Annotated in this window: 209 protein-coding genes, 2 tRNA genes, 1 pseudogene and 1 riboswitch; of the genes and pseudogenes, 108 read left to right on the top strand and 104 right to left on the bottom strand. The window is 62.0% G+C overall.

What is annotated here, in order from left to right; translation table 11 throughout:
* Together AC1D1N_RS26245 and AC1D1N_RS26240 are read right to left on the bottom strand one after the other, a co-directional pair.
* On the bottom strand, window positions 1–351 hold a 351-nt coding region (locus AC1D1N_RS26245), incomplete at its 3' end, for an aminotransferase class I/II-fold pyridoxal phosphate-dependent enzyme (RefSeq protein WP_477351253.1).
* 276 nt (window positions 352–627) lie between these two features.
* Entirely contained in the window at window positions 628–1,452 is an 825-nt protein-coding gene (locus AC1D1N_RS26240) for a universal stress protein (protein ID WP_112562154.1), read from the bottom strand.
* Window positions 1,453–1,635: 183 nt separating this feature from the next.
* Between AC1D1N_RS26240 and AC1D1N_RS26235 the strand changes: the two genes are divergently transcribed.
* Window positions 1,636–2,019 carry a phasin family protein gene (locus AC1D1N_RS26235; RefSeq protein ID WP_112562155.1) on the top strand — a complete coding sequence of 128 codons (384 nt, stop codon included), beginning with the start codon at window positions 1,636–1,638 and terminating at the stop codon, window positions 2,017–2,019.
* Between the two features lie 24 nt (window positions 2,020–2,043).
* Window positions 2,044–2,400: a c-type cytochrome gene (locus AC1D1N_RS26230; protein WP_436261603.1), complete on the top strand. Its 357-nt coding sequence runs from the start codon at window positions 2,044–2,046 to the stop codon at window positions 2,398–2,400.
* A gap of 131 nt (window positions 2,401–2,531) precedes the next feature.
* Here AC1D1N_RS26230 and AC1D1N_RS26225 read toward each other — a convergent pair whose 3' ends face one another.
* Together AC1D1N_RS26225 and AC1D1N_RS26220 are read right to left on the bottom strand one after the other, a co-directional pair.
* Complete coding sequence (locus AC1D1N_RS26225) at window positions 2,532–2,918, bottom strand: translational machinery protein (protein ID WP_477351905.1); 387 nt, start codon at window positions 2,916–2,918, stop codon at window positions 2,532–2,534.
* 61 nt (window positions 2,919–2,979) lie between these two features.
* Complete coding sequence (locus AC1D1N_RS26220; protein WP_112562158.1) at window positions 2,980–3,228, bottom strand: lipoyl domain-containing protein; 249 nt, start codon at window positions 3,226–3,228, stop codon at window positions 2,980–2,982.
* A gap of 107 nt (window positions 3,229–3,335) precedes the next feature.
* Between AC1D1N_RS26220 and AC1D1N_RS26215 the strand changes: the two genes are divergently transcribed.
* Window positions 3,336–3,608 carry a hypothetical protein gene (locus AC1D1N_RS26215; RefSeq protein WP_477351902.1) on the top strand — a complete coding sequence of 91 codons (273 nt, stop codon included), beginning with the start codon at window positions 3,336–3,338 and terminating at the stop codon, window positions 3,606–3,608.
* On the opposite strand, the gene fixJ is transcribed toward AC1D1N_RS26215, so the two are convergent.
* Together fixJ and AC1D1N_RS26205 are read right to left on the bottom strand one after the other, a co-directional pair.
* A complete protein-coding gene (gene fixJ / locus AC1D1N_RS26210; protein WP_112562159.1) occupies window positions 3,605–4,219 on the bottom strand; it encodes a response regulator FixJ in 615 nt (204 codons plus the stop codon). The genes AC1D1N_RS26215 and fixJ overlap by 4 nt on opposite strands.
* Window positions 4,206–5,723, bottom strand: coding sequence for a PAS domain S-box protein (locus AC1D1N_RS26205; protein WP_477351927.1), 1,518 nt, complete (start codon window positions 5,721–5,723; stop codon window positions 4,206–4,208). Before AC1D1N_RS26205 ends, fixJ begins: the two co-directional genes overlap by 14 nt.
* 238 nt (window positions 5,724–5,961) lie before the next feature.
* Here AC1D1N_RS26205 and AC1D1N_RS26200 point away from each other — a divergent pair, with 238 nt between their 5' ends.
* The 5 genes from AC1D1N_RS26200 (at window position 5,962) to AC1D1N_RS26180 (ending at window position 10,928) form a co-directional block, all read left to right on the top strand.
* Entirely contained in the window at window positions 5,962–6,774 is an 813-nt protein-coding gene (locus tag AC1D1N_RS26200; RefSeq protein WP_477351900.1) for a universal stress protein, read from the top strand.
* A complete protein-coding gene (mgtA, locus tag AC1D1N_RS26195; RefSeq protein WP_477351898.1) occupies window positions 6,774–9,404 on the top strand; it encodes a magnesium-translocating P-type ATPase in 2,631 nt (876 codons plus the stop codon). The genes AC1D1N_RS26200 and mgtA overlap by 1 nt, the downstream gene beginning before the upstream one ends.
* A 23-nt stretch (window positions 9,405–9,427) precedes the next feature.
* Window positions 9,428–9,883, top strand: a complete 456-nt coding sequence (locus AC1D1N_RS26190) for an NUDIX hydrolase (RefSeq protein WP_477351896.1) — start codon at window positions 9,428–9,430, stop codon at window positions 9,881–9,883.
* Window positions 9,884–10,000: 117 nt separating this feature from the next.
* A complete protein-coding gene (locus tag AC1D1N_RS26185) occupies window positions 10,001–10,270 on the top strand; it encodes a DUF6455 family protein (RefSeq protein WP_112562303.1) in 270 nt (89 codons plus the stop codon).
* Between the two features lie 109 nt (window positions 10,271–10,379).
* Complete coding sequence (locus AC1D1N_RS26180; RefSeq protein ID WP_477351894.1) at window positions 10,380–10,928, top strand: LysE family transporter; 549 nt, start codon at window positions 10,380–10,382, stop codon at window positions 10,926–10,928.
* Window positions 10,929–11,043: 115 nt separating this feature from the next.
* On the opposite strand, the gene AC1D1N_RS26175 is transcribed toward AC1D1N_RS26180, so the two are convergent.
* The 3 genes from AC1D1N_RS26175 to AC1D1N_RS26165 form a co-directional block, all read right to left on the bottom strand.
* A complete protein-coding gene (locus AC1D1N_RS26175) occupies window positions 11,044–11,742 on the bottom strand; it encodes a CBS domain-containing protein (RefSeq protein ID WP_436261596.1) in 699 nt (232 codons plus the stop codon).
* 129 nt (window positions 11,743–11,871) lie between these two features.
* Window positions 11,872–12,339 carry a DUF2231 domain-containing protein gene (locus AC1D1N_RS26170; protein WP_436261595.1) on the bottom strand — a complete coding sequence of 156 codons (468 nt, stop codon included), beginning with the start codon at window positions 12,337–12,339 and terminating at the stop codon, window positions 11,872–11,874.
* A gap of 119 nt (window positions 12,340–12,458) precedes the next feature.
* A complete protein-coding gene (locus tag AC1D1N_RS26165) occupies window positions 12,459–12,692 on the bottom strand; it encodes a hypothetical protein (protein ID WP_436261594.1) in 234 nt (77 codons plus the stop codon).
* A 110-nt stretch (window positions 12,693–12,802) separates the two neighbouring features.
* Between AC1D1N_RS26165 and AC1D1N_RS26160 the strand changes: the two genes are divergently transcribed.
* Genes AC1D1N_RS26160 through AC1D1N_RS26150 form a run of 3 tightly spaced genes read left to right on the top strand, consistent with a single transcriptional unit; the run spans window position 12,803 to window position 15,155 of the window.
* A complete protein-coding gene (locus AC1D1N_RS26160) occupies window positions 12,803–13,147 on the top strand; it encodes a PepSY domain-containing protein (RefSeq protein WP_436262072.1) in 345 nt (114 codons plus the stop codon).
* Window positions 13,147–13,812, top strand: a complete 666-nt coding sequence (locus tag AC1D1N_RS26155; RefSeq protein ID WP_477351892.1) for a response regulator transcription factor — start codon at window positions 13,147–13,149, stop codon at window positions 13,810–13,812. Before AC1D1N_RS26160 ends, AC1D1N_RS26155 begins: the two co-directional genes overlap by 1 nt.
* A complete protein-coding gene (locus tag AC1D1N_RS26150; protein ID WP_436261592.1) occupies window positions 13,812–15,155 on the top strand; it encodes a sensor histidine kinase in 1,344 nt (447 codons plus the stop codon). Before AC1D1N_RS26155 ends, AC1D1N_RS26150 begins: the two co-directional genes overlap by 1 nt.
* A 7-nt stretch (window positions 15,156–15,162) precedes the next feature.
* Here AC1D1N_RS26150 and AC1D1N_RS26145 read toward each other — a convergent pair whose 3' ends face one another.
* Genes AC1D1N_RS26145 through AC1D1N_RS26135 form a run of 3 tightly spaced genes read right to left on the bottom strand, consistent with a single transcriptional unit; the run spans window position 15,163 to window position 18,192 of the window.
* Window positions 15,163–16,674 (bottom strand): RnfABCDGE type electron transport complex subunit D, encoded by a 1,512-nt coding sequence (locus tag AC1D1N_RS26145; RefSeq protein WP_436261591.1) that lies wholly within the window; start codon window positions 16,672–16,674, stop codon window positions 15,163–15,165.
* Window positions 16,671–17,393: an FAD:protein FMN transferase gene (locus tag AC1D1N_RS26140; protein WP_477351889.1), complete on the bottom strand. Its 723-nt coding sequence runs from the start codon at window positions 17,391–17,393 to the stop codon at window positions 16,671–16,673. The genes AC1D1N_RS26145 and AC1D1N_RS26140 overlap by 4 nt, the downstream gene beginning before the upstream one ends.
* A 25-nt stretch (window positions 17,394–17,418) precedes the next feature.
* Entirely contained in the window at window positions 17,419–18,192 is a 774-nt protein-coding gene (locus AC1D1N_RS26135; RefSeq protein ID WP_477351887.1) for an FMN-binding protein, read from the bottom strand.
* 214 nt (window positions 18,193–18,406) lie between these two features.
* Here AC1D1N_RS26135 and AC1D1N_RS26130 point away from each other — a divergent pair, with 214 nt between their 5' ends.
* From AC1D1N_RS26130 to AC1D1N_RS26120, 3 genes are all read left to right on the top strand, one after another.
* Complete coding sequence (locus AC1D1N_RS26130) at window positions 18,407–18,925, top strand: cytochrome b (RefSeq protein WP_477351885.1); 519 nt, start codon at window positions 18,407–18,409, stop codon at window positions 18,923–18,925.
* Window positions 18,926–18,929: 4 nt separating this feature from the next.
* Window positions 18,930–19,625, top strand: coding sequence for a VIT1/CCC1 transporter family protein (locus AC1D1N_RS26125; protein ID WP_436261587.1), 696 nt, complete (start codon window positions 18,930–18,932; stop codon window positions 19,623–19,625).
* 161 nt (window positions 19,626–19,786) lie between these two features.
* Complete coding sequence (locus AC1D1N_RS26120) at window positions 19,787–20,002, top strand: DUF1858 domain-containing protein (RefSeq protein ID WP_112562164.1); 216 nt, start codon at window positions 19,787–19,789, stop codon at window positions 20,000–20,002.
* Window positions 20,003–20,005: 3 nt separating this feature from the next.
* Here the strand turns inward: AC1D1N_RS26120 and AC1D1N_RS26115 are convergent, their stop codons facing one another.
* Window positions 20,006–20,707, bottom strand: a complete 702-nt coding sequence (locus AC1D1N_RS26115; RefSeq protein ID WP_436261586.1) for a Crp/Fnr family transcriptional regulator — start codon at window positions 20,705–20,707, stop codon at window positions 20,006–20,008.
* 151 nt (window positions 20,708–20,858) lie between these two features.
* Here AC1D1N_RS26115 and AC1D1N_RS26110 point away from each other — a divergent pair, with 151 nt between their 5' ends.
* Together AC1D1N_RS26110 and AC1D1N_RS26105 are read left to right on the top strand one after the other, a co-directional pair.
* Window positions 20,859–21,296 carry a pseudoazurin gene (locus AC1D1N_RS26110; RefSeq protein ID WP_436261585.1) on the top strand — a complete coding sequence of 146 codons (438 nt, stop codon included), beginning with the start codon at window positions 20,859–20,861 and terminating at the stop codon, window positions 21,294–21,296.
* A 102-nt stretch (window positions 21,297–21,398) separates the two neighbouring features.
* Window positions 21,399–22,574, top strand: coding sequence for an NnrS family protein (locus tag AC1D1N_RS26105; protein WP_436261584.1), 1,176 nt, complete (start codon window positions 21,399–21,401; stop codon window positions 22,572–22,574).
* A 57-nt stretch (window positions 22,575–22,631) separates the two neighbouring features.
* On the opposite strand, the gene AC1D1N_RS26100 is transcribed toward AC1D1N_RS26105, so the two are convergent.
* From AC1D1N_RS26100 to ccoN, 11 genes are all read right to left on the bottom strand, one after another.
* Window positions 22,632–23,501, bottom strand: coding sequence for an SUMF1/EgtB/PvdO family nonheme iron enzyme (locus tag AC1D1N_RS26100; RefSeq protein WP_436261583.1), 870 nt, complete (start codon window positions 23,499–23,501; stop codon window positions 22,632–22,634).
* A 52-nt stretch (window positions 23,502–23,553) separates the two neighbouring features.
* On the bottom strand, window positions 23,554–24,660 hold the full coding sequence (gene nirK, locus AC1D1N_RS26095) for a copper-containing nitrite reductase (protein ID WP_436261582.1): 1,107 nt from the start codon (window positions 24,658–24,660) through the stop codon (window positions 23,554–23,556).
* 439 nt (window positions 24,661–25,099) lie between these two features.
* Window positions 25,100–25,798 (bottom strand): CBS domain-containing protein, encoded by a 699-nt coding sequence (locus tag AC1D1N_RS26090; RefSeq protein ID WP_436261581.1) that lies wholly within the window; start codon window positions 25,796–25,798, stop codon window positions 25,100–25,102.
* A 65-nt stretch (window positions 25,799–25,863) separates the two neighbouring features.
* Window positions 25,864–26,034 (bottom strand): cbb3-type cytochrome oxidase assembly protein CcoS, encoded by a 171-nt coding sequence (gene ccoS, locus AC1D1N_RS26085; protein ID WP_112562170.1) that lies wholly within the window; start codon window positions 26,032–26,034, stop codon window positions 25,864–25,866.
* Entirely contained in the window at window positions 26,031–28,319 is a 2,289-nt protein-coding gene (locus AC1D1N_RS26080) for a cation-translocating P-type ATPase (protein WP_477351882.1), read from the bottom strand. The genes ccoS and AC1D1N_RS26080 overlap by 4 nt, the downstream gene beginning before the upstream one ends.
* Window positions 28,316–28,813, bottom strand: coding sequence for a FixH family protein (locus AC1D1N_RS26075; RefSeq protein WP_112562172.1), 498 nt, complete (start codon window positions 28,811–28,813; stop codon window positions 28,316–28,318). Before AC1D1N_RS26075 ends, AC1D1N_RS26080 begins: the two co-directional genes overlap by 4 nt.
* Complete coding sequence (gene ccoG, locus AC1D1N_RS26070; RefSeq protein ID WP_477351880.1) at window positions 28,810–30,369, bottom strand: cytochrome c oxidase accessory protein CcoG; 1,560 nt, start codon at window positions 30,367–30,369, stop codon at window positions 28,810–28,812. Before ccoG ends, AC1D1N_RS26075 begins: the two co-directional genes overlap by 4 nt.
* A gap of 214 nt (window positions 30,370–30,583) precedes the next feature.
* The gene (gene ccoP / locus AC1D1N_RS26065) at window positions 30,584–31,447 is read right to left on the bottom strand and encodes a cytochrome-c oxidase, cbb3-type subunit III (protein ID WP_477351878.1); all 864 of its coding nucleotides are present in this window, start codon (window positions 31,445–31,447) and stop codon (window positions 30,584–30,586) included.
* Window positions 31,448–31,449: 2 nt separating this feature from the next.
* Window positions 31,450–31,599 carry a cbb3-type cytochrome c oxidase subunit 3 gene (locus AC1D1N_RS26060; protein WP_112562175.1) on the bottom strand — a complete coding sequence of 50 codons (150 nt, stop codon included), beginning with the start codon at window positions 31,597–31,599 and terminating at the stop codon, window positions 31,450–31,452.
* Between the two features lie 12 nt (window positions 31,600–31,611).
* Complete coding sequence (gene ccoO / locus AC1D1N_RS26055; protein WP_436261576.1) at window positions 31,612–32,343, bottom strand: cytochrome-c oxidase, cbb3-type subunit II; 732 nt, start codon at window positions 32,341–32,343, stop codon at window positions 31,612–31,614.
* An 11-nt stretch (window positions 32,344–32,354) separates the two neighbouring features.
* Entirely contained in the window at window positions 32,355–33,965 is a 1,611-nt protein-coding gene (gene ccoN / locus AC1D1N_RS26050) for a cytochrome-c oxidase, cbb3-type subunit I (RefSeq protein WP_112562177.1), read from the bottom strand.
* 247 nt (window positions 33,966–34,212) lie between these two features.
* Between ccoN and AC1D1N_RS26045 the strand changes: the two genes are divergently transcribed.
* Complete coding sequence (locus tag AC1D1N_RS26045; protein ID WP_112562178.1) at window positions 34,213–34,620, top strand: hemerythrin domain-containing protein; 408 nt, start codon at window positions 34,213–34,215, stop codon at window positions 34,618–34,620.
* A gap of 2 nt (window positions 34,621–34,622) precedes the next feature.
* Here AC1D1N_RS26045 and AC1D1N_RS26040 read toward each other — a convergent pair whose 3' ends face one another.
* The gene (locus tag AC1D1N_RS26040) at window positions 34,623–35,351 is read right to left on the bottom strand and encodes a Crp/Fnr family transcriptional regulator (RefSeq protein ID WP_112562304.1); all 729 of its coding nucleotides are present in this window, start codon (window positions 35,349–35,351) and stop codon (window positions 34,623–34,625) included.
* 155 nt (window positions 35,352–35,506) lie between these two features.
* On the opposite strand from AC1D1N_RS26040, the gene hemN reads away from it, so the two are divergent.
* Window positions 35,507–36,856 carry an oxygen-independent coproporphyrinogen III oxidase gene (gene hemN, locus AC1D1N_RS26035; protein ID WP_477351924.1) on the top strand — a complete coding sequence of 450 codons (1,350 nt, stop codon included), beginning with the start codon at window positions 35,507–35,509 and terminating at the stop codon, window positions 36,854–36,856.
* Window positions 36,857–36,883: 27 nt separating this feature from the next.
* On the opposite strand, the gene AC1D1N_RS26030 is transcribed toward hemN, so the two are convergent.
* The 11 genes from AC1D1N_RS26030 to AC1D1N_RS25980 all read right to left on the bottom strand — a co-directional run bounded on the left by AC1D1N_RS26030 (window position 36,884) and on the right by AC1D1N_RS25980 (window position 48,495).
* Entirely contained in the window at window positions 36,884–37,228 is a 345-nt protein-coding gene (locus AC1D1N_RS26030) for a DUF779 domain-containing protein (RefSeq protein WP_477351876.1), read from the bottom strand.
* 65 nt (window positions 37,229–37,293) lie between these two features.
* Complete coding sequence (gene adh / locus AC1D1N_RS26025; RefSeq protein WP_436261574.1) at window positions 37,294–38,811, bottom strand: aldehyde dehydrogenase; 1,518 nt, start codon at window positions 38,809–38,811, stop codon at window positions 37,294–37,296.
* Window positions 38,812–38,954: 143 nt separating this feature from the next.
* Entirely contained in the window at window positions 38,955–39,923 is a 969-nt protein-coding gene (locus AC1D1N_RS26020) for a GAF domain-containing protein (RefSeq protein ID WP_477351875.1), read from the bottom strand.
* 207 nt (window positions 39,924–40,130) lie between these two features.
* A complete protein-coding gene (locus AC1D1N_RS26015; protein ID WP_112562181.1) occupies window positions 40,131–40,562 on the bottom strand; it encodes a potassium channel family protein in 432 nt (143 codons plus the stop codon).
* 492 nt (window positions 40,563–41,054) lie between these two features.
* Window positions 41,055–41,564, bottom strand: coding sequence for an NADH-quinone oxidoreductase subunit B family protein (locus tag AC1D1N_RS26010; protein WP_112562182.1), 510 nt, complete (start codon window positions 41,562–41,564; stop codon window positions 41,055–41,057).
* 12 nt (window positions 41,565–41,576) lie between these two features.
* Window positions 41,577–43,091: a hydrogenase large subunit gene (locus AC1D1N_RS26005; protein WP_477351922.1), complete on the bottom strand. Its 1,515-nt coding sequence runs from the start codon at window positions 43,089–43,091 to the stop codon at window positions 41,577–41,579.
* 20 nt (window positions 43,092–43,111) lie between these two features.
* Complete coding sequence (locus tag AC1D1N_RS26000) at window positions 43,112–44,563, bottom strand: hydrogenase 4 subunit F (RefSeq protein ID WP_112562183.1); 1,452 nt, start codon at window positions 44,561–44,563, stop codon at window positions 43,112–43,114.
* Window positions 44,560–45,222, bottom strand: a complete 663-nt coding sequence (locus tag AC1D1N_RS25995) for a hypothetical protein (RefSeq protein WP_006200993.1) — start codon at window positions 45,220–45,222, stop codon at window positions 44,560–44,562. Before AC1D1N_RS25995 ends, AC1D1N_RS26000 begins: the two co-directional genes overlap by 4 nt.
* On the bottom strand, window positions 45,222–46,178 hold the full coding sequence (locus AC1D1N_RS25990) for a respiratory chain complex I subunit 1 family protein (protein WP_112562184.1): 957 nt from the start codon (window positions 46,176–46,178) through the stop codon (window positions 45,222–45,224). The genes AC1D1N_RS25995 and AC1D1N_RS25990 overlap by 1 nt, the downstream gene beginning before the upstream one ends.
* Window positions 46,169–48,187, bottom strand: coding sequence for a hydrogenase 4 subunit B (hyfB, locus tag AC1D1N_RS25985; protein WP_477351873.1), 2,019 nt, complete (start codon window positions 48,185–48,187; stop codon window positions 46,169–46,171). The genes AC1D1N_RS25990 and hyfB overlap by 10 nt, the downstream gene beginning before the upstream one ends.
* Window positions 48,184–48,495 carry a helix-turn-helix domain-containing protein gene (locus tag AC1D1N_RS25980; protein ID WP_162712162.1) on the bottom strand — a complete coding sequence of 104 codons (312 nt, stop codon included), beginning with the start codon at window positions 48,493–48,495 and terminating at the stop codon, window positions 48,184–48,186. The genes hyfB and AC1D1N_RS25980 overlap by 4 nt, the downstream gene beginning before the upstream one ends.
* Window positions 48,496–48,749: 254 nt before the next feature.
* Here AC1D1N_RS25980 and AC1D1N_RS25975 point away from each other — a divergent pair, with 254 nt between their 5' ends.
* The 3 genes from AC1D1N_RS25975 (at window position 48,750) to AC1D1N_RS25965 (ending at window position 52,361) form a co-directional block, all read left to right on the top strand.
* A complete protein-coding gene (locus tag AC1D1N_RS25975) occupies window positions 48,750–49,487 on the top strand; it encodes a fused MFS/spermidine synthase (protein ID WP_112562186.1) in 738 nt (245 codons plus the stop codon).
* A 766-nt stretch (window positions 49,488–50,253) separates the two neighbouring features.
* Window positions 50,254–51,330: a hypothetical protein gene (locus tag AC1D1N_RS25970; RefSeq protein ID WP_477351871.1), complete on the top strand. Its 1,077-nt coding sequence runs from the start codon at window positions 50,254–50,256 to the stop codon at window positions 51,328–51,330.
* A complete protein-coding gene (locus tag AC1D1N_RS25965; protein ID WP_477351869.1) occupies window positions 51,327–52,361 on the top strand; it encodes a site-specific integrase in 1,035 nt (344 codons plus the stop codon). Before AC1D1N_RS25970 ends, AC1D1N_RS25965 begins: the two co-directional genes overlap by 4 nt.
* Window positions 52,362–52,496: 135 nt before the next feature.
* Here the strand turns inward: AC1D1N_RS25965 and AC1D1N_RS25960 are convergent, their stop codons facing one another.
* Window positions 52,497–53,108 carry a hypothetical protein gene (locus AC1D1N_RS25960; RefSeq protein ID WP_477351867.1) on the bottom strand — a complete coding sequence of 204 codons (612 nt, stop codon included), beginning with the start codon at window positions 53,106–53,108 and terminating at the stop codon, window positions 52,497–52,499.
* Between the two features lie 157 nt (window positions 53,109–53,265).
* Complete coding sequence (locus AC1D1N_RS25955; RefSeq protein ID WP_477351865.1) at window positions 53,266–54,237, bottom strand: hypothetical protein; 972 nt, start codon at window positions 54,235–54,237, stop codon at window positions 53,266–53,268.
* 185 nt (window positions 54,238–54,422) lie between these two features.
* Here AC1D1N_RS25955 and AC1D1N_RS25950 point away from each other — a divergent pair, with 185 nt between their 5' ends.
* The 10 genes and pseudogenes from AC1D1N_RS25950 to AC1D1N_RS25905 all read left to right on the top strand — a co-directional run bounded on the left by AC1D1N_RS25950 (window position 54,423) and on the right by AC1D1N_RS25905 (window position 71,736).
* Complete coding sequence (locus tag AC1D1N_RS25950) at window positions 54,423–55,085, top strand: hypothetical protein (protein ID WP_477351863.1); 663 nt, start codon at window positions 54,423–54,425, stop codon at window positions 55,083–55,085.
* 52 nt (window positions 55,086–55,137) lie between these two features.
* Window positions 55,138–55,671 (top strand): hypothetical protein, encoded by a 534-nt coding sequence (locus AC1D1N_RS25945; RefSeq protein WP_477351861.1) that lies wholly within the window; start codon window positions 55,138–55,140, stop codon window positions 55,669–55,671.
* Between the two features lie 84 nt (window positions 55,672–55,755).
* On the top strand, window positions 55,756–56,418 hold the full coding sequence (locus AC1D1N_RS25940) for a DUF6946 family protein (protein ID WP_477351859.1): 663 nt from the start codon (window positions 55,756–55,758) through the stop codon (window positions 56,416–56,418).
* Between the two features lie 575 nt (window positions 56,419–56,993).
* Window positions 56,994–57,704, top strand: a pseudogene (locus tag AC1D1N_RS25935) (hypothetical protein); the annotation flags it as partial.
* A gap of 91 nt (window positions 57,705–57,795) precedes the next feature.
* Entirely contained in the window at window positions 57,796–59,955 is a 2,160-nt protein-coding gene (locus tag AC1D1N_RS25930; RefSeq protein ID WP_477351857.1) for a DEAD/DEAH box helicase, read from the top strand.
* The gene (locus AC1D1N_RS25925) at window positions 59,912–60,571 is read left to right on the top strand and encodes a DUF2290 domain-containing protein (RefSeq protein WP_477351855.1); all 660 of its coding nucleotides are present in this window, start codon (window positions 59,912–59,914) and stop codon (window positions 60,569–60,571) included. Before AC1D1N_RS25930 ends, AC1D1N_RS25925 begins: the two co-directional genes overlap by 44 nt.
* Before the next feature lie 150 nt (window positions 60,572–60,721).
* Complete coding sequence (locus AC1D1N_RS25920; protein WP_477351853.1) at window positions 60,722–64,222, top strand: helicase-related protein; 3,501 nt, start codon at window positions 60,722–60,724, stop codon at window positions 64,220–64,222.
* A gap of 77 nt (window positions 64,223–64,299) precedes the next feature.
* Window positions 64,300–67,191 carry a DUF1156 domain-containing protein gene (locus tag AC1D1N_RS25915; RefSeq protein ID WP_477351851.1) on the top strand — a complete coding sequence of 964 codons (2,892 nt, stop codon included), beginning with the start codon at window positions 64,300–64,302 and terminating at the stop codon, window positions 67,189–67,191.
* A gap of 18 nt (window positions 67,192–67,209) precedes the next feature.
* Complete coding sequence (locus AC1D1N_RS25910) at window positions 67,210–70,596, top strand: DUF499 domain-containing protein (RefSeq protein ID WP_477351849.1); 3,387 nt, start codon at window positions 67,210–67,212, stop codon at window positions 70,594–70,596.
* Between the two features lie 93 nt (window positions 70,597–70,689).
* A complete protein-coding gene (locus AC1D1N_RS25905; RefSeq protein ID WP_477351847.1) occupies window positions 70,690–71,736 on the top strand; it encodes an endonuclease NucS domain-containing protein in 1,047 nt (348 codons plus the stop codon).
* A gap of 52 nt (window positions 71,737–71,788) precedes the next feature.
* Here AC1D1N_RS25905 and AC1D1N_RS25900 read toward each other — a convergent pair whose 3' ends face one another.
* Both AC1D1N_RS25900 and AC1D1N_RS25895 read right to left on the bottom strand, forming a co-directional pair.
* Window positions 71,789–73,162 (bottom strand): reverse transcriptase/maturase family protein, encoded by a 1,374-nt coding sequence (locus tag AC1D1N_RS25900; protein ID WP_477351845.1) that lies wholly within the window; start codon window positions 73,160–73,162, stop codon window positions 71,789–71,791.
* A gap of 123 nt (window positions 73,163–73,285) precedes the next feature.
* Complete coding sequence (locus tag AC1D1N_RS25895; RefSeq protein ID WP_477351844.1) at window positions 73,286–73,585, bottom strand: Arc family DNA-binding protein; 300 nt, start codon at window positions 73,583–73,585, stop codon at window positions 73,286–73,288.
* Window positions 73,586–73,714: 129 nt separating this feature from the next.
* Here AC1D1N_RS25895 and AC1D1N_RS25890 point away from each other — a divergent pair, with 129 nt between their 5' ends.
* Genes AC1D1N_RS25890 through AC1D1N_RS25875 form a run of 4 tightly spaced genes read left to right on the top strand, consistent with a single transcriptional unit; the run spans window position 73,715 to window position 75,888 of the window.
* The gene (locus AC1D1N_RS25890; RefSeq protein ID WP_477351842.1) at window positions 73,715–73,870 is read left to right on the top strand and encodes a FitA-like ribbon-helix-helix domain-containing protein; all 156 of its coding nucleotides are present in this window, start codon (window positions 73,715–73,717) and stop codon (window positions 73,868–73,870) included.
* Window positions 73,871–73,893: 23 nt separating this feature from the next.
* Window positions 73,894–74,619 (top strand): DUF3102 domain-containing protein, encoded by a 726-nt coding sequence (locus AC1D1N_RS25885; protein ID WP_477351840.1) that lies wholly within the window; start codon window positions 73,894–73,896, stop codon window positions 74,617–74,619.
* A 7-nt stretch (window positions 74,620–74,626) separates the two neighbouring features.
* Window positions 74,627–74,845 carry a hypothetical protein gene (locus AC1D1N_RS25880; RefSeq protein WP_477351838.1) on the top strand — a complete coding sequence of 73 codons (219 nt, stop codon included), beginning with the start codon at window positions 74,627–74,629 and terminating at the stop codon, window positions 74,843–74,845.
* Entirely contained in the window at window positions 74,842–75,888 is a 1,047-nt protein-coding gene (locus AC1D1N_RS25875) for a site-specific integrase (protein WP_477351836.1), read from the top strand. Before AC1D1N_RS25880 ends, AC1D1N_RS25875 begins: the two co-directional genes overlap by 4 nt.
* Before the next feature lie 52 nt (window positions 75,889–75,940).
* Here the strand turns inward: AC1D1N_RS25875 and AC1D1N_RS25870 are convergent.
* Together AC1D1N_RS25870 and AC1D1N_RS25865 are read right to left on the bottom strand one after the other, a co-directional pair.
* A tRNA-Arg gene (locus AC1D1N_RS25870) sits at window positions 75,941–76,017 on the bottom strand.
* A 106-nt stretch (window positions 76,018–76,123) separates the two neighbouring features.
* Window positions 76,124–77,287 carry a M20 aminoacylase family protein gene (locus AC1D1N_RS25865; protein ID WP_436261569.1) on the bottom strand — a complete coding sequence of 388 codons (1,164 nt, stop codon included), beginning with the start codon at window positions 77,285–77,287 and terminating at the stop codon, window positions 76,124–76,126.
* 217 nt (window positions 77,288–77,504) lie between these two features.
* Between AC1D1N_RS25865 and AC1D1N_RS25860 the strand changes: the two genes are divergently transcribed.
* Window positions 77,505–78,686 carry a D-alanyl-D-alanine carboxypeptidase family protein gene (locus AC1D1N_RS25860; RefSeq protein ID WP_477351920.1) on the top strand — a complete coding sequence of 394 codons (1,182 nt, stop codon included), beginning with the start codon at window positions 77,505–77,507 and terminating at the stop codon, window positions 78,684–78,686.
* Between the two features lie 4 nt (window positions 78,687–78,690).
* Window positions 78,691–79,803 carry a CobW family GTP-binding protein gene (locus AC1D1N_RS25855; protein WP_436261568.1) on the top strand — a complete coding sequence of 371 codons (1,113 nt, stop codon included), beginning with the start codon at window positions 78,691–78,693 and terminating at the stop codon, window positions 79,801–79,803.
* Window positions 79,804–79,806: 3 nt separating this feature from the next.
* Here AC1D1N_RS25855 and AC1D1N_RS25850 read toward each other — a convergent pair whose 3' ends face one another.
* The 5 genes from AC1D1N_RS25850 to AC1D1N_RS25830 form a co-directional block, all read right to left on the bottom strand.
* Complete coding sequence (locus tag AC1D1N_RS25850) at window positions 79,807–80,049, bottom strand: sulfurtransferase TusA family protein (RefSeq protein WP_477351833.1); 243 nt, start codon at window positions 80,047–80,049, stop codon at window positions 79,807–79,809.
* A 4-nt stretch (window positions 80,050–80,053) separates the two neighbouring features.
* Window positions 80,054–81,349, bottom strand: coding sequence for a L,D-transpeptidase family protein (locus AC1D1N_RS25845; RefSeq protein WP_477351831.1), 1,296 nt, complete (start codon window positions 81,347–81,349; stop codon window positions 80,054–80,056).
* 236 nt (window positions 81,350–81,585) lie between these two features.
* Window positions 81,586–82,536 carry an acetyl-CoA carboxylase carboxyltransferase subunit alpha gene (locus AC1D1N_RS25840; protein ID WP_112562192.1) on the bottom strand — a complete coding sequence of 317 codons (951 nt, stop codon included), beginning with the start codon at window positions 82,534–82,536 and terminating at the stop codon, window positions 81,586–81,588.
* Window positions 82,537–82,634: 98 nt separating this feature from the next.
* A complete protein-coding gene (locus AC1D1N_RS25835; protein WP_436261565.1) occupies window positions 82,635–83,546 on the bottom strand; it encodes a site-specific tyrosine recombinase XerD in 912 nt (303 codons plus the stop codon).
* A 24-nt stretch (window positions 83,547–83,570) separates the two neighbouring features.
* Window positions 83,571–83,723, bottom strand: coding sequence for a histidine kinase (locus tag AC1D1N_RS25830; protein WP_192258326.1), 153 nt, complete (start codon window positions 83,721–83,723; stop codon window positions 83,571–83,573).
* Window positions 83,724–83,938: 215 nt separating this feature from the next.
* Here AC1D1N_RS25830 and AC1D1N_RS25825 point away from each other — a divergent pair, with 215 nt between their 5' ends.
* From AC1D1N_RS25825 to AC1D1N_RS25805, 5 genes are all read left to right on the top strand, one after another.
* Complete coding sequence (locus AC1D1N_RS25825; protein WP_477351829.1) at window positions 83,939–84,550, top strand: shikimate kinase; 612 nt, start codon at window positions 83,939–83,941, stop codon at window positions 84,548–84,550.
* Entirely contained in the window at window positions 84,547–85,677 is a 1,131-nt protein-coding gene (gene aroB, locus AC1D1N_RS25820) for a 3-dehydroquinate synthase (RefSeq protein ID WP_436261563.1), read from the top strand. Before AC1D1N_RS25825 ends, aroB begins: the two co-directional genes overlap by 4 nt.
* A 1-nt stretch (window position 85,678) precedes the next feature.
* Window positions 85,679–86,569, top strand: coding sequence for an HlyC/CorC family transporter (locus AC1D1N_RS25815; RefSeq protein ID WP_436261562.1), 891 nt, complete (start codon window positions 85,679–85,681; stop codon window positions 86,567–86,569).
* A gap of 74 nt (window positions 86,570–86,643) precedes the next feature.
* Complete coding sequence (locus AC1D1N_RS25810) at window positions 86,644–87,444, top strand: alpha/beta hydrolase (protein ID WP_436262068.1); 801 nt, start codon at window positions 86,644–86,646, stop codon at window positions 87,442–87,444.
* A gap of 101 nt (window positions 87,445–87,545) precedes the next feature.
* Entirely contained in the window at window positions 87,546–89,099 is a 1,554-nt protein-coding gene (locus AC1D1N_RS25805; RefSeq protein WP_436261561.1) for an acetolactate synthase large subunit, read from the top strand.
* 5 nt (window positions 89,100–89,104) lie between these two features.
* Here AC1D1N_RS25805 and AC1D1N_RS25800 read toward each other — a convergent pair whose 3' ends face one another.
* A complete protein-coding gene (locus tag AC1D1N_RS25800; protein ID WP_192258319.1) occupies window positions 89,105–89,407 on the bottom strand; it encodes a BolA family protein in 303 nt (100 codons plus the stop codon).
* Between the two features lie 168 nt (window positions 89,408–89,575).
* Here AC1D1N_RS25800 and AC1D1N_RS25795 point away from each other — a divergent pair, with 168 nt between their 5' ends.
* From AC1D1N_RS25795 to AC1D1N_RS25770, 6 genes are all read left to right on the top strand, one after another.
* Window positions 89,576–90,205: a J domain-containing protein gene (locus AC1D1N_RS25795; protein ID WP_112562202.1), complete on the top strand. Its 630-nt coding sequence runs from the start codon at window positions 89,576–89,578 to the stop codon at window positions 90,203–90,205.
* A gap of 123 nt (window positions 90,206–90,328) precedes the next feature.
* Window positions 90,329–91,315: a cobaltochelatase subunit CobS gene (gene cobS / locus AC1D1N_RS25790; RefSeq protein WP_112393311.1), complete on the top strand. Its 987-nt coding sequence runs from the start codon at window positions 90,329–90,331 to the stop codon at window positions 91,313–91,315.
* Between the two features lie 11 nt (window positions 91,316–91,326).
* Window positions 91,327–93,222 (top strand): cobaltochelatase subunit CobT, encoded by a 1,896-nt coding sequence (gene cobT / locus AC1D1N_RS25785; protein WP_436261560.1) that lies wholly within the window; start codon window positions 91,327–91,329, stop codon window positions 93,220–93,222.
* Entirely contained in the window at window positions 93,219–94,244 is a 1,026-nt protein-coding gene (locus tag AC1D1N_RS25780; RefSeq protein WP_436261559.1) for an esterase-like activity of phytase family protein, read from the top strand. The genes cobT and AC1D1N_RS25780 overlap by 4 nt, the downstream gene beginning before the upstream one ends.
* A gap of 144 nt (window positions 94,245–94,388) precedes the next feature.
* Complete coding sequence (locus AC1D1N_RS25775) at window positions 94,389–94,760, top strand: ArsR/SmtB family transcription factor (protein WP_436262067.1); 372 nt, start codon at window positions 94,389–94,391, stop codon at window positions 94,758–94,760.
* A complete protein-coding gene (locus tag AC1D1N_RS25770) occupies window positions 94,757–95,230 on the top strand; it encodes an SRPBCC family protein (RefSeq protein WP_436261558.1) in 474 nt (157 codons plus the stop codon). Before AC1D1N_RS25775 ends, AC1D1N_RS25770 begins: the two co-directional genes overlap by 4 nt.
* Before the next feature lie 63 nt (window positions 95,231–95,293).
* On the opposite strand, the gene AC1D1N_RS25765 is transcribed toward AC1D1N_RS25770, so the two are convergent.
* From AC1D1N_RS25765 to rpmB, 3 genes are all read right to left on the bottom strand, one after another.
* Complete coding sequence (locus tag AC1D1N_RS25765) at window positions 95,294–95,968, bottom strand: polyamine aminopropyltransferase (RefSeq protein WP_477351825.1); 675 nt, start codon at window positions 95,966–95,968, stop codon at window positions 95,294–95,296.
* Between the two features lie 4 nt (window positions 95,969–95,972).
* The gene (locus AC1D1N_RS25760) at window positions 95,973–96,653 is read right to left on the bottom strand and encodes a queuosine precursor transporter (RefSeq protein ID WP_477351823.1); all 681 of its coding nucleotides are present in this window, start codon (window positions 96,651–96,653) and stop codon (window positions 95,973–95,975) included.
* A 122-nt stretch (window positions 96,654–96,775) separates the two neighbouring features.
* Entirely contained in the window at window positions 96,776–97,072 is a 297-nt protein-coding gene (gene rpmB, locus AC1D1N_RS25755) for a 50S ribosomal protein L28 (RefSeq protein WP_023670682.1), read from the bottom strand.
* A 261-nt stretch (window positions 97,073–97,333) separates the two neighbouring features.
* On the opposite strand from rpmB, the gene AC1D1N_RS25750 reads away from it, so the two are divergent.
* The 3 genes from AC1D1N_RS25750 to AC1D1N_RS25740 all read left to right on the top strand — a co-directional run bounded on the left by AC1D1N_RS25750 (window position 97,334) and on the right by AC1D1N_RS25740 (window position 99,777).
* Complete coding sequence (locus AC1D1N_RS25750) at window positions 97,334–98,134, top strand: DUF3108 domain-containing protein (protein WP_436261555.1); 801 nt, start codon at window positions 97,334–97,336, stop codon at window positions 98,132–98,134.
* Window positions 98,135–98,221: 87 nt separating this feature from the next.
* Window positions 98,222–99,106 (top strand): aromatic amino acid exporter YddG, encoded by an 885-nt coding sequence (gene yddG / locus AC1D1N_RS25745; protein WP_477351821.1) that lies wholly within the window; start codon window positions 98,222–98,224, stop codon window positions 99,104–99,106.
* The gene (locus AC1D1N_RS25740) at window positions 99,103–99,777 is read left to right on the top strand and encodes a lysoplasmalogenase (RefSeq protein WP_436261553.1); all 675 of its coding nucleotides are present in this window, start codon (window positions 99,103–99,105) and stop codon (window positions 99,775–99,777) included. Before yddG ends, AC1D1N_RS25740 begins: the two co-directional genes overlap by 4 nt.
* On the opposite strand, the gene AC1D1N_RS25735 is transcribed toward AC1D1N_RS25740, so the two are convergent.
* Window positions 99,752–100,192: a cupin domain-containing protein gene (locus AC1D1N_RS25735; protein WP_436261552.1), complete on the bottom strand. Its 441-nt coding sequence runs from the start codon at window positions 100,190–100,192 to the stop codon at window positions 99,752–99,754. The two genes, AC1D1N_RS25740 and AC1D1N_RS25735, sit on opposite strands and share 26 nt — an antisense overlap.
* A 26-nt stretch (window positions 100,193–100,218) precedes the next feature.
* On the bottom strand, window positions 100,219–100,986 hold the full coding sequence (gene gloB, locus AC1D1N_RS25730) for a hydroxyacylglutathione hydrolase (protein WP_436261551.1): 768 nt from the start codon (window positions 100,984–100,986) through the stop codon (window positions 100,219–100,221).
* Window positions 100,987–101,095: 109 nt separating this feature from the next.
* Between gloB and AC1D1N_RS25725 the strand changes: the two genes are divergently transcribed.
* The 3 genes from AC1D1N_RS25725 to AC1D1N_RS25715 all read left to right on the top strand — a co-directional run bounded on the left by AC1D1N_RS25725 (window position 101,096) and on the right by AC1D1N_RS25715 (window position 104,698).
* On the top strand, window positions 101,096–101,878 hold the full coding sequence (locus AC1D1N_RS25725) for a class I SAM-dependent methyltransferase (protein WP_352557739.1): 783 nt from the start codon (window positions 101,096–101,098) through the stop codon (window positions 101,876–101,878).
* Between the two features lie 131 nt (window positions 101,879–102,009).
* Entirely contained in the window at window positions 102,010–103,833 is a 1,824-nt protein-coding gene (locus AC1D1N_RS25720) for an ABC transporter ATP-binding protein/permease (protein WP_477351818.1), read from the top strand.
* Window positions 103,834–103,897: 64 nt separating this feature from the next.
* Window positions 103,898–104,698, top strand: a complete 801-nt coding sequence (locus AC1D1N_RS25715) for a DUF1194 domain-containing protein (RefSeq protein WP_436261549.1) — start codon at window positions 103,898–103,900, stop codon at window positions 104,696–104,698.
* Window positions 104,699–104,726: 28 nt separating this feature from the next.
* Here AC1D1N_RS25715 and AC1D1N_RS25710 read toward each other — a convergent pair whose 3' ends face one another.
* Window positions 104,727–105,662 carry a glycosyltransferase family 2 protein gene (locus AC1D1N_RS25710; RefSeq protein ID WP_477351816.1) on the bottom strand — a complete coding sequence of 312 codons (936 nt, stop codon included), beginning with the start codon at window positions 105,660–105,662 and terminating at the stop codon, window positions 104,727–104,729.
* Window positions 105,663–105,912: 250 nt separating this feature from the next.
* Here AC1D1N_RS25710 and AC1D1N_RS25705 point away from each other — a divergent pair, with 250 nt between their 5' ends.
* Complete coding sequence (locus tag AC1D1N_RS25705) at window positions 105,913–106,233, top strand: DUF1330 domain-containing protein (protein WP_477351814.1); 321 nt, start codon at window positions 105,913–105,915, stop codon at window positions 106,231–106,233.
* 5 nt (window positions 106,234–106,238) lie between these two features.
* Here AC1D1N_RS25705 and metW read toward each other — a convergent pair whose 3' ends face one another.
* Both metW and metX read right to left on the bottom strand, forming a co-directional pair.
* The gene (metW, locus tag AC1D1N_RS25700; protein WP_112562220.1) at window positions 106,239–106,853 is read right to left on the bottom strand and encodes a methionine biosynthesis protein MetW; all 615 of its coding nucleotides are present in this window, start codon (window positions 106,851–106,853) and stop codon (window positions 106,239–106,241) included.
* 58 nt (window positions 106,854–106,911) lie between these two features.
* Complete coding sequence (gene metX / locus AC1D1N_RS25695) at window positions 106,912–108,081, bottom strand: homoserine O-acetyltransferase MetX (RefSeq protein ID WP_192258304.1); 1,170 nt, start codon at window positions 108,079–108,081, stop codon at window positions 106,912–106,914.
* 60 nt (window positions 108,082–108,141) lie between these two features.
* Window positions 108,142–108,219: riboswitch (SAM riboswitch) on the bottom strand.
* 128 nt (window positions 108,220–108,347) lie between these two features.
* Here metX and hisC point away from each other — a divergent pair.
* Complete coding sequence (gene hisC / locus AC1D1N_RS25690) at window positions 108,348–109,457, top strand: histidinol-phosphate transaminase (protein ID WP_477351811.1); 1,110 nt, start codon at window positions 108,348–108,350, stop codon at window positions 109,455–109,457.
* A gap of 4 nt (window positions 109,458–109,461) precedes the next feature.
* Window positions 109,462–110,397, top strand: coding sequence for a prephenate/arogenate dehydrogenase family protein (locus tag AC1D1N_RS25685; protein WP_477351809.1), 936 nt, complete (start codon window positions 109,462–109,464; stop codon window positions 110,395–110,397).
* 9 nt (window positions 110,398–110,406) lie between these two features.
* On the opposite strand, the gene AC1D1N_RS25680 is transcribed toward AC1D1N_RS25685, so the two are convergent.
* Window positions 110,407–111,330, bottom strand: a complete 924-nt coding sequence (locus AC1D1N_RS25680) for a sugar kinase (protein ID WP_477351807.1) — start codon at window positions 111,328–111,330, stop codon at window positions 110,407–110,409.
* A gap of 61 nt (window positions 111,331–111,391) precedes the next feature.
* Window positions 111,392–112,390 (bottom strand): DUF2125 domain-containing protein, encoded by a 999-nt coding sequence (locus AC1D1N_RS25675; RefSeq protein ID WP_477351805.1) that lies wholly within the window; start codon window positions 112,388–112,390, stop codon window positions 111,392–111,394.
* A 122-nt stretch (window positions 112,391–112,512) separates the two neighbouring features.
* Here AC1D1N_RS25675 and AC1D1N_RS25670 point away from each other — a divergent pair, with 122 nt between their 5' ends.
* Window positions 112,513–113,043: a gamma-glutamylcyclotransferase gene (locus AC1D1N_RS25670; protein WP_477351803.1), complete on the top strand. Its 531-nt coding sequence runs from the start codon at window positions 112,513–112,515 to the stop codon at window positions 113,041–113,043.
* Here the strand turns inward: AC1D1N_RS25670 and AC1D1N_RS25665 are convergent.
* Complete coding sequence (locus AC1D1N_RS25665) at window positions 113,033–114,013, bottom strand: quinone oxidoreductase family protein (protein ID WP_477351801.1); 981 nt, start codon at window positions 114,011–114,013, stop codon at window positions 113,033–113,035. The genes AC1D1N_RS25670 and AC1D1N_RS25665 overlap by 11 nt on opposite strands.
* Before the next feature lie 163 nt (window positions 114,014–114,176).
* On the opposite strand from AC1D1N_RS25665, the gene AC1D1N_RS25660 reads away from it, so the two are divergent.
* The 3 genes from AC1D1N_RS25660 to AC1D1N_RS25650 all read left to right on the top strand — a co-directional run bounded on the left by AC1D1N_RS25660 (window position 114,177) and on the right by AC1D1N_RS25650 (window position 116,973).
* Window positions 114,177–115,145 carry a GlxA family transcriptional regulator gene (locus AC1D1N_RS25660; RefSeq protein WP_477351799.1) on the top strand — a complete coding sequence of 323 codons (969 nt, stop codon included), beginning with the start codon at window positions 114,177–114,179 and terminating at the stop codon, window positions 115,143–115,145.
* A gap of 160 nt (window positions 115,146–115,305) precedes the next feature.
* A complete protein-coding gene (locus AC1D1N_RS25655) occupies window positions 115,306–116,253 on the top strand; it encodes an aldo/keto reductase (protein WP_477351797.1) in 948 nt (315 codons plus the stop codon).
* Between the two features lie 93 nt (window positions 116,254–116,346).
* The gene (locus tag AC1D1N_RS25650) at window positions 116,347–116,973 is read left to right on the top strand and encodes a LysE family translocator (protein WP_477351795.1); all 627 of its coding nucleotides are present in this window, start codon (window positions 116,347–116,349) and stop codon (window positions 116,971–116,973) included.
* Between the two features lie 19 nt (window positions 116,974–116,992).
* Here AC1D1N_RS25650 and AC1D1N_RS25645 read toward each other — a convergent pair whose 3' ends face one another.
* Window positions 116,993–117,793, bottom strand: a complete 801-nt coding sequence (locus AC1D1N_RS25645) for a lysophospholipid acyltransferase family protein (RefSeq protein WP_477351793.1) — start codon at window positions 117,791–117,793, stop codon at window positions 116,993–116,995.
* 90 nt (window positions 117,794–117,883) lie between these two features.
* The gene (locus AC1D1N_RS25640; protein WP_477351791.1) at window positions 117,884–118,789 is read right to left on the bottom strand and encodes a LysR family transcriptional regulator; all 906 of its coding nucleotides are present in this window, start codon (window positions 118,787–118,789) and stop codon (window positions 117,884–117,886) included.
* Window positions 118,790–118,904: 115 nt separating this feature from the next.
* Here AC1D1N_RS25640 and AC1D1N_RS25635 point away from each other — a divergent pair, with 115 nt between their 5' ends.
* Entirely contained in the window at window positions 118,905–119,537 is a 633-nt protein-coding gene (locus AC1D1N_RS25635; RefSeq protein WP_112562233.1) for a pyridoxamine 5'-phosphate oxidase family protein, read from the top strand.
* Between the two features lie 5 nt (window positions 119,538–119,542).
* On the opposite strand, the gene AC1D1N_RS25630 is transcribed toward AC1D1N_RS25635, so the two are convergent.
* From AC1D1N_RS25630 to ftsE, 3 genes are all read right to left on the bottom strand, one after another.
* A complete protein-coding gene (locus AC1D1N_RS25630) occupies window positions 119,543–120,268 on the bottom strand; it encodes a YdcF family protein (protein ID WP_112562234.1) in 726 nt (241 codons plus the stop codon).
* Window positions 120,269–120,402: 134 nt separating this feature from the next.
* Window positions 120,403–121,392: a cell division protein FtsX gene (locus AC1D1N_RS25625; protein ID WP_477351788.1), complete on the bottom strand. Its 990-nt coding sequence runs from the start codon at window positions 121,390–121,392 to the stop codon at window positions 120,403–120,405.
* Window positions 121,385–122,044 carry a cell division ATP-binding protein FtsE gene (gene ftsE / locus AC1D1N_RS25620; protein ID WP_023685344.1) on the bottom strand — a complete coding sequence of 220 codons (660 nt, stop codon included), beginning with the start codon at window positions 122,042–122,044 and terminating at the stop codon, window positions 121,385–121,387. Before ftsE ends, AC1D1N_RS25625 begins: the two co-directional genes overlap by 8 nt.
* A 180-nt stretch (window positions 122,045–122,224) precedes the next feature.
* On the opposite strand from ftsE, the gene AC1D1N_RS25615 reads away from it, so the two are divergent.
* From AC1D1N_RS25615 to AC1D1N_RS25605, 3 genes are all read left to right on the top strand, one after another.
* The gene (locus AC1D1N_RS25615; RefSeq protein ID WP_477351786.1) at window positions 122,225–122,863 is read left to right on the top strand and encodes a hypothetical protein; all 639 of its coding nucleotides are present in this window, start codon (window positions 122,225–122,227) and stop codon (window positions 122,861–122,863) included.
* Window positions 122,864–122,889: 26 nt separating this feature from the next.
* Window positions 122,890–123,432 carry a hypoxanthine phosphoribosyltransferase gene (hpt, locus tag AC1D1N_RS25610; protein WP_477351784.1) on the top strand — a complete coding sequence of 181 codons (543 nt, stop codon included), beginning with the start codon at window positions 122,890–122,892 and terminating at the stop codon, window positions 123,430–123,432.
* Between the two features lie 196 nt (window positions 123,433–123,628).
* Window positions 123,629–124,000 (top strand): response regulator, encoded by a 372-nt coding sequence (locus AC1D1N_RS25605; RefSeq protein ID WP_436261535.1) that lies wholly within the window; start codon window positions 123,629–123,631, stop codon window positions 123,998–124,000.
* 7 nt (window positions 124,001–124,007) lie between these two features.
* Here AC1D1N_RS25605 and AC1D1N_RS25600 read toward each other — a convergent pair whose 3' ends face one another.
* Window positions 124,008–124,958 (bottom strand): DMT family transporter, encoded by a 951-nt coding sequence (locus tag AC1D1N_RS25600; protein ID WP_477351782.1) that lies wholly within the window; start codon window positions 124,956–124,958, stop codon window positions 124,008–124,010.
* A 228-nt stretch (window positions 124,959–125,186) separates the two neighbouring features.
* On the opposite strand from AC1D1N_RS25600, the gene AC1D1N_RS25595 reads away from it, so the two are divergent.
* Entirely contained in the window at window positions 125,187–126,050 is an 864-nt protein-coding gene (locus AC1D1N_RS25595) for a LysR substrate-binding domain-containing protein (RefSeq protein WP_112562313.1), read from the top strand.
* 23 nt (window positions 126,051–126,073) lie between these two features.
* Here AC1D1N_RS25595 and AC1D1N_RS25590 read toward each other — a convergent pair whose 3' ends face one another.
* From AC1D1N_RS25590 to AC1D1N_RS25580, 3 genes are all read right to left on the bottom strand, one after another.
* Entirely contained in the window at window positions 126,074–126,445 is a 372-nt protein-coding gene (locus tag AC1D1N_RS25590) for a glyoxalase superfamily protein (RefSeq protein ID WP_112562239.1), read from the bottom strand.
* A gap of 41 nt (window positions 126,446–126,486) precedes the next feature.
* Complete coding sequence (locus tag AC1D1N_RS25585) at window positions 126,487–129,102, bottom strand: TIGR02302 family protein (protein ID WP_477351780.1); 2,616 nt, start codon at window positions 129,100–129,102, stop codon at window positions 126,487–126,489.
* A 136-nt stretch (window positions 129,103–129,238) separates the two neighbouring features.
* Complete coding sequence (locus tag AC1D1N_RS25580) at window positions 129,239–130,180, bottom strand: threonine/serine dehydratase (protein WP_477351778.1); 942 nt, start codon at window positions 130,178–130,180, stop codon at window positions 129,239–129,241.
* A 50-nt stretch (window positions 130,181–130,230) separates the two neighbouring features.
* On the opposite strand from AC1D1N_RS25580, the gene AC1D1N_RS25575 reads away from it, so the two are divergent.
* Window positions 130,231–130,533, top strand: a complete 303-nt coding sequence (locus AC1D1N_RS25575; protein ID WP_112562241.1) for an ArsR/SmtB family transcription factor — start codon at window positions 130,231–130,233, stop codon at window positions 130,531–130,533.
* A 20-nt stretch (window positions 130,534–130,553) separates the two neighbouring features.
* Here AC1D1N_RS25575 and lysA read toward each other — a convergent pair whose 3' ends face one another.
* The 3 genes from lysA to argH all read right to left on the bottom strand — a co-directional run bounded on the left by lysA (window position 130,554) and on the right by argH (window position 133,559).
* Window positions 130,554–131,822 carry a diaminopimelate decarboxylase gene (gene lysA / locus AC1D1N_RS25570; protein ID WP_477351776.1) on the bottom strand — a complete coding sequence of 423 codons (1,269 nt, stop codon included), beginning with the start codon at window positions 131,820–131,822 and terminating at the stop codon, window positions 130,554–130,556.
* A gap of 59 nt (window positions 131,823–131,881) precedes the next feature.
* Complete coding sequence (locus AC1D1N_RS25565; RefSeq protein ID WP_112562243.1) at window positions 131,882–132,088, bottom strand: hypothetical protein; 207 nt, start codon at window positions 132,086–132,088, stop codon at window positions 131,882–131,884.
* Window positions 132,089–132,158: 70 nt separating this feature from the next.
* Window positions 132,159–133,559: an argininosuccinate lyase gene (gene argH, locus AC1D1N_RS25560; protein ID WP_477351774.1), complete on the bottom strand. Its 1,401-nt coding sequence runs from the start codon at window positions 133,557–133,559 to the stop codon at window positions 132,159–132,161.
* Window positions 133,560–133,594: 35 nt separating this feature from the next.
* Between argH and tlpA the strand changes: the two genes are divergently transcribed.
* Window positions 133,595–134,290, top strand: a complete 696-nt coding sequence (gene tlpA / locus AC1D1N_RS25555; RefSeq protein ID WP_477351772.1) for a thiol:disulfide interchange protein TlpA — start codon at window positions 133,595–133,597, stop codon at window positions 134,288–134,290.
* Here tlpA and AC1D1N_RS25550 read toward each other — a convergent pair.
* Together AC1D1N_RS25550 and AC1D1N_RS25545 are read right to left on the bottom strand one after the other, a co-directional pair.
* A complete protein-coding gene (locus AC1D1N_RS25550) occupies window positions 134,287–136,728 on the bottom strand; it encodes a bifunctional diguanylate cyclase/phosphodiesterase (protein WP_477351770.1) in 2,442 nt (813 codons plus the stop codon). The two genes, tlpA and AC1D1N_RS25550, sit on opposite strands and share 4 nt — an antisense overlap.
* A 127-nt stretch (window positions 136,729–136,855) precedes the next feature.
* Window positions 136,856–137,308 (bottom strand): hypothetical protein, encoded by a 453-nt coding sequence (locus AC1D1N_RS25545; RefSeq protein WP_477351768.1) that lies wholly within the window; start codon window positions 137,306–137,308, stop codon window positions 136,856–136,858.
* On the opposite strand from AC1D1N_RS25545, the gene AC1D1N_RS25540 reads away from it, so the two are divergent.
* The 6 genes from AC1D1N_RS25540 (at window position 137,289) to AC1D1N_RS25515 (ending at window position 143,423) form a co-directional block, all read left to right on the top strand.
* On the top strand, window positions 137,289–137,951 hold the full coding sequence (locus tag AC1D1N_RS25540; RefSeq protein WP_477351766.1) for a hypothetical protein: 663 nt from the start codon (window positions 137,289–137,291) through the stop codon (window positions 137,949–137,951). The two genes, AC1D1N_RS25545 and AC1D1N_RS25540, sit on opposite strands and share 20 nt — an antisense overlap.
* Before the next feature lie 218 nt (window positions 137,952–138,169).
* The gene (locus AC1D1N_RS25535) at window positions 138,170–139,522 is read left to right on the top strand and encodes an extracellular solute-binding protein (protein WP_477351764.1); all 1,353 of its coding nucleotides are present in this window, start codon (window positions 138,170–138,172) and stop codon (window positions 139,520–139,522) included.
* A 106-nt stretch (window positions 139,523–139,628) separates the two neighbouring features.
* Entirely contained in the window at window positions 139,629–140,513 is an 885-nt protein-coding gene (locus AC1D1N_RS25530) for a carbohydrate ABC transporter permease (RefSeq protein WP_477351762.1), read from the top strand.
* 7 nt (window positions 140,514–140,520) lie between these two features.
* On the top strand, window positions 140,521–141,435 hold the full coding sequence (locus AC1D1N_RS25525; protein WP_436261523.1) for an ABC transporter permease subunit: 915 nt from the start codon (window positions 140,521–140,523) through the stop codon (window positions 141,433–141,435).
* 10 nt (window positions 141,436–141,445) lie between these two features.
* Window positions 141,446–142,546 carry a sn-glycerol-3-phosphate ABC transporter ATP-binding protein UgpC gene (gene ugpC, locus AC1D1N_RS25520; protein WP_477351760.1) on the top strand — a complete coding sequence of 367 codons (1,101 nt, stop codon included), beginning with the start codon at window positions 141,446–141,448 and terminating at the stop codon, window positions 142,544–142,546.
* 73 nt (window positions 142,547–142,619) lie between these two features.
* Window positions 142,620–143,423: a phosphodiesterase gene (locus AC1D1N_RS25515; protein WP_477351758.1), complete on the top strand. Its 804-nt coding sequence runs from the start codon at window positions 142,620–142,622 to the stop codon at window positions 143,421–143,423.
* Between the two features lie 12 nt (window positions 143,424–143,435).
* Here AC1D1N_RS25515 and AC1D1N_RS25510 read toward each other — a convergent pair whose 3' ends face one another.
* The 3 genes from AC1D1N_RS25510 to AC1D1N_RS25500 form a co-directional block, all read right to left on the bottom strand.
* On the bottom strand, window positions 143,436–144,518 hold the full coding sequence (locus AC1D1N_RS25510; protein WP_477351756.1) for an ABC transporter ATP-binding protein: 1,083 nt from the start codon (window positions 144,516–144,518) through the stop codon (window positions 143,436–143,438).
* Complete coding sequence (locus AC1D1N_RS25505; protein WP_477351754.1) at window positions 144,515–146,086, bottom strand: ABC transporter permease; 1,572 nt, start codon at window positions 146,084–146,086, stop codon at window positions 144,515–144,517. Before AC1D1N_RS25505 ends, AC1D1N_RS25510 begins: the two co-directional genes overlap by 4 nt.
* A gap of 154 nt (window positions 146,087–146,240) precedes the next feature.
* Window positions 146,241–147,248: an iron ABC transporter substrate-binding protein gene (locus AC1D1N_RS25500; protein ID WP_477351752.1), complete on the bottom strand. Its 1,008-nt coding sequence runs from the start codon at window positions 147,246–147,248 to the stop codon at window positions 146,241–146,243.
* A gap of 204 nt (window positions 147,249–147,452) precedes the next feature.
* On the opposite strand from AC1D1N_RS25500, the gene AC1D1N_RS25495 reads away from it, so the two are divergent.
* From AC1D1N_RS25495 to AC1D1N_RS25485, 3 genes are all read left to right on the top strand, one after another.
* The gene (locus tag AC1D1N_RS25495) at window positions 147,453–147,989 is read left to right on the top strand and encodes a sigma-70 family RNA polymerase sigma factor (protein WP_112562252.1); all 537 of its coding nucleotides are present in this window, start codon (window positions 147,453–147,455) and stop codon (window positions 147,987–147,989) included.
* Window position 147,990: 1 nt separating this feature from the next.
* Window positions 147,991–148,629, top strand: coding sequence for an NrsF family protein (locus AC1D1N_RS25490; RefSeq protein ID WP_436261518.1), 639 nt, complete (start codon window positions 147,991–147,993; stop codon window positions 148,627–148,629).
* Between the two features lie 204 nt (window positions 148,630–148,833).
* Window positions 148,834–150,762, top strand: coding sequence for a PAS domain S-box protein (locus tag AC1D1N_RS25485; protein WP_477351750.1), 1,929 nt, complete (start codon window positions 148,834–148,836; stop codon window positions 150,760–150,762).
* A gap of 130 nt (window positions 150,763–150,892) precedes the next feature.
* Here the strand turns inward: AC1D1N_RS25485 and AC1D1N_RS25480 are convergent, their stop codons facing one another.
* From AC1D1N_RS25480 to AC1D1N_RS25450, 7 genes are all read right to left on the bottom strand, one after another.
* Entirely contained in the window at window positions 150,893–151,771 is an 879-nt protein-coding gene (locus AC1D1N_RS25480) for a 3-hydroxybutyryl-CoA dehydrogenase (protein WP_112562255.1), read from the bottom strand.
* Between the two features lie 119 nt (window positions 151,772–151,890).
* Window positions 151,891–152,820, bottom strand: a complete 930-nt coding sequence (locus tag AC1D1N_RS25475; protein WP_477351748.1) for an electron transfer flavoprotein subunit alpha/FixB family protein — start codon at window positions 152,818–152,820, stop codon at window positions 151,891–151,893.
* A gap of 23 nt (window positions 152,821–152,843) precedes the next feature.
* The gene (locus tag AC1D1N_RS25470; protein ID WP_192258272.1) at window positions 152,844–153,593 is read right to left on the bottom strand and encodes an electron transfer flavoprotein subunit beta/FixA family protein; all 750 of its coding nucleotides are present in this window, start codon (window positions 153,591–153,593) and stop codon (window positions 152,844–152,846) included.
* 216 nt (window positions 153,594–153,809) lie between these two features.
* The gene (locus AC1D1N_RS25465) at window positions 153,810–154,610 is read right to left on the bottom strand and encodes a rhomboid family intramembrane serine protease (RefSeq protein ID WP_477351746.1); all 801 of its coding nucleotides are present in this window, start codon (window positions 154,608–154,610) and stop codon (window positions 153,810–153,812) included.
* A gap of 31 nt (window positions 154,611–154,641) precedes the next feature.
* Window positions 154,642–155,223: a cob(I)yrinic acid a,c-diamide adenosyltransferase gene (locus AC1D1N_RS25460; protein ID WP_112562258.1), complete on the bottom strand. Its 582-nt coding sequence runs from the start codon at window positions 155,221–155,223 to the stop codon at window positions 154,642–154,644.
* A gap of 19 nt (window positions 155,224–155,242) precedes the next feature.
* Entirely contained in the window at window positions 155,243–155,434 is a 192-nt protein-coding gene (locus tag AC1D1N_RS25455; protein WP_112562259.1) for a twin transmembrane helix small protein, read from the bottom strand.
* Between the two features lie 23 nt (window positions 155,435–155,457).
* Entirely contained in the window at window positions 155,458–156,324 is an 867-nt protein-coding gene (locus AC1D1N_RS25450; protein WP_477351917.1) for an SDR family oxidoreductase, read from the bottom strand.
* Window positions 156,325–156,384: 60 nt separating this feature from the next.
* Here AC1D1N_RS25450 and AC1D1N_RS25445 point away from each other — a divergent pair, with 60 nt between their 5' ends.
* Window positions 156,385–157,233, top strand: coding sequence for a YihY/virulence factor BrkB family protein (locus AC1D1N_RS25445; RefSeq protein WP_477351743.1), 849 nt, complete (start codon window positions 156,385–156,387; stop codon window positions 157,231–157,233).
* 162 nt (window positions 157,234–157,395) lie between these two features.
* Here the strand turns inward: AC1D1N_RS25445 and AC1D1N_RS25440 are convergent, their stop codons facing one another.
* Window positions 157,396–158,292 carry a DMT family transporter gene (locus AC1D1N_RS25440; RefSeq protein WP_477351741.1) on the bottom strand — a complete coding sequence of 299 codons (897 nt, stop codon included), beginning with the start codon at window positions 158,290–158,292 and terminating at the stop codon, window positions 157,396–157,398.
* Window positions 158,293–158,507: 215 nt separating this feature from the next.
* On the opposite strand from AC1D1N_RS25440, the gene AC1D1N_RS25435 reads away from it, so the two are divergent.
* On the top strand, window positions 158,508–158,795 hold the full coding sequence (locus AC1D1N_RS25435; protein ID WP_112562263.1) for a hypothetical protein: 288 nt from the start codon (window positions 158,508–158,510) through the stop codon (window positions 158,793–158,795).
* On the opposite strand, the gene gluQRS is transcribed toward AC1D1N_RS25435, so the two are convergent.
* The gene (gene gluQRS, locus AC1D1N_RS25430) at window positions 158,796–159,671 is read right to left on the bottom strand and encodes a tRNA glutamyl-Q(34) synthetase GluQRS (RefSeq protein ID WP_477351739.1); all 876 of its coding nucleotides are present in this window, start codon (window positions 159,669–159,671) and stop codon (window positions 158,796–158,798) included.
* Between the two features lie 75 nt (window positions 159,672–159,746).
* Here gluQRS and AC1D1N_RS25425 point away from each other — a divergent pair, with 75 nt between their 5' ends.
* Together AC1D1N_RS25425 and AC1D1N_RS25420 are read left to right on the top strand one after the other, a co-directional pair.
* Window positions 159,747–160,388 carry a DNA-3-methyladenine glycosylase family protein gene (locus tag AC1D1N_RS25425; protein ID WP_477351737.1) on the top strand — a complete coding sequence of 214 codons (642 nt, stop codon included), beginning with the start codon at window positions 159,747–159,749 and terminating at the stop codon, window positions 160,386–160,388.
* 128 nt (window positions 160,389–160,516) lie between these two features.
* Window positions 160,517–161,074, top strand: a complete 558-nt coding sequence (locus tag AC1D1N_RS25420) for an HNH endonuclease (RefSeq protein ID WP_008874122.1) — start codon at window positions 160,517–160,519, stop codon at window positions 161,072–161,074.
* A 152-nt stretch (window positions 161,075–161,226) separates the two neighbouring features.
* Here the strand turns inward: AC1D1N_RS25420 and AC1D1N_RS25415 are convergent, their stop codons facing one another.
* Entirely contained in the window at window positions 161,227–161,745 is a 519-nt protein-coding gene (locus AC1D1N_RS25415; RefSeq protein ID WP_477351735.1) for a disulfide bond formation protein B, read from the bottom strand.
* A gap of 65 nt (window positions 161,746–161,810) precedes the next feature.
* Window positions 161,811–162,398 (bottom strand): YqaA family protein, encoded by a 588-nt coding sequence (locus tag AC1D1N_RS25410; RefSeq protein ID WP_112562267.1) that lies wholly within the window; start codon window positions 162,396–162,398, stop codon window positions 161,811–161,813.
* Window positions 162,399–162,671: 273 nt separating this feature from the next.
* Here AC1D1N_RS25410 and AC1D1N_RS25405 point away from each other — a divergent pair.
* Together AC1D1N_RS25405 and AC1D1N_RS25400 are read left to right on the top strand one after the other, a co-directional pair.
* Window positions 162,672–162,756, top strand: a tRNA-Leu gene (locus AC1D1N_RS25405).
* A gap of 462 nt (window positions 162,757–163,218) precedes the next feature.
* Complete coding sequence (locus tag AC1D1N_RS25400) at window positions 163,219–165,051, top strand: adenylate/guanylate cyclase domain-containing protein (RefSeq protein WP_477351733.1); 1,833 nt, start codon at window positions 163,219–163,221, stop codon at window positions 165,049–165,051.
* Window positions 165,052–165,166: 115 nt separating this feature from the next.
* Here AC1D1N_RS25400 and AC1D1N_RS25395 read toward each other — a convergent pair whose 3' ends face one another.
* The 3 genes from AC1D1N_RS25395 to AC1D1N_RS25385 form a co-directional block, all read right to left on the bottom strand.
* Entirely contained in the window at window positions 165,167–166,324 is a 1,158-nt protein-coding gene (locus AC1D1N_RS25395; protein ID WP_477351731.1) for a YncE family protein, read from the bottom strand.
* Between the two features lie 107 nt (window positions 166,325–166,431).
* Window positions 166,432–167,712, bottom strand: coding sequence for a GNAT family N-acetyltransferase (locus AC1D1N_RS25390; RefSeq protein ID WP_477351729.1), 1,281 nt, complete (start codon window positions 167,710–167,712; stop codon window positions 166,432–166,434).
* Window positions 167,712–169,115: a lipopolysaccharide biosynthesis protein gene (locus AC1D1N_RS25385; RefSeq protein WP_352585480.1), complete on the bottom strand. Its 1,404-nt coding sequence runs from the start codon at window positions 169,113–169,115 to the stop codon at window positions 167,712–167,714. Before AC1D1N_RS25385 ends, AC1D1N_RS25390 begins: the two co-directional genes overlap by 1 nt.
* Before the next feature lie 279 nt (window positions 169,116–169,394).
* Between AC1D1N_RS25385 and AC1D1N_RS25380 the strand changes: the two genes are divergently transcribed.
* Entirely contained in the window at window positions 169,395–172,586 is a 3,192-nt protein-coding gene (locus tag AC1D1N_RS25380; RefSeq protein WP_477351727.1) for a type ISP restriction/modification enzyme, read from the top strand.
* Complete coding sequence (locus AC1D1N_RS25375) at window positions 172,583–173,443, top strand: restriction endonuclease (RefSeq protein ID WP_477351725.1); 861 nt, start codon at window positions 172,583–172,585, stop codon at window positions 173,441–173,443. Before AC1D1N_RS25380 ends, AC1D1N_RS25375 begins: the two co-directional genes overlap by 4 nt.
* Before the next feature lie 372 nt (window positions 173,444–173,815).
* Here the strand turns inward: AC1D1N_RS25375 and AC1D1N_RS25370 are convergent, their stop codons facing one another.
* The 3 genes from AC1D1N_RS25370 to AC1D1N_RS25360 form a co-directional block, all read right to left on the bottom strand.
* Complete coding sequence (locus AC1D1N_RS25370; protein WP_477351723.1) at window positions 173,816–174,319, bottom strand: hypothetical protein; 504 nt, start codon at window positions 174,317–174,319, stop codon at window positions 173,816–173,818.
* A 174-nt stretch (window positions 174,320–174,493) separates the two neighbouring features.
* Window positions 174,494–174,799 (bottom strand): hypothetical protein, encoded by a 306-nt coding sequence (locus AC1D1N_RS25365; protein WP_477351721.1) that lies wholly within the window; start codon window positions 174,797–174,799, stop codon window positions 174,494–174,496.
* Window positions 174,777–175,049 (bottom strand): DUF4242 domain-containing protein, encoded by a 273-nt coding sequence (locus tag AC1D1N_RS25360; protein ID WP_477351719.1) that lies wholly within the window; start codon window positions 175,047–175,049, stop codon window positions 174,777–174,779. Before AC1D1N_RS25360 ends, AC1D1N_RS25365 begins: the two co-directional genes overlap by 23 nt.
* 207 nt (window positions 175,050–175,256) lie before the next feature.
* Here AC1D1N_RS25360 and AC1D1N_RS25355 point away from each other — a divergent pair, with 207 nt between their 5' ends.
* Window positions 175,257–177,878 (top strand): ATP-binding protein, encoded by a 2,622-nt coding sequence (locus AC1D1N_RS25355; protein ID WP_477351718.1) that lies wholly within the window; start codon window positions 175,257–175,259, stop codon window positions 177,876–177,878.
* 175 nt (window positions 177,879–178,053) lie between these two features.
* Here AC1D1N_RS25355 and secA read toward each other — a convergent pair whose 3' ends face one another.
* The gene (secA, locus tag AC1D1N_RS25350) at window positions 178,054–180,786 is read right to left on the bottom strand and encodes a preprotein translocase subunit SecA (protein WP_477343534.1); all 2,733 of its coding nucleotides are present in this window, start codon (window positions 180,784–180,786) and stop codon (window positions 178,054–178,056) included.
* 243 nt (window positions 180,787–181,029) lie between these two features.
* Between secA and AC1D1N_RS25345 the strand changes: the two genes are divergently transcribed.
* Window positions 181,030–181,947: a peptidylprolyl isomerase gene (locus AC1D1N_RS25345; RefSeq protein WP_112562277.1), complete on the top strand. Its 918-nt coding sequence runs from the start codon at window positions 181,030–181,032 to the stop codon at window positions 181,945–181,947.
* 74 nt (window positions 181,948–182,021) lie between these two features.
* Here the strand turns inward: AC1D1N_RS25345 and AC1D1N_RS25340 are convergent, their stop codons facing one another.
* The 3 genes from AC1D1N_RS25340 to AC1D1N_RS25330 form a co-directional block, all read right to left on the bottom strand.
* Window positions 182,022–182,966, bottom strand: coding sequence for a glycosyltransferase (locus AC1D1N_RS25340; protein WP_477351716.1), 945 nt, complete (start codon window positions 182,964–182,966; stop codon window positions 182,022–182,024).
* An 18-nt stretch (window positions 182,967–182,984) separates the two neighbouring features.
* Complete coding sequence (locus AC1D1N_RS25335) at window positions 182,985–183,575, bottom strand: TetR/AcrR family transcriptional regulator (protein ID WP_436261500.1); 591 nt, start codon at window positions 183,573–183,575, stop codon at window positions 182,985–182,987.
* 158 nt (window positions 183,576–183,733) lie between these two features.
* Entirely contained in the window at window positions 183,734–184,885 is a 1,152-nt protein-coding gene (locus AC1D1N_RS25330; RefSeq protein ID WP_477351915.1) for a caspase family protein, read from the bottom strand.
* Between AC1D1N_RS25330 and AC1D1N_RS25325 the strand changes: the two genes are divergently transcribed.
* The 6 genes from AC1D1N_RS25325 (at window position 184,872) to AC1D1N_RS25300 (ending at window position 188,290) form a co-directional block, all read left to right on the top strand.
* The gene (locus AC1D1N_RS25325; RefSeq protein ID WP_477351929.1) at window positions 184,872–185,189 is read left to right on the top strand and encodes a hypothetical protein; all 318 of its coding nucleotides are present in this window, start codon (window positions 184,872–184,874) and stop codon (window positions 185,187–185,189) included. The genes AC1D1N_RS25330 and AC1D1N_RS25325 overlap by 14 nt on opposite strands.
* The gene (argJ, locus tag AC1D1N_RS25320; RefSeq protein ID WP_112562280.1) at window positions 185,131–186,372 is read left to right on the top strand and encodes a bifunctional glutamate N-acetyltransferase/amino-acid acetyltransferase ArgJ; all 1,242 of its coding nucleotides are present in this window, start codon (window positions 185,131–185,133) and stop codon (window positions 186,370–186,372) included. Before AC1D1N_RS25325 ends, argJ begins: the two co-directional genes overlap by 59 nt.
* 29 nt (window positions 186,373–186,401) lie before the next feature.
* Entirely contained in the window at window positions 186,402–187,151 is a 750-nt protein-coding gene (locus AC1D1N_RS25315; protein WP_477351913.1) for a GNAT family N-acetyltransferase, read from the top strand.
* Window positions 187,148–187,567 (top strand): 8-oxo-dGTP diphosphatase MutT, encoded by a 420-nt coding sequence (mutT, locus tag AC1D1N_RS25310; RefSeq protein ID WP_477351713.1) that lies wholly within the window; start codon window positions 187,148–187,150, stop codon window positions 187,565–187,567. Before AC1D1N_RS25315 ends, mutT begins: the two co-directional genes overlap by 4 nt.
* Window positions 187,568–187,665: 98 nt before the next feature.
* Complete coding sequence (locus tag AC1D1N_RS25305; protein WP_477351711.1) at window positions 187,666–187,980, top strand: hypothetical protein; 315 nt, start codon at window positions 187,666–187,668, stop codon at window positions 187,978–187,980.
* Window positions 187,981–188,107: 127 nt separating this feature from the next.
* A complete protein-coding gene (locus AC1D1N_RS25300; protein ID WP_112562283.1) occupies window positions 188,108–188,290 on the top strand; it encodes a Flp family type IVb pilin in 183 nt (60 codons plus the stop codon).
* A gap of 12 nt (window positions 188,291–188,302) precedes the next feature.
* Here the strand turns inward: AC1D1N_RS25300 and AC1D1N_RS25295 are convergent, their stop codons facing one another.
* Window positions 188,303–189,175, bottom strand: a complete 873-nt coding sequence (locus AC1D1N_RS25295) for a class I SAM-dependent methyltransferase (RefSeq protein ID WP_477351709.1) — start codon at window positions 189,173–189,175, stop codon at window positions 188,303–188,305.
* A gap of 56 nt (window positions 189,176–189,231) precedes the next feature.
* On the opposite strand from AC1D1N_RS25295, the gene AC1D1N_RS25290 reads away from it, so the two are divergent.
* Genes AC1D1N_RS25290 through AC1D1N_RS25275 form a run of 4 tightly spaced genes read left to right on the top strand, consistent with a single transcriptional unit; the run spans window position 189,232 to window position 191,615 of the window.
* Window positions 189,232–190,017 carry a ComF family protein gene (locus AC1D1N_RS25290; RefSeq protein ID WP_203279196.1) on the top strand — a complete coding sequence of 262 codons (786 nt, stop codon included), beginning with the start codon at window positions 189,232–189,234 and terminating at the stop codon, window positions 190,015–190,017.
* A gap of 28 nt (window positions 190,018–190,045) precedes the next feature.
* Window positions 190,046–190,324 carry a glutaredoxin 3 gene (gene grxC, locus AC1D1N_RS25285; RefSeq protein WP_436261496.1) on the top strand — a complete coding sequence of 93 codons (279 nt, stop codon included), beginning with the start codon at window positions 190,046–190,048 and terminating at the stop codon, window positions 190,322–190,324.
* Between the two features lie 2 nt (window positions 190,325–190,326).
* Window positions 190,327–191,193, top strand: coding sequence for a carbon-nitrogen hydrolase family protein (locus AC1D1N_RS25280; RefSeq protein WP_477351911.1), 867 nt, complete (start codon window positions 190,327–190,329; stop codon window positions 191,191–191,193).
* Window positions 191,190–191,615, top strand: coding sequence for a DUF1178 family protein (locus AC1D1N_RS25275; protein ID WP_477351707.1), 426 nt, complete (start codon window positions 191,190–191,192; stop codon window positions 191,613–191,615). Before AC1D1N_RS25280 ends, AC1D1N_RS25275 begins: the two co-directional genes overlap by 4 nt.
* A gap of 126 nt (window positions 191,616–191,741) precedes the next feature.
* On the opposite strand, the gene AC1D1N_RS25270 is transcribed toward AC1D1N_RS25275, so the two are convergent.
* Window positions 191,742–192,245 (bottom strand): MarR family winged helix-turn-helix transcriptional regulator, encoded by a 504-nt coding sequence (locus AC1D1N_RS25270; RefSeq protein ID WP_477351705.1) that lies wholly within the window; start codon window positions 192,243–192,245, stop codon window positions 191,742–191,744.
* A 117-nt stretch (window positions 192,246–192,362) separates the two neighbouring features.
* On the opposite strand from AC1D1N_RS25270, the gene AC1D1N_RS25265 reads away from it, so the two are divergent.
* Window positions 192,363–193,253: a DMT family transporter gene (locus AC1D1N_RS25265; RefSeq protein WP_477351910.1), complete on the top strand. Its 891-nt coding sequence runs from the start codon at window positions 192,363–192,365 to the stop codon at window positions 193,251–193,253.
* Window positions 193,254–193,274: 21 nt separating this feature from the next.
* Here the strand turns inward: AC1D1N_RS25265 and ubiG are convergent, their stop codons facing one another.
* Window positions 193,275–194,024 carry a bifunctional 2-polyprenyl-6-hydroxyphenol methylase/3-demethylubiquinol 3-O-methyltransferase UbiG gene (gene ubiG, locus AC1D1N_RS25260; protein WP_142866386.1) on the bottom strand — a complete coding sequence of 250 codons (750 nt, stop codon included), beginning with the start codon at window positions 194,022–194,024 and terminating at the stop codon, window positions 193,275–193,277.
* A gap of 133 nt (window positions 194,025–194,157) precedes the next feature.
* Between ubiG and AC1D1N_RS25255 the strand changes: the two genes are divergently transcribed.
* Window positions 194,158–194,844: a putative glycolipid-binding domain-containing protein gene (locus tag AC1D1N_RS25255; RefSeq protein ID WP_477351703.1), complete on the top strand. Its 687-nt coding sequence runs from the start codon at window positions 194,158–194,160 to the stop codon at window positions 194,842–194,844.
* A gap of 31 nt (window positions 194,845–194,875) precedes the next feature.
* On the opposite strand, the gene AC1D1N_RS25250 is transcribed toward AC1D1N_RS25255, so the two are convergent.
* Together AC1D1N_RS25250 and AC1D1N_RS25245 are read right to left on the bottom strand one after the other, a co-directional pair.
* Window positions 194,876–195,172, bottom strand: a complete 297-nt coding sequence (locus tag AC1D1N_RS25250; protein ID WP_112562290.1) for an antibiotic biosynthesis monooxygenase family protein — start codon at window positions 195,170–195,172, stop codon at window positions 194,876–194,878.
* Complete coding sequence (locus AC1D1N_RS25245; protein WP_477351908.1) at window positions 195,169–197,007, bottom strand: CHASE3 domain-containing protein; 1,839 nt, start codon at window positions 197,005–197,007, stop codon at window positions 195,169–195,171. Before AC1D1N_RS25245 ends, AC1D1N_RS25250 begins: the two co-directional genes overlap by 4 nt.
* 246 nt (window positions 197,008–197,253) lie before the next feature.
* Here AC1D1N_RS25245 and AC1D1N_RS25240 point away from each other — a divergent pair, with 246 nt between their 5' ends.
* The 8 genes from AC1D1N_RS25240 (at window position 197,254) to AC1D1N_RS25205 (ending at window position 209,048) form a co-directional block, all read left to right on the top strand.
* Window positions 197,254–198,507 carry an aspartate kinase gene (locus tag AC1D1N_RS25240; protein ID WP_023685777.1) on the top strand — a complete coding sequence of 418 codons (1,254 nt, stop codon included), beginning with the start codon at window positions 197,254–197,256 and terminating at the stop codon, window positions 198,505–198,507.
* Window positions 198,508–198,590: 83 nt separating this feature from the next.
* Window positions 198,591–200,861: a phosphoenolpyruvate--protein phosphotransferase gene (gene ptsP / locus AC1D1N_RS25235; protein ID WP_112562292.1), complete on the top strand. Its 2,271-nt coding sequence runs from the start codon at window positions 198,591–198,593 to the stop codon at window positions 200,859–200,861.
* 8 nt (window positions 200,862–200,869) lie between these two features.
* Entirely contained in the window at window positions 200,870–201,949 is a 1,080-nt protein-coding gene (gene prfA, locus AC1D1N_RS25230; RefSeq protein ID WP_436261491.1) for a peptide chain release factor 1, read from the top strand.
* A complete protein-coding gene (prmC, locus tag AC1D1N_RS25225) occupies window positions 201,942–202,820 on the top strand; it encodes a peptide chain release factor N(5)-glutamine methyltransferase (protein WP_477351700.1) in 879 nt (292 codons plus the stop codon). The genes prfA and prmC overlap by 8 nt, the downstream gene beginning before the upstream one ends.
* Window positions 202,821–203,124: 304 nt before the next feature.
* Window positions 203,125–204,096, top strand: coding sequence for a DUF4167 domain-containing protein (locus AC1D1N_RS25220; protein WP_436261489.1), 972 nt, complete (start codon window positions 203,125–203,127; stop codon window positions 204,094–204,096).
* A gap of 209 nt (window positions 204,097–204,305) precedes the next feature.
* Window positions 204,306–206,912, top strand: a complete 2,607-nt coding sequence (clpB, locus tag AC1D1N_RS25215; RefSeq protein WP_436261488.1) for an ATP-dependent chaperone ClpB — start codon at window positions 204,306–204,308, stop codon at window positions 206,910–206,912.
* Between the two features lie 63 nt (window positions 206,913–206,975).
* Window positions 206,976–207,332, top strand: a complete 357-nt coding sequence (locus tag AC1D1N_RS25210) for an MmcQ/YjbR family DNA-binding protein (RefSeq protein ID WP_436261487.1) — start codon at window positions 206,976–206,978, stop codon at window positions 207,330–207,332.
* A 189-nt stretch (window positions 207,333–207,521) separates the two neighbouring features.
* Window positions 207,522–209,048, top strand: a complete 1,527-nt coding sequence (locus AC1D1N_RS25205; RefSeq protein ID WP_436261486.1) for a L,D-transpeptidase family protein — start codon at window positions 207,522–207,524, stop codon at window positions 209,046–209,048.
* Here AC1D1N_RS25205 and AC1D1N_RS25200 read toward each other — a convergent pair.
* A complete protein-coding gene (locus tag AC1D1N_RS25200) occupies window positions 209,022–209,717 on the bottom strand; it encodes a TMEM175 family protein (RefSeq protein WP_436261485.1) in 696 nt (231 codons plus the stop codon). The two genes, AC1D1N_RS25205 and AC1D1N_RS25200, sit on opposite strands and share 27 nt — an antisense overlap.
* Before the next feature lie 102 nt (window positions 209,718–209,819).
* On the opposite strand from AC1D1N_RS25200, the gene AC1D1N_RS25195 reads away from it, so the two are divergent.
* Window positions 209,820–211,379 (top strand): MFS transporter, encoded by a 1,560-nt coding sequence (locus AC1D1N_RS25195; protein WP_477351696.1) that lies wholly within the window; start codon window positions 209,820–209,822, stop codon window positions 211,377–211,379.
* Window positions 211,380–211,426: 47 nt separating this feature from the next.
* Here AC1D1N_RS25195 and AC1D1N_RS25190 read toward each other — a convergent pair whose 3' ends face one another.
* A complete protein-coding gene (locus AC1D1N_RS25190) occupies window positions 211,427–213,397 on the bottom strand; it encodes a M23 family metallopeptidase (RefSeq protein WP_436261483.1) in 1,971 nt (656 codons plus the stop codon).
* Window positions 213,398–213,994: the final 597 nt, after the last annotated feature.

Below are 213,994 nucleotides of genomic sequence, written 5' to 3'. Positions count from 1 at the left end.
GGAGACGAAGCCGGAGGTGAAGACCAGGGCCGCTTCCTTGTCGTGCAGGTCGGCAAGTTCCACTTCGAGCTCGACCAGCGGGTTGCTGGTACCTGAAATGTTGCGGGTGCCGCCGGCGCCAGAGCCCATCTTGCCGGCCGCGTTCTGGAACGCGGCGATGACATCGGGATTCTGGCCCATGCCGAGATAGTCGTTGGAGCACCAGACGGTGATTTCCTCGGCGCGGCCATTGGAACGCCAGATGGCGCGGGGAAACTTGCCGACGATGCGCTCGAGATCGGCGAAGACGCGGTAGCGCCGCTCGGCATGGAGCTGGTCGATCGCTTCCTCAAAGAACCGCTGATAGTTCATGTCCGAAATTCCTTTGCCTGTTTAGCAATCGCTGGTGCCGCCGCGCCGCCCATGCTGCTTGGATTTTCATCTATTGACGTAAGGCCGGTGCGGCGGCCCCTTGCCAAGTCTTACTGCCTGCATGACAGTTGCTCTGCACGCCCGCGTTTGCCTGCGGTGTCTTGCGCCCGTACCTCATCAGCCACACTCAACTTGGCAAGGGCTAGCCTTAACTGTTTGCGGGAAAGGCCGACCTTGATTCATGTCAACATCACGGAGCCTGAGATGTCTTTTTGCTCAGTTCGAGATGAAGCGGTGCAATGATCCGCTGCGCAGTACAGAACGCGTCACGCCGCCAAGGGCCATTTCCCGGACGCGGCTGTGACCGTAGCCACCCATAACGATCAGATCGGCCGTAATCTCCCGACCAATCTGGAGGAGCAGGTCCGCCGGTTCGCATTGGCGCGCGTCCAGAACTTCCGATCGCGCTTTCACGCCGTGGCGCGCCAGGAACATCTCGACGTCCGCCACATTGTCGTGAGGCGCCGGGCTTCCGTGGTCCACTATGGCGATCACGACATCCCTGGCCGTGATCAGGAAGGGCATGGCGTCGACGACAGCGCGGCGCGCTTCCCGCGTGTCGCTCCATGCTATCAGGATCCTTTCGGCGTCGATCGAGGCATAGGTTTGTGACGCCACAAGTATTGGGCGGCCGGCTGCAAGGATGAGACTCCCCGTGTCCAGGGTGCGGTGATGGTCGACCACCAGATCGGTCGCCGGCGAGCCAGTGAGGATCAAGTCGGCGGCACGCGCGTTGAGCGCAAGCTGCCCGTTCGGATTGCCAATTTCGCCACGCCACGAGGCACGATTGCTGCCGTTGACGATACTTAGAAATTCCTCTCTCAAGCTGTCGAGGCGACCTTCAATCTGCTCCACTTGAGCCCACATCGCCTTCGTGACGGCCTGGTCGTCGGTGCCGGTTGGCATGATAAAATGCGGCTCGGCTGCACAGAAGCCGATCAAATTGGCATCATGCCGTTGAGCAAGATCCCAAGCCATGGAGATGCATGGCGCGGCGATGGCGTCCACGTCCAAATGAACCATGATCGTTTTGAAAGCCATCGCTGCAGCCCTTTTGCGTTGAAGCGAGCTAGCCACGAAGAACGGGCAACGACCTTGATGCGTGTCAAACGCGGGAACGATATCGGTGCGCCCGATTGATCCGGATCAACGACCTGGCGACGAATAGCGTTAGCGTCGTAGGGCGAACACTTTTGTTTGAACCTTCACAATGGAGTATCGATCATGCAGACCCATCCCCAACCGTCGCAATTCGGCATGCAACTATTGCCGATGGTGGAGAATGGCCAGAAGGTCGTCCTCGCTGCGGCGTCTCTTCAGGCACATGCTTTCAAGGTGATGATGCGCTATCACATCGAAACGCTGGGGTTTCTGAAACATCGCTACGAGCAGGATGTAAAGCTGGCCGGTGACCTGATCGACGGCGCTGAGTTCAATGATGCCTTCGACATTTTCACCACTTTCCTGCAGAATGCGACATTGGAATACACAACCGAAGCCGGCAAGGTCGCGGGCCTGACCTCCAAGCTCGCATCGGAAACGGCCAAGCGCGTGCGCAAGGAAGCCAGAACCGCAATCGAGGACGCAGCGGCGAAGACGGTTGCGTAGATCGAAAGGCGGAGGCCTGCAACCATGAGTGGCTATATGGACAATGCGCGTCGCTGGCGGCGGCGTCGATGGGTTTGCGCCCTTGTGGCGATGTTGCTTGGTTCCGTGCTGCCAGCCGTGGCTGAGAGCATAGCGGATCACGGAAAGGCGTTGGTGGAAGTCAATTGCGCCCGCTGCCACGCCATTGGAAAAACCGATAAAAGCACCCATCCCGACGCGCCGGCGTTTCGCACCTTGTCGAAGCGCTATCCGATCACGGATCTCGAGGAAGCCCTCGCCGAGGGCATTTTGACCGGCCATCCGGACATGCCCGAGTGGGTTGCGAGCCCTGACCAGATCGAGGCGATAATCGCCTATATCAGCAGTTTGCAGCAACCGTGATCGAGGTCACAGGCGCAGCGGCCGACCGAGCCTGACGGTTCGCTGCGCGATTGGAATTCATCCAAGCCGCTCTGTAACATGCAGTCGACCTCGCAGCCGATCGCGGCTCATCAGAGCAACTCCAGACTGAGCTAGGGCAACATCCGGTCAGCGGCACGGAAGAACGTCCGCGCATGCGCCACGATCTGGGCCTCCGTGGGATGATCCGCCGGTTCGACGCCGACAATGCGATCCTTCAGGTGAGGATGGTAATCGCGGATATGCTTGGCCAGTTCATCCTTTGCCGATCCTGGTCCCACGATCAGCCATTCCTTCGCCGGCTGCAGGGCTTTCACGACATCGTGGTAGAAGGCATCGTCTTCCGGCGCACGCTTGCCGTCGACGGTGCCTGCCTTGTTATGGGTCTGATGATGCGTCAGTGTGGTGGCAAGCCTTACGCTTTCGGCTGTCTCACGGTTGAAGAAAAACACCTTGGCTTCGCGATGGTCCAGCCAGGCGACGGCATGTTGGGTCTGCATGTCTATACGTCCTTGAGTTGTTGTTGATGAGCGCAATCGTCGCGGTGAGGGGTCGAATGCCTCACGCGGATTGGAACTCCAGCGTTGCCAGGATCGAGCCGGGTTCGATGACGGCATTTGCTGCGGCGACAATCGTCGCGCGGCCACCTGCCGGCGCGACAATCTCGTGAAGCGCGTCTTCGACGCGAACTTCGGCTATTCGCTCGCCGGCCTTGATTGTGTCGCCGCTGGCAATGAACCAACGCTCCAGGATGCCCTCGGGCAGCATGCTGGACGCCCATAGCGCTTCGTCGACCTTGATGTATTGCATCGCAATTCTCCTTTGAACTGGAATGATAGGCTGCGCACCGGGAGCGTCCTTGATCACGATCAAAGGCAAGTGCCGTCTTGCGGACAAGGGTTCAGCAATTCTTGAAAATGATCCAGGTCAAAGCGCGCCGCGCTGTTTCCGTCAAAGCTAAGACGATGTGGAACCCAATCCTAAGCGCACCGTATGGTCGCGACCTCGAACTCGCCGTCTTCGACGAAGAGGGGACGCATGCGCTCGTATTTCCGTGCGTAAGGAGTCAAGAAGGCTGGAAGAACGCCACCACCGGCGCCCGTGTTGACATCCGGCCGACGCACTGGCGCGATTGGGAGGAGGAGAAGGTTCAGGCCAGAATTGGCAACCCTCTCGAAGGCTCTCCCTAGGGTCTGGTTTCCACGATCAACGCCATGCGCACAAGATGTGACAGGCTGCCCGCGCCCATCTTGCTCATGACATTGGCACGATGAATCTCGACTGTACGCGGGCTGATTCCAAGGTCATAGGCGATGGTCTTGTTCGGCAGACCCGAGACAAGCCCGTCCAGTACCTGCCGCTCGCGTTCCGACAAGGTCGACAGACGCCCGCGGATATCCGCGGACTGCGGATGCGCTGCATTGACCTGGTTGCGGTTGGCGAGAGCGGAGCGGATCGCGTCGATCAGCAATTCGTCGTCGAACGGCTTTTCGATGAAATCGGAGGCGCCTTCCTTCATCGCCTGAACGGCGAGTGCCACATCGGCATGGCCCGTCATGACAATAACCGGAATTGTATGCCCACCCGCTCTGAGCTGGCGCAGGAACTCGATGCCGTCTATGCCCGGCATGCGTACGTCGGTGACGATGCAGCCGTCGAGATTGTCCGTCGCCGTCGATAGAAAAGCTGTGGCCGATTCGTGCAGGCGCACAGCGAAGTCTGCTGTGGCCAGAAGAAAACCGAGCGACTTACGAACGTCGACGTCGTCATCGACCACGTGCACCAGATCACTGTCGGCCATTTGTGACCTCTTCTTTCTCTACGATGCGCAAGGTGAACCGGAAAGCGGTTCCACCGGCCGGCATTGCTTCGGCCCATATGTGACCGCCGTGCGATTCGACGATGGTGCGGCAAATGGAAAGGCCAACACCCATGCCTTGCTTCTTGGTGGTTACAAATGGCTGGAAAAGTTGTGCCGAGACTTCCGGCGCAAGACCCGGGCCGGTATCGATCACGCTCACCTCGGCCATCCCATCATCGCGGGCAACGGTTGTGACTTTCAATTCGCGGCGGGGCACGTCCTGCATGGCCTCCACCGCGTTGCGCATCAGGTTGAGCAGAACCTGCTGAATCTGGATGCGGTCGGTCAAGACAAGTTCGGCGCCGGGGTCAAGCTTGTAGCTGACCAGGACATTTATCTCCCTCGCGCCGACAAGGGCCAGTGAAGAGGCTTCCTCGATCAGTGATGGGAGTCGTTCGACCTGACGCTCGCTTTCGCCCCTTGCCACAAAATCCCTCAGATGACGGATGACGTCTCCTGCCCGCAGGGCCTGCTCAGCTGCCTTGTCCACGGCATCCCGCAACATGGGCGCGTTCTCTTCCGTGCTTTTCTCGAGCAGCCGACGACTGCCCTTGAGGTAGTTCGTGATGGCGGTGAGCGGCTGGTTGATCTCATGAGCGAGCGTCGAGGCCATTTCGCCGAGTGCGGTAAAACGCGCCATATGGAGGAGCTCCTGCTGCTGCTCCTGGATTCTTGCTTCTGCCCGGTGGCGTTCGGTCAGGTCGCGGCAAAAGCCGGTAAAGAAGCGTCCGGTTCCCGGATGCATCTCGCCGACGGAAAGTTCCATCGGGAAAGTCGTGCCATCCTTGCGTGCCCCGGTAACGGTGCGCCCGAGCCCGATGATCCGGCGCTCGCCCGTCGTCAGGTAGCGAAGCAGATAGGCATCATGCTCATCACGGTAGGGCGCAGGCATCAGCATTTTCACGTTTTGACCAATGACTTCACCTGATTGGTAACCGAACAGAGTTTCGGCGGCAGTGCTGAAGGATTGAATCCCGCCCTGCTCGTCGATGACGACCATTGCATCAGGCACTGTTGCCAGGATCGATCGCAAATGGTCCTCGCGCAGCCGAAGTGCTGCGTTTGCAAAGGAGAGTTCGCTGACATCCGTGCCTTCAATGAAGATCGCGGCGATACGGCCATCGTCGGCCTTGATCGGCTGATAGACAAAATCAAGGATGCGCTCTTCGACCGGTCCATCGGCTTTGTTGCGAAGGCCAACCTTCACCCCGTGGCCGATATAGGGCTCGCCGGTTGTGTAGACATGGTCCAGATGTTCGAAAAACTCATGTCCTTCGAGTTCGGGAAAGGCGGTCCGCACGGACTTTCCAATCACGTGCCTGTCGCCGATCAACCGCTGGTAGGCGGCATTGGTCAGTTCGAAAACATGACCTGGCTCGCGCATGAGAGCTATAAAGCCCGGAGCCTGATCGAACATTCGTGACAAAAGTGATTTCAATGTCATTCCGCCGGGCGACAGACTGAGCTCTTCGTCTTTGATCACCTGAAATTCCTGGGTTCGAGACGGTGCTACCCGCGCTACTATCACTTCTCGTCGCACAGGCAAAACAGATCGAGACGACGTTTCCGCAAGAGATTCAGTTGGCGGGCGCAATTGGCGGTCTTTGACGCGCGTCAAGGCATCGGGCGCCGGCGCGTGCGATCCATCACGCATAGCACCGTTCCAGCGAAAGGCACCCGCAATGTCCTACAGGTCAATTATCGTGAACCTCGCCATCGATGCTGCACCTGCCCCAATTGTGCAGGTGGGGATCGAACTTGCCGAACGATTTGGAGCGCATCTGATCGGCCTGGCGGCAGCTGATGTCCCGCCTCTGGTCGCGACAGGCGATGGCATGGTCTACGAGGGCGAGGTCATGCAGATCCAGCGAACGGAAATCGAGAAACGGCTTGCCGAATTGCGTGACGTGTTCGAGACGCTGGTACCCGCTTCGATCACAAGCGAATGGGGACAAGCCGTCTGCAGTCCGACCCGGTTCCTCAGCGTTTCGGCCAGGGCCGCCGACCTCATCGTCACCGGCGGCGTGGATGGAGACAACGTCTTTCGCGCCGTGGATGTCGGCAGCCTTGCACTCGGTAGCGGGCGGCCGGTCCTGGTCACTGCTGGCAATATCGAGCATATTCGCGCAAAAACCGTGCTGGTTGCCTGGAAGGACACCAGGGAGGCTCGGCGTGCGCTAGCAGATGCGCTGCCTTTTCTGGCAAAGGCCAACGAAGTTGTTGTGGCCACGATAGACAGCGACCGCAACGAAACCAGCCGTGACAGCCTCGACGATGTCGCCGTCTTTCTCGACCGCCACGGCGTCAGGGCGCGAACCGAACTGATCGCCGGCGAGGCTGATGGCGATCGGTTGCTGACCTTCGCGCGCTCGATCCATGCGGACCTGATCGTCTCGGGCGCCTATGGCCATAGCCGCTTGCGGGAATGGGCGTTCGGCGGCGTCACCCGCACGCTCATCGAAGAGAGCGGCATCAGCCGCTTCATGTCGTATTGATGATAAGCGAAGCTGACCAGAAATCCGTCTCGCCGGACGGTAGTGCCTATTGGTCGATCGAGGCCAATGACCTCCTGCTACGCCTGGAGACGTCTGCCTCGGGGCTTGCGGCTGCCGAGGCCGCATCGAGGCTCGCAAGATTCGGTCGAAACACACCGGCGTCGAAGTCGAGCGCGTCGGCCCTGATCGTGTTTGCCCGCCAGTTCCGGAGCCCTCTGGTCCTGATCCTCATTTTCGCAGCCAGCGTGTCGGCTTTCGTCGGAGAGGGCCAGGAGGCTGCAATCATCGGCGCGATCGTTCTGGCAAGCTGCGTCTTGAGCTTCACGCAGGAATATGGTGCGTCGCGGGCGACCGAGGCACTGAAACAGCGTATTTCGCACAAGGCTATAGTGTTGCGTGATGGCGTCGAGTGCTCGGTTGCTGCCGAAGATATCGTGCCGGGCGACTTGATCCGCCTTTCCGCCGGAAACCTCATTCCCGCGGACGGTATCATTCTGGACGCGCGCGATTTCAACGTCAGCGAGGCCGTGCTGACCGGCGAAACCTTTCCCGTCGTGAAGGCACCGGGGCGGTCGGCGCCAGAGGCTTCCGTCGCACAGCGCAGCAATGCCGTTTTCACGGGCACTTCGGTTCGCAGCGGCACTGCAACCGTGCTTGCGGCAGCGACCGGCGCCAGCACTGAATTCGCATCGATCGCTGCGGCCCTGGAGCGGCAAATCCCCGAAACAGGGTTTGCCCGGGGCATAAGACTGTTCGGCTATCTGATGACCGAGATCATGCTGGCGATTGTCATCCTGGTGTTCTTCGCCAACCTGATGCTGCATCGCCCACTGATTGAATCGCTGCTGTTTTCGCTGGCACTGGCGGTTGGTCTTACGCCGGAACTCCTTCCGGCCATTATCAGTGTGACGCTGGCTAGAGGGGCTCGGGCGATGGCTGCCAATGGCGTCATAGTGCGCCGTCTCGACGCCATCGAGAATCTGGGCAGCATGGACGTGCTTTGCACCGACAAGACCGGCACGCTGACGGAAGGCGTGATCCACCTTGACGGATGGCTTGATGTCGACGGCAATCCGTCAACCGACCTCCTGCTTTGGGCACGTCTCAACGCAACCCTGCAGACCGGACTGAAGAACCCGCTGGACGAAGCCATCGCCGGTGCGCCGAGCGAGGGCGCATCGTTAGCCGCTTTCACCAAGGTCGACGAGATTCCTTATGATTTCATCCGCAAGCGCCTATCCGTTGTTGTGCGGACCAAGGATGCCGAAGATCTTCTGATCACCAAAGGTGCCGTACTGAATGTCCTCGAAACGTGCGGCTTCGTCACCACGACGAATGGGCTCGAACCCCTCGATGAGAAGCAGCGTGCGGCGATCGACGAGAAATTCCGGCGCTGGAGCGCGGACGGCTACCGCGTTCTGGGCCTGGCAATCCGTCGATTCGAGAGCCGGAAAACGTTCAGCAGGAAAGACGAAATCGATCTCGCCTTCGTGGGCTTCCTGCTTTTCCTCGATCCGCCAAAGCAAGGCGTCACGGAGACGCTTGCCGAGCTCGCCCACCGCGGCATCGCGGTAAAGGTCATTTCGGGCGACAACCGTTACGTTGCCGCGCATCTTGCACAAGCGGTCGGCTTGCGCGCCGACAGGATCATGACCGGCGAGGAGCTTTCGAAATTGACCAAGAGCGCGCTCTTTGCGGGCGTGCAGCACACCGATCTCTTCGTCGAGATCGATCCCAACCAGAAGGAGCGCATCGTCCAGGCCTTGCGGAGCAGGGGCCATGTCGTTGGTTACCTTGGCGACGGCATCAATGATGCGCCCGCCCTTCATGAGGCAGACATAGGCATCTCGGTCGACACCGCTGTCGATGTCGCGCGCGAAGCGGCCGATATCATCCTGCTCAAGCAAGATTTGGGCGTGCTCGTGCGCGGCGTCGACGACGGCCGCAAGACATTTGCCAACACGATGAAGTACATTTCGATCACCACCAGCGCCAATTTCGGCAACATGATCAGCATGGCTGTCGCCTCGCTGTTCCTGCCTTTCCTGCCGCTTCTGGCAAAGCAGATCCTGCTCAACAATTTCCTTTCGGATGTTCCTTCGCTCGCCATCGCCAGCGACAACGTCGATGCCGACCAACTGCGTCGGCCTCGTCACTGGGACATCCGTTTTGTGCGGCGGTTCATGATCAGCTTTGGCCTGGTCAGCTCGCTGTTCGATTTCGCGACGTTCGCGTTCCTGCTGTTCTTCGCGCACGCCACGGCAGCTGCATTCCAGACCGGCTGGTTTGTCGAATCGTTGCTGACAGAGCTTGCAATCGTGCTCATTGTGCGCACGCACAGAGCTTTTTGGACGAGCCGTCCGAGCTCGTTGCTGGCCTGGCTTACGTTGGGTGTAGGGGTCGCCGCGATCATGATCCCCTATCTGCCGTTTGCCGCCTGGTTCGGCTTCGTGCCTTTGCCGCTGCCCGTGCTTGCCGGGCTTGTCGCAATCACCGCGCTCTATCTCCTGGCCTCGGAGGCGACCAAGCGCTGGTTCTTCGGGCAAGAGAGCCGCCAGTCGCACCGGAAGAGGGCGGGGCAGTTGATGCACGGAGATCCCAAGCCTCATGCGGCCTACCCGAGATCATAGGCCGTTTGGGGAGGCTTGAAGCGATGATGAAAAGAAGCGCGGGCATTCTGCCCTATCGCAGATCGAGCAATGGGCTGCAGGTGCTGCTTGTCCATCCGGGCGGCCCCTTCTGGCAAAGCCGAGATCTTGGCGCTTGGTCCATCGCCAAGGGCGAGTATGGCGAAGGCGAACTGCCAGAAGCGGCGGCGCGGCGCGAATTCCAGGAAGAGACAGGTTGGGAGCCAAATGGAGCCCTGCTCAATCTGGGAGAGTTGCGCCAGCGAAAGAGCAAACTCATTACTGCTTTCGCGCTTGAAGGCGATTTCGATACCGCGACGTTGCGCAGCAACATGTTTGAGATGGAATGGCCACGACGCAGCGGCCGCATGCAGTCATTTCCCGAGGTGGATCGCTGTGCATGGCTGGATCGAGACCTGGCCCGGGCAAAACTGCTTGCCGGTCAGCGGCCCTTTGTCGACCGGCTCGTCACTTCTGTTTAGCGCGCCATGCTTCCTTTCCAGGGCTCAGGGGTTGGCAAGGACGCCGCCTGTTGATCGAGATCAACGCCACCCGTCGCCAACAGCGGCAAGATTAGCCAGTAGGCAGGAGTGATCAACATGACCTTTCTCGATTACCTGATTTCGGTCGATGCCAGAACGGCTCTAATGGATCGAATGATGCAGAAGCTCGGCGTCGACAGACAACTGAAGGTCGTGGCAGACCATGCGGCAGTCACCAATCGGGCGGTGAACCGCTGCCGTGCCTGCGGCCATCAGGACGAATGCATGACCTGGCTCGATGAACACGAGCATGCCAGCGAGCCGCCGGACTATTGCCGCAACAGCGACCTTATCGCTCGACTGCAGCATGCGGCCGGGCAACGCTAGGACATCGAGCTGTCAGCCTCGACGAGGTCGTGCCGTCCGTGTTCTGATGAGGGTCAACACAGACCAGATTTTTCGGTTGATAAGTTTGCATTCCACGGGACCAGGCAGCTTGGACAATTTATTTTTTCTGGAGGCATTTCTGCTCTTTGTCGCGCCAGGGCCTACCAACGCTCTTTTGATGGCGGGGGCGGTCAAGCGAGAGAACTCGGTCAAGCTTTTGGCCGCTCAGGCTTGCGGATACGGGATCGCATGCGCGTGCTGGTTTTCGCTACGTCCCTTGATGCCGCCCGAGGCCATTCAAATACTTAGGCTGGTGGCAGCCGGATGGCTCATAATTCTGGGCCTGCGTCTGACAGCGAGCGCCCGGATCAACGCTTCCAAAAGCGGCGACGCCATTTCGATTGCGGCGACTAGTGCTCTCAATCCGAAGGCCTTTATTTATTGCCTGGCTATCGTGCCGATGAACATCGAACCGCGCGCGCTGGGAATCTTCTGGGTTGCGCTGTTGGTGATGACAGCTGCCACAGGATCGTTGTGGCTGTTGCTAGGTCGGCGCTTCAGCGGAGGCAAAAGAATGGTAGAGAGAGTTGCCGGCGCGGCGCTTGTTGCATTCGCGCTGTTGCTCCTTCGGCCATTGATACTTCTAGTCGCGATCTGAGCGCAGCGAAGCGTAAGCGTGAACCTGTTTCGCTGGTAGGCCATGCTCCAATGCACTGTTAAGCCCCGCTGGCACGGCGGCTCGCGACATCAACCCGGCGGTGGTCGGGCCTTCGCTACGAAACAAGGATGACGGATACGGGATCGGCGCAGAAGAGATCGTCCTCGACAGCTTTGACGCCGGCGACGTTTTCGGCCGCCACAATGGCTGCCTGCCGCTCGCGTTCGTCGAAGATGGCCCCGCTCAGTTTCACCACGCCATTGTTCACCGTCACGTTGATCAAGTCCTTGCCGGCCCATTTCTGCGACGCTAGCTCGGCAATGATGTTCTGCCGAATCTGTTCGTCATCGATAGCTGCGGGGGCTGCATCCGGAAGCACGCTGAGCAATGCCCGCAGAAGATCGGAGCGGGTGATTATGCCGACGACCTTACAAGCGTCGACGACAGGAATGCGTTTGATGTTGTGACGCGTCATGAGATCGATGACCTCGGTGATCGATGCGGTGGGGGATGCCGTGACGACATCTTGCGACATTACCTCCTCGATCTGTCGCCCGTTGGCGTGGACATATTCATCGGCTGCCTTTCCGGGGCTGACGAGAAACTCCAGCCAGCGCGAGCGCTTTCGCTGGGTGCCCAGTTCCCCGCGACGTAGGAAATCGCCCTCGCTGACGATCCCCACCAGGGTGCCGTCGCCGCGAATGACGGGCAAGCCGCTAATCCTTTTGACGAGCATGGTCCCGGCCGCTTCAGCGATCGATGCGGACGGGTCTATGCCGACGACTGGCTTGCTCATTATGGCTGCGGCTTGCATGTTGGCTCTCCGGAGTTTTTCCAAACCTCCGGCTTCTTAGGCTTCACATGCTCGAAGCACCTTGATCTGAATCATTTTTCCATCGAGGCATATGGTCCAGAGTTGGGGTCACGAATGGGCGCCTGCCGGTCAACCAGCGATAGCGGTCTTGGCGACATTCACGCCAAGTTCGTAGACAAGCAGTCCACCATAATAGGCTGTCGCAGTGACCAGAATCGCTCCGCAAATTTCGATCAAAGGGATGGCCATCGTTACAGCACGAAACTCGCGATTCCGTACCCAAAGTGCGAGCCGCACAAGTCCCCAAATCAGGAAGGCAAAGGCGGTAATGCCCCCCAGGCTTTCGTGGATTTCCGCGATATCGCTGCTGAAGCCGGCCGCTTCGGCGTGATCCAGGGCGAGACCGCCGAAGAACCAGGTCCCAATGGCGAACACTCCGGCAGCCAGGGCCACAAAGGTTGAGATCGTGCCGACGCCCGATTTCCTGGTGACGGCGCTGCCGCCTGCCAGCGCCACAAGGTCGATAGCTGCAAGAGTGTAGATCAGAACAATAGGAAAATGAACAAGACTGGGGTGGATGTGCTGAATGGGAACCACGAAAACTCTCCACAAATTGGTAGGGACTTAGGACAATGGCCAGCCTTGCAGCGAGCCGTGGCCGACGACATTTGTGAGCGTTATGTGCTGTGACGGGCCGCGCACTGCGAGCGAGAGATCTAGTCGTTTTCGTCGGCCTCATCGCCCTGCCGGTCGTCACACGCATCGTCATCACCCTTGATGGCTTTCGAAGTGGTGGCGTCCTGCATCGGGATGGCCTGCAGGTCGATCGGGCCGGACGGGACAACGGACGATGGCGCTCCGCATGATCCTTCGTCCGATTCAGCAGCCGCGGGGAGGGCGAAGGTTGTGAGGCCTGCAAGTGCTGCAAGGACAAGCATGGAATTGCGCATGGTCTGGTATCCTTCTCGGCGCGGCCATGATTGGACGCGATAGTGCCTTGATATGGACCCTTCGCTTGCTGATGGCTGAGGATGATTGACAGCAAATTGAAAGCTTGAACGTGCGACATGCCTTGCCGATGAAAAGCCAGTTGAAGCGTTTGGCGGTGCTTGGTCTCGCTGGACTTGTCCTGGCCATGCCTCTCGCTGCCCGCGCCGATGAGGACGATGACGGCGACCATGACCGGGCGCGGGATTTGTTTGAGCACGGCGAGATCAAAGGCCTTGCCGACATACTGGACATTGTCCGCGCCAAAGCTCCCGGCGATGTTGTTGCGGTCGATCTCATCCGCAAGGCCGACAGATGGGTCTACCGGTTCCAGGTCGTCGGTGCCGATGGCCGGCGAAAGACCGTAGACGTTGACGCCGGTGCCGGCGTCATCATGCGCGATGGCGAGGGTGACTGATGAAGATCCTCCTGGCCGAAGACGAGCCCCGTATCGCTGCCGATATCGCGACCGCCCTCAAGGCATCCGGAATGGCGGTCGATATCGTAAAGGATGGTGAAGCTGCCTGGTTCGCAGGCGATGTCGAGAATTATGACGCGGCGATTCTGGATCTCGGATTGCCCAAGCTCGACGGTCTTACGGTCTTGAAACGTTGGCGAGCCAATGAGCGCCGGTTTCCGGTTCTCATCCTGACCGCAAGAGGCATGTGGACCGAACGCGTCGACGGCATCAATTCCGGTGCTGACGACTATCTTCCCAAGCCTTTTGAAATGGAAGAACTGCTCGCCCGGTTACGGGCAATCCTGCGTCGCTCGGCCGGGCAGGCGGCACCCGTGTTGAAGTCCGGGCCACTGCTCTTGGACACACGCCAGATGCGGATTTCGCTGCGCGGCATTCCCGTTGCGCTTTCGCCGCTCGAATACCGGCTCCTGGCGTTTCTGATGCACCACGTCGGCCGGGTGGTGGCACCGACCGAACTTGCCGAGCATCTTTACGATTCAGGCAACGACCGCGATCCGAACACTATCGAGGTCATTGTAGCGCGCCTGCGGCGCAAGCTCGGCAGCGATGTCATCGAGACACGACGAGGGTTCGGGTATCTGATGCCCGATGATGCCGCCTGATGGGCAACTCGATCCGCTTCCGGCTGTGGTTGGCGGCAACCGTCTCGATTCTCGTCGCACTCGGCATCGCCGGCGCCGGCTTGCGCTATCTCTTCGAACTTCACGTCGAGCGGCGCGTTGTGGGCGAGCTGACGGTCGACCTCAATGAGCTGATCGGCGCAACGACCTTCACAAGCGACGGTCACCTTATGGTGGCCCCGGTGCTCACCGACCCGCGCTTCGCCAATCCGCTGTCCGGTTACTACTGGCAGGTCGAAGACATCGCCGCCGGCGGCCTCGAGCGCTCACGATCTTTGTGGGACGCCAAGCTGGTTCTGCCTGCGCGGAGCGCAACTGGTGAGCTGCGAGCGGTCGAGGAGTTCAAGGGCCCTGGTGGCGAACTCAGTATTGCGGTCGAGCGTACGATCATCGATGCCGGGGGCCATTCCTTTCGCGCAATCGTGGCGGAAGATCATCGAACCGTTGAGGTGTCTGTAAGCGAATATGTTCGCGATCTTGCCCCGGCTCTCCTGATGCTTGCGGCAGTTCTCATGGCCGCGTTTTTCGTCCAGATCACCATCGGCCTTGCGCCGCTGGAGACCTTGCGGGTCGCCGTAGGAAGCGTGATCGGGCAGCGAGCGGCACGGCTTGATGTGGTGGCACCAAGCGAGGTGCAGCCGCTCGCGAACGAAATCAATCGTCTTCTCGATGCCCAGGAGAAGGCCCTTGCGCGAGCCCGCTCGCGCGCCACCGATCTGGCGCATGGTCTCAAGACACCGCTGCAAGTGCTGTCGGCCGATATCCGTGCCTTGCGCAAGAAAGGCGAGACGGATCTGGCCGACGAGATTGAGAAGAGCGCCGGAGCGATCCGGCGCCATGTCGAGCGGGAGCTCGCGCGCGCGCGCCTCGCGCCCGGCGTTTCCGGCGAGTCATCCTGCCGGGTATCGGAGGTCGCGACTGGCGTCATTGCAGTCGTCAAGCGCACACCAAGCGGCAAGCAGCTTTCATTCAAGATGGGCGTCCCGGAGGGTCTGACGGCGCCAATCGACGAAGGCGACCTGTCTGAAATTCTGGGCAATCTGGTCGAGAACGCCGCGCGCTATGCAAAATCGTCAGTCAGTGTCGATGCATCCTCGGCCGCTGGCGAGGTGATCATCGCTGTTACCGATGACGGACCCGGGATACCGGATGCGGATCGCGAATCCGCCTTGTCGCGAGGCGTCCAGCTCGACAGCAAGGGCGGCAGCAGCGGCCTTGGCCTGGCCATCGTTTCCGACATCGTCGAAGCCTATGGCGGACGCCTTGCCATGGCCAACGCCGATCCGGGCCTGGTGGTGACCATTTCCTTGCCGCGACACAGTTGAGCGCGCTTCAGGCAAAACCCGGGAAGTAGTCGACCTTTATCTTCGAACGGCGAACGCCCATGGCCAGCAGTTTCTGACGCAGCGCCTTGACCATGGCCTGCGGTCCGGAAATGTAGAAAATCCTATCAAGGTAGTCGGGTATGGCCAGACGTATCAGGCGCTCGTCGATGTGGCCGGGATACTGCCCGCGCTCGCCCCCGCGCGCCACAGCGTGGACCGTCTTGATACCAAGTTCCTGCCTGACCGCGCCAAGCACGTCGCGATAAGCGATGTCCTGCTGCCCCTCTGTTCCGTAGAGGACGATGATCGGTCGCCGCTCCTTGCGGTCGAGCAGATATTGCAGCATTGAGCGGAACGGCGTGATGCCTATGCCTCCGGCCAGGAAAGCGATCTTGGTTTCGCGACGGGCGGGCAGCGTAAAGTTGCCGGCCAGTTGCGCGGCGTGGATCGTACTGCCTGGCTTCATGGTCATCAATTCGCGCTTGAAGGCGCTTGATTGCGGATAGAATTTGACGCCGAGGCGGACCGTTTCCTCCGTCGGCGCTGAGGCCACCGTGAAATAACGGCGGTTGCCGCGACTGTCGGCACGATCGAGGCCAAGCGTCCATTCAAGATATTGGCCGGCCTCAAAGGCGACCTTGCGCGGCGACCGGAAGACGAAGTCAAAGCTGTCGACAGCCGATTGCTCGATGCGCTCGAGCGTTAGCACGAAGCGGCCCTGGGGTCCTGCCGCATAGGCGAACAGGTTGCCGGCGAGCAGCGCCAGTTCGGGGGTGAAATAGTACGAGCCGATATGGATGTTGGGAGCAAACAGAAAGCCTACGATGGCGGCAAAAGCGATGCGCGGCCATCGCATCGTCGGTGCCGTCAGCGGCTCGGTTAGCATCACAAAGGCAAAGAACAGCAGAGGTGACGAATCCAGGGTCTCCGCAAGCGCGGTCCAATACTGCGACGGATCGCTGGTTGCCAGAATGGTCGCCAGCGCCACGACAACAAAGGTCGAGACAAGATCAAGCCGGCGCAGTTTGCGGACAATGAGGATGCCGCCGAAGAGCACGAGTGGAAGCAGCGGCAGGTTGCCGCCAACCCACCAGGTGGCTGGCTGGTCGAGCAAAAGCGCTGACAGCGCCACGCCCAGTGCAGCAGGATTGAAAAGGTGCTTCCGGCCGATGGCGAGAATGAACTTGGACGAAATCGCCCAGACGGACGCGAATGCCACCGCAGCGATCCCCTTGATGTCCGTGGTGGCTACCGGATCGAGAATAAGCGCAAGGATGAGCGCGGTGATGTAGACGGACTCGCTGTTGGCCGGGACCGCAAAGACATGCGCAAAGACCTTGTTGGTGAGCCAGCAGGCGGCCAGCGCCAAAGCCGTCGTGTAGGCAAGCGCAATCGGATCATGTGGCACCAGCTTGGCGAAGCCGAGCACGAACGCGGCGCCGACCAGCGCCATCAGATAGTAGAGGACCAGCCGGTACATGGTCAGATGATCGAGAACTCGGTCGATGGTTTTGATCATGGCAGGCAAAGGGCTCCGAACCCGGTCGTCGGCGTGGCGCGGCCATTGGCGTCGACGACATACCCTTCGAGGCCTGGCGTCTGCTCGATGAAGAGAATGCCGTCCCGGCCCATGGCGAAGGCAGCAGTGGCGAAACGATCGGCTTCGAGCACGTCGGCGCCGATGACGGTCAGGCTGACGATGTCCTGGATCGGACTGCCAATTCCATGCGGGTTGTAGATGTGTTGACCGCGGACATAGGTTCCGGAGGTCGCCACTCCGCGACCGCGGGGATAGAAGATCTTTACGGTCTCGTGGGCGTTGAAGGGATTGCGGATGCCGACGCTCCAATCATGACCCGAAGCATTCTTGCCGCATGACTGGACGTCGCCTCCCGCTTCGATGAAGAAATCGCTGATGCCGGCTCGCTGAACGATGCTTGCCGCATTGCGGATGGCCCAGCCCTTGACGATGCCGGAAGGATCTAATGACCCGTCGGGCTTGCGAATATCGAAGTATCCGGCCGTCTCGTCTTTCGTCTGTTGGGCGAGAGCGAACACTTCCGTCATCTCGCCGCTCCAGTCGATGACCGGAACGTCGCCGCGGTTGATGGCCGTGATTTCGCTGTCGACCCGGTAGGTGCTGAAGCGCCGGTCGATATGTTCGAAATAGTCGAAGACCGTGTCGATCAGCTCACCGTTCGACGCGCCGCCGACGTCGACCGTAATGGGCATTCCCATCAAAATACGCGTCTCACGCATGGAACTAAGACGATGCTTTCTTCAGCGCGCCGCGCAGCGACTGAATAAAGGCCCGGCTGGTCAGCGTCGCACCCGAAATGATGTCGACATTGGCGCTTTGGGCGCGGATCGCTTCGTCGCGCAGCATGGGCAGCGCCTGCCTGTTGATGCTGATGGAGGTGCGGCGATCGGATGGATATTTGAGCACTTTCAGTGCCGTAAGCTGCCCGCCCTGTACGAGGGCCTCAATCTGGATGATGCCGTAGTAGGCATCGGCCGTGGGGCCGGTGTAGACGCCATCGGCATAGCCCTTTGCGGCGAGCTTCATGCCCACCCGGGCGACACGTGCTGGTGCATCCGGATATGCCGGCCTCGGCTGCGGGACTGGTATGTAGATGGCGGGCGTTACGGCGAATGAAGGCGTTGATGACGCAGGATCGGCGACAGCCGGCGGCACTGGCTGCTTAGGTGGAACTGGCGATCGTTGTGGCGCCACCGGAACCGCAGTCGGCTTGGCGGGATCATTTGGCGGTTGGGCGGCAACTGCTATGCCCGCCGTCGTTTCCCGGGCAATCGGGAACCTTGTTCTGAACCGGGGGTCGAGGGGCGCCGGCGAGGTGCGGAGCATCGGCAAAGCCGCAGCGGATGCGGGCTCTTTTGGCTGCACGAAAGGCGCTTCGGCTGCGTCGGCCGGCAGCGCCTCGCCGAGCATATCGTTTGCCGGACCCTTGCCGGTCTGATCCCAGACATAAGCGCCCGAGGCGGCGATCACCAAAAGTGACAGGGCAATCTGTTTCATCGGAATTTCGTTTCCACATTGAACCTTGCAGAGGCGACCCATCTGGTGCGCTTCGGATGCAATATCCCACGACCAAGCTGACAACTGGCTGTCAGCCGAGGTTGAGCCGCGAGGGCGCCGCGAAAGCTCAAGGGACGACAAATTGACTTGTCCTAGATCAAGATCGTCGCATAAGCAGCGAGGTAGGAAGGTTCTCTCAACGAGGTAGCTGCCTGTGACTGTTGCCAACGAGCCGGCCGGATACTCCGGAACCCAGATATTTCTGCATTGGACAATCGCGGCGCTGATCGTCCTGCAGCTTGTGATCGGTGAGGACATCAAGCCGGCTTACCGGGCGTTCTCGCGCGGTACCGAGCCGGCAGCTGGCGACATCTTCAACGCGAACATTCATGTCTATGTCGGTTTGGCCGTTCTCGTACTGGCGATCTGGCGGTTTGCAATCCGTCTACGGGATGGCGTGCCGGTGGCGCCTCCCGAAGAGAGCATCCTGCTGAAGCGGATTGCTGCGGCCGCGCATTTCCTGCTTTATCTTTTCATTTTCGGGATGCCGATTACCGGGGCGCTGGCATGGTACTTCAGCTTTCGAGCGTTGGGGGAGATTCACGAACTCGCCAAGCCGGTGATCATCATTGTCGTCGGCCTCCATGCCGCGGCGGCGCTGTGGCAACATTTCTATGTGAAATCGGATGTGCTGGTCAGGATGCTGCGGCCTGCTGGACGGCGCGCGCCGTGATGCCATGAGCCGCCTGCACAGTGAAAACCATCTCGTATCGCGCGTCGGCTGGTTGCGCGCCGCCGTTCTCGGCGCCAATGACGGCATCGTCTCGACAGCCAGCCTGATCGTTGGCGTGGCGGCAGCCAATGCCGCGGCCTCCAACGTTCTGGTGGCCGGCGTCGCCGGACTGGTCGCCGGTGCGATGTCGATGGCGGCCGGCGAGTATGTCTCGGTCAGCTCGCAGTCCGATACCGAACAAGCCGACCTTGCGCGGGAGAGAAGGGAACTGGCGACGCAGCCAGATTTCGAGCGACAGGAACTTGCGGACATCTATGTCCAACGTGGCGTGGAGCCAACGCTGGCCTTGCAGGTCGCCGACCAATTGATGGCGAAGGATGTGCTCGGCGCCCACGCTCGCGACGAACTTGGCATCTCGGAGGTGACGACGGCCAGGCCGATCCAGGCCGCGCTGACCTCTGCGGCTGCATTTTCGGTTGGCGCGGCCATGCCATTGGCGATGGTGCTTGTTTCGCCGGCCGCCTGGCTTGCCGCAACGGTGTCTGTTGCCTCGCTCCTGTTCCTGGCGGTTCTGGGCGCCATTGGGGCCAAAGCTGGCGGCGCCAATGTGTTGAGGGCAACGGTTCGCGTCACCTTTTGGGGGGCGCTGGCAATGGCGCTGACCGCAGGTATTGGTGCCGTTGTTGGGACTGCCATCTGACGGTCCTGCGACCTTGATCCCAGCGTATGCCGGAGGCGCCCGTTCTCCCGCAAAATAATCCCGAGAGGGTTCGGCGCCAGTTCTATGAAGTTGTGAAAGCGCAACGAAGGCGGCGCGGAGGGGATATATCACGAAGCTTCGCAAATCGCGGAGACGTCATCATGAAACAGCGCAGTTCGATCGACCCCGATATGGTCGTCGACGAAATCATGAGGAAATGGCCGGCAACCGTCGCTGTGGTGTTGAGACACAAGATGCTCTGCGTCGGCTGCCCGATAGGCGCTTTCCATACGGTGACCGAGGCATGCCGGGAACATCAAGTCGATGAGGGCGACTTTCTGGTCGAACTCGAATTTGCCATTCGAGGAGAACGATGACTGTCAGTCCTTTTCCCGGTTCTCCGCGAGAACCACAAGGCGATGCGCATCTTTGACCGTGACCCTCTGGCGCCCGCTGACAATTATTCCGTTCTCTTCCCATTTGCTGAGCAGCCGGCTGACGGTGTGCAGCGTCGTTCCCGTCATCTCCGCAATGTCCTGCCTCGAAATCGGGAAATCGATTTCGATGCCGCTGTCGGTCTTTCGGCCGGTCTGGTTAGCCAGTCGCAGAAGCGCATGCGCAACCCGCTGCTCCACCTGTTCCGTGGACATCTCCACCACCCGCGTCTGCGTCTCCTGCAGCCTGCTTCCAACCGTCCTGTAGGTGGCTGCCCCAAACAGGGGGAAGCGTCTCGACAGATCAGGCCACAGATCGTTTGACCAGGCCAGCACCACGCAGTCCACCGCCGCGACTGCGCTGGCAGGGTAGGTCGTCCGGCCAAGGGCCGCGGCGACGCCAAAGATCTCGCCTTCGCTGATGTATCTGGCGATGACCTGCTGTCCGTCCGGCGTTGTGCGGACCACCCGTATGTGCCCGGCGATCAGCACGAAGAAGGAATGGGCTTCGGCTTCCTGCTCGAAGATCGTTGAGTCTTTGGCATAGCGTGACGATCGGGCACTTCTGAGAATTTCGCTTTGCTCTTCGGGCGCCATCCCTTGGAAGAGGGGCAGCCGCGATATCAGCGATCGGTCCAGCGCAGCCAAGCGGATCCCTCACAGCCCTACGGTTCCGCATCAGTCATGCGGGAGACCTTTCTTATCCCGAGTTTGCGCCAGCGCAAATTGTCCCGTGCCGCATCAGGCTAAATGCCATGGAACGGCGCACTGCCGCGAAGACGAAACAAAGGACAAACCGATGAAACTCTCCATCCTCGCCGCCGCAATCTCCATCCTCGCGCTCGCCGGCGGTGCAAGCGCGGAAGAGCACGTGGTGCAAATGCTCAACAAGGGCGAAAAAGGCGCCATGGTCTTCCAGCCGCCCTTCGTCCAGGCGGCACCCGGCGACACCGTCAAGTTCGTGCCAACCGACAAGGGCCACGATGCGGAGTCGATCAAGGGTATGATCCCGGATGGCGCTGAGCCTTTCAAGGGAAAAACCAATGAGGAAATCACCGTCACGCTGACCCAGGAGGGCGTCTACGGCGTCAAATGCGCGCCTCACTACGGCATGGGGATGGTCGCGCTGATCGCTGTCGGCAAGCCGGTCAATCTTGATACCGCCAAGGCGGTCAAGCATCCCGGGAAGGCAAAAACGGTGTTCGCCGACCTCTTCACCCAGGTTCCTGCCAACTGACAGCAATCGATACAGGCATGCCTGCCGCATAAAGGGCGGGCACGGGCCGGACGGACCGAGGGCGGCGGTTCATCCGGCCCTGTTCATTTGGAGACACAAATCATGGGAATTCCACGCCTGCGGGCCTACGCCGGGCCTGCACTCCTTTCCTATGGGTTCAGGCCCTTCTTTTTACTCGGGTCGCTGTATGCCGCGCTGTCCGTTCTGCTTTGGCTGCCGATCTATGCCGGCGAACTCGATGCCCACAGTGCGTTTGTCCCGGTCGACTGGCACATCCATGAAATGTTGTTCGGCTATCTGCCGGCGATCGTTACCGGGTTCTTGCTGACCGCCATCCCGAACTGGACCGGTCGGCTGCCGGTGCAAGGCCTGCCGCTGCTGGCGCTGGTTGTCCTGTGGCTCGCCGGTCGTGCCGCTGTCTTCTTCTCAGCTGATATTGGCTGGCAAGCAGCCGCGTTGATCGATGCTTCTTTTCTGCTTGCGGTCAGTGCTGCGGCGGCACGCGAAATCGTCGCCGGACGGAACTGGCGCAATCTCAAGGTGCTGCTGCCGCTTGCCGTCCTGGCCGGCGCCAACGGGGCGTTCCACATCGAGGCCCACCTTCACGGCACATCCGATGTCAGCCGCAGGCTCGGCATGGCCGCCGCGATCATGCTCATTTCACTGATCGGGGGGCGCATCATTCCAAGTTTCACCCGCAACTGGCTCGTCCGCGAAAATCCTGGGCGGCTGCCTGCGCCGTTCGATCGTTTCGACATCGCATCGCTTGTCATCTCAGTCATGGCACTTGGAGCGTGGACGTTCGCTCCCGACCACGGCGCGTCAGGAACGCTCATGGCCGTCGCGGCAGTCTGCCAGGCGTGGCGTCTGTCGCGCTGGGCCGGCGACCGCACCTTGGGGGATCCGCTGGTGCTCATCCTCCATCTTGCATATGCCTTTGTGCCTGTCGGTCTTGCCTTCGTTTCGGCGTCGATCTTCTATCCTGCCACCGTGCCAGCTGCTGCAGGGCTCCACGCGCTCGGAACTGGTGCGGTCGGCGCGATGACGCTCGCCGTGATGATCCGCGCGACGCTCGGGCATACCGGGCAAGAGCTCAAAGCTGGGAAAGGCGCCTTGTTCATCTTCGTGAGCGTCCTCCTCGCAGGATCATTGAGGATTCTGGCTGCCTTCGTCCCCTTTGACGTGGCGATCGACATGGCCGGCACCGCATGGGTGGCGGCATTTGCCGGCTTCAGTCTGATCTATGGAACTGCGTTGATGAGGCCAAAGGCGCGGTGAGGCGGCAGGAGAGCAGGCGACCGTCCAAACGTGAATGGACAAGCCGCTTCTGATTTGTCAGGCAATGCCGAGGTAGCCGAGGAAACGGTTCGCCCACCCCCGGTGGGCCCGGACCAGCCTGAAACCCAGATTGTCGGGAGGCGTGCCAACGGCACAGCCGCCGCTTTTTCCGTCGCCGACGAAGTTCGACATGTAGGCTCTGTGAAGTCCTTCAAGGACGTGGACGCCGCAATTGTCGACCGAACTCGCAACGCCGCTTCCATCCGCAGCCAGCGTGGTGCGGACGTAGCAGGTCGAAGTCCACTCCCAGACGTTGCCGGAAAAGTCGGCGAGCCCGAGGGAATTGAAACCAAACGAGCCACGGCTCCTGGGCAATGGGTCCGGTTTGCGATTGAGGTCCACCTCGGCCTTGTAGCTGGTGAGCCAACGTCTGGCGGGGTTGTTGGCGTCGTTTTCGACACCCTCGAACTCACCCGCGAACCGTTCCGCCGCGGCAAACGCCCATTCCTCGTCGGACGGCAATCGCCAGTCGTCACCGGTCGCTTGCGAATACCACCTGGCGTAGGCATTCGCATCGAGGTAGCTGACGCCGGTCACGGGAGCATTGCTCGGGATTGCGCGCGTCTCCTGTGCCGGCTGACAGGTTCCGGCCGACACGCAGTCCGCATAGTCGTCGGCGCTGACCTGATAGGTCATGATTTCGAGCGGTTTGTTGAGCTGGCGCTTGAGGCGGGGATTGCCTTGCGGGCGGCCGTCCTTGATGAACTCGCCAGGCGTCGGATAGTTTATGGAGCCGGATTGCAAGGTCGTCGTGGCAGAGGCGGAGTGAGGCTGCCGGTCCCAACTGGCCGCCTTTATCGACAGACCCACCGGCACAGAAGTCGCCGCCATGGCGACCGCGAGAATCTTCAGGATGTAGCGAGACATGGCTGTTGTCCGTGCCCGGACAGCGACGCTGTCCGGGCAATCTGGAGTGCCGTCAGTTGGTGGCGATGGGTCTCGGCGCCTCGACCTGCGTCATCAAATCATCATTCCACTCGCCCTCGACCATGAAGTGAGCGGTCGCCCCGAGTTCCACGGCCTCGATCAGATTGTGATTGACGTAGGCGTAGACGCCGGGCTGCAGGAACGTATAGAGCGCGGATCCGGCAGAGCCACCACGAATGAACCAGGTTTCCAGATCCTTGGCCGGCGGGTTGGCGAATTTGCCCTGTTCCCAGACATAGTCGCCGTGACCACCGATCAGATGCGGCCGGGTATCGCGGTTGGCCTGCGAATGGACGATCAGCACGGTCTCGCCGACCTTCGCCTTCATGGCGTTGTCGCCGGTCAGCGAACCGACCTTGCCGTTGAACACCACATGCGTCGGGATCAGCCCGCGCATGACCTTGACGATATCGTCATACCCATCACCGGCCGATTCGTAACTCTTGAAGTTTCCCTTCTCATCGCGCGGAATATAGAAGTCGCTCTCGCCGATATAGAAGATACTGTCGTATTTGACCGGCTCGCCCTTGTCGTTCCTGAGCCCGTCGCGCGGCAGCACCATGATGGCGCCGTTCATGCCGGAGACGACATGCCACGGGATCATCGGTCCGCCGGGGGCACAATGATAGACGAACGTTCCCGTTCGCGTCGCCTTGAAGCGTAGCGTCACCTGTTCGCCGGGATTGATCAAGGTGAGGGCGCCGCCACCCAGCGCGCCCGTTGCTGCGTGAAAATCGATGTTGTGGGCTAGCGTGTTGGTGTCCGGGTTGATGAGCGTCAGTTCGACATAATCGTCCTGGTGGACGACCATCAGCGGGCCCGGGATCGAGCCGTTGAAAGTCATTGCATTGAGCTGCGTCCCGTCGGCGTCGATGACCATCGGCTTCTCCTCGATCGTCATGGTGAATTCGACGACCTTCGGACCGCCTTTGGCGATCTGGTCGTGCGGATGCACAAAAGGCGGTGCCACGAGCTCGATCTTCTCGCGGGGAAGTCCTCGAATGTCTGCTTTCGTCACTGTTGCCGACAGTGCGGGCAGTGCCGCCACGGCGGCAGCGCCAATCGCTGCTCCGAAGAGGGCTTCGCGTCGCGTGATCATATCAATCTCCTATCTCTACCGTTGCGGATGAGCAGAAGGTAACTGACCTGACGCAGCGTTTCTTTGCGCTGGCGCAAATTGGTGAGTGTTAATTGGAGGAACAACAGCCCTCGGACAGTGGCAATCTTGTGCGCCAAGTTTGAGATGCAGCAGTTTGGTGTCGCGGTTTCTGCAAGCGTCCGCAGTCATTGGCTCCCTGAAGATCAGCGGCCGCCATTGCCTTTACAGAAGATCAGAATTCGCTCGGTGGCCAAGCCCACCAAGAAAAGGGCAACGGCCGTCGCATTTCCGTCAGGACGGGCGTCTTCGCTGCCGAAAGCGTGCTCGCCAACGAGGACGGGCGTTATACGCTGGAGGAACTCGCAGACGGCCTCATGTCCAAGGGATGTGGGAAGGGAGCAGAACCCAGGTACTCTGCTTCGCGTCCGCTTTTTCGCAGCTACGAAACCACCACCGAGAACGGATCCGTACTGAGGAAGAGGCCGTCCTTGACTTGCCCGACGCCGGCAACCTTCTCAGCCGCAACGATCGCTGCCTTCCGCTGTCGCTCGTCGACAATCGCCCCCTTCAGTTCGACAACGCCGTCGCTCACCCTCACATCGATCAAGTCACCACCGCTCCAAGTTTGTGGCTGCAGCTCGGCAAGTATAGCCTTGCGGATCAGGTCGTCATCGGTTGGCGTGGTGTCCTGTTTCGGCATGGCGCGGATCAGGACAAGCAGCAAATCAGTTCGCGTGATGATGCCGACGATCCTTTCCCGATCGACAATCGGCACATTGTTGATGCGGTGTTGCATCATCAAGTTTACAATATCAGGAATCGAGGCGTCTGGAGGCGCCGAAATGACGGCTGTGGTCATCACCTCATGGATGATCCGTCCGTTCGACTGCACATAGTCATGGGCGGTTGTGCCCGGGCCAAGATCAAACTCCAGCCAGCGCGGACGCACCCGCTGAGTCCCAAGTTCCTCTCGGCGCAAAAAGTCGCTTTTGCTTACAATGCCAACCAGGGCACCGACGCTGTCCGTTACCGGCAGGCAGCTGACTTTGTTTGAAAGCATGAGCTCGACCGCTTCGGCGATCGTCGCGTTCGCATCCGTCGTAATGACTGGCTTCGTCATTATGGCTTCGGCTTGCATCCTCACCCTCCTGATTTTTCGTCAGACGAGATAGGACATCCCGACCCGCGGCACTTTGATCTGAGTCACTTGGAACGAGGAGCATTCTCCGCGCCGTCGTCGCTGTCGATGAGAATGCGCTCCGCCGCGCCATCGAGATCCTCGTACTGGCCGCTTCTCAACGCCCACAGGAAGCCGGACAGGCCGAGTGCGCCAAGGAAAAGCGCTACCGGGATGAGGTAGACGAGCGTCGTCATGAGGATTCGGCCAACGTGCCGGCCCGCCCGGGCCTGTCTTGCCGCGCGGTTTTGGACGACGCGCCCATTGCGAAGCCTTGCAGGCGCATGGCATTTCCAATCACAAGCAACGACGAGGCAGACATCGCGACCGCCGCGATAAGAGGCGTAACGTGGCCCAGAATGGCGATCGGCACGGCAACAGCATTATAAACGATCGCAATCGTTATGTTCTGTTGGATCAGACTTCCCGCCTTGCGCGACACGTCCAGCGCCAGCGGGACCGCCAAGAGGCTTTCGCGCAAAAAAACGAAGTCGGCTGCATTGCGGCCAATGTCGGCGGCCGTGGAGGGTGCGATCGAGACATGCGCAGCGCTCAGCGCCGGCGTATCGTTGAGCCCGTCGCCAACCATCAGAACCTTGTGCCCGTCTCTCGCCAGGCTCTCGATGCGTTCAACCTTGCCGGACGGCAGCAGGCAGGGAACGAAGTCATCGACACCAAGCGCGTCGGCAACCTCGGCGCAGGCTTTCGCGGTGTCGCCCGACAGCATCTCCACGCACATACCAGCGTTGTGCAGTTGATCGATGGCTGCCCTGGTATCGACGCGTAGCGCATCCTCGAAAACGAAGGACGCGACAATCATCCCGTTTTTCGTCAGGACTGTTCCGCCATAGCCATGTCTGCCTTCGCCGCCGGTTCGAGCCTTCCAGCCAGCCCATCCGCGTCTGCCCAGCCGCCAGGTGCTACCGGCGGCTGTGGCTTCGATCCCGAAACCCGGGTGCTCGGTCACCGCATCGAATTTGTGCAGGCTGCTGCTGACGGCAAAGCCGGCAATGGCCTTCGAATATGGATGACGCGAGTGCGCGGCCAGGTCGGCAGCGATTGCCAGCATGGCGGGATCGATCGACGACGCGTTGACCAGAGTGGGCTGGCCAAGCGTGAGCGTACCGGTCTTGTCGAACACCGCCGTGTCGATTGCCGCCAGACGTTCCATGGCCGAGCCGTCCTTGACCATGATGCCGTTTTCGAACAGGCGCCGTGCTGCGACCACCTGAACGATTGGAACGGCGAGGCCAAGCGCGCAGGGGCACGTGATGATGAGAACAGCGATGGCTATCGTCATCGCCCGGTGCCAGTCGCCGGTCGCCGCCATCCAGCCCAGGAACGTTACCAAGGCGGTGAGATGAACCACGGGCGCGTAGAGTGCCGACACGCGGTCGGCGATACGGCGATACCGGGCGCGACCACCTTCGGCGGCCTCCATCAGCCGAACCATTTCCGCCAGGAACGAATCCTTCGCGGCGGCTTTGGCCTCGATCGTCAGTGAGCCGGTAAGGTTGAGGACACCGGCCTGCACGGTTTCACCTGGCGCGACGTTTCGCGGCGTGCTCTCGCCAGTGACCAGTGAACAGTCCAGATCAGACGCCCCACGAATGATCTTGCCGTCGACGGGGATTCTCTCGCCGGCTGCAATGAGCAGTTGCATCCCTGGTTCGATCTCGCCAACCGGCAGATAGTCGCGTGCACCATCGCCGCGCAGCACCATGGCGCCGCGTGCGGCGAGCTGTGACAGGCCTTTCACAGCGGTGCGGGCGCGTTCGCGCATCACGTGATCCAGCGTGCGGCCGATCAGGAGGAAAAACAGCAGCGATACCGACGCGTCGAAATAGGCGTGGTCGCCATGGGTGATCGTCTCGTAGAGGCTCATGGCGTAGGCCAGCGACACGCCGACGGCGATCGGCACGTCCATGTTCATGCGGCCGTGGCGCAGTGCATTCCACGCCGACTTGAAGAAGATACCGCCAGCGAAGGCGAGGGCGGGGATGGCGATTAGCGCCGAGACCCAGTGGAACAGGTCGCGGGTCGCGCCTTCGGCGCCGGACCAGACCGATACCGACAGCAGCATGATGTTGCCCGCCGCAAAGCCGGCAACGGCGACGGCGCGGATAAGCTCCGACAGCGTCTTGTCCTTTGCATCGGTGTCGGCTTCGAACAGATGTGCCTGGTAGCCCAAGCGCCCGAGCATAGCGACGAATGGCGGAACGTCGTCGCCGCGCCAGCGGATAGACACCCGCCTCGTTGACAGGTTGACGCGGGCGGCCTCGACGTGATCGAGCTTTCGCAACGCCGTCTCGATAGTCTGGATGCAGGCACCGCAGTGAACAGCCGGTACCGAAAGGTCGGTCTGATGAAGGTCCTCGCCAAGCGATCGGCTCGCCAGCTTGACCTCCTGGCTTGACGGCAGGATCGAAGTGGGGCTGACCAGACCCAGCGCTATTTCAGCGCCCGGTGCACAGCAGCTCATTTCAGCGCTCCATTGGAAATCATGATCCTGCGCACGTCGCGATAAGGTCTTGCCAAGCCGGCATCGGCGTCGATTTCGATGATCCACACGCCATCCCTTGGCATGTGCCGTGCTGCGAACTCCTGGTCCGAGGCGAGGGCGAGCGTGACGGACTCATCCTCTTTCTCGTAAGCGGGATGGCGAAACAGCACCTTCACGCCCTGCAAGGGAACCGATTTGCCGACGGCATCGATGAGGCCATAGCGAACTTCACCCCATGCGATGGTCAATTTGCCGGTCCAGCCGAGGGCTGCCTGCGCCCGCCCTTCCTCGGCCTTGCTGTTGAACTGCTGGCTCGCCACATAGGTGTTTTCGACGACAAGGCCGGTCCAGCTCGTGTTGGCAAGCGTCGCCATCGTCAGATTGACCGTTATGACCACGCCGAAAAAGGCAAGGATGATGGCCAACATGTGCCTGCCGGTGAATTCGCGGGGTCTTCGCGTGGTGGCGGTCATCTGGCGATCTCCGGCGCATTGAACGTGGCGGTGTATTCGTTGGACTCGAAGCTGACCTTGTCTTCGACGCGGAATGTGAAGGTCTGCGCCTCGCGATTAATCTGATCGGCGGGCAGGCGCACGAAAACCTTCAGCATCTTCAGCCGGTCGGGTTCGACCTGGACTGCAAAAGAGCGATCGGCGGGGAGGTCGACGCCAACGATGCTCATCTCCGCGCCTGGCAAACCCCCAAGGGTGACGATAATCGTTCTCGGTTCGGGGATCATGTTCAACAGCTTGACGGTGTAGCCATTGCGGATCGAGCCGTCGGAGAGCGTCACGAATTGGGGGTTGCGGTCGTGCAGGACATTGATCTCGAGCCGGTCGCGCGTCAGCAGCGAAAAGAGCAGGCCCAGGCCGATCAGCGACCACATAGCCATGTAAACGTAAGTGCGCGGCCGAAAGATCTTGCGGATATGGAAATGCGCCAGCCTGTCCGAAAACAGTCCGTCATCGGTCCTGACCAGCGCCGGGATGACCGAGCTGGCGCCGCCGGCGGTGGCCAGCATCATGTTGGCGTTGTAGTCGGAGAGCGTCGCGTAGGAGATCAGCCCGCGCTCCTTGCCGAGCTTATCCATGACGCCGTCGCAGGCATCGATGCAGAGCGCGCAGGTGATGCATTCGAGTTGCTGACCGTCGCGAATGTCGATCCCCATCGGGCAAACCGCGACACAGGCATTGCAGTCGACGCAATCGCCGACCGGCTGCCCTGCGGCCTGGACCTTCTTGGCGTGACGTGAGCGCGGTTCGCCACGCCAGTCATTGTAGGTGACGGTGAGCGAACTTTCATCGAGCATGGCTGCCTGGATGCGCGGCCATGGGCACATATAGGTGCAGACCTGCTCGCGCATCAGCCCGCCGAACGTGTAGGTCGTCGCCGTCAGGACGGCGACGGTGATGTAGGCAACGGGCGCCGCCGTGCCGGTGAAGAGTTCGCCGAGCAGCGTCGGCGCGTCAGCGAAATAAAAGATCCAGGCGCCGCCCGTCAGCGCGCCTATGACCAGCCAGATGGCGTGTTTCGATACCCGCAGCACAAGCTTGCGGGGGGTCCAGGGACCGGCATCAAGCTTGATACGAGCGTTGCGGTCGCCCTCGATGGCTCGCTCGACGACCAGGAACAGATCGACCCACACGGTCTGCGGGCACGTGTAACCACACCAGGCGCGGCCAACAGTCGACGTGATCAGGAAAAGACCGACGCCGGCCATGACCAGAAGGCCGGCGACATAGTAGAATTCCTGGGGCCATATCTCGATGAAGAAGAAATAGAAGCGCCGGTTGGCGACATCGAGCAGCACCGCCTGGTCCGGGGCAAACGGGCCACGGTCCCAGCGCAGCCACGGCGTCAGGTAGTAGATGCCAAGCGTGACCGCCATCACCAGCCATTTGAACTGGCGAAAGCTGCCCGAGGCCCGCTTCGGGAAGATCTTCTTGCGCGCGGCATACATTGGCTGGCGCACCTTGGCGGAGTTGACCGCCTCAGCCTCGAGCCGTTCTACCTGCGTTTGGTCCAGCACTGGTTTCTCCCATCGGAGCTTGTGATTTCGCCGGCCACGTGACCTAGCTGGGGGCAAACAGGTCGCGAGATACAGCGTTGATCGGATTGTGCCGCCCATCGGATCGCGCCGCGTTGATGCAGGTCAATCGGCACCTGCACGCAAACAGATCGAGGCCCGGCAGAGCCGGGCCTCGTCGCTTGGGCGGTGAAGGGCAGGGAATAGGCTCCCCTTCCTATTCCCCACCGCCTAGCGAATGCACGTAGACTGCCAGTTCCTTGACCTTGGTTTCGCCCAGGCGGGCGCCCCAGGACGGCATCACGCCCTGTTTCGGTGCGGTGACCTGGGCGGCAATGGCCGCTTCGCCTGATCCATAGAGCCAGATGGCGTCGGTCAGATCTGGAGCGCCGAGCTCCTTGTTGCCTTTTGCATTGTCGCCATGACAGGCCACGCAGTTTTCGGCAAAAACCTTGGCACCGGGCGTCACCAGCGATTGATCGCTGACGGTCTGCGACAGGCTGGCAATATAGGCGCTGACCTGTCTGATCTGGTCTGCGGTGATGATGTCCCCGAAAGCCGGCATTTCAGACAGGCGCGTATCCGGATCGGAGGCAAAGCGAATGCCATGCGTAACCGTCTGCTGGATCTGGTCCGCCTTGCCGCCCCACAGCCACTCGTCGTCGTTGAGGTTGGGGAAGCCCTTGGAGCCCTGGGCGCCGGAACCATGGCACTGCACGCAATTGAGCTTGAACGCGGCACCGCCGGCGGCGACGGCGAATTCGCGCAGCGTGTCGTCCGCTGCGATCTCCGAAACACTTTTCGACTCTATCGCGGCGACATATTTGCCCTTGGCCGCTTCAGCTGCGGACAACTCGTTTCCGACATCGTTGCGGCTGGAATAGCCGAGCACACCCTTGGTTGCCGTGTGCAGAAGAGGCCATGCCGGATAAGCGATGGTGTAGCCGATCGCCCAGACTATGGTGATGTAGAACGTCCAGATCCACCAGCGCGGAAGCGGGTTGTTGAGTTCTCGGATGCCGTCCCACTCATGACCGGTGGTTGAAACACCAGAGATTTCATCGATGTGCTCGTCGCTCATGATCACTCATCCTCAAGGGGAATCCGGGCAGCTTCATCGGCCAGCTTGCGGCTGCCGGGGCGAAGGGTAAACGCGATAGCGCCAACAAAGAAAAGCGCCATGGCAACCAGACCCCAGCTGTCGGCAAACTCCCGCATCAAATTGTAATCCATGGATAAAACTCCTCAGCGGTATCCGGCGGCTTCGTCGTAGTTCTTGAAATCGACCAGCGTGCCAAGCATCTGGAGGTAGGCGACGAGGGCATCCATTTCGGTGACCTGTTGCGGATTGCCGTCGAAGTCGCCGACCTTGGCCTTTGGATAGCGCGCCTCGAGGCCTGAACTATCGGCGTTCGGGTCGGCCTGCGCCATAAGATCTGCGTTGGCCTGCGCGATCATGTCCTCGGTGTAGGGGACGCCAACGCGCGCGTTGGCAACCAGATGCGTCGAGAAGCCCTTCACGTCGATCGGCGTGTCCTTCAGGAACCCGTAGCTCGGCATTATCGATTCCGGCACGACCGAACGTGGGTCGGAAAGGTGGTCGACGTGCCACACATTCGAATAGCGGTCGCCAACCCGGGCGAGGTCCGGTCCGGTGCGCTTCGATCCCCACTGGAAGGGATGATCGTACATCGACTCGGCCGCCAGGCTGTAGTGTCCATAGCGCTCGACCTCGTCGCGGAACGGCCTGATCATCTGGCTATGGCAGAGGTAGCAACCCTCGCGCACATAGATGTTGCGGCCGGCAAGTTCGAGCGGCGAGTAAGGCCGCATGCCCTCCACCTTCTCGATCGTGTTGTCGAGATAGAAGAGCGGTGCGATCTCGACGATGCCGCCGACAGTCACCACAAGAAGAGAGCCAACGAGAAGCAGTGTAGCGTTCTTCTCGATCAATGCGTGTTTGTCCATCAAGGCCATTTTCTGGCTCCCTATTCGGCAGGGTGAAGGGCGGGAACAGAGCCGGGCATCGGCTCCTCCTCGCGCTGGTATCCGAGAATGGTCATGCCGATGTTCCAGGCCATGATCAGAGCGCCGGAGAGGTACATGGCTCCGCCGATGGCGCGCATGACATAGTAGGGGTGCATGGCGGCCACGGTTTCGGCGAAGGAGTAGACCAGGAAGCCCTGCTCGTCGTATTCGCGCCACATCAGGCCCTGCATGATGCCGGACACCCACATGACGGCGGCGTAGACAACGATGCCGAGCGTCGCCAGCCAGAAGTGCCAGGTGACGAGCCGCAGCGAGTAGAGACGTTCACGGTTCCACAGTTTCGGCACCATGAAGTAGATCGCGCCGAACGAGATCATGCCGACCCAACCGAGCGCACCGGAGTGAACGTGGCCAATGGTCCAGTCGGTATAGTGCGACAGAGAATTGACCGCCTTGATCGACATCATCGGGCCCTCGAAGGTGGACATGCCGTAGAAGGCGATGGCCATCACCATCATGCGGATGATCGGATCGGTGCGGAGCTTGTCCCAGGCGCCCGACAGCGTCATCAGGCCGTTGATCATGCCGCCCCATGACGGCATCCACAGCATGATCGAGAACACCATGCCAAGCGTCTGCGCCCAGTCGGGCAGGGCGGTGTAGTGCAGGTGATGGGGCCCAGCCCAGATATAGAGAAAGATGATTGCCCAGAAATGGACGATCGACAGACGGTAGGAATAGACCGGCCGGTTTGCCTGCTTGGGCACGAAATAATACATCATGCCGAGAAAGCCGGCGGTCAGGAAGAAGCCCACGGCGTTGTGGCCATACCACCATTGCGTCAGAGCGTCCTGGACGCCGGAAAAGGCGGAGTAACTCTTGGAACCAAGGAAGGAGGCCGGCATCGACAGGTTGTTGATCAGATGCAGCATCGCGATGGTCACGATGAAGGAAAGGTAGAACCAGTTCGCGACATAGATATGCGGCTCTTTGCGCTTCAGGATCGTGCCGAGGAATAGGATGAGATAGGCGACCCAGACGATGGTAAGCCAGATGTCCACATACCATTCGGGTTCCGCGTATTCGCGGCTCTCGGTAATGCCGAGCAGGTAGCCGGTCGCGGCCATGACGATGAAGAGCTGGTAACCCCAGAACACAAACCAGGCGAGATCGCCGCCGAACAGCCGGGCGCGGCAGGTGCGTTGGACGACATAGAGGGACGTGCAAAGCAGCGCGTTGCCACCAAAGGCGAAAACGACACCCGACGTATGCAGTGGCCGCAAACGGCCAAAGTTGAACCAGGGCTGGATGTTGAGATCGGGATAGGCAAGCTGCAGCGCGATGACCACGCCGACCAGCATGCCGACGACACCCCAAAACATGGTGGCGATGGCGCCGTAGCGGATTGGGCCGTCCATGTAAGCGGACGGGTCGATCGGAGCGGGCACTACGAAATTCGTGTTGCGGATGAGGATGGCGACAAAACCCAGCAGCACGAAGAACAGCACCCACATATGCTGCCGGAAGGGCTCGTCCACACCGAACCCGGCAGCCACAAGAGCCGCAAATGTAAAAAGGGCCAAAGCGAAGATTTGCGTGCCGAACTTCATGACATGTCCCCGACGTCGATTCCGATGCGCGGACGCCAATCCGCCTGACACCAATTCAGCAGTCGCCGCCTGGCTGCCTTGATCCATGTCAAAGCCACGTCCTTTTGGATTGGGCAGCGTCCAATCTCGAAAAAAGATCAGGAGGCTTCCGTTGAACAGGGAGAAGGAGCGGAAATCATCACTGTCCCGCCGTGAGATTTTCATGCCTGCCGGACGGTCCGATGGAGAGATCCTTCCTGGCGCGGTGATGAAACGTGCCCATGGGGAAAAGCTGCGGCTCTGTGACGCCCTGGAAATGATCGCCGATGCGCTGCCGGCCGCCGATCGCCTGAAATGTATTGGCGCGGCCAACGCGATCGTTCCGTTGTTGCGCAGTATCCATCAGTACGAAGAAACAATTATCTTTCCCGCCTATGAAGCTGCCTCCGGCGGTAACGCCAACCTTGCTTCAATCCGGCGATTGCGCGCCGAACACGTCGAGGATGAATGTTTTGCCGGCGAGTTGACTGAAATCCTGCTGGCGATCGGCCATGGCGAGACGGTCGACAATGCCGAAGCTGTCGGCTTCATGCTGCGCGGCTTCTTCGAAAGCTTGCGCCGGCATATCGCCTTTGAACGCGAGCACGTCTTGCCGATGATCGGGGTCGTCGATTGATCCTAGACGCCAGAGCGTCGCTGCAGCCGGGTCAAGTTGTCGACTGTGACTTCCCGGTTGTTCTCGATCCGTATCACGCCATCCGATCGTAGCCTGGTCAGCTGGCGGCTCACCGTCTCGATCGTCAGACCCAGGAAATCGGCGATGTCGGCGCGGGTCAGCGGCAGATCGAAGCTTGTCGACTGGGCGGTTGGGTCGAGCGTGGGGTCGATGTTCCTGGCGATCATCAGGAGAAAGCTCGCCACCTTTTCCGAAGCGTTCTTGCGGCCCAGCGTCACCATCCAGTCACGGGCTTCGTCGAGTTCGTTCAGCGTCTGCTTGAGCAGACGATGCTCGAGTTCCGGTGATTCCTTCATCATCCGTTCGATGGCGGCCTTTGGAAACGAACACACGGAAACGGCGGTGGCGGCTTCGGCATTGATCGCGCTTTCTACCTTGAACGGCCGGCCTAGAAAATCGGGGGCGAACTGGAGGCCGACAATCTGCTGGCGTCCGTCTGAAAGGCTCTTTGTGAGCTTCACCACGCCGGAAAGCACGTTCGAATAACTGTCGACGGTCTCGGTGTCGCCAATCAGTTCTACGCCCGGCTCAACCTTGTGTTTCGACGAGGTCTTGGCCAGCCCCACCAGTTGATCAGGATCGAGCGCGCCGCAGACGCCATGGTGGCGTGCTTCGCATGACTGGCAAAGCACGGGAATGCCAGCGTTGTGAACATCCTGACGCATTGTCATCATGATCGTCCGAGGACCCAAAGTGCTGGCAAGATAGCATCGGCGGCAGGAAAATCCTTGCGGCAGTTTGTCCGTAGAGTGCTTTGACCGAAATCAAGGCTGCCGGCGTCCAATGTGACCAATGTCGCTCCATGCAAAGTGGAGCGGACAAAGACATGCGGCCAGAATTAGTTGCCAGACTTGGTGAGAACGTGCCGCGTTATACGAGCTACCCGACCGCGCCGCATTTTAATGCAAGCGTTGACGCTGCCGTTTGTCGTGACTGGCTGCAGGCGCTCGAAGAGGGCGCCGAGATCTCGCTCTATCTGCACATCCCCTACTGCGACAAGCTCTGTTGGTTCTGTGCCTGCCATACCAAGCAGACACGCCACTACGAACCGGTGACTGCGTATCTGCGGTCATTGCATGATGAGATCGCCACCGTCGCCAGTCTTGTCACAGGCAAGGGTCGCGTGCGTGCCGTCCATTTCGGCGGCGGTTCGCCGACGATGCTCAAGCCCGAGGATATGGTGGCGCTGGGAACCGTCCTGCGCAACAGCTTCGCGTTCGTTCCCGGCGCAAAGATCAGTGTCGAAATCGAACCCAACGATATGGACGATGCTCGCCTCGATGCACTGGCCGAGATCGGCATGACAAGGGCGAGCCTCGGCGTCCAGGATTTCGATCCGAAGGTGCAAAAGGCAATCAACCGCGAGCAGAGCTTTCTGCAGACCAAGGCGGTTGTGGACGGGGTTCGCTCGCGCGGTGTCGAATCGGTCAATCTGGACCTGCTCTATGGCCTGCCGCACCAGACCCGGGAGAGCGTCTCCTCCACGGTCGCGCAGGCACTGACCCTGGAGCCGGACCGGATAGCGCTTTTTGGCTATGCGCATGTGCCGTGGTTCAAGAAACATCAGACGATGATCGACGAGGCATGGCTGCCGGATTCGGCAGAGCGGTTTGCTCAGTCGCAACTGGCCGCTTGTCTGATGCTTAACGCGGGATATCAAGCCGTTGGCCTCGACCATTTCGCCAGACCGGGCGATGCGCTGGCCCTAGCGGCACGCGCGGGGACTTTGCACCGGAACTTTCAAGGCTACACCGAGGATCGCTGCGAAACCCTAATCGGCCTTGGCCCGTCGTCCATCAGCCAGTTTCGCCAAGGGTATTCACAGAATATGCCTTCGACCGGTGAGTATGGGCGCATGGTCGCAGACGGTGGGTTGGCCGCGGTCCGTGGGATTGCGTTTTCCGACGACGACCGCGTTCGCGGTTGGGTCATCGAGCGGCTGATGTGTGACTTTGCCTTCTCGGCCATCGACCTGGTTGAGCGCTTTGGTGATGCCGGCCAAAGACTTCTCGTCAAAGCGAGTTCCACGGCCCTCCACGATCCTGCGCGGTTGCTTGAGCTTGACGGAGACCGCTTCGTCGTACCGACCGAAAGCCGGCCCTTTGTCAGGAGCATCGCGGCAAAGTTCGACAAATATTTCGAAACCGGCAAGGCCAGGCATTCGGTAGCGGTCTGAGCATCGGCTACAGTCGGATGGGAAGGCCTACATCCCGATCTGAACAGCGCAGATCGTCGACCGCGTCAGGAATCGCTTCTCCCGCCCGTTGTCTAGTGAGAACATGCCGCCGCGGCCTGGCACTACGTCGATAATGAGATCGGTATGCTTCCAGGCCTCGAATTGCGAAGCTCCGATGTAGAACGGCGCGTTACCGATGTGGCCGAGCAACACATCCTGATCGCCGACGATGAAGCCAGCACGCGGATAGCACATCGGCGAAGATCCGTCGCAGCAGCCGCCGGATTGGTGGAACAGAACCGGACCGTGCTCGGCGACAATCTCCGCGATCAGGTCAAGGGCTGCCGGGGTCGCTGTGACCTTCGTTTGCATGGCCTTTCCATTCCAAGATTGTGGCGCGGCCCCGGAAGACCGCGCCTATTGGCCAAAACAGGTGATCAGAAGAAGCCGAGCTTCTTGGGGCTATAGCTGACCAGCATGTTCTTGGTCTGCTGGTAGTGGTCGAGCATCATCTTGTGCGTCTCGCGGCCAATACCGGACTGCTTGTAGCCGCCGAAGGCCGCATGCGCGGGATAGGCGTGGTAGCAGTTGGTCCAGACGCGGCCGGCCTGGATTGCCCGGCCGAAGCGGTAGGCGCGGTTGCCGTCGCGCGTCCAGACGCCGGCACCGAGCCCGTAGAGCGTATCGTTGGCTATGCTGAGCGCTTCGTCGTCGTCCTTGAAGGTCGTAACCGATACCACCGGCCCGAAGATCTCCTCCTGGAAGATGCGCATCTTGTTATGGCCTTTGAAGACCGTAGGCTGAACGTAGTAGCCGCCGGCCAGATCACCGGGCAGCATATTGCGGGCACCGCCGGTCAGCACTTCGGCGCCTTCCTGCCGGCCGATGTCGATATAGGACAGGATCTTTTCCATCTGCTCGGACGAGGCTTGTGCACCGATCATCGTCGCCGGATCCAGTGGATCGCCCTGCACAATGGCTTCGACTCGCTTGAGGGCGCGTTCCATGAACGTATCGTAGATCGATTCATGGATGAGCGCGCGGCTCGGGCAGGTGCAGACCTCGCCCTGGTTCAGCGCGAACATGACGAAGCCTTCGATTGCCTTGTCGAAGAAATCGTCGTCCTCGGCGACGACATCCTTGAAGAAGATATTGGGCGACTTGCCGCCCAGTTCCAACGTGACGGGGATCAGATTCTGGCTGGCATATTGCATAATCAGCCGGCCGGTCGTGGTCTCGCCGGTAAAGGCGATCTTGGCAATGCGCGGCGAGGATGCCAGCGGCTTGCCGGCCTCGAGGCCGAAGCCGTTCACGATGTTGAGCACGCCTGGCGGCAGCAGATCGCCGATAAGATCCGCCCAGAGCAAGATGGCAGCCGGAGTCTGTTCGGCAGGCTTCAGTATCACGCAGTTCCCGGCCGCAAGCGCGGGAGCAAGCTTCCAGCATGCCATCAACAGCGGGAAGTTCCAGGGGATAATCTGGCCGACCACGCCGAGCGGCTCATGGAAATGATAGGCGACGGTGTCGTCGTCGATCTGGGAAAGGCTGCCTTCCTGGCCACGCAAGGCTCCGGCGAAATAGCGGAAATGGTCGATGGCCAAAGGCAGGTCGGCCGCGGTCGTTTCGCGGATCGGCTTGCCGTTGTCCCAGGTTTCGGCGCATGCGAGGAGATCGAGGTTTTCCTCCATGCGATCGGCGATGCGGTTGAGGATGAGCGAGCGCTCGGCCACGCTCGTGCGTGCCCAGGCGTCCTTGGCGGCATGCGCCGCATCCAGGGCCGCCTCGATGTCCTGGGCATCCGAGCGTGCCACCTCGCACAACAGTCGACCGTTCACCGGCGAGTAGTTCTCGAAGTAGCGGCCGGACTGCGGCTCGGCCCATTTGCCGCCGATGAAATTGCCATAGCGCTTGTCGAAGGGCGCCTTGACCGAGCGTGAGAATTCAACCTTGTTCATGTGCATTCCTCCCAAAGCTGACGTCGCGGGATGCGACGCTTCGGAAGAGACTTGCGATTTCCGCCTGTAGTTGTCACCCCACCGGTCACCGCGGTCGGGCATGATGTGTCGCAGAATTGCGACAGTCACGAGAGCCTGGAAGGTCAGTGAGACCGGTGGACATCCAAACGGTTGAGCTTGCGGTGAAGCGTCGCGCGGCTGATGCCAAGCGCCTGAGCCGCAGCGGAGACATTTCCGTCTGCCCGCGCAAGCGCCCGCTGGAGAACGCCGCGCTCCGCCTCGGCGAGAACTTCGGGGCCGCTTTGGGCCCAACCGAGCAGATCGGCCGCAGGCATCGGCTTGTCGAGACAGTGTTGCGTCATTCCAAGCGCCTGGCGAGCCGATCGGGTCGCACCGACCACAAGGTCGTCCGCATCAATCGCGATCAGCGCGCCGGAGCCCTTGTCGGTCACCGGCGCCAAAAGAATTCGCGCCTTGGGGAACGCCATCCTGAAATTCTCCGCCTCGATCCGACGCGCCGCGTCGGTCACGGCCACTGAAATGAGATTGGCGAAGGCTTCGGTCAGATCTGCCCGGCAGGAGGAGACGTCAAGCGCGGCTACAAGATCCCCCTCATGATCGTAGATCGGAGCAGTGGTGCAGCTCAGGCCCGTGTTGCGCGTGTGGAAATGCTGGTCACGGTGGATTGTCAGTGCGCGCCGCTCGACCAGACAGGTGCCGATTCCGTTGGTCCCCTGGCTTTCCTCATTCCAGACGGAACCAGTCCACAAACCCCAGGAATGAAACGTCTCGTCATCGACGGGCGCGCCGCGCCGTTCGACCGGCACACCGTCACGATTAGCGAGCAGGACACAGCATCCGACGCCGCCTACCGCCAAATAGAGACGGTCGAGACTCGATTGGGCAACCCGGATGAGTGGTTCGAGATGTTGCCGGGCCTCCCCCAGTTCCGCCTCTGTCAGATAATGTGGGGGGCTACAGTCGGCCGGATCGAGCCGATGCAAATTGGAAGACCGGCGCCAGGAGGCAACCAGCGCGGACTTCGCTGCAGCGTCCGAGGCGATCGCGGCCTGGATGCGGTCAGCATGATGACCGTATAGATCTTCGCCCATACTTGTCCTCCCAGCCCTGGTGTCGTTCCTCCCGGTCCGAACCGGTCTGCGGTTCGATCAGCACATAGTCAATTCGTCGAAAGAAGTAGACGCAGATCTCTCCCTCTTGCCCATCATTGGCCAATCGACGGCTGCTCCATCGAGAAAGCCTACCAACAGAATGGCGCGCGTTCATTGATCTGGAGCAAACCCGAGCATCGGCTGCGGTCAGAAATGTTCGCCGGCCTTGAATGGGCCGATGCGGGTGCCTGCCGCGACCAGATAGGCGGTCGACCAGCCGATGAGCAAGAACCCGTTTACGCCCTCGAGCGCCGCCAGGACACGCCACGCATGGGCCGGCACAATGTCGCCGTAGCCGACCGTCGAGAAGGTGATGGTCGAAAAGTACAGTGCGGTTTCGAAATCGGCGAAGATATCAAGCAACCGGTACAGTCCTGCCCAGAGCCACACCTCTGCGGTCATGACGGTGAAGAGCCCCATAACGACGCTGATCATCGCGACGATGCGGCTGCGGCGCCCATGCATGCGAAATCGGGCGACCAGGTGGCCCATCGCGTGCGTGACGGCGATCAGACCAAAGGTATGGATCAAGACCGTCAGGCTTATAACGACAGTGCCGATGAGCAGATTGAGAATCATGCGCGGAATGTAGCCGTCGAGAGCCTTTCGTCCTTGTGCGAGATCAATCTCAATACCGGCGGAGGTTTGAAAGCGCGGAAGCTCTGGCCAAAAGCTGACACTCCACTCTTCAGACTGAATCTCAGATTTCGGCCATTTCGTCCCTAGGGCGTGCCCAAAGTCTGAAGGTCCTCGAAATTCGCCGTACTTATTTCCCAGAAAAGTACGGCGGTAGTTCGCTAAGTGATTGAAAATAATGTCGATCCAGACAGGAATCGAACCTGTGACCTACAGATTGCTCGACGCCGGTCGCTCACGACAGAAGGAATCGGAGCTTCGCACTGTCGCTTGGCCCACGCTTTCAGCCAGACGCATGCTTTCGGAACTGATGATCGGGAAGGACTAACGGCTTCAAACGTGTTCGGGGGTTCGGGTCGGTAGAGCGCTACCGCCTTTCCCCACGTTCAGATGATCTGCGTTATCTTCTTCGTTGCCGCGCACCAGTCGTTGCATTCACACCTCAATCAAGGCGAGCAGACCCTTCAGAATCTCGATTGGGGGCGGCGGGCAGCCTGGAATATGCAGATCGACAGGCAGCACCTCCGACACGCCGCCCACGACGGCATAGCTGCCGGCGAAACAGCCGCCGTTCCTGGCGCAGTCGCCGAGTGCCACTACCCATTTGGGGTTGGGTGTCGCATCCCAGGTCCTCTTCAATGCCTCGCGCATGTTCTTTGTGACCGGCCCTGTGACAAGCAGCACATCGGCATGGCGCGGCGACGCGACGAAACGGAATCCAAAGCGCTCGATGTCGTAGAAAGCGTTGTTGAGCGCGTGCATTTCGAGTTCACAACCGTTGCAGGAACCGGCGTCGACCGCCCGGATCGACAGGCTACGTCCCAGCCGTTTGCGAGCGGCACCATCAAGGGCGTGGGCGAGCTCGTCGATCGCGGCTTCGCGTGCCAAGGGTGGGCGCTCGGTGAGCGGGGGTCGTATCAGGCTGTCGAAGAGAAGCTTGCGCATGATGGCGTGCCTTTAGAGATCATGGCCGGAATAGGAGCAGTTAAACGACTTGTTGCAGAGCGGAAAGTCGGCAACGATGTTGCCTTCGATCGCCGCTTCAAGAAGCGGCCATTGAAACCATGACGGGTCACGCAAGTGGCAGCGCTCGACCAGGCCGCCTTTGCCGATGCGCAGCCAGGCCAGGATGTCGCCGCGGAATCCTTCGACCAGCGCCATACCTTCACGCGGGCCGTTCGTAGAGGGGACATTGGCGCGCGCCGCGGCGCCACCCGGCAGCCGTTGCAGGATCTGCTCGACCAGCGACAAGCTCTGCTCGACTTCGCGAATGCGGATCCAGACGCGGGCATTCACGTCGCCCTCCTCAAGGACAGGTACGTCGAAAGTCAGTTCGTCGTAAGGGGGGTAGCCCGGACTGCGCCGCGCATCGAAGTGACGGCCGGAGGCGCGGCCGACATAGCCGCCGGCTGCATATTGCCGGGCAAGCTCCACCTTGAGGCGGCCGGTTCCGACGGTGCGGTCCTGCAGAGAGGCGGTGTTGTCGTAGAGTTCAATCAGGCGAGGAAAGCGTTGCCTGATCTCCGCGATCACCGACCGAACCGCACGCTCTCCCTCCTCGCGCAGGTTGCTCGCCACCCCTCCAGGCACGATGCAATCGCGCATCAAACGATGGCCGAAGGCGGCATCGCTGGCGCGCAAAACGCGTTCGCGCAGCACGCCACAATGGGCGTGCATAAGTGCGAAGGCCGCGTCATTGCAGATGGCGCCGATATCGCCGAGGTGGTTGGCAAGCCGCTCCATCTCGGCCATCAGTGCCCGCAGCCAGAGGGCACGCGGCGGGACCTCGACACCGAGCGCTGCTTCGACCGCGCGGGCAAAGGCAAGCGAATAGGCTACTGTGCTGTCGCCGGAGGTCCTGCCTGCCAGTCCGGCGGCGCGATCGACGGGCGAACCCGCCATCAAACCTTCTATGCCCTTGTGAACATAGCCGAGACGCTCTTCCAGCCGCACCACCGTTTCGCCGCTTGCGGTGAATCGGAAATGCCCAGGCTCGATGATGCCGGCATGCACGGGCCCGACCGGAATCTGGTGGAGGCCGTCGCCGTCCGCGGCAAGGAAGCGGTAGGAAGACGCCGCGGCTGGAGGCTGTGGCCGAGTCGCCAGGGGATGGCTGCCCCCCCAATGGCCATGGTCAAGCCAGCGACGGGTATCGGGAAGCCCCTGCGGCAGCAACCCGAAAAGGTCCGCGGCAGCACGCTCAAGCCGCAAAGCGGGCGGATGCCGCTGGCCGACCGATGGGTAGCGGCCGCCAAGGCATTGCAGACTAATGACGCCGATGTCGCGAACCTCGTCGAGAAGCGCCATGTGGACGGTGTTCGGCTCCCCCCAGAGGCCGAGGAGGCTCCAGCGGCCCTCAGCGAGCTGGTCGACGGCAAGGCTCCAGATTTTCGGGGCCACCACGGCCCGCCTTGAAGGCGCGTGATGTTTGGCAGAGCGGCCGGCCTCGATGAGGTCGACCAGCGCCGGCATGCTACTTTTGCTCATCCGCTTCATCCCAGAATGGCCGCGACATGCTGAAACCACGTGACCAGGGGCGATGGCAGATATACGCCGGCGCCAAATACCAACGCCAGATGGGAATACATCGGCACGTAGGATGCCTCGACGGGCGCGGTGCTGCCGCGCGGCTCGCCGAAGGCGACTCCGGTCAGCCGCAGCAGCAGGGCGCCGAAGGCGAGCAGAAGCCCGAACACCAAAGGGATCGCCAGAAGCGGTTGCCTGGCAAAAGTCGAACTCACGACTAGGAATTCGCTCATGAAGATGCCGAGCGGCGGCAGGCCGGCGATGGCGACGACACCGATGACCAGCGCCCAGCCAAGCCCGGGATGGCTTTCCGTCAGCCCTCTTATGTCGGCGATCTTCTGTGTCCCCTTGACCTGCGCGATGTGGCCGACCGCAAAGAAGATCGCCGACTTGGTCAGACTGTGCATGACCATGTGCAGCAGGCCTGCAAAGTTCGCGAGCGGACCACCCATGCCGAAAGCAAAGACGATGATGCCCATATGTTCGATCGAAGAGTAGGCGAACAGGCGTTTGATGTCGCGGCGGCGGTAGAGCATGAAAGCGGCGAAGATGAGGGAGGTGAGCCCCATCGTGACCATCAACGGTCCCGGGGGTATCGCCTGCGGGCTTGCGGCCAGCAACAGCTTGAAGCGCAGCACGGCATAGAGCGCGACATTCAGCAGCAAGCCCGACAGCACCGCGGAAATCGGCGTTGGGCCTTCCGCATGCGCGTCGGGCAGCCAGGCATGCAAGGGGGCAAGGCCGACCTTGGTGCCGTAGCCGAGCAGCAGAAAGACGAAGGCGACGTTGAGCAGAGCCGGGTCGAAGCGGGCGGCATGCTCGATCAGCACGGTCCACACCATGGCGTTCGTGCCCTCGCCGACCACTGGTTGTGCGGCCATGTAGACGAGAATGGTGCCGAAGAGGGCGAGCGCAATGCCAACGCTTCCCAGAATGAAATATTTCCAGGCGGCTTCCAGCGCTTCATGAGTGCGATAGATGCCGACCATGAGCACGGTGGTCAGCGTGGCAAGCTCCACCGCCACCCACATCAGACCGATGTTGTTCGATACGAACGCCAGGTTCATGCCGAACATCATGACCTGGTACATGGCGTGGTAGAACCGCAAGTTCGTTGCGGTCAGCCGGCCGGTGTCCAACTCGTGCGCAATGTAGGAGGCACTGAACACACTGGTGGTGAAGCCGACGAATGTGTTGAGCACGATGAAAACGATGTTGAGATCGTCGACCAGCAGATACTGCCCCGGCTGCGGCCGGTCGGTGACAAGAAGCGACAGCGCGGCAAGCAAGGTCAGGAAGCTGGCGACGACATTCAGGCGTGCCGTCACCCGATAGTTCGGTAGCATGGCCATGAGTGCCGCAGCCGCTGGCGGTATCAGCAAAATGGCGGCCACCGCATCGAAGGAAAACCCAGTCAACGGCGTTCTCCCCGGTAGTCGTCAAGCGCACCAACATCCACCGAGTCGAACCTTTCGCGGATGCGGAACAGGAAGACGCCGATGACGATGAAGGCGATCAGAATCGAGAAAGCGACGCTGATCTCGACGACCAGCGGCATGCCCTTGGCGCCCGTGGCGGCCAGCACCAGGCCGTTCTCGAGCGACATGAAGCCGACAACCTGGCTGACTGCATTTCGGCGGGTGACCATCACCAGCAGCCCGAGCAGAATGATGGACAGCGCGAAGGCCAGATCCTCGCGTGCCAGCGGATCGGCCTCAGGGGTGACCCGCAGCATCAGGACCATGGAGAGCGTCACCAGACCAATTCCCGCCAGCATGGTCGGACCGATGCCGACGGCGGTCTCGATGTCGCGATGGATGCCGAGCCGCTGAATAATGCGGTGAAGCCCGACGGGAATGACGATCGCCTTGAACACGAGGGCGATCGCGGCGGTCACGTAGAGATGATGGGCGTCCTGGATGTATGCCTGCCAGGCCACGGACAGAGCGAGGACGACCGCATGCAATGCAAACACGTTGATCAGCGCAAAGAGGCGATCCTGATACAGCATCATGAAACTGACCAGCACCAGGCCGCCGGCAAGCAGATGAGCGATGTCGAAGGTCAGACCGTTCATCAAAGGCTCCGTGAGACGAACAGCAAGAGTGTGCCGAGCAGGGCAAGCATGAGCGCCGCGCCGAGGAAATCCGGAACGCGGAAGACACGCATCTTGGCGATGGCGGTTTCGAATACGGCAAGGAGAATGCCGCAGACGGCAAGCTTGCCGACATAGGCGACGACGCCCAGACCGTAGGACGCCGGCCCGGGCTGGGCAGTCACCAGTCCCCAGGGAACGAAGACGCAGGAAATCAGCGAGACATAGAGCAGCAGCTTGAGGAATGCGGCGAACTCGATCATCGCTAGATGGCGGCCGGAATACTCCAGGATCATCGCCTCATGGACCATCGTCAGTTCCAGGTGGGTCGCCGGATTGTCGACGGGTATGCGGGCGTTTTCGGCGATCGCCACCATTACGAGGGCGATGAGCGACATGCCGAGCGATACCCGCAGACCAACCTCGGGTGAACTCATGAAGGTGGCGACCGTGGAAAGTTGTGTCGCGCCGGCGACGAGCGCCAGGCTGAACACGATCAGAAGCATAGCGGGCTCGGCCAGCGAAGCGATCATGACCTCGCGGCTTGCACCGATGCCGCCGAAACTGGTGCCGACATCCATCCCTGCAAGAGCTAGGAAGAAGCGTGCGCTGCCAAGCAGCGCGACGATGGCTATCAGATCGGCGGTCCAGCTGAAGGTGAGGCCTGTTGCGAATGTCGGGATGAGCGCGGCAGCGACCCAGGTGGCGGCGAAGATCAGGTAGGGTATGACGCGAAACAGCCAGGATGCGTTGTCCGCCAGGACGACTTCCTTACGCATAAGCCGCAACAGATCGCGGTAGGGCTGGATCAGGGAAGGCCCCTGGCGCCGCAGCAGTCTCGCCTTCACCTTGCGCACGAAGCCGGTCAGCAGCGGTGCAAGCAAAAGCACGAGCATCATCTGTGCGCCCTGGACAGCCAACTGAAGGATCAGGGCCATAGCGCGAGCACCGTGAGCAAGGTGACGAGATAGAGGAAAACGAGAGTCAGATAGCGTCGAATGGTCAGGAACTGCAGGCGATTCAGCCTCAGGGTTGCAAAATCGATGGCGCCAGCGATCGGCTGATAAAAAGCCTCCCAGACCACATCGTGCATTTCGACAGTCAAACGCGCCGGGCCAGTCGCGCCGGGCGGTGGCATCTCTACCGTTTCCCTGGCCCGGAACGCGAATGTGCCGAAGACGCGGCGAATGGGCTGCGCGAAGCTGACTGCCGTGTATTGCGCGGCCGGCGTAACGTCCGGGAAACCACAGCCCCAGGCGGGGGCCCGGCGGAGCGCATGCGAAGCGAAGCGGTGGATCACGACTGCCGCGACCGATGCGGAAGCAGCGATGAAAAGGAACACCAGCAGGCCATTGTAGGAGCTGCGACTCTCGGCGATCGGTACGATCGACAGCCAGGGCTGGGCCATCTGCACCGGCATGCGGTTGCCGATGAGCGAAAGCGTTACCGGTGAAAGACCGTCTATGACGAGGCCCGGCAGAATGCCGGCAAGCAGGCAAAGTGCCGCGAGGATGAACATTGCCGCGAGCGAATAGCGATCGACCTCGTGCGCACGCTCCACCACGGCGGTCCGGGGCCGGCCGAGAAATGTAATTCCGAACGCCTTCACGAAACATGCCGCCGCCAGCGCCGCCGACAATGCCAGCAGGCCACCAACGGCAGGCACCATGACCTTCAGACCCCACTGCGGCAGGTCAGGGCTCTGCAGGATGGCCTGGAAGGCCAGCCATTCGGAGACGAAACCGTTGAAGGGCGGAAGCGCGGAGATCGAAACGCAGCCGACGAGAAAGGCAAAACTGGTCAGCGGCATGCGGTGGATAAGACCGCCCAGTTTCTCCATGTTACGCTCGCCGGTCGCCGTGAGCACGGCGCCGGCGCCGAAAAACAGCAGGCTCTTGAACAAGGAATGGTTGAGAACGTGGAACAGCGCGGCGGTAAGCGCCAGCGCCGCAGCCAACGGCATCGCGTTCGCCTTGAAGGCAAGCGCGAGGCCAAGGCTTATGAAGATGACGCCGATGTTTTCGATCGTGCTGTAGGCGAGGAGCCGCTTGAGATCCTTTTCCATCAATGCGTAGAGGATGCCGAGAACCGCGGTCAGGCCGCCGAGGAAGAGCACGACGACACCCGACCACCAGGCCGGCTCGCCGAGCAGGTCGAAAACGACGCGTATGAAGCCATAGACGGCGACCTTGGTCATGACGCCGCTCATCAGGGCGGAGACATGGCTCGGCGCCGCCGGATGCGCGAGCGGCAGCCAGACATGCAAAGGGACAAGGCCAGCCTTGGAGCCGGCGCCGAGTAGCATGAGGCCAAGAACCGCGGCGGCGACGAACCGGCTTGGCTCGCCGGCACGCATCGCGTCGAATGTGTAGGTTCCGGCCGGTCCGGCCAGCAGACCGAAGGCGAGCAGCAGCGCCAACGTGCCGAAGCCTGCCATCACCAGATAGATGTAACCTGCCCGCGTATTGTCCTGTTCTCGATGGTGCGCCATGACGAGCGCCCACGACGCGAGCGACATGAATTCCCAGCACAACAGGAAGGTGAAGGCGTCGTCGGCCAGCACGACAAGGTTCATGCCGGCAAGGAACGCCGGGAAGAACGGCAGCACCCGGTGTGGAGTAGCCTCATGGCGACCGTAGCCCAGTCCGTAGAGGCTGGCGAGCGCACCGCCGAGGTTGACGACGACGAGAAAAAAAGTCGACAGCGCATCCAGACGGAAGTGAGCACCGATCCATGGCAGTCCAAGTGGCAGCGTGACGGTTGAGACGCCGGCAGGATCGCCTGCCAGCGCGCTTGTGACGATCACGAACAGGGCGGCCGAGATGCCAAGCGTTGCGCCATAGACCAGACGTGTCGCCGAACCGCGCCGGCTGACCGCGACAGCCAATATGGCGGTTCCCAGAAGCGCGGCGACGCCCCACAAGGGAAGGGCAACGATCGGCGTCACGGCAGGCTCTCGCCGGAGCCGGTCTCCGCATCGTCGGCGCCGGAAATCCTGGCTGGGTTGAAGCCCACCTTGAGCCGCACCCCACGCCCGCCAGCCTGGCTGGTCGCACCTTCCCCGATCAACTCGATGCCGGCAGCCTCAAGCGCTGCGATCAATTTCATCAGGGAATCGACATTACCCCGGATCATCCACTCGCTGGCTTCCATGCGCTGAATTGTCGGCACCGAAAGGCCGGACAATTCGGCAAGTCTGCGCTGATCGATGCCGAGCAGCGCCCTGGCGGCGCGCAACTGCGGAGCAGTTATCACAAATCGCCCCTTTCTCAGCTCTGAGACATAAGCCCTACGCGTTGCAGCATACATTGAAATGTGCTACAGTCAATAAATGATGTTTTAGATATCATTTTTTGACGTCAGTCCTTCATGGCTGGCTATTCCAGGCAGACGGCGCAAGCCGGGGCGCGCACCGTTGAAGGACCTCAGCCCTCAAAGGCCTTCCTCAAGATCAAGACCATGCTTGGTTGAATTTCAGGATTTGGAACCCTGGCTACGATGGCTAAATCATGATCCGGATAGCAAAATATCACAGCGATTTCGGCAATATCGAAGTTCTTCGCGCGAAGGACACCGGCTCGTTCATTTATCGGCAGGGTGGCTGTTATCAAAGCGAGTGCGACCCAGATGGCGTAAGTGTCGTCCCTTACATACACGCGATCTTTGGCCTTCTCGCGCAAATGCAAGCATCGGATGTGTTGATGATCGGTTGTGGCGGCGGCAGTCTGGCCACTATGTTGGACAGAGCCGGCGTGCACGTGACGATAGTTGACATCAATCCAAGCGCCTTTCGGATCGCTCACAAGTATTTCGGGCTTCCTCGTGAGGTCGATTGTCATGTTGCTGACGGGCGCAATTTCCTGCGTGCCGACCGGCATCGCTACGACGCGATTGTCCTCGATGCGTACTCCGGAAGACGCATTCCAGAACACCTATGCGCCGAGACATTTTTCGGCCTTGTTCAGACACGCCTAAAAAATGCTTCCGGCTGTTTGTTCGCCAATGTTCATGCGGGCCATGACCTTGATCTGATGCCTGATCGCGTTGCCGCAAAATTGAACAATGTTTGGGCTGACGTAAGGCTGCTCGATGTTCGCGGCGTGTCGGATCGCAACGCGATTGTCATGGCCGGCAAGGTGCGCAATCTCGTACAGCCAGCCTTGCACATGCCACCCTCGGTCGGAGCGGATGAGATCGCGCGAGACCTAAGTTTATTGGCGTTCAGGCCTTGGCTTTTGCGCCGCTGAAAAGCATGACGGCCAGGGATCATCTTGGGGAAGTGTGGTAGCGGGAGACCGCTACATCGCAAGGCCACTAAGAGGCATTCTTCTACTATTGGCGTAGCGGAAGTCTCCTGGACCCAAACGGCCGGCGCGCGTCAATACAGACTGCGGGTGGCGAAGCGCAAATAGCCGATGTCGAGTTTAGTAACAGCACTCACCGAATTCTTGACTGGGATCAAGGCTTCTGACCAGGAAATCGGCAGACTGACCACGATGTTCAAGGGAGCGTCGAATGAGTAGGCGGTCTTCACGACCCGGCAAGCTGCGTGTCCGGAGTCTGAAGGTCCACGAAATTCGCCGTACTTATTTCGCAAAAACTTCGCAAAAAAGTACGGTGACAATTTCGCTAAGTATTTGAAAACGTTGGTGATCCCGACAGGAGCACAGCTTTTGAGGGATTTCAACGGTTTGCGTTGTCTAACCTGCCGAACGCGGTCAATTGTCTGAAAAGGCTTTTTTCCGCTTTGTCTAACGCCTCATAGCACCTTATTGTCCCATCCGCTGTCCCGGATACGAAGGACAGATTGCCGGACAGCCACCCTGCGAGCGCTGTTGATCGGCTTAAACACAGTCAAATCAAGCTTTTCTTCGCTGACTACTCGACGCCCACCTCGGTGTCCCATCGCGTGGGCCTTTCCATATCGAATTTGTCGAAGAAATGAAGCAAATCGAATGACGTGGCGCAGCCACGCGATACCATCCTCTCAGGTTCAAAAAAGAGAGGAAATTCATGGACTTGTTCGATCCTAAACCGCCTGTCAAGCGGCCAGATACTTCGCGGCACCTATCCGATGCGTGGCTGGCGACTTCGGCATTGCAAAAGGCCATTCGGCGGGGCCATCAGACGATTGCTCTAGCGGCGACCAGCTTCTTGCTCGACGGTCATGCCGACCGCTTCTGGAGACGGGCGGCGGTCATCGCCCTTGAGGACATCGGCATCGGTGATCTTGACCTCGTAAAGGAAGTGTTGGTCAGTTCGACCCGGAAAAGCTGGCGAGCGGAACATGGTGGCGACTGGGATGTTGCGTCACGTCTCATGCTCCGCCTGTGTGCCTCGCCGAAATCTAGAGACGCTTGCGAACTGCTCGTTACCGCCGATCTGCATCCACGCTTGCGGCGGCAACGGACCGAATTTCTCGACCACTCCTCGCACCAACTTTGCGACATCGTGGCCGATCCCGCCCGGCATCTTGCCGAGAGGACATTGGCGGCGTGGCTGATTGCAGGAACGAAAAGGTTTCCAGCTTACTCGTTGCCAGAGGTCGCGGGATCATTCGCCGCCTTACTAGACATATATCGTCATCTCGGCATCCCCGAGAATGTACTTGAAGTCGCCCGCCTCGGAAGCACACGCACCGACGAGGGGCACCCGCTAACCCTTCCCCTAGTCTGGCTAACGGCTAGTCGGGGACCGGTGGCAGTCCAGCCGAACGAATTGCAGAAGCCAACCCCGATCCGAGGCTGGTCGGACTATGCCTTTGACATGCACACACGCCTTGGTCGGCGGGCGCTCGCCATGTTTGCGGATCAGTGTGCGGCCCTGCGCAAAATGATGCACAACCATCTGCCAGTAAGTGCCCATGCCGATTTTGTTGGGCACCTCGTGTTCAGAGCCGAAGGTCATGTCGTTGATCGACGGCTGAGCTACCCCGGCGCGGGGTTGATCTTACGCGATGCCGAGGTCGCCCATCTCACATTCTTCGGGTTTCCTGAAACGCTCGCTCAGGAGGCGCTGGAGGTCATCAGAGACCATCTGGTGCTTCTTCTTCAATGCCGAACGGAAGTGGCGGGAGATCGCACGCCATGACGTGGTCAGATCGCATCGGATCGGTTGGAATGGTTTCGGCATTTAGTGCAGTTAATTGCACTAACAATCGACGCACCGCTACGGCCATTGATCTGGGGGGCACGACTTCACCAGACGGCTCGTCAATCCCGCAACAGGCTCAGCCAGAGGCTGTCCGGCGTCTGATCAACAACTCTCTTTCGGAGGGCACAAAACGCGCCTACAGGTCCGACCTCGCTCACTACGAAGGTACTGGACGCTCCATCCCCTCGACGTCCGAGATTGTGGCAGAGTATCTGGCCGAATGCGCCGTCACCTGCTTGGTGGCGACGATCCAGCGAAGATTGGCCGCCATCGCTAAAGCCCATGCCGCGACGGGCGCGGATGATCCGACGAAGAACGAAGTCGTCCGGGCGACGATGCGGGGTATCAGACGTACCCTCGGTACAGCCCAACGCGAGGCGAGGCCGATCCTGAAAGACGACCTTTTCCAGATGCTGGAGCAGATGGGCGATAGTCCCAAGGATGTGCGAGATAAGGCTCTGCTGTTGATCGGGTTCGCCGGAGCTTTCCGCCGTTCCGAACTGGTCGGCCTCGACGTTGCCGACATCGAACATGTGCGGCAGGGTCTCGTCGTCCTACTACGCCGCTCCAAGACCGATCAGGAAGGCCGAGGCAGGACGATCGGTGTCCCGTTTGGGCGAACCCGTTGGTGCCCGGTTAAGCACCTGACGGAATGGCTCGACTACGCCGGGATCGAGGATGGGCCGATCTTCCGCAGCCTCAACCGACATGGCCATATCGCCAACCAGCGCCTCTCCGGGGAGGCCGTCAGCGCTATCGTCAAGCATAGAGCCGAGGCCGCTAGTTTCGATCCTAACGCCTATAGTGGCCACAGCCTTCGCGCCGGTCTTGCCACCAGCGCCGTGATCGCGGGCGTCAGCACGCTATCCATCCGTCGCACCACTGGCCACGCCTCCGATGTCATGCTCGCCCGCTATGTCCGCGTAGGCGATTTGTTCACCGACAACGCCGCAGGCGCGGTGCTGTAGGGCGGGCACGGGTAGCGGTCTAAATCGAGCTTGTTGTCACTCCTGGTCGCGAGACCTTGGATACAGAGGCAATCGACAGCCACAGTCGGTGGGTTTGTAGCTGAGGGAGCGGTCCCTTTCAGCGCCCATACATTATCAGGCCGGTATCGCTGATTGCGCCTCTATATGCGCGTCGACCGAAACTGGCATGATCGCGTCGTTCAGTTGCAGGATGGCACGCAGCAGGTATTCACGGATACCGGAACGGGGTTTCTTGTCCCCAGCTTCCTCTATTGCTGACTGAATGTCGGAGAGGGCGCCGGAGATAGCCCGGTAGAGGGAAGCGTCCGTGGCAGGACTATAGATGAAGTCGTCAATGACATGATGGTCTAGCGGTTCGCCCCTCTTTGAGCAGGGGCACGGCTCATACCGCGTCCCCTGAAACAGTTGATCTCCTTTCCACACGAAGCGGCGGTCCTTCCATTTCACATTCAGGCCGTAGGGATCGGTCCAAATATAGCCATGAGCATCTGAAGTCTTGTCGTGGCTGCGCCGTCCGCAATGCGTATGACGTGTAACCACAAAGACACCGAAAGTTGAAGCATCCCGGACCGCATCTTGAAGGATTTGTTTGAGCCGAAAGCGTGTCGAAGAGTTGGGCATGGTGTTATCCCACCACAGATAGCTATCCGCGTTAGAAATTCCGCTGACAGCCGTCAGAACATCGCGCCTAAGGGCTACCAGATAGTCCCATGCCTTCCGCTCCATGAAGTTCCCCTGTGGCAGAACCAACTAAGAAGCTGACCGTAAGCATAAAGCACGCTCTCCATTCGCCGCACAACAGGTCACTCGTCCGACGCGATGCTGAGCCGATGCGTGAGGATCGGCATCACTGACAATGCTGCAGGTGCGGTATTGTGAGCACTTATTGCTGGCTCGTCGCGATCCTGTGCTGGATGATGCGCTCTAAGAGGTCAACGAACTTCCCGTTCTCCTGAGCGGATTTCCAGAAATTGACGAAGCGGCATACGAGCTGCAGATTTCCGATCGCGTAGTGTCCATTGCTGTCGATGCGATCTGCCGACGCCAGCAAGTCATGTTCCATGCCCTCCTGCCCATCGACGTGCATGGACATCCCGGTGATTTTACACATGCCCTGCTGCTCCTCCATCAGTTGAGCCAGGTGCACCTTCATTTCTGCATCTGAGCAAAGCATCTTTTTGTCCTTCAGGGTCTTCAGGACAATCTGGCCGTTCGAGTTTTTCACCGTATCTTTGATCGACATCAGCATGCGCTCGATGGCGAACTGAGACAACGCGATGTTCTTGACGACAGATTTTCCATCGCCAAGCCGGTCGCGCCATTCCTTCCTGTCGTGCCAAGGGTCAAGGTTCTCGCCATGGACCAGCGCATGCAGATACGACCGCATATCGTCGTTCGCCACTCTGAAGATTGCCTGCTGGGTTACCAAGTAGTCGCGCCCCTTTGGATGGATCGAGTTCCACGTCAGGGCCTCCGTCTCGGTATTTCGCTTCGACCACCCGCCAACCGGCTTTGCAATCATGACTTTATCATCGTAGGGCTCGAATACGGGCTGATCAGAAGTCGTTTTGGCCCAATAGAGGTTACCGCCGTCCCTATGAAGCCAGATGTCATCCGCGCTGTTGGATAGCAGCGTAGCCCTGCCGAACCACAAGGTCGCGCTTGCCTTTACGTCGCTTTCGGATTTTTCAGGCGAGGCAGCTCGCATCAGGTCCAAATACTGTTCGTAATCGTCGGCATACCAAGCGTCGAAGTACGGCTGATCGAAGCCAATGGCCACCAACTTCTCAGCTAGGCACCTCCCCCATAGCTCATTGTGGTCTCCGGTCATCGAAATGTAGATTTGACCTACCATCTTAAACCTCCGCCTTTGGCGCAGCGCCATAACAGTACTGAGAGGGAAAAGGAATATCGCTTAGGAACATGGAAGCAGCCAGTGCTGCACCATAAAAGTGCGCTGGATCCACCGATCTCAGAAATCTTACGGCTTGACCCAGCTGGGCATAGCGAGGTTTTAATAATGCGGTGGGGGATATTTACATGACGAGCCGATTGCCAATCTCCGACAGGACCTGGAGGCAACTCGTTGCTTGCAATCAGGAAGCTGCCAAGGAAGGGTGGGCTTCGCCCGGAGTATTTGCCACCGGCGTCGGGCCTGACTACGATCCCAAGAACAAATTGGCGTTGCTTTACGTCGGCAAGAGCGCCGGTCCATTGGGCACGCTCGTAGGTTCAGGCGGTGATCAGATTGCCAGCGCGGCGGCTTCCACCAAGTGGATGATCGAAAAGAGAAACAAGTCAGCCTTCTGGCAAATGGTCGATCTTCTTGACCCGTCTCGCCGTCGCATCGCTTGGACAAACGTCTGCAAGATGGACGAAGTGGGCGGTAATAGGCCACCACCAGCGCATCGATGGCAGGGCGTATCAGAACCGCACCAAAGGGCATTGACGGAGGAGATCAAATACCTGTCCCCTCGCGTCATCCTCTTCGCTACCTCGGGGTATTGCAGGGACACAATTTCTGACGTGCTAGAGGAGCTCAGCTACAGGAGCCAGCCATTGAATTTTGGAGATGGCTACACTCGACTGAAAGCCACGTCCGGCGGGGCATTCGCCATTGAAACACGTCATCCTCAGGGCTGGCCAAACCAGGAGCGAAACCGTGTGGTCGAATTGGTGAGGAAGCTCCTTCATCAATCCTGATCAAAGTCCCGTCCGAGCGGCCCAGAGTATGGGCAGCCTTTGAGGAAAAGCCATGTTACTGCAGACGGTCGAACGGATTAGCGAGCTAGGTAACCTGGGCGAGCAGCTTGCTGCAGAGTGCCTCATCCGTTTCGGATTTGCCGAGGTCGTGAATTTGAACAGTGTGCGACGGCACTATCCCTTTGCCGATCTCATAGGCGTACGCGATAACGCCCGCTTTCTGATTGGGGTGAAGACGCGGAATGAAATGCGTCAGGGGCAGCTCGAAATAAACGGGGCCTACAACCTCGTTTTGGTCAGCAATACGAAGAACCGGACTTTGAAGTTGCAAGGCAAGACGGTTGAAGAAATCACTCGTATGGCGTTGGACGAAGTTCACCAACTTGCGCGCGCGGAAGGTGCGATCCCTGCTTGGGTCACCGTGCCAATTGACGTCACAACCGCGACGTTTTCAGCCTATTTCGGCCTTCTGGATGACCTTGGCAACCGACGCTCGGTGCCAATGACGTACGACGCGCGAAGGCGATATCTAGTGCTGGCCGAAAAGCAACACGACGGGAGGTTAAAGCGCCATTTGCTCAATTGAGCAATAGAGTGCTGCCTCATGTAGAGAGCGTTCGGTGGTCAATGAGGCTGGGATAGCCAGGCGATTGTTAGGAGAATTTAAGGAATGTCCCGCGTCTACATCCCCAGTTCTGGCCCTGACAGTTGGCGTGCCTTCCTTGCCGACCCGATCAAGCACTGGCGAACGGGCTACTCAGCTCGCACGGTAGCGCATTGCTGGGAAAGCTCCGGCGGGTTGCCGAAAGAAGTAGCGGCTTTGTTCGACGCCCCGGTCGAGCTTCTAGTTGCTATTCCAGAGCACAAGGTTCCGCTCCCCGGTGGTGGACGAGACAGCCAAAACGACGTTTTTGCACTCATTCGAACCCACGACCGAACCTCAGCATCAATGATCGAGGGAAAAGTCAGTGAAGCATTCGGACCTACCGTTGGCGAATGGTTTCGCGAACCGTCGGACGGCAAGCGCATTCGCCTGAAACATCTTTGCGAGGTGTTGGGGCTTGCAAAGGCTCCTGATGATGCAATCCGCTACCAATTGCTTCATAGGACAGCCTCTGCATTGATCGAGGCCCGCCGGTTCAAAACGGACGAGGCCGCGATGATCGTCCATTCTTTTTCAACTTCGCGAGAATGGTTTGACGATTTCGAGCGATTTGCGAATTTGATAGGGCTAAAGGTCTTTCACGACCAACCCGCTCTGATCACGCTAAATACCGGCCAGCCTTTGCGCCTCGGCTGGGCGACTGGCGATCCAACGTTTCTCTCCTACTAGCGCACCTCGGTCTCCGTCGGCGTCGGGATGTTTCTGGCACACTAGGTAGACGCTCTGGGAGCGTACTCGTGACTTTGCGAAAGGATAGCGGCATCCAAGAAGTGGAAATCCTGCGCTGTATGCTTGCGATGGGACCGCAGCCGATCAAGTTCTCCGACGCGGCTGCCATATGCGCAGCCACCTTGAGCAAAAATTAGTTGGAGCTACAATTCGTCGGCTCAAGTGGCCGGAACAAGTTAGATGCCGCTCAGATGTCTAGACGAGACGGGAGCAAATCTGCATGCCTTCGATCTGTCGGCTGCGGAATGGGAAGCCGCCGTTTCAAAGAATAGAAGAGACCGGCGCTTCCGGATGCCATGCTGCGGCGCGAAGGTTTCTCTCAAGCGCTCTCGGCGAGGAAGGCAGTTTTTCGCCCACAAGGCTATTGGCTGCTGCTTTACTGCACCGGAAACAGAGGCCCACCTGCGACTTAAGCAGATTGCAATCGAGGCTGCTCGTTCGCAAGGCTGGGACGCACAAACTGAGGTGGCGGGGACAACACCTAATGGAGAGAGCCCTGGGTCGCCGACGTACTTGCGCGGAAAGGCAAGGTGAACGTCGCCGTCGAAATTCAATGGTCGCCGCAGACCACTGAGGAAACGCTCCGGCGACACGAACGCTATCGGATATCGGGGATACGAGCACTATGGCTGTTGCAGAAGACGGTTGTGCCCACAACCAAGGAACTGCCTGCGGCAACGGTTTCCCTAGCGCCGGATCAAACCTACATTGCAGGTTTGTCCAGCGGGCAAAAAATGCCGGTTCAATCGTTACTGGAGGCTGCGTTCAGTGGAAGGCTGAAGTTCGGTGTTCCGACGGATGTGGCGGGTACGGTCTCCGTTCGCGTGGCTCCAACGAGGTGTTGGCACGACCGCTGCCGTGCTGAGATGGACATCATCACGGGGATCGACATCGCCTTTGGTCCCTACCGCAGGGAATTTTCGTTATCTCAGTTTTCTGGCGAACCTGATATGCTAGGTTTCATCGCGTGGCATATGCCCAAGGGCCTTAGTATCGGGGCGTTAAAGCCTCGCTTTAGCAAGACATTAGACGCGAGCTATCTGAGCAATGGCTGTTTCAAATGCGACCGTCTTTTCGGCGAGCACTTCGAAATTTTTGCCAGATATGACGAAGAGGTTGTATGTACGATACCGATCCGCGCCACCCCGGCGTGGTTGGAATTCCACGGTGGGAGCATGGCATGGGGCGTGTTTGGTTCTGAAGAACTGGCATCTACTCACCGATAACACTCATCTGCGGCGGGGTGGCTCCACATCTACCTCGATGAAACTATCCACCACCCTTTAGTGTCGCTCCCAGCACCTTGGACGATTGAGAATGGCAGACATTGTTTACGGCGAACAGGCTTTGGCCGGTCCTCATCAGGACCTGGTCGAACTCTTAAAAGGCGACGAGTATGGAGGCACGCTGTATATAGGGTACCCGATCCTAACCAATGTTGAAGGCACGGTTCGGGTCGACGCGCTGTACGTTTCTCAGAGTGCTGGAGTTGTTGTTTTCGATCTCAGCCATTTAAGCGCTGCTGTGGATGACGCGGCGTCAATCGTGGAAATACAACAGGCGCAGGATCGCTATTTTGCCGCCCTTAACTCGAAGCTCTTGGAGACCCCCGAGCTTCTGTCGCGGCGCCAGCTTGTGGTGCCAATAACGACTGTGTCAGTTACGTCGGACGTCGATGCGATAGTGGGTGACGCCCTCTTGGCAACCGTTGACAACCTCCATGACGTCATTCCGGCCAATGCGAACCTGACTGGGGATCAGTTTCGCATTTTGAATTCTGTGGTGGAAAGAACCGCTACGATAAGACCGCGCAAGAGGCGAACCAACGTAACTAAGGCGAATTCTCGCGGCTTCATTCTCAAACAAATTGAGAAGAACATCGCTAACCTGGATGCTTGGCAGAAGCGGGCCGCCATCGAGATGCCCACCGGACCTCAACGCATCCGAGGTCTCGCAGGGTCCGGGAAGACCATTGTTCTCGCACTTAAGGCTGCGTTCCTCCATTCCAAGGAGCCCGGATGGAGGATCGCGCTGACGTTCCAGACACGTTCTCTTTATCAGCAGTTCCGCCGACTAGTTCGACAATTCTGTTTCGAAATTTCAAAGGATGAACCGGACTGGGATAAGCTGACGGTCTTACACACTTGGGGTAGCCCAACTTCGCGAGGCATCTATTCCGAAATTGCTAAAAGCGTTGGCCAACCCGCCGTTGATTTCACCGCCGCTAGGAACCGCTTCGGAATTGGCAATGCATTCGGGGGTATCTGCGGGGAACTTCTCAAGTCCGCAAAATCTCTGGGGTCCGTAAATCCTATATATGATGTAATTCTAATTGACGAAGCCCAAGACCTACCTCAGCCCTTCTTTGAGCTCGTTTACTTATTTACTAAAAACCCAAAGCGTATCGTTTATGCTTACGACGAATTGCAGAACCTTTCTGATTTCTCGATGATGCCCGCCGAAGATTTGTTCGGCAGAAAAGGCAATGGCCATCCGAACGTTCAACTCCGCAACGAGGCTGGCAAGCCCAAAAGAGACATCATCCTGCCCGTCTGTTATCGAAACACGCCATGGGCTCTTTCGACGGCTCACGGGTTGGGCTTCGGTGTGGCAAGAGATGCCGGTCCGATCCAGATGTTCGATGAGCCGAGCCTTTGGAGAGAGATTGGCTATGAAGTGGTTGGCGGCGAATTGGCGGGGGGCCACGACGTCGCCCTTAGACGGTCACAGGCTGCCACACCAAGTTTCTTTACCGAGCTTCTCAGCGCAAAAGATGCAATCGGTTTCCATGTGTTTGATACGACTGACGAAGAAATGGAGTGGTTAGCCTCATCAATTCACGCGAACCTGACAACCGACGAGCTTGAGCCAGACGACATTCTCGTCGTGGTACCTGAGGCGATAACAATCCGATCAACGGCGCCGCGAATAATGCGGAAGCTGCGTAAGCACGGTATCACTGCTCACCTCGCTGGGGTAACTACATCGCGGGATGAAATTTTTTCTGCTGACAGCGTGGCGATAACTTCAATCTACCGCGCAAAAGGCAATGAAGCGCCGATGGTGTATGTAGTGGGGGCCGACTATTGCCAAGGTGGGTTTAATCTGGGCCGTAAGAGAAACATCCTATTCACCGCCATTACCCGTTCACGTGCCTGGGTTCGGGTGAGCGGTGTAAGCCAAAAAATGACGGCTCTTAAGGCGGAATACGAAGCGATATCCGAGGATGGGTTCGAACTAAGGTTCCGGTACCCGACCACGGCTCAATTGAAAAAGATGAGGACCCTTCACCGAGATCGTTCGGCTGATGAGATTACCGAAATTGAACAGGACCTGGATGGCCTCTCTCGTCTCCTACAGAGGGTCGAGACGGGTCAGATCAGCATTGATGCCTTGCCGCTGGAGGCACAGCATTTATTGAGACGGTTGGCCGATGAAAATTCAAGGGCTTCAGATACTGGTAGAAGGACTAATTGAGCGAGGTTTTTTGTTGGAGACCCGACCGCCCGTTGCGAGACGTGATGGGCGGGATACGATCATAGAGGTCGGGAACACTGGCCCGCTCGATGGTGACATCCTGCACGTCGAGAGCAGCACTGCACACTACCTAGAGAGTTTGCGACAGGATCGGCTGTCTTGGCTTCTGTTCGATGGCTCAATAGTTCAGGTGTTATATAGCATTCGCGGTGAAGCCTTGCGGTCCCACCGCTACTGCTACATTCCAGCTCCATTTGTCGCCGACCTGCGAAGCAATTCAGGCCAAGACATTCTTGAGTTGATAGAAGGTGCGAGCGCAGTAGACCCCCTCGCTACTCCGAGGAAAAGTTCACTGCGGTTCGAATTCGACCCCATAGCTCAAAGGGCGGATCACGCTGCGGCGCACGTCCATATCAACACGCCGGAATGCAGGCTTCCGATGAGAGGACCAATTACAGTCAAAGAGTTTGTTGGATTTCTGACGAAGCACTTCTACTCGTCGGACTTCCCCGAAGACCTTTTCGGCAATCTGCCTTTTGAAAGCGACCCGACTATCAGTGACGAGGAGGAAAGTGGCTTTCATCTGGGATGGAGGAGGCAAGCCCCTGCAGGATGAGCGTCCTAACCCCCGATAACACCCACTTATCGCGACCCAAAGAAGAGATGCCCATGGGTCGCCGCACAGGCGGTAGACAGGATTGGCCACGCGCTTTTTTCCCCGATAGGCTAGATGGGGTTTTTCAGATTCCTTAGGCATAAATTTGCGATGAGTATATTCGACGAGATTAAGCCCGGAACTTGGGTAAGGGGGCTTGGCGCTTCCGGTCCGGCGGAAGTTATCACGGTGCAGCGCTATGGCGATGATGCTGCCAACATCGCCTTCCGGCTAGGTGGAAATATATCCGAACGCCTCCTCTATCGAGGCGAAGACAGTGGCCTTGAAATCATTAAAGAGGGCGCCAGCTACTCGTTTCAGGCTGACGGCCAGCTCCTGAAACTGGCCTCCGAAGCCTATCGCATTCGGCTGGCTCACCTGTTCGATCCATATCTCGCGGTGAGTGCATCCCAGATTGAGGCGCTGCCGCACCAGATCACCGCAGTGTATGGCGAGATGCTACCGCGTCAGCCGCTGCGCTTTCTACTTGCCGATGATCCAGGTGCCGGCAAGACTGTCATGGCGGGACTATTGATCAAAGAGCTGCTCATCCGAGGCGATCTCGACCGTTGCCTGATCGTGGCTCCCGGCAGTCTGGTGGAGCAGTGGCAGGAAGAGCTTTCGGAAAAGTTTGGCCTGCATTTCGATCTGCTGACCCGTGATCAAATCGAGGCATCGGTGACCGGCAACCCGTTTATCGAGCGGAACCGCCTCATCGTTCGCCTTGATATGGCGTCCCGATCAGACGACCTCAAAGCCAAGCTGGAGGCGTCGCCTGAATGGGACTTGATCATATGCGATGAGGCGCATCGTATGGCCGCTTCCTATTTCGGCGGTGAGATCAAAGAAACTCAGCGCCATAAGCTCGGCAAATTGCTGGGTTCGAGGACGAGAAACTTTCTTCTGATGTCGGCTACGCCGCACAATGGCAAAGAGGCGGATTTCCAGCTGTTCATGGGGCTGCTGGACGCTGACCGGTTTGAAGGTCGTTTTCGCGAAGGCGTGCACAAAGCTGACGTGTCCGACATGATGCGTAGATTGACCAAGGAGGAGCTCTATCGGTTCGACGGAACCAAGCTCTTCCCCGAGCGGCGCGCATACACCGCAAGCTATGATTTGTCGCCGCTTGAGGCTGATCTCTATCAGGCCGTCACCACCTACGTCCGCGAGGAAATGAACCGCGCTGACCGATCAGGGGACGACAAGCGTCGGTCGAATGTCGGTTTCGCCCTACAAATCCTCCAGCGACGGCTCGCATCATCTCCGGCCGCGATCCACCGATCGCTGGAGCGACGAGTCAAGCGGATGGAAGAGCGACTGCGCGAAGTGAAGACGATGCGCACTAGCACATCTGTGGTCACTGCCCCCAGTTTGCCCGCCTTCGACCCGGACGACCCCGACGAAGTGCCGGGCGCTGAGGCCGAGGCCGCCGAGGAACAGATTCTCGACCATGCAACCGCTTCCGGCACGATTGGCGAGCTTGAGGCCGAGATTGCGATCCTCAGAGATTTGGAAGCACGTGCCCTCAAGCTGAAACTATCAGGGCAGGACACGAAGTGGCGGGAGCTTGAGTCCGTCCTCGATGAACCGATGATGATCGAACCTTCGACAGGCATGCGTAGAAAGGTGCTTATATTCACGGAGCCGAAGGACACGCTTGAGTACCTCCAACAGAAAATCGCAACCCGTATCGGCGATCCTGAGGCTGTCGTGGTCATTCATGGCGGCATCGCACGCGAGGCGAGGCGTGCGGCGATTGCCGCTTTCAACTCCGATCCTGTTGTCCGGATCATGGTTGCCAACGACGCAGCCGGCGAGGGCGTCAACCTACAGCGTGGCGCACACCTCATGGTAAACTACGATCTGCCGTGGAATCCGAACCGACTAGAGCAGCGGTTTGGCCGCATCCACCGCATCGGCCAGACCATGACTTGCCACCTATGGAATCTCTGTGCCGCTAACACTCGTGAAGGCGAGGTTTACCGGCGGCTGCTCGAAAAACTGGAGGAAGCCCGGAAAGCCCTGGGCGGGCGCGTTTATGATGTGTTGGGTGAGCTATTTGAAGGCCATGCCTTACGCGATCTGCTCGTCGACGCGATTCGTTATGGCGACCGACCCGAGAAAAGGGCCGAGCTGTTCCGCAAGGTGGAGGGTGCGGTCGATGTAGATGCCATCGAGAAGCTGGTTGAAGAACGCAAGCTGACCTCTGAAGGCATGTCGCCGACCTCTGTCGCAGAAATCCGCGAGCAGATGGAGCGCGCTGCCGCCCGGCGTTTGCAGCCTCATTTCATCGGCGCGTTTTTCCGAGAGGCGTTTACGCAACTAGGCGGACGCATGTCGGAACGCGAAAAGAGTCGCTACGAAATTTTGCGTGTTCCTTCGATTTTGAAGGAGCGCGATCGTCTGATTGGCAGGACCGATCCGGTGCTTGATCGATATGCGCGAGTGACCTTTGAGAAGTCGTTGATCGCAGGGCAGCCGCAGGCGGAACTTCTCGCACCTGGTCACCCGTTGCTGGAGGCATTGGTCGACGTCATCCTGGAAAGATACCAGCCGCTCCTCGGACAGGGTGCAGTGCTAGTCGATGAAGCCGACGAAGGCGTCGAGCCAAGGCTCCTTGTGTATCTTGAGCATGCCGTTCGCGACGGTCGCACGACCCGTTCCGGTGAACCGCGAGCCATTTCTCAGCGCCTGCAATTTGTCTACCTGAGACCAGACGGTGGGACCTTTGATGCGGGACCGGCTCCCTATCTCGATTGCAGACCGATCAGCGACGAGCAGCGTCAGCTCGTGACGGATCAAATCACGGCATCCTGGCTATCCGGCAACGTCGAAAAACAGGCCATGGCCTACGCGATTGCAACTCTCGTTCCGGACCATCTCAATGAAATCCGCACCAGACGAGTGGTCGAGATAGATAAGGTGGAGCGAGAGGTCCGCGCCCGGCTCAATCGTGAGATCAACTACTGGGATGCTCGGGCGGCGCGGCTGCGCGAAGAAGAGCGTGCCGGCAAGGAGCAGCGTATTAACGCGCAGAACGCGGAGGCGACCGCACAACGGCTCGTCGAACGTCTCCACCGTCGTCAGACGGAACTCGATAGCGAGCGCCAGATTTCGGCACTGCCGCCAGTTCTGAAGGGCGCAGCACTGGTGATTCCGGGCGGTTTGCTGAGATCGCGGCAGCCCGTATCAACTGCGGTTTCGCCAGAGGGGTTCGCAGAAGACCCTATCTTACGGGCTGAGAGCGAGCGCAAGGCCATGGATGCTGTGTTCGCTGCAGAGCGAGCGCTTGGTCACGAGCCCCGTGATGTCTCGGCAGAGAAGAAGGGTTGGGACATCGAGAGCCGCCACGGCGAAACAGGGCATTTGCGCTTCATCGAGGTCAAAGGTCGCCATGCGGCTGGCCGTGATGTCATCCTGACGAAGAACGAGATTTTGGCCTCATTAAATGCTGCAGAGGCGTTCGTGCTTGCAATCGTACAAATGGATGACGGCTTCATTCACCAGCCGGTCTACGTTCGCCGGTTTTTCAACAGGGAACTTGGCTTTGCCGAGACAGCAGTGGTCTTTAACGTGGCCGATCTGCTATCCATTGGCACTGGGCCGACTTGAGGCTTGATTCCCTGGGAGGAAATCCGCGACGCGTAAGCCGAACCGGCCGTTCTCACGGGCTTGGATAAGGTTTTGGCATGACCGAGGCGGCACTGCGCAAGAAGCTCATCGAGGTTTCGATCCCCCTAGAGGCGATCAACAAGGCGTCGGCGCGGGAAAAGTCGATTCGCCACGGACATCCGTCTACTTTACACCTGTGGTGGGCTCGCCGGCCGCTGGCCGCATGCCGGGCGATACTGTTTGCGCAGCTTGTCGACGATCCGTCAGCTTGGCCCGAAAAGTTTCCGACGGAAGCTGAGCAGGAGGTCGAGCGGCTGCGACTGCACCGAGTCATTGAAAAGATGATACCTTGGGAGGCGTCGAACGATGAGGCCATCCTAAAGGCGACGCGCTGGGAGATTGCGCGCTCGGTTGCTTGGGGACTTGGCGAGGAGCCGCCTGCTAAGGGGGACGGTAAAGCGATCCTCGCCTACCTTCGAGAAAAGGCGCCGCCGGTTTACGATCCGTTTTCCGGTGGCGGTTCGATCCCATTGGAAGCGCAGCGCCTCGGCCTGCGCGCTTATGGCTCCGATCTGAACCCGATCGCCGTTCTGATCGGAAAGGCTCTGGTCGAAATCCCTCCGAAATTCGCCGGCCGACCCCCGGTCAACCCGAAGTCGCAGGCTGAATTGAAGCGTGGTGGGCGCTGGAACAGCAAGGGTGCGGAAGGCCTAGCTGAGGACGTCCGGTACTACGGCCAATGGTTGCGTGACGAGGCAGAAAAACTAGTCGGCCACCTTTATCCCAAGGCGCAACTAGCGGACGGTTCCGAGGCAACCGTGATCGCTTGGCTGTGGGCGCGCACTGTGCGCTCGCCCGATCCTGCTGCCCAGGGCACCATGGTGCCGTTAGTGTCGTCCTTCATGCTCTCAGGGAAGGAGGGTAAGAAGGCGTGGGTCGAACCAGTGATTGATACTTCAGAACCGCATGGATGGCGGTTTGAGGTGCGACTTGGCAAACTTTCGGCCGAGGAAGAGGTTAGGCTCAAGAACGGAACCAAAACCGGCGGTGGCGGGACGAGCTTCTTTTGTATCAAGACCGGAACAGGAATCCCATTTGACTATATTCGAGCTGAAGGAAAAGCAGGACGCATAGGTTCTAGACTTATGGCTGTCGTTGCGGGGTCGGCTGGACATCGTAGCTATCTCTCACCCACCGCCTCTCACGAACATTCGCTAGTTCCCGACTGGGACGCGAGCCTTGATGCTGATCTGCCTGAGCGGGCACTGGGCTTTCGTGTTCAAGAATACGGGATGAAAAAGTGGAGCGATCTGTTCACGGCAAGGCAGATCACAATGCTGAATGCATTGTCCACACTGATTGGTGAACTGAAACAAGTTGTTGCGGGCGACTGTCAGGCCGCAAACTTTATTGGCGACAACACTCGGCTTTCAGATGAGGGCTCCGGTCCAGTCGCTTATGCCGATGCAATCGCAACGTACCTAGCATTTGCAATCGATAAAGTATCTGAGGCGAGCACTACCATCTGCACTTGGAGCCCGCTTCCAACAAAATTGCACGTGGTGACTACTTTCGGTCGTCAGGCGATCCCCATGGTTTGGGACTACGCGGAATCTAATCCGTTCGCCGAATCGTCGGGCAACATACTTCGAATGGCTGAGCTAGTGTCGAAAGCTCTTGCTTTTAGTACAGCGGCTGACGCAAATTTAGGAAGTGTGGTTCAGCGTGACGCGGCGGCAAACCACTATCCCGCGTCGATAGTCATTTCCTCTGATCCGCCATACTACGACAATATAGGATACGCCGACTTGTCGGATTTTTTCTATGTGAGAGCCCGACAGTCTCTGGCAGAAGTTTGGCCAGACCTTTTCCGAAGACTACTCACACCAAAGACCAACGAACTCATCGCAACGCCGTTTCGGCACTCGGACCGCAACGCGGCCGAGGCATTCTTTATGAACGGAATGTCGCGCGCACTCCGTGCGATGAGGATGGCTTCTGCCGACCAACCGCTGACCATTTACTACGCGTTCAAACAGTCTGAAATCGGTGAGGATGGCGTTACTTCTGCTGGCTGGGCTTCGTTTCTTCAGGCCGTCGTCGACGCGGGCTTAGTTGTGGACGGAACCTGGCCTGTCCGTACAGAGCGCGCAGGTGGATTTAGAAACAAGGGGGCAAATGCCCTCGCTTCGTCAATTGTACTCGTATGCCGCAAAAGCGTGGGTGACCGCAAAGTTGTTGACCGAGCGGGATTTAGTGCCGCTCTGCGTCGTGAACTTCCCGCGGCCATAGCAAACATTCGCGCCGCGGGCGTCGGTCCGGTTGACATGCAGCAATCGATGATTGGCCCAGGCATGGGTGTATTTACGCGTTACTCGGAAGTGCTTGAAGACGACGACTCCAAGATGAAGGTTAAGACCGCTCTTTCGATCATCAATCGAATCTGGGAAGAGATCGACAACGAGATTGTCGCGAGTTTCGATCCCGAGACCCAGGTGGCACTCGCTTGGTTCTCGTCTTATGGCTTCGAGCCGAAAACATCCGGCGAGCTGATCACGCTTGCGAACGCCAAGGACACGTCGATCAATGACTTGTTCGACTCCCATGTGTTCGAAGATCACAAGGGTCGCACGGCTCTGACTGCTCGCGACAGGCTCGATCCAAGATGGTCACCTGCAAGCGATCGGCAGTTGACAGTGTGGGAATGTGTGCAGCACCTAGCCCGCACGTTGAATGCTGAAGAGGGTGGTGCACAGGCCGCTGCGCGGTTGATAGCCGAGATGGGGCCGAAGGCGACTGACGCGCGGGCTTTACTTGATCGGCTGTTCCAGATCGCTACTGACAAGGGTTGGGCACAAGAGGCTCTAGTCTACAATCAACTCGCCGAGGAGTGGCCGCATCTGCTGGAGCGCTCGACCAATATCTCTGGCGGCTTGCGCCCTTCCCAGACCGGCGATCTCTTCGCGTAACGAAATTTGGGAGGAAAGATGACCACCGAGAAGGAAACGCTACGCCGCGTCCAGGATGGGCTCTATCACCTCCAGCGCGCGTTGAACTCTTTTATCGGTGAGCGGATGGAGAAGAAATACGGCAAAGGCTGGCTCCAGTTTGCCAGCCGTGCCGCCGGCTCGGGACCGCGCGACCCACTCGACATTTACGGCATGCTGAAGACCCTGCTCGACCAGTGGCGGGATGTCTTCGACGATTTCTTTGCGCGCAATGAAAAATTCAAGGTGCGCAATTTTGCCTCGACTGCCTTTGATGGGCGCAACGCAACCTCACATCTCGCACTGCCGCTAACCGACGCCGAGGCGCTGCGCTATCTTGATTCTATGGTTTGCCTAGCCCGCGCGGTGAAGGGACCCAAGGTTGAGGTAGACGAGATCACAAAACTGTACGAGGCACAGCGCCAATCAGGCGTGTCGGAGCGCGCTACCGAAAGCAAAACGGCCCAGCCAGAAACACCAGCGGTACGTTCAACCCTGTCGCTTACTGGACGTGAGAAATCTGCCGCTGACGCTAAGCCGGGCACCTTGTCGCTAGGTCTCGACCCCGATGAAACGCCGTCCGGCGCACTACGCCCCTGGATCGAGGTGGCCTTCCCTCACCCGGATGTGATCGCCAACCGCTACAAGCAGTCGGAATTTGCTGCCGATCTTGCAGCCGTCGATATGGGCAACGCCAGCGACGACTACGCGACGCCAGAAAACTTCTTCCGCATAACGTTTCTTACCGAAGGCCTGCGTCGCGTGTTGCGCACCGCGCTTGAACGGTTGACCGGATCGGGTGGCGATCCGGTGCTTGGCCTTCAGACGTCGTTTGGCGGCGGCAAAACGCACACCATGTTGGCGCTCTATCACCTAGCGAGGGCTCGTGACCTTGGGCTGCTAAAGGGTGTGTCCGAACTTGCGGACACACTCGGCGTTAAGAACTGGCCACCCATCAAAACAGTCGTTTTCGTCGGAACGGCGAAGGGAGTAGATTCCTCACTGGTCCTAAAAGATGGGCCGAAAGTTAGAACCTTGTGGGGCTATATTGCTTGGCGGCTCGCTGGAGATGCTGGGCTTGAACTCATCCGCGAGGCCGAAAGCGCAGGTACGAACCCGGGGTCTGAGCTTTTAGTCGAGGTCTTCAAATTGGCGGGACCGAGCGTGATCCTCTTGGACGAGGTCGTTGCATTCGCCCGACAACTGCCAGACCAACGATTTGAGGCGTTCCTTTCATTCATTCAGTCGCTTACAGAAGCCGCAAAGATGGTCCCGAATGTCCTGCTCGTCGGCTCGTTGCCAGAGAGCGACCAGGAAGCCGGTGGAGACAAGGGTGTTGCCGCATTGCGCCGGCTGGAGCGGGTCTTCGGGCGTACGGGATCGCCCTGGCTCGCCGCACATGGCAACGAGACCTACGAGATCGTGCGCCGCCGCCTCTTCCAAGAACTCGATAGCGAGGGCGAGAAGGCACGCGACGAGACTGTAAAGGCCTTCCAGCAGCTGTACAGGAACAATCCGGGCGAATTCCCGCCGTATGCGAAGGAACCGCGCTATCAGGAACTGCTTCGACTATCCTATCCGATCCATCCGGAGCTGTTTGAACGCCTCTCCAAGGATTGGTCGACCCTCGACAATTTCCAACGCACGCGCGGCGTCTTGCGTTTCATGGCTAATGTCGTCAGCGTTTTGTGGCAACAGCGCACTCGTGATGCGCTCATTCTGCCCGCCCGCGTCCCGCTTGCCGATGAACGTGTTAAAGCCTCTGCAATCTATCCGCTCGACCCCGCCTATTCAGCTGTGATCGATAGCGAGGTCGATGGAGACGGCTCTCTACCGGCGCGCATGGAATCGGTCACGACCCGCCGCATATCCCAAGCCCGGGCGGCCACGAGGGCCGCACGCGCCGTCTTTCTTTGCTCTGCGCCTACTGTGGGTCAGCCTCATCACGGCGTTACAGGTCAAGCCATCCGCCTCGCTTCCGCTGAACCGGGAGACCAGTTGGCGATCTTTGGCGAGGCGCTGCGGGAACTGCATGAGAAGGCAACGTATCTATACGAAGACGCTGGAAGGTATTGGTTCTCGACACAGCCAACTCTGAACAGGCTCGCCGACGAACGCGCCAAGTCATTGCCTGTTCACGAGGTTGACGCAGAGATTGTCCGCATCCTTACGACCGAGAACAACCAGCGAAATACCGGCTTCTCCAAAGTTCACGCCGCTCCAGATTCGCCTAGCGGAATTGATGAAGCGCAGTCGCTTGCGCTTGTCATCTTGATGCCTGCGAGTTTCCACACAAAGGGTGCAGTAAGTTCGCCGGCCCTTGAGGCCGCTGTGGACGCGCTGACCCGCTGTCGTTCAGCGCAGCGGCGTTATCGGAATACACTCATATTCGCGGCTCCGGACGAGGCTTCTTTGGCCACGGCCCGCGAGGTAGTCAGAAAATCACTAGCTTGGTCATCGATAGAGAAGGAGGCTGACAAAGGCGACCTTCGCAAGCAGCTGACACAAGGCCAGATCGAGGACGTATCCGAACGTGCTCGTTCCAATCGAGACTCTGCCGACAAGGCAGTGCGCTCGGCGTGGGTTCACATCCTTTACGCTGAAAAGGAGGAGGGCGCGCTGGATGGTCGTCCGTTTGAGATCGCTCAGGCCACGCTGTTGGCGCGTGACCGACCATCTATCGCCGCATCTGTCTATGAAAAGCTATCCTCTCGTGGTGACAGCATCGTAAAGGACACGCTGGGACCACGCATGCTTTCCGCCAAGCTCCAGAATCTCTGGCCCGCTGACCAGCCTCACGTTTCTATTGCCAACCTCAAGGAGTGGTTCGCCTCCTACGTCTATCTTCCGAAATTGCGCGACACAGCCGTTTTGGAAAGCGCGATAGCAGAAGGCGTGTCTACGTCGGACCCGATGTTCGGGTACGCTGATGCTTACGATAGTGAAACAGGGAAATACGAGGGCCTCGTGTTTGGGCGGCTTGCCCCGACCGCATTTTCGGATCGGGCGCTTGTTATTAAGAAGGACGTGGCATCGGCAGCTTCCCAGCCTCCTGGCAGTTCGGAGACCACACCAACAGGTGGCTCACCCACCGTGGTCGACACCGGCAACACCGTCACCGGATCACCTTCCGAACCGACAGAGACCCAGCCACGCCGATTCTTTGGCGTCGTCGAGATCGACCCCTCTCGCCCTATTCGGTCATTTGAGTCCATAGTCAACTCGGTGGTCTCCGAACTTCAACGGCGATCAGGTGTTCGAGTGACCCTGACGCTTGACATCGAAGGCGTGTCGGATGCGGGCTTCCCTGACGAGGATATTGACGTCATCCGAGACAACGCGAAGCAGTTGAAGTTCAAGGCCGACTCTACGGGTTTTGGGGACTAGACTAATCGACGGTTATCTGCCGCTGACGTACGCGTTCCGGCCCTTCGGCAGAAACGGGTTGATTTTGGCTCTAACGCGGAACGAAGCTAGACGATGACAAGGCTCTATCGGCTCTCGGGAAGTACGCTCGATCCTGTGTCGCGAGGCAAGCTCGCCAACGAAAACATGATCGAGGGGTGGATTGCGCATCAGCCCGATCTTTTGGGCCTCGACCTCCTGGTTATTGGAAGGCAGGTGGTCACAGAGTTCGGTGGTCGCATCGACCTGTTGGGGATCGACGCCGACGGCAACCTCGTTATTGTCGAGCTGAAGCGGGACCGCACGCCTCGGGAGATCATCGCGCAGATACTCGACTACGCGAGTTGGGTGTCGGGCCTCACGACCCGTCAGGTGCACGATCTTGCCGCGAGTTACCTCAAGGGCCAGCTCGATACCGTGTTTCGCGAGCGGTTCGGCAGTGCGTTGCCACAGACACTCAACGAGACCCACACAATGGTGATCGTTGCCAGCGCCTTCGACGCTTCATCCCAGCGTATCGTCCGCTACCTTTCAGAGACGCACGACATCGCGATAAACACTGCCTTCTTCTCCGTGTTCGAGGACGATGGACGCACGCTACTTGCCACAGACTGGCTGTTGGATCAGGCCGAGGTCGCCGAACGCTCGGAGGCGCGGGTGCAAGCCCCATGGACGGGCCTATGGTATGTAAACGTTGGTGAGGGCGGCAACCGAGCATGGCAGGATATGCGGCGGCTGGGCTTCATCTCTGCGGGTGGGGGCGATTGGTACTCTGGTCCTTTGCAGCGGCTCCATGTCGGCGATCTGATCGTCGCATACCAGAAGCAGGCTGGATATGTGGGCTACGGCAAGATCACTACGACCGCAGTCATGGCGCGAGACTTCGAGACACCGCAGGGACCCTTACTTGTCCAAACATTGGTTCAACCAAACCTCGCCCATGATCGAGACGATCCCAAGCTGGCCGAACACGTTGTAGGAGTGGAGTGGCTGAAGACCGTGCCACTGTCGGAGGCGAAGTGGATAGACGGTCTGTTCGCGAACCAAAACATCGTCTGCAAGCTGCGCGACCCCAAGACGGTCGATTTCCTAAAGGAACAATTGGGCGTTGCCCTCGACTAAATGCCTCACGGTTGAGACGTTCCTGACTATCAGCCCCTCATGCTTCGCTTTCCTAAGCCGAGTAGATGTCTATGTCTTTCGGGGGAAGTTTCTTCGCCAGCGCGATGATTTTTCCGGGATCCTGGCCTATCGCGAGCGCCAGCGTTTCGATCCGCGCCATCAGTTCCTCCTCATGCTCGCCCACGTCGTCAGTTTGCGAGAATGTCCTCAACCACGACAGGACACGATGGGCGAACTGCAGCGCGGCGGACATGGCGTCGAGCGATACCCAGACCTTGCCCTGATCCGACTTGAGTTTGTCGGTGATCCGCTCATACGCCTCGCCGGTCCACGCCATGATCTTGTGTACATTGGCAGGCGATGCCGTCACCTTGAGCGTTCCGTCCGAATGCTCAACGAAGGTGTGACCAAGGAAATCAACCCCTGAATGCAACGAGCCGCTGGATTTCTCCAGCAGCTCGAACTTACCGACCGGCATCTCCTCAATCGAGGATGTCAGGGCGTTCTTGGCCTTTTGAGCCCTCTCGGGCGACTGCGCCAAAATCAGGAAATCGTCCACATAGTTCAGGAACCATACGCCTTTGGGCAACTTCGGTTCGATCTTCGACATGAAGAAATTTGCGATTGCTGGCGAGCAGGCCGAACCCTGCGGCAAGCCGTGTTCGGCGATGAGAGAGAGATATTGGTTGAGAGTATCCTGTAGTGTTTTCTCCTTATTCAGCTTCTGTCCATGCAGTTGGTAGTGCGCGCCTATCACCACGTGTTCACTGACGTCTTTGGCTATCGGCAACGCCTGCATGGTAGCCTTGTGATCGAAGCTGTCAAAGAAGCTCTTGATGTCCAGCCGCACAAAATGGCCATTTCCCGTGGCATGCAGATGCCTGACCTTCTTCACCGCTTCGGCTACGCCTCGTCCCCGCGTATTGTACTGAAACGGCTTGGCCTGGAACTGGGCGTTGATCATGTCAGCAACGAGCGCCTGCGCGGCCTGATGGCGCACGCCGAAATGACAAAGATATCGGTACCCGCCGCTCGATTTCTTCTTGAGGTAGACCCGCACCGGCTCGTTGATCGGCTGATAGAGCTTCAACTGGCTGGCCATTTGCTCGTACTGCGGCACCTCCAGTTTCTTGTCGTAATCGAGCCCTTTGGCGGCACGGATCAGGGCGTCGAGCCGCACCAGCGTGGAGCCAACGTAGGCAGCCTGTGCCTTCGATGCCTTCGGAGACTTTCCCGCCTTCTTCAGCTTGATACGAAGCCGGGCTCTGCGTCCAACCGCCTTAGTCACGAGCGTCAGAACTTCCTTGACGGTCTGGTTTGTCGCCCAGCCGTGTGGAAAATGGCTATTGCCGATCCATAGAGGTCCTTGGACCACGCCACCCTCGTCGTCGCTCTGGCCGATAATCGTAGCTAAAGGGAGGTTCAACAAAGGTTCATGGAGGCCAAACGGGCTACTGATCGGTCCGCACTAGCGGCGCTGTCGAGTTAAAACGTCGATGTTTTTTCACCGAGGAGTAGGCGTAAAAACGCAATTCAATTGCGGATTTCATTACTTGATCCCGTCCAACTTGTTGAGCCGTTTGGTGAGCTGGTAGATCGCCCCGTTCAGGAACTCAATTTGTTGCTCAGCGTCATGCAGCCGTTGTTCGATTGAAGATGCTACGGCTTCATCATCCAAGGTTTGTCCCCGGGCTTCGGCTCTGAAGCTCCACTCCAGGCGACGAATTATCTCACTGCTTAGCGGGCGCATCGCCGCTTCCGCACACACTTCGATCCTCTCCTTCAGACCCACAGGCAGTCTCAATTTCAGCTGTGGGTCTGTTCGCGGGTCCGCTCGCTTCATTGGCATGCCAACTGTCCTCGCAATCATGGTGGGTTGTCTATCACACCATTTTGGACCCACCAAGACCCAAAAGGACCCTTGTCGAAGGGGTCCATTTGGGTTATTGTGGGTCCATTCCGAAGAGAGACCTCGCCAATGCCTGTCGCAGACCTGAAAATCCGTCTGCCCGCCGACCTCAAGAAGCGGCTGGCAGTCCGTGCTTCAAATAACGACCGGTCAATGGCCGCTGAAGTTCTCAACATCCTAAAGACAGTGCTCAAGGCCGACGAGGATCAGCCCGAGGTCGCCTAGTCCAACCCAGCGCGGAGCTGCGCATGAAAGCCAAAATTGTAGCCAAAGTGCCTAAGCCGAAGAGCGCCCATCTCAACAGCGCCAAGGCCAAGAAGGTCGCTAAGGCGGCGGTCACTGGGCATTCCGGCTTTGACTATCGCGAGATCGAAGACGCTGCCGTTCGTGAAAGAGCAGAACTCATCGCAGCCGAAATCAAAGCCAATCTTGAAACTGTCGGAAAGGCGTTCCTCGACAATGGCCGCAAGCTCTTGGCGATCAAAAACGACCTTGGCCACGGTCAATTCCTCAGTTGGATAGCCAGCGAGTTTGAGTGGTCGGAGCGCACCGCCAACAATTACATGAGCGTCGCGCAGCACTTTGGCGATGATTTCTACGTTGTCAGCTATCTGCCTTCACAGACGATATACCGGCTCGCTTCCAAGAGTGTTTGCCAAAAGGTCAGGACAAAGGTTATCGCTGCTGCAAAATCTGACAAGCGATTGACTGCCGATCAGGTCGAAGCCGCGCTGAGGAAGACAAAGGGCGTCAAACTGCCCTTTCCCCCGAAACAGATTGAGGGAGAAGTGGTCCCGAAAACACTAGACACATCCGTCGAACCATCATCCAGGCAAAAGGCATCAGAGAGGCTGGTGCAATTAATTGCACCGGAGAACCTGCAAGAGTTCATGCGGTTGGCCAACATCGCCGGCATTAGCCTCTCTGCAGAGTTTCTTCAGGCAGCCATAGCCGCACAAAAGTCAGCAGCGTGAGGCCGTGTTGAAGTTCGCAAAGATGCTCCACAAGCAGATGCAAGCTAAGCAAAAGGGAAAGCTCAGCCCTGTAGCCATCAAGAAGGTTCTCAAGACGGTGCAAGGCCTTGGCCTTACCGTCAGGGGCGTGAAGGCGCACCCGGATGGCTCGTTCTTTGTCGAAACCGGCAAGGGCGATGTGGAAAAGGCCCATGAGAACGAATGGGATGAGGTGTTGGAGCAATGAAGCGCCGCCTTCCTAAATATGTATCTGAGTTCCGCGACAGGCACGGCAAGATGCGCGTCCGGTTTCGGCGCAAAGGACAGCCGGAGTACTATTTCAAGGCGGTGCCGTGGACCCCCGCCTTCATGCAAGAATACCAGGCATGCCTTCAAAAGACCGCTGCCCCGGCCGTTGTTGGTTCTAGTCTGGTGGCCGCAGGAACTATGTCGGCGCTGATCGTCGCATTCTATGGATCGGCGGATTTCAAAAAGCTCGCCCCCAGCACGAGGAAGCAGTACCGGCACGTGATCGAGCGGTTCCGCAATAAGCATGGCGACAAACGTGTTGCTGCTATTGAGCGCAAGCACCTCAAGGCGATCATCGGAACGATGCACGGGACGCCAGCTGCAGCGGATAATCTGCTAGATCGCATTAAGCAGTTGATGGGGTTTGCAGTGGACATCGGCATGCGGAAGGACAATCCGGCACTGGGGATGAAGGGCTTCAACAAGCATACCGACGGCTGGCACACATGGACCGAAGCTGAGATTGAGCAATTCGAGGAGCGCCATCCTATCGGCACCAAGGCCAGACTAGCGTTGACACTTTTGCTCTACACGACGCAACGGCGGTCGGACGTGGTGGGAATGGGCTGGCAGCATGTGACCCAAGACGGTATTGCCGTAGGTCAGCAGAAAACGCATGCACGTCTGACTATTCCAATCCACCCTGCGCTTGCAAATGTACTGGACAAGACGCCACGTGAGCATCTGACGTTCCTAGTCACCGCCAAGGGAAAGTCGTTCACGTCCAATGGTTTCGGCAACTGGTTTCGGGACCGATGCGACGAAGCGAGCCTTCCGCAGTGTTCGGCGCACGGACTGCGCAAGGCTGCATCACGCCGCCTTGCGGAAGATGGCAAAACCAATCAGCAGATCAAGGCGATTACAGGTCACAAGACCGACGTTGAAGTTGCCAGATACACCGCAGCCGCTGATCAGAAGCGCCTTGCTCGGCAGGCATTTGGAATGGATGAGGAACAAAAACTGTCTAACCTAACCCGATAGTTAGACAGTTCCGTTCTTAAATCATTGAAAAAACAGGAACCTTAGGTGGGGATGGTGATCCCGACAGGAATCGAACCTGTGACCTACAGATTAGGAATCTGCCGCTCTATCCTACTGAGCTACGGGACCACGCGGCCAGACACATAGCCGCTTCGGACCGTTTCGCCAAGAGGCTCGCCGAAGGCAAATCAAGAGGCCGGCCGAAGGCAATCGACCGGCCTTTCGGCGGCATATGTCAGGCGGCGAGCGCCGTTTCGGCCAGTTTCACCCAGTAGCTCATGCCGTGCGGGATGACTTCGTCGTTGAAGTCGTAGGCCGGGTGATGGAGGCCGGCGGTCTCGCCATTGCCGATGAAGATGAAGGCGCCGGGCCGGGCTTCCAGCATGTAGGAGAAATCCTCGCCCCCCATCACCGGCTGGATGGCGCGGTGGACCTGGGTGTCGCCGGCCACACTTGCCGCGACATCGCTGGCAAAGACGGTTTCTTCCGGATTGTTGAAGGTGACGGGGTAGTTGGCGTCATAATCGACAGTGATCGTCGCGCCGAAGGCGGTGGCGATGCCGTCGCAGATGGCGCGGATGCGCTCCTCCGACTTCTTGGCGATCTCCTTTTTCAGCGTGCGCACCGTGCCGGCGATCTCGGCGGTCTCGGGAATGACGTTGTAGGCGTCGCCGGCGTGGAATTTGGTCACCGACACCACCACGGCCTCGACCGGATCGGTGCTGCGCGAGGCAACGGTCTGCAAAGCGCCGACGAGTTGGCTGGTGATGACGATCGGGTCGATCGTGCCGTGCGGCATAGCCGCATGGCCGCCGCGGCCCTTGACGGTGATGGTGAACTCGGCCGTCGCCGCCATGATCGGGCCCGGCCGGATGGCAAACTGGCCGACCGGCAGGCCCGGCATGTTGTGCATGCCGAACACCCTCGAAATGTCGAAGCGCTCCATCATGCCGTCCTTGACCATCTCGTTGCCGCCGCCGCCGCCTTCTTCGGCCGGCTGGAAGATTACCGCCACCGAGCCGGCGAAATTGCGCGTTTCTGTCAGATATTTGGCTGCGCCCAGCAGCATTGCCGTATGGCCGTCATGGCCGCAGGCGTGCATCTTGCCGGGCACGGTCGAGGCGTAGGACTTACCGGTGATCTCGTTGATCGGCAGCGCGTCCATGTCGGCGCGCAAGCCAATGGTCGCGCCATCGCCCTTGCGGCCATGGATGATGCCGACGACGCCGGTCTTGCCGAGGCCCGTCACCACGTCGTCGCAGCCGAATTCCTTCAGCTTCTCGGTGACGAAAGCGGCGGTCTTGAAGACATCGAAATTCAGTTCTGGCGTCTGGTGCAGATGACGTCGCCAGCCGGCAACTTCATCCTGCATCTCGGCGGCGCGGTTGAGAATCGGCATAATGGTTCCATCTCGCTGTTGGAGCAGACGGTCTGGCCTGCTGCTTTGCAATTGTGATTGCCAGGCACTTTGCCATCTTGGCGTCACATAGGGTAAATAGCACCGCAAACAACGTGATCCGGAAGTTGAGGGCCGGATCTCATCATGCTGGCCATCGCGTAACGAAATCTTACGGAGCCAGGGGCGACTAGGGCAAGAGGCGATTTCGGATTCCATGATGCGGCACAGCCATATCCTCAAATTACTGCTAACGGGCGCCTTGGCGCTGCCGATGCCGGCCGGGCCGGCTTCGGCCAATCCGATTGTCCTGTTCGACCTGAACAGCGGCAAGGTTTTACAGCATCAGGACGCCTTCAGCCGCTGGTATCCGGCTTCACTGAGCAAGCTGATGACCGCCTATGTCACCTTTCGGGCGATTGCCGCCGGCGAGGTCCAGCTCGATTCGCCGATCAAGGTGACCAAGCATTCCGCCGGCGAACCGCCAAGCAAGATGGGCTTCAAGCCGGGCTCGGTGATGCGGCTCGACAATGCGCTGAAGATGATGCTGGTCAAATCGGCCAACGACATCGCCATGGCCGTCGGCGAGAACATAGGCGGCTCGCAGGCCGGCTTCGCCATCCGCATGAACGCTGAAGCCGCGCGGCTCGGCATGACCGGGACGCATTTCGTCAACCCGAACGGGTTGTTTTCGCCGGACCAGTATACGACGGCGCGTGACCTTGCCTTGCTGGTGATGGCGATCCGCAAGGAATTCCCGCAATATGCCCCCTGGTTCTCGATCGAAGGCCTCGCCGTCGGCAAGAAGGCGATCCCCAACTACAATCTCTTGATCGGCCGCTATCCCGGCGCCGATGGCATGAAGACCGGCTTCGTCTGTCCCTCGGGCTTCAACATGATCGGCTCGGCGACACGCAATGGCCGCACGCTGGTCGCCGTTGTGCTTGGCGAAAAATCGGCGGTCAGCCGCGCCGAGACCGCCGCCAGACTGCTCGACCAGGGCTTTGCCATGTCGGACCCGAACTGGCTCACGGTCGCGGCCATGCCTTCCTATGGCGACACCATGTCGCCCAACGACATGCATGACGAGATCTGCAAGAAGAAGGCCCCCGAAGAACAGTCCGAGGCAGCACCGCCGGTCGCCGCAAAAGACGCCACGGCCGCGCCGAAATCGCCCTATCAGGAAAAGCTGGACCATGTGCCGACGCTGGTTGCCGTCGGCCTCGGCGGCGCCACCGGGCCGGCGCCGAAGGCAATGCTCGACCAGGGCGGCCAGGAATTCGCCGATGTGCCGCTGCCGAGCTGGCGACCCGACATCCCGGCGCCAAAGGGCTCGGAACCGGTCGTGGTGGGTTCGGCAACCGCGGTGCAAGGCGACCAGCCGGTCAAGGCCGCGAACTAGGCCGATGGCCAGTTTTCCGATACCCGTCACTGTGCTCACCGGCTTCCTCGGCGCCGGCAAGACGACGTTGCTCAACCGGCTGCTCAAAGACCCGGCGCTCGTCGACACCGCCGTCATCATCAACGAATTCGGCGAGGTTGCGATCGACCATCTCTTGGTCGAGCAGGCCTCGGACGGCATCATTCAGCTGTCCGATGGCTGCCTATGCTGCACGGTGCGTGGCGAACTGGTCGACACGCTGGCCGACCTCGTCGACCGGCTGCAGACCGGTCGTATAGCCCGCCTTGCCCGCGTAGTCGTCGAAACCACCGGGCTCGCCGATCCGGCCCCGGTGCTGCAGTCGATCATGGCGCACCCGGCGCTTGTCCAGGCGTTCAGGCTCGACGGCGTCATCACGCTGGTCGACGCGGTCAACGGCAATGCGACGCTCGATGGTCATGTCGAGGCGGTCAAACAGGTGGCGGTGGCCGACCGTATCGTGCTGACCAAGGTCGATCTGGCCTGCGATCCCGCCGATGTCGAGGCTTTGCGATCGCGGCTCCATCAGCTCAATCCAGGCGCGAAAGTGCTCGAAGCCGGTGACAGCGGAACCGGCGTGGCGGCGCTGTTCGATTGTGGCCTCTACAATCCGGCGACCAAATCCGCCGACGTCCAGCGCTGGCTGGGCGAAGAAGCCGCGCATGATCACGAGCATCATCATGGCGATCACCATGGTCATCCTGATCACGCCGAGCACGAGCATCGCCACGATTCCCGCGTGCGCTCCTATTCCCTTGTCCACAATGGGCCTGTGCCGTTTTCGGCGATCGAGATGTTCCTCGACCTGTTGCGCTCGGCGCATGGCGACAGGCTGCTGCGGATGAAAGGCGTCATCGAACTCGCGGAAGATCCGTCACGGCCGCTGGTCGTCCACGGCGTGCAGAGGATTCTGCATCCGCCGGCGCGGCTGCCGTCCTGGCCGGATGGCCAGCGCGGCACCAGGCTGGTGCTGATCACACTCGACATGCCGGAAGACTATGTGCGCCGGCTGTTCGCCGCCTTCACCAATCGGCCGTCGATCGACACGCCGGATCGTGCGGCGCTGGAGAGCAATCCGCTGGCGATTGCCGGGGGTTGATACTCAGGGTTGCGGTTCGCCGCGCTCGACCAGAAAGCGATGGCCGCCGGTGACGGCCGCTGTTTCAACCAGCTGATGGCCGGCGTCGGCGCAAAAGGCGGGGATGTCGATGACCGCCAGCGGGTCGGTGGTCTCCAGCCACAGCCGGCTGCCCGGCTGCATCGCCGCCAGGCGTTTTTTCGCCTTGAGAACGGGCAGGGGGCAGTTCAGCCCCTTGAGATCATAGACGGAAGCGGGCTGGGCCAAAAGCTCAGCCGCCGAACATGCCAAGCAGCTTGTTCTTGATCTTTGACAGCCGGCTTTCGTCGGTTGGCGGCTCGGCGGGAGCTGCCTCTACGCTCGCGGTGGCGACCGGCTGCTGGGCAGCCTGCTTGGCTGCTTCCTTTTCGGCTACCGCCTGGGCCTTGGCCGCTTCCTTTTCAGCCAGCGCCTGGGCCTTGGCGGCTTTCGCTGCCTCGATGGCAGCAACCCGCTGTTCCTCGGCCTTGCGCTTGGCTTCCTTCTCGGCGTCGAGCGCGGCCATCTTGCGGCCGGCCGGCGAATCGATGCGGCCCATGCGCGCCGTCTCGGTCACCGTTCCGTCGGAATTGAGCGACGGCGGATCGATCGGCACGCGCTCGCCGCGGGCGCGCCGCTTCGACCAGTCGGAAACGATGCTGGCTTCCTTGATGCCGGCAATGGTCGGCTTGGGCGCCGGCACGCTGGCTTTGACCGCGCCGATGAAGGCCGCGTCATAGCTGCTCTGATAGGCGTTGTAGGCGCTCTTCAGCGAATCCGGCTGCGTGGTCGGAGGGCAGGCGCCGGTCGGATCGAAGGTGGTGCCCTCAGGCGCCACCTGGTTGAAGACATAGCGCTTCTCGCAGACATCGACCTTCGGCGGCACCTTGGTGATCTCGAAATTGTCGTAGCCGACCTTCAGCATCTTCCAGAACTCGTAGTTCGGGTCGTTGCGATAGCGCGCCATGTTGGCGGCGGTCATGCGGAACGGAAAGGCCTGGATCTGGAACTCGGTCTGGCCGCCCTGGAAGGCATCGCGGCCGAAGGCGTAGATCTGTTCGATCTGCGGGTCGGTCATCGAATAGCAGCCCGACGACGAGCAGGCGCCATGCACCATCAGATTGGCGCCGGTGCGGCCATTGGCACGGTCATAGGCGTTGGGATAGCCGATGTTGAAGGACAGATGATAGTTCGAGCGCGGATTCATCTGCGACGGGCGAACCGTGTAGAACCCTTCCGGCGCCTGGCGGTCGCCCTCGGTGTATTTCGGTCCGAGCTTGCCCGACCATTTGCAAATGTCGTAGCTGGCGACCATCTCGTAGCGGCCGGTGGTCTTGGCCTTCCAGATCTCGAGTTTGCCTTCTTCCTTGAAGATGCGGGCCATCACCGACGAGGTGCGGACCATGCCCTTGGCCTTCATGTCGGCGAGGATCTTGTCCGGCAGCGGCTTGTTGGCCTCCGGCGCGAAATCCTTCATCGAGGAATCGTTGCAGCCGGCAACGCCAAGGGCGGCGATCAGGATTCCGGTGCGGGCAAGCTTGGCAAACATGGTTACGGCTATGTCTTTTTCCCGGGGCGTGGGGCTTCGCAGCCGCAGGCCAACACACTAAACCTTCACGGACACTAAGCCCGTTAACCTTGAAAATTCCTTACCGCAAGCTCCGGACGGCTGCCCCCACGGCAATTCGCTCGATGTCACGGACTTTTCATTGAACCGAATGCGGCGGCATTTTTGTGGCGAAATTACTCGCTGACGCCACATTGCGGCGCCCGGCCGGCCTGAAATCAGAGGCTGCGGCCCATCGCCAGGTATTTTTCGCGGCGCTGCTCGCGAAAATCGGTGTTGGCGCCGGCAAAATCCTTCATCGTCTTGGCGATGAGGTCGCCGGTGGCGGCGATCACCGTTTCGGGCGCGCGCTGGGCGCCGCCGAGCGGCTCGGGAATGATGGCGTCGATGATCTTCATTTCCAGAAGATCCTGGGCGGTGATCTTCATGTTGGTCGCCGCATCCTTCGAACGCGTGGTGTCGCGCCACAGGATCGAGGCGGCACCCTCCGGCGAGATCACCGAATAGATGGCGTGTTCCAGCATGTAGACGCGGTTGGCGGTGGCGATCGCAATGGCGCCGCCCGAGCCGCCTTCGCCGATGACGACCGAGATCGACGGCACTTTGAGGCCGAGGCAGGCCGAGGTCGAACGGGCGATGGCTTCGGCCTGGCCGCGTTCCTCGGCGCCGACACCGGGATAGGCGCCGGCGGTGTCGACCAGCGTCAGAAGCGGGATCTTGAAGCGGTCGGCAAGCTCCATCAGCCGGACCGCCTTGCGGTAGCCTTCAGGCCGCACCGAACCGAAATTGTGCTTGAGCCGGCTCGCCGTATCCGAGCCCTTTTCCTGGCCGATGACGGCAACCGGTTCGCCGCGGAAGCGGGCGAAGCCGCCGATGATCGCCTGGTCCTCGCCGAAATTGCGGTCGCCGGCGAGCGGCGTGAAATCGCTGAACAGGCCCTTGATGTAGTCGAGGCAATGCGGCCTGTCGGTGTGACGCGCCACCTGCACCTTCTGCCACGGCGTCAGCGCCTTGTAGATATCGCGCAGCGCGTCGCGCACGCGCTTCTCGAGCCGGCTGATTTCGTCGCCGACATCGACCGCCTCGCCATTCTCGGCAAGCTTCTTCAGCTCGAGGATCTTGAGTTCAAGGTCCTGCACCGGCTTTTCGAAATCGAGGTAATTGTACATTCTTGAGCGGACCGATGCGTCGGAAGGCAAAGACTGACGGAACCCTGAAAAGCGGGGCGCCGCGCGGTGGAACGTGCCCTCACATAGCGATATGAGGCCTAGTCGGCAAGCGGATGATGATCGTTGACCAGCCGCACCAGCCGCTCTTCAAGCACATGGGTGTAAATCTGCGTGGTCGAGATATCGGCATGGCCGAGCAGCTGCTGCACCGCCCTGAGATCGGCGCCGTTTTGCAGGAGGTGGCTGGCAAAAGCATGACGCAGCACGTGCGGCGATATTTTCGCCGCCGCTATGCCGGCCCGCGCGGCAAGGCCTTTGAGGTCGCGGGCAAAGACCTGCCGGGAGAGATAGCCGCTGTCACCGGCGGCCGGAAACAGGAACGGGCTGTCGGCGAAAGCCGGCACCGTGGCCCGGGCCGTGAGCCAGGCCCGCATCGCCGTGCGCGCCTTGGCCGACAGCGGCACCATGCGCTCCTTGTCGCCCTTGCCGCGCACCATGAAGAAGCGGTCGTCGCGCTGGGCGACGGTCACCGGCAGGCCGACCAGTTCGGAGACGCGCAGGCCGGTGGCATAGAGCACTTCGACCAAAGCGTGCAGGCGCAATGCCGCCAGCCGGTCGCCATTGACGCCATCGCCTGCCTCGAGCGCCGCGCGGTCGAGCAGCCGGCCGGTATCGGCCTCGCTCATCGTCTTGGGCAGCGGCCGGCCCTTTTTCGGACTGTCCAGCGTGCCGGTCGGGTCATCGCCGCGCAGGCCCTCGGCGTAGAGAAACTTGAAGAATTGGCGGATCGCCGACAGTTTGCGCGCCTGCGACGTCGGCGCAAAGCCACGCGCGGCGATGTCGTCGAGATAGGCGCGGAGGTCGGCCGCAGCAGCACCGGCAAGCCCGCCGCCAATCTGCTGAGAGGCGTCCTCGAGATCGCGACGATAGGAGGACAGCGTATTTTCGGCGGCACCGCGTTCGGCGCTCATCATTTCGAGAAAGGCTTCGATGCGAGCCGCGCTGTTCATGTCCCTGCGGTCAGTTTCTTCGGGTCAGTTTTTCTTGGGGTTCAGCTTTTCCGGCGGAATGCGCACGGTGATTTCCGCCTTTTTCGGCTCGACGAACATCGCCAGCGCCACCATCATACCATAGGCAATGCCGGCAAGAATCATCATCGTCACGACAAAGCGGAACAGTGTCGGCATCAATTTTCGCCCGTCTTCTTGTTCTGCGATTCCAAACCCTGTGCCCTTATGGGACGCCAATCCGGCCAATTCAAGGACGAAGGGTTTTGTCTAACGCAGGTACATGCGGGAAAACCACTGCACTTTCCGAGACCTGCTCAGGGCGCGATGCTTGACGCAAACGGGCTTTTGATGTCGATACGCCGGCAAAGACGGCTTAGAAACAGCATGGTCTCATGAACGCGTTACCAGCAAATCCTCCTGGCGAGAGCCATGCCGCGCTGCTCGACAGGCTGGGCAACCGCTCGATTGTCTTTGTCGGCCTGATGGGCGCCGGCAAGACAGCGATCGGCCGCAAGGTGGCGGCCATGCTTTCGCTGCCGTTCATCGACAGCGACCAGGAGATCGAAAGCGTGTCGCGCATGACCGTGCCGGAGCTGTTCGAGCGCTATGGCGAGACCGAATTCCGGGCGCTCGAGCAGCGCGTCATCCTGCGCCTCCTGGAAAACGGCCCGCAGGTGCTGTCGACCGGCGGCGGCGCCTTCATGAATGCGCAGACGCGCGACGCGATCGCGTCGCATGGCGTCTCGGTGTGGCTGAAGGCCGAGCTCGATTTGCTGATGGAGCGCGTCTCCAAGAAGCAGAACCGGCCTTTGCTCAAGAGCCCCGATCCGCGCGCCGTGCTCGAGCGATTGATGGACGAACGCTATCCGGTCTATACGACCTCCGACGTCACCGTGGCGACACGCGACGACCGCAAGGAGGTCATCGCGACCGAGGTCGTCGACGCATTGTGCGGGCATTTCGGCATTCCGGCCACCACGGCGCCGGACGAGGTGAGGCCATGAGCGAGCCGGTCACTGTCGAGGTCGGCCTTGGCGAGCGCGCCTATGACATCCTGATCGGCCCCGGCCTTCTGGCGCGCGCCGGCGCCGAGATATCGCGCCGCCTGCCCGGCACGAGGGCGGCGGTGGTCACCGACGAAAATGTCGCGGCGACACATCTCGACGCACTGAAGGCCGGTCTGGAAACAGGCGGCATCCAGCCTGCTGTCATCACTCTGCCGGCCGGCGAAAAGACCAAGAGCTTTGCCCAACTCGAAGAGGTGGTTGACGGCGTGCTGGCCGCCAGACTGGAGCGTGGCGATGTCGTCATCGCGCTCGGCGGCGGGGTCATCGGCGACCTCACCGGCTTTGCCTCCGGGATCGTGCGCCGCGGCATGAATTTCGTCCAGATTCCGACGTCGCTCTTGGCGCAGGTCGATTCCTCGGTCGGCGGCAAGACCGGCATCAACAGCCCGCGCGGCAAGAATCTGGTTGGCGTCTTCCACCAGCCGAAGCTGGTGCTGGCCGACACCGAGGTGCTCGACACGCTGCCGATCCGCGAATTTCGCGCCGGCTATGCCGAACTCGCCAAATACGGGCTGATCGACCGGCCAGCGTTTTTCGCCTGGCTGGAAGAGAACTGGACAAAAGTATTCGCCGGCGGTGCGGAGCGGGCCGAGGCGATTGCCGAAGCCTGCCGCGCCAAGGCCGATGTCGTTGCCCGCGACGAGTTCGAAACCGGCGACCGCGCGCTGCTGAATCTCGGCCATACATTCGGCCATGCGCTGGAAGGGGCAACACAGTATGACGGCGCCCGTCTCGTCCACGGCGAAGGCGTCGCCATCGGTATGGCGCTGGCGCATCGCTTTTCCGCACGGCTCAATCTGGCCAGTCCGGACGACGCGGCAAGGGTCGAGGCGCATCTGCGCGCCGTCGGCCTGCCTTGGCGCATGTCCGACATCCCTGGAGAACTGCCCGACGCCGAGGCGCTGCTTGGCTTCATCACCCAGGACAAGAAAGTGTCGCGCGGCGCGTTGACCTTCATCCTGACGCGCGGCATCGGCCAGGCTTTTATTGCCAAGGATGTGCCGGCGTCCGAAGTGCTGTCGTTCCTCAGGGAAAACCATCCGGCCAACGGGAAAGCCGGCTGAGATGGACACCGGCTGGATCGTTGTCGCCGTCCTCGCCATCCTCATCCTGTTTTTCATTGCCGTGCGCACGCGCCTGCTTGCCATGTTCGGCTATGAGCTGTCACGCATCGAGCCGCAGCGCTCCACCCAGGATGAGTTGCGCGGTGCGGTCGACGATTTCCGCCGTGACGGCCAGATGGTGCGCGAGGACCGCGACCGTGTCGGCGGCCTGTTCGACCTTGACGAGCTCGAAGTCTCCGACATCATGGTCCACCGCACCAATATGCGCTCGGTCAATGCCGACAATGCGCCGGAAGCGGTGGTGCGCGAGATCCTGCAGAGCCCGCACACTCGCATGCCGCTGTGGAAAGGCTCGCTGGACAACATTGTCGGTGTGCTGCACGCCAAGGACCTGCTGAGATCGCTGAACGAGGTCGGCAACGACTTTACCAAGATCGACGTGATGAAGATCGCGTCCAAGCCATGGTTCGTGCCCGACACCACGACCTTGCAGGAACAGCTCAACGCCTTCCTGCGCGCCAAGGCGCATTTCGCTATCGTCGTCGACGAGTATGGCGAGGTCGAAGGTCTGGTGACACTGGAGGACATCATCGAGGAGATCGTCGGCGAGATCGCCGACGAGCACGATGTCGACATCCAGGGCGTCAAGCAGGAAGCCGACGGCTCCGTCGTCGTCGACGGCACAGTGCCGATCAGGGATCTCAACCGGGCGCTCGACTGGAACCTGCCGGATGAGGAAGCCACCACCATTGCCGGGCTGGTCATCCACGAGACGCAGTCGATCCCCGAGGAAAAGCAGGCCTTTACCTTCCACGGCAAGCGCTTCGTGGTGATGAAGCGCGACAAGAACCGGATCGCCAAGATCAGGATCCGGCCCGCGGGGGAGACCTAACCCGCATTACCGATCATTCATTGGAACTCGATGACGCCAAGGTGCATTTTCGCCGGGGCAACCAGGAGACGATGATGATTGACCGGCGAACTCTGCTTCTGGCCTCACTGGCGGCTTTTCTGCCGGCGAGCGCTTTCGCGTCCTCGGAGCGACCGTCTCCCCAGACCTTCGATTACGGACCCGCCAAGCTCGACATCTATGCGCCCGACGGCGCCAACGGCCTGCCGGTGGTTTTCTTTGTCCATGGCGGAACCTGGCAGTTCGGCAAACGCAGCCAGGTCGGTGCCAAGCCCGCCTTCCTGCTCGCCAACGGCTTCTGCTTCGTCTCCATCGACTATCGAATGTTGCCCGAGGCCGATGTCGCCACCCAGGCCGGCGATGTTGAGAAGGCCTATGCCTATGTCAGGGCCAACATCGCCAAACATGGCGGCGATCCCGACCGCATCGTCGGCATGGGCCATTCGGCCGGCTGCCACCTTATCGCACTGACCGGCATGCGCGGCGGGCTGCCCGGCGTTGCCGGGCTGATCCTCGACGATACCAGGGCGTATGATCTTGCGGCACTCGAAAAAAGCGGCGGCATGGTCCGCGCTTATGCCCGCGTCTTTTCCGATCCTTCGCAATGGGCGGTTCTGTCGCCGGCGAGCTATGTCGACGGGCGCAAGCATCCGCCGACCTTCATCGCCTATTCGCGCGCCGATGGCCGCGACGAGCAATCGACGGCCTTTGCCGAGCGCCTGCGCGCTACCGGCACTGCGGTGACGTTGTTCGACGGCAGCGCCTACACGCATATGTCGATCAACCGTGACTTTGGCGAGGACGGCGATGCGTTGACGGCCGCCGCGCTGGCATTCCTGAAATTGACGGTCGCCTGATCCCGAAAGCGGCCTGGATCAGACCAAAAGTGCCGGGGGATATTGCCGAGCCGGCGCACCTAGGTGCATTGCTGCTGACTGTCGAACCGGGGGAGAATTTCATGAATGGCGCCGACCTGCTGTGTGACGTGCTGCTGGCCAATGATGTCACCGTCTGTTTCGCCAACCCCGGCACGTCGGAAATGCATTTCGTTGCCGCACTCGACCGCAAGCCTGAGATGCGGTGCGTGCTTGGCCTTTTCGAAGGCGTGGTGACGGGTGCAGCCGACGGCTATGCGCGCATGACCGATCGCCCGGCGGCTACGCTGCTGCATACCGGGCCGGGCCTGGCCAATGGACTGGCCAACATGCACAATGCAAGGCGTGCACGCAGCCCGATGATCAACATTGTCGGCGACCACGCCTCCTACCATCTGCCGCTCGATGCGCCGCTGACCAGCGACATAGAGGGTCTGGCGGCGCCGATGTCGAACTGGGTCGGCCGCGTCAAGGGTCCGGCCGACATCGCTCCGGCCGCTGAGGCGGCGTTCCGCGCCTCGCTGACGCCGCCGGGTGTTGCGACGCTGATCCTGCCGGCGGATGCCGCCTGGGGCGAGGTCGACGCAATTTCACCTGGCAAGGTCAAGCTGGCGCCGTTGCCCGCTGTCGACATGGCGGCCGTGCGCAAGGTCGCCGAAGCAATCCGCGCCGAGCCGGGCCGTGTCGGCATGGTGGTGCGCGGGCAGGCGGCGCGGGCCGATGCGCTTGAAATCGCAGGTCGAATCGCGGCGACCGGCGATGTCCGCCTGTTCAGCGAGGTTCTGATCGCCCGCATGCAACGCGGCCGCGGGCGATTCGCGCCGACGCGCATTCCCTATCCGGTCGATGCGGCGACAACGACCCTCCGGGATATCGACGTGCTGGTGCTGGTCGGGGCGAAGGAGCCGGTGGCGTTCTTTGCCTATCCTGGCAAGCCGGGACGGCTGGTTCCAGACAATTGCCAGGTGCTCTCGCTGGCGGCGCATGGCGAGGATCTGAAGGCGGCGCTGGAGGCGCTTGCCGACGAGCTCGGCATCAAGCCGACGCAGCAGTTCACCGCTGCAACGGCCTTTCCAGACGAGCCGACGCCAAGCGGCGGACTGACGGACGATGCAATCGCACTCTCGGTTGCGCGCAAGCTCCCCGCCAATGCCATCGTCTGTGACGAAGCGGTCACCTCGGCCAGGCGATTCTTTGCGCTGTCGGCATATGCGGCCCCGCACGACTACATGATGGGCACGGGCGGATCGATCGGCGGCGGCATTCCGATGGCAACCGGGGCGGCGATCGCCTGTCCGGACCGCAAGGTGATCAATCTCGAGGCCGACGGCAGCGGCATGTACACGGTGCAGGGACTGTGGACGCAGGCGAGGGAAAAGCTCGACGTGGTCACAATCGTGTTTTCCAACCGGACCTACGCCATTCTGCATGGCGAGATGACGAATGTCGGTGTCAATTCGATCGGCGAGAACGCCAGGCGTATGCTCGATCTCGACCATCCCGCGCTGGACTGGGTTGCACTGGCCAATGGCATGGGTGTCGAGGCGGCCCGCGCCGATACGTGCGAACGCTTCGACGCGCTGCTCGACAGCGCGCTGTCGCGACCCGGACCGTTTCTGATCGAAGCGGTGATCTGAAGCGCTTACCAGCGGGTCTTTTCGCCTGGGGCTGCCGGTTCTATGGCCAGCGCATGGACGCCGGCCTTCAGCTCCGCCGCCAGCAGTTCGTTGACGGCGCGGTGGCGGTCGATGCGGCTCATGCCGGCAAAGACGGGCGAGACGATGCGGACACGGAAATGCGTCTCGCCGGTGCCGTCATAGGCGCCGTGATGGTCGGAGCCGTGGTGATGGTGGCCGGCATGGAGATGACTTTCATTGACGATAACCAGCCGCTCCGGCGAAAACGCCTTGTTCAGCTTGTCTTCCATGGTCGCCTGTATGGACATCGCCGTTTCCCTTCACCATATCTGCAAGGCGTGATCGGGAAATCGGGATCGATCTCGCCGGGCCGCCTCAAAAATCACCATTCGCCCTGCTTTATGCCGCGATTCAGCGGTTAGGGCGATCATCGCGAAAATGTCAATTCTTGTTTCGCACGTGCGAACAGCCCATAAATGGGTGAGATGAAATCGTACCCCAAATATTTCGAGAAGATTCGGATCCGTCCCGAAAAGGACGCGGAGCTGAAGTCGCGCTCGCCAATCTGCCAGTGGGACGGCTGCAAGGAGGCCGGCACCCATCGCGCGCCGGTCGGTCGCATGAAGGAAGGCGAGTATTTTCAGTTCTGCTTCGACCACGTGCGCGAATACAACAAAGGTTTCAATTACTTCTCCGGCGTGCCGGATACCGAGATCGCCCGCTTCCAGAAGGAGGCGATGACCGGCCACCGGCCGACATGGAAGATGGGCCTCGCCGGCGCTTCGACACGCTCCTCCCCCGATATGGCGCAGATGCGCTCCGGCCGTGCCGGCTATTACAACCGTATGCGGGACCCGTTCGACCTGTTCAAAGGCCCGAAAGACCCGCGCGAGGCGCGCGAACGCAAGGCCAAGCCGCTTGAGGCCAAGGCGCTGGAAACGCTTGGCCTTGATACAAAGGCGACTGGCAAGGACATCAAGGCGCGCTATAAGGAACTTGTGAAGCGCCACCATCCGGATGCGAATGGCGGCGACAGAGGTTCGGAAGACCGGTTCCGCGATGTGCTGCAGGCCTATCGCGTGCTCAAGCAGGCGGGTTTGTGCTGAGCGACCCAACGGTTCGTGTCGCTTTCCAACTTTCATAAGGGTGGAAAAGGCTCTAAGACCGCCCCCGGACAAAATCGATTGCCGGCGAAATCAGGCTTTTCGCCCGTGGAGACGTGGATAGAGATGAACAAGGTCGATCGCGACATCGCCAATTTGCCAGACACGACGGTGTCGGTGAAGGAAAAATTCGGCTTCGAGTCCAAGATGGTGGTGCCGGCCTATTCGGTAACCAGCGAGCATGTGCCGGACATCGATCCGGACTATCTGTTCGACAAGGCGACGACGCTGGCGATCCTTGCCGGCTTTGCCTACAACCGCCGCGTCATGGTGTCTGGCTATCACGGCACCGGCAAGTCGACCCACATCGAACAGGTCGCCGCCCGCCTCAACTGGCCTTGCGTGCGCGTCAACCTCGACAGCCATGTCAGCCGTATCGACCTCGTCGGCAAGGACGCCATCGTCGTCAAGGACGGCTTGCAGATCACCGAATTCCGCGACGGCATCTTGCCCTGGGCCTACCAGCACAATGTCGCGCTGTGCTTCGACGAGTATGATGCCGGACGTCCCGACGTGATGTTTGTCATCCAGCGCGTGCTGGAATCGTCGGGCCGCCTGACGCTGCTCGACCAGAGCCGCGTCATCCGTCCGCATCCGGCGTTCCGGCTGTTTTCGACCGCCAACACGGTTGGCCTTGGCGACACCACCGGCCTCTATCACGGCACGCAGCAGATCAATCAGGCGCAGATGGACCGCTGGTCGATCGTCACCACGCTGAACTATCTGCCGCACGACAATGAAGTGAACATCGTGCTGGCTAAGGCCAAGCACTATCGCGACGGCAAGGGCAAGGACATCGTCAACAAGATGGTGCGCGTCGCCGACATGACGCGCTCGGCCTTCATCAATGGCGACCTGTCGACCGTGATGAGCCCGCGTACCGTGATCACCTGGGCCGAAAATGCCGAAATCTTCGGCAATATCGGCATGGCGTTCCGGCTGACCTTCCTCAACAAGTGCGACGAGTTGGAGCGTTCGGTGGTGGCCGAGTTCTACCAGCGCGCCTTCGGCGAGGATCTGCCCGAGAGCGCCGCCAACGTGGTGCTGGGGTAAGCAGAGCCTCGATGGCGGGTCCGGGCGACAACACGCGCAACAAGTCGAAGACGGGGTCTGAAGCCGACAGCTTCAAGCGCGCTGTCACCGTCTGCATGCGCGCCATTGCCGGTGACAAGGAACTCGAAGTCGGTTTCGCCAAGGACAGGCCCGCACTTGCCGGCAGCCGCGCCCGGTTGCCTGAATTGCCGAAGAAAGCTTCGAAAGAGGATATCGCGATTACCCGCGGGCTCGGCGATTCCATGGCGCTGAAGCGGGCCTGCCACGATCAGCGCATCCACACCAAGCTGGCGCCGGAAGGCAAGCTGGCGCGTTCGATCTATGACGCGGTCGAACAGGCGCGCGTCGAGGCGATCGGCAGCCGCGCCATGCAAGGCGTTGCCGACAATATAGGCTCGATGCTGGAGGACAAATACGCCAAGGCCAACCTTGTCGACGTCAAGGACAAGGCCGACGCGCCGATCGAGGAAGCCCTCGCCTTGATGGTGCGCGAGAAGCTGACCGGCCGCCCGATCCCGAAGAGCGGTGAGCGGCTGGTCGAACTCTGGCGCCCCTGGGTCGAGGAGAAGGCCAAGGCCGACCTCGACGGTCTGTCAGCCAAGCTCGGCGACCAGCAGGCCTTCGCCCGCGTCGTGCGCGACATGCTTGCGTCCATGGAGATGGCCGAGGAACTCGGCGACGACCAGGAGACCGAAGACTCCGAGGACAATGACGAGAACCAGCCGCAAGGCGAGGAGCAAAGCGAGGAGGGCGGCGAAGACGATTCCGGCTCCGAGCAGTCGCAGTCCGAGGATGCCGAAGCGTCGGCTGACGACGAGCAGTCGTCCGAGACGGAAGCCTCCGATGCCACCGCCGACGATTTGTCCGACGATGACGATGCGGACGCCGAGACGCCCGGCGAGGCGCGCCGCAACGACAATCCCTTCACCAATCTGCCGAAAGAGATCGACTACAAGGTCTTCACCACCGCCTTCGACGAGACGGTGGGCGCCGAGGAATTGTGCGAGGAGGAAGAACTCGACCGGCTGCGCGCCTTCCTCGACAAGCAGCTGGCCAATCTCTCCGGCGTCGTCGGCCGGCTCGCCAACCGGCTGCAACGGCGCCTGATGGCGCAGCAGAACCGCTCTTGGGATTTCGACCTCGAGGAAGGCTATCTCGACCCAGCCCGGCTGGTGCGTGTCGTCATCGACCCGATGCAGCCGCTGTCGTTCAAGCAGGAGCGCGATACCAAATTCCGCGACACGGTGGTGACGCTGGTGCTCGACAATTCGGGCTCGATGCGCGGCCGGCCGATCACAGTCGCCGCCACCTGCGCCGACATTCTGGCGCGCACGCTGGAGCGGTGCGGTGTCTCGGTCGAAATCCTCGGCTTCACCACGCGGGCGTGGAAAGGCGGCCAGGCGCGCGAAAAATGGCTGAAGGACGGCAAGCCGCCGAACCCCGGCCGGCTCAACGATCTGCGCCACATCATCTACAAATCCGCCGACCATCCGTGGCGGCGGGCCAGGCGCAATCTCGGCCTGATGATGCGCGAGGGCCTGCTCAAGGAAAACATCGACGGCGAGGCGCTGCTGTGGGCGCACAACCGGCTGATCGCCCGGCCCGAACAGCGCAAGATCCTGATGATGATCTCGGACGGCGCGCCGGTCGACGATTCGACGCTGTCGGTCAACCCGGGCAATTATCTCGAGCGCCATTTGCGCGCCGTCATCGAGCTGATCGAGACACGCTCGCCGGTGGAGCTTCTGGCCATCGGCATCGGTCATGACGTCACCCGCTATTACCGGCGCGCCGTCACCATTGTCGATGCCGAGGAACTGGCCGGCGCCATGACCGAGCAGCTGGCCTCGCTGTTTGCCGAGGAAAACGTGCGCGACACGCGCCGCGGCTATCGGCGCGCCGGATGATCTTTTTGCGCGGTGGCTTCAGGCAGACGTTTTTCGCCGCCACTGCCTTGTTTGGCATGGCTTTGGCGCCAGCCATCGCCGCCGGGCCAAGCGCCGTCGAGATGGTCGAAGTCTCGGCCCGACCGATCAGCAACTTCCATATAGGCAGCGCCGACAAACAGTTCGGGCCGCTGGAATTCGTCGGCGGACTGGAGATGACGTCGCCGACGCGCGATTTCGGCGCGCTGTCGGCGTTTCGCTTCCTCAAACCCGGCAGTGATCTCATCGGTGTCGCCGATACCGGCTTCTGGTTCTTTGGTACGCTGACCCACGATGCCGAGCGGCGTCCGTCGGGCATCCAGAGTTTCCGCATGCAGCAGATGGTCGATGCCTCGGGACGGCCGATCGACAAGAAATGGCAGGTCGACGCCGAGGGCCTGGCCGTCAAGGACGGCATCGCTACCGTCGGCTTCGAGCGCGACCAGCGCGTCGCCCAGTTCAAGATCGATCCGGACAATATGAGTGCGCCGTTCAAGCAACTGAACTACCTGGTTCCGGCCCGGGAACTCAGGCAGAATCGCGGCTTCGAGACTGTCACCCACGCCAATCCCTACGGCCAGCACGAGGGCGGGCTGGTCGTGGTCTCGGAAAAGAGCCTCGACAAGGCCGGCAATATCTATGCCGCCATCATTGAAGGGCCGCACAAGGGCGTCTTCACCGTCAAGCGCAATGGCGATTTCGATATCACCGACGGCGCCTTCCTGCCGGATGGCGACCTTCTGCTTCTGGAGCGCAGTTTCTCGATGGCTGGCGGGGTGAAGATGCGGCTCAGACGCATCTATGGCGAAAGCGTCGAGAAGGGCGCGGTTGCCGACGGACCGGTGCTGATGGAAGCCGATATGGGCTATCAGATCGACAATATGGAAGGGCTCGACGTCTGGACCCGCGACGACGGCGCGGTGATGGTGTCGCTGATCTCGGACGACAACCACTCGATCCTGCAGCGCAACCTCTATCTGGAATTCATCCTGCACCAGGATTGATTGAGCTTAGTCCCGCTCGCCGGTCGTCATTCTTCCTGCATTTCTCACTCACTCTCGTGTGGCTTCTTGTCGTCGGTCCGCGCCACATCAAAATACTTAAGTCCTGGCTTGACTATTCGAATCGCAGAACTGATACTCCAGTCCATGCTTAACCATTCCAAGATCGACAGCATCCTGCGGGCTCTTGTCGAGCCCACGCGCCGCCAGATCGTGGAAAGGCTGAGCCGCGGACCGGCGACCGTCAGCCAGCTGGCGGAGCCGTTCGGCATGACCTTTGCCGCCGTGTTGCAGCATCTGCAGGCGCTGGAAGCCTGCGGGCTGATCCGCAGTGAAAAGATCGGGCGGGTGCGCACCTGCCGGATCGAACCGGGCGGGCTCGCTCCGCTCGCCGACTGGATTGCGGAACGCCGAATTCCGGCGGAACGCCATCTCGATCGTCTTGGCCAGATCCTGGCCGAGACGGACCAATCCCCCGAATCCCCCAAGAAGACTCAGGACAAGGACCAAGAGACATGAACCAGATCGCCCCCGTAGAGCACTCCGTCATCCACTCCACCTTCACAGTCGAGCGCACCTATCCGCAATCGCCGGCCAAGGTCTTCCATGCCTTTGCCGACAAGGAGACGGTGCGGCGCTGGCGCGTCGAAGGCCACGGCTTCACCATCGCCGAATTCAGCTTCGACTTCCGTGTCGGCGGCGCTGAGGTATCGCGGTTCAGTTATCAGGGCGGCCCGGAGATCAGGCTCGACGCGCAGTTCCAGGACATCGTTGCGGAACAGCGCATCGTGTTCTCCTATCGGATGGCAATCGGGCCGCAGCCCATGTCGGCCTCGCTGACCACGGTCGAGCTGGCCCCGTCGGGTGAGGGCACCCGTCTGACCTTCACCGAACAGGGCGTGTTCTTCGATGGCGTCGATTCGGCGCAGGGCCGGGAAGAGGGTACGCGCGGGCTGTTGGAAGCCCTTGCTGCCGAACTGTCGAGATAGGTTTCATCAACAAGCGGGTGGTATTGAAGGCGATCCGCCCGCCTTTGCCGCTAAGACGGCAGACTATCGCTGGTTGGCTGCGATCCAGATGACATGGCGGGCGCCGCGCTTGCCATTGGCGCGCGTCTTTACCTCGTCCACAACAAAACCCGCTTGCTTGAGCCGGCGCGTGAAGCCGCTGTCCGGCCCTTGCGACCACACCGCCAGCACACCGCCGGGCTTCAATGCGGCACGCGCCGCGCCGAGGCCGGCGGCGCCGTAGAGGGCGTCATTGCCCTTGTAGACGATGCCTTCGGGACCATTGTCGACGTCGAGCAGGACGGCGTCCCAGGCCGCCTTGTCGGATCTTATGATGTGTCCGACATCGGCCTCGCGGACGTTCACACGGGGATCGTCGAGACAGCCGGCAAACAGCGCTGCCAAAGGGCCGCGCGCCCACGCAATGACCGCCGGGACAAGCTCGGCGACGGTGATGCCTGCGTCGGCGCCAAGTTCGGCAAGCGCTGCGCGCAGCGTAAAGCCCATGCCGAGGCCGCCGATCAGGATTTTCGGTCGGCTGTGTCCGGCAATCCTGTCGCAGGACAGTTTTGCCAGCTCTTCCTCGGAACCGCTGAGGCGGCTGTTCATCAGCTCGTTGGTGCCGAGCATGATCGAGAACTCGCTGCCGCGCTGCTTTAACCGCAGTTCCTGCCCGCCATCCGGTGTTTTGGCCGAATCGAGCTGGACCCAGGGAATCATGGCCTCAAGCGGCCACGGCCGGCTGGCTCCAGCGAGCGGCGAGCAGCCGGTAGGGGATCAGCGCCACCACGGCGATGATCAGCTTCACCGAGAGGTCGCCGAGGGCCCAGGATACCCAGCGCATGGTCTCGACCGGCAGCACGCCTACCAGCGGCGCTGTCTCCAGCGCAAAGCTGTCGTTCGGGCCGGCGAAGGCGAAGAGGGCGGAAAAGGCGACGCTGAAGAACACCATCGTGTCAAACACAGAGCCGACCAGCGTGCCGACGATCGGGGCGCGCCACCAGCTCTGCCGGCGCAGCCGGTTGAACACCGTGACGTCGAGCAATTGCGCGCAAAGGAACGCCGCACCCGAAGCCGTCGCAATGCGCACCAGCCGGTCGGCTGCGGTCTCGAATTCGATCAAACCGTGGCGAAACAGGAAGGGCGGGACGAGGATCGAGCAGATCACCGCGGTCATGAAGCCGACAAAAACGATGCGACGCGCCACGATCGGGCCGTAGCGGCGGTTGGCAAGGTCGGTGACCAGGAAGGAGAAGGGGTAGGTGAAGGCGCCCCAGGTCAGGATGTCGGCCAGCGACAGGCCGCCGACCTGACCCTGCATCGGGAACTGCACGAGGATGTTCGATGCCACGACGACAAGCGCCATGGCGGCCACAAAGGGCAGATATCGCGAGAAGGAAGTCATTTTTTTATCCTGGGTAATGGAACCAGCCAGGCGCTATCCGAAATGCGGATCGCGCTGCCTTGCAAGTTTTGAGCATCGGATCGCTCCGATGCTCAAGGCGGTCGTCCCCCGCCTTAAAGTCTTCAAGCGGCGGGCTGGTCGGCCAGCTTCTTGGCGATCTGCTTCTTCAAGAGGCGCGCGCGCTGCGACAGCTCCTTGGCATCGGCCTTGGCCAGGAAGGCATCGAGGCCACCGCGATGCTCGACCGAACGCAGCGCGTTGGCCGAAATGCGCAGGCGCACATTCTGGTTCAGCGCTTCCGAAATCAGCGTCACATTGACGAGGTTCGGCAGGAAGCGGCGCTTGGTCTTGTTGTTGGCGTGGCTCACATTGTTGCCGGTCTGGACTGCCTTGGCAGTGAGTTCGCAGGTACGGGACATGGTTCTAACCTTCAGTTCTTTCTAAGCCTGCCAAACCATTTTCGCCCGCGCCGGGCGGCGCGCGGTTTCGGTCAGGCGGCCTTATGGAAAAGTTGGCGTTCCATAGTTGCATTTCGCCGAGGCGTCAAGCTCCGGCTTCCCTCGGGATGCGGCGGTCCTTTCATATAAAGGCCGAAATTCAGCCTATAAGCGGTCGCATAGGGACATGCCAGCCCGGAGTTGCCCATCTGCGGCTTGAAAATTCAAGGAACGATCCCCGCCATGCTTCGTCCGTCACATGCCGTTGTCGCCGTGCTTGCCGCTGCCTTGCCAACGTCAGCCCTCGCCGCCGCACCGGCAACTGCCCCGCAGTCCTTCAAGGGCGAATACACGGTGTCGTTCCTCGGCCTTTCGGTGGCCAAGGCGAAATTTAACAGCCACTACGAAGGCGATAGCTATTCCATCGACGGCACCGTCTCCAGCGCCGGTATCGCCACTTTGTTCGACGATACGAGCGGCACGATCTCGTCAAAGGGCAAGATCCTGGGCAAGCAGATGCAGCCAGAGGCGTTTCGCGCCGACTACAAGTCCGGCAAGAAGGCTTCCGTGGTCGATATCCGCTTTGCCAATGGCGCGGTTACCGCCACTCAGGTCATCCCCGAACCGAAAAAGCGCAATCCCAAGACCTGGATACCGCTGGGTGGCAACGATCTGACATCGGTGCTCGACCCGATGGCCGCCACCGTCATCCATGCCGATAGTCTCGACAAGGTCTGCGGGCGCAAGCTGAAGTTCTATGATGGCGAGATGCGCGCCGACCTGACGCTGACCTATGCCTCGAAAGGCTCGATCTCGGTCAAGGGCTACAAGGGCGACACCGTGACCTGCAAGATGAGCTTCGAGCCGGTGGCGGGCTACCGAAAGGGCCGCAAGGCGCTGAATTACCTGAAGAACAAGAGCAAGATGATGGTGACGTTTGCACCGCTCGGCCAAACCGGCGTATATGCGCCGATCCACGCCACGGTCGGGACGCAGATAGGCACCTTGACCGTCAGCGCGGGACGGTTCGAAGCTGCTGAATAATTTGTTTTTACGCAATTCCGGACGGAAAACCGCCGGACACTTTTCCTGGAATTGCTAGAGGCGCCTGGCGCGCCGCCGGAGACGGGTATGGGGCGCGCAACACTGATCGGTTTCTCGGCGGTTGCCATGTGGGCGCTGCTGGCGTTGCTCACCGACGCCTCGGGCGCCGTGCCGCCATTCCTGCTCTCGGCCATCACCTTCACCATCGGCACCGCGGTCGGGCTGGTCGCCCGGCTGTTCATGCCGGCGACGGAAAGCCAGAAGATCCCGCGCCAGGTCTGGGTGATCGGCATTGCCGGCCTGTTCGGCTACCACTTCTTCTACTTCACCGCGCTGCGCAACGCGCCGGCGGTGGAGGCAAGCCTGATCGCCTATCTGTGGCCGCTGCTGATCGTGCTCGGTTCAGCGCTGATGCCGGGCGAGAAGCTGGCCTGGAACCATGTCGTCGGCGCGCTGCTTGGGCTGGCCGGCACCGTCCTCATCGTCACCAAGGGCGGCGGGCTTGCCTTCGATGCGCGCTATGCCTTTGGCTACGCCATGGCCGCCGTCTGCGCGCTGCTGTGGTCGTCCTATTCGCTGCTGTCGCGGCGTTTTCCGGCGGTGCCGACGTCGATCGTCACCTGGTTCTGCGCCGCCACGGCAGCCCTTTCGCTCGTCTGCCATCTGCTGCTGGAACAGACGGTGCTGCCCGACGGTCCAGGCCAGTGGCTGGCGGTGCTCGGTCTCGGGCTGATGCCGGTGGGCGCCGCTTTCTACGCCTGGGATATCGGCGTCAAGCGCGGCAATATCCAGGTGCTGGGGGCGGCAAGCTATGCAGCGCCGCTTCTGTCGACGCTGGTGCTGATCGCGGCCGGCGTGGCCGAGCCGTCGCTACGCATCCTCGCCGCCTGCGTGCTGATCACCGGCGGCGCGGCCCTGGCGGCGAAGTCGCTGTTCCTGCGCAAGCCGGCTGAGATCGGAGCCAAGGCATGACGATGCCGTTTGCCGGCGGCATCGACGCCAATGCCAATGCGACATTGATTTTTTCGCTGGTGGCTGCGGTGATCTACGCCTTCACCCTCGACATGCGGCCGACGCTGGCCCGCTCGGCGGCAAAGACGCTGGCCGTGGCCATGCTTGCGGTGCTGGCCTTCATGCAAGGTGGTCCATTGCTGCTCATCGCGGCGCTGGCCCTCAGCGCCGTCGGCGACGCCTTCCTGTCGCGTGACGGCGAGAAGGCCTTCCTCGGCGGGCTGGCCAGCTTCCTGGCGGCGCATATCCTCTATGTGCCGCTCTTCCTGCGCAGCGGCGGCGGGCTGGATGTGCTGGGCACCGAGACATGGCGCGGCGCCATCGCACTCGCCATGGCGGCATTCTTGGTCGCCATGCTGGCGGCACTCTGGCGCCGTGTCGGCCCCGGCCTGCGAGCGCCGATCGCCGTCTATGTCGCCGCCATCCTGGCGATGGGCATCTCGGCGCTGACGCTCGACAATTCCTGGGTCATCATCGGTGCCGTTATGTTCATGGCGTCGGACGGGCTGCTTGCCACGGAAAAATTCCTGGTGCCGGCCATCGCGCCCTATCGCGCCGGCATCCGCTATGCCGTCTGGGTGCTCTACTATGCCGCCCAGCTGGCGATTACGCTTGGCTTTTTGCTGAGCTAGGTTCCCAGCCGGGTTCGGCCATTTCGAAGGCGGCGAAGTCGAAGCCCGGCGCCACGGTGCAGCCGACCAGGGTCCATTCGCCGAGGCTGCGTGCCGATTGCCACCAGCCGGCCGGCACCACGATCTGCGGCCGCTCGCCCGCCGCAAGTTCAATGCCGAGCACCTGCTCGATCACTGCACCGCCTTCCTCGCACATCGAGAGCGCCAGCGGTGCCCCGGCGTGGAAATGCCAGACCTCGGCCGCGTCCTTGACTCGGTGCCAGGCCGAAATCTGGTCCTCTTCCAGGAGGAAATAAATCGCCGTCGAATGGCCACGCGCGCCGCCGTCGCCGTCGCGAAAGGTCTCGGCATACCAGCCGCCTTCCGGATGCGCCTTGAGGCCAAGCGTGGCGATGATTTCAGCGGCGCTGGTCATGGCTGCTCCCGGAATGTCACGATGGGTCAGAAATTGTCCTTACGCTTGCGAATCTCGGCGAACACGTCGGCATCGCTGGCCTTTTCCATGCCGAGATGCTTGCGGATCGCCGGGTCGTGCCAGCGCAGGAACGGATTGGTCGACAGTTCCTCGCCGATCGTGGTCGGCAGCGTCGCCTTGTTGTCGGCGCGCAGCGTCTCGATCTTGGCGGCGCGCTCCTTCAGCGCCGAATTGGTCGGGTCCACAGTCAGCGCGAAGCGGGCATTGGAAAGCGTGTATTCATGGCCGCAATAGATGACCGTGTCGGCCGGCAGTGCGGCGAGCTTCTTCAGCGATTCATACATCACCGGCGGCTTGCATTCGAACAGCCGGCCGCAGCCGAGCGCGAACAGCGTGTCGGCGGTGAACGCCACTTTCGAGGCCGGCAGGTAATAGGAGACGTGGCCCGCCGTGTGGCCGGGCGTGGCGATGACATCAATCCGCTCACCGCCGAGATGGACGACCGAGCCTTGGCCGACGGTCTCGTCGATGCCGGGGATCTTTTCCTTTTCCGCCTCCGGTCCGACGATGCGCAGCTTGAAGCGCTCCTTCAGCGCCAGATTGGCCTCGACATGGTCGACATGGTGGTGGGTGGCCAGGATCAGCGTCGGCTTCCAGCCGGTACGCTCGATCGCGGCCAGGATCGGCGCTTCTTCGGGCGCGTCGATGATGGCGGTCTCGCCGCTCTTGGGGTCATGCACCAGCACGCCGAAATTGTCGCTGCGGCACATGAACTGTTCGATTTCGACCGGCATTTTCATCTCTCCATCTGTCGCCGCAGACATAGGGCGCTTGCCCGCCGATGTCATCCGGAACTTGGCACCTTTGTTGAACTTCAGCGGCATCGCAGCTACCGTCCTGCGCATGCATTCCGATATTGTCGATCTCCGTTCCTTCTATTCGACCACGCTCGGCCGCCTGGCCGAACGCTCGATCACCATGGCGCTGTCCTCGATATGGGCTGCCGTGCCCAATGAGCGGCTGGTCGGGCTCGGCTATACCTTGCCGTGGCTGGAGCGGTTCGGCACCGATGCCGAGCGGGTCTTTGCCTTCATGCCGGCCACCCAAGGTGCGGTGGTCTGGCCGGCGAGCGGGCCGACGTCGACGGCGCTGGTCTTCGACGAGGAACTGCCGCTGGTCGATTCCTGCATCGACCGCATGTTGCTGGTGCATTCGCTGGAGCATGTCGAAAACCCGCGCGAGACGCTGAACGAGATCTGGCGGGTGTTGTCGCCAGCGGGGCGTGTCGTCATCGTCGTGCCCAACCGGCGCGGCGTCTGGGCCCGGTTCGAGCACACGCCGTTCGGCAATGGCCGGCCGTTCTCGCGCGGCCAGCTCACCGAATTGCTGCGCGAGGCGAACTTCACGCCGGCTTCCTGGTCCGACGCGCTGTTCTTCCCGCCATCGCCGCGGCGCTTCATGATGCGGTTCCACAATGTGCTGGAGCGTGCCGGTCGGCGGTTCTGGCCGATCTTTTCCGGCGTCATCGTGGTCGAGGCACAGAAGCGGCTCTATCAGGGTGTGCCGGTCGCGCAGCGCGCCTCGCGCCGCGTCTTCGTGCCGGTGCTGTCGCCGCACGGCGCGACAAGGCTTGGCCGCCGCGCTGAAGGGGTGACATCGACCAAGCGTCAGGTGACACCTTCGTGATCACGATGAAAACTGGTGTTGCGTGGCCCACCTATCTGTCGCTGATGCATTCACAGGCCGTTTGAGCTGCGGATGCCTTCAAGTCCCTCCATTCGGTTTAAGCACCGCTGTTGAACGCAAGGATTCAGGTCATGGCTGATCAACCGGACGCGAACGCCACAGCCCAGCCGGTAACCGTCGAAGCCAGCAGCCTGCGCGACCAGGTGACGACGGTCAAACGGGCGCTGGTAGGCTCGCCGGTGCGCAAATGGCTGGTGTGGACGTCGGTCGGCATCATGGCGGTCATCGTCGCGACGTCGATCGGCCAGGTTCTGCTCAACCGCTGGAACCAGCCCTTCTACGATGCGCTGGCGCGTCGTGACATGGCGGCCTTCCTGCACCAGCTCATGATCTTTGCAATGATCGCCGGCACGCTGCTGGTGCTCAACATCGCTCAGACCTGGCTCAACCAGATGATCCGGCTGAAGCTGCGCGAGGCGCTGACGCTCGACCTGATCGACCAGTGGATGCGGCCGGCGCGGGCCTTCCGGCTGGCCAATGCCGGCGCCATCGGCGTCAATCCCGACCAGCGTATGCAGCAGGATGCCGCGCATCTGTCCGACCTGACGACGGACCTCGGCGTCGGCCTGCTGCAATCCTTCATCCTGCTGGTGTCTTTCGTCGGCGTGCTGTGGCAGCTATCTTCGGGCTTCGTCTTCCACATCAATGACTGGTCGCTGGCGATACCGGGCTACATGGTCTGGGCAGCGTTCCTCTATGCCGGCATCGCTTCCTGGCTGAGTTGGCTGGTCGGGCGGCCGCTGATCCGCCTCAACAGCGATCGCTACACGCGTGAAGCCGAGCTGCGCTCCTCGATGGTGCGGGTCAACGAAAATGTCGATGCCATTGCGCTCTACCACGGTGAAGCCGACGCCAAGCGACGGCTCGAAATCGATCTCGGCACCGTACTGGGCGCCATGCGGCGCATCTACACCGCGCAGATCAACCTGTCCTGGGTCACCGATACCTATGGCTGGATCACTGTCGTGGCGCCCATCCTGGTGGCATCGCCGGTGTATTTCTCGGGCGATATCAGCTTTGGCGGGCTGATGATGGCGGTCGGCGCCTTCAACCAGGTGCACTCGTCGCTTCGCTGGTTCATCAACAATATCGGCGGCATCGCCGACTGGCGCGCCACGCTGATGCGTGTCGCCGACTTCCGCATCGCGCTAGATGAAACCGATGTGCTGCACGACAAGGAAAGGCGCATCGACTTCGGCGACAGCGCCAATGGCAGCCTGACGTTCGAAAAGCTCCAGGTGGCCTCGCCCGAGGGCTGCACCAAGCTTGCCGACAGCCATGTCGAAATCCATCCCGGCGAGCGCGTCATGATCACCGGCGAGCCGGGCGCCGGCAAGACGCTGTTCTTCCGTGCCATCGCCGGCCTGTGGCCATGGGGGAGCGGGCGGATCGGCCTGCCGGCGGGAGAGACTCCGATCTTCGTGCCGCGCGTCCCGTATTTCCCGGTCGGCACGTTGCGCGAGGTCCTTGATCACCCGAATGGACCCGCGCCGGCGAGCGATGCCGACATTTCGGCGGTGCTCGCCGAGGTCGGTCTCGAGCGGCTGTCGTCCTCACTCGGCCGCACGGCGCGGTGGGATCACGAGCTGGGCGATGACGAGCAACGCGCGCTCGCCTTCGCCAGGCTTGCCTTGCGGCAGCCGAAATGGGTGATCATCGACGAGGCGATGGATGCGTTCGACGGCCCGTCGCTGCGGCGGGTGCTGTCGATGCTGGAAAAACGCCTGCCCGACACCGCGATCCTCAACATCGGGCGCGGCCTGCACAACGCTCATTTCTTTCCACGCGCGTTGAGCATCGTGAAGGATTTGGGCGCACCGGCGCTGAAACCGGCCCGCGTCAGGGCCGGTGCCATCGACCCGCCGCCGAAGGCGGTCGCGCGGCGAAAGAAGTAGGCGGGGCTTTATTTCGCCGCGATCGCGGCGAAGATTCGCGGATCGAAACATCCGTGGTGCGGCCATGCTCGATGCGCTCAGCCTGCTAGCCTGCCTTGCTTGCACTCCGGTCACGCCCGTGGCTGCCCCGGCCAATGCCGTTGCCGTGGATGTCGAACTGGTGCTGGCGGTCGACATCTCGCAGTCGATGGACGAGAGGGAGTTCGCCCTGCAGCGCGCCGGTTATGTCGAGGCGCTCAGGCATCCCGATTTCATCAAGGCCGTGCGCTCGGGCACGACCGGCCGCATCGCGCTTGCCTATTTCGAATGGGCAGGCGTCGTGCGCGAGGATGGCGTCATCGCCTGGCAGGTCATCGACAGCGCAGAGAGCGCCGACGCCTTCGCCGACAAAATAGCCGCGCGGCCGTTCCGCAGCTTTCGCGGCACCTCGATTTCCGGCGCGCTTGCCTTCGGCGCCGGGCTTTTCGACAGCACCGGCTTCGACGCACCACGCAGCGTGATCGACATCTCCGGCGACGGCCCCAACAACACAGGGCTGCCGGTCGCCACCATACGCGACGCCGCGGTGGCCAAGGGCATCGTCATCAACGGCCTGCCGATCCTGATCAGCCCGTCGCCGACCTTCAGCCATCTCGACCAGTATTATGACGACTGCGTCACCGGCGGGCCCGGCTCCTTCGTGCTGCCGATCTACGCAGCATCCGAATTCGCCACCGCCATACGCCGCAAGCTTATCCTGGAGGTAAGCGGCATTGCCGATGCGACCGTGGTCACGATCGACGCGGTCGCACCGATGGATTGCCTGCAGGGCGAACGCGACCGGCGGTTTTATTCCGATCCGTATTTCCCGGAACTCGATAAGTGAGATCTGTCTTCGGGCGATGCAACCGGCTCTAGGCCGGCCGCGCGCCGTATTTGTCGCGAAATTCGGTGTAGAGATCGCGGCGCCAGCGCCGGCCGCCGACATAGCCGCGCAACAGTTGCGGCAGCGAATAGCCAAGCGCCTTCGACGAGCGGTTGGCCAGATAGCCGGAGAACGCCTGCGAAACCCTGCCCTTGAGCGCGTCGGCGATAAGCTGCCGGGCGATCATGTAAGGCGGAATGTGAGGGTAGCGATCGGCGATATAGGGGTGCTTGTCGATCAAACTGGCATAGGCTTCGACATAGCCGTCGCGGCGACCGGAGATCGAATTCTCCGAATTGTACTTTTTCCAGTCGATCACTTCGGACAATTGCGCGCCGCTGCGCCGGGCAAAGCGCAGCAACAATTCGCGATCCTGCATGCGCGTGACGTCGCTGTCGTAGCCGCCGATGGCCAAAAGCGACTCGCGCCGGGCGGTGATTGCCGAGCCGGCAATGAAGATGGTCTGCGCAACAAGGGCGCGTTCCAGCGAGTCGCGGCTCAGGAGAGCCTCGCGGTTGACGCAATTGGTGCGGCGATTGCCCTTCAGCGACACGAAGGAACTGATCAGCACTTCGAGCGACGGATTGTTGTCGAACTGCTCCAGCGTTCGCACGAGCCGGTCCGGCAAATAGACGTCGTCGGAATCGAGGAATGTCACCACCGGCGCCCGCGCCCGCTCGATGCCGGCATTGCGGGCGGCATTGGCGCCGCGCCATTTCGAGCCGACATAGATCAGCCGAGGATCGCGGATTTCGGCGAGTGCAGCGGCCGTGCCGTCGGTCGAGCCGTCATCGACGACGATGTGCTCGAACCGGGCAAAATTCTGCGCCAGCACGCTCTCGACAGCGCGCACCACCTTGCTGCGGCGATTGTGCGTCGGCGTGATCACCGAGATCAGCGGAGCGAGGTCGGTTGTCTTGGACATGCTGCTTCGATTATGCCCCGAATTCCCTGAAGGCCGGATGCTTTGATGGGTCGCCGTCCAAGCCTTACCTCGGGATGGCATTCGATTCGACGCTACAAAAAACCGGCGGCAATGTCATCACAAACTGTTGAGCCCAGGATGCCCGTAGGCCAGCCGATTACCCCTGACGTAATCGACCGATGGCCATCATTTCCGCAGATTGGGTCAACGGAGCCGGTTATTGCGCTTCGATCGAACAGGGAGTTCAGCCATGACCGCCTACGCCGTCGCCCATATGCGCCAAGTCACAATAGGCCCGCAGATTGTCGAGTATCTGCAGAGGATCGACGCCACGCTGGAGCCGTTCGGCGGGCGCTTTCTTGTCCATGGCGGCGACATGGACGTGGTCGAGAACGAATGGCCCGGGCATCTGATCGTCATCGAGTTTCCAGACCGGGAAAATGCGCGTGACTGGTACAATTCATCTGCCTATCGGGAGATTCTGGCCTTGCGTACCGACAACTCCCAAGCCGATGTGGTCATCGCCGACGGTGTCAGGCACCCGCACAAGGCCACGGACGTGCTGGGATAGGAACACTATCGCTTCAGCAAGAACACCGCCTGCTGGCCGAAGAAATTCCAGAACCACCATGGCATCGACAGGCCGATCTTCTGGCCGTTGCCGTCCAGCGCAGTCGCTTTCTCGACCGAGGCGCCGAGCTCCTCGACCAGATTGACGAAGTCGCGGATGGTGCAGAAATGGATGTTGGGCGTGTCGTACCAGGAATAGGGCAGGTCCTCGGTCACCGGCATCCGCCCCTTGAAGAACAGCGACAGCCGCACCCGCCAATGGCCGAAATTTGGGAACGAGACGATGGCGCGGTTGCCAATTCGCAGCAGTTCGTCGAGCACCAGCTTCGGGTTGCGGGTCGCCTGCAGGGTCTGCGACAGGACGACGAAATCGAAACCCTTATCGGGATAGAATTCGAGGTCGGTGTCGGCATCGCCCTGGATGACCGAGAGGCCGCGCGCCACGCATTCATTGACGCCGCGCTGCGACAGTTCAAGCCCGCGGCCGTCGACCTGCTTGGTCTCCTGCAGGAGTTCCAGGAGCAGGCCGTCGCCGGAGCCGACGTCGAGCACCCGCGAGAGCGGCGGAATGAGGCCGGCAACGACTTCGAGGTCGACGCGCTGGGCGCGGTTGACACTCATGGCTGCGCCCCTTGGATGGCGCATGATCCCGGTGCGAAAAGTCTGCAACTTTTCGGGGTCATGCGCGGAGCCCCCTGGCGCGAGCCGCCGAGCCGATGAAGCCATTGATGGCGGCGAACAGTTCCGGTTCGTCGAGCAGGAAGGCATCGTGGCCGCGGTCGGTGTCGATCTCGACGAAGGAGACGGACGCGCCGGCGGCGTTGAGCGCATGCACGATCGAGCGGCTTTCCTCGGTCGGGAACAGCCAGTCCGAGGTGAAGGAGACCAGGCAGAAGCGTGTCTTGGTGCCGGCAAAGGCATCGGCGAGCCGGCCGCCATGGTCGGCGGCGAGGTCGAAATAGTCCATCGAACGGGTCATGTAGAGATAGGAATTGGCGTCGAAGCGGTCGACGAAGGTCATGCCCTGATGGCGCAGATAGCTCTCGATCTGAAAGTCGGCGTCGAAACCGAAGGTCAGCGCTTCGCGGTCCTGCAGATTGCGGCCGAACTTGCGGTGCAGTGCCGCTTCCGACAGATAGGTGATGTGGGCAGCCATGCGCGCCACCGCCAGCCCCTTTTCCGGGCGCTTGCCGTGCTCGAAATACTTGCCGCCATGCCAGTCCGGGTCGGCCATGACGGCCTGGCGACCGACCTCGTGGAAGGCTATGTTCTGCGAGGAATGGCGCGCGCCGGTGGCGATCGGCAGCGCCGAGAAGACGCGCTCGGAATAGCACGACGCCCATTCCAGCACCTGCATGCCGCCCATCGAGCCGCCGAGCACGCAAAACAGCTTCTCGATGCCGAAATGGTCGACCAGCATCAATTGCGCCCGCACCATGTCGCGGATCGTGATGATCGGCAGGTCGAGCCCGTAGGGCTTGCCGGTGGCGGGGTTGGTCGAGGCCGGACCGGTCGAGCCGAGGCAGCCGCCGATGACGTTGGAGCAGATGACGAAGAAGCGGTTGGTGTCGATGATCTTGCCGGGGCCGATCAGCACTTCCCACCAGCCAGGCTTGCCGGTCACCGGATTGGTGTTGGCGACGTGCTGGTCGCCGGTCAGCGCGTGGCAGACCAGAATGGCGTTGGAGCGGGCGTCGTTCAGCGTGCCGTAGGTCTGGTAGGCGATCTGGAACGGCGACAATAGCGTGCCGGCGTCGAGCTTGAGCGGCTTGTCAGGGCCAAAACGCAACACCGGGCTCGACGGGTTGTCGGCCTCATTGTTGGTTTTTGCGGCGCGGAGCGCGGTCATGTGACTCTCCTTGCCCGCCGTCAGGCAATAAAAAACCGGCAATGCGATCGCAAAGCCGGTTACGTCACGCAAACGGCCCTTTAGCGAGTTGTTTAACGTGGCTGCAAGCCGACCGGCCAAATCACCACGGAACTGTTCCGTTCTTCTAGAACTCGCGCGGCCCGGCGTCAACGGCCAGCTATTGCCCGGGCCTCTCGACATTCGGAGCCACGGCTTGTATTTCCGCTGCGGCCTCCGGACGGAGGCATTCTCGACGGATTTGCGACATGAACAAGACAACGGACAAGGCACGGCCGACGCCCCGCGCGGGCATCATGGACATCGACGCCTATGTGCCGGGCAAGAGCACGACGCCGGCCGGCGTCGCCAAGGTCCATAAATTGTCTTCGAACGAGAACCCGCTCGGCCCGTCACCGAAAGCAATCGAGGCCGCGCGCGAGGTCGCTGCCAAGCTCGATGTCTATCCCGATGGCACCGCCCGTCGGCTGCGCGAGGCGATCGCCGAAGTGCATGGCCTGAACCCGGCGAACATCATCTGCTCCAACGGTTCTGACGAGATCCTCGGCCTGCTGGCGCAGACCTATCTGGCGCCCGGCCATGAGGCCATCATCACCGAACACGCCTTCATGATCTACAAGATCTACATCCAGTCGGCCGGCGGGACACCGGTGACGGTCAAGGAGACCGACGAGCGCGCCGATGTCGACGCAATCCTGGCTGCGGTTACGCCGCGGACCAAAATCGTCTTCCTCGCCAATCCCAACAATCCGACCGGCACCTATCTGCCGTTCCAGGAGGTCCGTCGCCTGCATGCCGCCTTGCCTGGCAACGTGCTTCTGGTGCTCGATGCCGCCTACGCCGAATATGTCCGGCGCAACGACTATGAGGCCGGCATCGAGCTAGCCGGCAGCGCGCAGAACGTTGTCATGACCCGCACCTTCTCCAAGCTCGGCCTTGGCGGCGCGCGCATCGGATGGATGTATGGTCCCCTGCACATTGTCGATGCCATCAACCGCATCCGTGGCCCTTTCAATGTCAACGCGACGGCGATCGAGGCGGGCATTGCCGCCATCCGCGACCGCGCCCATGTCGAGCGCAGTTCGTTGCACAACGAGACCTGGCTTACCTGGCTGAATGAAGAGCTGACGAAGCTAGGGCTCAGGGTGACGCCGAGTGTCGGCAATTTCGTTCTCATCCACTTCCCTGAGGACAAGAAGCATTCGGCAGAGGCGGCGGACGACTATCTCACCCAGCGCGGCTTCATCCTGCGGCGCGTCACCGGCTATGGCTTCCCCAACGCGCTGCGCATGAGCGTCGGCACGGAAGAAGCCAATCGCGGCGTCATCGACGCCCTCACGACATTCCTGAAAAGCTGAAACAATGACATCACCGATGTTTGAAAAGATCGCGCTGGTCGGCATCGGCCTGATCGGCTCGTCGCTGGCCCGCGTCATCCGCCGCGAAGGCCTGGCCGCCCATGTCGCCATCGCGACGCGCAGCCCGACCACGCTGGCGCGTGCGAAGGAACTCGGTCTGGGCGAAAGCTACACAACAGACGCCAAAGAAGCGGTTCGCGATGCCGATCTCGTCATCGTCTCGGTGCCTGTGGGATCGTCGGGCGAGGTAGCGCAAGAGATCGCGCCGGCGCTGAAAAAGGGCGCCATCCTGACCGATGTCGGCTCGACCAAGGCCTCGGTGATTGCACAGATGCAGCCTTATGTGCCGGACGGCGTGCATTTCATCCCGGGACATCCGCTGGCGGGTACGGAAAAATCCGGCCCGGATGCCGGCTTCGCCGAGCTGTTTGAGAACCGCTGGTGCATCTTTACGCCGCTGGCCGATACCGATCCGACCGCGCTGGAGAAGCTGTCGGAATTCTGGCGGCGCTGCGGCTCCAACATCGACACGATGGACCCGCAGCATCACGACATGACGCTGGCGATCGTCTCGCATCTGCCGCACATCATTGCCTACAACATCGTCGGCACGGCCGACGACCTGGAATCGGTGACCAAGACCGAAGTCATCAAATATTCGGCCTCGGGTTTCCGCGACTTCACCCGTCTCGCGGCTTCGGACCCGACCATGTGGCGGGACGTATGCCTGCACAACAAGGATGCCATCCTGGAAATGCTGGCACGCTTCTCGGAGGATCTGGCCTTTCTGCAGCGGGCGATCCGCTGGGGCGACGGCGATAAGCTGTTCGACCTATTCACCCGCACCCGCGCCGTGCGCCGCTCGATCATCGAGGCCGGTCAGGACATCGATGTGCCGGATTTTGGTCGCCAAGCGGTGGAACACCCCGCCAAGAGCTAAAATCCGTTTTCAGGCAGGCCAGGTCGCCGCGACCATGGCCATTGTCTCGGCACGGTCCGGGGCACCGAGCCGGCCACCAAAACGCTGGCATTTGAGCGCGGCGGCGGCACTGGCAAAGCGCAAGGCCTGCTCGATAGGCATGGCTTCGGCGAGCCCAACGGCAAAGGCGCCGTGGAAGATGTCGCCAGCGGCCAGCGTGTCGACGGCCTTGACCTTCGGCGCCGCGATGTGGCGCACGCAGCCTGAGGACCGGTCATGCCACCAGCTTCCCGCCGCTCCGCCGGTCACCGCGACGAAGGCATCGGTGCGGCTGGCGAGATCGGCGCAGGCGGTCTCCGGATCCAGGGCGTGGCCGCAGACAATGCGCGCCGCTGTCTCCGAAGCGACGATGTGCGACGCCAGCGGCAACAGAAGCTCCAGCACTTCGAGTGGCGCTGTGTCGGCATCGAGGATCGCCGGCCTGCCGGCGTCGCGCGCGGCGGTCAGGGCAAGGGCGGCAGCGCCCGGCCAGCGCACATCGACGAGAACGGCGTCAAATGCGGCAAGGTCTGTGACGGGCGGCGTCTCGGGATCAGCCTGCGCCTTCGGGTCGTAGAAAGGCACGATAACGCGCTCGCCATGGGCGTCGACGAGGATCGAGGCCAGCGCCGAACGCGCACCTTGAACGCGGCGGACAAAACTGCAATCGACGCCCTCGGCCTCGATGCCGGCCAGCAGCTGGTCGCCGATGGCATCGTCACCCGCACTTGCCCACAGGAACACCTCGGCGCCGAGACGGCGTGCGGCGCAGGCCGCACTTGTCGCCATGCCCGCAGCGATCTGGACGCCGTCCGAAGCGATGAACTTGCCTTGGTGCGTGGGCAGGGTTTCGAGGCGCAGGATGGTATCCAGCGTCAGCGCGCCGACACTAAGCAGTTTTACTGGCCGGTTCATGCGTTGGCTTGGCTAAGCATGGATCCTCCCCCAAAGCGGTTCCCGCCTTTGGGATCATGCTCTAATCGAGCGGCTTGATCTTGCCCAGAGGAATGAAGCCGAGCGAGGCCTTGCCCTTCACCACCTTGAGCGGCATCGACGGCTCGTTGCCGAGCAAAGCCAAGCCGGCAAAGCCTTGCTCGATCTGGCTCTTCTGCTCGGGGATGGCGGTGGCGAGGATTGCCGCCACGGCTTTGGGATCCTTGAGCTTGATCGTCAGGTCGGCGTTGACCATGCCATTGGCGTCGACCGACACCGGGCCGGAGACGGTGATGCGCGCGGTTCCCGACGACAGATCGAGCTTGTGGATGTCGGCGGCCTGGCCGCGCACGCTCTTTGCCTCGGTCTTCATCAGCGCCACGCCGTTTTTCAGCGTCGCGTCACCGCTGCCGTCGAGTGGCGGCAGCACGCGCCCGCCGATCGCGTCGGCATCGATCTCAAGATCGGTGAAGTTTCCGACATAACCGATGTCCTGGCCGTCGGGCCGCAGTTCTCCCGCCGCAGTTCCGGCGCTGAACAGCGATACCGGATCGGTGTCATCAGCCGGGTCGGTCTGGCCGGACAGGCCTTCGGCCTGCAGCGAAATGCTGCGCGGCAAGGGCCAGGACAGCTTTGCACCGGCCTGTAGATTGTCCCAGTCGATCCAGAGCGGGGTCATCCCGGGCATCGATGTGCGCAGCGGTCCGCGCAACTCGGCGGCGGGCGATAGCGGGCGGATGAGTTGGGCCACGAAATTGAAACTGCCGGTCGAGGCGGCGACGTTCCTGGTGTCATCCTCGTAAGCCAGATTGTCACAGGAAATGGCGAAGCTCAGGGGATAGCCGCTGACGGTGAGGTTGGCGCAGCCGGCCTCGATGCCTTTGTCCTTGAGCGAGGCCACTGCCTTGTCGGCTTCGCTTCTGACGCGGCCGGCAACATAGAACCAGATCGCGCTGTAGGCGCCGAACAGCATAACGGCCAAAGCGGCGAGCCAGAACAGCCGGCGGCGAAACTTCGACGGGCGTTCGTCACTTGACGTCATGCTGCGGCTTTCATTAACGCGGCGTGTTGCGGGTGGACTGTGGTTTACGCAACAAGCAAAAGGACAGAAGGGCACCGATTCCGATGCGGCGGCGTCACTCTCGTGCAATCAGGCTTGGCGATATGGGCGATTTTTGGGTTTTTGGCTACGGCTCGCTGATCTGGCGGCCGGGATTCGCGCATGTCGAGACCCGGCGCGCCCGCCTTTACGGCTACCGCCGGTCGCTCTGCGTCTACTCCTTCGTGCATCGCGGCACGCGCGAGCGGCCGGGCCTGGTGCTTGGCCTCGACCGTGGCGGCTCCTGCATCGGGCTGGCGTTTCGCGTGCCCGGTGAGTTGCGCGATGAGGTGCTTGCCTATCTGCGCGAGCGCGAACTGGTGACCCGCGTCTACCTTGAGCGTGTGCTCGACATCCGCCTCGACGGCGGCGAAACGGTCCCGGCGGTTGCCTATATCGTCGACCGCCAGCACGAGCAGTATGCCGGCGGCCTCGACGCGGCGAATGCGGCAAGCGTCATCCGCGGCGCCATCGGCCAGTCCGGAAACAATGAGGACTATGTGCTGAGCGCGGTCGAGCACCTCGAAGCGCTCGGTATCAGCGATCACTGGCTGGAAGAGGTGGCGAAACGGGTCGCGCCCAACGCTACATTGTGAAAATCTGTTTTCCGAGATCGGCGCGATCCAGGCTGTTTTCGACGGCAAGCTTGAACTCGCTCAACGGGTGGATGCCGCCGACAGGGATATGGAAGTCAGGCTGGCCGAAGATGTCGACAATCTCGCGCAGCATCGGCCGGTCGGCTTCGACGGGCGGCGAAAAGAAGTAGCGATAGATGTTTGCCCTGATTTCGGCGCCGCTCAGCAGCACGTCGAAATTGTGCAGCTCGAAACGCTCGGCGCTCATGCCGCCGTTGATGACCATCTGCCCGCCAAGAGCAAGGCTGCGGATCAACTCGCCGCCGGCAGGCCCGCCGACATTGTCGATGATGCCGTTCAGCCCGGCGCCGCCGGTTATGTCCATGACCGCTTCCTTGATGCCATCCTTTACCTCTGACAGGTCGAGGACGGCAGTCGCGCCAAGTTGCTTCAGGTCCAGTTTTTGTCGACTGCGTCGCACGATTGCGATCACATTGATGCCGCGCCGTTGGGCGAACTGCATCACCATGGTTGAAATCGAAGAATAGCCAGCCGTGACCGCCAGCCACTGGCCAGGCTGCACCCTGGAATCCACCAACAGGTCCCAGGCCGTGATCGGGTTCACCATCTGCCCGGCGCGTTCGGTGGGATAGTCGGCGGGCAAAGGGATCAGCCATTCAGCGGGAATGGCGGCGTACTCGGCCCAGGTGTTGTAGTGGCTAAAGGCGACAAGCGTGCCGGGTTTCAGGGCGACATCCGCCCCTACCGCCTCGACGATGCCTGCACCATGATTTCCGGCGATCTGCCGGGGAAAGTGCGGCTTCTTCGGTTCGGGATAGAGGTTCTGGATGAACAGAAAGTCGCCCGGATTGACCGAGGCCGAGACCATCCTGACCAGCACCTCGCCGTCGCCGATCCGCGGAATCGGCACATCATCCAGATAAAGCACGTCCCGCGGCGAGCCGATCTCGTCGAATACGATTGCCTTCATGTCGGTCTCCAAATGGCAGCGGCTTGGAGGCGACCAGACCGCGAGCGCCGACATTTGCATCGGCGCCGCGGAATCTAGGTCGGCTGGCAAAAATCAGAATTGGCAGATTTGACAATCTATGTGCTAAACTTGCCATCTATTGTTTTGTGCATGAGAAGGCATCTTGGCCAACCAACCCCTCCACGCCGTGATCTGGCTGCCCTCGACCTTCTATTCGGCGGTCGCCGCCACGCTCGTCGAAATGTTCGACCTGGTGAACACCCTTCGCGGCGCACCGGCGATTTCCTTCGAATTCGTGGCCCGGCAGGCTGACGCCACGACGACGCCGGGAATTTCCTTTCATACCAGACGCGAACCCTCGCAGCGCATGGATATGCTGATCCTGCTTGCCATGCCCGGCATGCAGGTGCCGGCGCTTGTTGCCGCACTGGAGGAAGAGAGCCGTCATGCCGCGCCGCTCATCGCCAGGGCGCAGCGCGACGGCGCCATCCTCGCCGCGCATTGCGGCGCTGGTTATTTCCTCGCCGATGCCGGCCTTCTCGATCGAAAACGCGCGACGATCTCCTGGTGGCTGAAGGCTGATGCCCAGCGCCGTTTTCCGAATGTGCGCTGGGACGCTTCCCGTGTCCTGGTCGGGGACGGGCGGATCTATACTTGCGGCGGGGGCTTTTCAGGCCTCGAGCTCGGCAAGGCTCTTCTCAAGGATCTTGGCTTCGCCAAGGAGGAGCGGCTGGTTCGCAAACTCTTGGTGCTGCCGCCGTCGCGCCACAGCCAGGCGCCATATGAATTCCCGCTCACCGATCTGCTGCCCTTGCATGAGTCGTTGCGCGACCGTCTCGAAGCCCTAGCAAGAAGCCAGCTCAGAACGCTCGATCTTGCCTTACTTGGCGCGCAACTCGGCCTGTCGCCGCGAACACTGGCGCGCCGGTTTGCCGAGGAGTTGCACACGACGCCCGGCCGATGGATTCAGGACCAACGGCTCGAGGCCGCCAAGACGCTTCTCGAAAGCACCAGGCTTGGTGTTGCGGAGATATGCTATCAGGTCGGCTATCAGGATGCGGCCTCGTTCAGCCGGCTCTTCAACCGCACCGTCGGACTGCCACCCGGCGAATACCGGCGTCAAAGCCAGTAGACCATGGCCAGGTTGCGGGCGAAGCGGTCGCGCCTTTGTGAAGCGCTGGTCCGCTGGAAAATTGGCTGAGGCCTTTGACCTCGGCGCGGCGAGACCTAGCTTAGCTGCGGCCCGAAGCATTCGGGTTCGCCCGCCGCCGCCAGCATCACGGAGCCCCATCTTGCAGAAACGCCGTATCGGTCAAACCGACCTTTCCATCGCGCCGCTGGTTCTGGGCGGGAATGTCTTCGGCTGGACCGCCGACGAGAAGACCTCCTTCGACCTGCTCGACCGGTTCGCCGGCGCCGGCCTCAACGCCATCGACACGGCCGACGCTTATTCGCGCTGGGTGCCCGGCAACAAGGGCGGCGAATCCGAGACGATCATCGGCAAATGGATGAAAAGCCGCGGCAACCGCGACAAGATCGTCGTCATCACCAAGGTTGGCTCGGATATGGGGCAAGGCAAAAAGGATTTGTCGGCCGCCCATATCGAGAGGGCGGTCGAGGCATCGCTCAAGCGGCTGCAGACCGATGTGGTCGATCTTTATCTGTCGCATTGGCCTGACCCGACCACGCCCTATGAGGAAACGCTCGGCGCCTATGAGAAGCTGCTTGCCGCCGGCAAGGTCCGCCATATCGGCGCCTCCAACCTCGACGCCGGCCAGTTGCGCGCCGCACTCGATGTGGCCAGCCTGCGCGGGCTGCCGCGCTATGCCGTGCTGCAGCCGGAATACAATCTCTACGATCGCTCGCCTTTCGACGGGCCGCTGCATGATCTGTGCGTGGCGGAGGATATCGGCGTCATCACCTATTTCGCTCTCGCCAAAGGGTTTTTGAGCGGCAAATACCGCAGCGAGGCCGATCTTGGCAAAAGTGAACGCGGCGGTGGCGTGAAGGGCTATCTCAATGCGCGTGGAATGCGCATTCTTGCGGCACTTGACGCTGTGTCGGCGCGGCATTCGGCCAGCCAGGCCGAAGTCGCGCTTGCCTGGGTGATGGCGCAGCCCGGCATCACCGCACCGATCGCCAGCGCAACAACGCTCGACCAGGTCGACAGCCTGGTGCGCGCGGCGTCGCTGAAGCTCAGCGCGGAGGATCTCGCGGCGCTGGACAAGGCCAGCGCCTAGCGAAGGCTGCCGATCAGGTTCGGCACGATCGTTCAAGACGTCGGCAGTCCGGTTCGCCACACTGCTCTCCAGCATCGTGGGAGAGGGAGCAGCATGGCCATAGAAATCCTCTCACAGGCGCAACCCTGGCAGCAATTGCTGGCGCTGGTGCTGGCGGCAACCGTCGTCATGGGCAGTCCAGGCCCGGCGACGATCAGCGTCACGGCGATAGGCGCAGCCTTCGGCCTGCGCAATTCGCTCCGCTATGCCTGGGGGATCATTCTCGGCACGGTTGCGGTGCTGCTGGTGGTGGCCACCGGCATCACGGCTATCCTCACCTCGATGCCGGGGGTGGCGCCCGTGCTGGCGGCCGCTTCCGCCGCCTACATCCTCTATCTCGCCTTCAGAATAGCGACGGCGCCGCCGCTGGCGGCACGCGACAGCAGGGCTGTGCTGCCAACCTTCCTCGGCGGCTTCCTGCTCGCCGTCGCCAATCCGAAGGCCTATGTGGCGATTGCCGCGGTCCTTGCCGGCTCCGCGACGGCGGCCGGCGCCGATGCTCTCGGCGTTCCGGCGAGGCTCGCGGTTCTCACCTTGATGATCGTCGCCATTCATGTGCTGTGGCTTCTGGCCGGCGCGGCCTTCGCCCGCACCCTGCGCCAGCCGCTGGCGTCGCGGATCATCAACCTGGTGTTCGCGGCAACGCTGGTGGTGACCACCGCTTTGGCGGCGTGGCCGTAAGCCCGAGCGGCGCCGGAGATCAGGCCTTGGTTTTCGCGACCGCGGCGAGTTCGGCCAGTCGCTTGGACGCCGTTGGCGGCATTGGCGGCGGGTTCGGCGCGCGGGAAGCTTCGATCAGCAACTGATCGCAGGCGGCTTCGGTCTCGCCGATCAGCCGGTCCATGAATTCGTCCTTGCCGAGCCCGGGCGGGATCGGCGGCAGGAAGCGGGCCTTGATGGTGCCGGGAAAGCGCATGAATTTGCGGCGCGGCCAATAGAGGCCGGCGACATGGGCAACCGGCACCACCGGAACGCCGAGCTGCGCGTAGAGTTCGACAATGCCGTATTTGTAGGCCGGCTCGTCGCCCGGCGCGCGACGCGTGCCTTCGGGATAGATGATCAGCTGGCGCGGATTGCGTGCCATTTCCTGTCTGGTCGAGGCAACGACCTGCTTCAGCGCCTTGGAGCGGCTGCCGCGGTCGACCGGGATCATCCGCATCTTCATGATGTACCAGCCGAAGAAGGGGATCCAGGTCAGTTCGCGCTTGAGGATGTAAAGCGGGTCCTGGAGAAGCGGAAAAAAAGCGATCGCGTCCCAGAATGACTGGTGTTTCGGCGCCAGGATGAAGGACCCTTCGGGCAGGTTTTCCAAACCGGTGATGTCGCTCCTGGTGCCGGCGATCTTGTCGTAGAGCCACAGGCTGGTGCGCGACCAGAATTTCGGCACGAACCAGGCACGGTGGCGCGGCGACAGGAAATAGTACGGGGTCCAGAGGATCATCTGGACGATCAGGTTGACGTAGAAGACGAGGTTGAACGCCAGCGAGCGAATATAGAGCATGCGGGGAAGGGCCCGTTGAGGAGGTGTGCGTTGGTTACACCAAGCGCGGGCAAAAAGGAAACGCCGCAAAGGCTGCAGCCAGCCCTCAGCTCACCACGTCGCCTGCTGCAGCCGCTGTTTCAGCCGCGGAGCGGCGAAATCGAGGAATGCCCTGAGTTTGACCGGCAGCAGGCCCTGGCCGGCATGGACGAGGCTCACCGGCCATGGTTGCGGCTCGAAGGGCTGCAAGACCGGGATGAGCACGCCAGAGCGTACCGCGTCCGCGATCTGGTAGGACAGCACGCGCGTCATGCCGGCGCCGGCAATCGCGGCATCGATCGCCGCTTCCGCGGTGTTGACGCGCAGCCGGGAGCGGATCGGCACAATCAGTTCGCCCTTGCCACCGGCAAAGCTCCAGCTGGCGAGAGCGGAGGGGCCCTCGAAACTGATGCACTCATGCGCGGCCAGATCTTCCGGGGCCTGTGGCATGCCGTGCGTGGCGATATAGGCGGGACTGGCGCACACCACGCGGCGGATCGCGCCGACGCGGATGGCGACCAGGCTCGACGGCGCAAGCTCGCCGATGCGGATGGCGAGATCGAGATGCTCCTCGGCCAGTTGGGTTATCCGGTCGGCCAATGTCAGGCGGATGTTGACTTGGCTGTAGGCCGCGAGGAACTCGGTGACGACGGGCAGCACATGCAGGCGGCCAAAGACGATCGGGGCGGTGATGAACAGGTCGCCGGTCGGCGTGCTGTATTCGCCGGCGGCGGTGCGCTCGGCCTCGCCGACCTCGCCCAGGATACGGCGGCAGGCGGCGAGATAGGCCTGGCCGGCATCGGTCAGGGTCAACTGCCGGGTCGAACGGTTCAGCAGTCGCGTCTGCAGATGCTTTTCAAGGTCGGAGACCTTGCGGCTGACCGTCGCCAGCGGAATTCCGAAGCGGCGGCCGGCAGAGGAAAGGCTACCAGCCTCCACCGCGGCGACGAACAGCGACATGGCTTCGAAGCGATCCATCATTGCTTCCAGAAAATGGAAGGAGAGGTTGCGAATATGCCATCTACATCCGAAAGATGGAAGCCTCTATATCGGAGCGCACAATAGCCAGAGATTTGGTCTCGAGGAGGCTTTCATGAACGCGCATACCTTCACCAGCGACGTCGCCTTCACGCCGACGGTCAAGGCGATCCAGACCCGCAAGGGGTCGCGCAAGGGTTATGCCAGCGCCGAGGAGCGCGGCGGATGGCGCGCCCATATCACGCCGGACCTCGCCGACTTCATCGCGGCGCAGACCAGCGTCTTCCTGTCGACGGCCAATGGCGAGGGCCAGCCCTATATCCAGCATCGCGGCGGGCCTGCCGGCTTCCTCAGGGTGCTGGACGAGAAGACCATCGGCTTTGCCGATTTCTCGGGGAATAGGCAGTTCATCACCCAAGGCAATCTTGCCGACAACAATCAGGCATTCCTGTTCCTCATCGACTATGCGCATCGGCAGCGCGTCAAGATCTGGGGCACGGCGCGCGTTGTCGAGGACGATGCCGAGCTTTTGGCAAAGCTGATGCCGCAGGATTACAAGGCTCGCCCCGAGCAGGTCATCCTGTTCACGGTCTCGGCCTGGGATGCCAATTGCCCGCAACACATTCCGCAGCGTTTCGAGGCGGCCGACGTGGCGGCTGCACTTGCCGAACGCGACAAGCAGATTGAGCGGCTCGAACAGGAGATTGCGCGGCTGCGCGGCGCCTCGGACGGCGCGGCCAAGGGGTAATCGACTCAGTCCTTTGCGGTCGAAACCTCGGCCAGCGCGACGCTGTCGGCGGTCTGGCGGATCGGGACGATGCCGCGCGCCAGCGCCAGCAGATATTTGCTGTATTCGGTCAGAAGCACGCGCAGCGCTTCCGGTTTGGTCAGCCAGTCGCCATTGTCGAGATTGGTGTTGACCACTGGATAGGGCTCAAGCTTGGCGCCGTGCAGCAGACGGCCCATCTCCAGCAGGCTGCGCGGCATGTGATAATTGTTGGTGACGAGGATGACGCTTCCATAGGCGTGGCTCTCCACCCATTTGGCGCTCTCCTGGGCATTACCGATCGTGTCGAGCGCAGCGCGGTCGATGTCGACGCAGCAGGAAAACAGCGCCTTGTCACTGCCGGTCGCAGCCTGTAGCTGGCGGCGGCTGGCGGAGGGATGGACGCCTGAGATCAGCAACCTCTCGCCCTTGCCGGAGGCAAGCAGGTCGAGTGCGGCGTCGAGGCGCGCCTGACCGCCGGTCAAGACGATGATCGCATCGGCCTTGGCCGGATCGGCCGGGGTGGTCATGTGGCTGACCTTGCTGGCGAACCAGCCGAAGCCGCCGGCAAACAGCGTCACCAGCAGCAGCAGACAGAGGGAGGCGAGACGCAGCACCGTCCGCAAACGACCCGGGCCGGTGCGCACACGTGAACGCGCACCCACCACTGGCATCTGTCCAGCCGTCCCGGTCGAGTTCCGCGCGTCCATCATCCTATGGTTAATCCTGAAATGCCGCTTTGATAAGGAAAAAAGCGCACATTGCGTTACGTCGTTTTTCGATCCGTGATCGCTCCGTTATTCCAGTCCCTGGCCCTCGAACTGTTTTTCGCTTCTGCCGTCATTGCTCAGCCCGCATCCGGCTGGCGGACATCGATGTCGCTGAGATAGGCGACGACGGTGGCGTGCGAGGTCGCCGCCGTCAGCCCGCCGATCACAAGCACCATCAGGCCGACGCCGAGATAGCCGGCCGATCCGATGGCGAAATTGCCGAACAAAGCGGTGGCCTGGTCGGCCTCCGGCGTTGCCATGTTGCGCGACGACCACCAGGAAAAGACGATGAAAACGAGGATCGCGGCGGCCCCGCCGGCGGCAGCGCCCTTCATGCCGGTGACCAGGAAATGCCAGCGGAATTCGCGCGCGATGAAGCGCGCCTCGGCGCCGACGAAATGCAGCACCTCGATGATATGGCCGTTGCCGGCCATGGCGCCCCGAGTGGCGAACACCACCGTCAGCACTGTCGCCGACAACATCAGCACCAGCACGGCGATGCCGATGGTGACGGTGGTGCGGGCCATGGCGACCAGCCGGTCGACCCAGGTGCGGTGATCGTCGAGCGATGCGCTGGGCAGTTTGGGCGTTATCGCTGCGCGGATGGCGGCAAAGTCGGGCGGGCTGGTCTCGTCGATGGTGACGATGATCAGCCGCGGCACCGGCAGTTCGTCGATGTTCAGCCCCGAGCCCAGCCACGGCTCCAACAGGCGGGCCGTCGCATCGCGGTCGATGATCCTGGTCGCTTTCACGCCCGGGAATTCGCCGGCGATCTGCGAGGCCTGGGCAAGGGCTGCCTCCATGTCGAGGCCGTCGACCGGCTTGATCTGGATCGTCGCCTCACGCGAGATCTGGTTCTCCCAGACCGAGGCGGTATCGCGCACCAGCGTGACGGCGCCGAAGGTCAGGCAAGACAGAAAGGTCATGATGGCGATGACCAGCACCAGAGCGCGGCCGGCAATGTTCTGCGCCGGCACGATCGGCGCCATGCGGCGCTGGACGCGCTGAGGCGTAGCGGCCTGCTGCGCGGCCGCTTCATGCAGCTGTTCGGCGGATAGCTCAGTCATAGATATCCAGCCTTCCGCCGGCCAGGATCATGCGGCGCGCGTCGACCTGCTCCATCAGGCCGAGATCGTGGGTGGCGATCACCACCGCGGTGCCGAGACGGTTGAGTTCGATGAACAGCCTGAGCAAACGGCGCGCCAGCGGCGGGTCGACATTGCCGGTCGGCTCGTCGGCGAGCAGGATCTCGGGCTGTTCGATCAGCGCGCGGGCGATGGCGGCGCGCTGCTTTTCGCCGCCCGAGAGGACCGGCGGCAGCACATGCATGCGCTCGCCGAGACCAACCCATTTCAAAAGTTCGGTGACGTCGGTGCGGTAGCTCGCTTCCTCGCGGCCGCGCACGCGCAGCGGCAGGGCGACATTCTCATAGGTGGTCATGTGGTCGAGCAGGCGGAAATCCTGGAACACCACGCCGATGCGGCGCCTGAGATGCGGCAGTTCGGCGCGCGAGATACGCGAGCGGTCCTTGCCGAAGATGGTGATCAGCCCGCGCGTCGGCTTCAGCGACATGAACAGAAGGCGCAGCAGCGTCGTCTTGCCGGCGCCGGAGGGCCCGCTCAGGAACTGGAAGGAGCTCTCCGGAATGTGCAAGGAGATGTCGCGGAGGATTTCCGGACCCATGCCATAGCGGAGGCCGACATTTTCGAAGCGGATCACGTGCGACGACCTGAAATGTGTGGCGGCGGCGCGCCAGCCCTTTCTGCCAAACGACCATCGGCCGCCATGGTTAACCGTCGGTTAATTTTCGCTGTTTTTGAATGCGTCACAAGGGTTCCGGTGGGGAAGCGTTAACCATTTCCATTTACGCAAAAGAAACGAAGAGCGAACAGCGGGACCATGATGGCTGAGCAACGAACCGCGCGCCCGGTTTCCGGCGAAATCATGACCGGGACAAGTGTCGCGCCGGAATTGCGTCCTTTGGCAACCGACATCGTCGATGCCGATTATGAGGTGCTGCCCCGCTTGGTTCCAAGAGTGGAAGCCCTGTCGTCGCCGGCGCGGGGCATGGCCACGCCGTCGATCGAAGGCATGGACATGCTGCGCAAGCCGGAAGCCGCAACCGTGCGGCCGCCGGCGTCGCGAGGCGGGCCGATCTTCTGGATCGCCGGGGTCGGTGCGGCGCTCGCCGCTTTCTGGGTCTCGGGCGGTCACGCGCTGGTGCGCCAGACGCCGTTCTGGACAGTCGAACAGCCGGCGGGCGCCGTACTCAGCATTGCCGGCGTCACCTCGCACGTTGACGCTTCCGGGTCCACCCCGGTGCTGTTCGTCGATGGCGAGGCCGTGAATGACGGTGTGAAGGCGGGACCATTGCCGCCGCTGGAAATCCGCGTCACCGGCAATGACAGCCGCATTACGCGCTATACGTTGGGGACATCCAGCCGTTCGCTGGCGCCTGGCGAAAGATTCGGCTTTTCCAGCCGTCTCGACGTGCCTAGAAACGGGGTGAAGGCCGTCTCGGTCACTTTCGCCGGTTAGGCGACGATCTCTCGGAAAGGTTATTGATGCCAGTTGTGCGCGGCAAGGACATCGAAGTCCTGTTTTCGGCGTCCGCGATCGCGCGGCGCAATCTGGAACTCGCCAAGGAGATCGCCGAGCACGATTACCATGACCTCTTGGTGATTTCGGTGCTGAAGGGCTCCTTCATCTTCGCCGCCGACCTCATTCGCGCCATGCACGATGTCGGGCTGTCGCCGGAGGTCGAATTCATTTTCATCTCCAGCTACGGCGCCGGCACCACCAGCGGCGAGGTGAGGGTGCTGCGCGACATCGACAATGAGGTCGCCGGCCGCGACGTGCTCTTGATCGACGATATTCTCGAATCCGGCAAGACGCTCTCCTTCACTCGCAATCTGATGCTGTCGCGCGGCGCCAAAAGCTGCGCCATCGCGGTGCTGCTCGACAAGCGCATGCGCCGCCAGACCGAGCTCAATGCCGACTATGTCGGCTTCGACTGTCCCGATTATTTCGTCGTCGGTTACGGCATGGACGTCGCCCACGCTTTTCGCGAATTGCMATTCGTCGGTGTCGTCAAAGGCGACGCTTGAGACCTTTTGATAATTCTACTCCGGCGGCCATTTGGCGCGGCTTCCTGCGCTTCCGGTGCTCACGGACTTGAATGTCCGCTGCGCTCCGGTTCTCGCAAACCACACCAACTGACTCACCGGAGCGAATTCTAAAAAGGTCTCATCGACGCTTCAAATTTTCAGAAAAAGTCAACTTTTGCCCGCCAAATTCCGGCCCATGGCAAAGCTTCTGATCGTCGAGGACGATGAGTCCGTCCGTACCCTCGCCGCCCGCGCGCTCGAACGCGCCGGGCATTCAATCGACATTGCCGCCGATGGCGCGCAGGGGCTGGCGATGATCAGCGCGGCGGGCGGCGGTTACGACCTCGTCGTCTCCGATATCCGCATGCCGGAGATGGACGGCATCGAGATGGCGATCGCGGCGGCCAGGCTTTTCCCGGCGATGAAGATCCTGCTGATGACCGGCTATGCCGACCAGCGCGAGCGCGCCGAGGAGTTGAACGGCATCATTATCGATGTCGTGCAGAAGCCCTTCACGCTGGCCGAAATCCGCTCCCGGGTCGAACAGGCGCTCACCTGCTTCGCATAGTCTAGCTTCACGCCGCATCCTGGCTCGCAGCAAGGACAGGCGTGGTGCTCCTGCGCCGCTCGGTGTTGAGTGCGAGCAGGCCGGCGCCGATGATCAGCGCGGCACCGATGGCGGTGGTCGAGCGCGGCACCTCATTGAAGAACAGGAAGCCCCACAGCGGCGACCAGATGATGCCAGTGTATTCGAAGGTGGCCACGCGGTTGGCCGGCGCCAGCCGGTAGGCCTGCGACAGAAGGATCATGCCGGCCGAGGCGACGAAACCGCAGGCCGCCATCTTGAGGAAATCCGGTGTCGTCGGCCAAACCCATGGCCGCACCAGGAATTCGAGGCTTGGATGGACCGCGTGGGTTATGCCCGCGAGCCAGAATGTGCCGGCAACCGCGGCAGCACCGACGAGGTAGGCGCCGTTCTGGTAGAAGGCCATGACGGTTGAGGATTCGGTGTCGCCGATCTTGCGCGCCATCAGCTGCGAAAAGCCGTAGAGCAGCGCCGAACCCAGCGACAAGAAGGCCGCCCAGTCGAACAGGCCGGCGCCCGGGCGCAGCATCACGACCACGCCCAGCATGCCGATCAGCACGGTGGCGAGCGTCTGCCAGGACACGCGTTCGCCGAGATAGGGTCCGGCCATCGCCATGATGAACAGCGGCGCCATGAAGTAGAGCGCCACCGCGTCGGCGAGCGGCAAGGCGGCGATTGCCAGATAATAGACCGTATAGGAGCTGAACTGGATGAAGGCGCGGATCGTCAGCAGGCCAAACCGCTTCGAGGCGATGGCCCGCAGGCCGACATCGGCGTGGACGAGAACGATCAGGATCGGCAAGGCGACGATCGAGCGGATCCACATCACCTCGGTGACGGGATAGCCGCCTGACACCGCCTTGACGAGGGGGTCCTGGAGCGAGAACACCAGCACGCCAAGGCACAGGCTGATGATGCCGAGAACGATCCGGTTGCGCATGTCGTTGCTGCCGGCCCCTTGCCTGAAGTGCCCGCAGCCGCCCGGCTGCGGGGTAAAAAGAACCCGCCACCGTTTCGGGCAGCGGGTATGAGTGAGGACTCTTCGATTGGTCCGCAACCGATTTCGCGGCCGCATATCCAATGGGTAGGCTGACTATCGTCCGGCGTTTGACATGTTGCAAACGAATTGGAATGATACCAGCGATCAAATTTGCTTATGACGGATTCGATGCGACCAACCCTCGACAGCGATCTTCTGCGCACCTTCGTCGCCATTGCCGAAGCTGGCAATTTCACCCGGGCGGCGGAGCAGGCCGGCCGCACCCAATCAGCGGTGTCGATGCAGATGAAGAAGCTCGAGGAGCTGGTCGGCGACAGCCTGTTCGAACGCGGTTCGCGCGGCGTAGCCCTGACTCGCCGTGGCGGCGAACTGATCGTCAATGCCCGCCGCATCGTCTCGCTGCTCGACGAGACGGCGGCGTCGATGGCGGCGGCACCTCTCGGCGGGCCGGTGCGGATCGGCATTCCAGAGGAATATGGCCACGCCATCCTGTCGCGGGCGCTCGGCGCCTTCTCCAAGCGCCACACCAAGGTTGAGGTCACGGTGCGCTATGCGCATTCAGGCGCGCAGCTGGCGGCGCTGGCTGCCGGCGAGCTCGACCTCGCCGTGGTCTTCGAATGGCAGGATCCTGGCGGCGGCGAGGTGCTGATGCACGATCCGACGGTGTGGGTGACATCGAGCCTGCATCACATGCATGAGGAGCGGCCGGTGCCGATCGCGCTCTATAACCGGGCCGGCTGGTGCAAGGACTTCGCCATCAAATCGCTGGAACAGCGCGGGCTGGCCTACCGAGTCGCCTATACCAGCGACACCACCGGCGGCCTGAAGCTCGCCGTCACCTCTGGCCTGGCGATCGCGCCGATCTCGCACAGCAACATTCCCGATGGCTGTCGCGAGCTCACTGCCGCCGACGGGTTCGGCCACATCGACTCCTCGAATGTGGTGATGCATCGCAACCCGAACGCGTCAGGCGAGGCGATCGACGGCATGCAGGAAGCGATCCGCGACGCATTCGTCAACAGGTCCGATTAGAACAGCTCCTTCCGCGAAACTGCCTAGCCTGCCGCATCTTCGTAGAAATGCAGGCGGTTGCCGAAGGGATCACCGACCGTCACTTCGCGGGTCTGCCACGGCGTTGTTTCGAGACCCGGCCGGGCGTAGCGGTATTTCTTGCCGATCAGTTCGCGGTGCAGCGCGGCGATATCCTCGACCTTGATGCGCATGGCCACGCCCGGCGCGCCGTCGCCGTGATGTTCGCTCAGATGCAGCACGCAGCCGTCGCGGATTACACCCATGTAGAGCGGCGCATTGTCGTCGAAGCGATGTTCGAACTCGACTTCGAAGCCGAGGAAGTCAAGGTAGAATTCGCGCGCCTTGGCGATGTCGAAGATGCGCAGGATGGGCGTTACGGCACCGAGTTTCGGCATGGCGCTGATACCATTCAGTTCGACGGACGTTGCCTTGGAGGCTACTTCAGCTCCAGCAGCCGTTCGAGATAACTGCGCTCGATGTCGGGGCTGAGCGCGTTGCCGAGCCGCTTGCGAATCGCTTCGAGGATCTGGCGGGCGCGCTGCACGTCGATCTCGTCGGGCACCTTCACCGAATCGCCGAAATCGGGTCCGCGGCTGGCGCGTGGCCGGCCCAGCGGATCGCGGTCGGCGTCCTGCTGGCGGCCGCCTTCCTGGCTACCGCCCTGGTCGCCCTGCATCGCCTGCAGCTGCTTCATCATCTCCTTGGCGCCCTTGCGCAGCGCTTCCAGCGCGCGGCCCTGGTGGCCGACTGCCTGGTCGCCTTCACCTTCGCCAAGCGATTTTTCGGCATTGCCCATGGATTTGCCGGCCTCACCAAATCCTTCATTGGGCTGCATGCCCATGCCTTCCAGGCCCTTCTTCAGCTTGTCGAGCTCGCTTTGCAACTGGCCCTGGCCTTCCTGCAGCTGCTTCATCGCGTCGGCGAATTCCTGCGGCGTCATCGACTTCGGCCGGGCAAGCGGATCGCGGTCGTCCCCGACGCCGGGTTTGTCCTGATCCTGTCCGCCGAGCTGCTGGTCGCCATCCTGTTGCTGCTGGTCTTGATCTCGCTGGCCTTGGCCGCGCTGCATCTGGTCCATGCGGTAGGTGTCGTTCATCATTTCCTGCTGGCGGCGCATGATCTCGCCCAGCTTGTCCATCTGCTGGCGCATCTCACTGTCCTGCTCGCCGCCTTGCTGCTGACGGCCGGCCTGCAGGTTGTTCATCATGTTTTCCAGCTGCGACAGCAGCTCCTGCGCCTTGTCGCGGTCGCCTGATTTCGCCAGGTTCTCGATCTGGTCCATCATGCGGTCGATGTCGCTCTGGCGCAGTTCGCGGCCGTTCTGCTGCATCTGCGGCGCGTTCGGGTTCTGCTTGGCGCGCTCGGCGAACTCCTGCAGGAATTCGTTCATCGCCTCGCGCAGTTCCTTCATCGCTTTTTCGATCTCTTCGTCGCTGGCGCCACGCTTGATGGCATCCTGCAACGCCTGCTGCGCCTGGCGCAGGCGCTTTTCCGCCGCGGAGAGATTGCCTTCCTCAATGCCGAGCGCGATTTCCCAGAGATAGGCAACCTCGCTGCGCAGTTGGTCGTCGCTGTCGGACATTTTCAGCCGGCTGCGGGCGCTCATGATGGCGAGGTAATGCGACATGTTGTCGAACGTGTCTTCGGGCCGAAGCGTGATGGCGTCCATCAGGTCGAGCACGCGCGGCTTGGCGTTGGCGTCGAGCCCCAGCAGGCGGCGCTGCTCGATCACCGCCCGCGCCAGCGGATTGGCGAAGGGCCGCTCGGGCATCACAATCGTCTTGGTTTCGCTGGTCGCGGTGTGCCCGGCATCGTCGGTGGCGACAAGCGACAGCTTGATGCTGGCGCCGGCCCAGACGTGTTCGGTGAGGTCCTTGGTGGTCTTGGCGGCGTTCGCCTTGCCGCCGCGGCGCGGTAGCGCCAATGGCATTTCAGGCGGTCCGTAGAGCGGATGCGCACCGGGCGCCGCCGGGTCGACCAGCGCGAAAACCGCCTTGGCGGTGGCCGCGCCATAGTCGTCGTCGATCTGGTAATTGAGCTCGAAGGCGCCGTTGACGGCGCGCTTGGGCTCGCCGACGAAGCGGATCGTCGGCGGCTTGTCGGGGATCACCGCGAAAGCCCATTGGCCGAGATCGGCTTCGCCCGATTTCAGCGTCAGCGTGCCGTCAGCCGTCAGCTTGCCGGTGAACTGGCGCAGCTTGGGTGTTGCCGGGTTGACCGCCGCTGCCTTGATCGCTGCTGCCTGCGGTCCGGTCGGGTCGATGGCGCGGGCATTGCCGCTCTTGTCGGCGAAGCTGAGCGTTTCCTCGCCGGAGCCGCCGGTGACGCGCAGAGACACGTCGCTGCCTTGCGGCACGGTAAAGGTGGCGGTTGCCTGCTTGGCATTGTTGTCGATGACTGGGGTGGTCAGGAAGATGGGCGGCTTGCCGGTATAGGCCGGCGGGGTCACCCAGGCATCGATGCGCGGCGGAACGATGTCGCGCGCCGCATGGGCGCGGAAGCCATCGGAGAGCCTGCCGCCGGACGGTCCGAAGGAAAAGGCGAAAGCGGTGACCAAAAGCAGCGCCGCCACGGCGCGCAGCCCCCACGGGTCGCGTTCCGGCACGCGGGTACGCGGCAGATCGGGGCCAAGATCGCCGAGCTTGTCGGCCATGCGCTTTTGGTGCTCGCGCCACAGCGCCTGGGAAAAGATGCTTTCCTTGCCGCTCGGACGGTCGGTCTGCACCAGCACCGGGCTGTGCTGCAACTGGTTGGCCGCCTCGATGCGGCGGTCGACCTCGGCGGCGGAGGGAAGCTTGAAGAAACGCAGCGGATAGAGCGCTGCAAGCGCGGCAAGGCCGAAAGCCGCGACCAGGACAATGCGCGCGACGTCAGGCAGGCGTGGGAAAAGTCCGAGCCAGGAGAGGCTGAGGAACAGGCTGGCGACGATGAGCAGCGGCAGAAGCAGCGGCCAGCCGCGTTCGACCGTCATCGAGACCCGTGTCGCCAACCGGCTTAGAGCAAGCCGTCCGGCCAGGCTGCGATCGCCGCTGGAAATGGGGCTTTCCGTCATCGGCCCTTCCTGCCCGGGCGGGATAGCCCGGACTCAACAAGCAGAAGTTTACCAGCAAACACGGCAAAGGCGAGGCGGTTCCGAAAACTTGAAGAGCTTTGGCGGGTTTCCACCCGCAATTCAGTCAAAGCAAGAATCAGAATTTCGCGAGATCGGTGTTCGAGCCGCAGACCAGGACCGCGACCCGTTCGCCCGGCGCCGGCGTGTAGCGGCCGGACAACAGCGCTGCGAAGGCCGCGGCGCCGCCCGGCTCGGCGATAATCCGCACCCGCTCCCACAGTGCCTTCTGCGCGGCGATGATGGCATCGTCGGTGACCAGGATGGAGCGCTCGACAAAGGCCTCGGCGATCGGGAACATCATTTCGCCGACGCGCTTGGGCGCCAGCGAATCGGCGGCGACGCCTTCGGCTGGCGCATCGACGGGGTGGCCGGCCTCGAAGGCGCGATGCAGCGTCGGCGCGCCCTCGGGTTCGATGGCGATGATCCTGATGCGGCCGGCGAGCCAGGCGGCGATGCCGCCGATCAGGCCGCCGCCGCCGACGGCGACCAGCAGCGTGTCGATTTCAGGCAGGTCTTGCTCGATTTCTAGGCCGAGCGTGCCTTGGCCGACCAGTGTTTCTTCCTGGTTGAAGGCGTGGATCTGCAAGGCGCCGGTGTTTTCGGCAAAAGCCTCGCTGGCGGCGAGCGCCTCGGCATAGCGGGCTCCGCCGACGATCAGTTCGGCGCCGTAGCCACGGATGCGCTGAAGCTTGGCCGGCGGGCTGACTTCAGGGACGAAGATCGTCGCCTTGTGGCCGAGCCGCATGGCGGCATAGGCGACAGCGGCGCCATGATTGCCGCCCGACGCCGCGACGACGCCGGCCGCGGGCACCGGCCGTTCCAGCAGATTGGTGAAGGCGCCGCGCGCCTTGAACGAGCCGGAATGCTGCAGGCATTCGAGCTTGAGGTCGACCGCCAGCGGCGGCCGGTCGAAATCGGCCATGTCGACGCGCAACACAGGCGTGTGTCTGACATAGGGGCGGATGCGCGGCTCCATCGCGGCAATGCGTTCGCGCGTGATGCTGTTGCCGTTGGTCATGACCATCTCCTTGGGATTGACAGCAATTAGTAACTTGGCAAAATAGCTAAATGCAAGAGGTTGATGTCTTCAAGGCGATCGCCAACGAACGCAGACTGCAGATCCTCGACTGGCTGAAGGATCCGCGGGCGCATTTCCCGGCCCAGGCAGATGGCGATCTGGTCGAGGACGGCGTTTGCGCGCTGCTGATCGCAGAGAAGCTCGGCATTACGCAGGCGACGCTCTCCGAGCATATGCGCGTGCTTACCCAGGCCGGCCTGCTGCGCCCCAAGCGCATCAAGCAATGGACGTTCTACCGCCGCGACGAGGACAAGATCGCCGACACAAGGATGCTCATCCAGAACCGGCTGTAGCGCAGCCGGCGCGGCGGCTTCTATGCAAGCCAGTCGGGCACCGAATCCATGCCGATCAGCTCGTCATAGGTCTGGCGCTGGCGCACGACATGAAAGCGGTCGCCGTCGACCAGAACCTCGGGCACCAGAAGCCTTGTGTTGTAGGTGCCGGACTGCACCGCGCCATAGGCGCCGGCCGTCGAGACGGCAATCAGGTCACCAGACTTCAGCCGGGGCAGGTCACGGTCGAGGCCGAGATAGTCGCCGGTCTCGCAGACCGGGCCGACGACATCGACTGTCATTCGCGGCGTGTCGGCCGGCGGCTGCACCACCGGCTTGATGTCGTGGAAGGCATCGTAGAGCGTCGGCCGGATCAGATCGTTCATGGCGGCGTCGACGACGAGGAAATTCTTGGCGTCGCCTTCCTTCACGAAGATCACTTCCGAGACCAGGATGCCGGCATTGCCGACGATCAGCCGGCCCGGCTCGAACATCACCTTCACCCCAAGCTTTGTCAGATGCTTCCTGACGATCTCGGCATAGGCATCGGGCAGAGGCGGCGGGCTGTTGTCGGTGCGGTAGGGGATGCCGAGGCCGCCGCCGAGATCGACGTGCTCGATGGCGTGGCCATCGGCGCGCAGCGCGCCGACCAGTTCCGCCAGAAGGGCGAAGGCGTCGTCAAAGGGCTGCAACTCGGTGATCTGGCTGCCGATATGGGTGTCGATGCCGATGGGCTTGATGCCCGGCAAGCCGGCGGCACGGGCATAGACCTGGCGCGCCCTTTGCCACGGAATGCCGAACTTGTTCTCGGCCTTGCCGGTGGAGATCTTCCTGTGCGTCCTGGCATCGACATCCGGGTTGATGCGCAGCGAGACCGGCGCCACCTTGCCGAGTGCCGTGGCGCGGGCCGACAGCAATTCCAGCTCCGGCTCGGATTCGACGTTGAAGCAGAGAATGCCGGCCTCGAGTGCGAAATCCATTTCGCGCGCGGTCTTGCCGACACCGGAAAACACGATCTTGTTGGCCGGGATACCGGCGGCGAGCGCGCGGCGCATTTCGCCTTCCGAGACGGTGTCGGCGCCGGCGCCCAGCCTTGCCAGCGTGCGCAGCACCGCCTGGTTGGAATTCGCCTTCAAGGCGTAGCAGACCAGCGTGTCGAGCCCGGCGAAGGCCCCGGCAAAGACACGGAAATGCCTGGTCAGCGTTGCCGTCGAATAACAATAGAACGGCGTGCCGACGCTTGCGGCGATGTCTGGTATCGCCACGTCCTCGGCATGGAGCACGCCGTCGCGGTAGTCGAAATGGTTCACGAGAGTGTTTCCGGAAGTTGGAGCAAGAGACCAGATAAACTAAGCCGGTCTCGTCGGCTCTAGAGCAGCGGGTCGAGGATGAACTTCTTGTCCACGACCGGTTTTTCCGGCTCCGGCGGCACGGGCTGCTTGGCGCGCTCGGCGTCCTTGCGGGCCTGGACGGCTGCTTCATAGGGCGTGTCAAGACCGGCCTTGCGGCCGCAGGCGGTCACGGCGACCATCGCCGTCAGCAGCGTCAGCGTCACCAAAATCCTGCGTGCGGTCATCGATCCATCCGTCCGAAACTTTTATGTGCTGCCGCTTTTAACCGAGTTTTCGGCGCATTGCACCCCGGCATCATGCCTTGGCGATGCGCTTTTTCCAGGTACGGATCTGCTTCCTGACTTCCGACGGCGCGGTGCCACCGAAGCTTGTGCGGCTCTTGACCGAATTCTGCACCGCAAGCACCGAGAAGATGTCCTGGGTGATGCCGGGGTTGATCGATTGCAGATCCTCCAGCGAAAGCTTCTCCAGGCTGACCTTCTTCTCTTCAGCCAGCGCCACCGCGCGGCCTGTGACATGATGCGCCTCGCGGAAGGGCAGGCCCAGCGTGCGCACCAGCCAGTCGGCAAGGTCGGTCGCGGTCGCGTGGCCTGAGCCAGCGGCTTTTTTCATGGCGGCGGCGTTCACCGTCATGTCGCGCACCATGCCGGTCATCGCCGCCAGCATCAGATCGAGCGTTTCGGCGGCGTCGAAGACGGATTCCTTGTCTTCCTGCATGTCCTTGCCATAGGTCAGTGGCATGCCCTTCATCACCGTCAGCAGGCCGACCAGATGGCCGGTGACGCGGCCGGTCTTGCCGCGCACGAGTTCGGCGGCGTCCGGGTTCTTCTTCTGCGGCATGATCGAGGAGCCGGTGGAGAAGGAATCCGATAGCCTGATGAAGCCGAACTGCGGCGTCGACCAGATGATGATCTCTTCGGCGAGCCGAGACAGATGTGTAGCGCAGATCGCTGCCAGGGCTAAGAACTCCAGCGCGAAATCGCGGTCGGAAACGCTGTCCAGCGAATTGCGCATCGGTTCGCGGAAGCCGAGCGCTTTTGCGGTCTGGTGGCGGTCGATCGGGAAGCTGGTGCCGGCAAGGGCTGCCGCGCCCAAGGGGCTTTCATCCATCCGCTCGATGGCGTCGCGGACGCGCGACAGGTCGCGCGAAAACATCTCGACATAGGCCATGCAGTGATGGCCGAAGGTCACCGGCTGCGCTGCCTGCATATGGGTGAAGCCCGGCATGACGGTTGCCGCATGCTCCTCGGCCCGCTCGAGGAAGGCTGATATCAGACCCTTCAGCGCCTCGGCGACACGGAAGCACTCGTCCTTGACCCAGAGTCTCAAGTCCACCGCGACCTGGTCGTTGCGCGAGCGGGCGGTGTGCAGGCGGCCGGCGGCCGAGCCGATCAGATCGGCGAGGCGGGCCTCGACATTCATGTGGATGTCTTCCAGCCGGGTCGAGAATTCGAACGTGCCGGCCTCGATCTCTTTCAGGATCGTGTTCAGGCCGTGAGCGATTTTTTCTTGATCGGCCGCCGATATAATGCCCGTTTCAGCCAACATCTCGCTATGGGCGATCGAACCTCTTATGTCCTGCGCATAGAGTTTGCGGTCGAACGAGATCGACGCGTTGATCGCTTCCATGATGGCGGCCGGACCCGAGGCAAAACGTCCGCCCCACATCTGGTTGCTGGCCTTCTTGTCGCTCATCGCTATAACCCGTGCTCCGGAGCAGTTTTAGAATAATGGCAGACGGCAATAGATACTTCCCGGCCCCGCGCCTGATCCTTGCCGCTTTGGTGGCGGGCGTGCTGGCGGGCGCGGTCGCGGTATATGTCAGCGAGAGCGGTTCTGGCAACAACGCAGCCTCCGGCAGCACGCCGGCGCAAGCTGCCGCTGGCGGCGGCAAGGACGACGTCGCCTGTGCCGCCAAGAGCGACCGTGCCAAGAAGGTCGCCGCCGCGGCCACTGGCCAGGTTGCGGCATTGTTACCGGCCGATCCGCCGCAATCGCTCAAAAGCCTTGCCTTCAACGGGCCGGATGGCAAGCCGATGACGATCGCCGACCATGCCGGCAAGACGGTGCTGCTCAATCTCTGGGCGACATGGTGCGCGCCTTGCCGTGCCGAAATGCCGGCGCTTGATGCGCTGCAGAAGGAAAAGGGCAGCGACGCCTTCGAGGTGATCGCGGTCAATGTCGACGCCGGCGACGATGTGAAGCCGAAGAAATTCCTTGGCGACATCGGTATCGAGAAGCTCGGTTACTACCGCGATTCGACGCTGGCGTTGTTCAACGACGTCAAGACACGCGGCCTGGCGCTAGGCCTTCCCGTCACCATGCTGATCGACGGCGAAGGCTGCCTGGTCGCCCATATGAATGGCCCGGCCGAATGGTCGGGACCGGATGCCAAGCGGCTCGTAGAGGCCGCACTCGCGCCTTAGGCTGAGCGAAGCGCCGCCGCCGGTTCGAGCATCAGGATGCTGCCGCCGCGCGGTTTGATCGGGGCGTCCCCAGCTGGTGCAGTGACGCCGGTCAGTTCGCTGAAGTGCTCGATCGGGCTCGGCCGGCCAAGATAATAGCCCTGGCCAATCTCGCAGGCCTCGGCGTCGAGGAATCTCAGTTCGCCCAGCGTCTCGACGCCCTCGGCCAGAACCGGCAGGCCAAGACCACGGCCAAGCCCCAGCACGGCGCGCACGATGGCCGCCACCTGGCCGTTGCTGTCGACCGATTTGATGAACGAGCCGTCGATTTTGATCTTGTCGAAGGGGAAGGCGCGAAGGTTGGACAGTGAGGAGTAGCCGGTGCCGAAATCGTCCATCGCCACACGCACGCCCAGCGCCTTGACCTGCCGCAAGGTGGCGAGCGCGCGCGGCATATCCTTGACCAGCGCCGTTTCGGTGATCTCGAGTTCGAGCCTGCCGGGCGCTAGCCCGGAGGCAACGAGGACCTCGTTGACCTTGCGGCTGAAACTCGGGTTGTGGAGCTGCACCGCTGAGACATTGACCGCGACGGTGAGAGGGCTCTTCCAGCGGGCAGCCTCGGCGCAGGCTGTCGCCAGCACCCATTCGCCGATCTGAATGATGACGCCGCTGTCTTCGGCCACCGGGATGAAGGTCGCCGGCGACACGTCACCGCGCTGCGGATGGCGCCAGCGGATCAGCGCCTCGAACCCGACCATCCGCCCGCTGCTGATCTCCTTTTGCGGCTGGTAGACGAGGCGAAACTCATTGCGCGCTATGGCCTGGCGCAGCTCGTGCTCCATCACGCGCCGGTCGCGCGCCTCGGCGCCCATCGAGGCCTCGAAATAACGGTAGGTGTCCTTGCCTTCGGCTTTGGCGCGATAGAGCGCGGTGTCGGCGTGGCTGACCAGGGCTGTCGGTTCATCGGCGTCGAGCGGATAAAGTGCAATGCCGATGCTGGCCGACACCAGGCCGCCGCCGACCGACTGCCGGTTTTCCTCGCGCATCGAGGCCAGCACCGCCTCGGCGATGCGGCCGGCTGCCTGCGGATCAGAAAGGTTTGGGGCGATGATGGCGAACTCGTCGCCGCCGAGACGCGCCAGCATCTGCCCCTGGCGGAGCACGCCGGAGGCGCATAGCGCCACCTTCTGCAGCATGGCATCGCCGGCGCCGTGCCCGAACAGGTCGTTCACTTCCTTGAAGCGGTCGAGGTCGAGCAGCAACAGCGCAAGATGCCCGCCCTTGCCGCCTCGGTTCATTGCGGCAATTTCGGCCTCGAGCCGGCCGGAGAAACTGCGGCGGTTGGGGAGCCCCGTCAGCGGGTCGAAGTGGGCGAGGCGCAGGATCTCCTGCTCGGCCTTCTTGCGTTCGCGGATGTCGCGTACTGCGACGACACTGTGCGGCTTGCCGCAATAGTCGATGCTCCTAGCGATCAGTTCGACGGGGATGGCGGTGCCGTCATGGCTTCTCAACTCGGCTTCCTGTGCCTGTCCGCTGCAGTCGGACATGCTGGCCGCTGTGCGTTCGCCGAAAAGGTCGCCGAGCAGCATCGCGTTCAGCGCTTCCGGCGCCATGCCGGTGAGAGCGGCGATGCTGTCATTGGCGCTGACGATGCGGGTGCCGTCGCAGACGATCAGGCCCTCGACGGCGGCGTTTGCGAGGCCATGCATACGCTCGGCCTCGAGCTTGTGACGACGGAAGCGCAGGTCGATCCACAATGCCGCGGCTGAAAGCACCAGGATCACCAGGCTGACTGCAGCGGCGGCGAAGGCCTGCGATACCGGCTCGACCGTGAATTGCGATATCTCAATGGAGGAGTCCGGGATGATCGACACCGCGCCCATGGCGATGAAGTGCAGGGTGCAGATCGCCAGCGTCAACAGGACGGCGGCGCCGATGGTCGCCTGCATGGACGGGCGCCGCAGCACGACCAGCAGCGCCAGTGCAGCGAGGGTGACGCCTGCCAGCAGCGAGACGGCGACCAGAAGCGTGTTCCAGACGATGCGTCCTTCGACCTCGAAAGCGGCCATACCGATATAGTGCATGGCGGCGATGCCGGCACCGAGGATCGCGCCGCCGACCAGGGCGTAGTCGATGCCCCGGCGCAAGGTGGCAATCCACATGCCGGCGGCTGTCAGGGCGACGGAAGCGGCGAGCGAAAGCGCCGACAGTTCCGCATTGTACGCGTTGGGTATTCCCGGAGAAAAGGCAAGCATGGCGATGAAATGCGTCGCCCAGATACCGAAGCCGGTGGAAGTGGCTGATATCATCAGCCATGTATAGCGGTTGCGCTCGCTTGAGCGGTCGACATGGCGAAGCAGATTAACCGCCGAGAAGGAAGAAATACCGCAAATGAGGGCTGCCAGTGCGACCAGTCTCAGATCGTGCTCGTGCACGATGCAATTATAGACCGTCAGCATCTCGCCCCACCTGCTCTCCCCCAGCAATCAAGCCATCGACTTGATTAGTGCGGGACGCTTGAAGAATCGGTTATGCGCGTCACAACTACAGCGGGCTTTTCGGGTTGTACCTTGCGGCGGTCTTCACTCATTCCAGGCGCAAGGTCACGAGCAGCGCTTCGTGATCGGAGCTTGGGCGGCCATCCGGAAGCACCGCGGGCAGAACTGAGGGGGCGCTTGCCGCAAGGCCACGGGTGAAGAACCAGTCGATGCGGCCGACCGGTGCCGGATTGCCGGCCTCGCGCCGCTGTGTCGGCAAATCGAGATTGTTGGCGGCCTGCCAGCCATAGCCGCGCCCGGCAAGGACGGCGAACAGTGGTTCGTGGCGTTCGACGTCATCGATCAGCCGGCTGGGCTCGGCCGCGATGCGCGCTCGCCATGCGACAGAATCGTCATTGCGTTCCTCATGGGTGGCGGTCAGCGTGTTGAAGTCGCCGCCGATCAGCACCGGCGCCTCGGGATCGTATCTGTCGATGGCATCGAGGAGATGGCGGGTCTGGTCGGCCCTGCCGGCAGGATCGGTGCGGTTTTCGAGATGCACGGAGACGACCGTTACCCGACGGTCGCCGAGCTGCGATCGCCATGCGGCCGCCAATGCGCGGCTGGCCGCACTCCGGCCGGAACCAGTCGCCGGCCGCGTCGAGGCGCACCAGAAAGGGCCGCTGCAAGGGCACGACGCTGGTCACGGCGTTGCCGTGGAAGCCTTCGCTGTTGGCGACTTTGCCAGTTTTTGCGCGCTCAGCCTCGTTACCGCCGCCGAGCTCGACGAACTCGACGCCATAGGCATAGGTGTGGCCGAGCCGGTCAGCCAGCGTCCGCAATGGATGGCCATTGCCGGAGCGCGCCATGCCGTTGTCGACCTCGGACAAAAGCACCACGTCGGGAGACTGGGCGGCAAGCGTTGCGGCGATGGCATCGCCATAGCGAAGCCGCTCAACGTTCCAGGCCACAACGGTCAGGGCCTCGCCGGCCTTATCGCGCGACGCCGTGCCGCCGATCTCGATCTGGCCGAGCGCGGGAATGGCGGCTGCATGACGCAGATGGGTGGCGCTGTCGCGCGGGCCTTCGCGCATCGCCTGGCGGTCGGCGACGGGCACATGCGTCAATTGCTGGACCAGCATTCGTCTCTCCACTCAAGCCCGTCATCTGGCGCCGTCATCTGGCAGGATACATTAGCCGGATAATCATTCTTTCGGCCGGGTGTTTTCGCCGTTCCGAGGCGCCCTAGCTACCTAGAGCGCCGATGTGACGGTTTCATGCCGGCGTGGCCGTCGAGGAGGAGAGACTGGCTGTCCACAGGCCTGAAAGGGCACAACAGAACTGTCACATACCTTCTCTATGAGAGCGGCAAGGGACTTGCGCAAAGCCTGATGTCATCAGCCACTCAAGAGGGATAAAATCCATGTCGATCTTCAAGCAGGGCCTTGCGGCCTTTGCCGCCGGCGCCTTCAGCATCGCGCTGGCGCAGCCGGCTGCCGCGGAGCCGGTCAAATTCGATTTCTGGTTCGGCCTGTCGGGCGACCTCGCCCGCGTCGTCGATACGTTGTGCAAGAACTTCAACGCTTCGCAAGCCGACTATGAAGTCGTCTGTACCAGCCAGGGCAATTACGACGCGACGCTGCAGAACACCATCGCCGCCTTCCGCGCCGGCAAGCAGCCCGCCATCGTCCAGGTCTATGACGTCGGCACCGCCACCATGATGCTGTCGGGCGCCTACAAGCCCGCCGACAAGCTGATGGAAGAAAACGGCTACAAGATCGACTACGCCGACTATTTCCCCGGTATTGCCCGCTACTATGCGACGTCGAAGGGCGAGATGCTCTCGTTCCCGTTCAATTCCTCGACCCCGCTGATGTACTGGAACAAGGACGCCTTCGCCAAGATCGGCAAGACCGTAGCGCCCAAGACCTGGGAAGATGTCGGCGCCGACCTCAAGGCCCTGAAGGACGCCGGCTATGAATGCCCGATGGCGATCAACATCTCGGCCAATGAAAGCTGGCAGCTGATGGAGCAGTTCTCGGCGCTGCACAACCAGCCGATCGCGACCAAGAACAACGGCTATGACGGCCTCGACGCGCGTCTGGAAGTCAACAAGACCAAGTTCGTCCAGTACGTCACCGATCTGAAGAAGTGGTATGATGCCGGCCTGATCAAGATCAAGTCCAAGGACCTCGGCCAGGATATGGTACAGTCCTTCGCGACCGGCACCTGCCAGGTCATCCTGACCTCGGTCGGCGACCACGGCACCGTCGGCAAGACCCAAAAGGAAGGCATGAGCTGGGATGTCGCCGAACTGCCGGTCTATGCGGGTACCGAGCGCAAGAATTCGCTCGTCGGCGGCGCTTCGCTGTGGGTGCTGTCGGGCAAGTCGGATGCGGAATACAAGGGCGCTGCCGCGCTCCTGAACTTCATCCACGACCCCAAGACCGCTTTGTTCTGGTCGACCAACACCGGCTACATCCCGGTGACCAAGTCGGGCTTCGAATACATGAAGTCCACCGGCTTCTATGACAAGGCGCCCTACAAGGGCCGTGAAACCGCGATCGCCAGCCTGACCGCGTCCGAGCCGACCGAAATCACCCGCGGCATCCGTCTGGGCAACTTCACCCAGATCCGCGCCGAGTTCGGCACCCAGATGCAGGCGATCTTCGCCAACAAGGTCAGCGTCCAGGAAGGCCTCGACACGCTGGTCAAGAACGGCGACGCGATCCTTGAGCGCTTCCAGCAGACCTATCCGGGCAAGACCCTGCCCTAACCCCGGATTCTGGTATGGCCGCCCGCCAAGAATCGACGGGCGGCCATTTCGCATCTGGTCTCCATGCAGGAAAACGGGCCGGCGGTTCAACGGCCTGGGCGGATCAATGGAAAAACGCGTTACCTTCAGCAGGTGGACTATCGGCATCCTCTTCGCGGTGCCGCAGCTGCTTTTGATCTTCACCTTCTTCTACTGGCCTGCCGGCCAGGCGGTGTACTGGTCGCTGACGTTGCAGCAGCCATGGGGCGGCGGCAACATCTGGGTCGGGCTCGACAATTTCCGCTCGATCCTGTCCAACGCAGATTACTGGAATTCGATCAGCGCCAGCCTCATCTTTGCCGGTATCAGCACCGGGCTGGCGATGTTCATCGCGCTGGTGCTTGCCGCGCTCACCGATCGCCAGCTTGCCGGCTCGCGCTTTTACCGAGTGGTGCTGATCTGGCCCTACGGCATCGCCGCGCCTGCGCTGGCGCTGGCGTTCCGCTTCATCCTGGCGCCGGAAGCCGGCTTCATGGCCGTCGTCAACCAGGTCTGGCCCGGCTTCTGGGATCCCGGCCTTGACGGCGCTGATGCCATGGCGTCGATCATCGTCGCCTTTTCCTGGAAATATGTCGGCTATAACTACATCTTCTTCCTTGCCGCATTCCAGGCCATACCGCGCTCGCTGATCGAGGCGGCGGCGATGGACGGGTCCGGCGTCATCAGGCGTTTCTGGGACATCCAGTTCCCGCTGATCACGCCGACGATCTTCTTCCTGCTTGTCATCAACATCACCGAGAGCTTCCAGGATTCCTTCGGCATCGTCGACATCATGACCTCGGGTGGCCCGGCCAACGCCACCAATCTGATGGTCTACAAGATCTATTCCGACGGCTTCAAAGGGCTGGACTATTCTGGTGCTGCCGCACAGAGCATCATCCTGATGCTGCTGATCATCGTGCTGACCATCTTCCAGTTCCGCTTCATCGAGCGGCGCGTGCACTACAGGTGAGATGATCATGGTAGAGCGCACCCCGTTCCTGAATTTCTTCACCCATGTGATCCTGTTCGTCGGCTTCGTATTTTGCATCGCGCCGTTCGTGATCGTAGCCATCGCCGCATCGCACAACCTCAAGGACGTCAACGACGTGCCGATGTCGCTGCTGCCGGGCAGCGACTTCTGGGTCAACATCAAGACGGCTTGGGTAACGGCCGACCTTGGGCCGAAGCTGCTCAACAGCTTCATCATGGCGACCGGTGTCGCCGCCGGCAAAGTGATCATCTCGGCGCTCACCGCCTTCTCGATCGTCTATTTCCGCTATCCCGGCCGCACCTTCATCTTCTGGCTGATCTTCGTGACGCTGATGCTGCCGCTGGAGGTGCGCATCGTGCCGACCTATGCGGTCGTCGCCAATGTGCTCGAACCCTATCAGACGATCATGGATCTGACCGGTCTATCCTGGCTGATCGAGAAGGTTTCGGGCGTGCATGTCGAGCTCAACCTGGGGATGCTCAATTCCTATCCCGGCCTGATCTTGCCGCTGATCGCCACCGCCACCGGCACCTTCCTCTACCGGCAGTTCTTCCTGACCGTTCCCGACGAGTTGACCGAGGCAGCGCGCATGGACGGCGCCGGACCGCTGCGCTTCTTCATCGATATCCTGTTGCCGCTGTCGCGCAACAATATGGCCGCGCTCGGCACCATCATGTTCCTGTGGGCGTGGAACCAGTATCTGTGGCCACTGCTCATCACAACCGACCAGTCGCATGCCACCGCGGTGACCGAACTCAAACAGCTCATCCCCAATGTCGGCGGCGCGCCCGAATGGCACATTGCCATGGCCGGCACGCTGATCATCATGCTGCCGCCGCTGGTCGTCGTGGTGCTCATGCAACGCTGGTTCGTGCGCGGCCTGATCGCCACCGAAAAATAAGGAGCAAACAATGGCCTCCATCACCATTCGCGACGTCACCAAGAGCTACGCCAAGATGCAGGTCGTGCACGGCGTCAGCCTCGACTTCGCGTCCGGCGAGTTCGTCGTCATCCTGGGGCCATCCGGCTGCGGCAAGTCCACGCTGCTGCGCATGATCGCCGGGCTGGAGGATATTTCCGGCGGCACGATCGCCATCGACGGCACGGTGGTCAACAAGCTCGAGCCACGCGAGCGCGGCTGCGCCATGGTGTTCCAGAACTACGCGCTCTACCCGCATATGAGCGTGTCGCAGAACATCGGTTATTCGCTGAAAGTATCGGGTGTTCCCGCCGCCGAGCGGACCCAGCGCATCCAGGCGGTTGCGCGCACGCTGGAGCTTGAGCATCTACTCGACCGCAAGCCGATGGCACTGTCCGGCGGCCAACGCCAGCGCGTCGCCATGGGCCGCGCCATGATCCGCGAGCCGAAGGTCTTCCTGTTCGACGAACCGCTGTCCAACCTCGACGCCAAGCTGCGAGTGCAGATGCGCTCCGAAATCCGCAAACTGCACCGCCGGCTCGCCGCTACCTCGGTGTTCGTCACCCACGACCAGGTCGAGGCGATGACGCTGGCCGACCGGCTGGTGGTGATGAATGGCGGCCGCGTCGAACAGGTCGGAACGCCGGCCGAAGTCTATAGCCGCCCGGCGAGCCGTTTCGTCGCCACCTTCCTTGGCGCACCCGCAATGAACATTCTCGAAGGCACGGTAACGCTCGACGGCCTGTCGCTGCTTGGCGACAGCCGCAAGCTCAACGTTTCGCGCACCGGCCTGCCGGTCGGCAGCAAGGTTGCGGCCGGCATCCGGCCGGAGTCCGTACGTCTGGTTGCGGCGGGCACGCCGGGCGCTCTCGAAGCGACCGTCGATCTGGTCGAAGAACTCGGCGCCGGACGCGTCGTCTATGTCGATCTCGACGGCGCACCATTCTCGGTGGTGACGTCGGAGACCGTGCATCCGGTGCCGGGCAGCACGGTCGGCCTGCAGTTCTCTGAAGCCGACCTGCACTTCTTCTCGTCCGAGACCGGCAGCCGCGTCGACGTGTTCAAGGCTTCGGTGCCGGAACCGGCACTCTGATTTTGCACCCATCGGCAAGCGCATTTCCGTCCGCTTCGGACGGACGGCAAAGCAATCTCCCGGGGAAAGCCGCATGAAGATCATCCAGGTCACCGATGTCCATCTGGGACGACGCGGCGAGATCCGCTATGGCGCGAACCTGCATGAGCGGCTCGACCGCTGCATCGACCACATCAATGCCCGCCATGGTGATGCCGCCCTTTGCGTCTTCAGCGGCGACCTGACCGAGACCGGGGCGCCTGAAAGCTACGCCGATCTCAAATCGGCCTTGAGCCGGCTTTCGCTGCCATACCGGCTGCTGCCGGGAAATCACGACCGGCGGGCCAATCTGGTGGCGGCATTTCCCGAAAACCCGACCGACGACAATGGCTTCGTGCAGTCGGTCGTCGATACGCCGGAAGCATCGTTGCTGTTCCTCGACAGCCTGGCCGAAGGCCGCGTCACTGGCGAACTCTGCGACAAGCGGCTTGCCTGGCTCGACGCGCGACTCGCCGATGCGGCGGGACGGCAGGCCTACATCTTCCTGCATCATCCGCCGGTCGAGCTCGGTCTGCCGCTGCTCGACCCGCTCGGGCTCGAACAGAAGCAGCGCTTTCTCGATGTTCTGACGCGCCATGGCAATGTCGGTCATATCTTCTTCGGCCATGTCCACCGCGACATTGCCGGCACGGTCGCCGGCATTCCGTTTACGGCGCAGCGTGGCTTGCACGCCCGCTTCATGCTCGACCTTGTCGGCGACGAAGTGGTCGAGCAGGCGCCGCCGACCTACGGCATCATCCTCATCGACGCTGCCATCCGGCGGCTGGTCGTGCACAACAACGACTTCCTCGAGACTTGGCCGCTTTGGTCACCGGCGACGGGCCAGAGGGTTGACTAGGACCTGATCTCGCTAGGCAAACACGTGCGCCTTGCCGGAGACGGTCAAGCGCACGATCTCGCCGACGGAAGGCGCATCGATGCCCGGCTTGCGCAGCATCAGCGGCGTGTTGCCGATGGCCGCGGCGTCCGGCGGATCTGGGTTGTTCAACAGCCGCACCGCAATCGTGCACATCGAGCCGGCGAACTCCGAGTCCGTCACCTCGGCGAAGATCGTGCCCGGCGGGCCTGACATGCCTTCGCGCGACGTGCGGTTCACCTGCACCTGCTCCGGTCGCAGCATGATGCGGGCGATGTCGCGGCGCTCCTTCGAGTCGACGGCGATGCGGCCGAGCGAGGAGGTGGCGAAGCCGCCTGAAACCTTTGCCGGCAGGATGATAGCGTCGCCAAGGAACTCGGCGACCATCCGGTCCTTCGGCTGCAGATAGAGTTCACGCGGCGTGCCGACCTGCGAGAACTTCCCGTCACGCATGACCGCGACCTGGCTGGCGAAGGACAGCGCCTCGGCCTGGTCGTGGGTGACCAGGATGGTGGTGATCCCGGCAGCTTCGAGCAATTCGGCAACTGCCTTGCGCATCGAGGCGCGCAGGCCGGTGTCGAGCGCCGAGAACGGCTCGTCGAGCAGCATCAGGCGGGGCTTCATCGCCATGGCGCGGGCCAGCGCCACGCGCTGCTGCTGGCCGCCCGAGAGCTGGTGCGGGCGGCGTTTGAGGATCGCCTTGTCGAGCCCGACCGTATAGGCAAGCTCGGCGATGCGCTCGGTGCGCTGGTCCTCGCCGCGGGCCATGCCGAAGCCGATATTGTCGGCGATGCTGAGATGCGGAAACAGCGCGCCGTCCTGCGCCACCAGGCCGATGCCGCGGCGATGCGCCGGCACCGCATGGCCGCCATTGGCCAGCACCTGGCCGTCGAGCACGACGCGCCCCTGGTCGGGCGCCTCGAAGCCGGCGATCAGCCGCAGCAAGGTGGTTTTGCCACAGCCGGACGGCCCGACGATCGCAGTGCGGCTGCCGCTGGCGGCGCTGAGGTCGATGCCGGCAAGGGCTGCGACCGGGCCGTAATGCTTGGTGAGGTCGCTGATTTCGAGAAAGCTCATCGTCCGGCCATCCGTTTCGACTGGACATAGAGCAGCCAGGTCAGCGGCAGCGACATCGCCACCATGATGAAGGCGTAAGGGGCGGCGGAGGCATAGTCGATCTCGCCGCTGTAGGACCAGAACGCCATGGCCAGCGTGCGCGTGCCGTTGGGCGCCAGCATCTGGGTAGCGGTCAGCTCGTTCATGATGCCGAGCGCCACCAGCGCCATGCCGGCGGCGGCCCCAGGCGCCGAAAGGCGGATCGTCGTCGACCACAGCGCCTTCAACGGCGGCCGGCCGAGGCTGGCGGCGGCGCGTTCGAGCTCGATCGGCGCCTGCGCGATCGACGCGCGGAGGCTGATCAGAGCGCGCGGCAGGAACATCAGGGCATAGGCGACCAAGATGGTGAACAGCGTCTGGTAGAGCGGCATGGCGATGCGCACGGTGATGGTGACCAGCGCCAGCGCAATGACGACGCCGGGCAGCGAGCCGACAATGTAGTTGCAGCCCTCGAGCAGCCGCTGCAGCGGCCCCGGCGCGCGGATCGAGATCCATGCCATCGGCATGGCGGCGATGGTCGCAAGCAGGGCGCCGGCGAGCGCCAGGAACAGCGTCTGGCCCAGCGCCAGGCCGATCTCATCGAAACGCCAGACATCGGCGCCGCCGGCGACCAGCCAGCGGCCGATGGTGACGAAGGGCACGCCGATGGCGAGTAGCGTGGTGATGGCAGGCAGAGCCAGGCAAGGCAGCGTGGCGCGTCCGAGCCTGCTGCGCTGCCGGTGGCGCGCCGCGCCTGAGCCGACGCGGGCATAGCGCTCTTCGCCGCGCACCAACACCTCCAGAGCGAGCAGCACGAAGCAGCAGGTCACCAGAACGCCGGCCAGCATGTTGGCGGCGGGTCCGTTGAAGGTCGACTGGAACTGGTCGACGATGGCTGTGGTGAACGTGTCGAAGCGGATGAAGACATAGAGGCCATATTCGGCCAGCAGATGCAGGCCAACCAGCAACGCGCCGCCGCAAATGGCGAGTCTCAGCTGCGGCAGCACGACGCGTGCGAACACGCGCCACGGTCCAAGGCCGAGCGCTGCGGCTGCGTCTTCCAAAGCGGGATCGAGCCGGCGCAGCGACGCCGCGATCGGCAGATAGAGGAACGGGAAATAAGCGAGGACCGACACCAGCACGCCGGCCCAAAGGCCGTGCAGTCCCGGCACCAGGGTAATCCAGGCATAGGAGTGCACGAAGGCGGGGATGGCGAGCGGCGCCACCGACAGCCAGGCCCAGAGGCGAGCGCCGGGAAGGTCGCTGCGCTCGGTCAGCCAAGCCAGCGCCATCGACAGGACGATGGCGATGGGGACGGTGAGCGCCACCAGAAGCACGGTGTTGATCAGAAGTTCGCCGACGCGCGGCCGGAAGACCAGGGCCGAGACAGAGTCCCAGCCGGTCTGCACGGCGATCCAGATGATGAAGGCAAGCGGCAGCAGCGACAGCAGCGAGACGATGATGGCGGCAAGAGCGATCCAGGACATGGGCTGCCGGCGGGATCGCCCGGCTGCCTGGCCTGAACGTACGAGATCGACCCCAGATTGCATCAGCTCGGCCGCGCCACTGCCGCCGGAGCGGGGGCGCCGCAGGCGCGGCCGGAAACGCAATGTGTCGTCATGGACAATGCCATCCCGAAAACAGAGCGCTCCTGCGGAAAGCCTCGCAGGAGCGCAAACGTTGCCCTTTTAGGACGAACGCGGACTAAAGCAAGCCGGCTGCCGTCATCAGATCGGTCACCTTCTTGGAGTTCAGCTTTGCCGGGTCGACCTTCGGCGCCTGCAGATCGGCCAGCGGCACCAGCTTGGGATTAGAGTCGGCGCCCTTGCCGACCGCGTACTCGAAGGACGTGCCGGTCTTCAGCACGTCCTGACCGCCCTTGCCGGTCACCCATTTCAGGAACGCCTGGGCTTCCTTCGGGTGCTTGCTCGAGGCCAGCACGCCGCCGCCGGAAATCGAGACGAAAGCGCCAGCATCCTGGTTCTTGAAATAGTGCAGCTCGACGTTCTTGCTGTTCTCGCCGGTCTTGGCCTGATCGCCGAAATAGTAATAGTGGTAGATGATGCCGCCTTCGATCTCGCCGGCATTGACCGCCTTCATCACCGTGCCGTTGCCCTTGTAGGCGGTGAAATTCTCCTTCATCGCCTTCAGCCAGTCGGCGGTTGCGGCTTCGCCCTTGAGCTCAAGCAGCGCGCTGACGATGGCCTGGAAATCGGCGCCCGACGGCGAGGCGGCCCAGCGGCCTTTCCAGCTCGGATCGGCGAGATCGAGCATCGATTTGGGCAGCTGGTCGGCGGTGAGCTTGGTCTTGTTGTAGGCAAAGACGGTGCTGCGCGCCGCGACACCCACCCATTTGCCGCTGCTCGGCTGGAATTCAGCCGGAACCTGGGCCAGCGTATCGGCGTCGACCGGCGCGAAAAGGCCCGCCGCTTCGACCAGGGCCATGGCCGGGGAGTTCTCGGTCAGGAATACGTCGGCTGGCGAAGAAGCGCCCTCGGCGACGATCTGGTTGGAGAAATCGCTGTCGCCGCCATTGCGCAAGGTGACCTTGATGCCGGTTTCCTTGGTAAAGCCATTGACCCATTCCTTGGCCAGGCTCTCGTGCTGGGCGTTGTAGACGATAATGCCGGCATCTTCCGCCATCGCCGGACCGGCGATCAGGCTGATTGCCAGCGCGGTGGCGCCGACCAGGGTGGAAAGGGCATATTTCATGGCGTCATCCTCGATCTCGGCGGTTCTGGTTTTGCACGGCTGCACCTACCAATACCTGATTACCATAGTCAACATTGGTGGGCTGCTTCAATCCGTCGCTCGCCCGCAAACTTTCGTGATTTCGCGGCACTTTGGCTTGGACATTATTTCGTTGGCCACGTAACAAATCAGCGCCGAAGCGCGAAGATCGGGGAGTGAACTCTTGTGAGCGGCAAGGATGAGGCCGAGCTTTCCCGGCTGATGCGGGCCGCAATCGCGGGAGACGAAAGGGCTTACGCCGACTTTCTGCACCGGATCGCCGCACTGGTTCGCGGCTTTGTCAGGCGCAAGATCGTACAGGGCGGGGTCGATCCCGAGGATGTCGTGCAGGAAACCTTGCTGGCCATTCATGTGAAACGGCATACCTGGCGCCAGGACGCGCCGGTGTTGCCGTGGATCTATGCGATTGCCCGCTTCAAGCTGATCGACGCCTTCCGGCGGCGCGGCCGGCGCATCGAGATCGAGATCGACGAGATCGCCGAGACCTTTGCCGAGCCGGAGACCGAGACCGTCAGCGAACGCGACATCAACCGGGCTCTGGACGGCTTGCCGCCGGCGCAGCGTTCGGTAGTCTCGGCCATATCGGTCGATGGCCGCTCAATCGGCGAGACAGCGGCCAAGCTCGGCGTCAGCGAGACGGCGGTGCGGGTATCGCTGCATCGCGGGCTTGCCGCGATCGCCAAACGCTTCGGGCGGCAGTGACATGAGAACCGAAGATCTCATCAGGGCACTCGACGCCGACACACGCAGCAAGGCGATGCCGCTGCGTTCGGCCTGGTGGATGGCTGGGGCTGCCGCGGTGGTGATCGCCGCAGTGGTGTTCTTCCTCACTATCGGCCCACGTCCCGACATCATGATCGCCATGCACACGATGCGGTTCCTGGCGAAATTCGTCTTCACCATCGTGCTTGCCATCACCGCGTTTGGCCTGATCCGGGCACTGTCGACACCGGGCGCTTCGACGGCGAGAGCCGCGGCCTGGATGGCGGCTGCGCCGCTGCTTGTGGCTGTGGCCGTGGCTCTCGAACTGTTCATGGTGCCGGAGCCGATGTGGAGCACCCGCATGGTCGGCTCCAACATGATGATCTGCATGGGCTTCATCCCGCTGATCGGCATCGGGCCGCTTGCCGTTTTCCTATGGATGCTGCGCTACGGCGCGCCGACGCGGCCGGTGCTTGCCGGTGCGGTCGCAGGATTGCTTGCCGGCGGACTGGCGGCGACCTTTTACGCCGCCCACTGCTTCGACGATTCGCCGCTTTTCGTCGCCACCTGGTATACGCTCGCCATCGCCGTCCTCGCCGGGCTCGGCGCGCTCGGGGGACGGTTCTTCGTGCGCTGGTAACCGGCCCGCCTGAGATAGCCCGCAATAATCACCGATCCTTAATCATGCCGGCAATTGTTTGCGGGTTAACCGTGTTGCCGGTGGCTCAGGCGCAACCTTTCCTTAAAATCGATCATCCAAGGTTTCCCGCAGAAATGTGTTGCGCACGGGGTGGCATGCACGGTGACGCGATGGAAACGAAAAAGCCTGCGGGCTGACGGTCACGTGGCTTTGGTGCTCGCGGCCGGAGGATTTTGCGCCGCCGTCGTGGCGATGCTGCTGTCGCGGCTCGACGTCAGCGCCGAAGTGTTGAAGCTCTGTCTGCTGATATCGGTGCCGGTCGCCGCCGTGGCGCTGATGCTCGCCGCGCTGTTCATTTACCGGATACTCGACGACCGCCGGCAGATCGCCGAGAGCGAGCAGCGTTTTCGGCGCGCCATGGAGGATTCGGCGATCGGCATCGCCATTGTCGGCCTCAATGGCCGTATCCACGAAACCAATCCGGCCTTCGCGGCCATGCTCGACTACAGCAAGGAAGAGATCGAGGCGCTGACTTTCTTCCAGATCACGCATCCCGACGATGTACAGATCGGCCGTGAGACCATGGACGGCATCCGGGCGGGCACCGTCAACGCCTTCCAGTTCGAAAAGCGTTACCTCAAGAAGGACGGCACGCCGGTGTGGGCCCATCTTGCCGGTTCCGTCATTCGCGACGAGAAGAGCGGCCGTCCGCTCTACCTCGTCTCGCAGATCGAGGATATCGACGCACGCAAGCAATCCGAGGCGCGCATAGCCGAGGCCGAAACGCGCTGGAATTTTGCGCTTGCCAGCGCCGGTCAAGGCGTCTGGGACCTCGACATGCGCAAGGGCGGCACCACTTATTCCGCTACCTGGGTGAAGATGCTGGGCTATGCAGAGGGCGAGCTGGACGGCGACCCCGACCGCTGGCTGACGATAATCCACCCCGACGACCGCGAGAATGTAGCCGAGGCCGATCGCGCCCATCTTGAGGGCAAGACGCCGTTTTTCGAAGCCGAATTCAGGATGCGTCACAAGGACGGCCACTGGGTCTGGATCCTCGATCGCGGCAAGACGCTCGAACGTGACAGGGAGGGCCGGCTGATCCGGGCCATCGGCAGCCTGACCGACATCACCCAGCGCAAGCAGGCCGAGGAAAGCCTGATTGTGTCGGCGGCGGCTCTGGCGGACGAGAAGGAACGGCTGAGGGTGACGCTGCAGTCGATCGGCGACGCCGTCATCTGCACCGATGCCGCCAACCGCATCACCTTCATGAACCCGATCGCCGAAAAGCTGACCGGCGTTGCCGGCGCAGAGGCGCTCGGCAAGAGGCTTGGCCATGTCTACTGGGCGGTGGATGAGGAGACCGGGCAAAGGATCGGCATGACGCGGCCGGCGCTCGGCGGCCCCAGCCCCGCCGATCAGAACAGCCGCGCCGTCCTAATTCGTCGCGACGACACACGCTGCAGCATCCGCCAGATGGTATCGCCGATCATGAATGAGCGCCAGGAGTTCTGTGGCCTGGTCATCGTCTTCCAGGATTTCACCGATGCGCGCGCCTTGCAGCGCCAGCTCGCCTACGCCGCCGCGCATGACGCGCTGACCGGCCTTGCCAATCGCTCAAGCTTCATCCGTACCATGGAAGAGCTGGTCGACCGGAGCCGCAAGGCCGGCTCGGCAACACCGGCGGGCGAGCATCATTTCATGTTCATCGACCTCGACCATTTCAAACTGGTCAACGACACCGGCGGCCACGCCGCCGGCGACGCCCTGCTGAAGCGGGTTGCCGAGGCTATTCGCGGAGCGCTTGGGCCGGAGGATATCATCGCCCGCCTCGGCGGCGATGAATTCGCGGTCATCCTGAAATCGGGGTCGAGCGCCGGCGCCAGGATTGCCGCCCGCTCGATCATCGACGCCATCCGCAGCCTGCAGTTCAGCTGGGACGGCCGGCCGCATGCGATCGACGCCAGCATCGGGCTGGCGCCGATCCGCAGCGGCGAAGTCGACGAGATCATCGCCCGCGCCGATGCCGCCTGCTATGCGGCCAAGGCCGCCGGCCGCGGCTGTGTTTCCGTGGCGCCTGACGATAACGAGTCAAATGGTCAGGCCGAGCCGCCGCTCGCGGCAGCATCCTGACGGCGGAACGGATTAGAGCGGTTCAGCGTTTCACAGAATCGCTGAACCGCTCTAAGCATTTGTTTTTACGCAATTCCGGACGGAAAACCGTTACACACTTTTCCTGGAATTGCTCTAGCGTTCTGATGGGTTAGCGCGTCGGAACCGGGTGTTCGCCGCGATAGTCGTAGAAGCCGCGTCCGGTCTTGCGGCCAAGCCAGCCGGCCTCGACATATTTTACCAGCAGCGGGCAGGGGCGATATTTCGAATCCGACAGGCCGTCATGCAGCACCTGCATGATCGACAGGCAGGTGTCGAGGCCGATGAAGTCGGCGAGCTGCAACGGCCCCATCGGATGGTTGGCGCCAAGCTTCATGGCGGTGTCGATGGCGTCGACCGAGCCGACGCCCTCGTAGAGCGTGTAGATCGCCTCGTTGATCATCGGCAGCAGGATGCGATTGACAATGAAGGCCGGGAAATCCTCAGAGACGGTGATCGTCTTGTCGAGCTGCTTCACAAAGTTCTTGGCTGCCTCGAAGGTCTGGTCCTCGGTGGCGATGCCGCGCACCAGTTCGACCAGCTTCATCAGCGGCACCGGGTTCATGAAATGTATGCCGATAAAGCGCTCGGGACGGTCGGTCTGCGCGGCGAGCCGAGTGATCGAAATCGACGAGGTGTTGGTCGCCAGGATCGCTTCCGGGTTGAGCTGCGGACAGAGCTGGGCATAGATCTTGCGCTTGACCGTCTCGTCCTCGGTCGCCGCTTCGATCACCAGATCGGCACCGGCGAGATCGGCCATGGCGGGAGCCGCCGAAATGCGCGCCATCGCATCGTTGCGCAGCTTTTCGTCAAGCTTGCCGGAGCCGACCTGGCGGGCCATGTTGCCGCTAACTGTGGCAATGCCCTTCTCGATACGGTCGGGCGAGATATCGTAGATCAGCACCTTGAAGCCCGAAAGCGCGGACACATGCGCGATGCCGCCGCCCATCTGGCCGGCGCCAATAATGCCGATCGTCTCGATCTTGGCCATTTGCAGCGATCCCGTCGAAAAGGCCTTAGCGGCCTGCTTTTTGTGCAGTGCAAACTAAAAGGGTGGGGCAGCTTCGTCTACCCCACCCTTCACAATTTAATACGCTTTGGCAGAGAGCGTCAAAGCGCCTTTTGCAGCTCCGGCAGGATGACGAAGAGGTCGCCGACCAGGCCGTAATCGGCAACCTGGAAGATCGGCGCCTCTTCGTCCTTGTTGATGGCGACGATGACTTTCGAATCCTTCATGCCGGCAAGGTGCTGGATGGCGCCGGAAATGCCGACGGCAATGTAGAGGTCGGGAGCCACGACCTTGCCGGTCTGGCCGACCTGCCAGTCGTTCGGGGCATAGCCGGCATCGACGGCAGCGCGCGAGGCGCCGACGGCGGCACCGAGCTTGTCGGCGACCGGCAGGATGACTTCCTGGAACTTCTCCGCCGAGCCGAGCGCGCGGCCGCCCGAGATGATGATCTTGGCCGAGGTCAGCTCCGGACGGTCGGTCTCCGACAGCTTGTTCTCGACGAAAGAGGACAGGCCTGGGTTAGCCACTGCCTTGACGGTCTCGACCGCGGCCGAACCACCTTCGGGCGTCGCCTGGAAGGAAGCGGTGCGCACGGTGATCACCTTCTTGGCGTCGCTCGACTGCACCGTCTGGATGGCGTTGCCGGCATAGATCGGACGCTTGAACGTATCCGGCGAAACCACCTCGATGATTTCCGACACCTGCGCGACATCGAGCAGGGCCGCCACGCGCGGCGCGATGTTCTTGCCCGACGAGGTCGCCGGGGCAATGATGGTGTCGTAGGCGCCGGCCAGCGAGACGACGAGTGCCGCCGTCGGTTCGGCGAGGCGCTCGGCCAGTTCGTCGGCCTCGGCCAGCAGCACCTTGCTGACGCCCTTCAGCTTGGCGGCGGCATCGGCAGCACCCTTGGCGCCCTTGCCGGCAACCAGCACATGCACGTCCGAACCGATCTGCAGGGCAGCCGACAGCGCCTTGGCGGTCTGGTCGGAAAGGCTTGCATTGTCGTGTTCTGCGATGAGGAGAATGGTCATTTTTCTGTTCCTTTCCCGATCGCTTACAAAACGCCGGCTTCGTTCTTGAGCTTGTCGACCAGTTCGGCGACGCTCTTGACCTTGACGCCCGCCTTGCGGCCACTCGGCTCCTCGGTCTTGATCACCTTGAGGCGCGGCTTGACGTCGGCGCCGTAATCGGCCGGGGTCTTTTCGTCGAGCGGCTTCTTCTTGGCCTTCATGATGTTGGGCAGCGAGGCGTAGCGCGGCTGGTTGAGGCGAAGATCGGCGGTGACGATCGCCGGCATCTTCAGCTCCACCGTCTGCAGGCCGCCATCGACTTCGCGCGTCACCTTGGCCTTGTCGCCGTCGAGCACCACCTTGGAGGCGAAGGTGCCCTGTGCCCAGCCGAGCAAAGCGGCCAGCATCTGGCCGGTCTGGTTGGAATCGTCGTCGATCGCCTGCTTGCCGAGGATGACGAGGCCGGGCTGTTCTGCCTCAACAACGCCCTTCAGCACCTTGGCGACGCCCAGCGGCTCGGTCTGTTCGTCGGTCTTGACCAGGATGGCGCGGTCGGCGCCCATGGCGAGCGCGGTGCGCAGGGTTTCCTGCGCCTGCTGCGGACCGATCGAAACGACGATGATCTCTTCGGCCTTGCCAGCTTCCTTCAGCCGGATCGCCTCTTCCACCGCGATCTCGTCAAACGGGTTCATCGCCATCTTGACGTTGGCGAGTTCCACCGCCGAACCATCAGCCTTCACGCGAACCTTGACGTTCGCATCCACAACCCGCTTCACGGGCACAAGGATCTTCATTTGCCTGTCACCTCTCCTGAGATATTCGGGCGCGCTATAGCAGCGTGCGCCACTGCAGAGTTGTCGAAAGCCGACATTCCTGACTGAATTCCGGCATTACGGAATTCTGGCCGGACGGAATTCTTGTCTTCTGCCGCCTAACGGTGGCGTCCTCCGTAGTTGTGGCAACGCAACACGTCAATATGCCAAGGCAGCGGCCAAACCACTCAAATCGGTTCAGTCCGAGCTGGGAGCGCTGCCGCGGCCCCAGCGCGTCGCCGGTTGCGTGGGCGCGGGATCGGCTGGTGCCGGCCCGGTGGAGACGGACGGCTGATCGGCGGGTTCGGGTTCGCCGTCGTCACCGGCGAGCAGCGGCACGCCACGGCTGCGCATGATGAGCACCAGCACGCCGCCGGCAATGATGCCGCCAATATGGCAGGCCCAGGATATCTGGTTTTCGCCGCCGGCGGCAAACATCACCACCTGGAAGCCGATCCACAGGATCAGCGGAATGAAGGCCGGGATACGCAGCGGAATGCGGGCGAAGACCAGCACCCAAACCTTCACGCGGGGATAGAGAACCAGGTAGGCGGCGACGACCCCTGCGATGGCGCCGGAGGCGCCGATCAGCGGCACTTGCGAATCCCAGGCGACGAGTCCCTGGAAAGCGGCTCCGGCGATGGCGCACAGCAGGTAGAAGATGAGGTAGCGGATGTGGCCGAGCGCGTCCTCGACATTGTCGCCGAACACCCACAGGAACAGCATGTTGCCGCCGAGATGGAAGATATCGGCATGCAGGAAGGCATAGGTGATGTAGCTCAGGCTCTCCGGAATGACGATGAATTCAGGTGAGAGCTCTGCCGTATTGTGGACAACCGAAGGAATGAAGCCGAGGCCGAGCACGGCCGCGTTGTTGAAATTTTCGCCGCCGATCGTGGTGACGAGAAAGACCAGCGCGTTGGCCGCGATCAGGCCGATCGTCACATATTGCAGCCTTATGTGGCGCAACCTGTTGGTGTCGTAAAGCGGGATAAACATGCCCCAGGCCCTCTCCCGCCTTCGAGAAAACTCAGCGGTTCTTGCCGGGCACCCATAACACGTCGGCATTTCCGTTGTCATTGACCGCACGGGCGGCCACGAACAGAAAGTCGGAGACGCGGTTGATGTATTTCAGCCCCTCGCGGTTGACGTGCTCGGCCGGGTCCTGCGCCAGCGCCACCATGATGCGCTCTGCCCGCCGCGCCACGGTTCGGGCAAGATGCAGGGCCGCGGCCGCCGGCGTGCCGCCGTTGAGCACGAAGGATTTCAGCGGTTTAAGCTCCTTGTTGAGGAGGTCGATGTCTTTTTCGACGCGGTCGGTCTGCGAGGCGATGATGCGTAGCGGCTCGTAGTCCAGCGGCTTGCCGTCGTCAGGCACGGCGAGATCGGCGCCGAGATCGAACAGGTCGTTCTGGATGCGGGACAGCATCGCGTCGATCGCGGGATGGCCAGCTGCGGTGTGCAGGCGAGCGATGCCGATGCAGGCATTGGCTTCATCGACGGTCCCATAGGCATCGACGCGCAGGTCGGATTTCAGCCTGCGTTCACCGGTGCCGAGGCCTGTGGTGCCGTCGTCGCCGGTGCGGGTGTAGATCTTGTTGAGCTTGACCACGTCGCCTCCCGAACGGCGTTCACTTGCGGGTGAAATACACCACCAGCAGGATCAGCGCCAAGGCCACGGCCTGCAATAGCACACGGGCCTGCATCAGCTTGTTGGAGGTGACGCCGTCGCCGCCGCGCATCATGTTGATGAGGCCGCGGACCAGCACGATCAAGACCGCGGCCATGGCCACAACGGCGAGGATTTTGAAGACGGTGACCATCTAGCGGCTCCAGTTCGTTTCGCTCAGGCGCGCCTGGCAAGCACCCGGTAGAGCATCGATGCCGGCAGGATGCGCTTGAGCATGACGCCGATTCTGGCCGGCACTGTTACCACATAGTGTGGGCGTGGGCGCCGCGACAGAAGTGCATGGCGCAAGGCCGTGTAGACCACCTCGGGCCCCGGTTTCAGCCGCGATGAGCTGCCGCCGGCCGTGAGCCGCGCCAGTTGTGCGGCATAGGCGACGTGGTGGACGGAATTCTCGTGGTCGATGTTTTTCAGAAACCAGAACAGGCCGTTGCTGGCGATCTTCGACGTCACCGGCCCCGGCTCGATCAGCGAAACGTGGACGCCGCTGCCTCGCATCTCCTGCCGCATGCACAGCATGAGACCCTCCAGCGCGTGCTTGGAGGCTGAATAGGCGCCGCGAAAACGCACCGGCGCCAGCCCAAGGATGGAGGAGCAGTGGACGAGACGGCCATGGCCCTGGCGGCGCATCACCGGCACGAGGCGTTGGGTCAGGTCGTGCCAGCCAAAGAAATTGGCCTCGAACTGCTCGCGCAATGCCGCAACCGGCAGGTCTTCGACGGCGCCCGGCTGTGCATGGGCGCCGTTATTGAATAGGGCGTCGAGGCGTCCGCCTGTTCGTTCCAGCACCGATGCCACAAGGGCGGCGATCGACTCCGGCTCGCGGTAGTCGAGGTAAAAGGCCTCGATGCTGTCGGCCTCGAGCGCGGCGATGTCTTCAGGCTTCCGCGCCGTCGCGAACACCCGCCAGCCATCCGCCTTCAGCGCCTGGGCGCAATAGGCGCCAATTCCGGAAGAGGCACCGGTGACAATGATGGTGCGCAATTCTTTCGCCGGTGGGCGCGTGGTTTGAGCAAGGGTTGCCATTTGCCACAATCCCTTCCCATATTCGCGGCGTCGAGACAATCGAAGGGAACGCGGCTCTTGATGCGGAATATCGTCGTGCTGCGCCGCGTGCTCTATGACGCGCTTGGCCATTTCAACACCGACGACGGCTGGGCGATGGCCAGCCATCTGGCGATCACTTCGCTGATGGCGCTGTTTCCGTTCCTGATCTTTGCCACCACGCTGGCGAGTTTCCTGGGCGCGCAGGCGTTCGCCGATACCGCCGTGCATCTGGTCTTCGATACCTGGCCCGAGCAGATTGCCAAGCCGATCGCGCGCGAGGTGCTCAACGTGCTGACCGTGCGGCGCACCGATCTTTTGACCTATGGCGTGCTCCTTGCCGCCTATTTCGCCTCCAACGGCATCGAGGCGCTGCGCACGTCGCTCAACCGCGCCTACCGCGTCGCCGAGACGCGCGGCATCATCTACCGCCGGGTGCAGAGCATCGTCTTCGTGCTGATCGCGACGGCCGGGTTCCTGGCCATCAGCGTACTTCTGGTGTTCGCGCCGCTGCTCGCGCGGCTCGCCGAAGCCCATATCGAAGGTATCAAGCCCTATATGGGCACGATCACGCTGTGGCGTTTCATCATCGCCTCGACCGTCATTGTCGGCGGGCTGTTTGCCGTGCATTTCTGGCTGCCAGCGGGCAAGCGCCGCCTCGTCTCGATCGTACCGGGCATCCTGTTCACGCTTGCCGCATGGCTTGTCGGCTCAACCGTCTTTGCCACTTATCTCGATCACTTCTCGTCCTATGTCACGACCTATGCCGGGCTCGCCTCGATCATGATCGCGGTGGTTTTCCTGTACATGTTATCGGCGATCTTCATCCTCGGCGGCGAACTCAACGCCGCGATCAGCCGCTATCTTGAAGCGAGGGCGCGGGTCGGATGAGAGGAATTGACGAATTGACGAATTGAGGAAGTGAGGAATTGAGGAATTGAGGAAAAAAGGGGCCATATCTGGCGCCGTGTGCTTTTTTCTCCAATTCTCCAATTCTCCAATTCTCCAATTCTCCAATTCTCCAATTCTCCAATTCTCCAATTCTCCAATTCTTCAGTTCCTCAATTCCCCGGTTTTTCCGTTGGCCGGCCGAGCCGTGGCGAGCCCAACGCCCAATGTCGCGATCGCCATGCCGACAATCTGCACGAGGCTGAGCTGTTCGCCGAACAGCGCCCAGGCGATGACAGCCGTGACGGCCGGAACCAGGTAGAACAGCGACGCGACCTTGGACATCTCGCCGTCGCGGATCATCACCATCAACAGGAAGATGGCGCCGATCGACAGCACCAGCACCAGCCAGGCCATGGCAAAGATCAGCTCGCCATTGATGACGACCGTGTGGGTCTCGAAGGCCAGTGAAGCCAGGATCATCAGCGCGCCGCCGCCGATATATTGCCACATCGTCGCCGCCACCAGGTCGCCGCCCGACGCATAGCGCTTCTGCCAGATGGTGCCGGCGCTCATGCCCAGCACCGAGACGAGCGAAGCGACCAGCGTTTCCGGCGTGACGCCGCCGCCGAGCGCGCCGAGCTTCGGCCACAGCACGATGACGACACCTATAAGGCCAACCGCGAGGCCGGCCCAGTGGCGCGGCAGGATGGCCTCGCCGAGGAACTTGCCGGCAAGCACCGCCGTGATCAGCGGCTGCAGGCCGACGATCAGCGCCGAAAGCCCGGCCGGCATGCCTCGGTGGATCGCCCAGAACACCGCGCCGAGATAGACGCCATGCATGAGGATGCCGGCGACGGTGGCGTGAAGCGCTTCGGCCCTTGTGGCGCGCTTCGAGCCAAGCACGAGCATCAGGCCGGCGAGCAGCAAGGCGGCAATGACAAAGCGGGCCGCCAGGAAGGTGAAGGGTTCCGCCCATGGCATGACATAACGCGCACCGATGAAGCCGGTCGCCCACAGGACGACGAAGGAGGCGGGGATGAACCGCTTGAGACTGTGCATTTTTTGGGGGAAGCCGTTTCCGGTGGAGGCCGATTGGGTGAAGAGACAGATACCGCAATTGCTCTAATGCGGTTCAATCCGGCAAGCAAAGCGAAACAATTGATACATAAGCTTATTCTGATGTAGGGGCGGCCGAATTCAAAGGGCGGCGTCAGGGCAATCGACTTCCGACGATCGATCCGGCGACGAGGCGTTTCGGCCAAAAAGGAGCGCGCATGCTGTTGCATCTCGACACAAGCTGGCTGCTGATGACGGTTGCCAGCGTGGCCGTGTTCGGCTTCTTCTTCGGCTCGGCGCTCGACGCCATCATGCAGGAGGATGGTTTTGGGTCGACCGGCAACACGCTGCTGTTCACGCTTGGCTTTTTCGTTGCGATCATGGTCGCGAATGAGCACGGCATCGTCCTTAGAGATCTGAAGCTCGCGGTTGCCTGGGGACTGGGCGGCGCCTTCGCGTTTATCGCCGCGTTGGCGCTGCTCAAGGCGGGGCTGGCCCGCCTTTAGCTAGAGTCCGACCAGCCGCCGGACATCGTCCGGTGAAGCGCCTGCCTGCCTGAGTGCGGCAAGGCCGGTATCGCCAAGACTCTTCGACAATTTGCGCCCATCCGGTCCAAGCACGAGACGATGGTGGAAATAGTCCGGCTGGCCGAGGCCGAGCAGTTCCTGCAGCAGGCGCTGGATGCCGGTCGCGGAATAGAGGTCGCGGCCGCGCACGACATGGCTGACGCCTTGCAGCGCGTCGTCGACGACGACGGCCAGGTGATAGCTGGTCGGGATGTCGCGGCGCGCCAGGATGACGTCGCCCCAATCCTGCGGCCGGGCCTCGACACGCTGCGTCGCCGACAGCGTCTCGTCGGTGAATTCGCGCCAGGACAAATCCGTGCCGAGACGTGCCCGTGCCGCTTCGACGTCGAGGCGCCAGGCGAAGGGCGCATTGTCGGCGATCCGGCGGTTGCGTTCGCTGATCGGCAGCGCCTTGTCGGCGGGGGGATAGAGCGGCACGCCGTCGGGGTCGCGCGGCCAGTCGCGGCCGCGCTTTTCGCTGCCGGCGATAAAAGCCCTGATCTCGCCACGGCTCATGAAGGCGGGATAGACGAGCTCTTCGCGGATCAACCGGTCGAGCACGGCCTGATAGTCGGCAAAATGCTCGGCCTGGCGGCGCACCGGTCGTTGCCATTCGAGACCTAGCCATGCGAGGTCGCGAAAAATGCCGGCCTCGAATTCCGGCCTGCAGCGCGTCGTGTCGATGTCCTCGATGCGCAGCAGCAGGCGGCCGCCGGCAGCGCGCGCCAGTTGCTGGTTGAGCAGCGCCGAATAGGCATGGCCGAGATGCAGTTCGCCATTCGGGCTCGGCGCGAAGCGAAATGTCAGGAGCGTCATATCTAAGGCGGCTTGTCGGTTGTGCAGGGGTTTTGCCAATTGCTACTTTGCTGCTCATCGGCCGACAAGGATACCATGCAACGCATCGCGACACTGGACGACATAGCGCGGGGGCTGGATGCGCTTTGCACTATCGATCCGCGGCTGGAAAAGGTGCGAGGCATGGCCGGCGAGGTGCCGTTGCGGCTGTCGGAGCCGGGGTTTCGTAGCCTCGCCTCGATCATCGTCTCGCAGCAGGTCTCCCGCGCGAGCGCCGATGCCATTTTCGGCCGGCTGGTGAAACTGGTCGATCCGCTGACGCCGCAGGCGATCCTCGCTTCCGGCGAGGACATGTTTCGCGAGGCCGGGCTATCGCGGCCGAAGCAGCGCGGTCTGATCGCGGTTGCCCAGGCCGTGGTCGACGGGCTCGACCTGCACCACCTCTGTTCGCTCGATGCCGAGGAGGCGATCGCGGCGATGACAGCGGTGCCGGGCATCGGCCCGTGGACGGCGGAAGTCTATCTTCTGTTCGCCGCCGGCCACCCCGATATTTTCCCCGCGCGCGACGTCGCGCTGCAGAGCGCGGTCGGCCATGCGCTGGGCATCGAGCCACGTCCGCCGGAGAAAACACTCATCGCGCTGGCCGAATCATGGAGCCCGTGGCGAGGTGTCGCATCGCGGCTTTTCTGGTCCTATTATCGTGAAACCAGGGGCAGGGACGCCGCGCCGCCGGCCTGAAACCGCAAAAAAGCATGAAAATCCTGCATTTTTGCCGCTTTTGGCGAGCGACAATCCGCTTCACATCCCTGTCATGTCGGGCTTACAGTATCCGCGCCGATCGGGTCTAGAACGAGGAGGTCAACAAGGTGACGGTTGCCGTATCTCCGGATGGGCTTCCCGCGCTGGTGCTGAATGCGGATTACCGTCCGCTCAGCTATTACCCCTTGTCGCTCTGGTCCTGGCAGGACGCCATCAAGGCGGTGTTCCTCGACCGGGTCAACATCGTCGCCGAATACGAGCATGCGGTGTCTTCGCCGACCTTCTCGATGAAGCTGCCCAGCGTCGTCAGCCTGAAGGCCTATGTGAAGCCGTCCCGGCACCCGGCTTTCACCCGCTTCAACGTCTTCCTGCGCGACCGCTTCCAGTGCCAGTATTGCGGTACGCCCGAGGATCTGACCTTCGACCACGTCATCCCGCGCCATCGCGGCGGGGCAACGACATGGGAGAATGTCGTGGCCGCCTGTTCGCCTTGCAATCTGAGGAAGGGCGGCATGATGCCGGCGCACGCCAAGATGTGGCCGCTGCAAAAGCCCTACCAGCCGACCGTGCACGATTTGCACAACAATGGCCGGCTGTTCCCGCCCAACCATCTGCACGAAAGCTGGATGGATTATCTCTACTGGGATGTCGAACTCGAACCATAGAGTTCGGCACAAATCCGCCATGCTGGCCGCCTGACGCAGCTTTCTGCGCTTCCGGTGCTCACGTACTTAAGTACGCTCCGCTCCGGTTCTCGAAAGCCGCGCCATTCGACTCAGCCTGCCGAATTTCTGGACGAACTCTGCGTCGCGCTGAATTAATCGCGGGCCAGCGCGCCGCGGAAGGCGACGGCGGCGAGGATGAAGCTGGCGATGGCGTTCCAGCCGGCCAGCGACAGGCCGAGGATGCGGAGTGCCGCCTTGTCGCAGGACGGCGGCACGAATTTGTCGAGCGCGTCGAGCACGCCCTTGCCGCCGGTGTCGACCGGGCCGGCGCCGGCCGCGCAATCGGCCGGACCCTGCCACCAGGCCCATTCGACGCCCGAGTGATAGACGCCGAGATAGAGGCCGTAGAGCATCAGCAGGCCGCCGATGGCGAGCAGGCCGCGCGTCAGCCAGGCGGGCGCGCTGAGCATCGAGGAAATCACCGCCAGCAGCATCAGCGGCGCGCCGATATAATAGGGTGTGCGCTGCTCCAGGCAGAGATGGCAGGGGATGTAGCCGCCTATGTGCTGGAAGGCGAGCGCGGAGCCGACCGTGGCGGCCATGGCGATGGCGAGAAACAAAGCCGTGCGCGTCCGCTGGCGTCCGGTATCGGCATTCATGGTCGCTGTCATGGGTCTTCGTCCGTTGAATTCGCCGTCCGCCGGCATAGTTCTGAACCACCGCCCGCCTTGGGCGGTCAGAAGGCGTATTTGACCACGATATAGAGCGAAATCAGGGCAGCGGCCGCCGCGCCGGCGATCAGCCCGAGACGCTTTTCAATGAACTCGCGGATCGGCTCGCCATAGCGGCGCAACAGCCAGGCCAGGAGCAGGAAGCGGGCGCCGCGGGTGACGATCGCGAGCACGATGAACAGCAGCAGATTGACGCCGATGACGCCCGACAGGATGGTCACGACCTTGATCGGCGGCAGATGCGCGGCGCCCGAAGTGATCAGCATCAGGATGATGAAGCCGACGCCCGACGAGGTGCGCAGATGCTCGAACTCATCATATTTGCCGTAGAATTCGAGGATCGGCCTTGCCACCGCGTCATAGGCATAGTGGCCGATGAACCAGCCGGCGATGCCGCCCAGAACCGAGGCAACGGTGGCGATCAGCGCGTAGCGATAGGCGCGGTCGGGTCGGGACAGCGCCATCGGCAGATAAAGCACGTCGGCCGGCACCAGGAACACCGAGCTTTCGACGAAGGCGATGAAGGCCAGCCACCATTCAGCGGATTTGCGTGCCGCCAGCGACAAGGTCCAGTCGTAAAGTCCGCGAAGCATCGGCTCTCCTGATGCAGGTCGCCCAAACTGCGCAGCGGCTCGGGACAACGGCATGCACAAACATGATCGAAGCGCGCCACGTCGATCTCTCAGGCCGGGCGCGCTTTCACTCGCGGCCTGTCTAGAAAGATTTTCTGCGCCGCACAATGGCAGGAGCTACACGAAACCGAAAGGCGGGCTTTTGCCGCAAGCAGGGCAGGGCGGCGCATTTGGCCAGTTGACGAACAGGCCTCCAACCGTATAGTCCGCGCCCATCCAGGCCCTCAGGCCTGAGCCCCTATGGCGGAATTGGTAGACGCGCTCGACTCAAAATCGAGTTCCGCAAGGAGTGCTGGTTCGATTCCGGCTAGGGGCACCAAATATCTCCTGGAAATGCTTTATTTCCAGTAGGCTAAAGGAACACGGTGGATTTTGATCCACCCAAAATCCACCTTGGAATGCCTCGTTGGCACCCTCTATGAGGGGTCGCGCCCAGCCTGTGCCTTGGCCGACAAGGCGAAGGCATCAGTCATCCGATTTACCAGTTCGGCTTAGCCAACTAGCCGACCTCACCACCCTCCAAGCTCAAGCGTCTGGGGTGATGTCCGATACAAAAGCGCCGCCACGGTGACGTCAGCCGGTTACAAAAACAGGAGATATCTCCAGCCTTCTGGGAGTGGCGTATCTGCGTCCCCAGAGACTGCGTGAGCGTGTCGTCGGTTGGCTGTTAGCGCCTCGACTGGAACGCTCCACGCCTGGCAAGCGCATAGCGAAATCTCGTGAAGGCAACGTCAAGCTGCGTTTTCCGTTCTGTATCGGCGACCGGCGGAGACTGGGAGAGATGGATACGATGCAGGTGAGGCGTCTGGAAGTTGGCCGGACATGGACGCGGGGCGGCCCGGGTGCAGGCGCTTTGCCGAGCGGCGCGATGACCACGCAGCGCCACCTCGCAGCGATCATGGCTTGCGACGTGGTCGGCTATTCGCGCCTGACAGAGCGCGACGAGCGCGGCACGCTCGAGCGATTGAAAATCTACCGCAAGGACCTCCTCGAACCGCTGGTCTCCGGGCACCATGGTCGGATCGTCAAGCTCACCGGCGATGGCATGCTGTGCGAGTTCGCGAGCGTCGTTAACGCGGTGACCTCGGCGATGGCGATCCAGCAGGCTCTGGCAGAACATGAGGCGGAGACGCCCGAGGAAGAGCGGATTCGCTTCCGCATCGGCGTCAATCTCGGCGACGTGGTCTGCGAGGAGGACGGCGACCTTTACGGCGACGGGGTCAACATCGCCGCCCGACTCGAAAGCATCGCCGATCCCGGCACCGTGATCGTCTCAGGCACGGCCTACGACCACCTTCAGGGCAAGCTCGACTTTGGCTTCACACCGCTCGGCGAACTGCGCCTCAAAAACATCGAGCGGCCTGTGCGCGCCTATCGCGTCGAGACCGACGCCAGCGCCTCGGTGGCTGTGCCGCCTCCCCTGCCCGAGAAACCCTCGATCGCGGTCCTGCCTTTCACCAACATGAGCGGAGACCCCGACCAGGAATACTTTGCCGATGGGCTGGTAGAGGACATCATCACGGGATTGAGCCGGGTGAACTCCTTCTTCGTGATCGCCCGCAACTCGTCCTTCACCTACAAGGGCCGGGCAGTGGACCTGCGCCAGGTTGGGCGCGAGCTGGGCGTCCGCTACGTGCTCGAAGGCAGCATCCGCAGAGCAGGATCGCGGGTGCGCATCAGTGGGCAGCTGGTGGATGCGATCAGCGGACACCATGTCTGGGCCGACCGCTTCGAGGGCGACGTGAGCGACATCTTCGACCTGCAGGACAAGGTGACCGAGAGCGTCGTCGGCGCTGTCGAGCCGAGCATCCGGCTGGAGCAGATCAAGCAGGCGCGCATGAAGCCGACCGACTACATGAGCGCCTACGACCTCTATCTTCGCGCGCTGCCGCGCTTCTACAGCATGACGCGCGAAGGCTTTGCCGACGTGCGCCGGCTCACCAACGAGGCGCTCAGCATCGACCCTGGCTTCAACCTGGCAAAGGGGCTCGGCGCCTATATTCGCAGCGTATCCGTGAGCCAGTGCTGGCATGAGCCCGACGATGGCCGGGTCGCCGTGCGCATGGCGCGCGAGGTACTGGCCGAAGCGCGCGACGACCCCACGAGCCTACGCTTCGCCGCGCAGGTGCTCGCCTACAGCGCGAAGGACTACGAGATGGCGTTGGGCACGATAGAACGATCCTTGCTGCTCAACCCCAATTCGGCGCAGGGCCATACGAGCAGCGGCTGGGTGAACGCACATTCCAGCTGCCCGCTCGTCGCGATCGAGCACTTTCACAGGGCAATGCGGCTGAGCCCGGTCGACCCGGAGAAGGGCATCGCGCTCTCCGGCATCGGGATGAGCTACCTGATGCTCGAGCGCTATGAGGAAGCGCTGGCATGGGGAGCACGCGCGCTGCAGGAGATGCCGAACTACGGCACCTCGCACCGGGTGGTGATCATGGCGCTGGTCAAACTCAACCGGCCGGACGAGGCGCAGGCGGCGGCGCGGCGTCTGATGGAGGCGTTCCCGACCTACACGCTCGCCCTGCAGAGGCAGATCAACCCGTGGCGGGACAAGGTGTTCGCCGAGCGTTACGTCGAGGCGCTGGGCATCTCCGGGGTGCCGGAGTGATCGTCGCGGTTGCAACGATGCCCCCTCCTGCCCGTCACTTGTTCCACTTTTTGTAGGTGCTCGATTTCATGTGTTTCTGGTCCGGCTAAGAGCACTATTTTTCCCGTAGACGCACCTAACGCATATTTCCCGTATGGCCCTGCGAGTACCGTCCTGGCTGCGGCCAGACCGTCAGGCCGTGCGGCTCGGCGCCGACGCGGAATTTGGTGACGGCGCCTGATGTCGTGTCGATCATGTAGGCGGCGCCGTCGAAGCGGCCGGAGAGCCATAGCTGTCTGCCGTCGGCGCTGACATTGCCCATGTCGGGGCTGCCGCCGCCGGGGATCGGCCATTGCGCGACAACCACGCGGGTGGCGAAGTCGATCACGGTCACGCTGCCCGGTCCCTTTGCCTTGCCCTGCTCCATTTTGTGCGAGCCGCGATTCGACACATAGAGCCGCTTGCCGTCGCGGCTGACGACAAAGCCATGGGCGCCGATGCCGGTCGGGATGAAGCCGATCTCCTTGAAACTGTCGCCATCGACCAGGAACACGCCGTCATTCATCATGTCGGCGACATAGAAGACCTTGCCGTCGGGCGAGAGGCGGATGTCCTGAGGCATGCCCATTTTCGAGAAGTCGAGATGGCCAAGCACCTTCTGGTTCTTCAGGTCGATCTTGGTCAGCCCGCCATTGCCGTATTCGCAGGTGAAGATCGCGTAGGCGCCGTCGACCGAGTAATCGGCGTGGTTGATGCCGGCGCAGTTGGGTGTAGGCAGGCTCGACTTCAGCGCCATGGTTTGAGGGTCGCGGAAATCGAGCTGCTCCAGGGCTTCGTCGACGACGATGGCCGAGCTGCCGTCCGGCATGAAATACAAATTGTAGGGATCGTCCACCGCGATCTGCGGGCCGGGCTTGCCGGTCATCGGGTCGATCGGCGTCAGGCTGCCATTCTTGCCGGTGCCATTGTTGGCGACCCAGAGCGTCTTCAGGTCCCAAGAGGGCACGACGTGCTGCGGTTTGCTGCCGACAGAGAAGCTGTCGACTTCCTTGAGGGTCATGGTGTCGATCACCGTGACGCTGTTGGAAGAGCGGTTCGGCACATAGACGCGCGGCAGTGCACCCAGCGTGGCTGGGCTGAGATGGCCGGCGCCGGTGTGGCTGTAGATGTTGACGGGCGGCGCAGGCTCGCTGCAATCCTCAGGACAGCTATCGGCCCAGGCGCGAACGGGCAGCAATGCAAGCAGCAGGAAGGCCGCACGGGTACTGGCGTGACGCAAAAAGGTTCTGATCATCAGGATGGCTTGTCGTGAAGGCCGGCCGAAATTGCCGCCGCGACCCATAGCTTGGGTTTTGTCGTTGATCCAGTGGCTTTTCTCAAGGCTCCCGCAGGGCACACGGCTCAGCGCCGCCCCAGCAAACTCCTCACGCGGTTGCGCAGCAGGCGGGCCATGTTGCGGGTCTCGCGGTAGAGGTGCAGCTGCGAGGCGGCCTGGCGGGCGAGGCGGTCGGCGTCCGGCGTCATCCCGATCACCAGCGAGCCCATCGGCTTGCGCTCGCTCCACAGCCGGCTCATCACCGGATGGTCGGGCACGGCGCAGGAATCGGTCATCATGACGTTGGGGTCGTCGAGATGCTGCTTGGTCACCTCGATCATCAACAGCGTGCCCGGCGAATAGGTCGCTAGCGTCTCGTCATAGGCGGTCTTCCAGGTGTAGGCGACGCCGGCCTCGACGAAGACGACCAGGCAGGCGATGGTGCGGCCGTCCAGCGTCAGCGAATGGATGCGGCACATATCGTGCTCGGCCAGCCGGTGCACGGCTTCGCGGGCGAAGGCGGCGCGGTAGCGGTCGATGGCCATGGCGGTGCGCTCGCGACCCTTCCAGCCGGCCGCTTCCAGCGTCAGGAAACTTTCGATGGCGTGGCGGATCTCGTCGGGACCGCGCGCCACGGTGTGTTCCAGTTTGCCGAGATCGCCCAGGCGCCGCTTCAGGCGGCGGAATTCGCGGTAATGATGCGAACGCAGCGATGCCTTCAGATAGGCCTCGCCGTCGAGCGTACTTTCGAGCACCGGCCGGTCCGCCTTGCCGGTGGTAACCATTGTCAGGCTGCGCGTCTCGGCAACGGTGGCAAGCACGCTGGCCAACGGGCCGTCGAGCCGCATGTCGGGCAGCACGAAGACCTTCGGCAGCTTCAGGTGCGGCCTCGACAGCATGGCGAAAAAATCCTCGACGACGCCGATGGGGTCGTCGTGGTCGACCAGCGGTGTGCCGATCGGGCCGAACGGGCTCGACCAGGTGCGCATCACCGGAACGCCGAGCGGCACGGCCGGCCGTTCGACCGAGAACGGAACCAGCAGGCGCAGGCGGTTGCGGTATTCGTCGCCGTCGCGGATCACCGCCAGCTTGACCTCGCGATCCTCCAGCCGGGGCATGGCCGGCGCCAGGAAGCGCGGGTTGAAGAAGACGTTGGGCTCGATCGTGCGGGTGCACAGATAGTCGAGTTCCTCGACCAGCTCGAAGCCGGCCGAGGCCGGATAGATCGCCAGCTTGCGCTGCGGCCGGTTGTTGGCGAGGATCTCGAGATGGGCCGGGTCGGCGTCGCGCGCCAGGCCGGCGAGGCCCGACACCATGGCGCCGGCCGGACCGCCACTGGTTTCCTCGATCAACGGGGTGGCGGCCATCAGGCGGCTCCCCTGGCTGCGGGCATGAAGATCAGCATGACGATACCAAGCTTGCGCCAGACGGTGAAGGACAGCGCGCTCGCCTCGAAGACCATGGCAAGGCTGGTGGCGATTGCGGCCCCCCACAGGCCGAAGAGCGGGATCAGCACTATGTTGAGGCCGATGTTGAAGGCCAGCGTCATGGCATAGACGGCGGCGCAGATGTTCTGGTTGCCGCTCATCGTCAAAAGGCTTTCGCAGGGGCCGACAGCGGCGCGCGCCACGACGCCGAACACCAGCAGGAACAGCAGCGGATAGCCGGCGGTGAATTCCGGGCCGAACAGCACCAGCATGGGCTCGCCGAGCAGCAGCACCAGCAGCGCCATCAACAGCGAGGGCCAGAAGGTCCACGACACGGTCTCGCGGGCAAAGGCGGCGAGCTTTTCCGGTTCGCCATGGGTGAACTGCGCATAGCGCTGGGCAACACCGGCCTTGACGGAGAAATAGACGAAATGCACCAGCGCCAGCGTCTTGACGGTGGCGAAATAGACGGCGACGTCGTTGGGCTGGAGATAGGCGCCAACCATCAGCACATCGGCGTTGGTGAGCAGGAAGAAGAAGCTTTCGACCAGGAAGATCGGCAGCGAGACGATGAACCACTCGGAAAAATGCACCTTCATCGGCCCGGCCGGGATATTCTTGCCCATGCGCGAGGTAACGCCGATGAGCTGGGCGAGCGTGGTGGCGTAGGTGGCGGCGATCGAGGCGAAGATCGCGGTCCTGGCGTCGGGCGCATAGCCCAGCGCCAGCATCAGCGCCATCAGCGCCAGGATCAGCACCGGCCGCACCAGATAGGTCGGCGACAATGCAAACAGCGCCCAGGAATTGGCCCGCGACTGGCCTTGCAGCAGGTCGCCCATGGCAATCATCGGCAGGCAGAACAGGCCGAGGATGAAGGGGATGACATAGTAGCTCTCGATCCAGTCCGCGCACAGCCAGACGCCCAGTGCGCCAAGCCCGGCGATCGCGGTTGAGGCAATCAGCACGAACAGGCGGCTGGCGACGACAATGCCGCGTAGTTCGGCCAGCATGTTGCGTTCGCGGTATTCGGGGATGAAGCGGATGACCGAGGTGTGGAAGCCGAGGCAGGCAAGGTTGCCGACGATCACCATCGTCACCCAGACGAGGACGAAGATGCCGTATTCGAACGAGCCCATCCAGCGCGCCATCAGCACCTGGCTGATGAAGGCGATGACGGCGCTGACGATGCGGATGGCAAAGGCGATGAGCGACATGCGCCCGGCTTCGCCGCGCTCGTCGGCGGTGAACAGCACCGCATCGATGCGGCCAAGCAACGGCCCCATGCGCAGCGCCAAGCGCTGCGGCAAGAACCGCCCTGCCGTCGTCGCCGCGGAAAAGCGCACCCCGATGTCTCTCCGTTTTCCGCCTCTTTTCAAGGCTTCGGGTGTATCCGAAACACCTTAAGAAAGGGTGGGCAGGTGCGCTTCCCTTCTCCCCGTCACTATACGGGGAGAAGGTGCCGGCAGGCGGATGAGGGGCGGCGCAGGCTTACGAGATTTGTGCCCCGCCTCAACCGGTGAAAGATCAGGGGCAAAGATTCGTGAATGAGATGAGATGCCGAGTGTTCAAGCACTTTCCCGGAAGCGCGAAACCCGCTCTAATGCGCACGCCTTGGGGGAAATATGTCACAACTTCTAATTCAGCAGTATCTCAACGAAATTGACAGACTTAGGAAGTTTTCTGGCTCGGTTACCGAGGGCGTGATCTCGGAAGCGTTCAAGGATTTGCTGAAGGCGTGGTCGCGGCAGAACAACCTGCACTTTATCAGCCAGTATGAATTTCTGTCCCCGCAGAAGAACCGCATCCGTCCCGACGGGACGATCCTGCACGATTTGCGCGTGCCGCTTGGCTATTGGGAGGCCAAGGACACGGCTGATGATCTTGATGACGAAATCCGCAAGAAGCTGGCCAAGGGCTACCCGCAGGACAACATCATTTTCGAGAACTCGGAAACGGCAGTTCTGATCCAGAACCGGCAGGAAATTTTCCGCTGCTTGATGACGGACACCGAAAAACTGCTGAAGCTGGTCTCGCTGTTCTTCAGGTACGAGCGCGAGGAAATCCGCGATTTCCGCAAGGCGGTCGAGCAGTTCAAGCACGACATTCCGGCGGTGCTTGCGGCACTGCGCGAACGCATCGACGCAGCCTATGGCAAAAATCCGGATTTCCGCGCGGCGGCGGACAAATTCCTGCAGCACGCCAAGGACACGATCAATCCGTCAGTCGGCGAAGCCGATGTGCGAGAAATGCTGATTCAGCACATCCTGACCGAGGAAATCTTCGCCCATGTCTTCGACAACAGCGACTTCCATCGCGAGAATAACATCGCCAAAGAGCTTTATGCACTGGAGGCAAAATTCTTCACGGGCCAAGTCAAGCGCGAGACGCTGAAGGGGTTGGAGACCTACTACGCGACGATCCGCGCCAACGCAGCGTTGATTTCAAGCCACCAGGAAAAGCAGCAGTTCCTGAAGCTGATCTACGAGAATTTCTACAAGGTCTACGACAAGAAAAAAGCCGACCGACTGGGTGTGGTCTATACGCCAAACGAGATCGTGAAATTCATGATCGAGGGCGCCGACTGGCTGACACAGAAGCATTTCGGCAGGCAACTTATCGACGAACATGTCGAGATTCTCGATCCTGCGACCGGCACCGGCACCTTCATCTGCGAGTTGCTGGAGCATTTTCGCGGGCAGCCGCGCAAGCTGGCGCACAAATACAAGAACGAGCTGCACGCCAATGAGGTGGCGATCCTGCCCTACTATGTGGCGAACTTGAACATCGAGGCGACCTATGCCGCGATCTCAGGTCAGTTCGCGGAATTTCCCAACCTCTGCTTCGTGGATACGCTGGACAATGTAGCGGGGCTCGGCATCAAGGCGGGCTATCAGCACGATATGTTCGCGGGACTCTCTGAAGAGAACGTCGAGCGCGTGAAGCGGCAGAATAAGCGAAAGATTTCCGTCATCATTGGCAATCCCCCGTACAACGCCAATCAGGCCAACGAGAACGACAACAACAAAAACCGTGAATATCCCCGTATCGACCAACTCATCAAGTCGAGCTACATCCGCCTTTCGACCGCACAGAAGACCAAGGTTTACGACATGTATGCCCGGTTCTTCCGCTGGGCGTCAGACCGTATGGCCGACGACGGTGTGCTGGCGTTCATTACCAATCGTAGCTTCATCGAGAGCCGAACGTTCGACGGTTTTCGAAAGGCGGTGGCGCAAGAGTTCAATGAAATCCATGTGATCGATCTCGGCGGCGATGTGCGCGCCAACCCCAAGCTTTCCGGCACGAAGAACAATGTCTTTGGCATCCAGACCGGTGTGGCGATCTCCTTTTTCGTTAAACGCCACAAACAGAAGGGTTGTAAGATTTTCTACGCGCGGCGGCCGGAGTTCGAAACGGCCGACGATAAGTTAAGCTTTCTAGCAAATACCAAAGCGTCGGCGATTTCTTATCAGCGTGTCGAGCCGGACAAAAACGCAAATTGGGTCAATCTAAACGAGAACGACTGGGATGATATGGTCCCAGTGGCTGGTAAAAATTTCAAACAGAGCGCAAACCTTAAGAATGCCAAGGCCATATTTGGCGACTACTCCATGGGCTTTATTACTGCTCGCGATGGTTGGGTCGTGGGTGACGATCAGAACGAAATCGAAATAAAGGTCAAATACTTGATCAACGCTGCGAATCTAACTGCGAGCAGCGGCGCCATGACCAATTCTGGCGCAGATCGATCATCGACCATCAAATGGTCTCGTTCACTTCTCAGATTAATCGCCTCCGGCAACAAATTGAAATATGAGCCCGCCTCATACAAGGAGGTTTTGTATCGACCTTTCACTAAGAAGCTTGTCTATTTTGGAAGTTCTCTTGTCGAAATGCCAAACAAGATGCCAACCTTTTTCCAACAGGGGCACAATCATTCGATATTCTTCAATGACCCTGGAGCAAGGGCGCCGTTTAGTCCGCTAGCGACTAACGTTCCTGCAGAGTTTCATCTTGCTGCGAGTTCGGACGGATTCCAATGCCTCCCCCGCTACCGGCATACGTCATCCGGCGAGCGCGTCGACAACATCACCGACTGGGCGCTAAAAGAATTCCAGAAGATATACGGGAAGGTCCGACAAGGCACGCCAATCTTCCCTATGGCAAAAGTCGAGGGTGATGGAATTCCGAGAGAGACACCCTCATCTGCCCAGTTGGATTTGGCCCCCTCAAAGGGGAAGACCGGTAGCTCACGGAAGGCAGTTTCGGCTCTGACCAAGGACGATATCTTTCACTACGTCTACGGTGTGTTGCATGACCCCGTGTACCGTGAGAAATATGTGCTCAACTTGAAGCGCGAATTTCCACGGATTCCATTCTATCCCGATTTCTGGTGCTGGGCGACGTGGGGCAAGCGACTTATCGAGTTGCATATCCGCTACGAGACTATTGAGCCTTGGCCGCTAGAACGGCTGGACACGCCAGATGAGAAGGTGCGCGCCGCGGGCGTTGCGTCTAAGGCGCTGCTCAAGGCAGACCCTGATAGCGGCATCATACGGCTCGACACTGAGACGCAGCTTTCCGGTATTCCGAAGAAGGCGTGGGACTACCGGCTCGGTAACCGTTCGGGCCTAGATTGGATTCTGGACCAGTATAAGGAAAAGCCCCCAAAAGACCTGACGATCCGCGAAAAATTCAACACCTACCGTTTCGCTGACTACAAGGAGAAGGTAATCGACCTTCTGATGCGGGTAACGCGCGTAAGCGTCGAGACGGTGGCAATCATCGAAGCGATGAAGGAGGCTAAACGGTGAGAGCAGTCGTTCCGCCCTTTGCCGAGTTTTTTGTACCGGTCTTGCGGGCATTGGATGCGCTTGGCGGCTCGGCTTCGATAGAAGAAATCGACGACAAGACGGCGGTGCTGATGAACATTTCCGATGCGGCGCGGGCGGTGCTGGTCGGCGATGGGCCAAGGTCGAAATTCGACTATCGCTGTGCCTGGGCGCGGAGCTGGTTGAAGAATGCAGGCCTGACAAACAATAGCGAGCGCGGCGTGTGGACCCTCACGGCGGAGGGCCGTGCATCGCTGTCCCTTGACCCGGAAGAGATCGTACGGCATGTGCGGCGGGCAGACGCCGAACTACGCAAAGCGAAGGTCGTCGTTGCCCCTGAGCGCGCGGAGGTTGAAGCGGAAGCAGCTGATATCGCCTTGAAGGATTGGCGCGAGCAGTTGCTCGACATCCTCCTGGCGCTTGACCCGGCGGCCTTCGAGCGACTGTGCCAGCGGCTCCTCCGAGAGGCAGGCTTCATCAAGGTCGAGGTAACCGGGAGGAGCGGCGACGGCGGCATCGACGGCACCGGCGTGTTGCGTGTCAACCTGCTTTCATTCCACGTGCTGTTCCAATGCAAGCGTTGGAAAGGGTCAGTCGGGGCAGGCGTCGTGCGTGACTTTCGCGGCGCGATGGTTGGCAGAGCCGACAAAGGCCTTGTTATCACCACAGGAACATTTACCGCAGATGCTCGCCGCGAGGCTGTGCGTGATGGGGCTCCAGCCATCGACCTGATCGACGGCGATGGACTGTGCGAGCTGCTCAAGGAGCAAAAGATCGGCGTTCAGGTGAAGATGGTCGAGGAAGTGACCGTCGACGAAGGCGCCTTCGCAGGATTTTAGCGGGGACGCTGTCCCGCCGATAGCGTCGGATCGCCAAAAATAAAAACCCGCCTCTGCGGCGGGTCGTTGGCGCAAATCAGCACCATATCCAGAATCATAGCATAGTTGCCGCCACCAGGCTACCGACACCGGCATCGAAAACGCAGGGCTCTGAACTCGGCATGAAAATCAAGGGCCTGGAGCACGCCGCGTGGATCTCTCGAAGAGCTGTTAGGGTGCATCGTTCGTCATTCGGGCTGGCAGAACGAAAAGGCGAGCGAACGCCGGGGAAGCTTGGGGAGCCGGGTCGGCGTTGCGCTCGCCCCTCCCCCGCCAAGGGGGAAGGCCAGGCACCGGGGTGTGTCCGGTGCCCGAGGTGCCACATGGGGAGGGTTACATTCCCTTCATTGCGTCGCACGACACGTTCGGGTTCATGTCGGCGAAGGCGCCCGTCGGGTTCTGCTTCCAGGCCCAGACATGCAGTTCGTAGAACGGCCCAAGGCCGTAGCGGTTGGGGGCGCTGTTGAAGTTGAACAGCTGGCCTTCGAGCGATGCCGGGCCCTTCGAGGTGATGTATTCGACCGCTATAAGCTTCAGGCTGCCGTCGGCCATCGGCTCGTACATCACCGCCTCGGGCTTGGCGAGATCGACGGCATCGTCCTTGAGATAGGCGCCGTTGACATAGTGGATGCCCATGGCGCCGCCGGTGATGCCGCTGGCGCAAGGGATCGGGGCGTAGCCTTCGGCGGTGGCGGCTGCCACATTTTCGAAGCGGCTGTTGGCGGCGCGCACCTTTTCGGCCAGCGGATTGGCGTCATGTGCCTGGGCGGCGGCGCCGGCCGCGATCGAGATGGCGGCCAGGGCCGCAAAGCGTGTCGTCCAAATAGTTGTGGTCATGGTCTTCTGTCCGTTTGTTGACGCTCGAGGCGATGGCGGCCGATCAGGCCTGCCGAAACGCCAGGGGCGTTGGTTCAAGGATTTGGGGGGAACGAGCTTGTCCGTCCCGGTTCATGTGATGGTTATGCAGCTCCGGTAGCCGAGCTTCCGGCCGCCGCTAAAACCCGTGCAAAATCAACGATCCCAAAAGTAATATTGCCAATACTCCTGCGGAACTTCCCGTTCCGAGAGCCCGATGTCGCTCCTCAGATAGTCGCCTTCCGGGGGCAGGCGCCGCCTTTCAGACAGATACGCAGGCAGCTTCGTCGCGAACCGCCATAGACGGCCGAGCAGGGAGGTTGGCCGGCTGGTCTTTCCCAAGACAGGCTCGGTTCCACCGACCGGCAAGCCATCAGGCAATTCGCCAACGCCGCGAAGGGCAGTTTGATGCTCATCATTGTAGCGACCGAGCGCGCGATCAGAGGTAAAAGTAAGGGTCAAGAACCCGCACCTCCGTGATCTTGTCGACCGGCAGCGAGTTTTTCTGGGCGGTGCTGCGGATCGCTTCGGGTGAGGGCGCGTCGTAAATGCAGAAGCTGCGCTTCTTGTCGGGCGTGACGAAGGACTGGATCCAGGTGACGCCCTTTTCGGCATTGCGCATGACGACGCCGCCCACCGCGCTGACGCCGATGTCGGTCATCGGTATGTTGAGGCCGTCCGGAAATGTGCGTTCAATCAGATAGCGAGGCATGGAAGGCTTCCTTTTCCATTGATTCACGCTCGATCGGAGCGCTGCTGGACGTTGACCACGCCGGTCCGTCCCGCGCATCGGAACGATTCCCCATATTTGGCGGGACGATTCCCTATGTTGGCGTCGTTCTTTGTGGAAAGAGGCACGGCAATGTGTGCAAAGTCACATTGCGGCGCGCTCTTCACGGGCTATCGTGGGCGGCCCGCCATGGTGGGAAAACTCCGATCATACGAGACGATGATGATGCTTCTGGAACGGCAGATGCAGCTGCAGCAGCTGGAGACCTTGCTTGGCGATGCAATAGGTGGCCATGGGCGCGTCGCGGTGCTGGCGGGGGAGGCAGGCGCCGGCAAGACGGCGCTTGTCGAGGCGTTCGTGGCCCGTGTCGGGCAGAGCGCGGCGACGTTGCGCAGCGCTTGCGAGGACCTGTCGATCCCCGATCCGCTGGGGCCGCTCTACGATCTGGCCCGTGAGGCGCAATGGGCGCTGCCGCGCGCGATCGACGCCCGGCATGGGCAGAGATTGCCGCTGTTTTCCGATGCGCTCGACGCATTTGCGGCGAAGGGACCGAGCCTGCTTGTGATCGAAGACCTGCACTGGGCCGACGATGCGACGCTCGACTTCGTGCGCTTCCTTGGCCGGCGTATCGCCAACACCCACATCCTGCTGTTGCTCACGGCGCGCACCGACCGCAGCGAAGGACAGATACGCGTGCGGCGCGCGCTGGGCGAAATCCCGGCAGGCAGCGTGGCGCGCATCGACGTGCCGCTGCTCAGCGAGGCGGCCGTGCTGTCGCTTGCCGATGCGGCCGGCCGTGATGGCGACGCCATCTACCGGGCGACCGCCGGCAATGCCTTCTTCGTCACCGAATTGCTGTCAGCCGAAAATGAAACGGCGCTGCCGGCAAGCGTGCGCGACGCCGTGCTGGCGCGGGCCGAGCGATTGTCGCCCGGGGCCAGGGCAATGCTCGACGCGGTATCGGTGTTTCCGCGGCGGGCCGACGCCTGGGCTTTGCAGGGCCTGTGTGGCGTCGCCAGCGCCGGCCAGCTGGCCGAGTGTGTCGCCAATGGCCTGCTCGACGATCTGGGCGATGGCTACGCCTTTCGTCACGACATTGCGCGGCGGGCCATCGAAATGATGCTGACGACATCACACAGGCGGCAGTTCAACCAGCGTGCACTGGCTGCGCTGCTCGAGAATGGCGACGTCTCCACCGGCCGCCTGGTGCATCATGCGGTCGAGGCCCACAATCTGGCGGCGGTGCGCGAACTTGCGCCGATCGCCGCGCGCGAGGCGTCGCGCGTCGGCGCCCATCGCGATGCCGCCGGCTACTACGAGATCGCCTTGCAGCAGGCCGACAGCCTGCCGGCCACGGAATGTGCGGAACTCTACGAAAGACATGCCTTCGAATGCCACCTCATCGGCAAGATCGCCGACGCGCTCGCGTCGCAGGGACAGGCACGACGGCTGCATCAGGCCAACGGCAACAGGCTGAAGGAAGGCGATAGCCTGAGATGGCTTTCCCGACTGAGCGAAATGGGCGACGACCGCGAGGCGGCGGCCGCTTTCGGGGCCGAGGCAGTGGCGATGCTGGAAGCTGCTCCCGCCGGTCCGGAACTCGCCATGGCCTATTCGAACCTTTCCCATCTGGCGATGCTGTCGGAAAGGGTGGAGGACACGCTGTTCTATGGCGAGAAGGCGGCGGCGCTGGCCGGGCGCATGAACCGGCCCGACATCGCCTCGCATGCCCTCAACAATGTCGGCTGCGTCGAGCAGTGGCTGGATCCGGCTGCCGGGCGCCAGCGCCTCGACCAAAGCCTTGAAATCGCGCTGCAGGGCAATTTCCAGGAACATGCCGCGCGCGCCTTCACCAACCGCGCCTGTTTCGAGATCACCCAGATGAGCTACGACGCGGCGCGGCCGGTGCTTGAGAGCGGCATCCACTATTGCACCGAAAACGACCTCGGCACATGGCGCGACTATCTCAGGGGCATGCTGGCCGATGTACAGCTGCGCCAGGGCCAATGGGACGAGGCCGCCACAACGGCGATCGACGTCATCGACAATGAGCGGACAACGACCGTGGGCCGGTTTCCGGCGCTGCTGGCGTTGGCGAAACTGCGCCTGAGGCGCGGCGATCCGTCGGCCGAGCCCTTGTTTGCCGAAATGGCGCGGTTCGTCGGAAGTGGTGCGGACCTGCAGATGCTGAGTTCATACGCAGCGCTGATGGCGGAGCAGGCATGGCTGGGGCTGACCGACAAAGAGGAGGCGCTGGCGCTGATCGCGCGCGCCGAAACGCCGATGCGCTCGCGCGCCCATGTCGGCGAGCTGGCGCTGTGGCGAACATTGCTCGCTCCGGACATGCCGGCCGGCGATACTGCCGATATGGCCAAGCCATACCGACTGCTTTTGACCGGCGACTGGCGTTCGGCTTCGGCATTGTGGGCCGAATTGAATGCGCCGTACGAACGCGCTCTGGCGCTCATCCTTGGCGATGAAGAGGGGCAGCGGCTGGCACTGGATATCTTTGACGGCCTGGGGGCAAGGCCGGCTGCCCAGCGCCTGCGCGATATCATGCGCAAGAACGGCATTGGCGGCATCGCCCGCGGCCCGCGCCGGTCGACACGCGCCAACGTGGCCGGCCTCACCTTGCGCCAGATGCAGGTGCTGCAGCTGATCGAACGCGGCTTATCCAACAAGCGGATCGCCGAGCAGTTGACGATTTCGCCGAAGACGGTCGATCACCACGTCTCGGCGGTGCTGGGCAAGCTGGATGCGGTGTCGCGCGGCGAAGCGACCGCCGCGGCGCGCGATTCCGGGTTGTTGTGAGGGTTGTTTAGCGAGCCAGATTAGCGAATGGCAGCGCTGCCCCTCATCCGGCCCTGCGGGCGAGCCCTTCGCTATCGCTCCGGGCGTTCGTTGTTCGAAAGCCAAGCAATTGGCTTTTCGTCCGCTGCGCGGATCACGCCTCACCCCCGTGAACGGGGAGAAGGGAAGGGGGGTGTCAGGCGAACGCGCCGTGGCAGTGCTTGTATTTCTTGCCGGAGCCGCAGGGGCAGGCTTCGTTGCGGCCGACCTTGCCCCAGGTCGCCTGGTTGTTCGGATCACGATCCTCGGGAGCGACGATGGCGTTGCTCTCCTGGCGGACCAGAAGTGCGGTCTCGCCGCCTTGGAAGTCGTCCTCGCCAGTGGTGCCGTCAATGTGGCTGCCGAACATGTCGGGCGCTTCGGGCGGCGGCGCTTCGGCGGCCTGGCGAACCAGTTCGACGCGCATCAATTGCGCGGTGACAGCCTGGCGCAGATTGCCTAGCAGTGCCTGGAACAGCTCAAACGCCTCGCCCTTGTATTCCTGCAGCGGATCGCGCTGGGCGTAGCCGCGGAAGCCGACGACCGAACGCAGATGGTCGAGATTGACGATGTGCTCGCGCCACAGATGGTCGAGCGTCTGCAGCACCACCGAACGTTCGACATAGCTCATCACGTCGGGGCCGAAGCGCTCGGCGCGCTCCTTGGCGGCGGCGTCGGCGGCCTCGGTCAGGCGCTCGCGGATGTCGTCCTCGGCAATGCCTTCTTCCTTGACCCAGTCCTCGACCGGCAGATCGAGATTGAGGAATTCGGCGACTTCGGCCTTGAGGCCGGCGACGTTCCACTGCTCGGCATATGCGTTTTCGGGGATGTTCTTGGTGACGATCTCCTCGATGACGCCTTCGCGCATCTCGGCAATGGTCTCGGACAGGCCTTCGCCGTCCATCAATTCGATGCGCTGCTCGAACACGACCTTGCGCTGGTCGTTCGAGACGTCGTCATATTTCAGCAGATTCTTGCGGATGTCGAAGTTGCGCGCCTCGACCTTCTTCTGCGCCTTTTCGAGCGCCTTGTTGATCCACGGATGGATGATGGCCTCATCTTCCTTGAGGCCGAGCTTCTGCAGCATGCCGTCCATGCGCTCGGAACCGAAGATGCGCATCAGATCGTCCTGCAGCGACAGGAAGAATTTCGAACGGCCGGGGTCGCCCTGGCGGCCGGAACGGCCACGGAGCTGGTTGTCGATGCGGCGCGATTCATGGCGCTCGGTGGCCAGCACGTAGAGGCCGCCGGCGGCCAACGCCTTGTCCTTCAGGCGCTCGACATCGGCAATGATTTCCTTTTCGCGCGCCTCGCGCTCGGGGCCCGCAGGCATGTCGCCCAGTTCGTCCTCGATGCGCATCTCGGCGTTGCCGCCGAGCTTGATGTCGGTGCCGCGTCCCGCCATGTTGGTGGCGATGGTGATGGCACCGGGCTTGCCGGCCTGGGCGACGATGGCCGCCTCGCGCTCGTGATGGCGGGCGTTGAGCACCTCGAAATCCTTGAACCCTTCCTTGCGCAGGCGCTCGGCCAGCTGCTCGGATTTTTCAATGGAGGTGGTGCCGACCAGCGTCGGCTGGCCCTTGGCGCGCGCTTCCTTGATCTCCTTGACGATCGCCTTGTACTTCTCCTCGACCGTCCGGTAGACCTCGTCGTCCTCATCAATGCGGATAACCGGCAGATTGGTCGGGATTTCGGTGACTTCGAGGCCGTAGATGTTGCCGAACTCCTCGGCCTCGGTCAGCGCCGTGCCGGTCATGCCGGACAGCTTCTTGTAGAGGCGGAAATAATTCTGGAAGGTGACGGAGGCCAGCGTCTGGTTCTCCGGCTGGATCGCCACATGCTCCTTGGCTTCGAGCGCCTGGTGCAGGCCTTCCGAATAGCGGCGGCCCGGCATCATGCGGCCGGTGAATTCGTCGATGATGACGATCTCGTCGTTGCGGACGATGTAGTCCTTGTCCTTCTGGAACAGCCGGTGCGCCTTCAGCGCGTTGTTGACGTGGTGAACGATGGCGACGTTCTCGACGTCATAGAGCGACTCGCCCTTCAGCAGGCCGGCCGCGCGCAGCAGGTTTTCCAGCTTCTCGGTGCCTTCCTCGGTAAAGATCGAGGTCTTCTGCTTCTCGTCGATCTCGTAGTCGGCCGGGCCGAGCTGCAGCATGAAGGCGTCGATGGTGTTGTACATTTCCGAACGGTCCTCGAGCGGACCGGAAATGATCAGCGGCGTGCGCGCCTCATCGACCAGGATGGAATCGACTTCGTCGACGATCGCGTAATTGTGGCCGCGCTGCACCATCTGGGCGCGCTCATATTTCATGTTGTCGCGCAGATAGTCGAAACCGAGCTCGTTGTTGGTGGCGTAGGTAACATCGGCGGCGTAGGCGACACGGCGCTCCTCATCGGAGAGACCATGGACGATGACGCCGACCGAAAGGCCGAGGAATTTGTAGACGCGGCCCATCCATTCGGAGTCGCGCGTGGCGAGGTAGTCGTTGACGGTGACGACGTGGACGCCCTTGCCGGCCAGCGCGTTGAGATAGACGGGGAGTGTGGCGACCAGCGTCTTGCCCTCGCCGGTGCGCATTTCGGCGATGCCGCCATTGTGCAGCACCATGCCGCCGATCAGCTGCACATCGAAGGGGCGCATGCCGAGCACGCGGCGCGCCGCCTCGCGGGCGGTGGCGAAGGCCGGTATCAGCAGGTCATCGAGGGTGGCGCCGTTGGCGATATCCTGGCGGAATTTTTCCGTGCGCGCCTGAAGTTCAGCGTCAGACAACGCCCGCATCTCGTTTTCCATGGCGTTGATCGCCTCGACACGCGGCCGGGTCGCCTTGACGCGGCGATCATTTGAGGAGCCGAAAACCTTACGGGCGAGACCGCCGAGACTGACCATCCAATGGTCCTTTCGATAGAATTCTCAATCTTGAGATGAGCGCCGGCCGGCCCCATCAATTCCGCGTGAAACGCAGACAAACGCAAAAAGCGCCCGGAAAACGGTTCTGGACGCAAAGTCGTTGGACAGATAAGAGGGGGCTCAACTGATGTCAACGCCGCGTTAGCCCTATGGGCAGCGCCAAATTCCGCCACAATCCGGCTGATCTGCAAGCCCGACCAATCCCCCTTGGAGTTAATCTTGATGTCCTTACTGTTTCGCCGTGCGTCGCTCGCCAGCCTTGGCCTGGTCTTCGGCCTGTCGGCTCTTTCGCTGTCGCCTGTCATGGCCCAGGAAGCCGCTCCCGCACCGGCCGATGCTGCAGCGCCCGCCGCCGCACCCGTCGATCCCAACGCGGTCGTCGCCACCGTCAATGGCGAGAAGCTGACCGAGGCGGACCTTGGGCTTGCCGAGGGTGAGCTGTCGCAGCAGTTCGCGCAGTTGCCGCCCGAGCAGCGCCGCGCCGCCGCCCTTTCCGCGGCCATCGAGATCCGCGTCATGGCCGCCCAGGCAGTCACCACCGGGCTCGACAAGGATCCGGAATTCCAGCGCCGCATGGCGTTCCTGCAGCAGCGCGCGCTGCATGGCGAGATGGTCGAAAAGGGCGTCGTCGACAAGGTTACCGACGCCGAGGTGCGTGCCCGCTACGACCAGGAAATCGCCAGCACGCCGCCGGTCAATGAGGTTCATGCCCGTCACATCCTCGTGAAGACGAAGGAAGAAGCCGAGGCGATCATCAAGCAGCTCGACGGCGGCGCCGATTTCCAGAAGCTCGCCAACGAGCACACCAGCGATCCCTCGGGCAAGACCAATGGCGGCGATCTCGGCTGGTTCGGCCCGGGCCAGATGGTGCCGGAATTCGACAAGGCGGCATTCGCGCTCGACGTCGGCAAATACACCAAGGAGCCGGTGCAGTCGCAGTTCGGCTGGCACGTCATCAAGCTCGAGGACAAGCGCACCAAACAGCCGCCGGCGTTTGACGACGTCAAGGACCAGGCCAAGCAGGCGGTCATCCGCGACAAGTATTTCGCGCTGGTCAAGCAGCTGCGCGGCGCCGCCAAGGTCGAAATCCCCGACGCCAATTTGAAGAAGGCCGTCGACACGATGGAAGCCGGCAAGTAAGGCGGCGCCTCGAAAAGCACGCAAAAGGGCGCCGTTTGGCGCCCTTTTCGTTTCGAGCCTTGGCTGGTGGAAAGTCAGCGATAGTGGGTGGACGCCTTGAACGCCGCCGGATCGCCGCCGGCAAGGGCGCCGCTGAATTCGGGGATGCGCAGCAGAAGCATCATCGCCCAGAACAGCGGCCAGTCCGTCCAGCGGCAAAACGCCGTGCCGACGGCCTGCGCCGTCTGGCGGTTTTCCTTGAAGGATGTTTTCACCGCCCGCCAGGCGAGGCCCAGCCTCGAACGTCGGCCCCTCGTCAGCAAATCCATGCGCGCGTATTGGTAGCCCTTGTTGCGCCTGACATCCCAGATGAAGCCCAGGCCCTCATAGGCGTGGATCGAGACCGCCTCGATGGCCACCTCCATGGCCACGCCATCCCTGAGCATCGCGTGCTGCCGCCGATGCGAGGAGACGAAAGGTCCGTGGTCGGCTTCGAAGCGATAGCGTTCGAGAACCGGCCGTCGGTACAGAGCGCCATTGTTGCTGACATGGATGATCTGGCCGTTGCGGTTGCGGCGCTCAATGAAGCCGCGGTCGAGCAGCGACATCACCCGCATCATCATGGTGTCCTTGCCGTAAGTGGTGCGGCCGGAAATCGCATCGATCTTCGGATTCTTCACGACGGCTTCGTAGAGGATTGCGAGCCATCCGGACCGTGTCAGGCAATCGGCCTCGACCACACCAACGAGGTCATGGTGGCAACGGGAGAGGGCGGCGTCCTTCAGTTGCGAGGACTCATCGCTGTCATGAGTGGCGACGATAACCGACGGGCAGGAAAAGGCCGGCTTTCCGGACAGTTCCGCTTCGGTCGCCGATGCGTGGCCATGCGGCAGCATGATGATGATTTCGGCTGGCACGCCACGTGGGTCCTGCGCGTAGGCACGCACCGCCCGGCGCAGTTCGTCGTCGCCATCCGGCGTCAGGTAGTCGGAAACGATGATCAGGCTGACGGGCAGCACAGGCGATGTAATTTCGGTCAAGTCGCCCCCCGGCGATTGTCAGCGATTGCGAGAGATCCCTCTCAGGACATAACCGACCGTGGTGTGTATTGCCATCTCATCTTCGTCGAGCCGGTTGGTCAGCAAATGTTTCCAAGCATAGGAGGCGACGAGATCGGCGACCAGTACCGCATCGATGTCGGCCGCAACCTCGCCTCTCGCCTTGGCGCGCTCGATGATCCGCGCGGTATGGGACCGACGTCCATCGGCATAGCCGTTCAGGGCCACGGCCGCAGCTTCATCGGACTGCGCTTCGGCCACCAAGGACCGAAATACGCTGCCCGAGGATGTGTCGCGCCAGTGCGAGAAGAGGTTTTGAAGGAAACCGACGAGATCGTCTTCAACATTGCCGGTATCGGGGACGGCGACGCGCTTTTGCCGCTTGTAGACCTCGAGCAGCAGGGCCGCCTTGCTCGGCCACCAGCGATAGATCGTGGGTTTGCCGGCACGTGCACGCCGCGCGACTGCTTCGATGGAGAAGCCGGCATAGCCGGCCTCGACCAGTACCGCCTCCGCGGCCTCGAGAATGGCCTCGGCGCTGTCGGGATTGCGCCGCGCCCCGATCGATCTGCGCGCCGGATCCTCGCCCATGTCTGTCCTCGCCAACACTTTCGCCGGCAATATAGGTGAGCCGGCAGTCAAACGAAACGGCCCGTTTCAAGCGATATTGTGGAAGTCGGGAATCGCGGTGCAGCAGATACGCTTTGGGGGCAGGGCGGCGCATGCCTGAAGCTCGCCCGCGGCGGCGATCAGTTCATCGCTTGCGAGGTTTCCGAGGCAATCCGCCATTGGCCGTCGCTCTTCACCAGCCCAAGGGTGACTCGTGCCTTGCCGGTCATACGCGCCACCGATTTGTCCTTCGGCTGATAGTCATAGCTCATCGCGAACACGGCTTCGGCGCGGTTCTCGCCCTGCGGCGTCACGTCGAGGCTGCCGGGCTCGAGACTGAACGACCAGGATGCAAATTGCGCGAACCAGTCGGCCTTGAGCTTGACGACGGCGTCGCTGTCGTAGCGCGTGCCGAAGATGGTGGCGGAAGGGGCATAGAGCCGCTTGACGGTCTCGCGGATCGCCGGCGCATCGGGCGCCAGATAGTCATCGCGCAGGAATTTCTCGATGGCGGTCTTGTCGTCGCCGACGGAGCGTTCGAGTGCCGCGACCTTTGTCTCGGGCGCCGGAGCGGCGGCGGGCTTCGGCTGCGCGACCGTTTCACCGCCAGGCACGAACTCAAACCGCTCGAGCAGCGAACCCTGTTCCCAGGGGCGCTGTCCCTCGCGGGTTTCGGAAACCACGTCGCGGCGCACCGCGATCATCATGTCGTTGATGCTCTGGCCGGGTTCGGCCATGTGCCGCAGCAATGCGGCGGCAAACGGCGAATTGCGCCCCGTTCCGTCCATGGCGACAGCACCCGGCGCCGTCGAAAAGGCGATGAAGGAGCCGCGCGTCGAATCGAACTGCGCCAGGCCGGCAAGCGCCGTCGCCGAGCGGGTGGTGGCAGTGCGGCTCAGACTGCGGGCAAAGGGATTGTTGCGGCAGGCATCGAGGAACACCAGGCTGACCTTGGTCTGCTGTTCCATGATGTCGAGGACTTCGTCGATCGGCACGGCTTCGAGCTGCAGCTTGACCGGCATGTCGAGCCGGGCGTCGACCGGCACGATATAGTTGCGCCCTTCGACCTGCAGGCCATGGCCGGCATAATAGAACAGCCCGACGCCCGCACCTTGCAGCGCATCGGAAAATTCGCCGATCTTGCGCTCGAGCTCACGCTTGCCGAGATCGTTGCCCTCGATGACGTCGAAGTCGATCGAGCGCAGCTTGCCGGCAATGTCGAGCGCATCGTTGACCGGATTGGTGAGTGTGCCGGCCTCGGCATAGGTGCCATTGCCGATGACCAGCGCCACGCGCCGTTCCTGCTGCGCATCGGCGCTCAGGAGCAAAAGCCCCATAAACGCCACCGCCAAGATCACCAGCCTGCCCATGGCACTGATCATAACGCCAGAGGCTGCGCCGACGCCAACGGATTTGAAATGCAAGCTTAATCCCGGATTGGTACCGGCGCCGGAAGCGACGAAAACGCCCTTGCGCCGGGCCGTGGTATCGGGCAAACCGACCTTCCCCAGCGTTTTTCCGTCGCCCGAGGTCTCCAATGTCCGCAACGATTTCGCCGCTCGCGCCGAAGAAATATCCCAAAATGCCTGCCATTGAGGGCGTACGCATCGCCACCGCCGAGGCCGGGATCAAATACAAGAACCGCACCGACCTCTTGGCCATGGTTTTCGATGCCGGCACCGCTGTCGCCGGCGTGTTCACGAAATCGAAATGCCCCTCGGCACCGGTCGATTTCTGCCGGCAGAACCTTGGCGCCGGCAAGGCGCGGGTGCTGGTCGTCAATTCCGGCAACGCCAACGCCTTCACCGGCAAGAAGGGCCGCGCCTCGACGCAACTGACCGGCGAGGCGGCGGCCAAGGCTGCAGGCTGTACGCCAGGCGAAGTGTTCCTCGCTTCCACCGGCGTCATCGGCGAGCCGCTCGACACCAGCAAATTCAGCCATTTGCTCGCCGGACTGGTCAAGGACGGCAAGCCGGACCTTTGGACCGAAGCGGCCAAGGCCATCATGACCACTGACACATATCCGAAAGTGGCGACCGCGACGGTCAAGCTCGGCGACGCCGACGTCATCATCAACGGCATTTCCAAGGGCGCCGGCATGATCGCGCCCGACATGGCGACGATGCTGTCCTTCATCGCCACCGACGCGCCGATCGCCGCCCCGGTGCTGCAGGATTTATTGTCGCGCGGTACGGCCAAGACCTTCAATGCGGTCACCGTCGACAGCGACACCTCGACCAGCGACACGCTGCTGTTGTTCGCCACCGGCGCCGCGGCCAAGCGGGGCGCGCCCGCTATCAGCGATCCCAAGGATGCGCGTCTCGGCGCCTTCCGCCGCGCGCTCGGCAAGGTGCTGAAATCGCTGGCGCTGCAAGTGGTGCGCGACGGCGAGGGCGCCCGCAAGCAGGTCGAAGTCACCGTTACTGGCGCGAAATCGGCGCGCTCGGCCAAGCGCATCGCGCTGTCGATCGCCAATTCGCCACTGGTCAAGACGGCGGTTGCCGGCGAGGACGCCAATTGGGGCCGCGTCGTCATGGCCGTCGGCAAGGCCGGCGAACCGGCCGACCGCGACCTTCTGTCGATCTGGTTCGGCGACAACCGTCTGGCGCATGAAGGCGAACGCGATCCAGGCTACTCCGAGGAAGCGACCTCGGCCTATATGAAGCGCGACGACATCCGCATCCGCGCCGATATCGGTATCGGCCGCGGCAAGGCGACGGTGTGGACCTGCGACCTCACCAAGGAATATGTCGCCATCAATGGCGATTACCGGAGCTGATGGAATTGGCTTCCAGGCATCCGGCAAGCATGCTCGCCATCGTGCGCCGCTACGAGGCGGCCGGCTTTCGCGCCTGGCCGGCGGCGGCCGTCCATTATGACGGCACCTGGGTGGTGCGGCTGACGGCTGGTCATCCGGCCAAGCGGCTGAACTCGGTCAACCCGCTCGATCCCGGCGACACCCAGCACATTGCCGAGCGCATCGGCCGCGCCAGCCGGCGCTTCGATGCCTATGGCAGGCCGCTGACCTTCCGTATCTCGCCGCTGTCGGGGCCGGACCTGGCCAGGCATCTCGACAATGAGGGCTGGAGCACATTCGACGAATCGCTGGTGATGCGGCTGACGCTGGCGGACGCCCAGCTGGCGCCGGCCATGGACCAGATTCCGCTGAAGGATATCAGCCGCTTTCTTGGTGCGTCGCTCAAGGTCAGCGGCTCGGATCCATCGCTGCGGCCGGGGCTTTCGGAAATCATCGGCGCGATTCAACCCGAGGTCGGGCTGTTTGCGCTTGAGGAAGGGGCCGACCCGCTGGCGGTGCTGATCTGCGTCCATGACGGCGATCTCGCCGGCCTGTTCGAGATCGCCACCGACAAATCGGCTCGCAACAGGGGCCATGGCCGCAATCTCATCCTGTCGGCGCTGAAATGGGCCAGGCTGCGCGGGGCGCGGGAAGCCTGGCTGCAGGTCGAGGCCGGCAATGCGCCGGCGCTGGCACTCTATCGCTCGCTCGGCTTCGAGGAAGTCTATCGCTACCACTATCGCCGGCCGCCCGGCGCATGAGCGAGGTTGCTAAAGGTAAACGCCTGCTCCTGGTCGCCGCCTGCGCGCTGGTCGATGCCGATGGCCGCGTGCTTCTGGCGCAGCGGCCAGAAGGCAAGCAGCTTGCCGGCCTGTGGGAGTTTCCGGGCGGCAAGGTCGAGCCCGGCGAGACGCCGGAACAATGCCTGATCCGCGAACTGCAGGAAGAGATCGGCATCGAGACCGACATACCGTGCCTGGCGCCGCTGACCTTCGCCAGCCATTCCTACGATGATTTCCATCTCTTGATGCCGCTCTTCGTCTGCCGTCGCTTTCGCGGCATCGCGCAGCCGAAAGAGGGGCAGGTGCTGAAATGGGTGCGGCCGAAGCAAATGCGGGACTATCCGATGCCGCCTGCCGACGCACCGCTGATCCAGTTCCTCATCGACCTGTTGTGAGCAGAAGCCATTTCGCCGGCCTGATTTAGGCAGCGTTAATGGAAGATTTATCTCGTCGTGAAAAATTGCGGCAAAGCGGATTCGCCGGGAGCGATTGCATGAGCGTCGACAGGGAATGGGACTCGATCCGGCCGGATCGCAGCTTTCGCGCCGCCAATGCCGGTATGAGCATATTGCGCATCACGCTGCTGTTCGGCTCGGCTGCGGTGGCGCTGGCCCTGATTGCGGTCCCCGTCCTCGACAAACAGGCGCGATCGTCCAGCCGCGATGCCCTTACAAGTGGCCTGGACACGATGAACACCGGCTCGGTCGGCGCGCGCGCCACCTATACGCTGCGCAGAAGCGTGCTGCAGCCCTCACCCAGTTCGGTCTGCATCATCCGCGCCGACGGCCAGCGCAGCGGCGACTGCTGACGAAGAAGGTCAACAAAAGCTTATTGATTTCCTTAACGCAGGCTCCGTTTCATCGCCCGTTAAGCTTGTGCCGTTAACCTTTCTTAACAGGTCGGCGGTATGGTCGTGACAAGAGGGATCAACGATCATGAAGACATTGCTGCAACGATTTTTGGAAGACGAAACAGGCGCTACGGCCATTGAATATGGCCTGATTGTCGCCGTGCTGTCGCTTGCCATCGTCGGCGGCATCGGCAAGGTCAGCAATGCGATCCAGTTTCTGTTCAGCGACACCAATAGCAAGCTAGCCAACGCCTTCGCCGAGCACTGATCCGGAGCGGCGTCACCGCCCGCCGGGATCTTCCAGTATGGTCTTCAGCGAGACCTTCGCGGAGCCCGGTTTCAAAGGCTTTTGCTGCGAGGCATCGGGTGCCCAGCCCGACATCCAGACAACAGAGAAACTTGCCCTGATCCGACCATCGATGTCCGAAAAGCGTTCGGCATAGATTTCGGCTGCACGGGCAAACAGCGTTCGCGCACCCGGCCGCCGGCTGCGATCGGTCAGCGCACTGGTTTCGCCCATCGCCCTGAGATCGCCGGTGAGGTCGAACAGCGTGTCGTAGCGCACGGTCACCGTTTCGACGTCGGCCACCGGCAGCGCAAGGCCAGCGCGCTGCAGCAGTGCGCCGGCGTCGCGAACATCGGTGAAGGGGATGACACGCGGGCTAGCGCCGCCATAAAGCTCGGTCTCGGCGGCGAGCAGGCTTTCGCGAAGTTCGGAAAGTGTGCCGGCGCCGGCGAAGGCGCCAAGGAAAAGCCCGTCGGGCCGCAAAGCACGGCGGATCTGCACCAGCATGCCGGGAATGTCGTTCATCGCCTGCAAAGACAGAAGCGAGACGGCGAGGTCGAGGCTTTCGGGCTGGAACGGCACGGTCTCCAGCGGTGCCACCAGCCCTGGCCGGCCGTCCAGAAACGCTGCGTCCGCTTCGACGCGCACAATTTCTGCTGCCTTGCCGCTTGCAGCAACCACATCCGCCGCGGCCGGCGTCTGGCAAAACAGCACGGCGGCCTTGCCGAACCGGCGTTCGACCGCGCCGAGCCGGTCAGCGAGATCTTCCGCTGCCCGCCGCATCAGAAAATCGGCGCCGGCCACAGGATGGCCCAATGCCCGGCGCTTGTGTGCCAGCCAGAGCTCTGTATCGATGATGGGCTGCAAGGCAAACAATCCCTGTCTGTCCGCCTTGTGATATCGTGGCGCGGACGACAAACCACGTGGCCGATCCGGTGATGGAGATCAAGAGCCTCGCTCAAACGATGTTGGACTGGCCAGCGCGGGTGCTGTTCCCGCCGGTCTGCGCCGGCTGCCGCAGGCATGTCTCTCAGCCTGGCGTTTTATGTGGCGCCTGCTGGCCGAAACTCAGGCTCCTGGAGCGGCCATGGTGCGCGGTGATGGGTACGCCCTTCACCCACGACATGGGCGAGGGCTTTCTGTCGGCCGAGGCGATCGCCGATCCGCCGCCTTTCGAGCGGGCGCGGGCGGCCGTGGCCTATTCGGGGGTCGCCCGCCAGATGGTGCAAGGGCTGAAATACCAGGACCGTACGGATCTTGCGCCATGGATGGCGCGCTGGATGCTGCGCGCCGGCGCCGAACTGATCGCGGACGCCGATGTCGTCGTGCCGGTGCCGCTGCACTGGCGGCGCTTTTTCAGGCGGCAGTTCAACCAGTCGGCGGAACTGGCAAGGGCTGTTTCGCAGCTCAGCGGGGTGTCTTTCTCGCCCTCGGCGATCCGGCGGGTCAAGCTCACGCGCCAGCAGGTCGGGCTGGAGCGGCAGGAGCGCGAGGACAATGTGCGCGCCGCCTTCCGTGTGCCCACGGAAGCAGAAATCGAGATCGCCGGCCGCCGCGTGCTTCTGGTCGACGATGTCTACACAACGGGCGCCACCGTGCGCTCGGTCGCCAAGGCATTGAAAAAGGGCGGCGCCGGAGCGGTCGACGTGCTGACCTTCGCGCGTGTCCTGCCGGGGGACTTTCGGGCAGACGAGTCCGCGACTATATAAGATCAAGCAAAGACAGGATTGCAGACTGATGCTCGATGTGACGATCTATACCCGCATGATGTGCGGCTATTGCGCGGCGGCCAAGCGGCTGCTTGACCGCAAGGGCGTTGCCTACACCGAGCATGACGCATCCTTCTCGCCGGAATTGCGCCAGGAAATGATTTCGCGGGCGCACGGGCGAACCACTTTTCCGCAGATTTTCATTGGCGACACGCATGTCGGCGGCTCCGACGAACTCCACGAACTGGAGGCGCGGGGGCAGTTGGACAGGCTGCTTGCCAACGGCTCGACGACACAGAGGGCATGACGATGGGTGTTTTCAAGGCGGCGGCGATCCAGATGCGTTCGGGCGAAAGCCCCGAGCGCAATGCGGTCGATCTGGAGCGGCTGGCGCGTGAGGCGGCAAACCTGGGTGCTACCTACATCCAGACCCCGGAAATGACCGGCGCGCTGATCCGCGACAAGGAAGCCAGGTCTGCCTCCTTCACTTCGGAAGACAAGGACATCATCGTGGCGACGGCGCGCAAGCTCGCCAGCGAACTCGGCGTCTTCCTGCATATCGGCTCGACCGCCATCCTGCGTGCCGACGGCAAGCTCGCCAACCGCGCGCTGCTGTTTGGACCGGACGGCGCCACGCTTGCCACCTACGACAAGATCCACATGTTCGATGTCGACCTCGACAATGGCGAGAGCTGGCGCGAATCCGCTGCCTATGAGCCGGGCACCGAGGCCGTCGTCACCGAGATGGACGGCGCGAGGCTCGGCTTTGCCGTCTGCTACGATCTGCGCTTTCCGCAGTTGTTCCGCGCCGAGGCGCTGGCCGGCGCCGATCTTTTGTCTGTTCCCGCCGCCTTCACCCGCCAGACCGGCGAGGCCCACTGGCACGTGCTGCTGCGGGCCCGCGCCATCGAGAACGGCGCTTATGTCGTTGCCGCGGCCCAGGGCGGATTGCATGAGGACGGCCGTGAGACGTTCGGCCATTCGCTGATCGTCGATCCGTGGGGCCGCATCATTGCCGAGGCGGCGCATGCCGAGCCTGGCGTGATCGTCGCCGAGATCGACACCGCGCAGTCGTTTGCCGCGCGCAAAAAAATCCCCAACCTCAAGAACGCGCGCGACTTTGCCGTCAATGCCGGCACGGCCGAGGCGCCCCGGCTCAGGGGCGCGGCTTCGTGATCCGCTTTGCCCTGATCTGCGAGCATGAGCACGAGTTCGAAGGCTGGTTTCGCAGCAATGACGATTTCGACACGCAGAAGAAGCGTGGCTTGGTCGATTGCCCGAACTGCGGTTCGCACAAGGTTCAAAAGGCTCTGATGGCGCCGGCCGTATCCACCGCACGCAAGCAGGAAACAATCGCACTGGCCATGGGCGAAGCCCAGAAGCAGGCGTTGGCGCAGTTGAAGGCGATGGCCGAGAAGGTGCGCGAGAATGCCGATTATGTCGGCGACAAATTCGCCGAGGAGGCGCGCAAGATCCATTTCGGGGAAACCGATGCGCGCGGCATCTATGGCGAAGCGACGCTGGACGAAGCCAAGAGCCTGGCCGAGGACGGCGTCGAGTTCATGCCGATCCCGAGCTTTCCGGACGAGCGGAACTGATGTCCACGACGATGTCGCGCCGGCTCAGGAAAGCTGAACGGCGACTTTTTTCAAGTGTATTCCAGGACATTTTCAATTGGCTCGCCATCAAAGCGAGCGCCTTTGGCGGGCGCAATCCGAAACGGCCTAGGTGTCGCCTTTGACGTCAACGAGGCTTCCAATCAATTTGACAAGCAACAGAGCCAGCGTTTCTCGCTCGGTTTGCGTCAGGCCTGCCAGGATTTCGTGTTCGTTGGCGACGTGAGCGGTGAGGGCCTCATCGATCAAGGCGAGACCCTGTTCGGTCAATTGCACGACAATGCCGCGCCGGTCGTTGGGGTGGGGGCCGCGCAGGATCAATCCTGCCTTTTCCAGCCGGTCGAGCCGGTTGGTCATGGCCCCCGATGTCACCATCGTCGCCTCGTAGAGCGCGGTCGGCGTCAGCGCATAGGGCTGGCCGGACCGGCGCAACGTCGCCAGCACGTCGAATTCGCCGGCTTGCAGACCGAAGCGGGCAAACAGCGGCGCGAGGCGTTCGCGGGCAATCAGCGACGAGGCTTCGTTCAATCGGCCGAGCACCAGCATCGGCGTAACATCCAGGTCCGGCCGCTCCCGCGCCCACTGCTTGACCGCCTTTGCCGCGCGATCCATTTGTCTTACCATTAAATATCTTGATGTTAAGAATCTTTGCGCTATGCTACCTCAAGATACAGGAACGGCGGAGTGCCGCAAGTGCCAATTTCGCAAGTGAGTGGACGGGACCATCCGATAAAATTTCTCTGGGAATCGGCACCCGCCTTGCTGGTGGTCACCGGCGGCCTGCTCGGCCTGACGCTGCCGTTCGGCAAGCTGGCGACGGTGGCCGGCGTTCCTGCCATGGTCTGGGCCTTCGTCATCTCGTTCGGCGCCGGTGGCGTGCTGTTGTGCGCGCTGCTCGCCAGCGGACAGCGCATGCGGCTCACTCCGCACAGGCTGCGTTATTTCTTCATCACCGCTGCGGTTTCCTATGCTGCGCCAAACCTGTTGATGTTTTCGGCCATCCCGCATCTTGGCGCCGGCTACACCGGCATCATGTTCACGCTGTCGCCGGTCATCACGCTGATGTTTTCGATCCTGCTCGGCGTCAGGCGGCCCAACATGCTCGGCGTCGCAGGCATCGCCGTCGGCTTCATCGGCGCAGTCATGGTGGCGGTGACGCGCGGCGAGGCCGGCCAGCCGGCCGACTTCTTCTGGGTGCTGGTCGGGCTCATGATCCCGGTCAGCCTTGCCGCCGGCAACATCTATCGCACCGTCGACTGGCCCGGAGGTACCGGTCCGATCGAGCTTGCCGTCGGCAGCCATCTGGCCTCGGCAACGCTGCTGTTGGTCGGGGTTCTCGCCCTGTTCGGCGTCGGCGCATTCGCCCCGCTCGGCGCTGTGCCGCTGGTCGTTGTGGCGCAGGCTGCGTCAGCTTCGGCGATGTTTGCCTTCTTCTTCCGGCTGCAGGCGGTGGGCGGCCCGGTCTATCTCAGCCAGATCGGCTATGTCGCGGCGGCCGTCGGCCTTTTCGCCGGCACGATCTTCCTCGGCGAGCACTACCAACTGCTGACCTGGGCCGGAGCAGTCATCATCACCATCGGCGTGATCATCACCACCAAGGCGCAGAACCAGAAGGTGTGAGGGGCCAGAAGGCGTAAGGGGTCAGACCGACCCCTTCTCGGCCAGCACCATGTAGTTGACGTCCATGTCCTTGGAGCGCTGCCAGCGGTCGGCGAGCGGGTGGTAGATGACGCCGGTGCGGTCGATGACGGTCATGGCGGCGTTGCCCAGCGCCTTTTCCAGCTCTTCGGGCCGCACCAGCTTGCCGAACTGGTGGGTGCCGCGCGGCAGCCAGCGCAGCACGTATTCGGCGCCGATGATGGCCAGACCGAGAGCCTTCAGCGTTCGGTTGATGGTGGCCACGAACATGATGCCGCCAGGCTTCACCATCTCGCCGCACTTGCCGATGAACAGGTCGATGTCGGCGACATGCTCGACCACTTCCATGTTGAGGATGACGTCGAATTTCTCGCCGGAATCGGCAAGGTCTTCCGCGGTCGTTGCGCGGTAATCCACCGTCACCCCGCCTTCGGCCGCGTGCAGCTTCGCCACCTCGATGTTGGTTGCCGATGCGTCGGCGCCGACCACTTCGGCGCCAAGCCTGGCCATCGGCTCGCACAACAGCCCGCCGCCGCAGCCTATGTCGAGGAAGCGCAGGCCTTCGAACGGCCGCGCCGCCCGCGGGTCACGACCGAAACGCGCCGCCACCTGGTCGCGGATGTAGGCAAGCCGAACCGGGTTGAACTTGTGCAGCGGGCGGAATTTGCCGTTCGGGTTCCACCATTCGGCGGCAAGGGCCGAGAAGCGTTCGACTTCTCCGGCATCGATCGTCGATCGACGGGGCTCTGGCATGGGGCGGGTCTCCTAGAGCTCTTTTATTCGGGCGCAATTTCGGACGGAAAACCGGTTCCCACTTTTCCTGGAATTGCTTGGGAGCGATAGGAAGTCGGGTGTGAGGCCGGGAATGTCAAGGCAACAATTTTCCGTGCTGACACGGCGGCACGCTCTGTCAGGGGCATGTCAGCTGCCGAACGCTGCGATGAAACACGGTTGGCATGCCACGCGAAAGAGGAGCATCGTTTTTGAATTCGAATTCGACGGAGTGGATTCCATGACATTAACGCCAGCGTCGATTCTCTGGCGTCGGCTGGATGTGGAGGGCCACGATTCCTGCCTGCTTTCACAGATCAAGGACGGCTACTGCCTTAGCGGGCAGGCCATTTTCGTCCAGGACGACAAGCCATGCTGCCTTGCCTATGAGGTGGTCTGCGATGCTGGCTGGCAGACAAAGTCGGCGCGGGTCGATGGCTTTCTTGGCCTGCGCGCGCTGCGCTATGCGATCGAGCGCGCGGCCGACGGCCGATGGACCTTGAATGGTGAAATCCAGCGAGACGTCGCCGGCCTTGTCGATGTCGATCTTGGTTTCACGCCGGCCTCGAACCTGCTGGCGATTCGCCGCTTTGATCTCGACGTCGGGCAGGCGACGCCGGCTCCGGCGGCCTATCTGACCTTTCCCGAACTCAGGCTGACGCGCCTCGAACAGCGCTATAGGCGTCTTGATAAGGTTCGCTATGCCTATGCGGCCCCCCTTTTCGGCTACGACGATACCCTCGAGGTTTCGCCGACTGGGTTCGTGCTCGACTATCCTGGCCTGTGGACAAGAGTCGCCTGAGCTTGGCGGCCATCGTGCACAATGAAGGGCGTCAGGTCGAGACCACGACCTCGGCATGCCCCATGTCGACGCTGGCGGGATCGATGGCTTGCATCGCCTCGCAGTCGCCGATCTCGGCCATGATCCGGCCAGCGGCGGCGAGCGCCTGCTCGCGGCTGCTCCAGCGCACCACGTCGACCCACCCGCCATCATCCCGCCTGGCCAGGCAGCGGCTTAGGAAGCCAGGTTGCCGAGCCAGCCAGTCGCTGACCAGGCTGTTGCTGGCGGCAAAGCCCGCTTCGGTCCCGGGTTTGAGCCGAAAATTGACGATTTCCAGGGTCTCGGTCATTTCGTGTCCAGCACGTCGCGCAGTTTCGTTGCCAGTTGCTCGATGGTGAAGGGCTTGGCCAGGAAATGCACGTCGTGGTCGAGCACGCCATTGTGGACCACGGCGTTCTTGGTGAAGCCGGTGGTGAAGATCACCTTCAGCTGCGGCATGCGCGCCAGCGCTTCCTCCGCGAGCTTGCGGCCGTTCATCACCGGCATCACGATGTCGGTGAACATAAGTGCCACGCCCGGATTGTCCGCCAGTTTCTGCAAGGCTTCATGGCCGCTGCCGGCATGGATGACGGTATAGCCGAGTTCGCGCAAGGCGTCCGTGGTTGAAGCGCGCACGCGGGCGTCGTCCTCGACAACGAGGATCGTCTCGGTGACTTCAGCGGGATTGTCACCTCGGCCAGCGGGGAGAACAGCCTCTTCCGCACCGAAGAAACGCGGCAGATAGAGCTTGATGGTCGTGCCTTCGCCCGGTTCGGAATAGATCTTGACGTGGCCGCCCGACTGTTTGACGAAGCCGAACACTTGGCTCAGCCCCAAGCCGGTCCCCTTGTTGACCGGCTTGGTGGTGAAGAACGGCTCGAAGGCCCTCTCCATGACGTCCGCCGGCATGCCGGCGCCGGTGTCGCTGACCGCGATCATCACATACTGGCCGGCTTTGACCTCGGCATGGGTGGCGGCGTAACCGTCGTCGAGATGGCTGTTGGCGGTCTCTATGGTCAGCTTGCCATTGTCGTCCATGGCATCGCGGGCGTTGACCGCCAGATTGAGGATGGCGTTCTCGAGCTGGCTCGGATCGGCATGGGTTTTCCACAGGCCGCCGGCAAGCACGGTTTCAATGCGGATGGTTTCGCCGAGCGCCCGCCGCAATAGGTCCGACATCCCGGTAACCAGACGATTGGTGTCGACCACTTGCGGCGCCAGCGGCTGCTGGCGCGAGAAGGCGAGCAGCCTGGCAGTCAGATTGGCGGCCCGGGTCGCCGCGTCGACCGCCGCCTCGATGAATTTCGCGATGTCGTGCTCGCCGCGCGCGAGTTTGCGCTGGGCGAGGTTCATGGCACTGATGATCACCGCCAGCATGTTGTTGAAATCGTGGGCGATGCCGCCGGTCAGCTGGCCGACCGCTTCCATCTTCTGCATCTGGCGGATCTGCGATTCGGCCGTTTCGCGCGTCCGGATCTCGTTGCCGAGCTCGATGTTCTTGCGCATCAGCTCTTCCTGGGCGACAGCGACCTCGCGAAAACGGCGGCGCGACAGGCGGATCGTGTAGGCGCCAAGCAGGAAAATCGCCAGAAGAGCTGCGAACGAGCCGATACGCAGCCAGCTTTCGACCCGATCGGTATGCTCGTCGCGGGCAGCGATTGCCGCTCCGCTGATGCGCCGGATCGTGTCCATACTGGCCCTGATCTGATCCATGGCGGCCTTGCCCTGGCCGCTGCGAACCAGTTCCAGCGCTTTTGCCGCGTTGCCGCTATCGTAGAGCGCAATCGTCTCAGCCAATTCAGCCTGCTTTTGTGAAAGCGCCTCCTTGATGCGATTGATCTGCTGGATGAGTTGGTCGTCCGGAGCGGTCATGCCGTCGATGCGGGCCAGTTGGCCCGGAATGGCCTCGATCGCCTGCCGATAGGGCTGGAGATAGGATTTCTCCCCGGTCAGGAGATAGCCGCGTTGGCTGGTCTCGGCCTCCTGCGCCAGCGAAAGCAGGCCGGACAGCGATTCCTGGTATTCGATTGCCTCGCGCGCCGCCTCGCGATTGGCCCTCTGGCCCTCGACCAGCACCGCGCGCGTACCGACGATCAACGCCAGCACGCCGAAGCCGATGAAAAGCGGCAGCGATTGCCATCGCATGGCACGTCGAAGACGAGCAATCATTTGATATGCTGGACCAAAAGGAGTTTCCCGCGGGCAGCATTTGGTAAGCGGCGGCGGGGCGGAACGCAATATGCCGTCGTCCTGAAGCCGGCAATCCGTGGCCAGCCTTGCGAAACGGTGATCATTTGGCTAAGGAGGCCGCGCATTCAGCGGTCGGCTTCTGTCGGGCGCCCTCTTCCCCTTTCGGCCCGGGCCGGCTTCAGTCAAAGGCATTTCGCTTCCATGGCGCGCATCGTGATGAAATTCGGCGGAACCTCCGTCGCCGACATCGCCCGCATCCGCAATGTGGCGCGTCACGTCAAACGCGAGGTCGATGCCGGCCATGAGGTGGCTGTCGTGGTTTCCGCTATGGCCGGCAAGACCAATGAACTGGTCGGCTGGACCCGCGAAGCCTCGCCGATGCACGATGCGCGCGAATATGACGCCGTCGTCGCCTCGGGCGAACAGGTCACCGCCGGCCTGCTGGCGATCACGCTGCAGAATATGGGCGTGCACGCCCGCTCCTGGCAGGGCTGGCAGATCCCGATCAAGACCGACAACGCACATGGCGCGGCGCGCATCCTAGACATTGACGGTGCGTTTTTGATCAAGCGTTTCGGCGAGGGTCAGGTGGCAGTCGTCGCCGGTTTCCAGGGGATCGGTCCGGACAACCGCATCGCCACGCTCGGCCGTGGCGGCTCCGATACGAGTGCGGTGGCCATTGCCGCCGCGGTCAAGGCCGATCGCTGCGACATCTACACCGATGTCGACGGCGTCTACACCACCGATCCGCGTATCGAACCCAAGGCGCGGCGGCTTAACAAGATTTCGTTCGAGGAAATGCTCGAAATGGCCTCGCTCGGCGCCAAGGTGCTGCAGGTGCGGTCGGTCGAGCTTGCCATGGTGCACAGGGTGCGTACCTTCGTGCGGTCGTCCTTCGACGATCCCGATGCGCCCGGAATGGGGGATTTGCTCAATCCTCCGGGAACGCTTATTTGCGACGAGGAAGAGATCGTGGAACAGCAGGTCGTCACCGGAATTGCCTACGCCAAGGACGAAGCGCAGATTTCGCTGCGCCGGGTCGGCGACCGCCCGGGCGTTGCCGCCGGCATTTTCGGCCCGCTGGCCGAGGCCAACATCAATGTCGACATGATCGTCCAGAACATCTCCGAGGACGGCAAGTTCACCGACATGACCTTTACCGTGCCATCCGGCGACGTCGACAAGGCGCTGGCCGTGCTCGAGCGCCTCAAGGCTTCGATCGGCTATGACGTCGTGCAGTCCGAAGCCGGCATGTCGAAGGTCTCGGTCATCGGCATCGGCATGCGCAGCCATGCGGGTGTCGCCGCCACCGCCTTCAAGGCGCTGGCCGACAAGGCCATCAATATCCGGGCCATCACCACCTCCGAGATCAAGATTTCGATACTGATCGACGGTCCCTACACCGAACTGGCGGTTCGCACTTTGCATTCCGTCTACGGTCTGGATAAGCAGTAGCGAGAACGATTTGAGTTGTTGCGTGTGCGCCGGTCGCGGTGGAAACTGCGGCGGGCAAAATGCCCATTGGAGAAGAAGCCGCGATGCGTGATACGGCCAGTGGCCCGCGCGTTCTGCTGAAACGGCTCCGCGAGCTCATGCAGGAGCCGCTGGAGCCGCAGGAGCGGCTTGACCGGATCGTGCGCGACATCGCCTCCAACATGGTCGCCGAAGTCTGCTCGCTCTATGTGCTGCGCGCCGATTCGGTGCTCGAACTCTACGCCACCGAAGGTCTGAACCCGAACGCCGTCCATTTGGCGCAATTGCGGCTGGGACAAGGCCTGGTCGGCACGATTGCCGCCAGTGCGCGACCGCTCAACCTCTCCAATGCGCAGGAACACCCGGCCTTCGCCTACCTGCCGGAGACGGGCGAAGAGATCTACAATTCCTTCCTCGGCGTGCCGGTGCTCAGGGCAGGGCGCACGCTGGGCGTGCTCGTGGTGCAGAACAAGACCATGCGCCACTACCGCGACGACGAGGTCGAGGCGTTGGAAACCACCGCCATGGTGATCGCCGAGATGATCGCCACCGGCGATCTTGCCCGGCTGACGCGGCCCGGCCTCGAACTCGACCTGCGCCGTCCCGTCAGCTTCACCGGCCTGTCGTTCAACGAAGGCGTCGGGCTTGGCCATGTCGTGCTGCACGAGCCGCGCATCGTCGTCACCAATCTGTTCAACGAGGACAGCGAGGAGGAGGTCCGCCGGCTGCAGTCCTCGCTCGGCTCGCTCAGGCTGTCCATCGACGACATGCTGGAGCGGCGCGAGGTCGCCTTCGAGGGCGAGCACCGTGAGGTGCTCGAGGCCTACCGCATGTTCGCCAATGACAGCGGTTGGGTGCGCCGGCTGGAAGAGGCGATCCGCAACGGCCTGACGGCGGAAGCTGCTGTCGAGAAGGTGCAGAGCGACATGCGCGCCCGCATGCTGCACATGACAGATCCCTATCTGCGCGAGCGGATGAGCGATTTCGACGATCTCGCCAACCGGCTGCTGCGCCAGCTGATGGGGCGCGGGCCGGACGATGTCGCGGCTTCGCTGCCGAAGGACGCCATCCTGGTCGCGCGTTCGATGGGCGCGGCAGAGCTGCTCGACTATCCCAGGGACAAGTTGCGCGGCGTGGTGCTGGAGGACGGTGCCGCCACCAGCCACGTCGTCATCGTCGCGCGCGCCATGGGCATCCCGGTCGCCGGCCAGATGAAGGGCGCCGTTTCCATGGCGGAAAACGGCGATGCCATCATCGTCGACGGCGAGGAAGGCACCATCCATCTGCGGCCGCAGCCGGACCTAGAAGCCGCCTATGCCGAAAAGGTCCGCTTCCGGGCGCGCCGGCAGGAGGTCTACCGCGAACTGCGCAAGAAGCCGTCTGTGACCAAGGATGGCGTCCAAGTCGATCTGTTGATGAATGCAGGTCTCGCCGTCGACCTGCCGCAGCTGGCCGAAGCGGGTGCGGCCGGCATCGGCCTGTTCCGCACCGAATTGCAGTTCATGGTCGCCTCGACCTTCCCCCGCGCCGAAGCGCAGGAGAAACTCTACCGCGACGTGCTCGACGCGGCGCGCGGCAAACCAGTCACCTTCCGCACCATCGACATTGGCGGCGACAAGGTGCTGCCCTACTTCAAGGGCGCCATCCAGGAAGAAAACCCGGCGCTGGGCTGGCGGGCGATCCGCCTGACGCTCGACCGGCCGGGCCTGCTCAGGACCCAGATCCGCGCTCTGCTGAAAGCCTGCGGCGGGCGCGAACTGAAGCTGATGCTGCCGATGGTGACGGAACTCGGCGAAATCGCCCAGGCGCGCGAAATCATCGACCGCGAGGTCAGGCATCTCTCGCGCTTTGCCCATCATCTGCCGACCAGTCTCAAGCTCGGCGCCATGCTGGAAGTGCCGTCGCTGCTGTTTCAGCTCGACGAATTGATGAAGGCAGTCGATTTCGTCTCGGTCGGCTCCAACGATCTGTTCCAGTTCGTCATGGCGGTCGATCGCGGCAACACGCAGCTGTCCAACCGCTTCGACACGCTGTCGGCGCCGTTCCTCAGGGTGCTGAAGCAGATTGCCGACGCCGGCGAACGCAACCACACGCCGGTGACGCTGTGCGGCGAACTGGCGGGAAAACCCATCTCGGCCATGGCGCTGATCGGCCTTGGCTACCGCTCGATCTCGATGTCGCCGGCCTCGATCGGCCCGGTCAAGGCGATGCTGACCGAACTGCCGCTGGAGGAATTGCAGGCCTTCTTTGCCGACAATCTGATGGCGCCGGCGCATGGGCTGCCGATGCGGGCGCTGCTGCAGGCCTTTGCCGACGACCGCTCCATCCCGCTATAGCATCAATCATGGTCAATCTTCCCCGCGAGCGTATGGATCAGGTCGTCAAGCGTTTCGAGATGCTCGAAGCGCAGATGTCGGCCGGCCCGGCGGCCGATGTCTATGTGAAGATGGCCTCGGAATATTCCGAGCTGCAGGACATGGTGGCCAAGGTCAGGGAATTGCGCTCAGCCGAACATGAGCAGGCCGACCTCAAGGCGATGCTTGCCGACAAGGGCACCGATGCCGAGATGCGGGCGTTGGCCGAGGCCGATCTGCCCGGGGTCGAGGAGCGCATCGAGGAACTGCAGAAGGACATCCAGATTCTGCTGCTGCCCAGGGATGCCGCCGACGACAAGAACGCCATCCTCGAAATCCGCGCCGGCACCGGCGGCGATGAGGCAGCGCTTTTCGCCGGCGACCTGTTTCGCATGTATGAGCGCTATGCCGCCGAGCGCGGCTGGCGCTTCGAGACGGTTTCGGCGAGCGACGGCGACGCCGGCGGCTTCAAGGAAATCATCGCCACCATTTCCGGCAAGGGGGTCTTTGCCCATCTGAAATTCGAATCCGGCGTGCACCGTGTGCAGCGCGTGCCGGCGACCGAGGCCAGCGGGCGTATTCATACCTCGGCGGCGACGGTGGCCGTACTGCCGGAAGCCGAAGAGGTCGATATCGACATTCGCGCCGAAGACATCCGCATCGACACGATGCGCGCCTCGGGTTCGGGCGGCCAGCACGTCAACACCACTGATTCGGCGGTGCGCATCACCCATCTGCCAACCGGCATCATGGTGGTGCAGGCAGAAAAGTCGCAGCACCAGAACCGGGCCAAAGCCATGCAGATCCTGCGCGCGCGGCTCTATGACATGGAGCGCAGCAAGGCGGACGAGGAGCGTTCCGAGGCGCGCAAATCACAGGTCGGGTCGGGCGACCGCTCGGAGCGCATCCGCACCTACAATTTCCCGCAGGGGCGCCTTACCGATCACCGCATCAACCTGACGCTCTACAAGCTCGATCGGGTGATGATGGGCGAGCTGGACGAGGTCATCAACGCGCTGATCGCCGACCACCAGTCGAAGCTCCTTGCCGATATCGGCCTCGATGGCTGATCATCTGCCCGGCACGCTCGGGCCGCTGCTGCGGGCAGCGCGGGAGCGGCTTGCCGCGGCCGGCGTCGCCGATCCGGCACTGGACGCCAGGCTGATCGTCGAACATTTCTCCAGTACGACCCGTACAGAGGCCATCGCCGAGCCGCAACGGGCGCTTGATGCCGATGCCGTTGCCGCGATCGATGCCGCCTTGCGGCGGCGCCTTGCCGGAGAACCGGTGCACCGCATCCTCGGCTATCGCGAATTCTACGGCCTGCGTCTTGCGCTGTCCCCGGAAACGCTGGAGCCGCGGCCGGACACCGAAACACTGGTCGAGGCGATCCTGCCCTTTGCCAGCGAAACGGCCGAAAGGCTGGGGGAATGCCGTATCCTCGATCTTGGCACCGGCACCGGCGCCATTGCGCTGGCCCTGCTCAGCGCCGTTCCCGCCGCGACCGCCACCGGCGTGGATATTTCACAAGATGCGCTCACGACCGCGACCCGCAATGCCGAGCAACTCGGGCTGACCGGCCGGTTTGAGGCGCTGCACTCCGACTGGTTCGCAAAAGTTTGCGGCCGCTACCATGTAATTGCCGCAAACCCTCCCTATATACCTTCTGAAGACATTGGAAATCTGCAGGACGAGGTCCGCGATTTCGATCCGCGCAGAGCCCTCGATGGCGGTGTGGACGGTCTTGGCCCCTACAGAATCATCGCCGCCGAAGCGGCAGGGTTTTTGGAAGCACAAGGCAAGATTGCGGTCGAGATCGGCCACACGCAGCGCAATGAGGTCAAAGACATATTCGCGACGGCCGGCTACAGGCTGGCCGAGGCATTTGTCGATCTTGGCGGAAACGACAGGGTTCTTATGTTTGAACAGGGAAAGCCTTGACGCAGTGCAAAAAAGCGCTTGGCAATGCCGGGGAATGCGGCTAGGGTCCGCCTTAACCGGATGAGACGAAGCAGGCAGTGCTCTTAGCGATTCGGTTTTCCTTGGAAATAGCTGCCTTCTTGCGCAAACGACGCCCAAGCTTCGTGCGGGAATCGTCCGGCAAGTGATGTAACCGGAACAGGATGACACGTGGCGCCAACGCAATTGATGCGGGCGAACGCCGGTGAAGAAACGAAACGGCTGGCTGCATGAGCGCCTCCGTTCGTGAAACGTTTTTCGAAAATTTCAAAATGAAGAGAGTCTTATGAGGCCACAACAGCAGAACAGGCGCATGCGCGGTCGCAACAACAATGGCGGCGGCGGTGGCAACAATAACAACAACAACAACCGCAAGGGCCCAAATCCCCTGACGCGCAACTATGAGAGCAACGGCCCGGACGTGAAGATCCGTGGATCGGCTCAGCAGATCGCCGAGAAATACGCCACTCTGGCCCGTGACGCGCAAAGCTCCGGCGACCGGGTGATGGCGGAGAACTACCTCCAGCACGCCGAGCACTACAACCGCATCATCGCTGCCGCGCAGGCCCAGTTGCCGATCCAGAACCAGCAGCAGAATCGCGACGATTTCGACGACGATGAAGATCGCGACGATTTCGACAATGCCGGCAACGGCAATAGCGGCGAGACGCAAGCTCCGCAGGCCAACCACGGCAACGGTCCGCAGCCGACGATCGAAGGCACGCCGGCCGAACTGGCATATGGCCAGGAAAACAGCCGCGAGAACAACAATGGCCGTGACAATAATGGCCGCAACAATAACGGGCGCGACAACAACGGCCGCAACCGTGACCGCCGCCCCAATGGCGGTTATGGCCAGAACGACCAGCGTGGCGACTATGCCCAACGCGGCGAGCAGAATGGCCAGCGCGGCGACCAGCAGCGCTTCACCGAAACCCCGGTGCAGGCGGAGGCCGTTTCCGCGGTTGAACCCGAAGCCGAGACCGGTTTCTCCGAGCCGGCGCCGCTGTACGAAAACCTGTCCCCGGCGGCTCTTGCCGCCCGTGCCGAACTCAATGAGGCCGCCGCCGAGAACGGCACTGCCCGCCGTCCGCGGCGTCCGCGGCGTCCGCGCACCAATTCCGATCCTGTCGGTGACGACCAGTCTGGTGGTGAACAGGTGGATGGCGCCAGCGAGACCGTTGCAGCCACCGAGGTGGATGCGGCGCCGGCTGAAAGCCCTACCGTCGACCCGTTCGTCGTCGACGCCAACAACTGACCGGACAAGACGGCAATCCTTGAAACGGCGGAGAGAAATCTCCGCCGTTTCCGTTTGCTTAGGTATGCAATATCCTGTGCCGGACGTCTTGAGCGGCAATGGTTCGCGCCCCATATCTGGCGGGAACTGGACCCGGCTCCGATGAGCGGGTCCGTCACCGCAATCTGATCCGGTGCCGCAAAGCGGGCCGGTGATGGAAGGAGACAGATATGAACCTCGAGAAATACTCCGAGCGCGTCCGCGGATTCATCCAATCCGCCCAGACCATGGCGCTCTCGCGCAACCACCAGCAATTCACTCCCGAACACATGCTGAAAGTCCTCGTCGATGACGATGAGGGTCTGGCCGCCTCGCTGATCGAGCGCGCCGGCGGCAATGTCCGCGACGTCAAGCTCGGCGTCGAGACCGCACTCGAAGCCATGCCCAAGGTGGAAGGCGGCAATGGCCAGCTCTACCTGGCGCAGCCGTTGGCCAAGGTGTTTTCGACGGCCGAGGAATTGGCCAAGAAGGCCGGCGACAGCTTTGTCACCGTCGAGCGGCTGCTGCAGGCGCTGGCGATGGAGAAATCGGCCAAGACGGCCGACATCCTGGCCAAGGCCGGCGTCACCGCGCAGGCGCTGAACCAGGTCATCAACGATGTCCGCAAGGGCCGCACCGCCGATTCGGCAAGTGCCGAGCAGAGCTACGACGCTTTGAAGAAGTACGCGCGCGACCTGACTGCCGACGCCCGCGCCGGCAAGCTGGACCCGGTGATCGGCCGCGACGACGAGATCCGCCGCACCATCCAGGTGCTGTCGCGGCGCACCAAGAACAACCCGGTGCTGATCGGTGAACCCGGCGTCGGCAAGACGGCGATCGCCGAAGGCCTGGCGCTGCGCATCGTCAATGGCGACGTGCCGGAATCGCTGAAGGACAAGCAATTGATGGCGCTCGACATGGGCGCGCTGATTGCCGGCGCCAAATATCGCGGCGAATTCGAAGAGCGGCTGAAGGCCGTGCTCAATGAAGTCACCGCTGCCGCCGGTGGCATCATCCTGTTCATCGACGAGATGCACACGCTGGTCGGCGCCGGCAAGGCCGATGGCGCCATGGATGCTTCGAACCTGTTGAAGCCGGCATTGGCGCGCGGCGAACTGCACTGCGTCGGCGCGACCACGCTCGACGAGTACCGCAAGCATGTCGAGAAGGACGCCGCCCTTGCCCGCCGTTTCCAGCCGGTTTTCGTCGACGAACCGACGGTGGAAGACACGGTTTCGATCCTGCGCGGCCTGAAGGAGAAATACGAGCAGCACCACAAGGTGCGCATCTCGGATTCGGCGCTGGTGGCGGCGGCAACCTTGTCCAACCGCTACATCGCCGACCGTTTCCTGCCGGACAAGGCGATCGACCTCGTCGACGAAGCCGCGTCGCGGCTGAGGATGCAGGTCGATTCCAAGCCGGAGGCGCTGGACGAGATCGACCGCCGCATCATGCAGCTCAAGATCGAGCGCGAGGCGCTGAAGGTCGAGACCGACGACGCCTCGAAGGATCGGCTCGCCCGTCTGGAAAAGGAACTCGTCGGCCTCGAGGAGGAATCGACCGAGATCACGACCAAATGGCAGGCCGAGAAACAGAAGCTTGGGCTCGCCGCCGATCTTAAGAAGCAGCTCGACGAAGCCCGCAACGAGCTTGCCATTGCCCAGCGCAAGGGTGAATTCCAGCGCGCCGGCGAGCTTGCCTATGGCAAGATCCCGGAGCTGGAGAAGGAGCTCCGGGAAGCCGAAGCCCAGGACGGCAAGGCCGGCATGGTCGAAGAGGTGGTCACACCCGATCACGTTGCCCATATCGTGTCGCGCTGGACCGGTATTCCGGTCGACAAGATGCTGCAGGGCGAACGCGACAAGCTGCTGCGCATGGAAGACGAGATCGGCAAGCGTGTCGTCGGCCAGGGCGAGGCGGTGCAGGCGGTGTCGAAAGCTGTGCGGCGCGCCCGTGCCGGCCTGCAAGATCCGAACCGGCCGATCGGCTCGTTCATGTTCCTCGGGCCGACCGGCGTCGGCAAGACGGAGCTGACCAAGGCGCTGGCGAGCTTCCTGTTTGACGATGAGAGCGCGATGGTGCGCATCGATATGTCGGAGTTCATGGAGAAGCACTCGGTCGCCCGGCTGATCGGCGCACCTCCTGGCTATGTCGGCTATGAGGAAGGCGGCGCGCTGACCGAAGCGGTGCGGCGCCGGCCCTATCAGGTCGTGCTGTTCGACGAGATCGAGAAGGCGCATCCCGATGTCTTCAACGTGCTGCTGCAAGTGCTCGACGACGGGCGGCTGACCGACGGCCAAGGCCGTACGGTCGACTTCCGCAACACGCTGATCATCATGACGTCGAACCTCGGCGCCGAATATCTGGTCAATCTCGGCGAAGATCAGGATGTCGATGCCGTGCGCGACGAGGTGATGAGTGTGGTGAGAGCCTCGTTCCGGCCGGAGTTCCTCAACCGCGTCGACGAGGTGATCCTGTTCCACCGGCTGCGCCGGCAGGATATGGGCCGCATTGTCGAGATCCAGCTCAAGCGGCTGGAAAGCCTGCTTGTCGACCGCAAGATCACGCTGTCGCTCGACCAGGAATCGATCGACTGGCTGGCGGCCAAGGGCTACGATCCGGCCTATGGCGCGCGGCCGCTGAAGCGGGTGATGCAGAAGGACCTGCAGGATCCGCTGGCGGAGAAGATCCTGCTCGGCGAGATCCTCGACGGTTCGACCGTCAAAGTCACCGCTGGGTCCGACCGGTTGAATTTCCGGTCGAAGCCCACTGTGGTGGCGACTGAAGCCGCAGCCTGATCAATACGCCGCGCGTCCCGAACGGACGCGCGGCGTTTTCTTGTGAATTCGCGGGGGGCGCACATGACGCTGGACGACTACAACAGCCTCTGCGCCTCGCTGCCGCAAACGACTCATGTCGTGCAGTGGGGTGGCGCGCATGTCTGGAAAGTCGGCGGCAAGGTCTTTGCCATTGGCGGCTGGAATGATGGCGGCCAGCTTTTCGTCACCTTCAAATGTTCCGAAATGGCCTATGACATTCTGAAGGACCAGCCCGGCTGCCGGCCGGCGCCGTACCTCGCTTCGCGCGGCATGAAATGGATCCAGCGTCAGACAAGCCAGAGCATGGATGATGATGCGCTGAAGGACTATCTCGGCGAAAGCCATCGCCTCGTTGTCCTCAAGCTGACGAAACAGACGCGCGAGGAATTGGGCCTGTAGCGACCTTGAAATCCGCCATCTTCATGCCCGGTTCATGTTGGAAAGCTTATGTTCTGGTTTGCTGGCGAAGGGGTTTGCCTGCAGGCTTTTGACGGTCAGGGCGTTGCTTGCGCATCCAAACGGTGGCGAGAGCGTTCTGAAGGGATACTGCCGGGCGGCGGCAATTACGGACCGGAGAGTTTGACCACCATGTTCCGCACGATCTTTGCCTTTTCGGTGCTCGCCGCCGGGCTGCTTGCGTCGAGCGCCATGGCATCGCCGACGGTGGATAGTGCACTGCCGGTTGTTCGCGCTGCCGATAGCGGCGGCATCGTGCTTGCCCAGGACGGCAATCTCGACATCTATTACGACGCCAGGGGCAACCGCGTCATCGTCGATGCCGACACCGGCAAGGTCATCGCCATCCAGCCGCCGCAGACCAGGCTGGACCGCCGTGCGCTGCGCCGCCAGATGCGGGCGCGCGAACTCGGACGCGCACCGGTCGAGGATGAGGACCGTTATTATCTCGATGATCCCGAGGACATGGCGCGTTTCCGCCGCAGGCAATTGGAAGAGCAGGGCAGGGTCATCATCCCACCGGCCGACGACTATGATCCTGACAGTGACAATTCGGTGGACGCCTATCCGGCGGCGCCACAGGATGACGCCAATGATGGCGACATTTATCCGGAAGCACCGAAGTCTGCCGAGCCGCGCCCCGTCAAGCGCCAGCCGCTGAACGAGGCTTCGATCGACCCGGCGGCACCCGGCGACCAGGCCGCTCTGCCACCCAAGACCGAGGGCGGCAAGACTGTCGTTGATCCCTCGCTTTCACTCGGTGCGCGCCAGGATGTGGCTGCCTTGCAGGTGCTGCTCGACCGCGCCGGCGCCTCGCCCGGCGTCATCGATGGACGGTTTGGCTCCAATGTCGACAAGGCGCTGGCCGCCTACAACCAGATCACCGGCAGCAATCTGCGCTCGACCGACGCGGTCGGCATCCAGGCAGCGCTGGCGCAAACCGGCGGCGACGCTTTCGCCAATTACACCATCACCCCCGAGGACGCGGCCGGCCCCTATGTCGCCTCGATACCGGAAGACTACAGCCAGAAAGCGCAGCTCGATCGCATGGCCTACACCTCTGTCACCGAGGCCTTGGCTGAGCGCTTCCACATGGACGAGAATTATCTGAAGGGACTCAATCCCGAGGCCGACTTCAACCGTCCCGGCACCATCATCAAAGTCGCCAATTTCGGCAGGCTGGTCTCCACTCCGGTTGCCCGCATCGTCGCCGACAAGGACAAAAAGCAGGTGTTCGCTTATGACGCCGCCGGCAAGCTGGTTGCCGCCTATCCCGCCACCATCGGCTCGGCCGACACGCCTTCGCCGACCGGCACCCATACCGTGTCGCGGGTCGCGCTCGATCCGAACTACACCTACAACCCCAGCATCAATTTCAAGCAGGGCCAGAACGACAAGATCCTCACCATTCCGCCGGGGCCGAACGGGCCGGTCGGCTCTGTGTGGATTGCGCTGGACAAGCCGACCTACGGCATTCACGGCACGCCCGATCCCTCCAAGATCGGCAAGACCGAAAGCCATGGCTGCGTGCGCTTAACCAACTGGGATGCGCGAGAACTGGCCAAGCTCGTCTCGCCGGGCGTCACGGTGGAATTCGTCGGCGGACCAACAATCGCGGATGTCGGCGGGACCTCAACCGACGAGTTTACGCAGCAGTGAGGCGCGCGGCGCGGCGGCATAGATGAGCTGTACCAGCAGGATGAAACCGATGCTGAGCAGCGGCGTAATCAGGCACAGCGCCGCGCCGGCCGCCCACAGCGCCTGTGCCTTGACGATACGATTGTAGACCGTGCGCCGCGCTTCAGCGTCCACATCCTCGGCGATCATGCCGTTCCCGTCGGCATACCACCAGCTTGCGAACAGCGTCACGCCCAGCATCAACAGGTTCAGCCAGTAGACGATCACCGCGGTTCGGAACTCGAGGAAGTCAGCCAGCAGGTCGGTCGAGAACGGCAGCAAGGCGATGAAGGCGAGAAAACACAGGTTCAGCGTCGCCAGCCGCCGATCTGACCTGGCGATCAGCCCGTGCTGCGCCTGCTGGCCGAACCAGAAGATGGTCAGCGTCAGGAAGCTCAGCGCATAGGTCAGGAAGCGCGGCGCCAGTGCTGCGATCGCCGAAAGCAGCTCGCCCTCGGAGTGGACCATTTCGTGTGCCGGCACGCGAATCTCAAGCACGATCAACGTGAGCGCGATGGCAAAGACGCCATCGGTGATGCCGACAACGCGCCCGCGCGCCTCTACCGATGGTTCGAGTGGTCGTTTCATGCGGCTTCCCCCTGCTTTGCGCGTTGCAAGAAACTTAACACGCCATGTGCCGGTTGCATCCATTGAGGCGTGGTTCCTGCCCATGCGGTCAGGTCGATCTGGTTTCAAGGACTGCGAAGCTCTGGCTGGTTGTTGCCAGGGCATCGGAGGTCTAAGCAGGCGCTCATGAAGTCTCCCAGCGAAGCCGCAGCCGTTCCCCTGACCAGCTCTCTTTCCAATGGTTCGTTTTGTCCGCCAGCGCAGCGCAAATTCGTGCTGGTCGCGGCGATCCTGGCGTCCGCGCTCGGCTTCATCGACGGTTCGATCCTGGCCATCGCCATGCCGGCCATGCGTGTCGACCTCGGCGCCAGCCTGGCCGAGGCGCAGTGGATTTCCAATGCCTATGCGCTGACGCTATCGGCGCTGATCCTGGCCGGGGGTGCGGCCGGCGACCGATTCGGCCTCAGACGCGCCTTCGTCGCCGGCATTGCACTGTTCATCGTCGCATCGCTTGCCTGCGCGGTGGCGCCGAATGCACTGGTGCTCATTGCTTTTCGCGCGGTTCAGGGCATCGGCGCGGCGATCATGGTGCCGGGCAGCCTCGCCATCATCGCCAAGTCCTATCCGAAGAACGAGCGCGGCCGGGCGATCGGCATCTGGGCCGCTGCTTCGGCGCTGACGACGGCACTCGGTCCGGTGCTGGGCGGCTTTGTCCTGGCGGCCTTTGGTGGCGGCATCTGGCGAGCGATCTTTGCCGTCAACCTGCCGCTTGGGCTGATCTCGATCTATCTGCTGCTGGCCAAGATTCCCGCCGACGCGCCGACGGAGAAGCGAAGCCTCGATCTCGGCGGCGCCGCTCTTGCCACGCTTGCCTTCGGGGCGCTTGCCTACGGACTGACCGCGATGAGCGCCGAAGGCGGTGGACTGATGTCGGGGCCGAGCATCGCCGCCGGCGCGCTGCTGCTCGTCGTCTTCATCGTCTTCGAGCTTCGGCAGGGCGAGCCGATGATCGATCTCAAGCTGTTTCGGATCGGCGCCTTTGCGGGCGCCAACGTCGCCACCTTCTTCCTCTATTTCGCGCTCTCGGCCAATTTGTTCTACCTGCCGATGCTGTTGATTGCCGGGTGGGGGCTGAGCACCAAGGAAGTCGGCTTCATCTTCCTGCCGCTGTCGGCGTCGATCGCGCTGCTGTCGGGTCCGGTCGGTCAGTGGTCGGATCGGATCGGTCCGCGGTTTCCGATCGCCAGCGGCGGCCTGGTCGTGGCCATCGCCTTTGCCGGGCTTGCAATGCTCACCCATGCCGGCATGCACAATTTCTGGACCGGCACCTTTCCGCTGATGGCGGTGATGGGGCTCGGCATGGCGCTGGTGGTGTCGCCGCTGTCGACGGCGATCATGACGGCGGTCGAGGACAAGGATACCGGTGCTGCGTCGGGCATCAACAATGCTGTCTCGCGCATTGGCGGGTTGATCGCGGTGGCGGCGATGGGGTCGCTGGCGGCCTGGGTCTATTCGACGATGCTCGACACCAGCGTCAGGCCTGGCATTCCGGGGTTCGGCGAACCGGCATTGGCCGGCCTGGCGCCCGAACTTGATGCAACACGGCTCGCCGCCAGCGATGCGGCGTTTGCGGCCGTGTCGACGGTGACGGCGCTGCTTTGCCTGCTTGCTGCCATTATCGCCTGGGCGACCGTTTCGGGGCAAAAGCTGCCCTGGTCACGAGCCGAAGAGAATCAGTCGACCTGATTCGGGGCAATCTGATTCGGCGATTAACTCATTCGCAGCACGAAGGCTCAGCCTTCGATCTTGGCGCTGGCGACCTTCAGCGAATTGCTGTCTTCCTGCTTGAGCAGGTCGTCGATGCGTTCGCGTTCGCGCTTGAAGGCGACCAGGTCGTCGCCTTTCAGAACCTTGCCGACCGGCAGGCGCACGCGCATCGGGTCGACCTTGGTGCCGTTGACGATCAGCTCGTAGTGAAGATGCGGACCGGTGGAGAGGCCGGTCTGGCCGAGGAAGCCGATGGTCTGGCCCTGGCGGACATGAACGCCCGGCTCGATGCCTTTGGCAAAGGCGCTCTGGTGATTGTAGGAGGTCTCGTAGCCATTGGCATGGCGGATGATGATCTGCTTGCCGTAGCCGCCGGCCCAGCCGGCCTTCTCGACGACGCCGTTGCCGGCGGCAATGATCGGGGTTCCGATGGGGGCTGACCAGTCGACGCCGGTATGCATGCGGACATAGCCGAGGATCGGATGCCGGCGGGCCCCGAAGCCGGAGCGGAATTTTCCAGCGGGCAGGGGATTGCGCAGCAGGAACTGCTCGGCGCTCGAACCATCCTCGTCGAAATAGTCGGTCGAGCCGTCCTGCATCTGGAAGCGGTAGAAATTTCGCGTCTGGCCGCCGAAGGTCGACGAGACATAGAGAAGTTCCGATTCGTCGGAGGCCTGGTCGTCGCCGTCCGGCTGCGAGAACAGCACGTCGATGCGGTCCGACGGATTGAGCCTGGACTGGAAGTCGACGCCGGAGGCCAAAAGCTTGACCAGTTGCTGGGTCAGCTTCTTCGACATGCCATAGGAATAGGCGGCGCGGTAAATGCCATCATAGACGTTCGGCAGATTGCCGCGCACAACCACCGGCGCCGACGAATCATCGAACGCGGTGAGCAATTCGGGATTTGGCTCCGGTTCCTGCGCCGGCACATACTGGCCGCGGTCGTCGAGCGCGATGGTCACGATATGGGTAGTCTTGTCATAGACGCTGGTGCGAACGACCTTGGCGGCATCACCATGCACTTCGAGGCCGACGCGCAGCACGGTTCCGGCCTTCAGCGCCGGTGCGTTGAGCAGCTTGCCGATCGCCTCGGCCATGCCGGTGGCGTCATCGCCGGTATAGCCCGAATCGGCAAAGGCCTCGGCAATGTCGCGGTCCCTGGTAAAGGGGATGATCTCCTCGGCGAAAGCCGGGGTCTGGTCGTCGATGGCAACGCGCGGCGCCACCGAAACGTTTTCCGGCACGATCTTGACGTCGTAGGAACCGGCCATCGATTCGGCGAAGGCGTCGCCGAATCGCTGCGGGTCGACATAATGCAGCGAGGCAACCTGGATAGCGCCGTCGCTGAGATCCGTACCCGCCTCGCGCACCACCTTTTCCACCTCATCGGCGGACAGGTCGCTCTTTTCGTCGAAAGAGGCCGTCTCGATCGGGAAATCGACCGTCTTCAGGCTCATCTCGCTTTCGACCTTGGCGCCGTAGATCTGGCCGCCAACCGCGGAAGCCGTCGCCGGCTGCGCGGGCGTTGAGTCGCCATCGTCGCCGAACACCTGCATCGGGTCGAATGGCGGATAGGCGCGGTTGGTGGTGTGGCCGGCGGCCAGTGCCATCTTGATCTGCACGAACGGTACGGTGTGGATAACGTCGCGGTCACCGACCTTGGTCACCATCGACACTTCCATGCGCCGGCGGTCCTTGGCCTTGGCGATCTGGCGCGGCGCCACCAGCCTGGTGGTCTTGGCGACCTCGCCGGAATCGCCGCCGCTTTCGAGCTGGGCCAGTTCGGCGATTTCGGGCGGGGTTGCCAGTTGCTGGCGGCCGTCAAGCGCGGCAAACAGCGCCACGCCCATCAGCACGCTCGAGGTCACGCCAGTAAGGAAGGTGCCCGACAGCCAGCGCGCCGAAACCTCGCGCCGGTCGGGCGGTCCGCTGCGGCCATCCGCAATCAGCGGCGGCTCATTGCCGAGTTCGGCTATGACATCTTCCGTGTCTGGCATCCAGAAAGGCTGCTTCTTCCCCGGGGGAACGGCTTTTCGCTTCTGTTGGGCCATGACATTTGCCTGTCACGGCGGGTGAAGTCAACGAAGCGGCGAAATCCCCACCCACACGCTCTGTTTTACAGCCCCTTATAAAGAGGCGTCTTTACGCTCTTATGAGAGGCCGAACCGACGGTGTGCAGACCCCGCTTTGATCTCTTTTAGGAAGGCGTCGCGCGGGTCGCGCGGCACCTTCTTGTTGGCTTTGGTGTCGAACGGCAATGCGGCGGCAATAGGGCTCCTTCTGGGCAACGCCAATGTTCCCCTGGGGCAGTCCACGGGCTCCAAAACTTCTGTCGCAAAAAGTTCAAAAACATGAGTGATCGGTGTTGACAGTTTGAGTGGGTGGCGACTATATACGCCTCACGAACGAGGGCGGTGCGCCGCAGGCGGCGAAGCAGTTTGCTTCTGAATAAGCCCTTGTGAAATTCAAGAGAGCCGCGTAAGCGACACTCGGACGGCCCCGAAGCCACAAGCGTAACGGGCCACGACCTCGCGTCTGCGGGGTCTGTTCTTTGAAAATTGAATATTGAAGAAAGAGAAACGTGGGCGGCAGAG

The organism is Mesorhizobium sp. P2_B5 (genome assembly GCF_056404775.1).
This window is presented reverse-complemented; position numbering and strand designations above follow the sequence as displayed.

Bases quoted from the DNA above. Each gene is read 5' to 3' on its own strand.
- AC1D1N_RS26240 (WP_112562154.1), bottom strand. From the start codon at position 1,452: ATGGCTTTCAAAACGATCATGGTTCATTTGGACGTGGACGCCATCGCC.
- AC1D1N_RS26235 (WP_112562155.1), top strand. From the start codon at position 1,636: ATGCAGACCCATCCCCAACCGTCGCAATTCGGCATGCAACTATTGCCG.
- AC1D1N_RS26230 (WP_436261603.1), top strand. From the start codon at position 2,044: ATGAGTGGCTATATGGACAATGCGCGTCGCTGGCGGCGGCGTCGATGG.
- AC1D1N_RS26225 (WP_477351905.1), bottom strand. From the start codon at position 2,918: ATGCAGACCCAACATGCCGTCGCCTGGCTGGACCATCGCGAAGCCAAG.
- AC1D1N_RS26220 (WP_112562158.1), bottom strand. From the start codon at position 3,228: ATGCAATACATCAAGGTCGACGAAGCGCTATGGGCGTCCAGCATGCTG.
- AC1D1N_RS26215 (WP_477351902.1), top strand. From the start codon at position 3,336: ATGATCCAGGTCAAAGCGCGCCGCGCTGTTTCCGTCAAAGCTAAGACG.
- fixJ (WP_112562159.1), bottom strand. From the start codon at position 4,219: ATGGCCGACAGTGATCTGGTGCACGTGGTCGATGACGACGTCGACGTT.
- AC1D1N_RS26205 (WP_477351927.1), bottom strand. From the start codon at position 5,723: ATGACATTGAAATCACTTTTGTCACGAATGTTCGATCAGGCTCCGGGC.
- AC1D1N_RS26200 (WP_477351900.1), top strand. From the start codon at position 5,962: ATGTCCTACAGGTCAATTATCGTGAACCTCGCCATCGATGCTGCACCT.
- mgtA (WP_477351898.1), top strand. From the start codon at position 6,774: ATGATAAGCGAAGCTGACCAGAAATCCGTCTCGCCGGACGGTAGTGCC.
- AC1D1N_RS26190 (WP_477351896.1), top strand. From the start codon at position 9,428: ATGATGAAAAGAAGCGCGGGCATTCTGCCCTATCGCAGATCGAGCAAT.
- AC1D1N_RS26185 (WP_112562303.1), top strand. From the start codon at position 10,001: ATGACCTTTCTCGATTACCTGATTTCGGTCGATGCCAGAACGGCTCTA.
- AC1D1N_RS26175 (WP_436261596.1), bottom strand. From the start codon at position 11,742: ATGCAAGCCGCAGCCATAATGAGCAAGCCAGTCGTCGGCATAGACCCG.
- AC1D1N_RS26165 (WP_436261594.1), bottom strand. From the start codon at position 12,692: ATGCGCAATTCCATGCTTGTCCTTGCAGCACTTGCAGGCCTCACAACC.
- AC1D1N_RS26155 (WP_477351892.1), top strand. From the start codon at position 13,147: ATGAAGATCCTCCTGGCCGAAGACGAGCCCCGTATCGCTGCCGATATC.
- AC1D1N_RS26150 (WP_436261592.1), top strand. From the start codon at position 13,812: ATGGGCAACTCGATCCGCTTCCGGCTGTGGTTGGCGGCAACCGTCTCG.
- AC1D1N_RS26145 (WP_436261591.1), bottom strand. From the start codon at position 16,674: ATGATCAAAACCATCGACCGAGTTCTCGATCATCTGACCATGTACCGG.
- AC1D1N_RS26140 (WP_477351889.1), bottom strand. From the start codon at position 17,393: ATGGGAATGCCCATTACGGTCGACGTCGGCGGCGCGTCGAACGGTGAG.
- AC1D1N_RS26135 (WP_477351887.1), bottom strand. From the start codon at position 18,192: ATGAAACAGATTGCCCTGTCACTTTTGGTGATCGCCGCCTCGGGCGCT.
- AC1D1N_RS26125 (WP_436261587.1), top strand. From the start codon at position 18,930: ATGAGCCGCCTGCACAGTGAAAACCATCTCGTATCGCGCGTCGGCTGG.
- AC1D1N_RS26120 (WP_112562164.1), top strand. From the start codon at position 19,787: ATGAAACAGCGCAGTTCGATCGACCCCGATATGGTCGTCGACGAAATC.
- AC1D1N_RS26110 (WP_436261585.1), top strand. From the start codon at position 20,859: ATGAAACTCTCCATCCTCGCCGCCGCAATCTCCATCCTCGCGCTCGCC.
- AC1D1N_RS26105 (WP_436261584.1), top strand. From the start codon at position 21,399: ATGGGAATTCCACGCCTGCGGGCCTACGCCGGGCCTGCACTCCTTTCC.
- AC1D1N_RS26100 (WP_436261583.1), bottom strand. From the start codon at position 23,501: ATGTCTCGCTACATCCTGAAGATTCTCGCGGTCGCCATGGCGGCGACT.
- nirK (WP_436261582.1), bottom strand. From the start codon at position 24,660: ATGATCACGCGACGCGAAGCCCTCTTCGGAGCAGCGATTGGCGCTGCC.
- AC1D1N_RS26090 (WP_436261581.1), bottom strand. From the start codon at position 25,798: ATGCAAGCCGAAGCCATAATGACGAAGCCAGTCATTACGACGGATGCG.
- ccoS (WP_112562170.1), bottom strand. From the start codon at position 26,034: ATGACGACGCTCGTCTACCTCATCCCGGTAGCGCTTTTCCTTGGCGCA.
- AC1D1N_RS26080 (WP_477351882.1), bottom strand. From the start codon at position 28,319: ATGAGCTGCTGTGCACCGGGCGCTGAAATAGCGCTGGGTCTGGTCAGC.
- AC1D1N_RS26075 (WP_112562172.1), bottom strand. From the start codon at position 28,813: ATGACCGCCACCACGCGAAGACCCCGCGAATTCACCGGCAGGCACATG.
- ccoP (WP_477351878.1), bottom strand. From the start codon at position 31,447: ATGAGCGACGAGCACATCGATGAAATCTCTGGTGTTTCAACCACCGGT.
- AC1D1N_RS26060 (WP_112562175.1), bottom strand. From the start codon at position 31,599: ATGGATTACAATTTGATGCGGGAGTTTGCCGACAGCTGGGGTCTGGTT.
- ccoO (WP_436261576.1), bottom strand. From the start codon at position 32,343: ATGGCCTTGATGGACAAACACGCATTGATCGAGAAGAACGCTACACTG.
- ccoN (WP_112562177.1), bottom strand. From the start codon at position 33,965: ATGAAGTTCGGCACGCAAATCTTCGCTTTGGCCCTTTTTACATTTGCG.
- AC1D1N_RS26045 (WP_112562178.1), top strand. From the start codon at position 34,213: ATGAAACGTGCCCATGGGGAAAAGCTGCGGCTCTGTGACGCCCTGGAA.
- AC1D1N_RS26040 (WP_112562304.1), bottom strand. From the start codon at position 35,351: ATGACAATGCGTCAGGATGTTCACAACGCTGGCATTCCCGTGCTTTGC.
- hemN (WP_477351924.1), top strand. From the start codon at position 35,507: ATGCGGCCAGAATTAGTTGCCAGACTTGGTGAGAACGTGCCGCGTTAT.
- AC1D1N_RS26030 (WP_477351876.1), bottom strand. From the start codon at position 37,228: ATGCAAACGAAGGTCACAGCGACCCCGGCAGCCCTTGACCTGATCGCG.
- adh (WP_436261574.1), bottom strand. From the start codon at position 38,811: ATGAACAAGGTTGAATTCTCACGCTCGGTCAAGGCGCCCTTCGACAAG.
- AC1D1N_RS26020 (WP_477351875.1), bottom strand. From the start codon at position 39,923: ATGGGCGAAGATCTATACGGTCATCATGCTGACCGCATCCAGGCCGCG.
- AC1D1N_RS26015 (WP_112562181.1), bottom strand. From the start codon at position 40,562: ATGATTCTCAATCTGCTCATCGGCACTGTCGTTATAAGCCTGACGGTC.
- AC1D1N_RS26010 (WP_112562182.1), bottom strand. From the start codon at position 41,564: ATGCGCAAGCTTCTCTTCGACAGCCTGATACGACCCCCGCTCACCGAG.
- AC1D1N_RS26005 (WP_477351922.1), bottom strand. From the start codon at position 43,091: ATGCCGGCGCTGGTCGACCTCATCGAGGCCGGCCGCTCTGCCAAACAT.
- AC1D1N_RS25995 (WP_006200993.1), bottom strand. From the start codon at position 45,222: ATGAACGGTCTGACCTTCGACATCGCTCATCTGCTTGCCGGCGGCCTG.
- AC1D1N_RS25990 (WP_112562184.1), bottom strand. From the start codon at position 46,178: ATGGCCCTGATCCTTCAGTTGGCTGTCCAGGGCGCACAGATGATGCTC.
- AC1D1N_RS25975 (WP_112562186.1), top strand. From the start codon at position 48,750: ATGATCCGGATAGCAAAATATCACAGCGATTTCGGCAATATCGAAGTT.
- AC1D1N_RS25970 (WP_477351871.1), top strand. From the start codon at position 50,254: ATGGACTTGTTCGATCCTAAACCGCCTGTCAAGCGGCCAGATACTTCG.
- AC1D1N_RS25965 (WP_477351869.1), top strand. From the start codon at position 51,327: ATGACGTGGTCAGATCGCATCGGATCGGTTGGAATGGTTTCGGCATTT.
- AC1D1N_RS25960 (WP_477351867.1), bottom strand. From the start codon at position 53,108: ATGGAGCGGAAGGCATGGGACTATCTGGTAGCCCTTAGGCGCGATGTT.
- AC1D1N_RS25955 (WP_477351865.1), bottom strand. From the start codon at position 54,237: ATGGTAGGTCAAATCTACATTTCGATGACCGGAGACCACAATGAGCTA.
- AC1D1N_RS25950 (WP_477351863.1), top strand. From the start codon at position 54,423: ATGACGAGCCGATTGCCAATCTCCGACAGGACCTGGAGGCAACTCGTT.
- AC1D1N_RS25945 (WP_477351861.1), top strand. From the start codon at position 55,138: ATGTTACTGCAGACGGTCGAACGGATTAGCGAGCTAGGTAACCTGGGC.
- AC1D1N_RS25940 (WP_477351859.1), top strand. From the start codon at position 55,756: ATGTCCCGCGTCTACATCCCCAGTTCTGGCCCTGACAGTTGGCGTGCC.
- AC1D1N_RS25930 (WP_477351857.1), top strand. From the start codon at position 57,796: ATGGCAGACATTGTTTACGGCGAACAGGCTTTGGCCGGTCCTCATCAG.
- AC1D1N_RS25925 (WP_477351855.1), top strand. From the start codon at position 59,912: ATGAAAATTCAAGGGCTTCAGATACTGGTAGAAGGACTAATTGAGCGA.
- AC1D1N_RS25920 (WP_477351853.1), top strand. From the start codon at position 60,722: ATGAGTATATTCGACGAGATTAAGCCCGGAACTTGGGTAAGGGGGCTT.
- AC1D1N_RS25915 (WP_477351851.1), top strand. From the start codon at position 64,300: ATGACCGAGGCGGCACTGCGCAAGAAGCTCATCGAGGTTTCGATCCCC.
- AC1D1N_RS25910 (WP_477351849.1), top strand. From the start codon at position 67,210: ATGACCACCGAGAAGGAAACGCTACGCCGCGTCCAGGATGGGCTCTAT.
- AC1D1N_RS25905 (WP_477351847.1), top strand. From the start codon at position 70,690: ATGACAAGGCTCTATCGGCTCTCGGGAAGTACGCTCGATCCTGTGTCG.
- AC1D1N_RS25895 (WP_477351844.1), bottom strand. From the start codon at position 73,585: ATGCCAATGAAGCGAGCGGACCCGCGAACAGACCCACAGCTGAAATTG.
- AC1D1N_RS25890 (WP_477351842.1), top strand. From the start codon at position 73,715: ATGCCTGTCGCAGACCTGAAAATCCGTCTGCCCGCCGACCTCAAGAAG.
- AC1D1N_RS25885 (WP_477351840.1), top strand. From the start codon at position 73,894: ATGAAAGCCAAAATTGTAGCCAAAGTGCCTAAGCCGAAGAGCGCCCAT.
- AC1D1N_RS25875 (WP_477351836.1), top strand. From the start codon at position 74,842: ATGAAGCGCCGCCTTCCTAAATATGTATCTGAGTTCCGCGACAGGCAC.
- AC1D1N_RS25865 (WP_436261569.1), bottom strand. From the start codon at position 77,287: ATGCCGATTCTCAACCGCGCCGCCGAGATGCAGGATGAAGTTGCCGGC.
- AC1D1N_RS25860 (WP_477351920.1), top strand. From the start codon at position 77,505: ATGCGGCACAGCCATATCCTCAAATTACTGCTAACGGGCGCCTTGGCG.
- AC1D1N_RS25855 (WP_436261568.1), top strand. From the start codon at position 78,691: ATGGCCAGTTTTCCGATACCCGTCACTGTGCTCACCGGCTTCCTCGGC.
- AC1D1N_RS25845 (WP_477351831.1), bottom strand. From the start codon at position 81,349: ATGTTTGCCAAGCTTGCCCGCACCGGAATCCTGATCGCCGCCCTTGGC.
- AC1D1N_RS25840 (WP_112562192.1), bottom strand. From the start codon at position 82,536: ATGTACAATTACCTCGATTTCGAAAAGCCGGTGCAGGACCTTGAACTC.
- AC1D1N_RS25835 (WP_436261565.1), bottom strand. From the start codon at position 83,546: ATGAACAGCGCGGCTCGCATCGAAGCCTTTCTCGAAATGATGAGCGCC.
- AC1D1N_RS25830 (WP_192258326.1), bottom strand. From the start codon at position 83,723: ATGCCGACACTGTTCCGCTTTGTCGTGACGATGATGATTCTTGCCGGC.
- AC1D1N_RS25825 (WP_477351829.1), top strand. From the start codon at position 83,939: ATGAACGCGTTACCAGCAAATCCTCCTGGCGAGAGCCATGCCGCGCTG.
- aroB (WP_436261563.1), top strand. From the start codon at position 84,547: ATGAGCGAGCCGGTCACTGTCGAGGTCGGCCTTGGCGAGCGCGCCTAT.
- AC1D1N_RS25815 (WP_436261562.1), top strand. From the start codon at position 85,679: ATGGACACCGGCTGGATCGTTGTCGCCGTCCTCGCCATCCTCATCCTG.
- AC1D1N_RS25810 (WP_436262068.1), top strand. From the start codon at position 86,644: ATGATTGACCGGCGAACTCTGCTTCTGGCCTCACTGGCGGCTTTTCTG.
- AC1D1N_RS25805 (WP_436261561.1), top strand. From the start codon at position 87,546: ATGAATGGCGCCGACCTGCTGTGTGACGTGCTGCTGGCCAATGATGTC.
- AC1D1N_RS25800 (WP_192258319.1), bottom strand. From the start codon at position 89,407: ATGTCCATACAGGCGACCATGGAAGACAAGCTGAACAAGGCGTTTTCG.
- AC1D1N_RS25795 (WP_112562202.1), top strand. From the start codon at position 89,576: ATGGGTGAGATGAAATCGTACCCCAAATATTTCGAGAAGATTCGGATC.
- cobS (WP_112393311.1), top strand. From the start codon at position 90,329: ATGAACAAGGTCGATCGCGACATCGCCAATTTGCCAGACACGACGGTG.
- cobT (WP_436261560.1), top strand. From the start codon at position 91,327: ATGGCGGGTCCGGGCGACAACACGCGCAACAAGTCGAAGACGGGGTCT.
- AC1D1N_RS25780 (WP_436261559.1), top strand. From the start codon at position 93,219: ATGATCTTTTTGCGCGGTGGCTTCAGGCAGACGTTTTTCGCCGCCACT.
- AC1D1N_RS25775 (WP_436262067.1), top strand. From the start codon at position 94,389: ATGCTTAACCATTCCAAGATCGACAGCATCCTGCGGGCTCTTGTCGAG.
- AC1D1N_RS25770 (WP_436261558.1), top strand. From the start codon at position 94,757: ATGAACCAGATCGCCCCCGTAGAGCACTCCGTCATCCACTCCACCTTC.
- AC1D1N_RS25765 (WP_477351825.1), bottom strand. From the start codon at position 95,968: ATGATTCCCTGGGTCCAGCTCGATTCGGCCAAAACACCGGATGGCGGG.
- AC1D1N_RS25760 (WP_477351823.1), bottom strand. From the start codon at position 96,653: ATGACTTCCTTCTCGCGATATCTGCCCTTTGTGGCCGCCATGGCGCTT.
- rpmB (WP_023670682.1), bottom strand. From the start codon at position 97,072: ATGTCCCGTACCTGCGAACTCACTGCCAAGGCAGTCCAGACCGGCAAC.
- AC1D1N_RS25750 (WP_436261555.1), top strand. From the start codon at position 97,334: ATGCTTCGTCCGTCACATGCCGTTGTCGCCGTGCTTGCCGCTGCCTTG.
- yddG (WP_477351821.1), top strand. From the start codon at position 98,222: ATGGGGCGCGCAACACTGATCGGTTTCTCGGCGGTTGCCATGTGGGCG.
- AC1D1N_RS25740 (WP_436261553.1), top strand. From the start codon at position 99,103: ATGACGATGCCGTTTGCCGGCGGCATCGACGCCAATGCCAATGCGACA.
- AC1D1N_RS25735 (WP_436261552.1), bottom strand. From the start codon at position 100,192: ATGACCAGCGCCGCTGAAATCATCGCCACGCTTGGCCTCAAGGCGCAT.
- gloB (WP_436261551.1), bottom strand. From the start codon at position 100,986: ATGCCGGTCGAAATCGAACAGTTCATGTGCCGCAGCGACAATTTCGGC.
- AC1D1N_RS25725 (WP_352557739.1), top strand. From the start codon at position 101,096: ATGCATTCCGATATTGTCGATCTCCGTTCCTTCTATTCGACCACGCTC.
- AC1D1N_RS25720 (WP_477351818.1), top strand. From the start codon at position 102,010: ATGGCTGATCAACCGGACGCGAACGCCACAGCCCAGCCGGTAACCGTC.
- AC1D1N_RS25715 (WP_436261549.1), top strand. From the start codon at position 103,898: ATGCTCGATGCGCTCAGCCTGCTAGCCTGCCTTGCTTGCACTCCGGTC.
- AC1D1N_RS25710 (WP_477351816.1), bottom strand. From the start codon at position 105,662: ATGTCCAAGACAACCGACCTCGCTCCGCTGATCTCGGTGATCACGCCG.
- AC1D1N_RS25705 (WP_477351814.1), top strand. From the start codon at position 105,913: ATGACCGCCTACGCCGTCGCCCATATGCGCCAAGTCACAATAGGCCCG.
- metW (WP_112562220.1), bottom strand. From the start codon at position 106,853: ATGAGTGTCAACCGCGCCCAGCGCGTCGACCTCGAAGTCGTTGCCGGC.
- metX (WP_192258304.1), bottom strand. From the start codon at position 108,081: ATGACCGCGCTCCGCGCCGCAAAAACCAACAATGAGGCCGACAACCCG.
- hisC (WP_477351811.1), top strand. From the start codon at position 108,348: ATGAACAAGACAACGGACAAGGCACGGCCGACGCCCCGCGCGGGCATC.
- AC1D1N_RS25685 (WP_477351809.1), top strand. From the start codon at position 109,462: ATGACATCACCGATGTTTGAAAAGATCGCGCTGGTCGGCATCGGCCTG.
- AC1D1N_RS25680 (WP_477351807.1), bottom strand. From the start codon at position 111,330: ATGAACCGGCCAGTAAAACTGCTTAGTGTCGGCGCGCTGACGCTGGAT.
- AC1D1N_RS25675 (WP_477351805.1), bottom strand. From the start codon at position 112,390: ATGACGTCAAGTGACGAACGCCCGTCGAAGTTTCGCCGCCGGCTGTTC.
- AC1D1N_RS25670 (WP_477351803.1), top strand. From the start codon at position 112,513: ATGGGCGATTTTTGGGTTTTTGGCTACGGCTCGCTGATCTGGCGGCCG.
- AC1D1N_RS25665 (WP_477351801.1), bottom strand. From the start codon at position 114,013: ATGAAGGCAATCGTATTCGACGAGATCGGCTCGCCGCGGGACGTGCTT.
- AC1D1N_RS25650 (WP_477351795.1), top strand. From the start codon at position 116,347: ATGGCCATAGAAATCCTCTCACAGGCGCAACCCTGGCAGCAATTGCTG.
- AC1D1N_RS25645 (WP_477351793.1), bottom strand. From the start codon at position 117,793: ATGCTCTATATTCGCTCGCTGGCGTTCAACCTCGTCTTCTACGTCAAC.
- AC1D1N_RS25640 (WP_477351791.1), bottom strand. From the start codon at position 118,789: ATGGATCGCTTCGAAGCCATGTCGCTGTTCGTCGCCGCGGTGGAGGCT.
- AC1D1N_RS25635 (WP_112562233.1), top strand. From the start codon at position 118,905: ATGAACGCGCATACCTTCACCAGCGACGTCGCCTTCACGCCGACGGTC.
- AC1D1N_RS25630 (WP_112562234.1), bottom strand. From the start codon at position 120,268: ATGATGGACGCGCGGAACTCGACCGGGACGGCTGGACAGATGCCAGTG.
- AC1D1N_RS25625 (WP_477351788.1), bottom strand. From the start codon at position 121,392: ATGACTGAGCTATCCGCCGAACAGCTGCATGAAGCGGCCGCGCAGCAG.
- AC1D1N_RS25615 (WP_477351786.1), top strand. From the start codon at position 122,225: ATGATGGCTGAGCAACGAACCGCGCGCCCGGTTTCCGGCGAAATCATG.
- AC1D1N_RS25605 (WP_436261535.1), top strand. From the start codon at position 123,629: ATGGCAAAGCTTCTGATCGTCGAGGACGATGAGTCCGTCCGTACCCTC.
- AC1D1N_RS25600 (WP_477351782.1), bottom strand. From the start codon at position 124,958: ATGCGCAACCGGATCGTTCTCGGCATCATCAGCCTGTGCCTTGGCGTG.
- AC1D1N_RS25595 (WP_112562313.1), top strand. From the start codon at position 125,187: ATGCGACCAACCCTCGACAGCGATCTTCTGCGCACCTTCGTCGCCATT.
- AC1D1N_RS25590 (WP_112562239.1), bottom strand. From the start codon at position 126,445: ATGCCGAAACTCGGTGCCGTAACGCCCATCCTGCGCATCTTCGACATC.
- AC1D1N_RS25585 (WP_477351780.1), bottom strand. From the start codon at position 129,102: ATGACGGAAAGCCCCATTTCCAGCGGCGATCGCAGCCTGGCCGGACGG.
- AC1D1N_RS25580 (WP_477351778.1), bottom strand. From the start codon at position 130,180: ATGACCAACGGCAACAGCATCACGCGCGAACGCATTGCCGCGATGGAG.
- AC1D1N_RS25575 (WP_112562241.1), top strand. From the start codon at position 130,231: ATGCAAGAGGTTGATGTCTTCAAGGCGATCGCCAACGAACGCAGACTG.
- AC1D1N_RS25565 (WP_112562243.1), bottom strand. From the start codon at position 132,088: ATGACCGCACGCAGGATTTTGGTGACGCTGACGCTGCTGACGGCGATG.
- argH (WP_477351774.1), bottom strand. From the start codon at position 133,559: ATGAGCGACAAGAAGGCCAGCAACCAGATGTGGGGCGGACGTTTTGCC.
- tlpA (WP_477351772.1), top strand. From the start codon at position 133,595: ATGGCAGACGGCAATAGATACTTCCCGGCCCCGCGCCTGATCCTTGCC.
- AC1D1N_RS25550 (WP_477351770.1), bottom strand. From the start codon at position 136,728: ATGCTGACGGTCTATAATTGCATCGTGCACGAGCACGATCTGAGACTG.
- AC1D1N_RS25535 (WP_477351764.1), top strand. From the start codon at position 138,170: ATGTCGATCTTCAAGCAGGGCCTTGCGGCCTTTGCCGCCGGCGCCTTC.
- AC1D1N_RS25530 (WP_477351762.1), top strand. From the start codon at position 139,629: ATGGAAAAACGCGTTACCTTCAGCAGGTGGACTATCGGCATCCTCTTC.
- AC1D1N_RS25525 (WP_436261523.1), top strand. From the start codon at position 140,521: ATGGTAGAGCGCACCCCGTTCCTGAATTTCTTCACCCATGTGATCCTG.
- ugpC (WP_477351760.1), top strand. From the start codon at position 141,446: ATGGCCTCCATCACCATTCGCGACGTCACCAAGAGCTACGCCAAGATG.
- AC1D1N_RS25515 (WP_477351758.1), top strand. From the start codon at position 142,620: ATGAAGATCATCCAGGTCACCGATGTCCATCTGGGACGACGCGGCGAG.
- AC1D1N_RS25510 (WP_477351756.1), bottom strand. From the start codon at position 144,518: ATGAGCTTTCTCGAAATCAGCGACCTCACCAAGCATTACGGCCCGGTC.
- AC1D1N_RS25505 (WP_477351754.1), bottom strand. From the start codon at position 146,086: ATGCAATCTGGGGTCGATCTCGTACGTTCAGGCCAGGCAGCCGGGCGA.
- AC1D1N_RS25500 (WP_477351752.1), bottom strand. From the start codon at position 147,248: ATGAAATATGCCCTTTCCACCCTGGTCGGCGCCACCGCGCTGGCAATC.
- AC1D1N_RS25490 (WP_436261518.1), top strand. From the start codon at position 147,991: ATGAGAACCGAAGATCTCATCAGGGCACTCGACGCCGACACACGCAGC.
- AC1D1N_RS25480 (WP_112562255.1), bottom strand. From the start codon at position 151,771: ATGGCCAAGATCGAGACGATCGGCATTATTGGCGCCGGCCAGATGGGC.
- AC1D1N_RS25475 (WP_477351748.1), bottom strand. From the start codon at position 152,820: ATGACCATTCTCCTCATCGCAGAACACGACAATGCAAGCCTTTCCGAC.
- AC1D1N_RS25470 (WP_192258272.1), bottom strand. From the start codon at position 153,593: ATGAAGATCCTTGTGCCCGTGAAGCGGGTTGTGGATGCGAACGTCAAG.
- AC1D1N_RS25465 (WP_477351746.1), bottom strand. From the start codon at position 154,610: ATGTTTATCCCGCTTTACGACACCAACAGGTTGCGCCACATAAGGCTG.
- AC1D1N_RS25455 (WP_112562259.1), bottom strand. From the start codon at position 155,434: ATGGTCACCGTCTTCAAAATCCTCGCCGTTGTGGCCATGGCCGCGGTC.
- AC1D1N_RS25450 (WP_477351917.1), bottom strand. From the start codon at position 156,324: ATGGCAACCCTTGCTCAAACCACGCGCCCACCGGCGAAAGAATTGCGC.
- AC1D1N_RS25445 (WP_477351743.1), top strand. From the start codon at position 156,385: ATGCGGAATATCGTCGTGCTGCGCCGCGTGCTCTATGACGCGCTTGGC.
- AC1D1N_RS25440 (WP_477351741.1), bottom strand. From the start codon at position 158,292: ATGCACAGTCTCAAGCGGTTCATCCCCGCCTCCTTCGTCGTCCTGTGG.
- AC1D1N_RS25435 (WP_112562263.1), top strand. From the start codon at position 158,508: ATGCTGTTGCATCTCGACACAAGCTGGCTGCTGATGACGGTTGCCAGC.
- gluQRS (WP_477351739.1), bottom strand. From the start codon at position 159,671: ATGACGCTCCTGACATTTCGCTTCGCGCCGAGCCCGAATGGCGAACTG.
- AC1D1N_RS25425 (WP_477351737.1), top strand. From the start codon at position 159,747: ATGCAACGCATCGCGACACTGGACGACATAGCGCGGGGGCTGGATGCG.
- AC1D1N_RS25415 (WP_477351735.1), bottom strand. From the start codon at position 161,745: ATGACAGCGACCATGAATGCCGATACCGGACGCCAGCGGACGCGCACG.
- AC1D1N_RS25410 (WP_112562267.1), bottom strand. From the start codon at position 162,398: ATGCTTCGCGGACTTTACGACTGGACCTTGTCGCTGGCGGCACGCAAA.
- AC1D1N_RS25400 (WP_477351733.1), top strand. From the start codon at position 163,219: ATGGATACGATGCAGGTGAGGCGTCTGGAAGTTGGCCGGACATGGACG.
- AC1D1N_RS25395 (WP_477351731.1), bottom strand. From the start codon at position 166,324: ATGATCAGAACCTTTTTGCGTCACGCCAGTACCCGTGCGGCCTTCCTG.
- AC1D1N_RS25390 (WP_477351729.1), bottom strand. From the start codon at position 167,712: ATGGCCGCCACCCCGTTGATCGAGGAAACCAGTGGCGGTCCGGCCGGC.
- AC1D1N_RS25380 (WP_477351727.1), top strand. From the start codon at position 169,395: ATGTCACAACTTCTAATTCAGCAGTATCTCAACGAAATTGACAGACTT.
- AC1D1N_RS25370 (WP_477351723.1), bottom strand. From the start codon at position 174,319: ATGACCACAACTATTTGGACGACACGCTTTGCGGCCCTGGCCGCCATC.
- AC1D1N_RS25360 (WP_477351719.1), bottom strand. From the start codon at position 175,049: ATGCCTCGCTATCTGATTGAACGCACATTTCCGGACGGCCTCAACATA.
- AC1D1N_RS25355 (WP_477351718.1), top strand. From the start codon at position 175,257: ATGGTGGGAAAACTCCGATCATACGAGACGATGATGATGCTTCTGGAA.
- secA (WP_477343534.1), bottom strand. From the start codon at position 180,786: ATGGTCAGTCTCGGCGGTCTCGCCCGTAAGGTTTTCGGCTCCTCAAAT.
- AC1D1N_RS25345 (WP_112562277.1), top strand. From the start codon at position 181,030: ATGTCCTTACTGTTTCGCCGTGCGTCGCTCGCCAGCCTTGGCCTGGTC.
- AC1D1N_RS25335 (WP_436261500.1), bottom strand. From the start codon at position 183,575: ATGGGCGAGGATCCGGCGCGCAGATCGATCGGGGCGCGGCGCAATCCC.
- AC1D1N_RS25325 (WP_477351929.1), top strand. From the start codon at position 184,872: ATGACCAGCGCCACGCGCCGTTCCTGCTGCGCATCGGCGCTCAGGAGC.
- argJ (WP_112562280.1), top strand. From the start codon at position 185,131: ATGTCCGCAACGATTTCGCCGCTCGCGCCGAAGAAATATCCCAAAATG.
- AC1D1N_RS25315 (WP_477351913.1), top strand. From the start codon at position 186,402: ATGCTCGCCATCGTGCGCCGCTACGAGGCGGCCGGCTTTCGCGCCTGG.
- mutT (WP_477351713.1), top strand. From the start codon at position 187,148: ATGAGCGAGGTTGCTAAAGGTAAACGCCTGCTCCTGGTCGCCGCCTGC.
- AC1D1N_RS25305 (WP_477351711.1), top strand. From the start codon at position 187,666: ATGAGCGTCGACAGGGAATGGGACTCGATCCGGCCGGATCGCAGCTTT.
- AC1D1N_RS25300 (WP_112562283.1), top strand. From the start codon at position 188,108: ATGAAGACATTGCTGCAACGATTTTTGGAAGACGAAACAGGCGCTACG.
- grxC (WP_436261496.1), top strand. From the start codon at position 190,046: ATGCTCGATGTGACGATCTATACCCGCATGATGTGCGGCTATTGCGCG.
- AC1D1N_RS25280 (WP_477351911.1), top strand. From the start codon at position 190,327: ATGGGTGTTTTCAAGGCGGCGGCGATCCAGATGCGTTCGGGCGAAAGC.
- AC1D1N_RS25270 (WP_477351705.1), bottom strand. From the start codon at position 192,245: ATGGATCGCGCGGCAAAGGCGGTCAAGCAGTGGGCGCGGGAGCGGCCG.
- ubiG (WP_142866386.1), bottom strand. From the start codon at position 194,024: ATGCCAGAGCCCCGTCGATCGACGATCGATGCCGGAGAAGTCGAACGC.
- AC1D1N_RS25250 (WP_112562290.1), bottom strand. From the start codon at position 195,172: ATGACCGAGACCCTGGAAATCGTCAATTTTCGGCTCAAACCCGGGACC.
- AC1D1N_RS25245 (WP_477351908.1), bottom strand. From the start codon at position 197,007: ATGCGATGGCAATCGCTGCCGCTTTTCATCGGCTTCGGCGTGCTGGCG.
- AC1D1N_RS25240 (WP_023685777.1), top strand. From the start codon at position 197,254: ATGGCGCGCATCGTGATGAAATTCGGCGGAACCTCCGTCGCCGACATC.
- ptsP (WP_112562292.1), top strand. From the start codon at position 198,591: ATGCGTGATACGGCCAGTGGCCCGCGCGTTCTGCTGAAACGGCTCCGC.
- prfA (WP_436261491.1), top strand. From the start codon at position 200,870: ATGGTCAATCTTCCCCGCGAGCGTATGGATCAGGTCGTCAAGCGTTTC.
- prmC (WP_477351700.1), top strand. From the start codon at position 201,942: ATGGCTGATCATCTGCCCGGCACGCTCGGGCCGCTGCTGCGGGCAGCG.
- AC1D1N_RS25220 (WP_436261489.1), top strand. From the start codon at position 203,125: ATGAGGCCACAACAGCAGAACAGGCGCATGCGCGGTCGCAACAACAAT.
- clpB (WP_436261488.1), top strand. From the start codon at position 204,306: ATGAACCTCGAGAAATACTCCGAGCGCGTCCGCGGATTCATCCAATCC.
- AC1D1N_RS25210 (WP_436261487.1), top strand. From the start codon at position 206,976: ATGACGCTGGACGACTACAACAGCCTCTGCGCCTCGCTGCCGCAAACG.
- AC1D1N_RS25205 (WP_436261486.1), top strand. From the start codon at position 207,522: ATGTTCCGCACGATCTTTGCCTTTTCGGTGCTCGCCGCCGGGCTGCTT.
- AC1D1N_RS25200 (WP_436261485.1), bottom strand. From the start codon at position 209,717: ATGGATGCAACCGGCACATGGCGTGTTAAGTTTCTTGCAACGCGCAAA.
- AC1D1N_RS25195 (WP_477351696.1), top strand. From the start codon at position 209,820: ATGAAGTCTCCCAGCGAAGCCGCAGCCGTTCCCCTGACCAGCTCTCTT.
- AC1D1N_RS25190 (WP_436261483.1), bottom strand. From the start codon at position 213,397: ATGCCAGACACGGAAGATGTCATAGCCGAACTCGGCAATGAGCCGCCG.